Annotated in this window: 180 protein-coding genes and 8 pseudogenes (2 of these 188 cut by a window edge); 79 read left to right on the plus strand and 109 right to left on the minus strand. The window is 72.8% G+C overall.

All coding sequences use genetic code 11. From position 1 onward, the window contains the following. From DEJ51_RS02990 to DEJ51_RS03000, 3 genes are all read right to left on the minus strand, one after another. Window positions 1-214, minus strand: partial view of a lactonase family protein gene (locus DEJ51_RS02990; protein WP_150256017.1) — the beginning only. Its footprint begins 851 nt before the window's first position; 214 of the gene's 1,065 nt are visible here — the first part of the coding sequence; the start codon lies at window positions 212-214; its stop codon lies beyond the left edge, outside the window. Window positions 215-269: 55 nt separating this feature from the next. Beyond that, window positions 270-1,406 carry a nitric oxide synthase oxygenase gene (locus DEJ51_RS02995; RefSeq protein WP_150256019.1) on the minus strand — a complete coding sequence of 379 codons (1,137 nt, stop codon included), beginning with the start codon at window positions 1,404-1,406 and terminating at the stop codon, window positions 270-272. A gap of 213 nt (window positions 1,407-1,619) precedes the next feature. Then, the gene (locus tag DEJ51_RS03000; protein WP_150256021.1) at window positions 1,620-2,258 is read right to left on the minus strand and encodes a GNAT family N-acetyltransferase; all 639 of its coding nucleotides are present in this window, start codon (window positions 2,256-2,258) and stop codon (window positions 1,620-1,622) included. 141 nt (window positions 2,259-2,399) lie between these two features. Here DEJ51_RS03000 and DEJ51_RS03005 point away from each other — a divergent pair, with 141 nt between their 5' ends. Further along, window positions 2,400-4,697, plus strand: a complete 2,298-nt coding sequence (locus DEJ51_RS03005) for a HelD family protein (RefSeq protein WP_150256023.1) — start codon at window positions 2,400-2,402, stop codon at window positions 4,695-4,697. Here DEJ51_RS03005 and DEJ51_RS03010 read toward each other — a convergent pair. After that, window positions 4,687-6,180: an FUSC family protein gene (locus DEJ51_RS03010; protein ID WP_150261661.1), complete on the minus strand. Its 1,494-nt coding sequence runs from the start codon at window positions 6,178-6,180 to the stop codon at window positions 4,687-4,689. The two genes, DEJ51_RS03005 and DEJ51_RS03010, sit on opposite strands and share 11 nt — an antisense overlap. Before the next feature lie 416 nt (window positions 6,181-6,596). On the opposite strand from DEJ51_RS03010, the gene DEJ51_RS03015 reads away from it, so the two are divergent. Both DEJ51_RS03015 and DEJ51_RS03020 read left to right on the plus strand, forming a co-directional pair. Continuing rightward, window positions 6,597-7,067 carry a MarR family winged helix-turn-helix transcriptional regulator gene (locus tag DEJ51_RS03015; protein ID WP_150256024.1) on the plus strand — a complete coding sequence of 157 codons (471 nt, stop codon included), beginning with the start codon at window positions 6,597-6,599 and terminating at the stop codon, window positions 7,065-7,067. 160 nt (window positions 7,068-7,227) lie between these two features. Further along, window positions 7,228-10,278 (plus strand): AfsR/SARP family transcriptional regulator, encoded by a 3,051-nt coding sequence (locus tag DEJ51_RS03020; protein ID WP_223835637.1) that lies wholly within the window; start codon window positions 7,228-7,230, stop codon window positions 10,276-10,278. A 193-nt stretch (window positions 10,279-10,471) separates the two neighbouring features. On the opposite strand, the gene DEJ51_RS03025 is transcribed toward DEJ51_RS03020, so the two are convergent. Next, the gene (locus DEJ51_RS03025) at window positions 10,472-10,690 is read right to left on the minus strand and encodes a hypothetical protein (RefSeq protein WP_150256028.1); all 219 of its coding nucleotides are present in this window, start codon (window positions 10,688-10,690) and stop codon (window positions 10,472-10,474) included. Window positions 10,691-10,902: 212 nt separating this feature from the next. Between DEJ51_RS03025 and DEJ51_RS03030 the strand changes: the two genes are divergently transcribed. The 6 genes from DEJ51_RS03030 to DEJ51_RS03055 all read left to right on the plus strand — a co-directional run bounded on the left by DEJ51_RS03030 (window position 10,903) and on the right by DEJ51_RS03055 (window position 19,959). Further along, window positions 10,903-12,762, plus strand: a complete 1,860-nt coding sequence (locus tag DEJ51_RS03030) for an AfsR/SARP family transcriptional regulator (protein ID WP_223835638.1) — start codon at window positions 10,903-10,905, stop codon at window positions 12,760-12,762. A gap of 96 nt (window positions 12,763-12,858) precedes the next feature. Beyond that, on the plus strand, window positions 12,859-16,137 hold the full coding sequence (locus tag DEJ51_RS03035; protein WP_150256031.1) for a non-ribosomal peptide synthetase: 3,279 nt from the start codon (window positions 12,859-12,861) through the stop codon (window positions 16,135-16,137). Between the two features lie 54 nt (window positions 16,138-16,191). Beyond that, window positions 16,192-17,586 (plus strand): serine hydroxymethyltransferase, encoded by a 1,395-nt coding sequence (gene glyA / locus DEJ51_RS03040; RefSeq protein ID WP_150256033.1) that lies wholly within the window; start codon window positions 16,192-16,194, stop codon window positions 17,584-17,586. After that, the gene (locus tag DEJ51_RS03045; RefSeq protein ID WP_150256035.1) at window positions 17,583-18,281 is read left to right on the plus strand and encodes a DUF2461 domain-containing protein; all 699 of its coding nucleotides are present in this window, start codon (window positions 17,583-17,585) and stop codon (window positions 18,279-18,281) included. Before glyA ends, DEJ51_RS03045 begins: the two co-directional genes overlap by 4 nt. After that, window positions 18,278-19,348 carry a threonine aldolase family protein gene (locus DEJ51_RS03050; RefSeq protein WP_150256037.1) on the plus strand — a complete coding sequence of 357 codons (1,071 nt, stop codon included), beginning with the start codon at window positions 18,278-18,280 and terminating at the stop codon, window positions 19,346-19,348. Before DEJ51_RS03045 ends, DEJ51_RS03050 begins: the two co-directional genes overlap by 4 nt. 29 nt (window positions 19,349-19,377) lie before the next feature. Beyond that, the gene (locus DEJ51_RS03055; RefSeq protein WP_150256038.1) at window positions 19,378-19,959 is read left to right on the plus strand and encodes a GNAT family N-acetyltransferase; all 582 of its coding nucleotides are present in this window, start codon (window positions 19,378-19,380) and stop codon (window positions 19,957-19,959) included. Window positions 19,960-20,024: 65 nt separating this feature from the next. Here DEJ51_RS03055 and DEJ51_RS03060 read toward each other — a convergent pair whose 3' ends face one another. The 14 genes and pseudogenes from DEJ51_RS03060 to DEJ51_RS03125 all read right to left on the minus strand — a co-directional run bounded on the left by DEJ51_RS03060 (window position 20,025) and on the right by DEJ51_RS03125 (window position 44,811). After that, complete coding sequence (locus DEJ51_RS03060; RefSeq protein WP_150256039.1) at window positions 20,025-21,173, minus strand: acyl-CoA dehydrogenase family protein; 1,149 nt, start codon at window positions 21,171-21,173, stop codon at window positions 20,025-20,027. After that, a complete protein-coding gene (locus tag DEJ51_RS03065; protein ID WP_150256041.1) occupies window positions 21,170-22,360 on the minus strand; it encodes an acyl-CoA dehydrogenase family protein in 1,191 nt (396 codons plus the stop codon). Before DEJ51_RS03065 ends, DEJ51_RS03060 begins: the two co-directional genes overlap by 4 nt. Window positions 22,361-22,370: 10 nt before the next feature. After that, window positions 22,371-23,768: a condensation domain-containing protein gene (locus tag DEJ51_RS03070; protein WP_150256043.1), complete on the minus strand. Its 1,398-nt coding sequence runs from the start codon at window positions 23,766-23,768 to the stop codon at window positions 22,371-22,373. Next, window positions 23,768-27,124 carry a non-ribosomal peptide synthetase gene (locus tag DEJ51_RS35460; protein ID WP_150256045.1) on the minus strand — a complete coding sequence of 1,119 codons (3,357 nt, stop codon included), beginning with the start codon at window positions 27,122-27,124 and terminating at the stop codon, window positions 23,768-23,770. The genes DEJ51_RS03070 and DEJ51_RS35460 overlap by 1 nt, the downstream gene beginning before the upstream one ends. Then, on the minus strand, window positions 27,117-31,211 hold the full coding sequence (locus DEJ51_RS03080) for a non-ribosomal peptide synthetase (protein ID WP_190620164.1): 4,095 nt from the start codon (window positions 31,209-31,211) through the stop codon (window positions 27,117-27,119). The genes DEJ51_RS35460 and DEJ51_RS03080 overlap by 8 nt, the downstream gene beginning before the upstream one ends. Window positions 31,212-31,438: 227 nt before the next feature. Continuing rightward, on the minus strand, window positions 31,439-32,713 hold the full coding sequence (locus DEJ51_RS03085; RefSeq protein WP_150256049.1) for an MFS transporter: 1,275 nt from the start codon (window positions 32,711-32,713) through the stop codon (window positions 31,439-31,441). Window positions 32,714-32,832: 119 nt separating this feature from the next. Beyond that, window positions 32,833-33,867 (minus strand): winged helix DNA-binding domain-containing protein, encoded by a 1,035-nt coding sequence (locus tag DEJ51_RS03090; RefSeq protein ID WP_150256050.1) that lies wholly within the window; start codon window positions 33,865-33,867, stop codon window positions 32,833-32,835. Between the two features lie 143 nt (window positions 33,868-34,010). Further along, window positions 34,011-37,949, minus strand: a complete 3,939-nt coding sequence (locus DEJ51_RS03095; RefSeq protein WP_150256052.1) for a non-ribosomal peptide synthetase — start codon at window positions 37,947-37,949, stop codon at window positions 34,011-34,013. Window positions 37,950-37,964: 15 nt separating this feature from the next. Next, window positions 37,965-39,179: a cytochrome P450 gene (locus DEJ51_RS03100; RefSeq protein ID WP_150256054.1), complete on the minus strand. Its 1,215-nt coding sequence runs from the start codon at window positions 39,177-39,179 to the stop codon at window positions 37,965-37,967. A gap of 1 nt (window position 39,180) precedes the next feature. After that, window positions 39,181-39,363, minus strand: a pseudogene (locus DEJ51_RS03105) (MbtH family protein); the annotation flags it as partial. A gap of 45 nt (window positions 39,364-39,408) precedes the next feature. Continuing rightward, window positions 39,409-40,176, minus strand: a complete 768-nt coding sequence (locus DEJ51_RS03110; RefSeq protein ID WP_150256056.1) for a thioesterase II family protein — start codon at window positions 40,174-40,176, stop codon at window positions 39,409-39,411. A gap of 3 nt (window positions 40,177-40,179) precedes the next feature. Further along, the gene (locus DEJ51_RS03115; RefSeq protein ID WP_150256058.1) at window positions 40,180-42,156 is read right to left on the minus strand and encodes a non-ribosomal peptide synthetase; all 1,977 of its coding nucleotides are present in this window, start codon (window positions 42,154-42,156) and stop codon (window positions 40,180-40,182) included. Beyond that, window positions 42,153-43,664, minus strand: a complete 1,512-nt coding sequence (locus DEJ51_RS03120) for an aldehyde dehydrogenase family protein (RefSeq protein WP_150261662.1) — start codon at window positions 43,662-43,664, stop codon at window positions 42,153-42,155. Before DEJ51_RS03120 ends, DEJ51_RS03115 begins: the two co-directional genes overlap by 4 nt. Before the next feature lie 136 nt (window positions 43,665-43,800). Further along, window positions 43,801-44,811 (minus strand): BTAD domain-containing putative transcriptional regulator, encoded by a 1,011-nt coding sequence (locus DEJ51_RS03125; protein ID WP_150256060.1) that lies wholly within the window; start codon window positions 44,809-44,811, stop codon window positions 43,801-43,803. Window positions 44,812-44,985: 174 nt separating this feature from the next. Here DEJ51_RS03125 and DEJ51_RS03130 point away from each other — a divergent pair, with 174 nt between their 5' ends. The 3 genes from DEJ51_RS03130 to DEJ51_RS03140 all read left to right on the plus strand — a co-directional run bounded on the left by DEJ51_RS03130 (window position 44,986) and on the right by DEJ51_RS03140 (window position 48,555). After that, window positions 44,986-46,587, plus strand: a complete 1,602-nt coding sequence (locus DEJ51_RS03130; RefSeq protein ID WP_150256062.1) for a tryptophan halogenase family protein — start codon at window positions 44,986-44,988, stop codon at window positions 46,585-46,587. An 83-nt stretch (window positions 46,588-46,670) separates the two neighbouring features. Further along, complete coding sequence (locus tag DEJ51_RS03135; protein WP_150256064.1) at window positions 46,671-47,294, plus strand: flavin reductase family protein; 624 nt, start codon at window positions 46,671-46,673, stop codon at window positions 47,292-47,294. Beyond that, complete coding sequence (locus DEJ51_RS03140) at window positions 47,281-48,555, plus strand: cation:proton antiporter (protein ID WP_190620172.1); 1,275 nt, start codon at window positions 47,281-47,283, stop codon at window positions 48,553-48,555. Before DEJ51_RS03135 ends, DEJ51_RS03140 begins: the two co-directional genes overlap by 14 nt. Window positions 48,556-48,606: 51 nt before the next feature. On the opposite strand, the gene DEJ51_RS03145 is transcribed toward DEJ51_RS03140, so the two are convergent. From DEJ51_RS03145 to DEJ51_RS03155, 3 genes are all read right to left on the minus strand, one after another. Then, complete coding sequence (locus DEJ51_RS03145) at window positions 48,607-49,032, minus strand: universal stress protein (protein WP_030713442.1); 426 nt, start codon at window positions 49,030-49,032, stop codon at window positions 48,607-48,609. Between the two features lie 9 nt (window positions 49,033-49,041). Continuing rightward, window positions 49,042-50,574: an APC family permease gene (locus tag DEJ51_RS03150; protein ID WP_150256065.1), complete on the minus strand. Its 1,533-nt coding sequence runs from the start codon at window positions 50,572-50,574 to the stop codon at window positions 49,042-49,044. 63 nt (window positions 50,575-50,637) lie between these two features. After that, on the minus strand, window positions 50,638-51,231 hold the full coding sequence (locus DEJ51_RS03155; protein WP_150256067.1) for a histidine phosphatase family protein: 594 nt from the start codon (window positions 51,229-51,231) through the stop codon (window positions 50,638-50,640). A 71-nt stretch (window positions 51,232-51,302) separates the two neighbouring features. Here DEJ51_RS03155 and DEJ51_RS03160 point away from each other — a divergent pair, with 71 nt between their 5' ends. Genes DEJ51_RS03160 through DEJ51_RS03170 form a run of 3 tightly spaced genes read left to right on the plus strand, consistent with a single transcriptional unit; the run spans window position 51,303 to window position 53,286 of the window. Beyond that, window positions 51,303-52,055, plus strand: coding sequence for a YoaK family protein (locus tag DEJ51_RS03160; protein ID WP_223835639.1), 753 nt, complete (start codon window positions 51,303-51,305; stop codon window positions 52,053-52,055). A 37-nt stretch (window positions 52,056-52,092) separates the two neighbouring features. Continuing rightward, window positions 52,093-52,572 (plus strand): Lrp/AsnC family transcriptional regulator, encoded by a 480-nt coding sequence (locus DEJ51_RS03165; protein WP_150256069.1) that lies wholly within the window; start codon window positions 52,093-52,095, stop codon window positions 52,570-52,572. A 45-nt stretch (window positions 52,573-52,617) separates the two neighbouring features. Then, window positions 52,618-53,286, plus strand: a complete 669-nt coding sequence (locus DEJ51_RS03170; protein WP_150256070.1) for an HAD family hydrolase — start codon at window positions 52,618-52,620, stop codon at window positions 53,284-53,286. A gap of 48 nt (window positions 53,287-53,334) precedes the next feature. Here DEJ51_RS03170 and DEJ51_RS03175 read toward each other — a convergent pair whose 3' ends face one another. From DEJ51_RS03175 to DEJ51_RS03185, 3 genes are read right to left on the minus strand one after another with little or no spacing between them, the layout of a single operon-like run. Beyond that, window positions 53,335-54,186 carry a hypothetical protein gene (locus tag DEJ51_RS03175; RefSeq protein WP_150256072.1) on the minus strand — a complete coding sequence of 284 codons (852 nt, stop codon included), beginning with the start codon at window positions 54,184-54,186 and terminating at the stop codon, window positions 53,335-53,337. Further along, window positions 54,183-54,629 (minus strand): MarR family winged helix-turn-helix transcriptional regulator, encoded by a 447-nt coding sequence (locus DEJ51_RS03180; protein WP_150256073.1) that lies wholly within the window; start codon window positions 54,627-54,629, stop codon window positions 54,183-54,185. The genes DEJ51_RS03175 and DEJ51_RS03180 overlap by 4 nt, the downstream gene beginning before the upstream one ends. Further along, on the minus strand, window positions 54,629-55,045 hold the full coding sequence (locus DEJ51_RS03185) for an SRPBCC family protein (protein WP_150256075.1): 417 nt from the start codon (window positions 55,043-55,045) through the stop codon (window positions 54,629-54,631). Before DEJ51_RS03185 ends, DEJ51_RS03180 begins: the two co-directional genes overlap by 1 nt. A 211-nt stretch (window positions 55,046-55,256) precedes the next feature. Between DEJ51_RS03185 and DEJ51_RS03190 the strand changes: the two genes are divergently transcribed. The 4 genes from DEJ51_RS03190 to DEJ51_RS03205 all read left to right on the plus strand — a co-directional run bounded on the left by DEJ51_RS03190 (window position 55,257) and on the right by DEJ51_RS03205 (window position 58,890). Beyond that, window positions 55,257-56,636, plus strand: coding sequence for a cytochrome P450 (locus DEJ51_RS03190; protein ID WP_223835640.1), 1,380 nt, complete (start codon window positions 55,257-55,259; stop codon window positions 56,634-56,636). Between the two features lie 155 nt (window positions 56,637-56,791). Next, window positions 56,792-57,847: an FAD-dependent oxidoreductase gene (locus DEJ51_RS03195; RefSeq protein WP_223836132.1), complete on the plus strand. Its 1,056-nt coding sequence runs from the start codon at window positions 56,792-56,794 to the stop codon at window positions 57,845-57,847. Window positions 57,848-57,938: 91 nt separating this feature from the next. Next, window positions 57,939-58,343 (plus strand): nuclear transport factor 2 family protein, encoded by a 405-nt coding sequence (locus DEJ51_RS03200; protein ID WP_150256079.1) that lies wholly within the window; start codon window positions 57,939-57,941, stop codon window positions 58,341-58,343. Between the two features lie 106 nt (window positions 58,344-58,449). Beyond that, the gene (locus DEJ51_RS03205; protein WP_150256081.1) at window positions 58,450-58,890 is read left to right on the plus strand and encodes a VOC family protein; all 441 of its coding nucleotides are present in this window, start codon (window positions 58,450-58,452) and stop codon (window positions 58,888-58,890) included. 218 nt (window positions 58,891-59,108) lie between these two features. Here the strand turns inward: DEJ51_RS03205 and mltG are convergent, their stop codons facing one another. Both mltG and DEJ51_RS03215 read right to left on the minus strand, forming a co-directional pair. Next, the gene (gene mltG, locus DEJ51_RS03210; protein WP_150256082.1) at window positions 59,109-59,972 is read right to left on the minus strand and encodes an endolytic transglycosylase MltG; all 864 of its coding nucleotides are present in this window, start codon (window positions 59,970-59,972) and stop codon (window positions 59,109-59,111) included. A 63-nt stretch (window positions 59,973-60,035) separates the two neighbouring features. Beyond that, on the minus strand, window positions 60,036-61,898 hold the full coding sequence (locus tag DEJ51_RS03215) for an ABC transporter ATP-binding protein (RefSeq protein WP_150256083.1): 1,863 nt from the start codon (window positions 61,896-61,898) through the stop codon (window positions 60,036-60,038). A gap of 132 nt (window positions 61,899-62,030) precedes the next feature. Here DEJ51_RS03215 and DEJ51_RS03220 point away from each other — a divergent pair, with 132 nt between their 5' ends. The 4 genes from DEJ51_RS03220 (at window position 62,031) to DEJ51_RS03235 (ending at window position 69,278) form a co-directional block, all read left to right on the plus strand. Further along, a complete protein-coding gene (locus DEJ51_RS03220) occupies window positions 62,031-62,501 on the plus strand; it encodes a MarR family winged helix-turn-helix transcriptional regulator (protein ID WP_150256085.1) in 471 nt (156 codons plus the stop codon). Between the two features lie 40 nt (window positions 62,502-62,541). Beyond that, window positions 62,542-65,478: an FAD-binding and (Fe-S)-binding domain-containing protein gene (locus DEJ51_RS03225; RefSeq protein WP_150256087.1), complete on the plus strand. Its 2,937-nt coding sequence runs from the start codon at window positions 62,542-62,544 to the stop codon at window positions 65,476-65,478. A 159-nt stretch (window positions 65,479-65,637) separates the two neighbouring features. Next, complete coding sequence (locus tag DEJ51_RS03230; RefSeq protein ID WP_150256088.1) at window positions 65,638-67,500, plus strand: ABC transporter ATP-binding protein; 1,863 nt, start codon at window positions 65,638-65,640, stop codon at window positions 67,498-67,500. Further along, the gene (locus tag DEJ51_RS03235) at window positions 67,497-69,278 is read left to right on the plus strand and encodes an ABC transporter ATP-binding protein (protein WP_150256090.1); all 1,782 of its coding nucleotides are present in this window, start codon (window positions 67,497-67,499) and stop codon (window positions 69,276-69,278) included. Before DEJ51_RS03230 ends, DEJ51_RS03235 begins: the two co-directional genes overlap by 4 nt. A gap of 180 nt (window positions 69,279-69,458) precedes the next feature. Here DEJ51_RS03235 and DEJ51_RS03240 read toward each other — a convergent pair whose 3' ends face one another. Beyond that, window positions 69,459-70,634, minus strand: a complete 1,176-nt coding sequence (locus tag DEJ51_RS03240; protein WP_150256092.1) for a hypothetical protein — start codon at window positions 70,632-70,634, stop codon at window positions 69,459-69,461. A gap of 117 nt (window positions 70,635-70,751) precedes the next feature. Beyond that, window positions 70,752-71,543: a metal-dependent hydrolase gene (locus DEJ51_RS03245; protein WP_150256094.1), complete on the minus strand. Its 792-nt coding sequence runs from the start codon at window positions 71,541-71,543 to the stop codon at window positions 70,752-70,754. A gap of 144 nt (window positions 71,544-71,687) precedes the next feature. On the opposite strand from DEJ51_RS03245, the gene DEJ51_RS03250 reads away from it, so the two are divergent. The 3 genes from DEJ51_RS03250 (at window position 71,688) to DEJ51_RS03260 (ending at window position 75,587) form a co-directional block, all read left to right on the plus strand. After that, window positions 71,688-74,210, plus strand: coding sequence for a DEAD/DEAH box helicase (locus DEJ51_RS03250; RefSeq protein ID WP_150256096.1), 2,523 nt, complete (start codon window positions 71,688-71,690; stop codon window positions 74,208-74,210). Window positions 74,211-74,280: 70 nt separating this feature from the next. After that, a complete protein-coding gene (locus tag DEJ51_RS03255; protein ID WP_150256098.1) occupies window positions 74,281-75,177 on the plus strand; it encodes an acyl-CoA thioesterase in 897 nt (298 codons plus the stop codon). A gap of 8 nt (window positions 75,178-75,185) precedes the next feature. Then, window positions 75,186-75,587, plus strand: coding sequence for a YchJ family protein (locus DEJ51_RS03260; protein WP_150256100.1), 402 nt, complete (start codon window positions 75,186-75,188; stop codon window positions 75,585-75,587). Here DEJ51_RS03260 and DEJ51_RS03265 read toward each other — a convergent pair. Both DEJ51_RS03265 and DEJ51_RS03275 read right to left on the minus strand, forming a co-directional pair. After that, a complete protein-coding gene (locus tag DEJ51_RS03265; protein WP_190620175.1) occupies window positions 75,551-76,549 on the minus strand; it encodes a DUF6397 family protein in 999 nt (332 codons plus the stop codon). The two genes, DEJ51_RS03260 and DEJ51_RS03265, sit on opposite strands and share 37 nt — an antisense overlap. A gap of 122 nt (window positions 76,550-76,671) precedes the next feature. Continuing rightward, window positions 76,672-77,070 carry a roadblock/LC7 domain-containing protein gene (locus DEJ51_RS03275; RefSeq protein WP_150256106.1) on the minus strand — a complete coding sequence of 133 codons (399 nt, stop codon included), beginning with the start codon at window positions 77,068-77,070 and terminating at the stop codon, window positions 76,672-76,674. 106 nt (window positions 77,071-77,176) lie between these two features. Between DEJ51_RS03275 and DEJ51_RS03280 the strand changes: the two genes are divergently transcribed. Further along, entirely contained in the window at window positions 77,177-77,614 is a 438-nt protein-coding gene (locus DEJ51_RS03280) for a PPOX class F420-dependent oxidoreductase (protein ID WP_150256108.1), read from the plus strand. 127 nt (window positions 77,615-77,741) lie between these two features. Here DEJ51_RS03280 and DEJ51_RS03285 read toward each other — a convergent pair whose 3' ends face one another. From DEJ51_RS03285 to DEJ51_RS03305, 5 genes are all read right to left on the minus strand, one after another. Then, window positions 77,742-78,404, minus strand: a complete 663-nt coding sequence (locus DEJ51_RS03285) for a GTP-binding protein (RefSeq protein ID WP_411757280.1) — start codon at window positions 78,402-78,404, stop codon at window positions 77,742-77,744. Then, window positions 78,401-78,781, minus strand: coding sequence for a DUF742 domain-containing protein (locus DEJ51_RS03290; protein ID WP_150256110.1), 381 nt, complete (start codon window positions 78,779-78,781; stop codon window positions 78,401-78,403). Before DEJ51_RS03290 ends, DEJ51_RS03285 begins: the two co-directional genes overlap by 4 nt. 17 nt (window positions 78,782-78,798) lie before the next feature. Beyond that, entirely contained in the window at window positions 78,799-79,242 is a 444-nt protein-coding gene (locus tag DEJ51_RS03295; protein WP_150256112.1) for a roadblock/LC7 domain-containing protein, read from the minus strand. Continuing rightward, window positions 79,242-81,839 (minus strand): nitrate- and nitrite sensing domain-containing protein, encoded by a 2,598-nt coding sequence (locus DEJ51_RS03300; RefSeq protein WP_150256113.1) that lies wholly within the window; start codon window positions 81,837-81,839, stop codon window positions 79,242-79,244. The genes DEJ51_RS03295 and DEJ51_RS03300 overlap by 1 nt, the downstream gene beginning before the upstream one ends. 195 nt (window positions 81,840-82,034) lie before the next feature. Continuing rightward, the gene (locus DEJ51_RS03305; RefSeq protein WP_150261666.1) at window positions 82,035-82,814 is read right to left on the minus strand and encodes an MHYT domain-containing protein; all 780 of its coding nucleotides are present in this window, start codon (window positions 82,812-82,814) and stop codon (window positions 82,035-82,037) included. 177 nt (window positions 82,815-82,991) lie between these two features. Here DEJ51_RS03305 and DEJ51_RS03310 point away from each other — a divergent pair, with 177 nt between their 5' ends. Continuing rightward, window positions 82,992-83,591, plus strand: coding sequence for a class I SAM-dependent methyltransferase (locus tag DEJ51_RS03310; protein WP_150256115.1), 600 nt, complete (start codon window positions 82,992-82,994; stop codon window positions 83,589-83,591). A gap of 50 nt (window positions 83,592-83,641) precedes the next feature. Here the strand turns inward: DEJ51_RS03310 and DEJ51_RS03315 are convergent, their stop codons facing one another. Next, a complete protein-coding gene (locus DEJ51_RS03315; RefSeq protein ID WP_150256117.1) occupies window positions 83,642-84,556 on the minus strand; it encodes an oxygenase MpaB family protein in 915 nt (304 codons plus the stop codon). Window positions 84,557-84,691: 135 nt separating this feature from the next. Between DEJ51_RS03315 and DEJ51_RS03320 the strand changes: the two genes are divergently transcribed. Beyond that, on the plus strand, window positions 84,692-85,516 hold the full coding sequence (locus DEJ51_RS03320) for a hypothetical protein (RefSeq protein ID WP_150256119.1): 825 nt from the start codon (window positions 84,692-84,694) through the stop codon (window positions 85,514-85,516). 352 nt (window positions 85,517-85,868) lie between these two features. Next, window positions 85,869-86,867 carry a polyprenyl synthetase family protein gene (locus DEJ51_RS03325; protein ID WP_150256121.1) on the plus strand — a complete coding sequence of 333 codons (999 nt, stop codon included), beginning with the start codon at window positions 85,869-85,871 and terminating at the stop codon, window positions 86,865-86,867. A gap of 151 nt (window positions 86,868-87,018) precedes the next feature. On the opposite strand, the gene DEJ51_RS03330 is transcribed toward DEJ51_RS03325, so the two are convergent. Continuing rightward, window positions 87,019-87,201: a hypothetical protein gene (locus DEJ51_RS03330; protein ID WP_150256123.1), complete on the minus strand. Its 183-nt coding sequence runs from the start codon at window positions 87,199-87,201 to the stop codon at window positions 87,019-87,021. Between the two features lie 115 nt (window positions 87,202-87,316). Between DEJ51_RS03330 and DEJ51_RS34895 the strand changes: the two genes are divergently transcribed. The 4 genes from DEJ51_RS34895 (at window position 87,317) to DEJ51_RS03355 (ending at window position 94,972) form a co-directional block, all read left to right on the plus strand. Then, the gene (locus tag DEJ51_RS34895) at window positions 87,317-90,583 is read left to right on the plus strand and encodes a DEAD/DEAH box helicase (RefSeq protein ID WP_223836133.1); all 3,267 of its coding nucleotides are present in this window, start codon (window positions 87,317-87,319) and stop codon (window positions 90,581-90,583) included. Window positions 90,584-90,586: 3 nt separating this feature from the next. After that, window positions 90,587-91,846, plus strand: coding sequence for an SWF or SNF family helicase (locus tag DEJ51_RS03345; protein ID WP_150256125.1), 1,260 nt, complete (start codon window positions 90,587-90,589; stop codon window positions 91,844-91,846). A gap of 240 nt (window positions 91,847-92,086) precedes the next feature. Next, window positions 92,087-93,394 carry a GAF domain-containing protein gene (locus DEJ51_RS03350; protein WP_150256127.1) on the plus strand — a complete coding sequence of 436 codons (1,308 nt, stop codon included), beginning with the start codon at window positions 92,087-92,089 and terminating at the stop codon, window positions 93,392-93,394. Between the two features lie 54 nt (window positions 93,395-93,448). Further along, window positions 93,449-94,972, plus strand: coding sequence for an aldehyde dehydrogenase family protein (locus DEJ51_RS03355; protein WP_150256129.1), 1,524 nt, complete (start codon window positions 93,449-93,451; stop codon window positions 94,970-94,972). 163 nt (window positions 94,973-95,135) lie between these two features. Here the strand turns inward: DEJ51_RS03355 and DEJ51_RS03360 are convergent, their stop codons facing one another. From DEJ51_RS03360 to DEJ51_RS03370, 3 genes are read right to left on the minus strand one after another with little or no spacing between them, the layout of a single operon-like run. Continuing rightward, the gene (locus DEJ51_RS03360; protein WP_150256131.1) at window positions 95,136-97,088 is read right to left on the minus strand and encodes a DUF3732 domain-containing protein; all 1,953 of its coding nucleotides are present in this window, start codon (window positions 97,086-97,088) and stop codon (window positions 95,136-95,138) included. Window positions 97,089-97,120: 32 nt separating this feature from the next. Further along, window positions 97,121-97,606, minus strand: a complete 486-nt coding sequence (locus DEJ51_RS03365) for a three component ABC system middle component (protein ID WP_150256133.1) — start codon at window positions 97,604-97,606, stop codon at window positions 97,121-97,123. After that, window positions 97,603-98,814 (minus strand): ABC-three component system protein, encoded by a 1,212-nt coding sequence (locus DEJ51_RS03370; protein ID WP_150256135.1) that lies wholly within the window; start codon window positions 98,812-98,814, stop codon window positions 97,603-97,605. The genes DEJ51_RS03365 and DEJ51_RS03370 overlap by 4 nt, the downstream gene beginning before the upstream one ends. 402 nt (window positions 98,815-99,216) lie before the next feature. On the opposite strand from DEJ51_RS03370, the gene DEJ51_RS03375 reads away from it, so the two are divergent. From DEJ51_RS03375 to DEJ51_RS34900, 3 genes and pseudogenes are all read left to right on the plus strand, one after another. After that, window positions 99,217-100,209 carry a hypothetical protein gene (locus DEJ51_RS03375; protein WP_150256137.1) on the plus strand — a complete coding sequence of 331 codons (993 nt, stop codon included), beginning with the start codon at window positions 99,217-99,219 and terminating at the stop codon, window positions 100,207-100,209. A 55-nt stretch (window positions 100,210-100,264) separates the two neighbouring features. After that, window positions 100,265-100,837: a hypothetical protein gene (locus DEJ51_RS03380; RefSeq protein ID WP_150256139.1), complete on the plus strand. Its 573-nt coding sequence runs from the start codon at window positions 100,265-100,267 to the stop codon at window positions 100,835-100,837. A gap of 169 nt (window positions 100,838-101,006) precedes the next feature. Further along, window positions 101,007-101,141: pseudogene (locus tag DEJ51_RS34900) on the plus strand (aldehyde dehydrogenase family protein); the annotation flags it as partial. A 306-nt stretch (window positions 101,142-101,447) separates the two neighbouring features. On the opposite strand, the gene DEJ51_RS03390 reads toward DEJ51_RS34900, so the two are convergent. The 3 genes from DEJ51_RS03390 to DEJ51_RS03400 all read right to left on the minus strand — a co-directional run bounded on the left by DEJ51_RS03390 (window position 101,448) and on the right by DEJ51_RS03400 (window position 102,885). After that, the gene (locus DEJ51_RS03390; protein WP_150256141.1) at window positions 101,448-101,891 is read right to left on the minus strand and encodes a DUF2267 domain-containing protein; all 444 of its coding nucleotides are present in this window, start codon (window positions 101,889-101,891) and stop codon (window positions 101,448-101,450) included. Between the two features lie 58 nt (window positions 101,892-101,949). After that, window positions 101,950-102,345, minus strand: coding sequence for a DUF2267 domain-containing protein (locus DEJ51_RS03395; protein ID WP_150256142.1), 396 nt, complete (start codon window positions 102,343-102,345; stop codon window positions 101,950-101,952). A gap of 105 nt (window positions 102,346-102,450) precedes the next feature. Next, complete coding sequence (locus DEJ51_RS03400; RefSeq protein WP_150256144.1) at window positions 102,451-102,885, minus strand: Hsp20/alpha crystallin family protein; 435 nt, start codon at window positions 102,883-102,885, stop codon at window positions 102,451-102,453. Window positions 102,886-103,013: 128 nt separating this feature from the next. On the opposite strand from DEJ51_RS03400, the gene DEJ51_RS03405 reads away from it, so the two are divergent. From DEJ51_RS03405 to DEJ51_RS03415, 3 genes and pseudogenes are all read left to right on the plus strand, one after another. Continuing rightward, window positions 103,014-103,670 carry an HSP18 transcriptional regulator gene (locus DEJ51_RS03405; protein WP_150256145.1) on the plus strand — a complete coding sequence of 219 codons (657 nt, stop codon included), beginning with the start codon at window positions 103,014-103,016 and terminating at the stop codon, window positions 103,668-103,670. Between the two features lie 158 nt (window positions 103,671-103,828). Next, window positions 103,829-104,011, plus strand: a pseudogene (locus tag DEJ51_RS03410) (hypothetical protein); the annotation flags it as partial. Between the two features lie 157 nt (window positions 104,012-104,168). Then, window positions 104,169-104,597, plus strand: a pseudogene (locus DEJ51_RS03415) (carbonic anhydrase); the annotation flags it as partial. A 65-nt stretch (window positions 104,598-104,662) separates the two neighbouring features. On the opposite strand, the gene DEJ51_RS34360 reads toward DEJ51_RS03415, so the two are convergent. After that, a complete protein-coding gene (locus DEJ51_RS34360) occupies window positions 104,663-104,881 on the minus strand; it encodes a hypothetical protein (protein ID WP_190620177.1) in 219 nt (72 codons plus the stop codon). A gap of 10 nt (window positions 104,882-104,891) precedes the next feature. Between DEJ51_RS34360 and DEJ51_RS03420 the strand changes: the two genes are divergently transcribed. From DEJ51_RS03420 to DEJ51_RS34365, 3 genes are read left to right on the plus strand one after another with little or no spacing between them, the layout of a single operon-like run. Next, window positions 104,892-105,356 (plus strand): ATP-binding protein, encoded by a 465-nt coding sequence (locus DEJ51_RS03420; protein WP_190620179.1) that lies wholly within the window; start codon window positions 104,892-104,894, stop codon window positions 105,354-105,356. Then, window positions 105,353-105,556: a hypothetical protein gene (locus tag DEJ51_RS03425; protein WP_150256150.1), complete on the plus strand. Its 204-nt coding sequence runs from the start codon at window positions 105,353-105,355 to the stop codon at window positions 105,554-105,556. Before DEJ51_RS03420 ends, DEJ51_RS03425 begins: the two co-directional genes overlap by 4 nt. Continuing rightward, window positions 105,553-105,711, plus strand: coding sequence for a DUF6126 family protein (locus tag DEJ51_RS34365; protein ID WP_190620181.1), 159 nt, complete (start codon window positions 105,553-105,555; stop codon window positions 105,709-105,711). The genes DEJ51_RS03425 and DEJ51_RS34365 overlap by 4 nt, the downstream gene beginning before the upstream one ends. A 150-nt stretch (window positions 105,712-105,861) precedes the next feature. On the opposite strand, the gene DEJ51_RS03430 is transcribed toward DEJ51_RS34365, so the two are convergent. From DEJ51_RS03430 to DEJ51_RS03460, 7 genes are all read right to left on the minus strand, one after another. After that, entirely contained in the window at window positions 105,862-106,197 is a 336-nt protein-coding gene (locus tag DEJ51_RS03430; protein ID WP_190620183.1) for an ArsR/SmtB family transcription factor, read from the minus strand. 175 nt (window positions 106,198-106,372) lie between these two features. Beyond that, entirely contained in the window at window positions 106,373-106,594 is a 222-nt protein-coding gene (locus DEJ51_RS03435; RefSeq protein WP_150256154.1) for an alkylphosphonate utilization protein, read from the minus strand. Between the two features lie 43 nt (window positions 106,595-106,637). Beyond that, on the minus strand, window positions 106,638-107,048 hold the full coding sequence (locus DEJ51_RS03440) for an STAS domain-containing protein (protein WP_150256156.1): 411 nt from the start codon (window positions 107,046-107,048) through the stop codon (window positions 106,638-106,640). A 16-nt stretch (window positions 107,049-107,064) separates the two neighbouring features. After that, on the minus strand, window positions 107,065-107,469 hold the full coding sequence (locus DEJ51_RS03445) for an ATP-binding protein (protein WP_150261668.1): 405 nt from the start codon (window positions 107,467-107,469) through the stop codon (window positions 107,065-107,067). Between the two features lie 17 nt (window positions 107,470-107,486). Further along, window positions 107,487-107,909 (minus strand): pyridoxamine 5'-phosphate oxidase family protein, encoded by a 423-nt coding sequence (locus DEJ51_RS03450; protein WP_223835643.1) that lies wholly within the window; start codon window positions 107,907-107,909, stop codon window positions 107,487-107,489. Then, window positions 107,906-109,561, minus strand: a complete 1,656-nt coding sequence (locus tag DEJ51_RS03455; RefSeq protein ID WP_150261669.1) for a SulP family inorganic anion transporter — start codon at window positions 109,559-109,561, stop codon at window positions 107,906-107,908. Before DEJ51_RS03455 ends, DEJ51_RS03450 begins: the two co-directional genes overlap by 4 nt. Window positions 109,562-109,635: 74 nt before the next feature. Then, complete coding sequence (locus DEJ51_RS03460; protein WP_150256157.1) at window positions 109,636-109,977, minus strand: ArsR/SmtB family transcription factor; 342 nt, start codon at window positions 109,975-109,977, stop codon at window positions 109,636-109,638. 351 nt (window positions 109,978-110,328) lie between these two features. On the opposite strand from DEJ51_RS03460, the gene DEJ51_RS03465 reads away from it, so the two are divergent. Beyond that, complete coding sequence (locus tag DEJ51_RS03465) at window positions 110,329-110,736, plus strand: DUF1761 domain-containing protein (protein ID WP_150256159.1); 408 nt, start codon at window positions 110,329-110,331, stop codon at window positions 110,734-110,736. 1 nt (window position 110,737) lies between these two features. Here the strand turns inward: DEJ51_RS03465 and DEJ51_RS03470 are convergent, their stop codons facing one another. Both DEJ51_RS03470 and DEJ51_RS03475 read right to left on the minus strand, forming a co-directional pair. After that, window positions 110,738-111,712, minus strand: a complete 975-nt coding sequence (locus DEJ51_RS03470; protein ID WP_150256161.1) for an SMP-30/gluconolactonase/LRE family protein — start codon at window positions 111,710-111,712, stop codon at window positions 110,738-110,740. Window positions 111,713-111,794: 82 nt separating this feature from the next. Further along, complete coding sequence (locus tag DEJ51_RS03475; RefSeq protein ID WP_150256163.1) at window positions 111,795-112,697, minus strand: helix-turn-helix domain-containing protein; 903 nt, start codon at window positions 112,695-112,697, stop codon at window positions 111,795-111,797. Window positions 112,698-112,974: 277 nt separating this feature from the next. Between DEJ51_RS03475 and DEJ51_RS03480 the strand changes: the two genes are divergently transcribed. From DEJ51_RS03480 to DEJ51_RS03490, 3 genes and pseudogenes are all read left to right on the plus strand, one after another. After that, window positions 112,975-113,355, plus strand: a complete 381-nt coding sequence (locus DEJ51_RS03480; protein WP_263411729.1) for an SRPBCC family protein — start codon at window positions 112,975-112,977, stop codon at window positions 113,353-113,355. A 138-nt stretch (window positions 113,356-113,493) separates the two neighbouring features. Beyond that, window positions 113,494-114,359, plus strand: a pseudogene (locus DEJ51_RS03485) (IS5 family transposase). A 201-nt stretch (window positions 114,360-114,560) separates the two neighbouring features. Further along, complete coding sequence (locus tag DEJ51_RS03490) at window positions 114,561-115,628, plus strand: IS110 family transposase (protein WP_150261670.1); 1,068 nt, start codon at window positions 114,561-114,563, stop codon at window positions 115,626-115,628. 631 nt (window positions 115,629-116,259) lie between these two features. Here the strand turns inward: DEJ51_RS03490 and DEJ51_RS03495 are convergent. The 3 genes from DEJ51_RS03495 to DEJ51_RS03505 are packed head-to-tail and all read right to left on the minus strand — an operon-like array spanning window position 116,260 to window position 119,135. Next, a complete protein-coding gene (locus tag DEJ51_RS03495) occupies window positions 116,260-117,507 on the minus strand; it encodes an MFS transporter (protein ID WP_150256165.1) in 1,248 nt (415 codons plus the stop codon). A 1-nt stretch (window position 117,508) separates the two neighbouring features. Next, window positions 117,509-118,873, minus strand: a complete 1,365-nt coding sequence (locus DEJ51_RS03500; RefSeq protein ID WP_150256167.1) for an NAD(P)-binding domain-containing protein — start codon at window positions 118,871-118,873, stop codon at window positions 117,509-117,511. 55 nt (window positions 118,874-118,928) lie between these two features. Next, window positions 118,929-119,135 carry a hypothetical protein gene (locus DEJ51_RS03505; protein WP_150256169.1) on the minus strand — a complete coding sequence of 69 codons (207 nt, stop codon included), beginning with the start codon at window positions 119,133-119,135 and terminating at the stop codon, window positions 118,929-118,931. A 291-nt stretch (window positions 119,136-119,426) separates the two neighbouring features. On the opposite strand from DEJ51_RS03505, the gene DEJ51_RS34905 reads away from it, so the two are divergent. The 4 genes from DEJ51_RS34905 (at window position 119,427) to DEJ51_RS03525 (ending at window position 121,624) form a co-directional block, all read left to right on the plus strand. Continuing rightward, entirely contained in the window at window positions 119,427-119,612 is a 186-nt protein-coding gene (locus DEJ51_RS34905) for a hypothetical protein (protein ID WP_223835644.1), read from the plus strand. A 137-nt stretch (window positions 119,613-119,749) separates the two neighbouring features. Continuing rightward, window positions 119,750-120,118, plus strand: coding sequence for an ArsR/SmtB family transcription factor (locus DEJ51_RS03515; RefSeq protein ID WP_042802299.1), 369 nt, complete (start codon window positions 119,750-119,752; stop codon window positions 120,116-120,118). Continuing rightward, entirely contained in the window at window positions 120,115-120,615 is a 501-nt protein-coding gene (locus tag DEJ51_RS03520) for a GNAT family N-acetyltransferase (RefSeq protein ID WP_150256170.1), read from the plus strand. The genes DEJ51_RS03515 and DEJ51_RS03520 overlap by 4 nt, the downstream gene beginning before the upstream one ends. Window positions 120,616-120,844: 229 nt before the next feature. Further along, window positions 120,845-121,624 (plus strand): sulfite exporter TauE/SafE family protein, encoded by a 780-nt coding sequence (locus tag DEJ51_RS03525; RefSeq protein WP_190620185.1) that lies wholly within the window; start codon window positions 120,845-120,847, stop codon window positions 121,622-121,624. Between the two features lie 51 nt (window positions 121,625-121,675). Here the strand turns inward: DEJ51_RS03525 and DEJ51_RS03530 are convergent, their stop codons facing one another. From DEJ51_RS03530 to DEJ51_RS03540, 3 genes are read right to left on the minus strand one after another with little or no spacing between them, the layout of a single operon-like run. Next, window positions 121,676-122,734 (minus strand): ArsO family NAD(P)H-dependent flavin-containing monooxygenase, encoded by a 1,059-nt coding sequence (locus DEJ51_RS03530; protein WP_150256172.1) that lies wholly within the window; start codon window positions 122,732-122,734, stop codon window positions 121,676-121,678. After that, complete coding sequence (locus DEJ51_RS03535) at window positions 122,731-123,516, minus strand: aquaporin (protein WP_150256174.1); 786 nt, start codon at window positions 123,514-123,516, stop codon at window positions 122,731-122,733. The genes DEJ51_RS03530 and DEJ51_RS03535 overlap by 4 nt, the downstream gene beginning before the upstream one ends. Window positions 123,517-123,563: 47 nt before the next feature. Further along, the gene (locus DEJ51_RS03540; protein WP_150256175.1) at window positions 123,564-123,878 is read right to left on the minus strand and encodes an ArsR/SmtB family transcription factor; all 315 of its coding nucleotides are present in this window, start codon (window positions 123,876-123,878) and stop codon (window positions 123,564-123,566) included. Window positions 123,879-123,954: 76 nt separating this feature from the next. Here DEJ51_RS03540 and DEJ51_RS35465 point away from each other — a divergent pair, with 76 nt between their 5' ends. The 4 genes and pseudogenes from DEJ51_RS35465 (at window position 123,955) to DEJ51_RS03565 (ending at window position 126,299) form a co-directional block, all read left to right on the plus strand. Further along, on the plus strand, window positions 123,955-124,368 hold the full coding sequence (locus DEJ51_RS35465) for a three-helix bundle dimerization domain-containing protein (RefSeq protein WP_150256177.1): 414 nt from the start codon (window positions 123,955-123,957) through the stop codon (window positions 124,366-124,368). 58 nt (window positions 124,369-124,426) lie between these two features. After that, window positions 124,427-124,846: an arsenate reductase ArsC gene (locus DEJ51_RS03550; RefSeq protein WP_150256179.1), complete on the plus strand. Its 420-nt coding sequence runs from the start codon at window positions 124,427-124,429 to the stop codon at window positions 124,844-124,846. Window positions 124,847-124,856: 10 nt separating this feature from the next. Continuing rightward, window positions 124,857-125,228: pseudogene (locus tag DEJ51_RS34915) on the plus strand (NAD(P)/FAD-dependent oxidoreductase); the annotation flags it as partial. Window positions 125,229-126,065: 837 nt separating this feature from the next. Next, on the plus strand, window positions 126,066-126,299 hold the full coding sequence (locus DEJ51_RS03565; RefSeq protein ID WP_150256181.1) for a hypothetical protein: 234 nt from the start codon (window positions 126,066-126,068) through the stop codon (window positions 126,297-126,299). Between the two features lie 172 nt (window positions 126,300-126,471). Here DEJ51_RS03565 and DEJ51_RS03570 read toward each other — a convergent pair whose 3' ends face one another. Together DEJ51_RS03570 and DEJ51_RS03575 are read right to left on the minus strand one after the other, a co-directional pair. After that, window positions 126,472-127,590, minus strand: a complete 1,119-nt coding sequence (locus tag DEJ51_RS03570; protein WP_150256183.1) for a fatty acid desaturase family protein — start codon at window positions 127,588-127,590, stop codon at window positions 126,472-126,474. 7 nt (window positions 127,591-127,597) lie between these two features. Beyond that, window positions 127,598-128,653 (minus strand): ferredoxin reductase, encoded by a 1,056-nt coding sequence (locus tag DEJ51_RS03575; RefSeq protein ID WP_150256185.1) that lies wholly within the window; start codon window positions 128,651-128,653, stop codon window positions 127,598-127,600. Window positions 128,654-128,740: 87 nt separating this feature from the next. On the opposite strand from DEJ51_RS03575, the gene DEJ51_RS03580 reads away from it, so the two are divergent. Further along, the gene (locus DEJ51_RS03580; RefSeq protein ID WP_150256187.1) at window positions 128,741-129,880 is read left to right on the plus strand and encodes a PucR family transcriptional regulator; all 1,140 of its coding nucleotides are present in this window, start codon (window positions 128,741-128,743) and stop codon (window positions 129,878-129,880) included. Window positions 129,881-130,241: 361 nt separating this feature from the next. On the opposite strand, the gene DEJ51_RS03585 is transcribed toward DEJ51_RS03580, so the two are convergent. The 4 genes from DEJ51_RS03585 to DEJ51_RS03600 form a co-directional block, all read right to left on the minus strand. Beyond that, complete coding sequence (locus tag DEJ51_RS03585) at window positions 130,242-131,741, minus strand: DHA2 family efflux MFS transporter permease subunit (protein ID WP_150256189.1); 1,500 nt, start codon at window positions 131,739-131,741, stop codon at window positions 130,242-130,244. A 206-nt stretch (window positions 131,742-131,947) separates the two neighbouring features. Further along, window positions 131,948-133,318, minus strand: coding sequence for a DUF5685 family protein (locus DEJ51_RS03590; protein ID WP_150256191.1), 1,371 nt, complete (start codon window positions 133,316-133,318; stop codon window positions 131,948-131,950). A 205-nt stretch (window positions 133,319-133,523) separates the two neighbouring features. Next, window positions 133,524-134,636, minus strand: a complete 1,113-nt coding sequence (locus tag DEJ51_RS03595; protein ID WP_150256192.1) for a type IV pilus twitching motility protein PilT — start codon at window positions 134,634-134,636, stop codon at window positions 133,524-133,526. Then, window positions 134,633-135,451 (minus strand): hypothetical protein, encoded by an 819-nt coding sequence (locus DEJ51_RS03600; protein ID WP_223835645.1) that lies wholly within the window; start codon window positions 135,449-135,451, stop codon window positions 134,633-134,635. Before DEJ51_RS03600 ends, DEJ51_RS03595 begins: the two co-directional genes overlap by 4 nt. Here DEJ51_RS03600 and DEJ51_RS03605 point away from each other — a divergent pair. The 4 genes from DEJ51_RS03605 to DEJ51_RS03620 all read left to right on the plus strand — a co-directional run bounded on the left by DEJ51_RS03605 (window position 135,432) and on the right by DEJ51_RS03620 (window position 137,695). Next, window positions 135,432-135,776 carry an excalibur calcium-binding domain-containing protein gene (locus DEJ51_RS03605; protein ID WP_150256195.1) on the plus strand — a complete coding sequence of 115 codons (345 nt, stop codon included), beginning with the start codon at window positions 135,432-135,434 and terminating at the stop codon, window positions 135,774-135,776. The two genes, DEJ51_RS03600 and DEJ51_RS03605, sit on opposite strands and share 20 nt — an antisense overlap. Before the next feature lie 106 nt (window positions 135,777-135,882). Continuing rightward, the gene (locus DEJ51_RS03610) at window positions 135,883-136,290 is read left to right on the plus strand and encodes an FKBP-type peptidyl-prolyl cis-trans isomerase (protein WP_150256196.1); all 408 of its coding nucleotides are present in this window, start codon (window positions 135,883-135,885) and stop codon (window positions 136,288-136,290) included. 253 nt (window positions 136,291-136,543) lie between these two features. Next, on the plus strand, window positions 136,544-136,993 hold the full coding sequence (locus DEJ51_RS03615) for a DUF6153 family protein (protein WP_223835646.1): 450 nt from the start codon (window positions 136,544-136,546) through the stop codon (window positions 136,991-136,993). Between the two features lie 78 nt (window positions 136,994-137,071). Further along, on the plus strand, window positions 137,072-137,695 hold the full coding sequence (locus tag DEJ51_RS03620; RefSeq protein WP_150256198.1) for a DUF305 domain-containing protein: 624 nt from the start codon (window positions 137,072-137,074) through the stop codon (window positions 137,693-137,695). A gap of 78 nt (window positions 137,696-137,773) precedes the next feature. Here the strand turns inward: DEJ51_RS03620 and DEJ51_RS03625 are convergent, their stop codons facing one another. From DEJ51_RS03625 to DEJ51_RS03670, 10 genes are all read right to left on the minus strand, one after another. After that, window positions 137,774-138,757 carry an MASE1 domain-containing protein gene (locus DEJ51_RS03625; protein WP_150256200.1) on the minus strand — a complete coding sequence of 328 codons (984 nt, stop codon included), beginning with the start codon at window positions 138,755-138,757 and terminating at the stop codon, window positions 137,774-137,776. Between the two features lie 65 nt (window positions 138,758-138,822). Further along, window positions 138,823-139,653 (minus strand): PP2C family protein-serine/threonine phosphatase, encoded by an 831-nt coding sequence (locus DEJ51_RS03630; protein WP_150256202.1) that lies wholly within the window; start codon window positions 139,651-139,653, stop codon window positions 138,823-138,825. A gap of 81 nt (window positions 139,654-139,734) precedes the next feature. Continuing rightward, a complete protein-coding gene (locus DEJ51_RS03635; RefSeq protein WP_150256203.1) occupies window positions 139,735-141,345 on the minus strand; it encodes an alpha/beta fold hydrolase in 1,611 nt (536 codons plus the stop codon). A gap of 12 nt (window positions 141,346-141,357) precedes the next feature. Then, window positions 141,358-142,935, minus strand: a complete 1,578-nt coding sequence (locus DEJ51_RS03640; RefSeq protein ID WP_150256205.1) for an alpha/beta fold hydrolase — start codon at window positions 142,933-142,935, stop codon at window positions 141,358-141,360. Between the two features lie 259 nt (window positions 142,936-143,194). Further along, window positions 143,195-145,285 (minus strand): ATP-binding SpoIIE family protein phosphatase, encoded by a 2,091-nt coding sequence (locus DEJ51_RS03645; protein ID WP_150256207.1) that lies wholly within the window; start codon window positions 145,283-145,285, stop codon window positions 143,195-143,197. A 181-nt stretch (window positions 145,286-145,466) separates the two neighbouring features. Continuing rightward, window positions 145,467-146,441, minus strand: coding sequence for an ABC transporter substrate-binding protein (locus DEJ51_RS03650; protein WP_150256209.1), 975 nt, complete (start codon window positions 146,439-146,441; stop codon window positions 145,467-145,469). A 1-nt stretch (window position 146,442) separates the two neighbouring features. Then, window positions 146,443-148,428, minus strand: a complete 1,986-nt coding sequence (locus DEJ51_RS03655) for an ABC transporter permease subunit (RefSeq protein WP_150256211.1) — start codon at window positions 148,426-148,428, stop codon at window positions 146,443-146,445. Window positions 148,429-148,516: 88 nt separating this feature from the next. Then, a complete protein-coding gene (locus DEJ51_RS03660) occupies window positions 148,517-149,620 on the minus strand; it encodes a glycine betaine/L-proline ABC transporter ATP-binding protein (RefSeq protein WP_150256213.1) in 1,104 nt (367 codons plus the stop codon). Next, window positions 149,617-151,143 carry a GMC family oxidoreductase gene (locus DEJ51_RS03665; RefSeq protein ID WP_150261673.1) on the minus strand — a complete coding sequence of 509 codons (1,527 nt, stop codon included), beginning with the start codon at window positions 151,141-151,143 and terminating at the stop codon, window positions 149,617-149,619. Before DEJ51_RS03665 ends, DEJ51_RS03660 begins: the two co-directional genes overlap by 4 nt. A 62-nt stretch (window positions 151,144-151,205) precedes the next feature. Then, a complete protein-coding gene (locus DEJ51_RS03670; RefSeq protein ID WP_150256215.1) occupies window positions 151,206-152,711 on the minus strand; it encodes an aldehyde dehydrogenase family protein in 1,506 nt (501 codons plus the stop codon). A gap of 341 nt (window positions 152,712-153,052) precedes the next feature. On the opposite strand from DEJ51_RS03670, the gene DEJ51_RS03675 reads away from it, so the two are divergent. The 3 genes from DEJ51_RS03675 (at window position 153,053) to DEJ51_RS03685 (ending at window position 156,178) form a co-directional block, all read left to right on the plus strand. Continuing rightward, entirely contained in the window at window positions 153,053-153,280 is a 228-nt protein-coding gene (locus DEJ51_RS03675; RefSeq protein WP_150256217.1) for a hypothetical protein, read from the plus strand. Between the two features lie 65 nt (window positions 153,281-153,345). Continuing rightward, window positions 153,346-154,986, plus strand: coding sequence for a protein kinase domain-containing protein (locus DEJ51_RS03680; protein WP_150256219.1), 1,641 nt, complete (start codon window positions 153,346-153,348; stop codon window positions 154,984-154,986). A 4-nt stretch (window positions 154,987-154,990) separates the two neighbouring features. Beyond that, window positions 154,991-156,178 carry a lanthionine synthetase C family protein gene (locus DEJ51_RS03685; RefSeq protein WP_150256221.1) on the plus strand — a complete coding sequence of 396 codons (1,188 nt, stop codon included), beginning with the start codon at window positions 154,991-154,993 and terminating at the stop codon, window positions 156,176-156,178. Between the two features lie 14 nt (window positions 156,179-156,192). On the opposite strand, the gene DEJ51_RS03690 is transcribed toward DEJ51_RS03685, so the two are convergent. Continuing rightward, window positions 156,193-157,224, minus strand: coding sequence for a DUF6745 domain-containing protein (locus tag DEJ51_RS03690; RefSeq protein ID WP_150261674.1), 1,032 nt, complete (start codon window positions 157,222-157,224; stop codon window positions 156,193-156,195). 33 nt (window positions 157,225-157,257) lie between these two features. Continuing rightward, the gene (locus tag DEJ51_RS03695; protein ID WP_150256223.1) at window positions 157,258-157,584 is read right to left on the minus strand and encodes a hypothetical protein; all 327 of its coding nucleotides are present in this window, start codon (window positions 157,582-157,584) and stop codon (window positions 157,258-157,260) included. Window positions 157,585-157,758: 174 nt separating this feature from the next. Between DEJ51_RS03695 and DEJ51_RS03700 the strand changes: the two genes are divergently transcribed. The 7 genes and pseudogenes from DEJ51_RS03700 (at window position 157,759) to DEJ51_RS03730 (ending at window position 164,657) form a co-directional block, all read left to right on the plus strand. Next, window positions 157,759-158,154 carry a hypothetical protein gene (locus DEJ51_RS03700; protein ID WP_223835647.1) on the plus strand — a complete coding sequence of 132 codons (396 nt, stop codon included), beginning with the start codon at window positions 157,759-157,761 and terminating at the stop codon, window positions 158,152-158,154. Between the two features lie 116 nt (window positions 158,155-158,270). Next, complete coding sequence (locus DEJ51_RS03705; protein WP_150256226.1) at window positions 158,271-159,230, plus strand: STM4015 family protein; 960 nt, start codon at window positions 158,271-158,273, stop codon at window positions 159,228-159,230. Window positions 159,231-159,238: 8 nt separating this feature from the next. After that, complete coding sequence (locus DEJ51_RS03710; RefSeq protein ID WP_150256228.1) at window positions 159,239-160,363, plus strand: STM4014 family protein; 1,125 nt, start codon at window positions 159,239-159,241, stop codon at window positions 160,361-160,363. 34 nt (window positions 160,364-160,397) lie between these two features. Further along, the gene (locus DEJ51_RS03715; protein WP_150261675.1) at window positions 160,398-161,204 is read left to right on the plus strand and encodes an STM4013/SEN3800 family hydrolase; all 807 of its coding nucleotides are present in this window, start codon (window positions 160,398-160,400) and stop codon (window positions 161,202-161,204) included. After that, window positions 161,201-162,566: pseudogene (locus tag DEJ51_RS03720) on the plus strand (STM4012 family radical SAM protein). The gene DEJ51_RS03715 and the pseudogene DEJ51_RS03720 overlap by 4 nt, the downstream one beginning before the upstream one ends. Before the next feature lie 5 nt (window positions 162,567-162,571). Continuing rightward, window positions 162,572-163,489: an STM4011 family radical SAM protein gene (locus tag DEJ51_RS03725; RefSeq protein ID WP_150256230.1), complete on the plus strand. Its 918-nt coding sequence runs from the start codon at window positions 162,572-162,574 to the stop codon at window positions 163,487-163,489. 82 nt (window positions 163,490-163,571) lie between these two features. Continuing rightward, window positions 163,572-164,657 carry an alpha/beta hydrolase-fold protein gene (locus DEJ51_RS03730; protein ID WP_150256231.1) on the plus strand — a complete coding sequence of 362 codons (1,086 nt, stop codon included), beginning with the start codon at window positions 163,572-163,574 and terminating at the stop codon, window positions 164,655-164,657. 63 nt (window positions 164,658-164,720) lie between these two features. Here DEJ51_RS03730 and DEJ51_RS03735 read toward each other — a convergent pair whose 3' ends face one another. The 8 genes from DEJ51_RS03735 to DEJ51_RS03770 form a co-directional block, all read right to left on the minus strand. Then, complete coding sequence (locus DEJ51_RS03735; protein WP_150256233.1) at window positions 164,721-166,418, minus strand: ABC transporter ATP-binding protein; 1,698 nt, start codon at window positions 166,416-166,418, stop codon at window positions 164,721-164,723. After that, a complete protein-coding gene (locus tag DEJ51_RS03740) occupies window positions 166,405-177,423 on the minus strand; it encodes a non-ribosomal peptide synthetase (protein ID WP_150256235.1) in 11,019 nt (3,672 codons plus the stop codon). Before DEJ51_RS03740 ends, DEJ51_RS03735 begins: the two co-directional genes overlap by 14 nt. A gap of 57 nt (window positions 177,424-177,480) precedes the next feature. Continuing rightward, window positions 177,481-179,268 carry an ABC transporter ATP-binding protein gene (locus DEJ51_RS03745; RefSeq protein ID WP_150256237.1) on the minus strand — a complete coding sequence of 596 codons (1,788 nt, stop codon included), beginning with the start codon at window positions 179,266-179,268 and terminating at the stop codon, window positions 177,481-177,483. Then, the gene (locus DEJ51_RS03750; RefSeq protein ID WP_150256238.1) at window positions 179,265-180,326 is read right to left on the minus strand and encodes an iron-siderophore ABC transporter substrate-binding protein; all 1,062 of its coding nucleotides are present in this window, start codon (window positions 180,324-180,326) and stop codon (window positions 179,265-179,267) included. The genes DEJ51_RS03745 and DEJ51_RS03750 overlap by 4 nt, the downstream gene beginning before the upstream one ends. Before the next feature lie 113 nt (window positions 180,327-180,439). Continuing rightward, window positions 180,440-181,336: an ABC transporter ATP-binding protein gene (locus DEJ51_RS03755; RefSeq protein WP_223835648.1), complete on the minus strand. Its 897-nt coding sequence runs from the start codon at window positions 181,334-181,336 to the stop codon at window positions 180,440-180,442. A 66-nt stretch (window positions 181,337-181,402) separates the two neighbouring features. Continuing rightward, entirely contained in the window at window positions 181,403-182,470 is a 1,068-nt protein-coding gene (locus tag DEJ51_RS03760) for a FecCD family ABC transporter permease (protein ID WP_150256240.1), read from the minus strand. Next, window positions 182,467-183,525, minus strand: a complete 1,059-nt coding sequence (locus DEJ51_RS03765; RefSeq protein ID WP_150256242.1) for a FecCD family ABC transporter permease — start codon at window positions 183,523-183,525, stop codon at window positions 182,467-182,469. Before DEJ51_RS03765 ends, DEJ51_RS03760 begins: the two co-directional genes overlap by 4 nt. Window positions 183,526-183,832: 307 nt before the next feature. Continuing rightward, entirely contained in the window at window positions 183,833-184,108 is a 276-nt protein-coding gene (locus DEJ51_RS03770; protein WP_030384091.1) for an isoamylase early set domain-containing protein, read from the minus strand. Between the two features lie 310 nt (window positions 184,109-184,418). Here DEJ51_RS03770 and DEJ51_RS03775 point away from each other — a divergent pair, with 310 nt between their 5' ends. From DEJ51_RS03775 to DEJ51_RS03790, 4 genes are all read left to right on the plus strand, one after another. Then, the gene (locus DEJ51_RS03775; protein WP_223835649.1) at window positions 184,419-186,644 is read left to right on the plus strand and encodes an MMPL family transporter; all 2,226 of its coding nucleotides are present in this window, start codon (window positions 184,419-184,421) and stop codon (window positions 186,642-186,644) included. A gap of 81 nt (window positions 186,645-186,725) precedes the next feature. After that, window positions 186,726-191,534: a type I polyketide synthase gene (locus DEJ51_RS03780; RefSeq protein ID WP_190620187.1), complete on the plus strand. Its 4,809-nt coding sequence runs from the start codon at window positions 186,726-186,728 to the stop codon at window positions 191,532-191,534. A gap of 198 nt (window positions 191,535-191,732) precedes the next feature. Then, complete coding sequence (locus DEJ51_RS03785) at window positions 191,733-194,180, plus strand: SpoIIE family protein phosphatase (RefSeq protein WP_150256246.1); 2,448 nt, start codon at window positions 191,733-191,735, stop codon at window positions 194,178-194,180. Window positions 194,181-194,369: 189 nt separating this feature from the next. Further along, window positions 194,370-194,600 (plus strand): response regulator transcription factor, encoded by a 231-nt coding sequence (locus DEJ51_RS03790; RefSeq protein WP_150256248.1) that lies wholly within the window; start codon window positions 194,370-194,372, stop codon window positions 194,598-194,600. Window positions 194,601-194,684: 84 nt separating this feature from the next. Here the strand turns inward: DEJ51_RS03790 and DEJ51_RS03795 are convergent, their stop codons facing one another. The 15 genes and pseudogenes from DEJ51_RS03795 to DEJ51_RS03865 form a co-directional block, all read right to left on the minus strand. Further along, window positions 194,685-195,701, minus strand: coding sequence for a serine/threonine-protein kinase (locus tag DEJ51_RS03795; protein WP_150256250.1), 1,017 nt, complete (start codon window positions 195,699-195,701; stop codon window positions 194,685-194,687). 258 nt (window positions 195,702-195,959) lie between these two features. Beyond that, the gene (locus DEJ51_RS03800) at window positions 195,960-196,520 is read right to left on the minus strand and encodes a hypothetical protein (protein ID WP_150256252.1); all 561 of its coding nucleotides are present in this window, start codon (window positions 196,518-196,520) and stop codon (window positions 195,960-195,962) included. A 156-nt stretch (window positions 196,521-196,676) separates the two neighbouring features. Next, window positions 196,677-197,150 (minus strand): hypothetical protein, encoded by a 474-nt coding sequence (locus DEJ51_RS03805; protein WP_150256254.1) that lies wholly within the window; start codon window positions 197,148-197,150, stop codon window positions 196,677-196,679. A gap of 104 nt (window positions 197,151-197,254) precedes the next feature. Then, window positions 197,255-197,857 carry a hypothetical protein gene (locus DEJ51_RS03810; protein WP_190620189.1) on the minus strand — a complete coding sequence of 201 codons (603 nt, stop codon included), beginning with the start codon at window positions 197,855-197,857 and terminating at the stop codon, window positions 197,255-197,257. Between the two features lie 325 nt (window positions 197,858-198,182). Next, window positions 198,183-200,480 (minus strand): WD40 repeat domain-containing protein, encoded by a 2,298-nt coding sequence (locus DEJ51_RS03815; RefSeq protein WP_190620191.1) that lies wholly within the window; start codon window positions 200,478-200,480, stop codon window positions 198,183-198,185. 122 nt (window positions 200,481-200,602) lie between these two features. Continuing rightward, a complete protein-coding gene (locus tag DEJ51_RS03820; RefSeq protein WP_223835650.1) occupies window positions 200,603-203,557 on the minus strand; it encodes a helix-turn-helix transcriptional regulator in 2,955 nt (984 codons plus the stop codon). 106 nt (window positions 203,558-203,663) lie between these two features. Then, window positions 203,664-204,338: a response regulator gene (locus DEJ51_RS03825; protein WP_150256258.1), complete on the minus strand. Its 675-nt coding sequence runs from the start codon at window positions 204,336-204,338 to the stop codon at window positions 203,664-203,666. Beyond that, window positions 204,326-205,453, minus strand: a complete 1,128-nt coding sequence (locus DEJ51_RS03830) for a sensor histidine kinase (protein ID WP_150256260.1) — start codon at window positions 205,451-205,453, stop codon at window positions 204,326-204,328. Before DEJ51_RS03830 ends, DEJ51_RS03825 begins: the two co-directional genes overlap by 13 nt. A 258-nt stretch (window positions 205,454-205,711) precedes the next feature. Continuing rightward, the gene (locus DEJ51_RS03835) at window positions 205,712-207,295 is read right to left on the minus strand and encodes a molybdopterin-dependent oxidoreductase (RefSeq protein ID WP_150256262.1); all 1,584 of its coding nucleotides are present in this window, start codon (window positions 207,293-207,295) and stop codon (window positions 205,712-205,714) included. A gap of 119 nt (window positions 207,296-207,414) precedes the next feature. Next, window positions 207,415-208,074 (minus strand): alpha/beta fold hydrolase, encoded by a 660-nt coding sequence (locus DEJ51_RS03840; protein WP_150256264.1) that lies wholly within the window; start codon window positions 208,072-208,074, stop codon window positions 207,415-207,417. Then, entirely contained in the window at window positions 208,071-208,916 is an 846-nt protein-coding gene (locus DEJ51_RS03845) for a DUF1295 domain-containing protein (RefSeq protein ID WP_223835651.1), read from the minus strand. Before DEJ51_RS03845 ends, DEJ51_RS03840 begins: the two co-directional genes overlap by 4 nt. Beyond that, window positions 208,913-210,208, minus strand: coding sequence for an SAM-dependent methyltransferase (locus DEJ51_RS03850; RefSeq protein WP_150256266.1), 1,296 nt, complete (start codon window positions 210,206-210,208; stop codon window positions 208,913-208,915). The genes DEJ51_RS03845 and DEJ51_RS03850 overlap by 4 nt, the downstream gene beginning before the upstream one ends. Then, complete coding sequence (locus DEJ51_RS03855) at window positions 210,205-210,969, minus strand: DUF1365 domain-containing protein (RefSeq protein ID WP_223835652.1); 765 nt, start codon at window positions 210,967-210,969, stop codon at window positions 210,205-210,207. The genes DEJ51_RS03850 and DEJ51_RS03855 overlap by 4 nt, the downstream gene beginning before the upstream one ends. Next, window positions 210,966-212,222 (minus strand): NAD(P)/FAD-dependent oxidoreductase, encoded by a 1,257-nt coding sequence (locus tag DEJ51_RS03860; RefSeq protein ID WP_190620194.1) that lies wholly within the window; start codon window positions 212,220-212,222, stop codon window positions 210,966-210,968. The genes DEJ51_RS03855 and DEJ51_RS03860 overlap by 4 nt, the downstream gene beginning before the upstream one ends. 190 nt (window positions 212,223-212,412) lie before the next feature. Next, window positions 212,413-212,991, minus strand: a pseudogene (locus tag DEJ51_RS03865) (sigma-70 family RNA polymerase sigma factor); the annotation flags it as partial. A gap of 97 nt (window positions 212,992-213,088) precedes the next feature. On the opposite strand from DEJ51_RS03865, the gene DEJ51_RS03870 reads away from it, so the two are divergent. Then, complete coding sequence (locus tag DEJ51_RS03870) at window positions 213,089-214,183, plus strand: MerR family transcriptional regulator (protein WP_150256273.1); 1,095 nt, start codon at window positions 213,089-213,091, stop codon at window positions 214,181-214,183. Between the two features lie 191 nt (window positions 214,184-214,374). Here the strand turns inward: DEJ51_RS03870 and DEJ51_RS03875 are convergent, their stop codons facing one another. The 3 genes from DEJ51_RS03875 to DEJ51_RS03885 all read right to left on the minus strand — a co-directional run bounded on the left by DEJ51_RS03875 (window position 214,375) and on the right by DEJ51_RS03885 (window position 218,157). After that, window positions 214,375-215,754 (minus strand): cryptochrome/photolyase family protein, encoded by a 1,380-nt coding sequence (locus tag DEJ51_RS03875; RefSeq protein ID WP_150256275.1) that lies wholly within the window; start codon window positions 215,752-215,754, stop codon window positions 214,375-214,377. A 76-nt stretch (window positions 215,755-215,830) separates the two neighbouring features. Continuing rightward, on the minus strand, window positions 215,831-217,411 hold the full coding sequence (locus DEJ51_RS03880; RefSeq protein WP_150256277.1) for an SDR family oxidoreductase: 1,581 nt from the start codon (window positions 217,409-217,411) through the stop codon (window positions 215,831-215,833). Between the two features lie 107 nt (window positions 217,412-217,518). Continuing rightward, a complete protein-coding gene (locus DEJ51_RS03885; RefSeq protein WP_150256278.1) occupies window positions 217,519-218,157 on the minus strand; it encodes a fasciclin domain-containing protein in 639 nt (212 codons plus the stop codon). A 222-nt stretch (window positions 218,158-218,379) separates the two neighbouring features. Between DEJ51_RS03885 and DEJ51_RS03890 the strand changes: the two genes are divergently transcribed. Beyond that, window positions 218,380-218,964, plus strand: a complete 585-nt coding sequence (locus DEJ51_RS03890) for a sigma-70 family RNA polymerase sigma factor (protein ID WP_223835653.1) — start codon at window positions 218,380-218,382, stop codon at window positions 218,962-218,964. Continuing rightward, the gene (locus DEJ51_RS03895; RefSeq protein WP_150256282.1) at window positions 218,961-219,719 is read left to right on the plus strand and encodes an anti-sigma factor domain-containing protein; all 759 of its coding nucleotides are present in this window, start codon (window positions 218,961-218,963) and stop codon (window positions 219,717-219,719) included. The genes DEJ51_RS03890 and DEJ51_RS03895 overlap by 4 nt, the downstream gene beginning before the upstream one ends. A 12-nt stretch (window positions 219,720-219,731) precedes the next feature. Here the strand turns inward: DEJ51_RS03895 and DEJ51_RS03900 are convergent, their stop codons facing one another. Further along, on the minus strand, window positions 219,732-220,727 hold the full coding sequence (locus DEJ51_RS03900) for a GlxA family transcriptional regulator (RefSeq protein ID WP_150256284.1): 996 nt from the start codon (window positions 220,725-220,727) through the stop codon (window positions 219,732-219,734). Window positions 220,728-220,893: 166 nt separating this feature from the next. Between DEJ51_RS03900 and DEJ51_RS03905 the strand changes: the two genes are divergently transcribed. After that, entirely contained in the window at window positions 220,894-221,484 is a 591-nt protein-coding gene (locus DEJ51_RS03905) for an isochorismatase family protein (RefSeq protein ID WP_150256285.1), read from the plus strand. On the opposite strand, the gene DEJ51_RS03910 is transcribed toward DEJ51_RS03905, so the two are convergent. Next, the gene (locus DEJ51_RS03910; RefSeq protein WP_150256286.1) at window positions 221,445-222,419 is read right to left on the minus strand and encodes an aminoglycoside phosphotransferase family protein; all 975 of its coding nucleotides are present in this window, start codon (window positions 222,417-222,419) and stop codon (window positions 221,445-221,447) included. The genes DEJ51_RS03905 and DEJ51_RS03910 overlap by 40 nt on opposite strands. Before the next feature lie 41 nt (window positions 222,420-222,460). Then, a complete protein-coding gene (locus tag DEJ51_RS03915) occupies window positions 222,461-228,292 on the minus strand; it encodes a TIR domain-containing protein (protein WP_411757376.1) in 5,832 nt (1,943 codons plus the stop codon). Window positions 228,293-228,451: 159 nt separating this feature from the next. Here DEJ51_RS03915 and DEJ51_RS03920 point away from each other — a divergent pair, with 159 nt between their 5' ends. Next, window positions 228,452-229,642, plus strand: a complete 1,191-nt coding sequence (locus DEJ51_RS03920; protein ID WP_223835654.1) for an SLC13 family permease — start codon at window positions 228,452-228,454, stop codon at window positions 229,640-229,642. Window positions 229,643-229,765: 123 nt separating this feature from the next. On the opposite strand, the gene DEJ51_RS03925 is transcribed toward DEJ51_RS03920, so the two are convergent. After that, window positions 229,766-230,590 (minus strand): inositol monophosphatase family protein, encoded by an 825-nt coding sequence (locus tag DEJ51_RS03925; RefSeq protein ID WP_150256288.1) that lies wholly within the window; start codon window positions 230,588-230,590, stop codon window positions 229,766-229,768. Beyond that, window positions 230,571-230,686, minus strand: partial view of a hypothetical protein gene (locus DEJ51_RS03930; protein WP_223836136.1) — the final stretch only. It continues 508 nt past the right edge of the window; only the last 116 of its 624 coding nucleotides appear in the window; its start codon lies off the right edge, out of view; its stop codon occupies window positions 230,571-230,573. Before DEJ51_RS03930 ends, DEJ51_RS03925 begins: the two co-directional genes overlap by 20 nt.

Here is a 230,686-nt window from a genome sequence, read left to right on the forward strand (position 1 = left end):
CCCGCTCGGTCTCGTTCACCGCGTAGAGCACGCCGGTGGAGCGGGAGAGCGCGAGGTACGAGGGGTCCTCGGCGGCGGCGACCGCGATCGGGGTCAGCGCCCCGGTCTTCGGGTCGACGGCCGCGGCGGTGATCCCCCGGCCGCCCGCCGAGGTGAACGAGCCGATGTAGGCCCGGGATTCGCCGTTCCGGTCCCTGCTGTCCCCGCCGCCCACGTCGTGCCCCTCTCACCGCTGCCGGATCCGTCCGGAGCCGACCGTAACAGAAGGTCTAGACCAAATCCCGTCCCTGGGCCCGCTCCTGCGCGCCCGGGTGATGGACGTAGGCCGTACTGCTGCTGCGGTCCTCGTAGGTGCGGTGGAAGACCGGGGTCGCGGAGCCGGAGATCGGCGGCACGATCCAGGACCAGTCCGCGCCCACCTCGCGCCCCTTGCGCTCCTCCCGCTCCAGGTGGGACAGGAAGCGCCGGGACTCGGTGTGGTGGTCGGCGATGGTGACGCCGGCACGGTCGAAGGAGTGCAGGACGGCCCGGTTCAGTTCGACGAGGGCGCGGTCCTTCCAGAGGGACCGGTCGCTGGAGGTGTCGAGGCCCAGCCGGCGCGCGACGGCCGGCAGCAGGTTGTACCGGTCGGTGTCGGCGAGGTTGCGGGCACCGATCTCGGTGCCCATGTACCAGCCGTTGAACGGCGCGGCCGGATAGTGGATGCCGCCGATCTCCAGGCACATGTTGGAGATGGCGGGTACGGCGTGCCAGCGCAGCCCCCAGTCCGCCCAGCCGTCGCCGTCGGGGTGGCCGATCGGCACTTCCAGGACGGCGTCCGCGGGGGTGTCGAACCAGCGGGGTTTGTCGTCGACGCCCTGGACCACCAGCGGCAGGAGGTCGAAGGGGGTGCCGGGGCCGCCGGACCAGCCGAGCCGGAGCAGGGCCTCGGTGAGCGGGGCGTTGCGGGCGTCGCCGACGGTTATCGACGGGTGGTCTCCGTAGCCGGCGTATCTGACCAGTTGCTCGCTCCAGATCAGCGGGCCGGGCCGGGCCGGGGCGTCCGGGGCGAAGACCGTGATCGTGGGCCTGACCCGGCCCCGGTTGGTGGCCTCGCGCAGGTGGTCGAAGCACTCGGCGGCGATGCCGTCGGCGTCGGTGATCTCGCGGCGGTCACGGACCCGCAGCGAGTTCCAGTAGAGCCGGCCTATGCAGCGGTTGCTGTTGCGCCAGGCCACTCGGGCACCGTGGGCCAGCTCCTCGGAGGTGTGCACATAACTGCCGGTCTCGGCGAGTTCGGCCCGCACGGCGGCGAGTCGGGCGCGCGGATCACCGACGTCCGCGTTCTCCCTGTGGAAGAGTCGGATGAACTCCTCGGCCGCTTCCCACACCTGGGCGGTGGTGGAGCGCTGTTGAAGAATTTCCATTCCGGGCCGTTACCCCCTGTCCGACCAGATCCACCCTGTACGTGCCGGATGAATGTGCAGCAAACAACTACCCGTTGTACATGCCGCAGGTCAGCGTGGGGTGATGAGCAGCGAGGGAGCACTCCTTGGGGTGATCTCTCGTGGATCGGACTACGGCAGGGCGCGCGGGGGTGTAAGATCCGGCGCGTTTCGGGGGCCGGGCCGTGCGCCGGGTCAGCCGCAGGGGCGGCTCATGTACAGCGCCGTCTCGCCGGCCGCCGGCGTGCCGCCGTACAGCGCGGTGTCGAGTCCGCAGAAGGCGAACCCCATCCGCCGGTAGGCGTGCACCGCGGGGGCGTTGACCGAGCTGACCTCCAACCACAGGTGCTCCGCGCCCCGTTCGCGGGCGAACCGATCGGCGCACTCCATCAGCGCGCGGCCGATGCCGCGGCCCCGGTGGCCGGGCGAGACCTCGATGTCCTCGATGGTGAGCCGCCGGTTCCACGGGGCGTAGCCGACGGCGGCGAACCCGCAGAGCAGGTCACCGTCGAGGGCGACGAAGGTCCGCGCGTCGGCGTCCGAGTCGCAGCCGCCGCCGAAGACCTGCTCGTCGTGCTCCTCCGGAGGGAACACCTTGCGCACGGGCGGGTCCACGGGGACCTCGCGGAGCACGAAGCCGAAGCCGAAGCCGCCGAAGCCGGAGTCGGAGCCGGAGCCCGAGCCGCCGTGGCCGGAGCCACCCGAGCCGGGTCCGCTCACCTCGAAGACCGTGGCGGTGGTGAAGGAGCTGTCCAGGGCCTCGATGGCCCCCGCGTCCTCGGGGCGGGCAAGGCGATAGACGATTCCGTCGGCTGAACCGTGTGCGGTGGTCATGGGATCCACCGTACGCAAAAAATCCCCCGGCTGAATTGGCTGCCGAGGGAGAAGAGAGCGTATATTCAATGGTTCACGAGTTCGCCTGAAACGAAGCCGTGAAGAAGCTTACGACGACACTGTATCGCGGCAGGAGTGCAATTGTCAACCGAGGAATTCCGAAAAGAGCAGCAATTCGTCACCGACCTCTATCGGCGCCTCGATGATCTGCGTGACCAGGCGGAACGGGCGGTCGACGGGGCGCTGCGCGATGTCGGCACCGGGTTGCAGGCGCGGCTGGAGCGGGACGTCCTGGTCGCCGAGCAGTCCGGTCTGCTTTCCGCCCTGAATGCGGGCGAGAACGGCCTCTGTTTCGGCCGTCTGGAGTTCTCCGACGGCCGGGACCACCACATCGGGCGGCTCGGAATCCGGGCCGACGACGCGGAACGCACTCCGCTCGTCCTGGACTGGCGCGCGGACGTGGCCCGCCCCTTCTACCTCGCCACCGGTCACACCCCCATGGGGCTGCGCCGCCGCCGGCACATCAGCAGCCGGGGGCGCGTGGTGACCGCCCTGCACGACGAGATCCTCGACCTGACCGACGCGGAGCGCACCGGCCACGAGGGGGCCGACGCGGACGCCGTGCTGCTCGCCGCGCTCGACGCCGCCCGGACCGGCCGGATGCACGACATCGTGCGCACCATCCAGGCCGAGCAGGACCGGATCATCCGCTCCACCCACCGCGGGGTGCTGGTCGTCGAGGGCGGCCCCGGCACCGGCAAGACCGCCGTCGCGCTGCACCGCGCCGCGTACCTGCTGTACGCGCACCGGGAGCTGCTCGCCAAGCGGGGTGTGCTGATCGTCGGACCGGGCCCGGCCTTCCTCGGCTACATCGGCGGGGTGCTCCCGGCCCTCGGCGAGACGGGTGTCCTGCTGGCCACCCCCGGTGAGCTCTTCCCCGGCGTGCACGCCACCGGCACCGACCGTCCGGGGGCCGCCGCGGTGAAGGGGCGGGCCGCGATGGCGGAGGTCCTCGCCCGGGTGGTGGCCGACCGGCAGTGCCTGCCGGAGACCGTTCCGGCGGACACCGGCGAGGAGTACGACACCGTCCCCGAGCCGGCGCTGGAGATCGACCACGAGGAGTACGGGACGCTGCTGCTGGACCGCACCATGGCCTACGAGGCGCGGGACCGGGCCCGGGCCACCGGGCTGCCGCACAACCAGGCGCGTCCCTCGTTCGCCTTCCCGGTCATCGACGCGCTGACGGCGCAGCTCGCCGACCGGCTGGGCGCCGATCCGTACGGCGGTCCGAACCTGCTCGGCCCGGACGACATCGCCCAGCTCGGCAAGGAGATCGCGACGAGCGCCGCGGTGCACGCGGCGATCGACTCGCTGTGGCCCTCCCTCACCCCCCAGCGGCTGGTCTCCGACTTCCTCGCGGACCCCACCCACCTGCCCGCGCACGAGGCCGACCTGATCCGGCGCGCGCCCTCGGCCCGGCCCGACTGGACCCCGGCGGACGTGCCGCTCCTGGACGAGGCCGCCGAGCTGCTCGGTGAGGACGACAGTGCCCGGCGGGCCGCCGAGGAGCGGGACCGGCAGCGGCGCATCGCCTACGCGCAGGGGGTGCTGGACCTGTCCGAGGGCTCGCAGTCGTACGAGTTCGAGGACGAGGAGAGCGAATACCTCGCGGCCCACGACATCATCGACGCGGAGCGGATGGCCGAGCGCCACGAGGAGGCCGACCACCGCAGCACGGCCGAACGGGCCGCGGCCGACCGTACCTGGGCCTTCGGGCACGTCATCGTGGACGAGGCGCAGGAGCTGTCGGCGATGGCGTGGCGGCTGCTGATGCGGCGCTGTCCGACCCGGTCGATGACGCTGGTCGGCGATCCGGCGCAGACGGCCGACGAGGCGGGCTGCGGCTCGTGGGAGCGGATCCTCTCGCCGTACGTGGGCGAGCGCTGGGAGCTGGTCCGGCTGGGGGTCAACTACCGCACGCCGGCCGAGATCATGGAGGTGGCGGCGGCGGTGCTGCGGATGCGCGATCCCGGCTTCGAGCCGCCGCGGTCGGTGCGGGCCACCGGGGTGCGGCCCTGGGCGCACGCGACCGGTGACCTGGCGGCGGCGACCGGGGAGGCCGTGGCCCGGGAGCTGCCCGCCGAGGGGCGGCTCGCGGTGATCGCGCCGCGGGCGCGGCACGCGGCCCTGGCCGCCGTACTGCCGGGGGTACGCGCGGGCGCGGAGCCGGATCTGACCGGTGAGGTGGTCCTGCTGGACCCGCGCCAGGCCAAGGGGCTGGAGTTCGACACGGTGATCGTGGTGGAACCGGACGAGTTCCGGCCGAGCGATCTGTACGTGGCGCTGACCCGGGCGACCCAGTCCCTCGGGGTGGTGCACACCGCCGGCCGGCTGCCGGCGGGGCTGGCGGACACCCCGGAGGGGCTGCTCAGGCGCTGATGACCAGCGGTGCCCGGGGGTCGGTGCGCAGGGGGGTCGCCAGGGCCACGAGGGTGTGTTCCAGGCCGTGGAGGTGGGCGAGGGCGGGTTCCGCGGCGGCGGGCCGGGGGTGCGGCACGGTGACGGGTCCGGGGGCGGCGCCCGGGGCGGTGAGGGCCTCCACCGCGGCCTCCACGCGCCAGCAGGCGGCGGCCAGCCGGGCGTCGTGCGAGGCCTGGGGGTCGGCGGCGACGGCGACCAGCCCGCGCACGTCCCGGGCGCAGTCGTCGAGCAGGGCGAGCACCTGCCGGGCCCGGGCCTTGCGGGCGCGCAGCGGGCTCAGCGGGTGGACGAGGGGCGCCAGCGCCATCCGGACCCTGGCCAGCAGCAGTTCCAGCTCGGCGGCGTGCGGGGCGGGGTCGGCGTCCGGGTCGCCCGCGAGGCGGTCCAGGGCGGCCGCGGTGCAGGCGCGTACGCAGTGCAGGGCGCGCTGGATCCACGCGTCGTTGGCGGCGTGGGTGGTGACCGGAAGGATGATCACGACGGCGAGGGCGGCGCCGAGCGCACCGATGGCGGTCTCCTGGAAGCGCAGGAGCAGCAGTCCGGGGTGCAGGACGCCGAGGAGGCCGTAGAGGAGCCCGGCCATGACGGTGACGAAGAACATCATCCAGGAGTACGAGGGCGCGGCCGTGTAGAAGATCCCGAAGACGCATACGGCGACCAGTGCCGCGGTGGGCGCCGGTGCGCCGTGCAGGGGTACGGCGATGAGCAGCCCGGCGGCGATCCCGACGACGGTGCCGAGGACGCGGCGGAAGCCCCGTACGAGGGTCTCGCCCCGGGAGGCGGTGTTCACGAAGATCCACCAGGAGGTGCCGACGGCCCAGTACCAGCGGTCGTCGGAGAGCGCCTGGCCGATGCCGAGCGCGAAGGCGCAGGCGGCGGTGGCCTGGAAGGCCTGCCGGGTGGTCGGGCGCGCGAGCCCGGTTCCGGGCAGGCCGGGCGGGGCCGCGGGGGGCGGGGTGCGCCGTTCGATGGGCCACAGCAGGAAGCGCACGGCCCCGGAGGCGAGGAGCGCGAGACCGACGGCGGCGTACAGCTCGGGCAGCTGCCCGGGCCGGGCGTGCAGGAACTGGGTGACGAAGAACATCATGAAGCCGAAGATCCCGAGGGCGTGTCCGCGCGGGCCGAAGCGGCGGGCGTACACCCCGGCGAACACGACGGCGAGGAAGGCGGCGTCCCGGGCGAGCGGCACCCCGTGCAGGGTGGTGGCGAGGGCCAGGACGGGGAATCCGGCGACGGGCAGCAGGGCGGTGGTGCGGCGCTGGGCGCGGACGTCCGCGTCGAGGACGGTGAAGAGGGCGAGCAGGGCCGCCAGTCCCCCGGTGATGGAGGCGGTCAGGGAGAGACCGCACACTTCGGCGAGGGCGACGGCGGCGGCGACGCCGATCACCGCGCGGGCCGAGTTCCGCAGTCTCATACGCCCCGGATCCGGAGCCACGAACATCCTCTTCACGGCGGTGTGCCGCCCCCCTTGGAGTGCTGCGCGCCGGTCCGGCGCCGCCCGGGGGTGGTGGGCGGCGGACGGGCACGGCGAAGGCGCCGCGCTCCGGAACCGGCCTCGTTGCCGTCCGGCGCTGCGCGGCGCCGTAAGTACATGGATACGACACAGATAAGCATCCGGGGGCCCAGTGGCTCAACCCGGCCTGCGGAGGCTGGGCCATTGGCACACCCCAAGGGCGGACATGTCGGCCAGGAAACCGCCAACGGCTCAGCCGGGCGGGCGCCGCGCGCCGAGCCGGGGAGGCGCCCCGTCGGGCCCCGCCCACCGGCCGGGTCGCACCGTCGTGACCGGCTCTCGTACACGTGACCACGCGCTGTTATCGTGCAGCGACCCGCGGGGCGTACGGAAGGGGACCGACGTTGACGCGTACGGCGGAGTCCGGGGAGGCCGAGGCGTTCAGCCGGGCCGCGGTGGCGGTCTTCCGGCTGAACGGGCGGTTCACGGCGGCCCTCGACCGGCTCGCGCTCGCCTCGGGGCTCAGTGCCGCGCGCTGGCAGATCCTGAGCACGGTGACGGGACGGCCGCTGTCCGTCTCCGAGGTGGCCCGCCGGGTGGGGACCACCCGGCAGAGCGTGCAGCGCATAGCGGACCTGCTCGTGCGGCAGGGACTCGCGGTCTACCTGGACAATCCGGCGCACCGGCGGGCCAAGCTGCTCAGCGCCACCGAGCGCGGCGCGGCCGCGAAACGGGAGATCGACACCTGTCTGGCCGAACTGGCGCGGCAGCTGTGCGAGGGCCTCGGCGGCGAGGACGAGGTGCGGCAGACGGCCGAGGTCCTCCGGGGGCTGTCCGGCGCGTTGTCGTCGATCGGATCCGACGGCTCCGGGTGAGGCCCGTGCACGTGTACACCGCCATACGGACAACCCGGCCTGAAACCACCCCCGTCTTTCCCAAGAGTTGACTGCACCGAGAAACGCTCTTTGCGGTACCGTTCGCGCCTGACGCGGGGTTTCAAGGCCGGGGGACCTTTTGAATCGGTTTGTCTTCAGAGTGCTGGGACCGCTGCTCGTCCAGACCGATGACGGTCCGCTGCGCATCAACGGCAGGCGCCAGGCCACGGTCCTGTCGATGCTGCTGCTGTACGCCGACCGGATCGTGTCGGTCGACACCCTCGTGGACGCCGTCTGGCCGGAATCACCCCCGGCCACGGCCCGCAATCAGATCGCCATCTGCGTGGCCACCCTCCGCAAGACCTTCAAGCAGGCCGGGGTGACCGACCTGCTGATCACCTCTCCGCCCGGCTACCTGCTGGCCAAGGGAGAGCACCGGATCGACGTCCAGGAGTTCACGGAGCGGGCCGAGCAGGGCCGGGACGCCGCCCGGCACGGACGGACCGAGGAGGCGTGCGCGCACTTCGAGGAGGCGCTCAGCATCTGGCGGGGCTCGGCGCTCGACGAGCCGGCCGGCTCCCGGCTGGAGGCGGAGACCACCAGGCTGGAGCAGATGCGGCTCGCGCTGACGGAGGAACGAGCCGGTCTGATGCTCCAGCTGGGCCGCCACCGCGCGCTCACCGGGGAGCTCACCGAACTGGTGGCCCGGCACCCGCTGCGCGAGCAGTGCCGCGAACACCTCATGCTGGCCCTGTACCGGTCGGGGCAGCGGGCCGAGGCCCTCGACGTGTTCCTGCAGGGCCGCCGGTTACTCACCGAGCAGCTCGGCATCGAACCCGGTCCCGGGCTTCGCCAGTTGCACGAGCTGATCCTGCGCGACTCCCCCGAACTGACCCGGCCCCCCGCCGCGGCGGCACCCGCGCCGGCCGCCCTGAGCACCATCCCGGCACAACTGCCCGCGGACGTCATGGCGTTCACCGGCCGGCAACGGGAGATGACCTCCCTGGACCGGCTCCTGAAGGAGCCCTACAGCCCGCACACCCCGGCGCTGGCGACCATCGTGGGCGTGGGCGGGGTGGGCAAGACCGCACTCGCGGTGCACTGGGCGAGCCAGGTCGCCGACCAGTTCCCGGACGGCCAGCTCTTCGCCGATCTGCGCGGGTACGACGAGGAGCACGCGCCGGTGTCCCCCGCCGCCGTGCTCGACCGGTTCCTGCGCGCCCTCGGGATCGGAGCCCCCCAGATACCGGCGGATCCCGACGAGCGGGCCTCGCTGTTCCGGAGTCTGCTCAGCACCCGCAAGACGCTGATCGTCCTGGACAACGTACGCTCCTTCCCCCAGCTCAGACCCCTGCTCCCGGGTGGTGGACGCAGTGTGGTGCTGGCCACCAGCCGGGAGAGCCTGGGCGATCTGACCGGGGACTACACGGCGCTGAGCCTGCGACTGCGGATGCTGGAGCCGACCGAGGCGACGGCGCTGCTGATCAAACTGGCCGGGGCCGACCGGTTCGGCAGCGACCCGGTGGCGGTGGAACAGCTCGGCGCCCTGTGCGACTGCCTCCCGCTCGCGCTGCGGATCGCGGGCGCGCGGCTGGCGGCCAAACCCAATCTGAGCGTACGGAGCCTCGTGGAGCGGCTGCGCGACCACCGCTCCCGCCTCGACGTGCTGAGCCCGGGCGAGGGCGGGGTGCGCGCCGGCTTCCGGCTCACCTACCGGGACCTGCCGCCGGAGACGGCCCGGATGTACCGCAGGCTCGGACTGCTGCGCACGGCGGACTTCGCCGCCTGGGCGGGGGCGGCCGTACTGGACACCGATGTGTGGCACGCGGAGGAACTGATCGACCACCTGGTCGACGCGCAGCTGCTGGAGGTGGCCGACGCCGAGCCGGGGCGGGCCGCCCGCTACCGCTTCCAGGACCTGCTGCGGCTGTTCGCCCGCGAGCGCGCGGAGTCGGACGAGCCGGAGGGGGAGACCGACGCCGCGCTGGAGCGGGCCTTCGCGTCCTGGCTCTGGCTGGCCGAGGAGGCGCACCGGCGGATCGACGGCCGGCAGTTCCCGGTGGGCCGGGCGCCGGAACCGGCCCCGTGTTTCCTGCCGGACCTGGCCGACGAGCTGCTGGCCACCCCGATGGACTGGTTCGAGTCGGAGCGCACGGCGATCGCCGACCTGGTGGCACACGCGGCGGAGACGGGCCGGGCCCGGTACGCGTGGACGCTGACCGAGAGCGCGGTCCCGCACTTCGAGACCAAGAACTATCTGGAGGACTGGCAGCGCTGCGCCGAGCAGGCGCTGGCCTCGGCCCGGCGCACCGGGGACGAGCCGGGCGAGGCCACGATGCTGCGGCTGCTGGGGTCGCTGGCGATCTACCAGCGGCGGTACGAGCAGGCCGAGGGCTGGAACATGGCCGCGCTACGGCTGCTGCGCAACACCGGTGACGCGGGCGGGGCGGCGCTCGCCCAGCGGAACCTTGCCATGTGCGCGCGGTTCCAGGGGGACTGGGAGCGGGCCCTGGAGTACTGCGAGGCGGCCCTCGGTGGTTTCCACGCGTCGGGCGACATCGGCAACGAGGCCCATCTGCTCGGCTTCCAGGCGCAGATCGAGCTGGACCGGGGCAACGTGGGCGGCGCGCTGCCGCTCGCCGAGCGTGCGGTGGCGCTGAGCCGGCGGACCGGATCGGTACGGGCGGAGGCGCAGAGCGTGTACCGGCTGGCCGAGGTCCGGCTGCGTGCGGGAGATCTGGGCGAGGCCGCGGAGGCCTTCGGTGCGGTACTGCGGCTGACCCGGGGCGAGGGCGACCGGGTCGGGGAGGCGCACGCGCTGCGGGGACTGGGGCAGACGCAGTGGAGCCAGGGCCTGCTGTCGGCGGCGGGGGGAACGCTGCAGCAGGCCCTGGAGATCACGGATGAGCTGGCGGACCGTTTCCTGTACGCCCGGGTGGAGACGGATCTGGGATGTGTGGAAGCGCTCGGCGGCCGCCCGGCGGAGGCGGCGGAGCGGTTCCGGCGCGCGCGGGCCGCGTTCGGCGAGGTCGGCGCACAGCCCTGGCGGGCCCAGGCGGGCCGGCTGCTCGCCGCGGTCCAGGGCACGGCGGGCGGGCCGGGCGGTGGGGACGCGCCGGGCGGTGGCTGCGCCGGTGAGGTGCCGCATCGTTCCTTCACCGCGGCGGAACTGACCTTGCTGCTGACCTGCCCGGAGGACGGAAAGGGCTAGGGGGTGTCCGCAAAGTAGCGCCGGCCGCCCGAAGGGCGGGCCCCGCGGCGTCCGGTGCCGTACATCGCAAGGCGGAGGGGTGCCCGTGTACTGGACGTACTCGGGCGCCCCGACAACGCGGCGAGGTGCGGTGCCGGGCGTCGCGGGGCAGGCGGTACTTTGCGGACACGCCCTAGGCCGGGGAGGGAGCGGCTCAGCCCCAGGGCATGTCGCCGTGCTTGCCGGCGGAGCCGGGGTGCGGGGGGACCAGCGGCTTGACGACGCCCCAGGGCATGTCCCCGTCCGCCTGCACGGTGGTGTGCGGGTCCGCGAGGACGGCCGGCGCTCCCCCCGCGCCGACGAACACCCCCGCAAGAACGACCAGGCAGGCCGCCGCTGTGCTCGCCGTCTTCACCGTCCGCGTGCTGCGCATCTGGGAATCCCCTCTCGGTGGAGCATCACTGCCGCTCGCTGCGGCATGAATGGAACAGTAGGGACGCCTCCTTTTCCATCCGTGTTCCATCGATTTCGTGACCCTGGCCGCCCTCGAAATCGCCACGATATCGAGGAGACAACGCACTCCACTAGCTTCGTTCAGAGATTCTTCTCCATGAATCACGGATGGGGCGGTACATGGAATTCCGAGTGCTCGGGCCAGTCGAGGTACGGCGGGACGGCCGCCGGGTCGCGTTCTCCGGGGCGAAGCTGCACACCGTGCTCGCGGCGCTCCTCGTGGCCCGTGAAGAGGTGATCTCCGACGACCGGCTGTGCCGGCTGCTGTGGGGCTGGGCTCCGCCGGCCACCGTCAGCGCACAGCTCTACACCTATGTTTCCCGCTTGCGCAAGATTCTCGGCGACGATGTTCTGATCGATCGCCGGCCGCCCGGATATGCCATGAGCATCGGTAATGCGACCCTTGACCTGAGCGAATTCGAGAAGCTGGCGATCAGCGGCCGCGAGGCACTGATCGCCGAGGACTTCGAAAAGGCCGGTGAGCTGCTGCGCGGCGCCCTGGCCCGGTGGAACGGCCTGCCCTTCGCCAACGCCACGGAATACCTCGCCGATGCCGAGGCCCCGCGGCTCACCGAGGCCCGGGCCGTCACGCTGGAGCACCGCATCGCGGCCGACCTCGCGCTGGGCCGGCACGAGCAGATCACCGGGGAGCTGACCGGCCTGGTCGCCGAGTTCCCGCTGCGCGAGCGCATCCGCTGCCAGCTGATGACCGCCCTGTGCCGGTCGGGGCGGCAGGCGGACGCCATCCACCTCTACCACCACGGCCGCGCGGTGCTCGCCGACGAGCTGGGCGTCAACCCCGGCGAGGAGCTCCAGGCCACCTACCGGGCGCTGCTGGAGGGCACCCTGGACCGGCGGCCGCGCCCGGCCTCCGCCGTACGGCCCGGCTCCCGCCGGGAGGTGTCCGCCCGGCCGGCCGTCACCCCGGCCATGCTGCCCCCCGACACCGTCGACTTCACCGGCCGGGAGCCCGAACTGGATCTGCTGTGCCGTGCGCTGGCCCCCGACGCGCAGGGGTCGGGGCGGCCCCGCCGGGTCCTGGTCACCGGCATGGCCGGGCTCGGCAAGACCGCCCTGGCCGTCCACGCGGCGCACCGCTGCCAGCGGCACTTCCCCGACGGGCAGCTGTACGCCGACCTGCGCGCGCCCGACGGAACTCCCCGGCACCCCACCGGGGTGCTGCGCGGGCTGCTGCGCGCGCTGGGCCCGGCGGACGACGTACCGGCCACCGAGGACCAGGACCAGCTGGTCCGGCTCTACCGGGAGCGGACCCGGGGCAGGCAGCTGCTGATCGTCCTGGACAACGCCTCCGGGGCGGCCCAGTTGGGGCCGCTGCTGCCCAACACCCCGGAGCCGGCGGTCCTGGTCACCGGACGGACCGCGCTGCCCACCGTGGCCGGGGCGCACACCGTGGCCCTCGCGCCCCTGCCCCCCGGGGACTCGCTGGAGCTGCTCTCGGCCGCGGCCGGTCCTGCCCGGGTGGCCTCGGCACCCGGTGCGGCGACCGCGATCGTCGAGCACTGCGCCGGACTGCCACTGGCCCTGCGGATCGTCGGGACCCGGATCGCCGCCCGCCCGCACTGCGCCCCGGACCGGCTGGCCCGGCGGCTGGCGGATCCGGTCACCCGGCTGCGGGAGCTGCACTCGGGCGATCTGGACGTGCACAGCTCGCTGCTGCCGTCCTGGCGGGCGCTGGACCCCGAGGTGCGGGTGGTGTTCCCGGCGCTGGCCGCGCTCGGGCCGCGGCCGTTCCCGGCCGCGGACGCGGCGATGTCGCTGGGCCTGCCGGAGACCGAGGCCGAGCGGCTGCTGGAGGCGCTCGCCGACGCGGCCCTGCTGGAGGTCAGCGGCGCCGACGAGTGGGGCCAGCCCTGCTACCTGTTCCATCCGCTCGTACGCCTCTTCGCGCTCTCCCTCGGCGAGGGGACCGCACCCGGCCCCGGGGCGGCCGCCCGGACGGAACATAACCGGCGGCTAACCCACCGCCCCTAGCCTCGCCCTGCCCCGCAGCAGGGTGCTCCGGACCGTACGACCCCAGCACGCACCAGCCAACGGCCAACGGCCCGTAACACCGAATGGAGTTGGACCATGACCGAGCTCCTGCCCGCTCGTGCGGACAGTGCCGCGTCCTTCCCGATGACCGAGACGCAGCAGGCACTGATGATCGGGCGAGGTGAAGCAGTCGAGCTCGGCGGTATCGGCTGCTACGGCTACTTCGAGTGGGAGCGCGCGGACCTCGATGCCGAGCGGTTCGCCGCCGCCTGGCGCAAGGTGGTCGCCCGTCACGACATGCTCCGCGCGATCGGCCGCACGGACGGCACCCAGTGGGTGCCGGCCGAGCCGCTGCCCTTCGCGATACCGGTCGTGGACCTGAGCGGTCTGCCGGCCGACGCCGCGCGGGAGCGGCTCGCCGAGCTGCGGGACGAGATGAGCCATGTGGTGTTCCCGGTGGGCAGCTGGCCGCTGTTCGACCTGCGGATCATCCGGCTGGGCGGACCGGGGAACCCGAGCCGGGTCCACCTCGGCATCGACCTGCAGGTGCTGGACGCCTCCAGTGCCTTCCAGGTGCTCTTCCCCGAGCTCGTCGACCTGTACGAGGACCCGGACGCCGAACTGCCGGAGCCCGGTATCGGCTTCGCCGAGTACGCCCGCTGGCGCGCCGACGCCCTGCCGCACACCGAGGCCTTCCGGGCCGCCCGCGACTACTGGCTGGAGCGGGTGCCCACCCTCCCGCCGGCCCCGTCGCTGCCCACGGGCAGCGCCGCGGGCGGCGCTCACGAGGTGCGCTTCGACCGGCGCGAGCACCGCATGTCCCCCGCGGACTGGCAGCGCTTCTCGGCGCGGGCGCACGAGGCGGGGCTGACGCCGTCGGTCCTGCTCACCGCCGCCTTCGCCGAGGTGGTCCGGTGCTGGGCGGAGGAGTCCGACTTCACCCTCAACTACCCGGTCTTCCAGCGCCCTGCGGTGCACCCGGACATCACGGGCGTACTCGGTGACTTCACCAACGCGGTGATGCTCGCCGCCGACGGTTCGGGCGTGACCTTCCTGGACCGGGCGCACGCCCTGCGCGACCAGCTCGCCCGCGACGCGGAGCACGGTGCCTTCAACGGCGTGCGCGTGCTGCGCGAGCTGACCCGGCTGCACGGGGTGGGGGCGCAGGCCGGCATGCCGGTGGTCGTGACCAGCCTGCTCGACTACCCGGTGCGCAGGCCCGTCACGGACCTGGGCCGGGAGGTGTACTCGATCTCGCAGACCCCGCAGGTCTCGCTCGACGTGCAGCTGCGGGAGCTGGCCGGTGAGCTGCGCGTCATCTGGGACTTCGTGGACGGGGCGTTCGCGCCCGGCTTCGTGGACGCGGCCTTCGGCGTGTACGTGGACCTGCTCGAACGCCTCACGCGGGACCCGGAGTCCCTGCACGCGCGGCGCTTCGACCTGATCCCGGCGGCCGAGCGGGCGCTGCGCCGCCAGGTCAACGACACCGCCGGGCAGATCCCGTACACCACCTTGCACGAGCTGTTCGCCCGGCAGGCGGAGCGCACGCCCGGCGCCGAGGCCGTGGTGGACGCCGCCGGGCGGCGGCTGAGCTACGGCGAGCTGGCCTCGTACGCCTGGCGGATCGGGCACACGCTGCGGGACCACGGGGCCGCCCCGGGCGAGCTGGTCGCCGTGGTGATGGAGAAGGGCTGGGAGCAGTACGCGGCGGTGTACGGGATCCTCGCGTCGGGCGCCGCCTATCTGCCGCTGGACCCGTCCGTGCCGCCGGAGCGGCTGCGCCGCCTGCTCACCGAGGCCAAGGTGGACCGGATCCTCACCCAGTCCTGGCTGGACTCCCGGATCAGCTGGCCCCCCACGGCCCGCCGCTACCGGGTGGACAAGGACTTCGAGTCCGGGACCGACACCCGGCCCGACACCGCGCAGACCCCGGCGGACCTCGCGTACACGATCTTCACTTCGGGCTCGACCGGTGAGCCCAAGGGCGTGATGGTCGACCACATCGGTGTGGTCAACCTGATCCGCGACGTCGCCGAGCGCTTCCAGGTCGGTGCGCGGGACCGGCTGCTGGCCATCTCCGGGCTGCACTTCGACGCCTCGATCTACGACGTGTTCGGGGTGCTGACGCAGGGCGGGACGGTGGTGCTGCCGCCGCCGTTCGCGCACGCCGAGCCCGATGTCTGGGCCGATCTGGTCCGGGCCGAGCAGGTCACCCTGTGGAACTCCGTGCCCGTCCTGATGGAACTGCTGGTCGGCGAGGCCGAGGTGCGCGAGCGGCGCGGCGGCGGCCGGCCCCTGGAGTCCCTGCGGCTGTCCGTGCTCTCCGGCGACTGGATCCCGCTGACGCTCCCGGACCGGCTGCGGGCGCAGAGCCCCCGGATCCAGGTGGTGGGTTCCGGCGGCCCGACCGAGACGATCTGCTGGTCGTTGTTCCAGCCGATCGGCGAGGTCGACCCGGCCTGGACGAGCATCCCGTACGGCAAGCCGATCACCAACCAGCGCTACTACGTCGTCGACGGGGCCGCCTACGAGCGCCCGCTCGGGGTGGTCGGCGAGATGGCCGTGGCCAGCGACGTCGGGCTCGCGCTCGGCTACTGGAACGACGCCGAGCGCACCGCGAACCGCTTCGTGCACCTCCCGGAGAGCGGCGAACGCGCCTATCTGACCGGTGACCTGGGCCGGTACCTGCCGGACGGCAGCATCGAGATCCTCGGCCGCGACGACTTCCAGGTGAAGATCCAGGGCCACCGGATCGAACTCGGCGAGATCGAGGCCGTGCTGCGCCAGGACGCCGAGGTCGAGGCTGCCGTGGTGGTGGCCCCGGCCAGCGCGCACGGGGTGCGACGGCTGCACGCCTTCGTCGTGGCCGACGAGGACGTGGCCGGGCCGGTGCTGGAGCGGCTCGCCGCGCGGCTTCCCGGCTACATGGTGCCGGCCGCGCTCACGGTGCTGCCGGAGCTCCCGCTGACCCGTAACGGCAAGGTCGACCGGCTGCTGCTGGCCTCCTCGGCCGGACGGCAGCAGTCCGCCGACGAGGCGGCCGTACGGGACGCGGGGGACGGGCCGGGCAGCGCACTGGAGCTCGTGCTGTGCGCGGCGGTCGCCGACGTCCTCGGCCTCGACGGGGTGGCGCCCGGAGACAACTTCTTCAGTCTGGGCGGCGATTCGCTCAGCGGTACCCGGCTGGCCGGTCTCCTCAAGGAGCTGCTGGGGGTGCCGGTGCCGGTGAAGACCGTGTTCCAGAACCCGCTGATCTCCGAGCTGGCCGGGAAGATCGCCGCGGACGAGCAGCACGGGGCCGAGGCGGTCGCCGCCGCGGAGGCCTTCGGGGAGCTGGAGGCGGACGAGACGGACACCTCCGATGCGGACGGCTGAGGACACGAGCCGGTTCAGCACGGTCATCACGGACGATTCCGAGAGGGGACAGTCATGAGTCTCACCCTGCCCGCGCCCGTCACCGAGCCGGAGCTGCCCGCGGCATCCGGCCCCCGGGCGGAAGGCGACCCCGACCTGGTCGATTTCGCCGGGCACGCCGCGACCCGGCTCAGAGAGCGCGACAGCGCGTTGTACACCCTGCTGGCCCGGGAGTCGGCACGCCAGCGCGACACCCTGATGATGGTCGCCGCGTCGAGCGTCGCCGATCCCTCCGTGCTGGCCTGCGAGGGCAGCACGCTCGGCAACCTGACCGCCGAGGGCTTCCCCGGGAACCGCTACCACGCGGGCTGCGGCGTCGCCGACGAGATCGAGCGCCTCGCGATCGACCGGGCGTGCGCGGCGTTCGGAGCCGAGGACGCGATCGTTCAGCCGCACTCCGGTTCCTCCGCCAACCTCGCCGTGATCACGGCACTGCTGAACCCCGGCGACTCCCTGCTCGGGCTGGACCTGGACTGCGGCGGGCACCTCACCCACGGCTCCCCCGCCTCGGTGACCGGCCGCTACTACCGCGCCCACGGCTACCGGGTGACGCCGGAGGGGCTGCTCGACTACGACCAGATCCGCGAACTGGCCCTGGAACACCGCCCGAAGCTGATCGTCTGCGGGGCGAGCGCATACCCCCGCAGCATCGACTTCGCCCGGTTCCGGGAGATCGCGGACGAGGCCAACGCCTACCTCCTGGCAGACATCTCGCACATCGCGGGACTGGTCGCGGCCGGCCTCCACCAGAGCCCCGTCGACCACGCGCACGTGACCACCACCAGCACCTACAAGCAGCTGTACGGACCGCGCGGCGGTCTGATCCTGCTGGGCCGGGAGGCCCGCAAGGCCGGGCCGGAGCGCGGCACCCTGGCCGCGACCCTGCGGCGGGCCGTGTTCCCCTTCACCCAGGGCACCCCCGACCTGGCGTCGGTGGCGGCCAAGGCCCGCGCCCTCCACTTCGTGGCGAGCCCCGACTTCGCCGAGCTCGCCAAGCGCCTCGCGGACGGGGCGCAGGCGATCGCCGAGCGCCTCTCGGACCGGAGGTTCCGGCTGGTCACCGGTGGTACGGACACCCACATGGTGCTACTGGACCTGCGGGGCACCGGGGTGACCGGGGACGTCGCCGAGCAGGCCCTGGAGTCCTGCGGGATCGTCGTCAACCGCAACCGGGTCCCCGGCGACACCACACCGGTCCGGGTGACCGGTGGGCTGCGGCTCGGCACCAACACGCTGGCCGCGCGCGGCATGGACCACGCGGTGGCCGCCGAGTGCGCCGATCTGGTCGCGGACGTCCTGGTGGCGCTGCGCGAGCGGGGCGGCGTGCTACCGGACGCCCTGCGCGAGCGGGTGCGGGTCCGGGTGTCCGAGCTGTGCGCCGCGCACCCCCTGCCGGGGTATCTGCCGTGACCTTCGGCGGCTTCCCGCCCTCGGCACTGCGCCTGTACGAGGACCTCGCGGCCGACAACCGCAAGGAGACGTGGCGGCTGCGCCACCGCGAGCGGTACGAGCGCGACGTACGTGCGCCGATGGACGAGCTGGCCGCTGAACTGGGCACGTTCTTCGCGGAGTCGGCGGGAGCCGGCGGACCGGGCGGGGTGCGGGTGCTCGGCCCGGTCCGGGACACCCGGATGTCCCGCGACAAGTCCCCGTACAAGACCTACCAGGGCGCCTACCTGGACCTGCTGCCCTGTCTGGGCCTGTGGGTGCACCTGGACCGGCACGGTCTCTACGCCTCCGGCCGCTGGTACCCCTACGCCGGGGCCGAGGTCGCCCGGTACCGCGCCGCCGTCGAGGACGAGGACGGCGGCGCGGAGCTGGCCGCGATCGCGGGCCGGCTGGAGGACCAGGGGTTCACCCTGGGCGGCGACCGGCTCAAGTCCCGGCCCCGGGGGGTCCCGGCGGACCACCCGCGGCTGGGGCTGCTGCGCCACCGCACGATCGACGCCGGGCGCCGCATCGGTCCCGACGACGGGCTGCACTCGGCGCGCGCCGGGGAGCTGGTGCGGGAGACCTGGCGGCTGGTGCGCCCGCTGCTGGACTGGGCGGCGGCCCGCGAACTCACCCCACAGCCCCGCGAACGAGGAGTTGACGCACCGTCATGAGCATCGGGAGTTTCGAGACCGTCGACCTGCGCAGCGACACGGTGACCCGGCCGGGTGCCGGGATGCGGGCCGCGATGGCCTCGGCCGAGGTCGGCGACGACCTGTTCGGGGAGGACCCGACCGTCCGCGCGCTGGAGGACCGGCTCGCCGGACTCTTCGGTTTCTCCGGGGCCCTGTTCACCCCTTCCGGGGTGATGGCCAACCAGATCGCCCTCCAGCTCCTCGTCGGTCCGGGCGAGGAGCTGGTGTGCGACGCCGAGGCGCACATCCTGGCGCACGAGGAGGCCTCCCCGGCGCGCTACGGCGGGATCCAGACCCGCACGGTGGTGGCGGAGCGGGGCGTGGTGACCGCGGCCCTGCTGGCCGGGGTGGTCCGGCGGGGGAACCCGTACACGCTCGGAACCCGGGCGGTGGAGGTGGAGCAGACCCACACCCGGGCCGGCGGTACGGTCCATCCACTGGACACGCTGCGCGCCGTACGGGAACTGGCGTCCGGCGCCGGCCTGGCGGTCCACGTGGACGGGGCCCGGATCTGGAACGCGATGGCGGCGACGGGCACTTCGGCGCACCAGTACGGGCGGACGGCGGACTCGCTGTCCGTGTGCCTGTCGAAGGGCCTGGGGGCGCCCGTCGGGTCGGTGCTGCTGCTGTCGGCCGAAAACCTGCCGCGGGCACGGAAGTTGCGGCACGGACTGGGCGGCGGCATGCGCCAGTCGGGCATCCTGGCCGCCGCGGGGCTGTACGCGCTGGACCACCACGTGGAGCGGATCGCCGAGGACCACGCCAACGCCGCGCTGCTGGCGGCGGGGGTGCGGGACGCGGGGTTCACCGTGCGCCCCCCGGAGACCAACATCGTCCTCATCGAGGTTCCCGGCGCCGACGAGGTCGTCGCTCGGGCCGCGCAGGAAGGAGTGCTGGTGACCGCGCCCGGCCCGGAGACGGTCCGGCTGGTCACTCATCTGGACGCAGGACGGCAGGCGTGCCGGCGGGCCCTCGGGGTGCTGGTCGCCGTGCTGGCCGACGTCGTCACCGGGTCGCGGGACACCGCGGCCGCGGGACACCCGTAAGAAGAAGCGGAAGAGAGCGAAGTAGCAGCATGAGTCTAGAAGTACGGCCCGCCACGGCGGAGCTGTGGGACGACATCCGCCAGGTGCTCCAGCCCAAGAAGAGCGCGCACACGTGCTGGTGCATGGCGTGGCGGCTGTCCACCGGAGACTACGGGCGGCTCACGGCGGACGAGCGGGGCGAGCACCTGCGCGGCCTGATGGAGAAGGCCGATCCGCCGCCCGGGGTCCTCGGGTTCATGGACGGCGAGGTGGCCGGCTGGTGCAACGTGGCGCCGCGCCGGCAGCTCGACCGGCTGACCTCCTCCAAGACGATCACCCCGGTGGACGATCTGCCCGTGTGGTCGGTGACCTGCTTCGTCGTGCGCAAGGAGTTCCGCGGCAAGGGGGTCGCCTCGGGCCTGCTGGAGGGGGCCGTCGAGCACGCGCGGGCCCACGGTGCGCCCGCCGTCGAGGGGTACCCGGTGGACCCGGAGGGCGGCCGGGTGAATCCCACCCTCGCCTACGTCGGGACGATGGACATGTTCGAGCGGGCGGGCTTCCGCCGGGTCCACCGCACGGAGGCCAAGAGCGACAAGCGGCACCGCTGGGTCATGCGCCGCGACCTCGTCTGACGGTCCTGCCGGTACGAGTGGAGGGGCTCCCGCGGTGCGGGGGCCCCTCCACTCGTGGGCGCCGGTCAGGGCGTGTGCGCCGCGATGTCCCAGAGGTGGGCGGGGCGCCCGCAGCGCAGGGCCTCCCAGGCCGCGCGCCGGTAGCAGCCCGCGACCAGGCCGTCGCGGACCAGGCCCGAGGCACCGTGCAGGTGGACCGCGTCGCGGGTCACGTCGAGGGTGGTCTCGGCCGTGAGGGCGATCAGGCCGGCGGCCTCGCCCGCGGTGAGCCGGTCCTCGTCGAGGTCCCGGGCCGCGTCCCCCACGGCCCAGCGCACGGCGTCGAGGCGGGCGAGCAGGCCCGCCACGCGCAGCCGGGGGCCCTGGTGTTTGACCAGGGCCTGGCCGAACTGCTGCCGGCCGCGGATCCGGGAGACGACCGCGGTCAGGGCGGCCGCCGTGATCCCGGCCAGCAGCGAGGCCTGGTGGACGGCGGCGCGCAGCCCGACCCGGGCGAGGGCCCGTTCGGCGGCGAGGCCGCTGAGCAGCACGGCCTCCGCGGGCAGCCGTACCTCGTCGAAGACGGCGCCGGCGACCGCTCCCCCGCCGTGGTCGCGCAGCGGGCGGACCTGGACGCCTTCGGTGGGCAGCCGTACGAGGGCCACGCACGGGCCGTCGGGGCCGCCGGCCAGGACCAGCAGGGCGCCCGGGCCGACGCCGGCGGCGAAGGGGCCTCCGGTTCCGGTGAGGACGACGGAGCCGGTGTCCGGGTCGGGCTTCCAGGTGATGCCCGGGGGTACGGTGCCGCGTGGATCGGGCAGCCGGCCCGGCAGGGCGAGTTCCAGTTCCCCGGTGCGGACCCGGTCCAGGAGGCCGTGGGCGGCTTCGGGGGCCAGCGGGCCGAGTCCGGAGAGCAGGTCCAGGGCGAGGAGGGTGTCGGTCAGCGGGACGGGCTGCATCGCGTTGCCGGCTTCCTCGCACACCATGGCGATGACCGCCTGGCCGAGGTCGAGGCCGTCGTGGCCGATGGGCAGGGCGAATTCCCACGCGCCGACCTGGGTCAGCGCCTCCCAGGCACCGGCGGGGGTGTCCCCGTCGACCTCCAGGCCCTGCCGCACGGTGAGCCGGAGCTGGCGGAAGAGCGAGTCCTCGTCCTCCCGTTCCCGCCAGCGCTCGGACGCCGCAGCCGGGCCCCGGCCGCCCGTGCCGGTCCCTTCTACCGCCTGTGATGTCACGGCCGTACCTCCGCCCCTGAGTCGAGACGCAGCCGGGCCAGCGTCTCCAGCATCATCTCGGCGGTGCCGCCCGATATCCGCATCCCCGGGGCTTCGCGCATCGCCGCGTCGAGTGGGTGTGCCACCCCGTCGACCTCGGGGTCGTCGAGGGTCATGCTGGTGTCGCCGTCGAGTTCCGCGGCCCACCAGGCCACCTCGGCGGCGAGCTCGGTGGTGTACCACTTGGCCGCGGCGGCCTCGTCCTCGTTGAGCTCGCCCCGGTCGAGGCGGGTGAGGACGCGCCGGACCAGAGTGCCGGCGGCGAGCAGCCGGGCGTTGAGCTTGGCGAGGCCGATCTGGTCGTGCTGGCCGGCCTCCAGCCGGTCGGTGTGGACCTCCAGCCGTTCCACGGCGGCCCGGTACCAGCGCAGCGCCTTGACGTAGTAGTCGAGTCCGGTCCGCTCGAAGGCGAGGGTCTTGACGACGATCGCCCAGCCCTGGCCGGTCTCGCCGACCACGTCGTCGGCGGTCACGGCCACGCCGTCGAGGGTGACCTCGTGGAAGGCGTCGTCTCCCATGCCCGGGATCTGCCGGATGGTGACGCCGGGCTGGGCCAGCGGGACGAGGAACAGGCTGAAGGCGTCGTCCTCGCCGCGGGCCAGGCACAGCCCGTAGTCGGCGAGCCGGGCGAAGAGCGAATGGACCTTGGTGCCGTACAGCTTGTAGCCGCCCTTGCCGTCGGAGACGGCGCGGGTGGAGAGGATGTTGAGGTCGGAGCCGGCCTGGGGTTCGCTGAACAGCACGCAGCCGAAGGCGGTGCCGGCCGCGAAGCCGGGCAGGTGGCGGGCCTTCATGGCCGGGCTCGCGACGTTCAGCAGGGTGGACCCGACGATCTGCACGGTGAGGGTGTGCAGCAGGTCGGGTACGTCGTGCATGGCCAGTTCCTCGACCAGCACGGCGGCCGCGACCTGGCTGATGCCGCGGCCGCCGTACTCCTCGGGCCACTGGGGCGCGAGGAGGCCGTGTTCGCCCAGGGCCCGGTGGACGGGCCGGGGGTCGCGGGTGCGCCGGGCCTCGGCCACGGGGGCGGAGACCAGGATGTCGTGGATGTCCTCGCGCAGGGCCCGCATGGGGGTGCGGGGCACGTCGGCTCCGCTCCGCAGCAGCCCGCAGTCCGCGGGCGCGCGGTAGAACTCGGTGGTGAGCACGGGCAACTCCCTAGGTGGTGAGTGGGGATGCGGGCGCGGCGACGGCCCGGTCCAGCACGTCCTCGATTCCGGTGAGCAGCCCTCGCACGTCTTCGGGCGTGGCCGCGTGGCGGTTGTACTCGGCGGTGCCGCCGATCTCGCCGTCCCGTTCCACGAGGCCGATGCAGGCGAGGGCGGCGGCCGGATCGGGGCTGTAGAGCTCCAGGTGCCGGGCGGGGGGCCCGGGCAGCTGGCCGACCTCGATGCCCGGCAGGTCCAGGGGGATCGACGGGTAGTTGTGGAGGGCGAACAGGACGTTGTACGGCGGGGGTGCTCCGTCGCCGAACAGGACGTCCACGGGCAGACGTTGGTGGGCGAGCGCTTCGGCCACCGCGGCCCGGGTGCGGTGCAGCAGTTCCCGGAAGGTGGGGCCGCCCGCGAGGTCGAGCCGGATCGGCACCACGGTGGTGAACTGCCCGACGGCGCCTTCGAGGGCTCCGGCGAAACGGCCGGCCGCGGGGGTGCCGATCACCTGGGAGGTACGGCCGTCCCGGCGGGCCAGTACGACGGCCAGTGCGGCGAGCAGGGTCATGAACGGGGTGGCCCCCTCGGCCGCGCCCAGCTCCAGCCCGGCGTCGACGGGCCTGCGGGCCAGCCGTACGGGCACATGCCCGCGTTCGAATCCGCCGGGCGCCCGGGGTGCCGGCGGGTCGGCGGCGAACACCGCCCGGCGGCGGGCCAGTTCGGCGGATCCGTCGGGTCCGGCGAGCCAGCGGTGCTGCCAGTCGGCGTAGTCGGGGAACTGGAGTCCGGGCGGGACGAGGGCCGCCGGGTCCTCGCGGTAGCCGGCGGCCAGGTCCGCGAGGAGGACCCCGGAGGACCAGCCGTCGAAGACCGCGAGGTGGGAGGCGAGGATCAGGACGTGCTCGTCGGGAGCCAGCCGCAGCAGCCGGAACGCGCTGGTACGGCCGCTCTCCAGGCCGAGGACGGTGGAGGCGCTCTCCGTGCTCTGCAGGGCCACGCGCTCGGCCGCGGCCTGCGGGGTGAAGCCGGACAGGTCGGCCCGGGTCAGCCGCAGCACCGGTTCCGCGTCCACGTGCAGCCTGGGCTGCCCGGTGGTGGAGACGGACAGGCGCGTGCGCAGCGCCTCGTGGCGGCGCAGCACCCCGGTGAGGGCCGCCGCGAGCCGGTCGGGGTCGAGCGGGCCGGTCAGCCGGAGCGCGTGCGAGCCGGTGGCGACGGCCGGGCGGGTGCGCTCGCGGCGCCACAGCCGGGACTGGAGGGCGGTGGGCGGGACCGGCCCCGCGCCGGAGCGCGGAGCCGGGTGGGCGGGGACGGGCTGCCGGGCGGCCAGCATCAGGCGGGCGAGTTCGCGCTTCGCCTCGGGGAGCGCGGCGAGCGCTCCTTCGAGCCCGGCCGGGTCGGCCATCAGGAGCCGTCCGGGTGGTGGAAGGTGCCGAGGAGGGCGGCGGCCTCCTCGTCGCTCATGTTCTCGATCTGCTCGAAGACCGCGAGCAGCCGGTCCTGTTCACCGGCGGCCTCGGCCTTGGCGGTGCGGACCAGCTCCGCGAGACCGGAGACGGTGGGGCGGCCGAAGAAGTCGGCGAGGGCGATGTCGATGCCGAAGAGGGCGCGGACCCGGGAGACGACGATGGTGGCCTGCAGGGAGCTGCCGCCCAGGGCGAAGAAGTCGCCTTCCACGTCCGGGTTCTGCCATTCGAGCAGCGGCGTGACGATGTCCCGGCAGATCTGCTCCTCGACCGCGTCGCGCGGCGGGGTGCCGCCCTCGGCCGCCTGCTCGGTGGGCAGGGGCAGGGCGCCGGTGTCGACCTTCCCGTGCGGGGTGAGGGGCAGTTCGTCCAGGACGACGACGACCGGCACCATGTAGCCGGGCAGCCGGCCGGCCGCGTAGGCGCGCAGGCCCTCGGCGTCGGCGACCTCGGAGGCGTAGGAGCCCACCTGCTCGACGGTGACGTAGGCGGCCAGCATGCGCTCGCCGCCCGCGGCGGGCTGGGCCACCACGACGGCCTGCTGCACGGAGGGGTGCCCGGTCAGGACGGCCTCGACCTCGCCGGGCTCGATGCGGTGGCCGCGTACCTTGAGCTGGCGGTCGGTGCGGCCGAGGAAGTCCAGGTTGCCGCCGGGCAGCCAGCGGACCAGGTCGCCGGTGCGGTAGAGGCGGGCCGTCTCGGGGCCGTCCGCGTAGGGGTTGTCGGCGAAGCGGTCGGCGGTGAGGTCGGGGCGGCCCAGGTAGCCGCGGGCCACGCCCGGGCCGGAGACGCACAGTTCGCCGGGGACGCCGGGCGGGACCGGGCGCAGCCGCTCGTCGAGGACGAACGCCTGGTGTCCGGGCATGGGGCGGCCGATCGGCGGGTTGCGGTCGTAGCTGCCGGTGCAGTCCATCAGCGTGACGGCGACGGTCGCCTCGGTGGGCCCGTACCCGTTGACGAACCTGCGCTCCCCCGCTGTCCATTCGGCGACGAGCCGGCCGGGGAAGGCCTCGCCGCCCACCGAGACCAGTCTCAGGTCGGGCAGGGCCGCCTGGTCGAGCAACGGGAGCAGGGCGGGCGGGAGTTCCGCGACGGTGACGGTGTCCTCGCGCATCCGCCGCTGGAGCAGGGCGGGGTCGCGGCGCTCGTCGTCGGTGGCGATGACGAGCGAGCCGCCCGCCAGCAGGGTGGTGAAGATCTCGAAGACGGAGACGTCGAAGGTGAGCGGGGCGAACTGCAGGACCCGGTCCTCGGCCCGGATCTCGTAGGCCTTGGCGATGGTGCGGGAGAAGTGGGTGACCGAGCGGTGCTCGATCATGACCCCCTTGGGGGTTCCGCTGCTGCCCGAGGTGTAGAGCACGTAGGCCAGGTCGCCGGGGGTGGCGGTCGGCGCGAGGGAGGGGACCTCCCGTACGGGGGCGGCCGTTCCGGTGTTCACCAGCTCCAGTGGTACGGGCAGTTGTGCGGCCTCGTCGACGAGGGCGTGCCGGACCTTGGCGTCGGAGAGGACCGTACGGGTCCGCTCGGCCGGGGCGGCCGGGTCGACCGGTATGTAGTGGGCGCCCGCCTTGAGCACGCCGAGGACTCCGGCGACGGCGGCCGGGCCCCGGGACACGCACACCGCGACGGGGTCGCCGTGGCGGACGCCGCGGTCGCGCAGCCGGTGGGCGATGGCCTCGGACCAGCGGTCGAGGGCGGCGTAGTCGAGGCGGGTCGAGCCGTGGCGGACGGCGACGGCATCGGGGTGGATGGTGGCCCGCTCGCGGAAGGCGCGGTCCAGGGTGGTGGTCCAGGCGGCCTCGTCGACGGGGCCGCCGCGGGACAGCTCGCGGGCGTGCCGGGAGGCGGCCGGCTCCTCCACCAGGCTGATGTCGGCCACCTGGATGTCGGGGTTCTCGGCGACCTGCTCCAGGACCTGGTGGAAGGCGCCGAGCAGGGCGCTCGCCGTGCCGTGCCGGTAGAGGGAGGTGTTGTACTCCAGGGAGAGTTCCAGGCCGTCGTTCTCGCCGACCAGGAAGCTCATGTCGAACTTGGCCGCGCCGTCGTGCAGTTGGTCCGTGGTGAACTCGACGTCCGCGGCCTGCGCCCGGTGGGTGCCCCAGCGGCCCAGCGAGGTGAACTCGATCTGGAAGAGCGGGTGGCGCAGCGGGTCGCGTACGGGGCGGACGGCCTCCACGACCTGCTCGAAGGGCAGTTCGCTGTGGGTGAAGGAGTCCATGACGGAGGAAGCGGTGCGGGTGACCAGCTCGCGGAAGGTGAGCTGGTCGGTGACCTCGGTCCGCAGGGTGATCATCTGGACGAAGCAGCCGATGACCTGCTCCAGGTCGGGGTGCGGGCGGGAGGCGCTCGCCGTGCCGACGACGACGTCCTCGGTGCGGGTCCAGTGGCGCAGCAGCGCGTTGAAGGCGGCGAGCAGGGTGGTGAAGACGGTGGTGCTGCTCGCGTCGGCGAGCTCGGTGAGGCGGTCCAGCAGCTTCTGGTCCAGGGTCAGTTTCAGACCGCGGCCGTCGCCGCGGGTCTCGGGGCCGCGCGGGTGGTCGGGCAGCACCTCGGTGGCGACGGCGCCCGCCAGGAGCTGGCGCCACTTGGAGGCGAGCGCCCGGCCGTGTTCGTCGTTCTCCAGCTTGGCCCGCTGCCAGGCCGCGAAGTCGGCGTACTCGACGGCGAGCCGGGGGGCCTCGGGGCGCTTGCCCGCGGCGGCGGCCGCGTAGCCGGCGGTCAGTTCCCCGGTGAAGATGCGGGTCGAGCCCGGGTCCCAGGCGATGTGGTGGACGACCCAGAGCAGGACGTGCTGCTCGGCCGCGAGGCGTACGAGATGGGCGCGGACGGGCGGGCCGGCGGCCAGGTCGAAGGGGGCGGCGGCGCAGCTCGCGGTGAGCTCGGCGAGTTCGCGGTCCGCGTCCTCGCTGCCCGACAGGTCGGTGCTCTGGATGCCGAGCACGAAGGAGGGGACGGGCTCCTGCCAGGGGACCCCGTCGATCTCCACGAGTTTGCTGTGCAGCACCTGGTGGCGGGCGACGACGGCGTTCAGGGCCTCGTGCAGGGCGGCCCGGTCGAGGGGCCCGCCCAGGCGTATGGCCAGGGCTATGTTGTTGCGGGCCTTGCCGGCGCCGAGCTTGTCGACGAACCACATCTGCTCCTGCTGGAAGGAGGAGCGGGACCGTGGCCCGTGGTCGGCGCGCTTCAGTTCGACGCGGCGGCCCACGCCTGCGGTCATCTGGTTGCGCATCCGTCCCAGCAGCCGGGAGCGCTGGCCCTGGGGCAGACGGCCGAGCCGTTCGGCGAGATCAGACATGGGTTCCTCCGTTGCGGTGCAGGTCGGCGAGGAGAGCGGCGAGCCGGTCGGGCAGGTGCTTGGCGAAGTAGTGGCGGCCCCCGGGGATCACGGCGAGGCGTACGTCGGCGGCGTAGCGGCCCCAGGCCCGGTAGCCGTCCTCGTAGCCCTCGGTCGCGTCGTCGGCGTCGCCGATGATGCAGGTGAGGGGGGTGTCCAGGGGGCGGTCGTAACCGTCCGGGGTGCGGGCGAAGAAGCGGGCGGCCTCGGTCATGTCGTGGCGGACCATCCGCAGGACCGCCGTGAGGTCGCGGTCGTCGAGGACGCCGTCGAAGCCGTCCATGGTGGTCAGGTACGCGACGAGGTCCTCGTCGCCGGATACGCGTTCCATCTCCAGGGCGTACTCGGGGTCCTCCTCGGGGAGGGCCGCCGCGAGGTCCAGGGCGATCGGGCGCTGCCCGAGCCGTTCCAGTACGTGGGTGGTCTCCAGGGCGGTGACGACTCCGGCGCAGTGGCCGTAGACCGCGTAGGGGCCCTGCACGGTCCGGGCGATCTCCTCGGCGGCGCGTTCCGCGAACTCGGGAACGGGCAGCATCGGGCCGGGGCGCAGCGGGTCGTGCCCGGGCGGGGAGACGGCCAGGAGCTCGATGTGCGGCGGGAGCTGGGCGGCGAGGGGCTGGTAGGCGATGGCGTCGCCGCCGCCGTGCGGGAAGCAGACGAGGGTGAGCGAGGTGGTACCGGGCTCCCGCTCGGGGGTGAGCCGGTGCAGCAGGCGGTGGTGGCGGGGTCCGGCTCCCGTGTCCGCTGCGCCGAGCTCGGCGGTGCGGGCGGCGAGGCCGGCCGGGGTCGGGTTGCTGAACAGGTCGACGACGCGCAGGGCGCCGGCCCCGCCGTCGGGCAGGGCGGCCGCCACGGCCCGTACGGCGCGCACCGCGGCGAACGAGTCCCCGCCCAGGGCGAAGAAGTCGTCGTCGGGCGCCACCTCGGCCACGCCGAGGACCTCGGCCCAGACGGCGGCGATCCGCACGGCGACGGGGTCCGCGTCCACGGGGGCGGCGGTGGTCCGGCCCGGCGCGGGGTCACCCGGCCGCGGGTCGGGCAGCGCGCCCCGGTCCACCTTGCCGTTGGGGCTCAGCGGCAGCCGCTCCAGAGCCACGAGTTCGGCGGGGACGCAGTGCGGGGGCAGGACGGTGGCCAGCGCGGTGCGCAGGGCGGCGGTGTCCAGGCAGGCGCCCTCCTCGGGCACTACGTAGCCGACGAGGCGGTCGGAGTCCGCGGTGCGGCGGGCGGCGACGACGGCCTCGCGGACTCCGGGGCGCTCGCGCAGCGCGCTCTCGACCTCGCCGGGCTCGATGCGGAGCCCGTTGAGCTTGATCCGGAAGTCGGTGCGGCCGAGGAGTTCGATGGTGCCGTCGGCGCCGTATCGGGCCAGGTCGCCGGTGCGGTAGAGGCGTTCGGTGCGGCCGGGCTCCAGCTCGATCCGGACGAACTTCTCCTCGGTCAGTTCGGGCCGGTTCAGGTAGCCGCGGGCCAGTCCGACGCCGCCCAGGTGGAGTTCGCCGGGTACGCCGACGGGTACGAGGCGGTCGTCCGGGTCCAGGACGTAGGCCAGCTGGTTGGCCATGGGCCGCCCGTACGGGAGCTTCGTCCACCGCGGATCGACCCGGCCCACCTGGTACTCCACCGAGTGGATGGATGCCTCGGTCGCCCCGCCGAGCGCCACGAAGGACAGGCCGGGCGCGAAGGCGCGGATCCGGTCGGGCTGGGTGACGGGGATCCAGTCGCCGCCGAGGAACGCGGTGCGCAGCTTCGGCAGCACGGGCCCGCCGGCGTGTTCGAGCTGGTCGGCCAGCAGGCCGAGGAGGGCGGGGGCGGAGTTCCAGACGGTGATCCCGTGCCGTTCGACCAGGTCGGCCCAGTGCGCCGGGTCCTTGGCGGCGGCCGGGTCGGGCAGGACGAGCGTGCCGCCGGCGGCCAGGATGCCGAGGGTCTCGTAGACGCTCATGTCGAAGCTGGGCGAGGACAGGGCGAGGACCGAGTCGCCCGGGCCGATGCCGTACGAGCGGTTGAGGTCGAGGAGGTTGTTGACGACGCCCCGGTGTTCCAGGGCGATGCCCTTGGGGGTGCCGGTGGAGCCCGACGTGAAGATGACGTAGGCCAGGTCCCGGGAGGTGACGGGGACGGCCGGGCGGGTCGTGGGGAGCTCGGCGAGCACGGCCCGGTCGGTGTCGAGCAGCACCCGTGCCGTGCCCGCGGGGACGGGCAGCCGGCCGATCAGCTCCGCGTCGGAGACGACGATGGGCGGAGCGGAGTCCCGCAGCAGCAGGGCCAGCCGCTCGGCCGGGTAGTCCGGGTCCAGGGGGACGTAGGCGCCGCCGGCCTTGAGGACGGCGAGGATCGCGGTGACCAGTCCGGGGCCGCGGCGCAGGCACAGGGCCACGGTCCGGTCGGGGCCGGCACCCGCCTCGACGAGCCGGTGCGCCAGCCGGTTGGCGCGCTCCTCCAGCTCCCGGTAGGTGACGTTCCAGCCGCCGAGTCCGCCGAGGATCACGGCGGGCGCGTCGGGCCGCCGGTCGGCGTGCTGCTCGAACAGCTCGTGCAGGCAGGCGTCCTGGGGGAAGGGGGCACGGGTGGCGTTCCAGTCGTCCAGGGCGGCCCGGCGCTCGGCGTCGGTGAGCAGCGGCAGGGCGGACAGCGGGGCGCCGGGGCGGTCGAGCGCCCCTTCGAGGGTGGTGAGGAAGTGGCCGAGCAGCCGGTCCACGGTCGCGGCGTCGAACAGGGCGGTGGGGTACTCCACGAGGGCACGGACTGCGGTGCCGGTGTCGTGGACGCTGATCATCAGGTCGTACTTGGTGGCGTGCGAGGAGAAGTCGACGGGCTCGGTGGTGACGCCCGCGAGGCCCGGGGCGGTGTCCGGGGTCTCGTCGAGGAGGAACATCACGGAGGTGAGCGGCGGCCGGCTGGGGTCGCGGGGCAGGCCGAGGGCGTCGACGATCAGGTCGAAGGGCAGTTCCTGGTGCGCGTAGGCCTGGAGGGTGGTGTGGCGGGTGGCGCGGACCAGTTCGGCGAAGGCGGGGTCGCCACCGGTTCTGATGCGCAGCGGCAGGGTGTTGACGAAGAAGCCGATGAGTTCGCCGAAGGCCGGGTGGTCGCGGCCGGAGACGGAGGTGCCGACGACGATGTCCTCCTGGCCGGTCCAGCGGCGCAGGGTGGCGGCGAAGCCGGCCAGCATCGTCATGTAGAGGGTGGCGCCCTCGGACCTGCCGAACTCCCGCAGCCTGGTGATGAGCCGGGGCGGGAGATCGATGTAGCGGGAGGCGCCGGCGTGGCCGAAGACGGGCGGTCTGGGCCGGTCGGTGGGCAGGTCCACGGGGGTGGCGCCGGCCAGCTCCTCCCGCCAGAAGGAGGTGAGGCCCTCCAGCCGGTCCCCGCTGACGCGGCGGCGCTGCCAGGTGGCGAAGTCGGCGTACTGGAGGGCGAGCGGGGCCGCCGGGTCGGCGGGTGCCCCGGTGCGGGCGGCGTAGGCCCGCTCCAGCTCGGTGTACAGGACCCGCATGGACCAGCCGTCGGTGACGATGTGGTGCAGGTTGAGGAGGAGGATGTGGTCCTCGGCTCCGATCCGGCCGAGCCGGGCCCGCAGCGGGACGGCGCCCGCCAGGTCGAAGGGGGCGCCCGCGTCGGCGTCGTAGAACGGTCTGGCAGCCGCCTCGTCGGGGAGTTCGGTCAGCGGCAGGGGCAGCCGGTAGCCGTCCAGCACGTGGGGCACGGCCTCGGTGGCGCCCTCCTGGTAGGTGTAGACGGTCCGCAGCACCTCGTGGCGGTCCACGATGTCCTGGAGCGCCGCGTGCAGGGCGGGGACGTCGAGCGGGCCGCGGATGCGGGTGGCGACCGGCACGTTGTAGGCGGGGCTGCCGGGCTGGAGCTGGTCGATGAACCAGAGGCGGCGCTGCGCGAAGGAGAGTACGGGCGCTTCGCCGGGGTCGCGGGGTGCCGGCTCGGCGTCCTCCCGTACGGCGGCGCGCCCGCCGCCTCGGCCGGTCAGGGCCTGGAACAGTGCCCGGCGGGACTTCGGCAGTGCGGCTATGCGTTCGGCGAGGGACTCGCTCACCTTGAGCCTCCGTGCGTCTTCGGGAGTCGGGAGAGGGATACGGCGAGGTGGCACCGCGCGGTGCGCGGCGCTGGATGCGGGCGTGGGGCCGGGTACGGGCATGGGGGGCCGGGTACGGGCGTGCCGGGCCGGGTACGGGCGTGGGGGGCGGTGCGCGGAGCCGGGGCGCAGTGCTGAGTGGGTGCCGTTCGGCCGGCACCCACTCCCGCACCCCCGTCGGGCGACGGTCAGGCGGTGATCCTGGCCTCGTCCGCCGCCGGAGATCCCTCCTCGGCGTTGTCGCCGGCGGGCATTTCCTTGATCTTGGCCACCGGCCCGGTCAGCAGGGTCAGGCCTCCGACGATGGTGACCGCGCCGGCCACCGCGAGGCCGGCGGTCAGGCCGATGCCCTCGCCGAGCGCGCCGCCGGCGAAGTAGCCCAGCGACAGGGCGCCGTACACCGCGGAGAGGGCGGTGCCGCTGACCCGGCCCATCTGCTCGTTCGGGGTGACACCCTGGACGAGGCTGAGGACGTGGATGTCGAACATCGGGGAGACGAAGCCGATGACGGCCTGGACCACGATCAGTCCGACGAAGCCGCCGACCGCGCCGCCCGTCGGCACCAGGATGTATCCGGCGCCGAGCACGACCGCCGTGATGACCAGGAGGCGGCCCACCGAGAGGCTCTTGGAGACGACCTCGGAGAGCACCGCGCCGACGATCACGAAGACCGACATGACGGCGAAGGCGGCACCGACCTGGCCGGGGCTGAGGTCCAGCACCTTGTACGCGTAGACGATCAGCAGGGCGTCACCCATGGCGGCACCGAGGTTGACGACGACGTTCGCGGTGAACAGGCCGCGCAGGACGGGGTTGCCGAAGAGGGTCTTCATGCCCTCCTTCATCTCGGCCTTGGCGGAGGCCTTGCGCTCCTCGGTCCGCTCGCGGGTGTCACGGTGGCGGATCACGAGGAGGGCGACGAGCGAGACGAGGAAGGTGAAAGCGTCGGCGGTGATGGCGCGTGCGGCGCCGAGCAGCTGGATCAGGGCGCCGCCGGCCCCGGCCCCGACCGCTTCCGCGACGCTCCGGCTGATCTGGAGTTTGGTATTTCCTTCGATGAGGTTCTCGGTGCCGATGAGCTGCGGCAGCCAGGACTGGTACGAGACCTCGAAGAAGGTGGTGAGGATACCGGTGAGAGCGGCCACGACGTAGACGTGGGTCATGCTGACGGAATCGAGAGCGAACGCGAGCGGAATCGTGCCGAGGGCCAGGAACCGGCCCAGGTCGGCGACGATCATCACGGTGCGCCGCGAGACCCGGTCGGCCACCAGCCCGGCGATCGGGGCGAGCAGCAGGAAGGGGAGGAAGCGCAGCGCGCCCAGCACGCCGACCTCCAGGGCTCCGCCGTCCAGCACTACGACCGCGAGGGTCGGGAGGGCCAGGAGGGAGATCTTGTCGCCGAAGTTGCTGACGGTCTGCCCGAACCACAGGCGATTGAAATCGGAATGCCGACCGAGTGCCATGTCGACGCCCTTTTCTGATTGGGTACGGAATTGTCGGACGGCACTGACGCTATGGACCACGGGTTAGCGGCCGGTTATGTATTCCGGGATTGTAGAACGCTTGTAGACAGGCGATGAGCTCAGCTGGAGAACCGTGCGATGTCCGCGCTCTCGCGGGCGATTCCGGCGGCCACGGCGGGGCTCGGGGGCTCTGTTCCGGGGAACGGTTCGACCGTGACCGGAGTTCCGCGGCGTCCTCCGGACCAGGTGCCGACGGCCAGGCCGTCGACCAGCACGGTGGCCCGGATCTGGCCGCCGCCGGGCCACACCCGGCGTTCGTGTGCGGCGGGCACGGAGAGGTCCCGGCCGCGGTAGCCGACGAGGTAGTTGTCGTAGGCCGGCAGCAGGCGTACGTCGGGCTCCGCGCCGGGGGTGGGCACCGGCTCGGGTGCGCCCTCCCGTACGGCGGCCCACGCGGTCTTGCCCGTGGTGGCCTTGAGCCCCGACCAGTGGACGAAGTCGAGCGCGTCGGAGGGGCCGAACGCCGCCCGGTAGCGGCGCGCCAGTTCGCGCTCGGCGGCGGCTCCCGTGAAGGGCAGCGGGCCGGTGACGGGCAGCCAGTCGTCGAGGAGGACGAAGGTGGCCTCGCCCTCCCGCTGTGGGCCGTGGCAGATGCGGCCGGTCAGGGCGGCCCGGCGGATCAGGTGGAAGGCGGACTGCCCCTTCGGTTCCACCCCGAGGGTGGTGAGCCGGTCGGTGAGCTGGGCGCGGGTCAAGGGCCCCTCCCCGTCGACGGCTTCGGCGATGAGGCGTTCCGAGCGCGTGCACAGGGACTCGTCGAGGCCCAGTTCGCGCAGCCGCCGGGCGGCGAGCGCGAGGTAGACCGGGCCGAAGAGGGCCAGCAGCCAGCGGGCGTCGGCGGCCGGCACCAGCTGGAGGGTGCCGCGCATGAACCAGCCCCGGACGACGGTGCGTTCGGTGTCGGTGGCCCGGCGCACCGCGTCCTGGGTGAGCCCGCGGGCGCGCACCCGGAGCCCGAGTTCCGCCGCGGGCAGGTCTTGCGCCTGCACCGCGAGCACCCGGTCGAGGACGGCGGCGGCGGATTCCTCCCGGACCTCGCCCCCGATCGCCTGTGCGCGCGCCCTGAGCAGCCGGTCGGTCGTACGTCGTTCCACGTGTCCAGTCTTTCAGCCTGGCGGCCGGAGCCGCATCTTCTCTTCGCGGGTCCGGTCACCGCGGCTCCCCACGACGCCGAGGCCCTGGGCCGGGCGGCCGGTGGGGGCCGCCCGGCGCAGAGCCGGACCGGGTCGTGCCGCGGTCAGCGCCTGCGGCGCAGCACCGCGTAGTAGCCGGGCAGCCGCAGGGCGTCGGAGTCCGACCGGGGGTCGATCGCGTGCAGTTCGATCGCCTCGTCCTCGACGAGCTCCCACCGGTCCGCGCCGAACGCCTCGGCCAGTTCCGGCCGGGTGAAGCGGTGCGAGTGCCGGACGCCGGCTGCCTCCAGCGGGCCGACCAGGTCCTCGGCACGGCCCCGCTTGCCGCCGACGAATCCGAGGTAGCCGAAGGAGTTGCTGGAGTAGTCGGGCTCGTGCACGATCAGTGTGCCCTCGTCGCCCAGCAGCCGGTCGGCGACCGCGGCGAGCCGGGCCCGGGCCTCGGTGTCCAGGACGTGGAAGACGCCGCGGACGAAGATGTTGTAGGGCCCCTCCCCCAGCACCGCGGCCTGTTCGGCATCGGTCATGTCGATCGCCAGGTAGTCGACGTTCGGCACGCCCTCCGCCTCGCGCTTGGCGTGCTCGATGGCGCTGACGGAGACGTCGACGCCGATGACCGACGGGTGGTGCGGGGCGAGTTCGCGGCTGTAGCGGCCGTTGCCGCAGCCGAGGTCGATGAGCGGCAGGTCGGCGCGGAAGTGGCGCCGCGCCTGGTCGAGGAGCCACTGGAACTCCTCTCCGCTGTCGGCGTCCCAGATGACGTCGCCGCCGCGTCCGGTGCGCCGGATCCCGGCCCAGTACCGCTCCCAGGCGTCGGCCGTGTCGCGCTCCTCGGTCGTGACGGGGGCGGCACCCTCCTCGCCGGGCGGCGGGGAGTGGCGCTCCCAGACCTCGTCGTCGGCGAGGGCGTCCAGCAGGGCGGTGAACTCCTCGAACATCGAGTCGATCAGACCGTCCGGGTAGACGGCCGGCAGGAAGTCCCAGTTGAAGGTGAGGCCGTCGGGCTTCTCGAAGACCTGGAAGTCGAGGGAGACCTGCGGGGTCTGGGAGATGCCGTAGACCGGGGCGCCCAGCTCGGTCTCCTCGTACTGCGGCGGGTGTCCGGCCAGGCTGGTCATCACCACGGGCATGGCCGGGGCGAGGGAGCCGCGCAGCTTGGTCAGCTCGCGCAGCACCTGTACCCCGCTGAAGTAGCGGTGTTCCAGGTCGGCCCAGAGCCGGCGCTGGACGGCCTGGGCCCGTCCGGCGAAGGTGGTCTCCGTCTGCTCGACGGCCAGCAGCAGGGTGGTCGTGGTGTCCGCGAGCAGCGCGTTGACCTGCGGGTGCAGCGGAAGGCGGTTGAACAGCGGGAAGTTGACGGTGAACCGGGCCTGTCCCGCGGCCCTGCCGAGGATCTCGGCGTAGGCGGCGGCCAGCACCCCGGACGGGGTCACCTCCCGGGCGTGGGCGCGTTCCTGGATCCGGCTCCACCGCTCCGGGGCGACGACGTGGCTGCGGCGCTCGAAGCGGACGGGCAGCTCGGGGGCGTCGGCCGGGCGCTCGGGCAGTGCGGGGGCGGGCGGGAGGGTGGCGAGGCGGTCGCGCCAGTACCACTCGGAGCGGCGGTAGAGCTCGCTGTCGCGCAGCGAGTTCCCGACGGCGAGGACGTAGTCGCGGAAGGTCAGCTCCAGCGGGGCGAGTTCCGCGCCGGGTTCCACGTAGTAGGTGACCAGGTCGGGAACGAGGACCTGGAAGTAGCTCCAGGCGTCGGCGACGAGGAAGTCCAGGCAGAGGTGGATGCGGGCCCGGCCGCCGCCGAGCAGACTGATCCGTACGTCGAACAGCGGCCAGGCGTCGGCGTCGAGGACCTGGTGGGACAGCTTCTCGCGCAGGGCGGCCAGTTCGGCGGTGCGGGTCTGCTCGTCCAGGCCGCCGAGGTCGGTGACGGGGATCCCGTACGCCGGGATCTCCTCGAAGACCTGCTGGGTGCCGTCGGGCAGGACGCGGGTGCGCAGTGCGTCGTGGCGTTCGACGAGCCGGCGCCAGGCGCCCTCGAAGCGGGCCACGTCGAGCTGCTCGCTCTCCCACTCGAAGTAGCCGTGGCAGCCGACGTTGCCCAGTTCCACGAGCCCGCCGCGGCCGATCCACAGGGCCTGCTGGCTCTCGGTGAGCGGGAAGGGCTCGAAGCGCGCGGCGGGGTCCGGGACGATCGCGGGGAGTCCGCCGAAGGAGCCCCGACCGCCGGCGCGTTCGGTGGTGATCAGGGTGGCGAGCTCGGCGACGGTGGGGCAGGTGGAGAGGTCGGAGAGGCTGAGCTCGACGCCGTAGCGGCGGCGGATCTCGTCGATCAGCTGGAAGGCCAGGAGCGAATGCCCGCCCAGCTCGAAGAAGTTGTCGTGGATGCCGACGCCGTCGGTGCGGAAGGCCTCGGCCCACAGACGGCTGAGTCCGTCCTCGACCTCGTTGCGGGGGGCCTCGTAGCCGGCGCCGACCGCGTCGCGGCCCTCCGGGGGCTCGGGCAGGCTGCGGCGGTCGACCTTGCCGTTGGGCAGCCGCGGCAGGGAGGGCAGCACGACGACGGCGGCGGGGACCATGTAGTAGGGCAGGGTACGGGCGACTTCGGCGCGCACGGTGGCCGAGTCGGGCTCGGCCGCGCCGGCCGGGGACACGTAGGCGATGAGCCGTTTGTCACCGGGGCCGCGTTCCTGGGTGGTGACGACGGCCTCGGCGATGCCGTCGAGGCGGGCGATGTGCGTCTCGACCTCGCCGAGCTCGACGCGGAAGCCGCGGATCTTGACCTGGGAGTCGGAGCGGCCGAGGAGTTCGACGGCGCCGTCCTCGCGGCGGCGGGCGAGGTCGCCGGTGTCGTAGAGCACCGGGTGCGGGTCGTCGGGCAGGAAGTTGGGGAGGAACCTGGCGGCGGTGAGCTCCGGGCGGCCGTGGTAGCCGGCGGCGACCCCGGCCCCGGAGACGTGCAGGCGGCCGACCTCGCCCTCGGGCACCGGGCGGCCGTCCTCGTCGAGGAGGTGGACGCGGAGGTTGGCGATGGGCACGCCGACCGGGACCTGCCGGGTGGCGCGGACCTCGTCGGAGGTGGCCTGGCTGGTGAAGTCGGTGCCGGCGCCGAGGTCGAGGCAGGACAGGACGTTGGTGGTCTCGGTGGTGCCGTAGGTCATCACGACCCGGAAGGGGGTGTCGACGGGCGGCCAGCTGTGGACGCGCTCGGCGGTGGTGACCAGGATCCGCAGCGCCGTGTCCGCGGGCCAGTCCAGGCCCCATACGGGCTCGGCCAGCGCGGCCACCAGCATGGTGTGGGTGATGCCCTCGCCGACGAGCCAGTCGCGGATCTGCTCGGGGGTCTGCGCCTGTCCGGCCTCGGGGATGTGGATCGCCGCGCCGGCGGGCAGGTACGCGAGCCACTCCATGATCTGGACGGCGAAGCCGGGGGTGGACATCCAGGAGGCGCGGTCGCCGGGGCGGACCCCGTAGGCGCGCGTGGTCCAGTGGACCAGGTTGGTGAGGGCGCCGTGCCGCTCCAGGACGGCCTTGGGGGTGCCGGTGGAGCCGGAGGTGTAGATGAGGTGGCTGACGGTGTCGGGGCCGGTGACGACCTCGGGCGCGGTGTCCGGGAGGTCCTGTCCGGCGGTGGCGGCCTCGGCCTGCGGGACGTCCTGCGGTATCCGGCGGCCGAGGCCGGCCGGGGTGAGGACGAGCAGCGGGGCGGCGTCGGCGATCATCGCGGCGAGCCGGTCGTCGGGGTTGACCGGGTCGAGGGCGACGATCGCGGCGCCGGTCTTGAGAATGGCGAGGGAGCCGATGACGTATTCGGCGCTGCGCGGGTAGCAGAGGCCGACGCGGGTGCCGGCCGCGGCTCCGCGGGCGATCAGCGCGTGCGCCAGCCGGTTGGCGGCGGCCTCCAGTTCGGCGTAGGTCCAGCTGCGGTCGCCCTGCGCGAGGGCGGTGGCCCGGGGGGTGCGGGCGGCCTGCTCGGCGAGGAGCTGCGGATACCCGGTGGCGGGGAAGGCGGCGTCCGAGCGGTTGAAGTCGACGAGTGCGGTGGTCACAGTGCGGGCCCTTTCTTACTTCGCGAAGGCTCGGCTGCGCAGCAGCCGCACGGGGAGAGCGTTGATCCCCCAGGTGAAGTTGGAGGAGTTGAAGGTGACGGGTCCGGCGAGTTCGAAGCCGTCGAGCACCGCGAGCATCTCGGTGAGCAGGGCGCCGAGTTCGAAGCGGGCGAGGCGGGCGCCGAGGCACAGGTGGCGGCCGTGCCCGAAGGCGACGTGCCGGTTGGGGCGGCGGTCGACCCGGAAGGCGTGCGGGTCGGCGAAGACGTCCTCGTCGCGGTTGGCGGAGACGTTCCACAGGGTGACCCGGGCGCCCTCGGCGATCGGGATCCCGTTGATCTCGGTGTCGCGGACGGCGGTGCGCAGGGCGTGCACCCCGGGGGTGGTCCAGCGCAGGATCTCCTCGACGGCCGGGGCGATGCCGTCCGGGCCGAGGGCGCGCAGCAGCCGCCACTGGTCGGGGTGTTCGGCGAACATGTGGACCGCGCCGGCCGCCGAGTAGCGGGTGGTCTCGTTGGCGCCGGAGAGGACGCCGTTGAGGTTGAAGACGATCTCGTGGTCGCTGAGCGGCCGTTCGGTGCCGTCGCCCTCGTCGACGAGGGTGTCGTGGGCGATCTGGCTGACGAGGTCGTCGCCGGGGCGGGCCCGGCGCTCGGCGAGCAGCTCGATGAAGTAGAGGAAGATCTCCGAGTGCGCGTTGGTGCGTACCTCGTCGTCCGGGGAGTCGAAGGCGTCGGTGGTCAGGGCACCGATCCAGGCCCAGTCGGCGCGCGGGATGCCCATCATGGCGCAGACGACCCGGTTGGGCAGCTGCTTGGCGAGGTCGATGAAGTCCAGTTCGTCGCGTTCGACGGCCTCGGTCACCAGTTCGCCGACCACCTTCTCGACCATCGCCTCCAGGCGCGGCATCTGCTGCGGTCCGAAGGCCTGGTGGAGGGCCCGCTTGAGGCGGGTGTGGTGGGGGACGTCGGAGACGATGAGCATGCGCTGGGCGACGGCGGCGACGGCGGCCGGGTCGCTGCCGAGCCGCATCCCGCGGGCCGAGCTGAAGGTGTCGCTGTCGGCGTAGACCTCTTTGATGTCGCGGTGGCGGCTCAGCGCCCAGAAGCCGCCGTCTGCGCTGCCGGGCTCGGGGTGCCAGTGGACGGGCGAGTGGGCGCGCAGCCAGGTGAAGGCCGGCCAGAAGTCGTTGCGGCCGAAGGGGCCCGGGTCGAGCAGGTCGATCTCCATCTCAGGCTCCTCGCAGGCTGAGCGGGCGGGTGTCGGGCCACTGGGCGTCCACGAAGCCGGCGCACTCGTCCTCGGTGCCGTCGAACCCGGCCGGCGTCCAGCCGTCGGGGGTCTCGCGGGTGGCGGGGTACAGCGCGTACTGCCCCTCGTGGTTCACGAGGACCTGGTGGGTGGTGGGCACGGTGTCCTCCGGACTCGGGCGGGTGGGGACGGGCGGGCGCTCGGGCGCTCAGGCGCCGGTCGTGACGGGTGCCGGGGCCGGCGGAGCGCTGCCCCCCGCCCGCAGCAGGGTGGTCAGGTGGTCCAGTACGGGCCGCGGGTGGCGCAGTACGGCGTGGTGGCCGCCCGTGGTGGTGTGCCGGGTGAAGGCGGCGGTGGTGACCGCGGCCCAGCCGTCCAGGTCGGCGGAGCTGACGGTCTCGTCGCCGTCGGCCCCCCAGGCGTGGACGGGCACGCCGAGGCGGACGCCCGGCTCGTGGACGTAGCTCAGGGACAGCTGGGCGTCCTTGCGGAGCATCGCGACCATCAGGGCGCGGGTGTCCTCGTCGAGCAGTTCGGGGTCGAGGCCCGCCGTGTCGAAGAGCTTGTCCAGCTCCTCGCCGTCGTCGACGATGCCGCGGCCCGCGCCGTCCCAGTGGCCGGGGGCCCGGCAGCCGCTGACGACCAGGGCCCGGGGGGCGATGCGGCGGGAGACCTCGTAGCCGAGGAGGCCGCCGAAGCTGTGGCCGAAGACGACCAGCGGCCGGCCGGTGGCGACGATGTCCCGCAGTTCCGCGGCGATGGCCTCGACGGCCTCGCCGAAGGTGTCCGGCATGGGGTCCCGCCAGCGGTTCTCGCGGCCCGGCAGCTGTACTCCGTACACCTGGGCGGTGCCGGCCAGTTCTGGCTGCCAGGAGCGGAACTGCTGGCAGCCGGCTCCGGCGGGGGGCAGGCACAGCAGGACGGGCAGGGCCCGGTCGGCGGGGTCGTCCGTCCAGGTGGAGATCCAGGCGCCCATGGCTCAGGCTCCTTCGGCGGGGTCGGCGGGGTCGGCAGGGTCGGCGGGGTCGGTGGCGGTGGCGGTGGCGGTGGCCTCCCGCTCGGCGGAGAGCCGGTCGAGTTCGGCGGCGAAGTGCCGGGCCGTCGGCTCGGCCAGCAGCGCGCCGAGGCCGACCCGCAGTCCCGTGACGCGGCGCAGTTCGGAGACCGCGCGGGCGGCGGCCAGGGAGTGGCCGCCCAGCTCGAAGAAGTCCGCGTCGGGGCCGGTGACATCGGTGGCGAGCACGTCGGCCCAGACGGCCATCACGATGCGCTCGCTCGTGGTCGGACCGGCGCCCTGGGCCGCCACCGCCGTGCCGGGCGTACGTTCCGGCTCGGCCAGGGCCTTGGCCAGTGCCTGGCGGTCGGCCTTTCCGGTGCTGAGGGTCGGGATCCGGTCGAGCACCCGTACGGTGGCGGGCACCGCGGCGGCGGGCAGCTGCTTGCGGCAGCGTTCCACGACCAGGTCGGCGAGGCCCGCCGGGTCGGCGCCGGGGGCCGCGACCACGGCGAGGCCGAGGGTCTGCCCGGAGGAGAGGGGGCAGCAGGCGGCGGCGACGACCTCGGGGAGTTCGGCGGCGATCCGTTCCACCTCGCCCAGTTCGATGCGGTGCCCGCGGATCTTCACCTGGTCGTCGCGGCGGCCCCGGTACTCCAGTTCGCCGCTCGGGCGGCGGACCACCACGTCGCCGGTGCGGTACATGCGCGTGCCGCCGCCCTGGAAGGGGTCGGGCAGGAAGCGGCTCGCGGTGAGTCCGGGGCGGCCCCGGTAGCCGCGCGCGACGGCGGGGCCGCCGAGGTGGAGCTCGCCCTCGGTCCCGGCGGGCACCGGGCGGAGCTCCTCGTCCAGGACGTACGCGCGGTACCCGGGCAGCGGTCGTCCGATGGTGGTCACGTCGTCCCCTCGTCGGCTGTCGGACCAGGTCGCGGCGATGGTCACCTCCGTCGGCCCGTACACGTTGAGCAGCCGGCGGCCGCGGGCGAACCGTTCGGCCAGTGCGGCCGGGCAGGCCTCCCCGGCGACCACGACCACCTCGGCGGTGTCGATGCCGGCACCGTGGGCGGCGAGCAGTGACGGGGTCAGGGACACGGTGCGCAGGCCGGCGGGCAGGGGCTCGCGGCCCTCGGCGGCGGCCTGGCGCAGGCCGTCCAGGGAGAGGTCGGTGAGGGCGACCCCCTGGCCGTGCGCCAGGTAGAGCAAGGTGCACCAGAGCCAGCCGTCGAAGGCGGGCGAGACGGCGTTGAGGCCGAGGCCGCCCGGGGGCAGGCCGAGGGTCCCGAGGGCGTCGACGAAGGTGTCCAGGCCCCGGTAGGTAACCTCGACCCCCTTGGGGCGGCCGGTGGTTCCGGAGGTGTAGACGAGGTACGAGCAGCTGTCGGGGGCCGGTACGGACACGGCGAGCGCGCCAGGGGCGCTGCGGCGGACGTCGGCGGGGGCCAGCAGGGTGATCCCGCGGGGCTCCAGCCCCGTGGGCACCTCGGGGGCGACCAGGACGGCGGCCCCGGCGTCGCGCAGGACTCGGCCGAGGCGCTCGACGGGGTGCGCCGGGTCCAGGGGGACGGCGGTCCCGCCGAGGCTCCAGACGGCGAGCAGGGCGGGCACGCTCTCCCGGGACCGGCCGAGCAGCAGCCCGACGGAGGTCTCCGGGCCGACTCCGGCGCCGGCGAGCGCGGTGGCGTAGCGGGCGGTGCGGGCGGTGAGCGCCGCGTAGGTGAGGGTGCCGTCGAAGGCCTTGACGGCGGTTTCGTCGGGCTGGTCGCGGGTCCACCGCTCCAGGCGGGCGAACAGCGGCGGAAGCAAACCGTCGGCCGGTCCGGCGGAGCCAGGCGCGGCGGAGCCAGGCCCGGCAGGGTCCCGTTCGGCGGGGCCCGGTTCGGCCCGTGCCGCCCGGGGCGGGGTGTCGTCGGCCGGTACGCCCGGGACGGTGGCCCCGGCGGACTCGGCGTGCCGGTCGGTCATCCGTCGTTCCTCTCGGTGTCCGCGGGGCGGGCGGCCGCGGTGGCCCGCAGGCGCGGGCCGACCACCTGGCCGCCCGGGCCCTGCGGGAGCTGCATCGACTTGGTCTCCAGGAAGGCCTCCAGTCCGGCGGTGCCGCATTCACGCCCGATCCCGGACTGCTTGAACCCGCCGAACGGCGCGGCCGGGTTGAACTGGCCGCCGTTCACGTCGACCAGCCCGGAGCGGAAGCGCCGGGCCACGCCTTCGGCGCGGGCGCCGTCTCCGGACCAGACCGCGCCGTGCAGCCCGTAGCGGGTTCCGTTGACGATCCGGAGCGCCTGGTCCTCGTCGTCGTAGGGGATGACCGAGAGCACCGGCCCGAAGATCTCCTCCTGGCCGATCGTGCTCAGCGGGTCCACGTCGGCGAAGACCGTCGGCCGGACGTAGTAGCCGGTGTCCAGGCCGGCGGGCCGGCCGGGGCCGCCGCGGACCAGCCGGCCGCCGCCCTCGTCCACGCCACGGCGGATGTATGCGGTGACGCGGGCGTGCGCGGCGGCGGAGACCAGCGGTCCGAGGTCGGTCGCCGGGTCGCGCGGATCGCCGGTCACGTATCCGGCCATGGCCTCTCCGGCGAGCTGTACGGCCTCGTCCTGGCGGTCCCTCGGCACCAGCAGGCGGCTCCACTGCAGGCAGGTCTGGCCGGTGTTGAAGAGCATCTGGTCGACGGTGGCGGCCACGGACGCGGCCAGGTCGGCGTCGTCGAGGACGAGGCTCGCGTTCTTCCCGCCGAGTTCGAGGTGCACACGCTTGACCGTGTCGGCGCCGAGCGCGGAGACCTCGCGGCCGGCCCGTGTCGAACCGGTCAGGGAGACGACGTCGATCAGCGGGTGGGTGACGAGCGCCGTGCCGACGGCGGCGCCGGTGCCGACGACCATGTTGAAGACGCCGGGCGGCAGATCGGCCTCGGCGATCGCCTCGGCGAGCAGCCGGGCGTGCAGCGGGGTGATCTCGCTCGGCTTGTGCACGACCGTGCAGCCGGCCGCGAGCGCGGGGAGGATCTTCTGCACGGTGAGCAGCAGCGGGGTGTTCCACGGGGTGATGCACGCCGCCACGCCGGCGGCCTCGCGCACGACGAGCGAATGGCCGACGCGCTCCTCGAAGGCGTAGGAGGCGGCGGTCTCGACGCAGTGCGCCGCCATGCCGAGGGAGAGCCCGACATGGGTCTGGCGGGCCATCCGGGCGGGCGCCCCGACCTCGGCGGTGATGGTCTCGGCGAAGCGGTCGGCCCGCACCTCCATGGCCTCGACGACCCTGCGCAGCAGCGCCGTGCGTGCGCGCAGCGGGGTGGCGGCCCAGCGCGGGAAGGCGGCCGCCGCGGCGCGCGCGGCGAGGTCGGCGTCCCGGGCGGTGCCGGCGGGCACCGTGGCGAGGGCGCGCTCGGTGGCGGGGTCGGTGACGACCAGGCGGCCGTCGGCGTCGGAGGCGACCCAGGCGCCGCCGATCCACTGGTCGGTGTAACGGGGCGGCAGAGGGGCGGCGTCGGGCTCGGCCCCGGCGGGTCTGGAGTCCTGTGGCTCGGTCGGCACGGTCAGCACGGTCACGGTGGGGTCCTCACTCGGTCACGGGATCACGGGATCTCGGGCTCGCTGGACGGCTGGGTCGGTGTCAGGCGGTCGCCTGGTCGGCCGCCCGGGCCAGGGCGGCCGCGGCCCGGCTGTCGGGCCTGGTCCGGCGGACGGGGCGGCTCAGGGCGGATGTACGGGCCTCCGGGCTCCAGGGGGGAGTGCCCGCGGGGGTCCCGGGCCGGCGGGCCGCCGCGGGCCGCAGCGCGCGGACGGTGGCGGGCGGGGCACCGGTCACGGCGGAGACGGCGGGAGCGGCCGCGCGCCCCGCGGCGGGGATCAGGGTGCCCAGCAACCGCTGGGTCTCGGGGCCGGGTGCCACGGCCAGCTCGTCGCGCATCCGGCGGGCGCACAGCTCGTACCAGCGGCGCACGCAGGCGAGTTCACCGCGCCGGCCGTGTGCGGCCATCAGGGCGCGGTAGGTCTCCTCGTGATGGCGGTCGATCTCCAGGGTGCGCTTGCAGACCTCGATCAGCTCGACGAAGTCCTCGCGGGTCTCGGCGTCGGCGCGCAGCGCTCCGAGGGCCCGCAGGGCGAGCGCCCTCAGGTACTCGCGCTGTTCGACGACCCAGTCGGCGCTCTCGCCGCGCAGGAACTCGCCGCCGTAGAGAGCGATGGCGGCCCGCAGCCGGGTGCGGGCGAGCGGGGCGTCGCCGGCCGTGGCGGCGCGCAGGCCGGTGTGCACCAGTTCCTGGAAGCGGTCGAGGTCGGACCACAGCCCGCTGATGTGCAGGACGTAGCCGAAGTCCCGGTAATCCAGCCGGATCCCGGAGTCGCCGGGGCGGTCGGGGTGGGCGTCGAGCACCCGGCGCAGTGCGTGGGCGGCGACCTTCAGGGAGCTGCCCGCGGCGGCGTCGGCGCCCGGCCACAGGGACGCGTAGAGCCGGTCGCGGGTGAGCATCTGGCCGCGGTGGAGCGCGAGGTACTGGAACAGGCCACGGGCCTTGCCGGCCCGCCAGCGCCGGACCGGGACGCCGCCCACGGTCAGCTCGAAGTCGCCCAGGAAGCGGACCCGTACCGCCGGCCCCGCCGTCCCGTTCGCTGCGGTGGTCATCGCGTCCTCCCGGTGGTTTTCAGCCTGCCGCTCTGCCTGCGAGGAGTGTGTCCGGGGGGTCTACAAAGGCCCTACAACGGCTGGATCCGAGCTGTGTAGAGCGGTGATAGGGCGCTTTTCGACACTGATGAGCACGACCACCCGAACCGCCGAATCCGAAATGAGGGCTGTTTCATGACCAGCAGCGACACCCGGCTTCAGAAGGTCGTCATCCTGGGCGGCGGCACGGCCGGCTGGATGACGGCCGCATACCTCGGAAAGGCGCTGCAGGGAACGGTCGACATCACCGTGCTCGAAGCGCCGACGATCCCGCGCATCGGTGTCGGCGAGGCCACCGTGCCCAACCTGCAGCGCTCCTTCTTCGACTACCTGGGCATCGCCGAGGACGAGTGGATGCGGGAGTGCAACGCGAGCTTCAAGATGGCCGTGCGTTTCGTGAACTGGCGGACCGACGGGCAGGGCGAATCGGCGGCCCGCGAGCTGCCGGGCGGCGGTCCGGACCACTTCTACCACCCGTTCGGGCTGCTCCCCGATTACGACCAGACCCCGCTGTCGCACTACTGGTTCAAGCGCAAGTACGAGGGCCGCACCACCGAGCCGTTCGACTACGCCTGCTTCCGCGAGCCCCCCGTGATGGACGCGATGAAGGCCCCGCGCTGGCTCGACGGCCGGCCGGCCACGCGGTACGCCTGGCACTTCGACGCCCAGCTGGTGGCCGACTTCCTGCGCCGGTTCAGCACCGAGAAGCAGGGTGTGAACCACGTACAGGACGAGATGGTGCGGGTCGAGCAGGACGAGCGCGGTTACGTGACCACGCTGCACACCAAGGGCGGACTGGCCCTGGACGCCGATCTGTTCGTGGACTGCTCGGGCTTCCGCGGCCTGCTGATCAACCAGGCGATGGAGGAGCCCTTCATCGACATGAGCGACCACCTGCTGTGCGACAGCGCGGTGGCGACGGCCGTCCCGCACGACGACGAGGCGAACGGCGTGGAGCCGTACACGTCGGCGATCGCCATGTCGTCCGGCTGGGCGTGGAAGATCCCCATGCTGGGTCGCTTCGGCACCGGTTACGTGTACTCCAGCAAGTTCACCGACCAGGACACCGCCACCCGCGAGTTCGCGCAGATGTGGGACCTGGACCCCGAGGTGACGAAGTTCAACCACATCCGTTTCCGCGTCGGCCGCAACCGCCGGGCTTGGGTGAAGAATGTCGTCAGCATCGGCCTGTCCTCCTGCTTCCTGGAACCGCTGGAGTCGACGGGCATCTACTTCATCACCGCCGCGATCTACCAGCTGGCCAAGCACTTCCCGGACAAGACCTTCAACGACGGTCTGATCAACAGCTTCAACCACGAGATCGAGGTGATGTTCGACGACACCCGCGACTTCATCCAGGCGCACTTCTTCTACGCGCCGCGCAACGACACGCCGTTCTGGCAGGCCAACAAGAAGCTGACCCTCCCCGACAACATCCAGCAGAAGATCTCCGCCTACAAGGCGGGCCTGCCCATCAACTCGCCGATCACCGACGAGTCGACGTACTACGGCAACTTCGAGGCCGAGTTCCGCAACTTCTGGACCAACGGCAGCTACTACTGCATCTTCGCGGGCCTCGGCCTGGAGCCGGACGCCCCGCTGCCCTCCCTGGCGCACCGGCCGGACTCGGTGGCCAGTGCCGAACCCCTCTTCGACACGGTCAAGCGCCAGCAGCAGAACCTGCTGGAGACGCTGCCCAGTGCCTACGACTACCTGCGCCAGTTGCACGGCGCGTAAGGCCCACCGCTCCCACGGCCCGGCAGTACGGCTCTCCGCCGGCTGCCGGGCCGCAGTTGCTTCAGCCACCTCAGGAGTCAGACATGCCCCACCGCTCCGTGCCCCATCCCGCCGCACCGGACGAGCCGGCCGGGGGCCGGCCCGCCGACCTCCGTCCCTTCATGGCCGCCTTCCCCACCGGGGTGTCCGTCGTCACCACGATGGATTCCGATTCCGTGCCGCACGGCCTGACCTGCACCTCCCTCGCGAGCGTCGCCCTCGAACCGGCGACGCTCGTGGTGTGCATACGGGCGGCGAGCCCGACGCTCGCGGTGCTGCTCGCGGAGGGCCACTTCGCGCTCAACCTGCTGCACGAGCGGGCCCGCGGCACGTCGGACCTGTTCGCGTCCGGGGCGCCCGACCGTTTCGACCGCGTCGAATGGCGGCTGCCGCTGGGGGCCGGCGGACCGCATCTGACGGCGGACGCCCACGCCGTCGCGGACTGCGCCGTGGTCAGAACCGCCGGCTTCGGGGACCACACGGCCGTCTTCGCCGAGGTCCGGCGCGTGACCGTGCGCGACGACCGGCAGCCGCTGCTCTACGGGCTGCGCCGCTACGCCCTCTGGTCCGCGGCGGCCACGGCCCCCCAGCCGGCGGCGCCGCATCCGGAACTCCCCGCCTCCTTGCGGCCCGCCGCGCCCGAAGGGGGTACCCGTGTCGTCCGCTGACCCGCTGCCGGCCCTGCTGGTCGCCATCCCGGTGGTGATCCTGGCCGGTCAGGTGGGGGCCGCCGTCTGCCGCCGGTTCGGCCAGCCTCCGGTGGTGGGCGAGATCGCCACCGGCATCGTGCTGGGCCCCTCGCTGCTGGGCTGGCTCTGGCCGCAGGCCCAGCACGCGCTGTTCCCGCCGTCCGTGCTGCCGTACACCTCGGTGCTCGGGCAGCTCGGGCTGCTCGCGTTCATGTTCCTGGTCGGGCTGGAGCTGGACCTGAAGAGCCTGCGCGGTCACACCCGGGTCGCGGTGGCGGTGAGCCAGGCGGGCATGCTGCTGCCGCTGGCCCTGGGCGCGCTGCTCGCCCTCGCGATGTACGGTGCGTTCGCCCCCGAGGGGGTGGGCCGGATGCCGTTCGCCCTGTTCATGGCCGTGGCAATGGCCATCACCGCGTTCCCGGTCCTCGCCCGGATCCTCATCGACCGGGGCCTGTACGGGACCCCGCTCGGCGCGCTCGCCCTGGCCTGCGCGGCCGTGGACGACGTCGTCGCGTGGTGCCTGCTGGCGCTGGTGGTGGCCCTCTCCACGGCCGGTTCCCCGATGGAGGCGGCCACCACGGCCGGACTCGCCGTGGCCTTCACGCTGGTGATGCTGTACGCGGTACGACCGCTGCTGGCCCGGTGGTCGGCCCGCGCCGACCGGGCCGGCGACGCGGCGGTGCTGGTGGCGCTCTTCAGCGGGCTGAGCCTGTCCGCGCTGGCCACCGACCTGATCGGCGTGCACGCGCTGTTCGGGGCGTTCCTGTTCGGGGTGGTCACCCCCCGCACCGGGCAGCGCATCGAGGCTTCGGCGGCCCGGCTGCGCGCGTTCACGGTGCCCGTGCTGCTGCCGCTGTTCTTCGTGCACACGGGGCTGCGTACGGACATCGGGGGCCTGACGGCCTCACCCTGGCTGTGGCTCTGGACGGCCGCCATCCTCTTCGTCGCCTTCATCGGCAAGTGGGGCGGTGCGGCGGGCGCGGCGCGCGCGTGCGGAAGACCGTGGCGGGAGGCGCTGTCGATCGGCGCCCTGATGAACTGCCGGGGGCTCACCGAGCTGGTGGTGCTCAACGTCGGTCTGGAACTCGGCGTCATCGGGCCGCAGCTGTTCACCATGCTGGTGCTCATGGCCCTGGTGACGACGGCGATCACCAGCCCTGCCCTGACCCGGCTGCGCGCCGGGAAGGAGGTGGGCGGCCGGCTACCGGCGCGGGCCGAGAACGCCCTTTCCGGGCCCTGACGGACCGGCCGGGACCGGAGGGGGGTCCGCCTCCAGTCGTACCACGGCTGTTCAGGCACCCTCCGGCCCGGTCGGCACGCACAGCACCGGGATCGGCGACAGGTGCAGGAGCTTGTGCGGGGTGGAGCCGAGGAGCGCTCCGCGCATCGGGCTGTCGCCCCAGCTGCCGACGATGATGACGCGGGCCCGGTGGCGCTCGGCGGCGTCCAGCAGGGCTTGTGCGGGTTTCTCGTCGGCCACCTCGACCGTGGAGGGCACCCCGGCGGCGTCGGCCTCCTCGACCGCGTGCGCGAGTGCGCTGCGGCCCGCCTGGCGGACGGCTTCGCGGTGCGCACGTGACTCCTCGCCGGTGGGACCCGGGGCGGCCGCACCGTAGACGAGGACGAGGGGCTCACCGAAGGCGGTGGCCACCTCCAGCGCCACCTGGAGGGCCCGTTCCGCGCCGGGTGATTCGTCGTATCCGAGGACCACGGACATCGGGGGCTCCTAGGAGGGTGTCTTGGGCTTCCCGGCGTGGACGAGTTCCGGGTCGACGACGCCACGGCGCTCCTGCCAGAACCTGCCGTCGCGTACCCGCCAGAAGCACATGACGGCCACACCCACGAGCGCGATGCCGATGCCGATGACCAGCGGCGGTCCGAGCCCGAACCAGGAGACTCCGCTGGCGGAGTTCTCCGGGTTGGACATGTCGCCGATCGACTCCACCAGCAGCCAGGCCAGCAGGCCGGCACCGACCACCGGGCCGAGGCCGATCAGGAAGAAGTTGTGCACGTTCTCCAGGAGGTGCCGGCGGTAGTAGATGGCGCAGGCCAGGCCGGTGAGCGCGTAGTAGAAGGCGATGAGCAGGGAGAGCGCGGTGAGCGAGTCCAGGAGCGCGTTCTCGCTGATCTGGTTGACGATCAGGTACCAGCCGATGGCGATGCCGGCCACCCACCAGGTGCTCACGTCCGGGGTGCGGAACCTCGGGTGGATGTGGGCGAGCCGGTGCGGCAGCGCGTGGCGGCGGGCCATGGACAGGGCGGTGCGGGAGGCGGGGATGATCGTGGTCTGGGTGGAGGCGAGGGCCGAGGTGCAGACGGCGAGGAGCACCACCCAGTCCCAGCCGCCCATGACCTCGTGGGCGAGGACCGCGAAGATGGCCTCCTCCTCGCCCGCGTTCTCGGCGAGGTAGACGGTGCCCGCGTAGGCGACGACCGCGAAGCCCACGGACAGGTAGGTGACCAGGAGGATGACGGTCGACCACAGGCCGGCCTTGCCGGGCGCGGTGGCCGAGTTCTCCACCTCCTCCGTGAGGTTGACGGCGGACTCCCAGCCCCAGTACATGAACACGCCGAGCAGCAGCCCGCCGGTGAGCGCCGCGCCGCCCGCGCCGAAGGGGTTGAGCCAGGTGAGTGAGGGCTCGATCGATTCCAGGGTGCTGGTGTCGGCGTAGACGCGGTAGATGGCGACCACGGCGAAGGTCAGCAGGAAGAAGACCTGGGCGAGGATGAGGATGTCCTGGAGGTGGGCGGAGAGCTCGGTGCCGATGACACAGATGCCGGTCATGGCGAGGATCACCGCGACGGTGAGGCCCTGCCGGATCCAGGCGTTGGCGGCCCAGCTGTCGAGTCCGACGGCGAGCAGGCCGAAGTTCACGGCGACGTCCGCGAGGGAGCCGATGACGAGGACGCCGGTCATGGCGATGGCCCAGCCGCCGAGCCAGCCGGCCCAGGGGCCCATGGCCCGGGTGACCCAGGAGAAGGTCGTCCCGCAGTCCTGGTCCACCTTGTTGAGGTAGTAGAAGGCGGCGGCGATGAGCAGCATCGGGACGAAGGAGGCGAGCATCACGCCCGGTGCGTAGATCCCGACCAGCGCGACGATCGGCCCGAGGACCGCGGCCAGGGAGTAGGCCGGCGAGGTGGAGTTCAGGCCGATGACGAGCGCGTCGAGGAATCCGATCGCGTTGGCCTTGAGCCTCGCGTCCAGGCCCTCCGGTCCGGCGCCCGCATCGGCGTCCTCCGTGTAGGAGTCGTGACCCATGTAGGAATGGTCACGCACTCGCCGGTGCTGCGCGAGGCGAGGCGACCTCGTTCGCCACCGCTGTCAGGGCCGGGTGTTCCATCCCGCGATCACCGGGAGGCCGTGCTCCGTGGAGAGCCGGCTGACGGTGCCGGTGCGCAGCAGGAACAGCCGGCCGTGCTCGGGCTCCAGCCGCAGGTAGCGGGCGGTGAGGACGCGCAGGAAGTGGCCGTGGGCGACGAGCACCACGTCTCCGCCGTCCGCGCGGAGCACGGGGGCGACGCGGGCCAGGGCACGGTCGGCACGGGCCCCCACCTGGGCCGCGCTCTCCCCGGGGTGTTCGGCGTCGCCGGGCGGCACGCCGTGGGTCCACAGGGACCAGTCCGGGGTCGTCTTCTGGATCTCGGCGGTGGTGATCCCCTCGTAGCCGCCGTAGTCCCATTCGTACAGGTCGGGGTCGGTCCGGCCGCCGGTGAGTCCGGCGAGCTGGGCCGTGGCGACGGCGCGGCGCAGCGGGCTGGTCAGGACCAGGGCCGGCTGCCGGTCCTGGAAGAAGGGGGCCAGTGAGATGGCCTCCTCGACCCCGCGGGCGGTCAGCGGGAGGTCGGTGCGTCCCGTGTGGCGCCCGTTCGCGCTCCAGGCGGTCTCGCCGTGCCTCACCAGCAACAGGTCACTCATCCTTCGGACCCTATGGCCTTCCGGCATGTCGGCGCCGGAGCGCCCGGGCGGGCGTGTCACTGTCGGGCGTCATGGACGAGAACCGGGCGGCGGCCGGGCGCACGGCTGGTGCGCCTCTGCTCCCGCCGCGCATGCCCGCGCTGATGGTCGTACTGACCCTGGTGACAGGGCTGGTGGAGGCGGCGAGCCTGCTGGCGCTCGGGCCGGCCTTCACGGCGATGCAGACGGGCAACGTGCTGTTCCTGGCCTTCGGCGCGGCCGGTGCGGGCAGGCTGGAGACGCTCGCTCCGGGGGTCTCCCTGGCCGCGTTCGTGGTCGGGGTGGTCTGTGGGTCGCATCTGGAGTCCGTGACCGAGATCCACGGCAGGCGCTGGTTCGTCATCGGTCTCCTCGCCGAGGCGGGGCTGATCCTGACCGCCGCGGGCATCGGCTGGGGGCTGGCTCCGCAGTACGGGTCACCGGCCCCGCGGCATCTGGCGGCGACGGCGTTCCTCGCCCTGGCGATGGGGCTGCGCAACACCACGATCATGCGGGCGAACGTGCCGGGCGTACCGACGACGCTGGTCACCCGGTCCATGACCGCCTTCGTGGGTGCCTCGGCCATGGGGCGGGAGAACACCTACGGATTCGGGACGCCGGGCTGGAAACTGCGCGGCCTGAGCGTCCTCGCCATGTTCGCCGGCGGTTTCCTCGGGGCGCTGCTGCTGCGGGCCGGCTGGACCGTGGGCTGGCTGCTGCTGCCGGCCGCCGTGACGGTGCTGGTCGTGGGCCTGCTCTACCGGGGCCAGCCCGGGCTGCACACGGACCAGGCTCCTGGCCGGTAACGGTCGGGGTGAACGGGGCCATTGGTACAGTCGTGGCGTGGCGGTGGACGAGCTCGACACCAGAATCCTGCGCCTGCTGATCGAGCAGCCGCGCACCAGTGTCCGCGAGTACGCCCGGATCCTCGGCGTCGCGCGCGGCACCCTGCAGGCACGGCTGGACCGGCTGGAGCGCACGGGTGTGATCACCGGCACCGGGCCGGTCCTCTCCCCCGCCGCACTGGGCCATCCGGTGCTGGCCTTCGTGCACATCGAGGTCACCCAGGGTCATCTGGACGACGTGGGTGATGCGCTGGCCGCCGTGCCCGAGATCATCGAGGCCTTCTCGATCACCGGCGGCGGAGACCTGCTGACCCGTGTGGCGGCCCGGGACAACGGGCACCTGGAGGACGTGATCCAGCGGCTGATCCAGCTTCCGGGCGTGGTCCGCACGCGTACGGAGGTGGCGCTGCGCGAGCGGGTGCCGCACCGGCTGCTGCCCCTGGTCGAATCAGTGGGCAGAAATGCCAACAGAACCTGACAGGATTGACGGGACAGGACACGAGCGGCAGGACGGACACTGCGGATGATCTCCGTCATATTCGATCTCGACGGCACCCTCGTGGACAGCGAGCCGAACTACTACGAGTCCGGGCGCCGCACCCTGGAGCGGCACGGGGTCCCCGACTTCACGTGGGAGCAGCACGCGCGCTTCATCGGCATCGGCACGCTGGAGACCCTGGAGATCCTGCGCGAGCGGTACGGGATCCGGGCACCGGTGGAGCAGTTGCTCGCCGAGCAGAACGCCGCGTACCTGGAACTGGCCCGGACACGGACCGAGGTCTTCCCGCAGATGCGCAAGCTGGTCGAGCGGCTGCGCACCGAGGGCGCGGCGATGGCGGTGGCCTCCGGCTCCTCACGCGAGGCGATCGACGCGGTGCTGGCGGGCACCGGGCTGGACGCACTGCTGACGACGGTGGTCTCCGCCGAGGAGGTCGCGCACGGCAAGCCCGCTCCGGACGTCTTCCTGGAGGCGGCCCGCCGGCTGGGCGCCGAGCCCGCCGGCTGCGTGGTCGTCGAGGACGCGGCGCCCGGAGTACGGGCCGCGCACGCCGCTGGCATGGCGTGCGTGGCGGTCCCGTACTCCCCGGACATCGCGGGGGACCCGGCCTTCGCCTCGGCCGGGCTCCTCTTCCCGGGCGGGCAGCCGGAGTTCAGCGCGGACGCCGCGTACGAGTGGCTGCGGTCGGTGTGAGCGGGGAGCCGTCGCGCGGTCCCGGCGGCCGGAGCGCGGCGGGGACGCTCAGGAGGTGCTCACCAGAACCTCGTAGAAGTACTCCCCCGTCTCGATGAACGCCTGGCGGGAGTTCCCGTCGCGCGCCTTCAGGAAGAATCCGGTGATGGGATCGAAAGCCCCCGGCAGAACCGCCTCGCCGAAGGTGCCGTGTCGGTGGCACAGCGCGGACAGCGCAAGAATGTCTTCGTTGATCAGCTTCGCCATGGCGTCGCGCGGCAGCCCCTCACGCAGATCCGGCAGGTACTTCAGCTGCCCCAGCGCGTGCTCGCGGATGGCGTGGACGTCTTGATGCATCACGTCGGGTTCGGCATGGGAGAAAATCCTGGGCAGGAACTCCGATCCGTCCACCGCGGGGGCGTGGACGCCGCCCGTTCCTGGGACGGGACGCCCCTGCAACCGAACCGATGTCTCCAGCCAGTCCCACCGCAGACAGCCGAAGTTCGAGAAATCCCAGAGCACTTCGATCGGCGCACCGTACGGGAGCGACGCGACGTAGGCTGCCGCCTCCTCCTCCACCACCATCCCGGCCAGTTGTTGCAGGTCATACGCTGCGCGGAAGTGGAACCGCGTCGAGGCGTCCTCGGGATCCGCTCCGCCATGCCCGTGCAGCTGATCCCGCAGGCAGTTGGCGACAAAACGCTCGAAGCCCACGTCGCGTGCGTTCTTCCGCTCCAGGCAGGTGACGGTGAGATCGAAGTCGCCGCAGTAGATGGGGACAGTGCGGCGGAAGGCCTCGACGTCCGGGTCCTGGTGGACGAACTCCCGGCCGCTTGCGGACATCCACGGCTCGGGGAGCGTCACATGCTCGAAGTCCTTGTCCCTCAGCGCCCGGCTGCCCAAGACGCGTATCTCGCTCATTTCACCCCTGGGGGTTCGGACTCGGGACGGGCCAGGCGGCCGAGCAGGGCCACGGCGTCGCCGACGGGCACCGGCCGGAAGAACCGCGCGTCGGCCTGTTCGACGGCGGCGATCGCCCGCGGGGCCAGGTCGGCGCCTGCGTCGGTGACGCGCAGCCGTCGGGCTCGGGTGTCGGCCGGGTCGACCTCCCGCTCGACGAGCCCTTTCTGTTCCAGAGTGCGCAGGACCTGGGAGGTCATCTTGACGTCGGTTCCGGCCTGGCGGGCGACGGTCTGCTGATTGGGGTGTTCGCCCTGGCTGTTGAGCCACCAGGTGCAGGCGAGCAGCACGAACTGCACGTGGGTGAGATCGAGCGGGGCCAGGGCGGCGGCGATGTCGCGCTGCCAGCGCAACGTGGCGTGCCAGAGCAGGAACCCGGGGCTCTCGCCGGGGCTGAGGGGCATCAGCGGAGCGCCAGCTCGACCAGAGCGGCCATGGTGTCGGGCCAGTCGGCGGTGATGCCCGGGCCGATCTGCGGGCCGGTCTCGTCGGCACCGTCGCCGGTGATCTCCATCCGGTACACGACCCGGATCCGGTCCTGGCCGATCGGGTCGATCCGGTGGACGGTCCGCAGCAGCAGGCCACCGAAGCGCGCCTCGTCGGTGAACCGTTCGCCCTCGGCCGCCTCGGTGATGTGCAGCAGGACCGGGTCGTCCCCGGGGGGCGTCATCGTGATCTCCGTACCGGCCGAGAACGGGCCGTTGATCTCGATCTTCTGGATCCCGGCGTTCCAGGCGCCCCAGTTCTCCACGTCCGCCCAGAGGCGCCAGATCGCCTCGGGGGCAGCGGCGGTCTCGATGCTGTGCTCGTACTCCCACATGGGTGGCCTCCCCGACCGAAAGATAATCTGCCCACAGATTATCTCCGCACGGATCATCTGTCCATTCTCCATGACGCGTGCCCGATGTGCGCCAGATGCGTGTCCGCTGGGTGCCGGATGCCCGCCGGATGCCCGCCTGGCCCGCCGGACCCGCCGCAGAGAACCTGTCCGCTCTCTGGCGGCCTGCGGGGGCCGCTGTCACCATGCCTGCGTGACCGCGACCCTGACCCCCGGCACCCGGAGCGGCGGACCGCGCAGGTGGCCGCTGCTCGGGAACCTGCCCGCTTTCGCCCGCGACCCCCTGGCCTTCTTCGAGTCGCTGCGCGACGACTACGGGGACTGGGTTCCCTGGGCACTCGGCCCGCAGCGCAACATCCTGGTCTCCCGGCCCGAGCACGCCGGTGAACTGCTCGGGGCCGTCGAATCCAGCTTCCGGCCGACGGAACTGGGCTGGGCGTTCCGGCAGTTGCTGGGCAACGGGGTGGTGGTCGCCACCGGGGAGGACTGGCGTCGCAAGCGGGCCCTGGTCCAGCCCGCCGTCCGGCCGCGCCAGGTCCGCTCGTACGCCGCCACGATGGTGGAGTGCGCGGACGCCCTGGTGAGCGGCTGGCGCGCGGGGCAGCGGGTCGACGTGCACCGGGAGATGGCCGGGCTCACCCAGCGGATCGCGGTGCGCACCCTGTTCGGGAGCGACGCCGCCGGCCGAGAGGCACCCATCAGCGCGGCCATGGCCACCGCCCAGCGGGAACTGGGTGCCGAGTTCCGCGGGCTGACGCTGTTCCTGCCGCCCTGGGTCCGCACTCCCGGGCGGCGCCGCATGCGGGAGGCCGTGGCGGTGCTCGACCGGGAGATCGAGCACGTCATCCGGGAACACGAGGCGGCATCGGCGGCCGGCGCGGAACGGGACGACCTGCTGAGCCGGCTGCTCGCCGCCCGCGACGAAACGGGCGGCCCGCTCTCCCGCAAGGAACTGCGGGACGAGTCGATCACCCTCTACATCGGCGGCCACGAGACCACCTCGACCACCCTGACCTGGGCCTGGCAGCTGCTGTCGGGGGCGCCGGCGGCGCGGGCCCGGCTGACGGAGGAGCTGGAGGGGGTGCTCGGCGGACGGCTGCCGGCCTACGACGACTACGCGCGGCTGCCCTGGACCCGGCAGGTGGTCAAGGAGGCCCTGCGCATCTATCCGCCGATCTGGCTGATCTCGGCGGTGGCCACGGAGGGGGCGACGCTCGGCGGGCGCGCGGTACCGGCCGGGACCTCGGTGTGGACCAGCCCCTGGTCGGTGCACCGCGACCCCCGGTGGTTCCCGGAGCCGGAGGCCTTCCGCCCCGAGCGGTGGGACGCGGACGCGCCGCACCCGGTGCCCGAGCACGCCTGGTTCCCCTTCGGCGGCGGCCCGCGGGCGTGCCTGGGAGCGCGGTTCGCGCTCGTGGAGGCGGCGCTCGTACTCGCCGTGCTGGCCCAGCGGTTCCACCTGGACAGCGGGAGCGACCGGGCCGGGGTCTTCCCGGGGCTCACCCTGCAGCCGACCGGACCGGTCATGGCGACCCTGCGTCCCGCCGGCCCGCAGGGCGGGAACGCCTGCTGAGACCGCCGGCGCCACGGCACGGGAAGATCCGGCACCCGCCGCGAGTTGGTAGAACCGTGAACAACATGACGAGGGGCGCGGACCTGCCGGCGTACGGGCCGGTGGACGTGACACCGGACGTGCCGGCCGGCGTGACGACGGACCAGCCGGTCGACGTGGACGTGGTGGTCGTCGGCGCCGGGCAGGCCGGCCTGTCCAGCGCCTACCACCTGACGCGGGCAGGGCTCGACCACGTGGTCCTCGACCACGCGCCCCGCCCGGGCGGCGCCTGGCAGTACCGCTGGCCCTCCCTCACCTACGGCAAGGTCCACGGCATGCACGCCCTGCCCGGAATGGAGCTGGCGGGCGCCGACCCGGCGCGGCCGTCGTCGCAGGTCGTCGGGGAGTACTTCGCCGCCTACGAGGACCGCTTCGACCTGCGCGTACGCCGGCCCGTGGACGTCTCCGCCGTACGCGAGGGGGACACGGGGCGGCTGCGCGTGGAGACCTCGGCCGGCGTCTGGTCGGCCCGGGCCCTGGTCAACGCCACCGGAACCTGGGACCGGCCGTTCTGGCCGCGCTACCCGGGGCAGGAGACGTTCCGGGGCCGGCAGCTGCACACCGCGCACTATCCGGGGCCTCAGGAGTTCGCGGGGGCGCGGGTGATCGTCGTCGGCGGCGGCACCTCGGCGGTGCAGCACCTGCTGGAGATCTCCGAGGTGGCTGCGGCGACCACCTGGGTGACCCGGCGGCCCCCCGTCTTCCGCGACGGGAGTTTCGGCGAGGCCGAGGGCCGGGCGGCAGTGGCCCTGGTGGACGCGCGGGTACGCCGGGGACTGCCACCGCAGAGCGTGGTCAGCGTGACGGGACTCCCGCTGAACGAGGCCGTCCGGGCCGGTATGGCCTCGGGGGTGCTGGCCAGGCGGCCCGTCTTCGACCGGATCACCCCCACGGGCGCCGTCTGGGCCGACGGGAGCCGTGTGGACGCGGACGTCATCCTGTGGGCCACCGGATTCCGGGCGGCCGTCGACCACCTCGCCCCGCTGCACCTGCGCGAGCCGGGCGGCGGCATCCGGGTCGTGGGGACCCGGGCCGTGCGCGACGAGCGGATCCACCTCGTGGGCTACGGCCCGTCGGCGTCGACCATAGGCGCCAACCGTGCGGGCGGTGCCGCGGTCCGCGAGATCCGCCGGCTCCTCACCCGCGAAGCGGTGGGGGCGCCGCTGGGCTGATCGCACCGGCACCGGCCTTCCCGGCCGGTTCCCCCTCGCCATCGGCGCGCATCGAGCGAGGGCGGCGCCCGCCCGCGTAGGGTCGACGGGCATGACAGCCCCCACACCGGCGCAGACCGTTCAAAGCCTGTTCCCGCTGCTGGCCGAAGGGAAGAGCGCGGAGGCGGCGGCGCTGTTCGCCGACCGGGTGTCGTTCTCGATCCCGCATCCGCCGGGCATCCCGTGGGTCCCGGAGGCCGACTCGCCGGACGGCATGCGCACGTTCTTCGAGCTGCTGCGGACCCATGTGCGGGCCAAGGAGTTCGAGCTCCGCCAGGTCGTCGCCGAGGGGGACGACGTGGTGCTCCTCGGCCGCATGGTGTCCGAAGTCAGGAAGACCGGCCGGGACATCGACACCGCGTTCGCCCTGCACACCACGGTCCGGGACGGGCGGATCACCCGCTACCACCTGTACGAGGACACCTACGCGGTGGCCGAGGCCTACTTCGGCGACTGATCGACCGCCCTGCCGCTTAGGCCGCCGTGCGGACCCCGCTGCGAGCCGCGTCACGCCGACGGCGCGCATGCGGCGGCCGTCCCCCGCGGCGCTCTACTGTGCCCGCATGGAACAGCGCATCACCCTGGTCACCCTGGGGGTCTGCGACCTCGCCCGCGCGAAGGGCTTCTACGAGGCCCTGGGCTGGCGGGGGCAGGAGGTCGAGGAGACCGTCTTCTTCCAGGCCGGCGGACTCGCCCTGGTGCTGTGGGACCGGGACAAGCTGGCGCGCGACTGCGGGGTCGAGCCCGGGCCGGGCGGCGGGTTCGGCGGGATCGTCCTCGCCCACAACGTCCGCTCCGAGACCGAGGTGGACGAGGTGCTGGCCGCGGCCGGGCGGTCGGGCGGCACCGTGACGAGGCCCGCCGCCTTCAACGCGATCGGGTTCTACTCGGGCGCCTTCACCGACCCGGACGGCCATTGCTGGGAAGTCGCGCACAATCCGGGATTCCCCCTCGCCGCGGACGGCTCGCTCACCCTGCCCGATCTGGGCGGCCCGAAGACCTGACCGAGGCCGCTCCGGGACCTCGCTCACCTACCCGTTCGCGGGCACGATCCCGTACCCGGAGCCCGACACGCGCCCGGCCGCCCGGACCACGAGCCGCGATCCGCCCCTGCGACCCGCTGCCCGACACCCGTCATGTCCGTCTACGGCCACGCGTGCTCGTTCATGCCGCTCTGCCGACGCGGCATGCACGCCGGTCATGGGTCCGGGGCCGGTGGCCCTCATCTCCCGGCGGGCCCGGCCTGGCCCGTGCGGGGGCCCGTGCTCGCGCGGATCCGGTTGAACTCGGCCACGTGCTTCTTGTGTTCCTCGTAGGTCGCGGAGAAGCGGGTGTCCCCCGGCTTGACCGTCACGAAGAACAGCCAGTCACCGGGCGTCGGGGCGACCGCGGCCGCCATCGCCTCCAGCCCGGGGCTGTCGATCGGCGTGGGCGGCAGTCCCTGGCGTTCGTAGGTGTTGAAGGGGCTGTCGATCCGGGTGTCGCTCAGCTTGGTGTCCACGGTGCTGCGGTTGAGCGCGTAGTTGACGGTCGAGTCCATCTGGAGCGGCATCGACTTCGCCAGCCGGTTGTGCACCACCCGTGCGACCTTGCCCATGTCGGTGCGGCCCTCGGCCTCCGCCTCGATGATGCTGGCCAGGGTGGCCGTCTGGTACGGAGTCATCCCGTGGGCCTTGCCGCCGTCGGCGACGGCCTGGGTGGCGAGCTTCCGGTTCGCCGTCTGCACCATCTGCGTGAGCAGGGTGGCCGGGGTGGACTTCGAGGTCACCGGGTACGTCGCCGGGAAGAGATAGCCCTCCGGATTGCCCTTGGCCTCCGCGGGCAGGGCCAGGGCGGTGGTGGCCACCGCCGCCTTCGTGGATCCCGGCGGGAGCTTCAGCTCGCGGTCGACCGCGGCGTACACCTGTTGGGCCCGCCAGCCCTCGGGGATCAGCAGCCGGCGTGGCGTCTCCGGCACTTCGCCACGCCCCAGTATCGGGATCACGACCGCCCCACCGACGGCGAGCAGTGTGCCGAGGAAGAGCGCCAGCCGGCCCCGACGGGTCAGCCGGGGACGGCGTTGCGGCGGCGGGTACTCAGGGCGCATGCGGGAACGCTAACCCGCGATTCATCATATTTCCGGCACCCGGACTGCGTGCCGGTCCTACCGTCACGCATTTACCGGAGCCAGCTGGAAGCCCTCGGGCGGCTCGGGGGCCAGCGCGGCGTCCCGGTCCCGGCGGACCAGGGCCGCGTACCGGCCGTCCGCCTTCAGCAGCTCCTCGTGCGTACCGCGCTCGGCGATGCGTCCGGCGTCGAGGACCACGATCTGGTCCGCGTCGCGGACGGTGGAGAGGCGGTGCGCGATGGTGATGGTCGTACGGCCCGCGGAGAGGTTGTCGATGGCCTGCTGGACGGCGTGCTCGGTACGGGTGTCGAGGGCGCTGGTGGCCTCGTCGAGGATCAGCACCGGCGGGTCCCGCAGGATCGTACGGGCGATGGCCAGGCGCTGCTTCTCGCCCCCGGAGAAGCGGTAGCCGCGCTCGCCGACCAGGGTGTCGTACCCGTCGGGCAGGGAGGCGATGTGGTCGTGGATCTGGGCGGCCCGGGCCGCCTCGGCGATCTCCTCGTCGGTGGCGTCCGGCTTGGCGAAGCGCAGGTTGTCGGCGACCGAGGCGTGGAAGAGGTAGGTCTCCTGGGAGACCACGCCGATGGAGCGGGCCAGCGAGTCGAAGTCGAGATCGCGCACGTCCACCCCGTCGAGGGCGACGCGTCCGCCGGTGACGTCGTAGAGCCGGGGCACCAGATAGCTGAGCGTGCTCTTGCCCGATCCGGTCGGACCGACGACGGCGAGGGAGCCGCCGGCCGGGACGGTGATGTCGATCCCCGCGAGGGTCGGACCGTTCTTGGTGTCGTACGTGAAGTGCACGTCCTCCAGGGTCACCTCGCCCTTGGCCCGGTCCAGGCGCACCGCGTCCGCGCGCTCGGTGATGTCCACCGGCAGGTCGAGGTACTCGAAGATGCGGGCGAACAGCGCGAGCGAGGTCTGTATCTGCACACCGGTCGACAGCAGGCTCACCGCGGGCCTGAACAGGCCCTGCTGGAGGGTGACGAAGGCGACGAGGGTGCCGACGGAGAGCGAGGGGGCGCCCGCCTGGAGGGCCAGGCCGGCCGCCCAGTAGATGAGGGCGGGCATCGCGGCCATGACGATACCGATGGTGGACATCCGCCAGCGCCCGGCCATGCTGGAGCGCACCTCCAGGTCGACGAGCTTCTCGGACTCGGCGGAGAAGGCGGCGGTGAGGGACTCGGAGCGGCCCATGGTGCGGCCGAGCAGGATGCCGCTCACCGAGAGCGACTCGGTGACCGTCGCGGCCATGGCGGCCATCTGCTTCTGCCGCTTCGTCGTGATCCTCTTGCGCTCGTGTCCGACCCGCCGGCTGATCCACACGAAGACGGGCAGCAGGAGCAGCGAGACCAGGGTGAGCCGCCAGTCGAGCGCGAGCATGGCGACCACCGTGGCGATGACGGCCGTCAGGTTCGAGACGAGCGAGGTCGCGGTGGAGGTGACGGTGGCCTGCATGCCGCCGATGTCGTTGGCGATGCGGGACTGCACCTCCCCGGTGCGGGTCCGCGTGAAGAAGGCCAGCGGCATCCGCTGGAGCTGTGCGTAGACGGCGGTGCGCAGGTCGTGCATGACGCGCTGGCCGACGGTGGTGGAGATGAAGGTCTGGAGCACGCCGAAGACGCTGGTGACGACGGCGGTCAGGATCATGCCGAGCGCGAGCAGGCTGAGCAGCCCCGTGCGGCCCTGCGGGATCGCGACGTCGAGTATCTCCCGGAGCATGAACGGCGAGGCGACGCCGACGAGCGAGGAGGCTCCGACCAGCAGGCCGACGACGGCGAGCCGGCCCCGGTAGGGCCGGAACAGGCCGACGATGCGGCGCAGCTCACGCGGCTGCTCCGCCGGGGCCGGACGGTCGGGGTCCAGGGGGTCTTTCGACGGGATCCACTTCGGTTCGTCGTGTGGCATGGGCACCCTCTCGGGGGTCGGGGGTCAGGGTCGAGGTCGTCGCGAGGTCCCCTCCGGCCGTGTCGGGGCCATTGGAGCACAGGTCATTGTTACCTATACTCACAATGAACGGCATCCTGATATTGTTCCCGCATGAGCTCCGCCTCCGCCTCCTCTTCCGCCTCCGACACCGACCGCCTCCTCGCCGAACAGCTCCTGCGCCTGACGCGCAGGCTGCACCGGATCCAGAAGCGCCACATGGTGCCGCTCGGGATCACTCCCGCCCAGAGTCGTTTGCTGCGCCTCGTCTCGCACTACGAGGGCGAGCAGGCACCCCGGATGGCGGATCTCGCCGCCCGACTGGAAGTCGTACCGCGCGCGGTGACCAGCCTCGTGGACGGCCTGGAGGCGGCCGGGTGCGTACGGCGCGCACCCGACCCCGCGAACCGCCGCGTCATCCGGATCGAGCTCACCGACACCGGCCGCGCCACGCTGCGCCGTCTGCGCAACGCGCGAACCGACGCGGCGGAGGAGATCCTGGCTCCGTTGACCGCCGACCAGCGCGACGTGCTCGGCGGTCTGCTGAACGCCCTGTCGGACGCCCCGGCGGAGCGCACCTGCTGAGTAGGCCACCCGTGGGCCTCGACGACGCGAGGGGTCGCAGATGCCGCTGCTCGAACCGAAGCCGGGGGCCCTGCGCCCGCGCGGCATCCGCGGCCCCGCCCCCGACCGGCTCCCCGGGCACCGGGCCGGCGGCACGCCCGAGCCGCTGCGGAGCGAGCTGACCGCGCTGCTCGGCCCCGAGAAGGTGCTGTGGAAGGTCTCCGACCTCGTCCGCTATGCCTCCGACGCCTCCCCCTACCGGTTCGTACCCCAGGTCGTGGTGATCGCCGAGGACGTCGACGACGTCTCCGCGGTGCTCTCGTACGCCCATGGCCGGCAGCGCGAGGTGGTCTTCCGCGCCGCCGGTACCTCGCTCAACGGGCAGGCCCAGGGCGAGGACATCCTCGTCGACGTACGCCGCCACTGGGCCGGGATCGAGGTGCTGGAGGAGGGCCGGCGCGCCCGGATCCGGCCCGGCACCACCGTGGCCCGGGCGAACGCGGCCCTCGCCCGGCACGGCCGCGTCCTCGGGCCCGACCCGGCCAGTGCCGCCGCCTGCACCCTCGGCGGGGTCGTCGCCAACAACGCGTCGGGCATGACCGCGGGCACCACCCGCAACTCCTACCGCACGCTCTCCTCCCTCACCCTCGTCCTCCCGGGCGGCACCGTCGTGGACACCGCAGACCCGCTGGCCGACGAGGAGCTGTCGCGCGCCGAACCGGCCCTGTGCCACGGTCTGACGGAGATCAAGCGGGAGATCGAGGCCGACCCCGCGCTGGTCGCCCGGATCCGGGCCAAGTACGAGATCAAGAACACCACCGGCTACCGTCTCGACGCCTACCTGGACGGCACCACCCCCGTCGAGATCCTGCGCGGGCTCATGGTCGGCTCGGAGGGCACCCTCGGCTTCATCTCCGAGGTCGTCTTCGACACCCTCCCGCTGGAGCGCGAACTCTGCTCCGCCCTGCTGTTCTTCCCCTCGCTGCCCGCGGCGGCCGCGGCCGTGCCCCTCTTCAACGAGGCGGGAGCGGCCGCCGTAGAACTGATGGACGGCAACACCCTGCGCGCCTCGGTCAGCGTCGCGGGCGTGCCCGCCGACTGGGCGGACCTGCCCCGGGAGACCGCCGCCCTGCTCGTGGAATTCCGGGCTCCGGACCAGGCCGCCCGGGACGCCTGCGCACAGCGGGCCACCCGGGTCCTCGACGGGCTCGACCTGGTCGCCCCGGTGGCGTCGGTCACCAACACCTTCACCGGCGACCCGAAGACCGTGCACGGCTACTGGCAGGCACGCAAGGCCTTCGTCACCGCCGTCGGCGGAGCCCGCGCCCGGGGCACCACGCTGATCACCGAGGACTTCGCGGTACCGCCGTCCCGGCTGGCGGAGGCCTGCGAGGCACTCCTCGCGCTCCAGGCGGAGCACGGCTTCGACGCGGCCGTCGCCGGTCACGCGGCCCACGGCAACCTGCACTTCATGCTCACCTTCGACGCCGCCGACCCCGCCGACGTCGAACGGTACGGAGCCTTCATGGAGGCCTTCTGCCGGCTCACCGTGGAGCGGTTCGACGGCTCCCTGAAAGCCGAGCACTCCACGGGCCGCAACATGGCCCCCTTCCTCGAACTGGAGTGGGGCCCCGTGGCGACCGCCCTCATGTGGCGCACCAAGCGGCTCGTCGACCCGGACGGGGTGCTGGCGCCGCGGATCCTCCTCGACCGCGACCCGCGGGCCCATCTGCGCGGTCTGAAGACCATTCCGCAGGTGGAGGCGGTGGCCGACCCCTGCATCGAGTGCGGCTTCTGCGAACCGGCCTGTCCCAGCGCGGACCTGACGACCACTCCGCGCCAGCGGATCGTGCTGCGCCGCGAGATGCTGCGCCAGCAGCCCGGCTCCCCCGTGCTGGACGGCCTGCTCGCGGCCTACGGCTACGACGCGGTGGACACCTGCGCGGGCGACTCCGCATGCAAGCTCGCCTGCCCCGTCGGGATCGACACCGGGGCGCTGATGAAGGACTTCCGCCACCGCCGGCACGGCCCGCGCGAGGAAGCCGCCGCGGCGCTGGCCGCGCGGCGCTTCGGGGCCGCCGAGTCCGCCGCCCGGCTGACGGTGGCCGCCGCCGACCGGATCCCCTCCCGGGCCGGTGCCCGGCTGCTGGGGGCGGTCACCGGGGCCGCGCGCAGGGCCGTGAACCCGGACCTGGTTCCGCAGTGGCCGGCACGGATCGCCGGCGCCGCGCCCCGCCGGCTGCCGCCGACCCGGCGGGTGGGCGCCGCCGCCGTGTACTACCCGGCCTGCGTCAACCGGATCTTCGGCGGCCCGGAGGGCCGGCCCGGCCCCTCCCTGCCCCAGGCCGTGGTGGCCGTGTCGGAGCGGGCCGGGCGGCCCGTCTGGATCCCCGGCGACGTCGGCGGCACCTGCTGCGCGACGATCTGGCACTCCAAGGGCTACGAGGCCGGCACCCGGGTGATGGCGAACCGGATCGTCGAAGCGGCGTGGGGCTGGACGGCCGGCGGACTCCTGCCGCTGGTCGTGGACGCCTCCTCCTGCACGCTGGGCATCGCGCGCGAGGTGGTCCCGTACCTCACCCCGGAGAACCGGGCCCTCCACGCGGAGCTGCGGATCCTCGACTCGGTCGTGTGGGCCGCCGACGAGCTGCTGCCGCGTCTGGAGGTCCGGCGCACGGTGGGCTCGGCCGTACTCCACCCCACCTGCTCGATGCGGCACCTGGGTGACGAGGACCGGCTGCGCGCGGTCGCCGCGGCGTGCGCCGAGGAGGTGGTGGTCCCCGACGACGCGGGCTGCTGCGCCTTCGCGGGCGACCGGGGAATGCTGCATCCGGAACTCACCGCCTCGGCGACGGCGCGCGAGGCGGCCGAGGTGACCGCCCGGGCCTTCGACGCGCACCTGTCGGCGAACCGGATGTGCGAAGTGGGCATGGACCGGGCGACGGGGCGCCGCTACTACTCGGCGTTGCTCGAACTGGAGCACGCCACCCGCCCGTGAGCGCCGGGGCGTGCGACCCCCGTGACCTGGCGCCACGCCGTCCCCGCCGCCGCAAACCTGCTGGCCGCAGCGCGCGTCCCACGAAAAATCGATTGCCCGGCATCGGTCCCGAAGGCGAACCTTGCACGGTTTGGACCACTCGAACAGTCATGGGGCGTCATGCAGATCAGCGATCTTCCGTATCCGGATCCAGGGGTACCCGACGCCCGCTCCGGCCCCCGGTTCCTGCTGTGGCTGGGGCGCGGTCAACTCGGCGGACAGCTCAAGAGCCTGGGCTGGGGAATGCTCCACTTCTCCGGCGTCGCCGGACTGCCCTACGCCGTGGGTATGGGCGTCGACGCGGTCGCCGATCACGACCCGGACCGGCTGCTGCGCGTGGGCGCCCTGCTCCTGCTCATCGGGGTCGCCGTCTCCGTCGGCGACGCGATGCTCCACCGCACGGCGGTCACCAACTGGATCACCGCGGCCGCGCGCGTCCAGCAACTCCTCGCGCGCAAGACGGCCGAACTGGGCTCCGCCCTCACCCGCCGGGTGGCCGCGGGCGAAGTGGTCGCGGTGTCCACGGGCGACGTGGAGAAGATCGGCTGGTTCGTGGAGGCGGTCTCCCGCTTCCTCGCGGCCGTCTTCTCCGTCGTCCTCGTCTGCGTCGGCCTGCTGTTCTACGCGCCCGAACTCGGCACCGTCGTCGCCGTCGGCGTCCCGCTGATCGCCCTGGCCTCGCTGCCGCTGCTGCCGCGCGCCACCCGGCGCGCGGACGTCCAGCGGGAGAAGGCGGGCAAGGCCACCGAACTTGCCTCCGACACCGTCGCGGGCCTGCGCGTACTGCGCGGTATCGGTGGTGAGGACCTGTTCCTCGGCCGCTACCGCGAGGCCTCGCAGGAGGTCCGCAAGGCCGCCGTGCACAGTGCCCGGATGTGGGCGCTGATCTCCGCGATCCAGGTGGTGCTCCCGGGCGCGCTGATGATCACGGTGATCTGGTACGGCGCCGCGCTCGTCTCGGACGGCCGCATCGCCGTGGGTGAACTCGTCGCCGCCTTCAGCGCGGTGGCCACGCTGCTGTACCCCCTGCGCCACTTCCAGGAGATCGCCATGGCGTACTCCTTCTCACGGCCCTCCGCCAAGCGGGCCGCCCGGGTCCTGTCCCTGACCCGGACGGACGCCGCCGCCGGACGTCCCGCGCGCCCGGAGCCGGTGCCGGCACCTGCCCCGGGCGGGGACCTGTACGACCCGCAGACCGGGCTGCTGGCCCCCGCGGGCCGGTTCACCGCCGTCGTGTGCGGGGACCCCGACCTGGCGGGGCGGCTCGCGGAACGCCTCGGCGGCCACCCCATGGACGATGCGGCGGGCGCGGACGCGGGGACCGGCGCGGACGCGGGAACACCGTCCGTGCTGCTCGGCGGCGTCGCGCTGGACGAGCTCGCACTGGACACCGCGCGCTCCCTGGTCCTCGTACAGGACAAGGATCCGGTGCTGCTGTCCGGGACCCTGCGGGAGCTGTTCGACGTACCGGCCTCCGAAGCCGTCGAATCCGGTGCGGCTCTCGGCGCAGCCCAGTGCGCCGACGTCCTGGACGCGCTGCTGCAGTCGGCGCCGGAAGGGGTCGAGGACCCGATGGACGCCCGGATCACCGAGCGCGGCCGCTCCCTCTCGGGTGGCCAGCGCCAGCGGCTCGCCCTGGCACGGTCCCTGGTCACCGACCCGGAGGTGCTGGTGCTCGACGAGCCGACCTCCGCGGTCGACTCGCACACCGAGGCGCGGATCGCGGACGGGATCGCGGCCCTGCGCGCCGGGCGGACCACGGTGGTACTGGCGTCCTCGCCACTGCTGCTGGACCGTGCGGACCGGGTCGTGCTCGTCGACGGGGGCACGGTGGCGGCCGTCGGTACCCACCGCGAGCTGCTGCGGGACGAACCGCGCTACAGGGCGGTCGTCACCCGCGAGACCGACGAGGAACAGCGACTCGCCGGGATGGAACTGACCGAACTGGAAGCGACACTCACAGAGATCGAGGAATCCGCATGATCGGCGTGGCGCCGCCGGAGTACGACCCGGCGGCACCCGAGACGGCCGCGACCCTGCCCGTGGGCACGTCGGCGACCGTACGGGACTATGTGCGCGGCCTGTTCCGGCGGCACCGGCGATCCTTCCTGGTGCTGGTGGGCGTCAACGCGACCGCGGTCATCGCTTCCATGGTCGGCCCCTACCTCCTGGGCCGGATCGTGGACGACCTGTCGGCGGGGGCACGCGAGCTGCACCTGGAGCGGGCGGCGCTGCTGTTCACCCTGGCGCTGGCGGTCCAGACGTTCTTCGTCCGGCAGGTCCGGCTGCGCGGGGCGATGCTGGGCGAGGAGATGCTCGCCGATCTGCGCGAGGACTTCCTGGTGCGGTCGGTAGGCCTGCCGCCGGGGGTGCTGGAGCGGGCCGGTACCGGTGACCTGCTGTCGCGGATCACGACCGACATCGACCGGCTGGCGAACGCGATGCGTGAGGCCGTGCCCCAGCTGGCCATCGGCGTGGTGTGGGCGGGGCTGCTGTTCGGCGCGCTCGCGGTGACGGCGCCGCCGCTGGCGCTGGCGGCGCTGGTGGCGCTGCCGATTCTGGTGATCGGGTGCCGCTGGTACTTCAAGCGGGCGCCGTCCGCGTACCGTTCCGAGGCGGCCGGTTACGCGGCGGTGGCGGCGGTGCTCACCGAGACGGTGGACGCGGGCCGCACGGTCGAGGCGCACCGCCTCGGGCCCGAGCGGATCGCCCTGTCGGAGCGGCGGATCACCCAGTGGGTCGCGTGGGAGCGGTACACCCTGTTCCTGCGGACCGTTCTCTTCCCCGTCATCAACGCCACCGTCGTGACGATCCTCGGCGCGGTCCTGCTGATCGGCGGCTACTGCGTGCTGCAGGGCTGGATGTCGGTCGGACAGCTGGCCACGGGTGCGCTGCTCGCGCAGATGCTCTTCGATCCGATCGGCCTGATCCTGCGCTGGTACGACGAACTGCAGGTCGCCCAAGTCTCCCTGGGCCGGCTGGTGGGCGTACGGGAGATCGCGCCGGACGCCGGGGACGCGAAGGTGGCGCCGGAGGGCCGGGACGTGCGCGCCGAGGAGGTCCGTTTCGGCTACCGGGAGGGCGTGGACGTCCTGCACGAGGTGTCGATGTCCGTGCCGCCGGGTACCCGGATGGCGCTGGTCGGCCCCTCGGGCGCGGGCAAGTCCACCCTGGGAAGGCTGCTCGCCGGAATCTACGCACCCCGGACGGGCGAGGTCACGCTCGGTGGGGCGCGGCTGTCGCGGATGCCCGCGGAGCGGGTGCGCGAGCACGTGGCCCTGGTCAACCAGGAGCACCACGTGTTCGTGGGCACGCTGCGGGACAATCTCCGCCTCGCGCGGACGGGTGCCGGCGACACCGAGTTGTGGGCGGCGCTGGCGGCGGTGGACGCGGACGGCTGGGCGCGGGCGATGGAGGCCGGCCTGGACACCGAGGTCGGTTCCGGTGGCGTGGCGCTGACCCCGGCGCAGGCGCAGCAGATCGCGCTGGCCCGGCTGGTGCTGGCCGACCCGCACACACTGGTGCTGGACGAGGCCACCTCGCTGCTGGATCCGCGTGCGGCACGGCACTTGGAGCGCTCGCTGGCCCGGGTGCTGGACGGCCGTACGGTCATCGCCATCGCCCACCGGCTGCACACCGCGCACGACGCGGATGTGATCGCGGTGGTCGAAGGCGGCCGGATCAGCGAACTCGGCTCGCACGACGAACTGGTCGCGGCCGACGGGGCGTACGCGGCTCTGTGGCGGTCCTGGCACGGCTGAGCCGGAGCACGCGCGGCGTGACACGAGGGGCGGCGGGCGGGACATGGTCCCGTCCGCCGCCCCTCGTCGTCCCGTCGCCCGGCCCGCCCGGTCCGGTCGGTCGGGTCGGTCGGGTCGGTCGGGTCGGTCGGGTCGGTCGGGTCGGTCGGGTCGGTCGGGTCGGTCGGCCGGTCCGGCGGGTCAGCCGGCCGGGATGAAGGCCTGCTTGCGGGCGCAGGTCCAGATGACCGGGTGGGTGTCGCCCTCGGCGTCCTCGGCGGCACCGCCGACCCGGTCGTCGTCGGTGACGGTGTAGGCGGTCGTGAAGGCGTTCGGGGCAAGTGCGGGAAGGGCGCGCATCGGGCCTTCACCGGTCCAGTACTGGGCCCGCTCCTGCGGGTGGTCCGGCGGCGGCGGCCACGCGTACAGGAAGTGGCTGCCGATGCCGACGGAGACGTTCGTATGCGGGCTGATTCCCTCGAAGGTGCCGCGGTGGGCGCTCGGGAGCCGGGGCGCGTAGCCGGCCGGCTCGTGAGGGACGGTCCAGACGGCGGGCCGGTCCAGCCACTGCTCCTGAACGGACACGTACGTGCCGACGATCCGGCCGGAGTCGTCGATGTCGTGGGGCCGGTACTGGTGGTCGAGGCTGCCGAGGGGCAGGAGAGCGGTGGGGCCGGCGTCCACGGCGGCGGACCAGAGCAGCCCGGGGCTGGTGGGCCGGTCGTCCCCGGTGGCCGGGGGCCCGAAGCCGGAGCCGATGACCCGGCCGGCGTCGTCGATGCCGGTCACGTAGTCGAGCCGGTAGCCGGGCGGCACGAGGAGTTTGCGGTGGATCCTGCCGCCGGCCCATTCGAGACCGGTGGTGACTCCCGGTTCGTCGTCGTAGCGGGTGCCGACGACGTGCCCCCGGTCGTTGACGTCGCTCGCGGTGTGTCCGTGGGGCAACAGGGTGACACCGCGCGCCCCCGGCCGGTAGCTGAAGGCCAGGGTCTCGGTCCGGACCGGGGTGGTCAGCGTGCCGACCATGAGGCCGGACCGGTTGACGGCTTCCACCCGTCCGCCGGTGGCTCCGGCGGGCAGCGGGACGGCGAACACCTTGGTGCCGACCCAGTACGCCGGCAGGTCGTGCGAGACGCCGACCGCCAGCCCGGCCGGGCCGATGTCGTTCACCTGGGTGCGGTGCAGCCACGGGTTCGGATACGGGTCCTCCCCCGGCAGCGACTCCAGGATCCGGATGGACGGTTCGCAGCGCGGTCCCGCGTCCGGCGCGCCTGCTGCGGGCTCCGCCGCGGCGGTGCGAGCCGGTAGGACGACGGTGAGCGAGGCGAGCACCGCCGCTGCCGCTGTCGTACGGATGGTCCTGCTTCTCCTGCGCATGGATCCCCCCCCGGGTCCGGACGCGAGCCGACGGCACTGACGGCTCGTCGGCCCACATCATGACCGGCCGGGGCGGGGCTGAACAGACGGCCTCGGGTGCGGCCGGTCGGCGGTACGTCAGATGAAGCCGAGGGCCGAGGCGCCGCCGAAGCCGCCCAGCAGGATGAAGACGGGCATGAGGACCTTCAGCTCCACCCAGCTGCCGGCCCGGAACCGCATCGCCTTCGGCGGGCCGATCGGGTACCAGCGCTTGCCGGCGATCGGCAGCGGCCACAGGACCGGGCAGCCGGACACGGTGAGCGCGTCCCCGATGTCGTGGACCAGGGCTCCGAGCACGATCGGCAGGCCGAGCCAGAGGTACTCCTGGCCCGGTCCGGTGAACAGCCAGTTCGCGCCGTTGCCGGGCTGGTCGAGCACTCCGGCCAGGATCCACGCACTGGTCGCGCCGAGCAGCCAGACCAGGACGTCGCTGGACATCCGGGCGGCGCGCCACAGCAGCCCTTCGACCGCCAGCACGAGGTGCACGAAGAGCAGGGCGAGCACGCCCCAGCGGTCGGCAGTGACGGCGAGCAGGGAGGACCCGCCGCCGATCAGGACGGCCCAGAGCCAGGTGTGTGTCAGGGTGCGGTGGCCGCCGGTCCGGCGGGCGTCCTTCTTGGAGCGGGTGCTCTTGTAGACGGCGTAGGAGATCTTGTCGACCACCTCGCACACGCCTTTGGAGAGCGGGCCGAAGGCGCGCGAGATCGTCGCCGACTTGTGATCGAGGTCCGGGGCGAGGGCCGCTCCGGCGCAGATCAGCGCGCCGACGACGAGGACGGGCCAGGGCATGGGGTGTCCGGCGGCCGCGGTGGCCGCCCCCACCCCCAGCCAGGCCGCTGCCCCGGACAGTGAGTGCGCCGGACCCATCATGGTCGTTCCCCGCCCCGCTGGTGTGTGGTCGGGCCCGGTCGACTGTTTCGTTCGGGCCGCATCGACGGCACAGCGTACCTTCGGTGATCTTCGTTCTGTCCGCCGGTTCCCTGATCCGGGGGGAAGCCAGGCAAGATGGGGGGTGTGACCCTCATTGATCAGCTCCCGCCGAACGCCGACCCCGACGCCCTCTTCGAGGCTTTCTCCTCGTGGGCGGAGGACCAGGGCATCACCCTGTACCCGGCTCAGGAGGAGGCGCTGATCGAGGTCGTCTCCGGGGCGAACGTGATCCTGTCCACCCCGACCGGCTCCGGCAAGAGCCTCGTCGCGGCGGGCGCGCACTTCACCGCCCTCGCCCAGGACAAGGTGACCTTCTACACCGCACCGATCAAAGCGCTGGTGTCGGAGAAGTTCTTCGACCTGTGCAAGCTCTTCGGCACGGAGAACGTCGGCATGCTGACCGGCGACGCCTCCGTGAACGCGGACGCCCCGGTGATCTGCTGCACCGCCGAGGTGCTGGCCTCCATCGCCCTGCGCGACGGCAAGCACGCCGACATCGGCCAGGTCGTGATGGACGAGTTCCACTTCTATGCCGAGCCGGACCGCGGCTGGGCCTGGCAGATCCCGCTGCTGGAGCTGCCGCAGGCACAGTTCATCCTGATGTCGGCGACGCTCGGCGACATGAAGCGGTTCGAGGAGGACCTGACCCGGCGTACCGGCCGGCCCACCTCGGTGGTCCGTTCCGCGACCCGGCCCGTCCCGCTCTCGTACGAGTACGTCACCACACCGATCACCGACACGATCACCGAGCTGCTGGAGACCCGGCAGGCTCCGGTCTACATCGTGCACTTCACCCAGGCCCAGGCGGTCGAGCGGGCGCAGTCGCTCATGAGCATCAACATGTGCACCCGCGAGGAGAAGGACAAGATCGCCGATCTGATCGGCAACTTCCGCTTCACCACCAAGTTCGGCCAGAACCTCTCCCGCTACGTGCGGCACGGCATCGGTGTGCACCACGCGGGCATGCTCCCGAAGTACCGCCGCCTCGTCGAGAAGCTCGCCCAGGCCGGTCTCCTGAAGGTCATCTGCGGTACGGACACCCTCGGGGTCGGCGTCAACGTGCCGATCCGTACGGTGCTGTTCACCGCGCTCACCAAGTACGACGGCAACCGCGTCCGCACCCTGCGCGCCCGGGAGTTCCACCAGATCGCGGGGCGCGCCGGCCGGGCCGGCTTCGACACCGCGGGCTATGTGGTGGCCCAGGCCCCCGAGCACGTCATCGAGAACGAGAAGGCGCTCGCGAAGGCCGGCGACGACCCGAAGAAGCGCCGCAAGGTGGTGCGCAAGAAGGCTCCGGAGGGCTTCGTCGCCTGGTCGGACACCACGTTCGAGAAGCTCATCGCCGCCGACCCGGAGCCGCTCACCTCGCGCTTCAAGGTCACCAACATCATGCTGCTGTCGGTCATCGCCCGGCCGGGCGACGCCTTCCAGGCGATGCGCCATCTGCTGGAGGACAACCACGAGCCCCGGAAGGCCCAGCTGCGGCACATCCGCCGGGCCATCGCGATCTACCGCTCGCTGCTGGACGGTGGTGTGGTCGAGAAGCTCGACACCCCGGACGCGGAGGGCCGCACGATCCGGCTCACCGTCGACCTCCAGCAGGACTTCGCGCTCAACCAGCCGCTGTCCACCTTCGCGCTGGCATCGTTCGATCTGCTGGACCCGGAGTCCCCCTCCTACGCGCTGGACATGGTCTCCGTCGTGGAGTCCACCCTGGACGACCCGCGGCAGATCCTCGCCGCCCAGCAGAACAAGGAACGCGGCATCCAGGTCGGCCAGATGAAGGCCGACGGGATCGAGTACGAGGAGCGGATGGAGCGGCTCCAGGACGTCACCTATCCGAAGCCGCTCGAAGAGCTGCTCTCGCACGCCTACGACGTGTACGCCAAGAGCCACCCCTGGGTCCGCGACCACCCGGTCTCCCCGAAGTCGATCATCCGCGACATGTACGAGCGTGCGATGACCTTCACCGAATTCACCTCCTTCTACGAACTGGCCCGTACCGAGGGCATCGTGCTGCGCTACCTGGCGAGCGCGTTCAAGGCCCTGGACCACACCATCCCGGACGACCTCAAGTCCGAGGACCTCCAGGACCTGATCGCCTGGCTCGGCGAGCTGGTCCGCCAGGTCGACTCCAGCCTGCTGGACGAGTGGGAGCAGCTGGCGAACCCGGAGGTGGAGACGGCGGAGCAGGCCCAGGAGAAGGCCGACCAGGTCAAGCCGGTCACCGCGAACTCGCGTGCCTTCCGCGTCCTTGTCCGCAACGCCATGTTCCGCCGGGTGGAGCTGGCCGCCCTCGACCACGTCAACGTGCTGGGCGAGCTGGACTCCGAGTCCGGCTGGGACGCGGACGCCTGGGGCGAGGCCCTGGACGGGTACTGGGACGAGTACGACGACCTGGGGACCGGCCCCGACGCACGCGGCCCGAAGCTGCTGCAGATCGAGGAGGACCCGGCGCACGGTCTGTGGCGCGTCCGCCAGACCTTCGCGGACCCCAACGGGGACCATGGCTGGGGCATCAGCGCCGAGGTCGACCTGGCCGCCTCCGACGAGGAGGGACGCGCCGTCATCCGGGTCACCTCGGTCGGTGAGCTCGGAGCGCTCTGACCGTCCGCCGCAACCCGCCCCGTCCGCCCGGCCCACCGGACCCGCCGGACCCGACCGTGGAGATCCTCTGATGACGAACCCCGCCGAGAGACTGGTCGATCTGCTCGATCTGGAGCAGATCGAGGTCAACATCTTCCGTGGCGCCAGCCCGCAGGAGTCCCTCCAGCGTGTCTTCGGCGGGCAGGTCGCCGGCCAGGCTCTGGTGGCCGCCGGGCGCACCGTGGAGAGCGACCGCCCGGTCCACTCGCTGCACGCGTACTTCCTGCGCCCCGGCATCCCCGGGGTGCCGATCGTGTACCAGGTGGAGCGGGTGCGCGACGGGCGGTCCTTCACCACGCGCCGGGTCACCGCGGTCCAGCAGGGCAAGACGATCTTCAATCTCACCGCCTCCTTCCATCATCCGGAGGAGGGCGGCATCGAGCACCAGCTGCCTCCTCACCACGTCCCGCACCCGGACACGCTCCCCAAGGTCGCGGACGAGATCCGCGAGCACCTGGGGGCGCTGCCGGAGGCGCTGGAGCGGATGGCCCGCCGGCAGCCCTTCGACATCCGGTACGTCAACCGGCTCCGCTGGACTCCCGAGGAGCTCAAGGGATCCGATCCCCGCAGCGCGGTGTGGATGCGCGCGGTCGGTCCACTGGGCGACGACCCCCTCATCCACACCTGCGCGCTCACCTACGCGAGCGACATGACCCTCCTCGACGCCGTGCGCATCCCCGTGGAACCCCTGTGGGGCATGCGCGGTTTCGACATGGCCTCGCTGGACCACGCCATGTGGTTCCACCGGCCCTTCCGGGCGGACGAGTGGTTCCTGTACGACCAGGAGTCGCCCATCGCGCACGGCGGCCGGGGTCTGGCCCGGGGCCGCATCTACGACGTGGAGGGCAGGCTGCTGGTCTCCGTGGTCCAGGAGGGCCTCTTCCGTCCTTACCCCGCCAAGCCGTCCGAGCCCGCCCCGGAGAACTGAGCACACCCATGCCCACCCCTGCCGTCCCCTGTCCCTGCGGGCTGCCCGCCGTATATTCGGAGTGCTGCGGCCCCTTCCATTCCGGTGCTCGCTCGGCACCCACCGCCGAGCGGCTGATGCGCTCCCGGTTCAGCGCGTTCGCCGTCGGCGACACCGCCTACCTGATGCGCTCCTGGCACCCCTCCACCCGCCCGGACCGTCTGGACCTGGATCCCGAACAGCGCTGGGAGCGGCTGGAGATCCTCGCCACGGAGCGCGGCGGGATGTTCGAGACGGAGGGCTCGGTGGAGTTCCGCGCCCACTACCGCGAGGGCCGGCACACGGGCTCGCTGCACGAGCACAGCAGCTTCTCCCGCGAGGGCGGGGCCTGGGTCTACGTCGGCCCCCTCTCGCCCGTCGACTTCGACTGACCCCGCGCCCCCGCCAGGGCGAAGTCCAGGCTGGTGCGGTACCAGTGGACCTCGTCCGGCGGGCCGGCCGTCAGCAGTACTGTCGCGACCGCGGCCGCCGCCGGCACCTGCGGGTGCCCGTACGGCGGGGGTGGGCCGAGGGCGGCCAGGACGATCCGCTCCGCCGGGTCGGGCACGGCTTCCAGCAGCTCGCCCTCGGGGAGCACGGACGCCAGTACGGCGGCACGCTCCCAGGGGTCGGCGGTTCGTCTCAGCAACAGTCCGACATGCCGACCTCGCCACATGCGCGGTCGTAGATCCGCCTTGGCCGCCATCAGCTCCCGGTCGGCCGGGGGCGCGATCCCGCGCAGCATTCCCGGCTCCCGTACGGCGAAGTTCCGTAGCTCCGCGCTCAGATAGAGCCACACCACGGCCCGGTACCGGTTGATCCGGTAGCCGACCGGGGTCACGTGCCCGCAGCGCGCGAGCCGCGTGAACCGGCTCGGGCCGACCCCCACCACCTCGGCCGCGGCCTGTGCCCCGGCCACCGTCTCGACCCGCTCGCGCAGCGCGCCCGGTGGGCCCGCCACCGACCTGACCCGGTCCAGTTCGGCCCGTGCGTAGCGCACGGTCCCGGACAGCGTGCGCGGCCCGGCCCGCACGATTCCCAGCTGGACGGCCCGTGCGAACTCGCTCCGGCTCAGCCCCAGTTCCCCCGCGGCCTGCACGCCGCCCACCAGCACGTCCGTCGCGTCTCCGGCCGCTGTGCCGCCCGCCGCCGTGCCAGCGGCCACAGCGCCGTCGACCAGAGCGCCGTCGACCAGAGCGCCGTCGACCAGAGCGCCGTCGACCAGAGCGCCGTCGACCAGAGCGCCGTCGACCAGAGCGCCGTCGACCAGAGCGCCGTCGACCAGAGCGCCGTCGACCAGAGCGCCGTCGACCAGAGCGCCGTCGGCCGCAGTTTGCCGAAGTGCGGTCCCCATCTGCGTCATCACAGTCCTCCCCCACGAGCAGCGATTACTCTGTGTGAAGACCGTAACTCAGTGCAACGACATCCCGCGAGGCCTGTGGACAACTTCCCCACAGGCACCGGAGACGGCCCGGTTCAGCCGCCGGTGATGCGCCGCTCCGCGACGCCCAGGTGCTCGCCCACCCTGTTGACCAGGAGTGTCATCTCGTACGCGACCTGTCCGATGTCGGACTCGGCGGCGCTCAGCACGCACAGGCTGCTGCCCGCGCCCGCCGCCATGACGAACAGCGCCCCCTCGTCGTACTCGACCATCGTCTGCCGTACCTCACCTGCCCGGAAGTGGCGGCCGGACCCCTTGGCAAGGCTCTGCAGACCGGCCGCGACAGCCGCCAGGTGTTCCGCGTCCTCCCGTGCCAGCCCCGCGCTCGCCCCCGTGACCAGGCCGTCGTTGGACAGCACCACCGCGTGCCGCACCTGCGGGACCCTGCGCGTCAGGTCGTCCAGCAGCCAGTCCAGTTGCTTGTCCAGTGCCATTCCCGGCCCCTCCCCGTCGACGTCGGCCACATGGCCTCGCCCCACCCCGCGTACTCGTGCCGCAAGCCTTCCCCACCAGCGCCTTTCGGGCAAGGAGGATGTCCCCATGGCGAAGAAGATGACTCAAGAGGAATGGCGGGCGTTCGTCTCGCACTCGACCCGCACCGGAAAGCTCTCCACCGTGCGCGAGGACGGAAGTCCGCACATCGCCCCCATCTGGTTCGTGCTCGACGGGGACTCCTTCGTTTTCAACACCGGAAAGGACACCGTCAAGGGACGCAACCTCGCCCGCGACGGCCGGGTCGCGCTCTGCGTGGACGACGACCGGCCGCCGTTCTCCTTCGTCGTCCTCCAGGGCCGCGCCGAGATCAGCGGGTACGCCGACGACGCCGGCGAACTGCTCACCTGGGCAACGCGAATCGGTGCCCGGTACATGGGCGAGGAGCAGGCCGAGTCCTTCGGCCGCCGCAACGCCGTCCCGACCGAACTCCTCGTCAGGGTTCCGATCGACAAGGTGATCGCCCTCGCCGGCGTCGCCGAATGACCGGCCCCTGACGCGCGCCCCCTGATCGCCGCCCCACAAACCACGAACCACGAACCACGACCTTCGATCCCGGACTCCGGTCCCTGGCCTCCGATCCCCCATTCCCGATGCCGCCGACCGGGCCGGTTCACACGGAATCGGCCTGCGGCTCCACCGAGTCCAGCAGCCGGGCGGTGTGCACCCGCCCGGCGTACTCGACCAGCCTGATCAGCACTTCCTTCCCCGAGTCCCGGTCCCGCGCGTCACACAGCACCACCGGAGTCCCCTGCTCCAGGTCCAGGGCCCGCGAGACGTCGTGCGCCCCGAACCGCCGAGCGTCCGTGAAGCAGTTGACGGCCACCACGAACGGGATACGCCGGTGCTCGAAGTAGTCCACCGCCGGGAAGCAGTCCTCCAGCCGCCGGGTGTCGGCGAGTACCACCGCGCCCAGCGCGCCCTGCGACAGCTCGTCCCACAGGAACCAGAACCGGTCCTGCCCCGGCGTGCCGAACAGGTACAGGGACAGCCCGGACCGGATGGTGATCCGCCCGAAGTCCATGGCCACCGTCGTGGTCGTCTTCTGGTCCACGCCGTCCGTGTCGTCGACCAGTTCCCCCGCCTCGCTCAGCTGCTCCTCCGTCCGCAGCGGCCGGATCTCGCTGACCGCGCCCACCAGCGTGGTCTTGCCGACACCGAACCCGCCGGCCACCAGGATCTTCAAGGCCAGTGCGGCCAGTTCGGGGTCCTCCTCGGGACCCTGCTCCGTGTCCGGGTCCGATCCGGCAGACCGGTCGTCATGCTGTCCCATCAAAGCGCTCTCAATCCCTCGATGACTTCACGCAGAATCCGCTCGTCCGGCAGTTGTGCGGGCGGCACGGGACGGCTGACCTTGACGTGGCCGCCCTCCAGCAGGTCCCCGAGGAGCACCCGCACCACCCCCACGGGCAGGTCCGCGTCGGCGGCGAGTTCGGCCACCGACTGGGTCTCGGACCGGCAGAGTCCGAGCAGTGCCCGGTGTTCGGGACCCAGCAGGGACTCGGCCGCCTCGTCCGTGCCCTCCGGGTCGACCGCGACCAGCGCGATCAGGTCGAAGCGGACCCCGTGGGGCCCCGGCTTCGTCCGCCCGCCCGTCATGGCGTACGGACGGACGAGGGGGCCCGCGTCGGCGTCGTACCACTGGCCGTTCATGTGCCGGACCGCCGCCCTCAGCCCGCGGCCGGCGGACGCGCCGCGAACCGGGGCGGGGTGTAGAGGTGCTCGCCGACCCGCTTCACCAGCCGGGCCATCTCGTAGGCGATCAGTCCGATGTCGGCGCTGGCGGCGCTGAGCACGGCCAGGCAGGAACCGTCGCCGGCGGCCGCGACGAACAGGAAGCCGTCGTCCATCTCGACCATCGTCTGGCGCACGCCCCCGGCGTGGAAGTGCCGGCCCGCGCCCTTGGCCAGGCTGTGGAAGCCGGAGGCGACGGCGGCCAGGTGCTCGGCGTCCTCCCGGCTGAGGGCGCTGGAGGCGCCGACCGCCAGGCCGTCGTTGGAGAGGACCACGGCGTGCCGGACCTCGCGGACCCGGAGCACCATGTCGTCGAGCAGCCAGTCCAGTTCGCCGGACCTGCGGCCCCCGTCGAGGTCGATCCTCTGGTGTTCGATCATCACACTTCTCCTTCGCTGCCTGCGTGGGGGGAGTTGTCCTGGGCGCCTCGGACCCAGCCGTCCCGGTAGGCCGTCATCCGGTCCCGGGCCTGCTCCGGGCTGCGGCCCGGCGGCTCCTCGGGGAGCCGGGACACGGCCGGAGCCTTCGGGGCGGGGGCCTCCCGAAGCTGCGGGACGAGACTGGCCTGGCGTACCCGGCGCGGCAGTTCCGTCACCGAGGCCGGGGGCACCGCCGCCGTCTGGATACGGGTGCCCGCACCACCGGGAGTGCGTGGCCGGAGCGAAGCCACCGGGGCCGGGCGCGGCTCGTCCCGTACGGGGCCGTCCGCCGGGCCCGGAGCCGGGGGCTGCGCGTCCGCCCGTACGACCGTCATGGCGGTCGGCTGCTCCGCCTTCGCGCCCCCCGCCTCCGGCGCCGGGGCGGAGAAGCGGGAGGAAGGCCGGGACGGCGCCCGGGCCGGAGCGGGGGCCGACGGCTCCGGGCGGGTGACGGGGCCGGATTCCGGGGCCGGGGCAGAGCCCGAGGCCCCGGCTGCGCCGTCGGCCGCTGCGATGGTGTCCTGGAGCAGGGAGTTGGGCAGGAGCACCACCGCGGTGGTGCCACCGTAGGGCGACGTGCGCAGGTGCACCTTCACTCCGTGGCGGGCCGAGAGGCGGCTGACCACGAAGAGCCCGAGCCGGTCGCTGTCGAAGAGGTCGAGGGACTCGGACTGCTCGATGCGGCGGTTGGCGTCGCCGAGGGAATCGGGGCCCATGCCGAGTCCGCGGTCCTCGACCTCCAGGACGTAGCCGGTGCCGACGGGCTCGCCGCTGACCCGGACCTTCGTGTGCGGCGGGGAGAACTGTGCCGCGTTCTCGATGAGTTCGGCCAGCAGGTGGGTGAGGTCGGCGACGGCGCCTCCGACCACGGCGGCTTCCACGAGCTGCCGGACCTCGATCCGGGGGTAGTCCTCGATCTCGGAGACGGCTGCCCGAACGACGTTGGTGAGGGGGACCGGCTTCCGCCAGGCCCTGCCCGGGGTGGCACCCGACAGGATGATCAGGCTTTCCGCGTGCCGGCGCATCCGGGTGGTCAGGTGGTCGAGCCGGAAGAGGTCACCCAGCTCGTTCGGGTCGTCGGCGCGCCGCTCCATCGAGTCGAGCAGGGTGAGCTGCTTGTGCACGAGGACCTGGCTGCGGCGGGCGAGGTTGACGAAGACGCCGGAGATCCCGCTGGCGAGCTCCGCCCGTTCGACGGCGGCGCTGAGCGCGGCCCGGTGGACGGTGTCGAGCGCCTCACCGACCTGGGTGATCTCGTCGTCGGCCGGCGGTCCGGGCGGGGTCTCGGCGGCGACGTCGATCTCCTGGCCGGCGCGCAGCCGTTCCATCGCCTGCGGGAGCTTGCGGTGCGCGATGCCCAGGGCGGTGTTGCGCAGCGAGACGAGTTCGACGACCAGCGCCCGGCCGATCCGGACCGAGATGACGAGGGAGGCGGCGACGGCCACCAGGCCGAGCAGCACGGCGGCCCCGGCCGCAGTGAGCGCCCCTTCGGCGAACGGGTCGGCCCGCTCGGCGGCCGCGGCGTGGGCGGCGTCCTCGACCTCCCGCATGGAGGAGGCGATGGCGCCGTGGGCGGCTTCCCATCCGGCGGGTACGCCCCGGCTCTCCTTGGAGGTGCCGGCGGCCAGCGCCCGGTCCTCGGCACCGGTGAGGTCGGCGTAGGCGGCGCTCTTGGCGGCGGACTGCCAGACGGCCTGCTGGTCGCCGGGGAGGTCACGGGCGGCTGAATCGGTGAGGGCGCGGCGGGACTCCACGGCGCCGGTCAGCTGCCGAAGCGTTTCGGCGGTGCGCGGTCCGGGGGTGGCGAGCAGCGCGTCCTCCCGGGACAGCAGTTCCGCGGCGCGGGAGAATTCGAGCAGGACCCGGGCCTCGGAGCCGAGTTCGGCGCTCTCCCCGCCGGTCAGGGCACCGCCGACGGCGAAGGCGGAGTCGACCACGCGCGTGTAGATGGTGTAGGCGGCCTCGGTCGTGGCGCGGCGGTCGGTGATGTCCTTGCGCGACGCGGTCAGGCTCTCGGCGGCGGCTACGAACGCCTCCAGGCGGACCACCACGTCGGAGCGGTAGTCACCGGAGTCGGCGACAGTGTGCTGGTCACCGAGCCTCAGCCGCTGCACGGCCGCGTCGGTCCGGCGGGCCTGCTGATCGAGGGCGCCCGGGTCGGAGGCGGGGTCGGCGAGCAGCCGTACGGCGGCGCGGCGTTCGGCCTGGAGCTCGGTGACGGCGGCGGCAACGGGTGTGCGTATCTCGGTGTCGGCCTGGTGGACGCGGCTGATCCGGGCCATGTCCCGGGCGGTGTTGACGGTCGCGAAGGCCCAGAGGGCGAGGAGCGAGACGACCGGGACCATCAGCAGCGAGACGATCTTCGCGCGGACGGTGGCGGGGCGCAGCCGCAACCTCCGCCGGGATCCGCTCTCGTGTGCGGCGGGCGGACGGGGCCGCTGGTCCCGGAGCTCCGCCGGTTCCTCGGCCGGCGGCCCGGCGTGGGCCCGGCGGCCGCGTGCCGGGGGCGCGGGCAGCCGCGGCGCCGCTGCTTCCGGTTTTCTGCGGGGTGTTCGCATGGGCTCCTCGTTCCGGGCGGCGGTGCGTACGGGTGCGGTGGGGCGGGTGGGGGGGTGGGGCGCGGCCTGACGGTGGGGGTGGGTTGGAGTGACGGCGCCGGCGCCCCGCGAACCGGTGGACCCGGAGCTCCGCAGCGGGAGCGGCCCGCCGCCTCACGGACCGCCGCCGGTGCCCGGTCAGCGCGGGCAGCGCGGTCAGTGGGCGGTCACGGTGTGCTCCCCCAGGTGCCGGGCCGAAGCGGAGGCGGCTCGCTCGTCGGCCGTCGGGGACAGCGCGACGAAGGCCGCGGTGATGAACAGGTAGGAGCCCAGGCCGACGGCGAGCGGGAAGATGAACTGCATGGCCGTGGCGCCGGGCAGGGCAGCGTCCGAGGGGCTGACGCTGACGGCGACGGCCGTCATCCCGGTGTAGTGCATGCTGCTGACGGCGGCGCCCATGACGAGCGAGGCGACGGCGACCGCCACCGGTGACTTGATGTTGAGCGCGGCCCACAGGGCGGCGGTCGCCGCGATCACGGCGATGGCGACGGAGAGTCCGACCCTGAGCGGATCGTAGGTGACGTCGCCGTGCAGACGCAGGGCCGCCATGCCCATGTAGTGCATGCTGGCGACGCCGAGGCCGGTGGTCAGGCCGCCCAGGACGAGGGACCGGCCGCGCTCCTTCCCGTAGCCGACGGCGAAGACTCCGGCACCGACGACCAGCACGGCGACGAGCAGGCTGAGGATCGTGAGCGGCACGTCGAAGTGGATCTCGGTACCCGTGACCTCGAAGCCGAGCATCGCGACGAAGTGCATCGTCCAGATGCCGGTGCCGATGGCGGAGGCCGCCGTGAGGAGCCAGTTGCGGCGGGAGGCTCCGGTCGTGGCGAGCGCACGGACGGTGCAGCGCAGCCCGAGGGCGGCGCCGATCGATGCCATCACGTATGACAGCACGGGTGTCAGCCACCCATAGGCGGCGTGGTCCAGATGTCCCAGGTGTCCCATGGCCACGGGACGCTAGTCCGGGTGACGGCGCGAACAGGGGGCGCATTTCGAAAGCCGCTGGAACTGCTGGAATATGACAGAGCTACGTTCGTCTTCGATCGCACCACGTGCCAGCTTGCGCACGGTCCGCAGGGACACGAGCCGGCACCCTTGGGGGATCATGGGCTCATGAGCGACGACCACACACACGTGCAGGAGTTCTTCGGAGCCCGCGCGGCCGACTGGGACCGCAAGTTTCCGGGGGACGGGCCCGCGTTCACCGCCGCCGTGACCGAATTCGGACTGCGGCCCGGGGACCGTGTGCTCGACGCGGGCTGCGGCACCGGACGGGCCATGACCGCGTTGCGGTCCGCCGTCGGACCCGCAGGGACCGTGCTCGGCGTGGACCTCACCCCGCAGATGCTGGCCGCCGCCCAGCGGGCGGGGCGGAACGCCGACGGCGCCCTGCTGCTCGCCGACGTGGCCCGGCTGCCGCTGCGCGACGAGGCGCTCGACGCTGTGTTCGCCGCCGGCCTCATCGCCCACCTGCCGGACCCGGGAGCGAACCTGCGCGAGCTCGCCCGCGTGGTCCGCCCCGGCGGCGGGCTCGCGCTCTTCCACCCGATCGGGCGAGCGGCGCTCGCCGCGCGTCACGGCCGCGAGCTGACCCCGGAGGACATGCGGGCCGAGCACAACCTCCGCCCCCTGCTGAGCGGTTCGGGCTGGGACATGGCCTCGTACGCCGATGACGACGACCGTTTTCTGGTGCTGGCCCTGCGCCGCCCCTGAACAGACGTGTACGTCGGCACCGCGCCCGGGGCCCGCGGAGGTGCCCGGGATCAGGCCGGAGGCTGGGCCTCTGCTCCGGCGGGCCGGCGGGGATGCGGCACGGGGCAGCCACCGGAGCCGGGCACCGGGAACGTGCCGAGCTCCCCCACGTCGTAGCCGTCCGGATAGCCCTTGATCTCCGGGTTCTGGCGGGCGTAGTGCGGGGCCCGGCGCGGGGGCAGGAGCCGCACCGCCCGGCCGCGCAGCCACAGGGCACCCTGGACGAGGCGCCGTACCGGGGCGGGCGGGGCCTCGTACCGGAACGCGTCCAGCAGGGACTCGTCGAGGAGGGCCAGGCTCGCGCGCCGCACGGCGGGGGCGACCGGCGCCGGGTACCAGGAGGCCATCAGGTCGAGGGTGGAGTCGGCGACCTTGCGGGCGCCCTCGTCCCAGCCGAAGCGGGCCGCCTCGTAGGCGTCGAGGGTGGCTTCGAACTCCTCGTAGGAGCCCGGGATGTCCGTGATGCCCAAATGCCGGCCGAGGGCGGCGTAGTAGTTCGCACAAGCACGTCGCTCGTGGTGGGTCAGCGGACGCCATCCGTAGGCGTCCAGCCAGCGCGCCGGAATCACCACGAACGTGCTCAGGACGTACCGCATGTCCTCGTTGGAGATGTCGTAGCTGCGGTGCATCTGGTTGACACGGCGGATGGCCGTGCGCGCGGTGTCACTCTCGAAGCCGTGCTCGACGACCGCGTCCAGGAGCAGCGCCGTGTCGTCGTAGCGCTTCTGGGTCCGGTCGGTGAACTCGGCGGTCTCGGCCAGCAGGCCACCGATACTCGGGACGGCGTAGGTCCGGAACAGGGCGAGTTCCAGAGCGCGGGTGAAGTCCCAGGGGAACTCGTAGGTGGCGGTGAGCCGGTAGATGGCGAGGAAATCCTTGTCGGGATCGAGACGGAGGATTTCCCTCAGCCGATCGTAACGCTGCACCGGGTGTCCCTTTCTGTGGCGGGTTCCCAACTCTACGTGCAGGTAGCAGCCTTGGAAATCGTGTCCCGCAAGCTCTCGACGGGCGGGTTACCCGCTGGTTAAGGTGCGCCGACGAGAGAGCTACCAGGAGGCCAGGTGTCCGACGACGAGGGTGGCGGCTCGCTGTACGTGCTGACCGCTGTGCTGCTGACCCCGGCACAGTTCCCCAGCATCCTTGGCGACGACTTCCCCGAGGCGTGCTCCCTGCTGGGCGTGGCGCCGAACGGTGAGGGGTACGGGCTGGTCCTCGGCCAGGACGAGGAGGGCGCGCGCTGGACGGTCGTCGTGGACGACGTCTCGCTCGTCGCGACGGCCATCGCCTCCTGGGACTGCGGGATGGAGTACGACCTGTCCCCCGACGAGCGGACGATCGTGGTCTCACTGGCGGGCTGGCCGCTGGAGCTGTCGGTGTCCGCGTCGGGAATCCCGGAGCCGCACGATCCCGAACAGGGAGCGGACGGTACGGGGCGGGTCCCGCTCGCCCCGCCCTCGGCGGACGCATGGGGTCCGGTGCAGCGGCGGATGGGTGCGGACCAGATCGCGCGGGAGTGGGCCGACTGGCGGGAGCGCGTGGCCACGGACGGCGGGGCGGCCGCCGCCGCGCACCCCGGGCTCGCGCGGGCGCTGGAGGAGGCCCTGGCGTATACGACGACCCCGCCGCCGGCCGGCCGGGTGCGGTCCTCGTTCGCCGGGGAGGGGGCCCGGACGCTGCGGGTGGACGGGCCCGGCTGGTCGCTCGTCGCGCGCACCGGTGAGGCGGCCTTCGTCCTGCTGGACGAGGAGCCGGGCGAGGTACTCACGGTCCCCGGCCAACTCACGCCCCCTGCCGAAGGGGAGGCGGACCTCCCGGACCTGCCCGACCTGCCCGACCTGCCCGACCTGCTGACGGCACTCGACCGCATAGCGGTCCGCCCGTCGTGAACAAGAACCGGAGCGGGCGGCGCGGCGTCGGCGGCGACCCTGGCCCTGACCGGCGACCGCGAGCGCGACCGGTGACCGGTGACCGGTGACCGGTGACCGGTGACCGGTGACCGAGATAAAGGCAGTAACGGATCCGCGGCACGAAAACGCATACCGGTCGGTTCGTCGGGATTCGGCCTACCGGTACGACTGATCCCAGCCTCTCCCGTGACCGAAAAGAACCAGCCAAGAAGACCGGAAATCGCTCTGGATCCCCACCCTCCGGAATGATCGAATCGGCCAGTCAAGCGGCTCAAAGGTGCGCACTCCGCACCCGCGGCCCATTCCACGACGGAGGCCGTTCTTGAATTCCATGTCCTACCTGGACCTGCACCGGGAAGTCTCGCAGGACATCGACGCGGAGATCGACACCGCGTTGGCGCAGCTCGGTACGCTGGCGAGCACGACCAGGAACTCAGTGGCCAGGCTCTTGGAGCACCGCAAACTGAGACATCCCCTCTCTGTTCTGCCGCTTCTCACGCACGCCATAGAGACCGGGAATCCGAAGCCGGCCATCCCACTGTCCGCCGTGCACCTGCTGTGGTGGACCTCGGCCTGCTATCTCGACGACCTGGCGGACGCCGACGGTGCCTCCATCTCCGGCGCGCTCACCGAGAACGAAGCTCTGCTCGCATCGGTCATCACCGGAAACTCGCTCCCCATCCAGATCCTTCTGGCGCAAGATCTCCCGGACTCGGCGCGCAGCGCCCTGATAACCGAGGTCCTCAACGGCTGGATCATCGGCGTCGACGGCCAGATCGAGGACATGCGGGGAGAAATCCACACCGCGTCGCGGAAATCGGTGGTCGAGACGTACCGCGGAAAGTCCGGTGCACCGTTCGGAATGATCACGGCAATGGCCGCGATATTCTCGGGAACCACCGCCGAAAAGGTGGAGCTTTGGCGCGAATTCGGCTACGTCTTCGGCATCCTCTGGCAAATCTTCAACGACCAGGAAGACATCCTGTCCGGCCGTAACGAGGATCTTCGCAACGGCACGGTCACCTACCTCCTCGCCTCGGTCGTCGAGGACGCCTCGCCCGATTTCCGAGAGCACGTCTTCGGCCTGTGGACCGCCTCCAGGCGCTCGTATCAGGCCAGAACGGAGCTCGAACGACTGCTGCGGGCGCCCGCCACCCTCGATCGGTACCGGGCGGAGATCGACACATTCCGCGCCGAGGGCCACCGGATCCTGGACGAACTGGGCGGCGACCGGACCTACTCGCCCGTGCTGCGGCACCTCGTGGACCACGCGTCCCAGATGCTGCTCGAAACGGACCTCGTCCCGGCCGCCGTGAGCGGCGCCGCCTGACCGAGCCGCTGCCAGGGCGGGCCACAGCTTTCGGGCGTCACCACCACCGAGCAGGCACGCGTCCGAACCCCGCCCTGCGGCCACGCCCGCCGGGCTCCGCACCCGAGCCGGAGCCCGGCCGCACCGCCGGACGAGCGCGCGGCCGCCGCGGTCAGCGGCCGATCTGCTTCCTGGATATACCCCGCAGGCGACGTCGCTGGGAGGAGTCCAGCAGAAGGTAGGCGGCGACCGGCACGCCGATCAGGACCAGCAGTCCCGCCCAGAACCCGACGGTCCAGAACAGCACGATGGCTGCCACGACTCCGGCAACCGCGACTTTTCCGCTCGTGGACATCTGCGGACACCTCCTTCTGCCGTCGACCACTCCTACCCGCTCAACGCGCCGCCGGGACCACGCGTTCCCCGTCACCCGAACGAACTTCGAAGGGACCCGGGTCATGGCCGCGCCCATGTCATCGACCGCTCGCGGTGGGGTACCCTCGGCCCTTCCATACCAGGTAGTCAAATTTGAGGAATGCGTGCTCTCCGAGATCTCCGGCCTCATCCACCACCACAACGCCGTGTTCCTGCCCGCCGACCCGGCCCGCGGCGGCCGGATCGCCCTCTGGCGGACCGACGGCACGACGCCCGGTGCCCCTGCCCCAGTCGCTGCCCCCGTCCCTGCCTCCGCGGCCGCCTCTGCCGCTGCCTCTGCCTCTGCCTCTGCCACCGCCCGGGTCCGAGCCTCCGCCGATGACGGTGCCCCAGTCCCGGTCGGGGCCGGCGCCCCGTCCTCCGTCGGCAGCCCGGAGGAGCTCACGGTCATCACTCCCGACCTGCGCCGGGCCACCGTGACCGCCCTCGTCCTGTCCGTGGACGAGGCCCTGCCGTTGCTCACCCGCGCCCGGACCGCGGCGCAGACCCGGACCGCGGCGCAGGCCGGAACCGGGGCCACGGACCTGGCCGACGGCGCCAGAGGCTCCGCCGCGGCGTTCTGGGGCGCCGCCGCACTGCTCGCCCTGAGCTTCGCCGCGCGCGGGCAGCTCCTGCCCGGGCTGAGCCCCGCCGGCCACGACGCCTGGCGGATCGGGCCGCTGGACGCGGCCGACCTCGACCAGGTCCGGGAACTGGCCGCCGCCATGCCGCCCGCCGCCCACTGCGTGCCGCTCAACGCCGACGGGCCACCGCGGCTGCCCGCGCCGGAGCCGCTGCTGCGGGCTTTCCTCGACGCGGTCGCCGACACACTCCCCCGCTCCCCCGCCGCTTCCGCGGCCGCCGGTGGAACCGCCTACGCCGACCGACCGCCGCAGCTCCGCCCCGAACTGCGCGGATGGGCCGCCGAGGTGGCCGCCGGCCATGACGCCGGAGTACGGATCTCCCTGCGGATCGAACTCGACCGAGCACTCGGACCGGCCGCTGAAGAGCACCCCGGAGCCGGCGCCCCCGCCTTCCGGGCCGTCCTGCAGATCCACAGCCTGGCCGACGCCGCCCTCGTCGCCGACGCCGCCGACGTCTGGGCCGGATCCGGTACCGCCACGGCCGCCTTCCCGCCCGGCGCCCGGATGGATGCCCTCCGCGCCCTGCGCCGCGCCTCCCGGCTGTGGTCCCCGCTCACCCCCCTGCTCGGCGCGGCCGTTCCCGACGCGGTCGAACTCGCCGACGAGGAGGTCACGGAGCTGCTCGGCGAAGCCGCTGCCGCCCTGGCCGCCGACGGGGTCCAGGTGCACTGGCCGCGCGGGCTCCGCCGGGACCTGAGCAGTCGGGCCGTTCTCGGCTCCCCCGACGACACCGCCGCGAGCACCCGGCCCTCCGGTCTGCTCGCCCCCGGCGCCCTGCTCTCCTTCAGCTGGCGCCACGCCCTCGGTGACCAGGGCGATCTGACCCGCGCCGAACTCGACCGACTCGCCGAGGCGAAGCGTCCCCTCGTCCGGCTGCGCGACCAGTGGGTCCTGGTCGACCCCGCCGAGGCCCGCCGGGCCCGCGCCCGCCAGGACCGTAGGATCGCGGCCTCGGAAGCGCTGGCCGCCGTACTCACCGGGTCCGCGCAGATCGACGGCCGGCGGATCGACGTAGAGGCCACCGGACCGCTGGAAGGGCTGCGCGCGCGCCTCGCCACCGACCTGCAGGAGGCCGCGGACACCCCCGGCGTGCCGCCGGAGCTGCGCGCCACCCTGCGCGACTACCAGCTGCGCGGCCTTCGCTGGCTGGCCCGGATGACCTCGCTCGGCCTCGGCGCCTGCCTCGCCGACGACATGGGCCTGGGCAAGACCGTCACCCTCATCGCACTCCACCTGCACCGCAACCGGCCCGAGAACCCCACCACCGCCGGCCCCACCCTCGTGGTGTGCCCGGCCTCGCTGCTGGGCAACTGGCAGCGCGAGATCGAGAAGTTCGCCCCCGGCACCCCTGCACGCCGCTTCCACGGCACGGAGCGCAGCCTCGCCGGGCTCACGGCACCCGCGGACCGGCCGACGCACCCAGGGGACTCAGGGCACTCAGAGGACTCAGAGCGCTCGGAGAACCCGGAGCACCCGGAGCACCCGGAGCACCCGGAGCACCCGGACCGTCCGAAGCACGTGGGGGGATTCGTCCTCACCACCTACGGCACCATGCGCCTGCACGCGCCCGAACTCGCCGCCGTCGGCTGGGGCATGGTCGTCGCCGACGAGGCCCAGCACGTCAAGAATCCGCGTTCCTCCACCGCGAAGGCCCTGCGCACCATCCCGGCGCCGGCCCGTGTGGCCCTGACCGGCACCCCCGTCGAGAACGACCTCACCGAGCTGTGGGCCGTCCTCGACTGGACCACACCTGGGATCCTCGGCCGCCTCGGCACCTTCCGGTCCCGCTACGCCGACCCCGTGGAGAGCGGCCACGACCCGCAGGCCGCCGCCAGGTTGTCCGCGCTCGTCCGGCCGTTCCTGCTGCGCCGCAAGAAGTCCGACCCGGGCATCGCGCCCGAGCTGCCGCCCAAGACCGAGACCGACCACGCCGTCGCCCTCAGTCCCGAACAGACCTCGCTCTACGAGGCGGTCGTACGCGAGACCCTCGCCGCGATTTCGGAGGCGGACGGGATGGAGCGGCGCGGCCTCGTGGTCAAGCTGCTGACCTCCCTCAAACAGATCTGCAACCACCCGGCCCACTACCTCCGCGAGCACGGCCCGGCGGAACGCGGCGCCAAACAGACCGGCGGCGGCGGCGCCCGCTCCGGAAAGCTGGAGCTGCTCGACGAACTCCTCGACACGATCCTCGCCGAAGGCGGCTCGGTGCTGGTCTTCACCCAGTACGTGGCGATGGCCCGGATCCTGGAGAAGCATCTGGCGGGCCGCGGCATCGCCTCGCAGTTCCTCCACGGCGGGACGCCGGTGCCGCGTCGTGAGGAGCTCGTCGACCGCTTCCAGGCGGGCGAGGTCCCCGTCTTCCTGCTGTCCCTCAAGGCGGCGGGCACCGGGCTGAACCTCACCCGGGCCGGGCACGTCGTCCACTTCGACCGCTGGTGGAACCCGGCCGTCGAGGAACAGGCCACCGACCGCGCCTACCGCATCGGCCAGACCCAGCCCGTACAGGTCCACCGGATCATCGCCGAAGGCACCGTCGAGGACCGGATCGCGCAGCTCCTGGCCCGCAAACGCGCCCTCGCCGATGCCGTCCTCACGGGCGGCGAGGGCGCGCTGACCGAACTGACCGACGCCGAACTGGCGGAACTCGTGGCGCTGCGCCCGACCGCGCGCGGAGAGTGAGCGATGAGCACCCGAGACCCGTACGAGAAGACCTTCCCGGCCGTGGCACCCACCCGTGGTCGCGGCTTCGCCCACACCTGGTGGGGCCATGCCTGGCTGCGCGCCCTGGAGGAGAGCGCGCTCGACGGGACGCAGGTCAAGCAAGGTCGCCGGTACGCGCGCTCGGGCGCGGTCGGCGCGGTGTCGGTACGCCCCGGCGGGCTCACCGCGGTGGTGCGTGATCCGGACGGGACGGCGCACCGGACGGACGTGCTGGTGCAGGAGCTGACGGAAGCGGAATGGGACCGGCTGCTGGATCTGGCCGCCGCGGAGGCCGGGCACATCGCGGCGCTGCTCGACCGGGAGGTGCCGCCGGAGCTCGCCGAGGACGCTGCCGCGGCCGGGGTGGAACTGCTGCCCGGCATCGGGGACCTCGATCCGCGCTGTGACTGCGGCGAGTGGGACCACTGCGCGCACACGGCCGCGCTCTGCTACCAGGTGGCCCGGCTGCTCGACCAGGACCCCTTCGTCCTGTTGCTCCTGCGGGGCCGGGGCGAGCGCGGGCTGGTGGACGAGCTGGCACGGCGGAGCACGGCCGAAGCGGCACGGGCTGCTCCGCGCGCGCCCGCCGACGAGGGGGTCCCGGCGGCGGAGGTGTTCACAGCGGGCGCCGCCCTTCCCGCCCTGCCGCCGGTGCCGGGGCTGCCGCAGGCGCCGGGCCAGCCGCCGACGCTGGACACCGAGGTCGAACCGGAGCCGCATCTGGACGTGGACGCGGTGGAGTTCCTGGCACAGGCGGCCGCGGCCGAAGCCCATCGGCGGCTCGCGGAGGCGCTGGCTCCGGGACACGCCGACCGCGCCCCGACGGCCCCGCTCACGCTCGCCCAAGACGCCGTACGACTCACGGCGGAGGCCGGTGACTTCCGGGTCCGCTCCCGCCTGGCGGCGGCTACCGGGCGCAGCCGGGCCGACATGGAACTGGCCGTACGCGCCTGGGGCTTCGGCGCGGCCCCGGGCCTCGCGGCGCTGGAGGACGACTGGACGCCGGACCGGAGCACGCTGGCCCGGGCCCGGACGGCCCTGGCCGCGGCCTGGGCGGACGGCGAGGCACCGGTGCTCCGCCGGGTCCGCGCCCGCTGGACGGAGGCGGGCACCGGCCGCCAGCTCCGGCTGGGCCGGGAGGGGCGCTGGTGGCCGTACCGCCGCGAGGCGGGCCGGTGGATCCCGTCGGGGCCCTCCGCCCCGGACCCGGGCGCGGCGCTGGAGGCCGAGCCCGCCGCATGAGGTTTCGGCCTGCGCGGGACGCGTACCGCCGGGGCACCTGGCCGACGTACGGCTTGCCGGGACCCGGCACGGGGACGACGATGGGGACGCTCCGCGGCACGACGACCGCAGCTCGACGACCGCGGCACGACGACCGCAGCTCGACGACCGCAGCTCGACGACCGCGGCACGACGACCGCAGCTCGACGACCCGCAGCTAGATGCCCGCGGCTCCGTATCGCGGCACCACGGGAGGGTGACATGCGCGATCCGTCGGTGGCGCTGCCCGGCGGGGCCGATCCGGCCACGCGCACGCGGGAACTACGGCGCGCCCATGCCGCGTTCACCCAGGACGGGCGGGTCGAGGATCCGGTCCGGGCGGTCATCGCGCGCTCCTGGCGGCGGTGCGCGCGGGCCCGCCTCAGCCCGGAGTGCGCACCCCGGGTGGAACTCGCGGAGGCGGAGCTGCGCACGTACCGCGAGGAGCACCCGCTGGCCCGGGTGATGCCGCTGTTCCGCGATCTCGTCGGGGCCTTCGCCGCGCGCGGGGCGCACCTGCTGGCGGTGTGCGACGCGCGGGGCAGCCTGCTGTGGGTGGAGGGCGAACCGGGCACCCTGCGCAGGGCGGAGGGCCTCGGCTTCGTCCCGGGCGCGCGCTGGGCGGAGTCGGCGATGGGGACCAACGCGCCCGGGACGGCCGTCGCGACGGGCGAACCCGTGCAGGTCTTCGGGGCCGAGCACTTCAGCCGCCGGGCACACCCCTGGACCTGTGCGGCGGCGCCGGTTCGGGACCCCCGCACCGGCGGCCTGCTGGGCGCGGTGGACATCACCGGGGGCGACAGCCTGGCCCACCCACACTCCCTCGGCTTCGTACGGGCGGTGGCGCGCGCGGCGGAAGCCCAGCTGACCCTGCTCGCAGCGGATCCGCCGCCCCCCGGGGACACCCTCGCCGCCCTCGGCCAGGACGAGGCGGTGCTGGTCACCGCCGGTCGCAGGATCCGGCTGGGGCGGCGGCACAGCGAGATCATGGCGCTGCTCGCGCACCATCCCGAAGGCCTGTCGGGCGAGGAGCTGGCGATCGCCCTGTACGAGGACGAGTCGGTGTCACCGGTGACGGTGCGCGCCGAGATCTCCCGGCTGCGCTCCCTGCTGGGGTCGTCGGCTCCGCTTTCGCGCCCGTACCGCACGGCCGGTCCGCTGGCCGCCGATTTCACGGCTCTGACACGGCAGTTGGCTGCCGGGGCGGTGTCCGCGGCCCTCCGCCACTATCCCGGGCCCCTGCTGCCGGCGTCCACCGCTCCCGGGATCGTCCGGCTGCGGCGGCGGATCGAGGACCAGGCGCGGGCGGCGGTGATCGCGCGGGCGGATGCCGGGCTGCTGACCGACTGGGTGTGCGGCCCGTGGGGCGCGGACGACCCGGATGCGTGGCGGGCCCTGGCGGCGGCGCTGCCGCCGGAGCGCAGGCCGGCCGCGCTGGCCCGCGTACGCGCCCTGGACCGGGAGCTGGGCGTGCGCCCGGACCACGGTGGCCAGCGGCGTGCAACGTATCCGCAACCTGCCCGCTCCTAGCCTCCGGCCGAGCGCTGTCCGACGGCGGCCGGCGCCCGGCAAGGGGAGGACACCATGGCCCGCTACGCTGCGCCCGGTACCGAGGGGGCGCTCATGTCGTACGCGCCCCGTTACGACCACTTCATCGGCGGCGAGTACGCTCCGCCCGCCCAGGGCAGGTACTTCGACAACCCCTCCCCCGTCAACGGCCAGGTCTTCACAGAAGTCGCCCGGGGCACGGCCGAGGACGTGGAGCGGGCGCTGGACGCGGCCCACGCGGCGGCGCCCGCGTGGGGCCGGACCTCGGTCGCCGAGCGGTCGTCGGTCCTGCTGCGGATCGCGGACCGGATGGAGCAGAACCTGGAATCCCTCGCGGTCGCGGAGACCTGGGAGAACGGCAAGCCGGTGCGGGAGACCCTGGCGGCCGATCTTCCCCTGGCCATCGACCAGTTCCGGTACTTCGCGGGAGCGCTGCGCGCGCAGGAGGGCGCGCTGAGCCAGATCGACGACGACACCGTCGCCTACCACTTCCACGAACCGCTGGGCGTGGTCGGACAGATCATCCCGTGGAACTTCCCGATCCTGATGGCGGTGTGGAAGCTGGCCCCGGCGCTGGCGGCGGGCAACACCGTGGTCCTCAAGCCGGCCGAGCAGACTCCGGCTTCCGTCCACTACTGGCTGAGCCTGGTGGCGGACCTGCTGCCGCCGGGCGTGGTGAACATCGTCAACGGCTTCGGGGAGGAGGCGGGCAAGCCGCTCGCGTCCAGCCCGCGGGTGGCGAAGATCGCCTTCACCGGGGAGACGGCGACCGGCCGGTTGATCATGCAGTACGCGGCCGAGCACCTGAAGCCGGTCACCCTGGAGCTCGGCGGCAAGAGCCCGAACCTCTTCTTCGACGACATCTGGTCCAGGGACGACGACCTGCGCGACAAGGCCCTGGAGGGCTTCACCATGTTCGCGCTGAACCAGGGTGAGGTGTGCACGAGCCCGTCGCGCGCGCTGATCGAGCGGGGCCGGTACGGGGACTTCCTCGACGCGGCCGTGGCCCGCACCGAACGGATCGTGCCGGGGCACCCGCTGGACACGGACACGATGATCGGGGCGCAGGCTTCTCAGGAGCAGTTGAAGAAGGTCCTGTCCTACGTGGAGATCGGCCGGCGGGAGGGCGCGAAGGTCCTCACGGGGGGCGAGCAGCAGCAACTGGAGGGCGACCTCGCGGGCGGCTTCTACGTCCAGCCGACCATCTTCGAGGGCGACAACCGCATGCGGATCTTCCAGGAGGAGATCTTCGGCCCGGTGGTGTCGGTGACCTCCTTCCAGGACTTCGACGACGCCGTACGGATCGCGAACGACACGTCGTACGGCCTGGGCGCGGGCGTCTGGACCCGGGACATCAACACGGCCTACCGCGCGGGCCGCGCGATCCAGGCGGGCCGCGTCTGGACGAACTGCTACCACGCCTACCCGGCACACGCCGCCTTCGGCGGCTACAAGCAGTCGGGCATCGGCCGCGAGACCCACAAGATGATGCTGGACCACTACCAGTCGACAAAGAACCTCCTGGTCAGCTACTCGCCGAAGAAACTCGGGTTCTTCTAGGCTCCCTTGGCGAGGGTCGTCCGGGGTGAAACTGCCCCTTGGCTCGCCTTCCGAGGCGCGTAGGGCAAAGGGAAGCAGCCAGCAGGAGCTGCCCGGTGGGCCCATTCTCATTGGACTCGGCCACGTCGGTTGGTGCTCCCTGCCGGCCGCGGCGGCGACGATGTCAACCGTCGAGCCAGTCCAGAGGGATCAGGGCGGTCCGGTTGCCTTCGGCGTCAGGGCGCCAGTTGCCGATGATGGAATCCTGGAACCAACCTTCCGGCAGATTCGCATGGTCGCAGACGATGATCTGAAGCGATCCCCGATTCAGGCGCACGACGTCGCTGAGGAGTTCGAAGTAGGCGGTGACCGTCGCCCAGTCGGCGTCTTGGATGGTCGAGGCGTCGCGAGGCTTCTCCGGGAAGAACGCCTGAGTGGGCTGGTCGAGCATGAGGAAGCCGGGTACGGGCCGGTTATTGCGCCGTAGGTAGGTGTGCAATGCAAGATGGGCCACCAGGTGGTACCCGATGTGGTTCTTGGCGCTGCCGATGCGGGTGAGGGGCAATCGTCCGGCTGGTCTCCTGAGGACGACATTGAGGAGCTTGAGGCTGATCCCCACTTCAAAGGCCTCTGCGGCTCCCCCCAGGTTGAGTTGCTTGGCCCAGGCGGTCATGCCGATGGCGATGTCCGCGAGTCGGCGCTCGGTTTCGGCTGCGATGTCGTCTTCGTCGACGAGTTGTTCGAGTGTGCTTGCGTGTTCCTGTGCCAAGACGAGGTTGTGGCGCAGCTGACTGATGTCGCTCTCAGTTCCCGTGCGGGTAAGTGCTTCGGAGATCCGTCCCTGGATGTGAGCGACTCGGAGGTCGTGTTCCTGGAGGCTGCGCAGACGCTCATCGCTCGCCAAGAGTTCCTTGAACTGGGCACCGTTGATCCTGAGGCGCTCGGCGACGCTGGCGCGATCGGCCTGCAGGGCGCGTCGGTGTTCCTCGCGAACGGGCTGCACTGTCTGTGCCTGTGCCAGTTCGCGTGCGAGATGGCTGGTCAGCTCGGCGATGTCTTGCGCGCTGGGGTCCGGATGTTCCAAGGGCTGGGTGCACAAGGGGCACACGCTGGTGTCGTGGTGGCGCTCAGGGCCGAGGAGGTCAAGCGTCTTGAGGCGGTCGAGCTGAAGGTGGAGTTCGCCGGTGAAAGCACGTCCCTGTTGCTGCCAGCGGTCGACTGCGGCCAAGGCGTCGTCGAGGTCCTGCAGTTGTTCCCGCAGGAGTCGGCGTTCGTCGTTGAGTTCTTGGCGCCGGTCATGCACTTCGTGTGGAGCGGTGGCTTGCGGGACTGCGGATAGGGCTTGGTGGAGAAGGGAGAGGACCTCGGCGATGTCTGGGGCCGCGGGCACCTCGGCGAGGAGGCCTTCGGCCTCGGCCAGGCGGACAAGGGCGAGACCATTGGCGTCCATGGCCTGTTGATGACGTAGGGCATCGTCGAGCTTCCGCTGTGCTGCGCGCTGGGCTCGCTGGGCTTCGCCGAGGCGGTGACGGCGCAGTGACTGCTCGGGGCCGGCGGCGCCGAGGAAGTACGGCAGGGTGTCCTTGAGGGCCTGGGCCATACCGGACTCGTTCTGGCGGTGGAACAGTGCCGTCTGGTCGGCGATCTCGTTCTGGCTCTGGAAGCAGAGCAGAGCCGCCTGGCCGATGGAGACGTCAAAGGGGTTACGCGCAGCACCAGTGGGCGGCTGGAAGTGGAAGTCCTCGATGCCAAGGCGGGCGCTGAGTTCGCTGCGCAGCGCCGCAACGTTGGAGTTATTGACGAGTTCGTCAGGGCGCGGGATGTCCAGGGTGGCGTCGCCGGTGCGGGTGTACGCGTGCTGGGTGGAGGCACCTATCGGGCGGGGACGCGCCAGGACCATACGCGAGTTGTCGGCGAAAGTAACCAGAAGGGCGTACCAGCCGACGGTCTGGTCGATCAGGTCGTCAGGCAGGTTCGGCGCGCGACGTCCGAGGCAGTAGTCGACGATGGTAAGGACTTCAGACTTACCGGTCTCTGACTCACCAGTGAGGATGTTGAGCGCCCCGGGGCGAAACCGCAGAACCCTCGGAGGCCTCCGGCGGTCTCGGTGGTACAGGGCCAGGGCGAGCAGCTGCATGACGGTTCCAGAACTCCATTTCGGGGGGTGAGTCAGGGCCGGACGCCGAGGGCGGTGAAGGCTCGAGGCGGGTCGGTCACGGCGAGCCAGCGACCAACCAGTCCCGCTGCGCGGGCACAGTCAGCGACTTCCTCGCCGGGGGCGGCCGAAGGGGGCTTCGGAGCGCGGGGGCAGACCAGTCCACCGGAGGTGACGTCAATGGCCTGGTGGCGCATGGCGGTACGCAGGCTGGTGCGGGTGTAGACGGTAAGCGCCACGGCACGTTCGGCGAATACTGCCTGCAAATGTGGGTGCTCGTGGGCCCAAGCCGAGAGTGTGACGGTGGACTTGCCGGGCAGGGAGTCGCGAGTGTCTGCGGGCAGCACGAGAGGCAGGACCAGGAACGCGCTGGACCAGGGCAGCGGCCGATCGGACTTCTTCGTAGCAGCGTTGACGGCGCTGGCCAGGAGATACGCACCGAACGCGGGGTTGAAGAGTGCCTGCACCTCCGGCACGTTGCGGTGCGAGTCTGTCGTCACTGTTCCTGCGATTCGTCGGGATTCTTGCAGCGGTTAACGTAGTCGGGGTGCCAGCCGAGCTGCCGGTCTGGCTTAGCAGTGTCTGCCTGGTCAGACAGACCGTGAACGCTGCCGGCGCCGATCCAGGGCGCCGTGACGCTGCCCGGGCGCAGCGGGGTATCGGCCACGCGGTCCATGGTGGCGTCCAGGATTTCCTGGCCGAGGGTCTGGCGTTGCTCTTCGCTCATGTCGTCTCGGATACGGCGGGTGCGGCGCCGGAAGGCGTTCTCCCACTCGTAGTGGAGTTCGCCCTCGTATTCGTCGATCCGTTCCGGAGTGATCTTGAAGGTGCGCAGCCATTCGGAGCGCTGGGCCCGTGCATAGTGGTAGTCACGCAGGTGCATCGCCACTTCCTCATCGGGAAGGTCGATCCACCGCATCTGAGTGACGACCAGGCGATCGTTGTACTGGGCGATCTCAGCCTGGGTGAGATGGCGCAGTGTCTCCGTGATCGGCAGATTCCTGCCTATGTAACGGCCAGTGACCTCGTCCCGGCGGCACATGAGTTCCTGGGCGCTGACGGAGGCGCGCATGCGCTGAGGGTTCCGGCGTTCCAGCAGCTTGACCGCCATGCCGTACCACCAACCCTTGATCTCGTCGAGGGCGGCCTGAGCGTGGTCGCTCGGCGTGATCCCCAGTTCCTTGGCCAGACTAGGGTCGAGGTCTGACATCAGGGGGGCTGCGTCACTGACGGTGATGGCCCTGACGAGCTGCTTACGCCGGGCAGGGGTGAGCTTCATGAACAGTTCGCGGTCATCCGCGGTGGTGCCAGGTCCTTCGTCGTCGGCGGCGGCCCGCTCCATACGTTCCAGTGCCTTGGTCTCGTCCCTGGCCGGGCCGGCGCTGAGGTAGTGGAAGAAGGTGCCCGGCGGTGCGCTTTGGGTCGAGACGAGGCGCAGGATGGGCATGGTCGTGTCTGCAGGATCGGAGAGTTTCTTGAGGGCGTCGATCCATGACGCGACAGAGCGCCAGAAGTCCTTTCCGGTCTCGCTCAGAGGGCCGGCGGCTTCACGATGTTTGGCCTGCAGCAGTTCGCGTGGAGTCTTGTCCGGGTCGAGGAACTCGATGTCGTCGAGGAGTTCCATGCGGACCTCGACGGTGGGGTCCTGCCAGCTGCGGCGGGCGAGCTCGAGCAGGGCGAGCTCACACTGGTAGAGATACCCAGTCATCTGTCCTGCCGCCGAATGCGACCTCGCTCCCGCCACGTTCCCCACTACTGATCGTGCTTGTCCGAGCGGCGCGACCGCACCAGGAACGCAGCCCTCGGGCTGAACCGGTCTGGTGTGATACACCGTGCCACTCCCCTGCGGCACAACGTAGCACTCGCCGGAGGAAGCATCGCCGGAGTCTGCAGGATCGCCCTCGATGGGCACGGGGGCGCGGGCTGCACTGACGGTCCAGACTCGCAGCCTCCGACCGTGGGCAGAGATTGGGCACGAGACCCGACGCGGAACAGTCAGCCACTGCCATGGACCGTTAACCGGGGATTCCCTCGTAGGCCCGAGCAATATCGCGTGTCGCCTCCGCTGCGAGGCAGGGATGATGTGGGGCACTGCGAGGGAGAGGTCGGCATGGAGCGGCTGGAACTGGTTGTCGTGCAACTCGAAGAGGCGAAGGGGTTGATCGAGAGAGGGAGAGTGCCCCACCTGCGGCTGGCTTACATACTCCTCGACAGTGTGACGGAGCTGATCCTTCACCGGACGGTGCAGTCTGCGCTGTGGGATCAGGAGCTGCTGACGGGGCTGCTAGCGAAGTGCAAGGACCTCGCGGCCAACGGGCACGAAGAAGCGGCGGCGGAGATGCCCTCGATCGAGGCCCGAGTGATCTCCAAGTCGAAACTCAGGGACATCGACCGGAACTTCGACGCCAAGGTGGCGTTCTTGACCGACCGCGAGATGCTCGATCCGGCGCTCGGCCCCGTCCTCGAGAAGCTGCACAAGTATCGCAACGAGATGTATCACCGCGACAAGCTGCGGCGCGAGGTCCTCAGGCCGGCCACCCTGTTCTATTTCGACTCTGCCTGTTCCGCGCTGGAGGCGTACAAGCCTCACATGACGGCCTTCACCGGAAATCCTCTGGGGCCGGAGCTCTCACGGTTCACCGGAGGCGGTTCGGGATTCCTGGAGATGGACCTCCCGCAGCGCATCGCCGCGCAGCTTCGCCGCGAAGTGGGCCTCGACCTGCCCCACGTCCGCAGCGTACTTGCCCAGTACCTCACTGCCCGGCTGGACGAAATGGCCGACGGTCTCTCGTTCATCGAGGACAACCTTGGGGTCCCGCACCTCGTCCGCGGCGATGCCATGCGGCTCGTGCAGGCGAACCTTGCCGCGAATCCGACCCTCGAACAGGTCCGCGGGAAGAAGTACCAGTACTCCAAGGCAGACATGGAGCAGTGGAGAAGCCACATCTCCGCGCTGGAGTCCATCGCCGACAAGCACGAGTTGGTACGCAAGTACGCAGCCGTCGAGGACGCATTCGAGCCCTTCGAGGAGCTCGTCGAGCAGGCCGTGATGGCCGTCGACCGAGAAGTGCAATTCCAGATCGACATCGCCCGCGGCAAGTAGCCGTTCGCCGGAAAAGCACCGCAGCAAGCGGGAACCGCGCGCTAACGTGACGGGCATGACCTGGTCACTCAGCCTCCTGAAGCCCCGGGAACCCGAGCTGCTCGATGCGCTGTTCCTCTCGGTGGGCCGGGCGCTGCACCTCGCAAACGCCTATGAGGACAAGTGCCAGTACCTGCTCCGTGTCGGCAACTTGATCACCGCCCACCAAACCGACCCGGCTATGACCTTCGAAGAGGCCGTCGCCTCAGTCCCCGCCAACAAGCTGCTAGGCGGCACGCTGCACAGCCTGGCCGCACACGCAATGGGCCAGACCATGGACATGGACACCCTGCACAAGGCCAGGCGGGCCCGAAACTGGATCGCCCACGAAGGCGCCTCAATCGGCGCCATCTGGTGCGTGGACCGCGACCTCATCCTTCAGCACGCTGTCAAGCTGCGCGCCGCCGTGACGGATCTCGCGCTCGGCGACAACATCATCTCGCAGTGGTGCCATGGCCTGGCTGAACCGCACGACCTGCCACCGACGGACTGGATCAACCGCTACTCCGATGCCGTCGACACCTGGGTCTTCGGTCATCTCCGTGGCTTGCTGCCCGAGCCGGCTTCGAGCCTCTCCAGCTCAGAGTGACGGCGCAGTCCGGTGGTCAGTCGTCTTCACCCTCGGTCAGGTGCTCCATAAGTCTCTCCAGGGTCTCCCCTGAGAGGGCTGGAGACCGTTGCAACCAGTGATCAAGACATTCCATATCTGCCATCATGCCTGGTCAGCCTCCTGCTCGCCTTACGGAGTTGCTTCAAACTCCGCCCACGCCGCCTTCGGCGGCTACAAGCAGTCGGGCATCGGCCGCGAGACGCACAAGATGATGCTGGAGCACTACCAGCAGACGAAGAACCTTTATTGCAGCTATTCCCCGAAGGCAGTCGGGTTCTTCTAGAGCGCCAAGTCGAGCTCCCGGAAGGGAAATTGCCCTTCTGAAAGAAGTTTCGAAGTGTCACCCGTAGACACAGGGCCATCACACTAGGTGCCGAAAGGAGTCACTCGGTCGCGCCTCCCGGACCAGTCACGGACCAGGCTCCCACCCCGGGGCGAGTCAGGCGGCAACCCTCCCGGGCACCGACACCACCGCACCGCACGGGACTCCGCAGGGTGGCCCCTACGCAACGCCGGAGTTCACCTTGCGGCACCTGCGGCCTTAGGAGCCGGCCCGGGTGCTGGCCTGGGCTTTCCTGCAACTACCGCGTCACGCTGCGGGCTGTGGCTGGTGCAGTTCGGCCTGGCCGAAGAGGAGTGCGTAGCCGGTGGGGAGTTGGTGGAGGATGCGGGTGAGGAGGTCGGGGCCGGTGAGGCGTGTGACGACGGCGAGTACGGCGCCGGTGTCCCAGCGGGCGACGGCCGGGCTGGTGCCGGCGCGGGCGGCCATGTCCTTGATGAAGCTCCAGCCGGTGAGCCGTTCGGTGGCGGGGATCTGGGCGGTCAGGGCGAGGGCGGCTTCGACGGGCAGGGCCTGGGCGAGGTCGACGCGTTCGTCTCCGACGAGCTGGCGGCCGAGGGCGGCGAGGACCGTGCGGACGGCTTCTTCTGCGCGTTCGCGGGTGGGGTAGGCGCCTTCGTGGCGCACGCGTTCCAGCATCTGCTCGAACGTCATGGCGGGGTGGGCCTGGTGCGGTCGAGGCTGGTCGTACATGGTGCTGCGGTTGCCTTTCTCTTCGATGATTCGGTGTCCCGCCGGTGGCGCCGGCCGGTCAGGTGGGCTGGGGGTGGCCGAAGAGGAGGTCGTAGCCGGGCGGGAGCTGGAGCAGGACGTCCCGGATGAGGATGTCTCCGGCTGCGGCGGCCACGGTGGAGAGGACTGCGCCGATGTCCCACAGGGCCGTCGCCTCGGTGGCGCCTTCGATCCAGGCAGCTGTGGCGCGGACGAAGCGTTCAGGGGAGAGCGGCTCCGCGGCCTGCAGGGGGTTGAGGAGGATCAGGGCGTAGGTCTCGGGGAGCCGGGCGGCGAGCTCGGCCCGCACGGTGCCGACCAGGTGGGCGCCCAGCAGGGCGAGGACGACGCGGGCTGCGCGTTCGGCTTCTTCCCGGGTCCGGTACTCGCCGCGTTCCTGGACGTGGTCCATGAACGCTTCCCGGCGCATCGACATCTCACGTCACCTCCATGGGAGGGGTGAAAGGGGGGAAGGGGTGCGGAGGACGGGGTGCCGGAGGGGGATCGGGTTCCCCGTCCTCCGCCGCCGGTACCGGCCGGATCAGCCGGAGATCTGCTTGCGGCCCGCCTCGCCGCCGATGGCGATCTTCCGAGGCTTGGCGCGCTCGGCGATCGGGATCCGCAGGGTCAGGACACCCGCGTCGCAGTCGGCTTCGATGCGCTCGGTGTCGAGGGTGTCGGCCAGCATGATCTGACGGGAGAAGACACCGAGAGGGCGCTCGGAGAGTTCCATCTGCACGCCGTCGGACTTCTCCACGGGCCGGCGTTCGGCCTTCACGGTCAGCATGTTCCGCTCGACGTCGATGTCGATCGCGTCGGTGCTCACGCCGGGGAGGTCGAAGGCGATCACGTACACGTCGCCGTCGCGGTAGGCGTCCATGGGCATCACGGACGGCTTCGACCACGTGCCCGACGCACCCGAGAGCTGCTGGACGATCCGGTCCATCTCGCGGAACGGGTCAGTGCGCATCAACATCGCGAAACACCTCCAGTTGGTTCAGGCAGGAACTGCCAATGCGCTTCAACGTGCTTCCGTTGTAACATGTCATCGAAACGATGACAAGCAAGCAGTCATCTGGAGGATGACAGACCACGGAGACCGTCATGGCCGAGGCCGCAGAGCCGACTGCACCCGTCACCTTCCTGGCCGCCGCCGCGGCACTGGAGACCATCAACCAGGCCGTCAAGGACGCGCAGCAAGCTTCCACAAGCACGTCGGCAGCGGCACCGGCCGCGGGCCCGCACCCGGCCCTGGCCTCACTGCTGATGCTCCGCGAGGTCCGCGAGCAGCTCGCCAGCTGGGAAACCGGCCTGATCGAGAACGCCCGCGGCCAGGGCGCCAGCTGGGCCGACCTCGCCGGCCCCCTCGGAGTCGCCAGCCGCCAGGCCGCAGAACGCCGCTACCTCCGAATGCGCCCCGGCAAGGCCGGAAGCACCGGCGAGGAACGCGTCCAGGCCACCCGCGACACCCGGGCCGCCGACCGCAGCGTGGACGCCTGGGCCCGCGACAACGCCGCCGACCTGCGCCGCCTCGCCGGCCAGATCACCGCCCTCACCGGGCTCGCCGACGACGCCGAAGGCGCCATAGGCGACCTGAACCAGGCCCTCGCCGACAACGACACCGCCCGCCTCGTCCGCCCCCTGGCCGACACCCGGCCCCACCTGCGGCCCGAGGACGCCGAGCTCGCCGAACGCATCGACGCCCTCACCCGCCACACCGACCAGCTTCGCCGGGACACCCGCGACCAGCGCAGCACGTGATCCGCCATCGATACGGCGCGGCCCCGGCCCGGACCTGAGTCGCCGCTCGCTCTCCGGGCGCCTGCTCTGCCCTTGCGCGGCGGTCGCGACGGCCACAGGCTGCTGGTAGGCGCCCTGGCCGAGTGGACCCCGCTGTCGGATCGGGGAGGTGGACGGGCATGCGGCACCATCGGAAGCCCGAGCCGCGCGATGGGGGCAAGGAGCGCAGCACGGTGGTCCTGGACGTGCGGGGCATCGTCCGGGCCACCCAGCAGAACACCGTCGCTGCCGTGCTGGGCCGCCGGCCGGGGGTGCTGGACGTCGAGGTGAACGCGGTCGCGCAGTCGGCCACGGTCGTCTTCGACCCCCGCCGGACCTCCCTGGCCGAGCTGCGCGGCTGGGTCACCGAGTGCGGCTACCACTGTGCGGGCCAGTCGGTGCCGTCACACATCTGCGACCCGATGGACGAGCCGGATCCGCCCGGAATGGTGGAAGCGGCCGAAGCCGTACCGTCGGCGCACGCGGGTGCCGCCGGAGTTGGTCTTCGACCAGGGGCTGGGCGATCTGCTCACCGTGCGGTCGGCGGGCGAAGTTCTGGACGAGGCAGTCCTGGGCAGCATCGCCTACGGCGTGCTGGAACTCCGCGTCCCGCTGATCGTCGTCCTGGGCCATCAGGGCTGCGGGGCGGTCGCGGCAGCCGTACACGCAAAGGCCGGCGGCGAGCTCCCGGCGCACATCCGCTACCTGGCGGACCAGATCCGACCGGCGATCGACCACCGACTTCAGGGCGACGCCCGGATCGACGCGGCGGTCACCGAGAACGTCCGCCGGGTCCGGGACCGCCTTGCCGCCGAGCCGGCCCTCGCTGCCCGGGTCGCCGACGGCTGCCTGGCCGTAGTCGGCGCCCGCTACGAGCTGACCAGCCAGTTGGTGCGCAAGGTGCCCTGACCAGCCTGGGCCGGTGAACCTCCCAAGGACCCGCACCAGCTAGACTTGCAGAGTTATGCAATTTACTAGTTCTGGATATGGTGGACGGGGGTCGCGGTGTGGCCGGGTTCGAGGAAGCGGCGCTGGAACGGGTCCGTGTGGCGCGGGCTCGTCTCCAGGCTGCACAGGAGGCTGACGATGCCGTCGAGGAGGCGCAGGCCGCGGAGGAGCTGGAGGACGCATTGCGCGTGGCCCACGATCACGGCGTGGCCACCGACGCCGGAGACGGCCGGTGAACCAGACATTGTCACTGGCGTGTCCGAGGCGTCGGTGATGGCCCGGCACCCCAGCGGGCGGCCGGCCGCCGGGGTGCTCAAGCACGTGTGGACGGTGCCGCTGGTGCCGGGTTCCGTGCGGGCCGCGCGCGAGCGCAGCGAACGGTCCCTGGTCCTCTTCGGCCTGGAGAGCTCCTGCACGCTCTTCGGCGCCGTGCTCCTGGTGGTCAGCGAGCTGGTGGCCAACGCCGTCCGGCACGCCCAGGACTCCCCGGATGCGGAGGTGACTCTCCACATGGCCGAGCACCTGCTCGTGGTCTCGGTCGAGGACCTGGACCCGCGCCCGATAACGCCGGCCGATGCCGGCCGGACCTCCGGGCAAGGGCTGCGCACGGTGGCTGACCTGGCGCGCACGTTCGGCGGCGACATCCGTATCCAGCCTCCCTCCGGCGGGCACGGCAAAACGGTGGTCGTCCGCTTCATCCTGCCGGAAGGTACACCGTGACCAGCAGGAACCGAAGGGCCGTCCAGCTGTACGAGATCACCTACCTCGGAACCGGCCCTGAGCCGGAGGTTCGCACGGTCGACGCCGGCGAAGTCGCGGCCGTCATCGAGTACGCCGGCGAACACGGCATGCAGGTCCGCGTCCGCCCGTGCCGCCGCCCGGTCGAGGAGCCGAGCACGAAGAAGGAAGGTGCGTCATGACGGACAACCTGCCCGAGAAGGACACAGCGGCGGAGCACGAGAAGTGGAAAGAGAAGGGCGTTGCGATGCGGGCCTTCTTCTACATCTTCGGCACGCACGTGTTCGCCGGGTTCATCTGGTTGCTCTTCTACTTGGGGCAGCACGCCCAGAAGTGAGGCCTGGACCGAAGGGGGCCCACACGCCTGCGGCGCAGGTTCGGCATATGGAGGGAGCGGCCGTCTTCCGGTGTCAGAAGCGCGTTGAACCCGCACTAACGCAAGACGGCCGCCGTATGTGGGGTGCGGGCCCCGCAGGGCCGGCACCGTTCAGGCGTGGCGGCTGGCCTTGAGGTCGGCCAGTAGTTCGGCCTGGCCCTCCAGAACGCCGGAGAGGATGCTTCGGGCGACCCGCAGGAGCTCGACGATCTCGGGGTCGGTGAGCGCGTAGTACACGCTCGAGCCCTCCCGGCGGGTCACCACCAGGTTGGACTTGCGCAGCACGGCCAGCTGCTGGGAGAGGCTCGCGGCCTCCACCCCGACCTCGGGCAGCATCTCGGCGACCGCGTGCTCGCGCTCGGCCAGGAGTTCCAGGACGCGGATGCGGACCGGGTGCCCCAGCGTTTTGAAGAACTCCGCCTTCAGCTGGTACAGCGGTGTGCTCACCTGGGTACCTCTGTCGTGACTGCCCATCTCATCCACCCGGAACCGTTCCTTCGTAGAGGCATCCGTTCGCCCCTCTTCACACCTTGCGACCTCCACAATTGCAGATCCTTGCAACTCGCGGACCCGGCGGGGCACCTTCGTGTCGTTCGCCTTCCCGCAGTAGGGCCTTCGCCGGTCAGGCCTTCTTGAGGAACTCGGTCCTCAGGACCAGGCCCTTGACCTTCCTCGTGTTGCACTCGACCTCGCCCGGGCGGGAGGTGAGGCGGATGTTCTTGACCAGAGTGCCGCGCTTGATGGTCTCGGAGGTTCCCTTGACCTTCAGGTCCTTGGTCAGGGTGACCGAGTCCCCGTCCTCCAGGACGGTGCCGTTGGAGTCCTTGAAGGTGATGTCGCTCATGGTGCCGGTGTCCTTCTTCGTTCTTGTGGATGGTCGTGCTGGTCTAGGTGAGGGCGGGTGCCTCGGGGGCCTGCGGAGTGGGCCAGTCATCGGTGGTCCACTGCTTGGCCGTCCGGTGGGCTCCGTGAGCGGCCAGAGCGGCGGCGAGGTCGCAGTGGACCGGGACGGGCGGGCAGGTCGCGTCCGGGACAAGGGAGCCGTCCGCCGGTATCGCGGCGAGCTCGAGTCGGCGCCCACTCTCGGCGAGGCGGCGGGCGGCCTGGGCGACGGCAATCTGCCCTCCGGCCGACCAGCCCAGCAGGCCGGTCAGGTCCAGGATGACCGGGCCGGTGCCCCTCGCGATCGCCCAGCCGATGGCACCGGTGAACCGGTCGGTGGCGTCCGCGCCGAGATACCCGGCCAGGGACAGCACGCCCAGGTTCTGGCGGGTGGTGTAGTGCCATTCGATCGTCATCGTCAGCTCCTCGGCTTCACAGGGGAAGGGTGATCCAGATGGCCTTGCCGCGCCCGTCCGCGTCCGCCCGTACGACGACGGTGCCGCCGAGTTCCCTCGTCATCTCGACCACCATGGCCAGGCCGCTGCGCGGGGCGGTGGCGAGCGCCCCGAACAGGGCGGGCTGGTAGGGGTGGCGGTCGTGGACGGCGAACGCGAATGCACCCGGCCCGTGTGCGTAGGTGACCGTGATGATCGGGGACAGGACTGCGGCGTGGCGGACGGCGTTGGTGACCAGCTCGGCCAGGATCAGGAGAGTCGGCCCGACACTCGGGTGACGAAGACCCACCCCGCACTCGACGAGGACAAGCTCGGTGGTCTCGCGGGCGATGCGAACGGCGGCCCCCATGGCCGGCACGTCCAGCACGTGCCGGTAGGGCATCGCCTCGACCTGGACGGTCACCGGCCCACCCCGTTCACGGTGCGGGCCAGGCGGAACCCGGACACGGACTGCGGGTGCAGGCGCAGCAGGGTGTCATGGGGGCCGTGGGCCCAGCCGGGCAGGGTGCGCCGGTAGTGGGCGGCCTCGTCGGGGTCGGCGATGACATCGGCCGGGCCGTGGGCGCTGACCGTCCAGCCGGTGCCGGCCGGGCTCTGGATCTCATCGACCTGGTAGGTCAGCAGCGCCCGGCCGGGGATGGTGGCGGCTTGTACGGGGGCCCGGACGACGAGGCGTCCGTACTCCATCACGTGTGTGGCGGGGCGGACGACGGCCACCTCCCGCTGGATGTAGACGAGTCGGCCCTGGGCGGAGCCCTCGAGGAGCCACAGAGCCTCGGTGCCGGAGACCTCGATCATGCGGAGGTCGGCGGGGACGGTCATCGTGCGGCCTTCCGGATGCGGTGCGGTCGGTGGTGCGTACGGGGCAGCAGTCCTGCCCGCTCCAAGTGCTTGCGGGCGCCAGCGATCGCCTCGGGGGTGGTGGCGTACTCCCGGCCCTCCAGACGCAGCAGCTCCAAGGCTCCAACGGCGTCCAGGGCCTGGCGCTGGCCGGGCCGGATACCGGAGGTCATCACGGCGATGCCGCGCCGGTTCAGCTTCTCGACCGCGTCCTTCAGGACGAGGGCACCGGTGGCGTCCAGGGTGGTCACCCTCGCCATGCGCAGGATCACCACCTTCACGTCGGAGACCTCGGAGAGTTCGAGCAGGAAGCGGTGGGCGCCGGCGAAGAAGAGGGGTCCGTCGATGCGGTAGGCCACGATGTGCTCGGCGAGCAGGGCGTGTTCCTCGTCGCTGTGCTCGCCAGGCAGGTCCGGGCGGAAGTCAACCTGCTCCATCCTGGCCTGGTTCGCCACCGCCTTCAAGGCGAGGGCTCCCGCGACGGCGAGGCCGATGATCACCGCGTACACGAGGTCGAGAACCAGGGTGGACGCGGCGGTCAGGACGAGCACGACGGCATCCGAGCGGGTCGCCTTCGCCATCGCGCGCAGCGAGCCGACCTCGACCATGCGGATCGCCGTCGCCAGCAGCACGCCGGCCAGCGCGGCGAGAGGGATCTTCGACACCAAGGGGGCAGCGGCGAACACGATGCCCGCGAGTACCGCGGCGTGGGTGAGCGCGGCCAGCCGGGAGGAGGCGCCGGTGCGGACGTTGACCGCCGTGCGGGCGATCGCGGCGGTGGCCGGCACGCCGCCGAACAGCGGGGCCGCGAGGTTGGCGATGCCCTGCCCGAACAGTTCCTTGTCCGGATCGTGCTTCTGGCCCACCGTCATCCCGTCCGCCACGGTCGCCGACAGCAGGGACTCCAGCGCGGCGAGCGCCGCGACTGCGACCGCCGGGGCCAGCAGCGAGCCGAACTCGGAAGCGTTGAGGAAGGCCAGGGACGGAGCGGGGAGCCCGGAGGGAAGGTCACCGATCGGGGCCGCCTCGTCAAGACGGAAGACCTGCGCGATCACGGTCGCGACGATGACCGCGACGATCGAGAAGGGGACCGTCGGCTTCCACCTCGCCCCGGCCAGCATCACTGCCGCGACACCCACCGAGAGGCCGATCGCCGTCCAGTTCGGGAAGGCCACGAACTCCACGAGCGCCCGCCACGCCACGAGCAGGACCTTCTCGCCCTCCGGCTTCTCGACGCCGAGGGCGCCCGGTATCTGCTGGAGGCCGATCACGCACGCGATCCCCAGGGTGAAGCCCTCCACCACCGGCGCCGGCACGTACCGCATGTACTGTCCGGCCCGCAGCAAGGCGAGACCGATCAGGAGCACGCCGGCCATCACGCCAACGGTCAGGACACCGCCGGGCCCGTACTGGGCGATGATCGGCACCAGGACGACGGTCATCGCACCGGTCGGTCCGGACACCTGGAGGTTCGACCCGCCGAACAGGGCGGCGAGCGCGCCCGCGACCACAGCGGTGGCCAGCCCCGCCTCCGCGCCCAGACCGGAGGAGACCCCGAACCCTAGCGCGAGGGGAAGGGCGACGATCGCCACCGTGAGCCCGGCCAGCAGGTCCCGGCGGGGGCTGCGGGCCATGACGGCCCAGTCTGCCCGGGCGGGCAGAACGCAGCGGACCCGGCCGAGCACGGCGGTCAGGGCGGTATTCACGCTCACGAGGCCGGGACCTCGGACTCGCGCAGTTCCTCCAGCAGCTCGCTCTGCCCCGTCAGGACCTCGGTCAGGATCCGCCGCGCCGCCAGCATCAACTGAGCGACGTCCCCGCCGGCCAGTGCGTAGACGACGGTAGCGCCGTTACGGGTCGAGGTGACGATCCCCGAACGGCGCAACACCGCGAGCTGCTGGGACAGTGCGGAGGGTTCGACCTCGATCGCGGCGAGAAGGTCCCGAACCGGCATCGGCGCGTCCTGCAGCAGCTCCAGAACCCTTATCCGCACCGGGTGCCCGAGCATCCTGAAGAACTCGGCCTTCGCTTGATACAGCGGAACCGGCACGGTCTCGCACCCTTCTCACCACCCCGAACGGGGCAAACGCCTGGCGCTGTGTCCGCGGCTACCTACGGACACAACAACCACAGCATCTATGAAATTGCAGACTTCTGCAATTTACAGATGCTGCGACCCGCCACGGACGCGGGGAGTACCGCGCGGCGGGGATCTCACCGCAACCCCGCCGGCGAGGCCCCTTCCAGCCCCCGGCAGACACACCCCCACTTCTCGTCATTCAGACATAATTTGGGGGTGGGGTGACTGCTGCGGCTCTCGCCTCGCTGCGCCTGCGGACGCCGCCGGATCGCCTTCATCAGGACTGTCAATCGGGCATCAACGAAGAAGGAGGAATCAAGTATGTTCAACGTTCTGGGCGATGTGAACTGGACCGGCACCCTGGCCGCCTTCATCGCCTTGGTCCTGCTGGGAGGGGGGTGGTTCGCGTTCCTGTTCAGCAAGCCCTACAACATCTCGCCGGGAGGGGATGTGTCGGCGAAGCCGGTGGCCTCTCCCCTGATCTTCGCCGGCCCACCGCTGACCTCGCTGGTGATCACTCTCACCAGCGCGTTCCTGATGACGGTGCTGAAGATCGACTCATGGGCGGACGCCCTGGTGTTCGGCCTCGTCGTCGGCGTCGGGTACCTGGTGGCCAACACGGTCACCATCGCCATCAACCCAACTTCCCCCGCCCACTCCGGTATGCGCTCGTATCGGGCGGCTACAACCTCGTCGGAAGCGTGCTCGTCAGCGCGGTCCTGGTGGTGATCTAGTCGTCCAGGTGGGCCAGGAGGAGGTTGGGGTCCTTCGCCGTGAGGTACGCGGCGCTCAGGACGTAGGCGGTGTCGCCGCGCAGGGCGATGGAGGTGGGGTTCTGCAGGCCGTCGGCGGCCGTCAGCACGACGGAGTGGGTGCCGTCGGGCTGGACGAGGGCGACCTCGCCGGGGCCGTTGAGAGCAGCCAGGATCTGGTCGCCGTGGCCGGTGAAGGCGAAGTCGTCGATCCCGGCCAGGCCGGTGGCCCGGGTCTGGACCGGGCCGGCACGACCGTCCCGCAGGACGGGTATGCGCAGCACGGTGCCCCGGTCGAGGTTGGTGACCCACAGCGCCCCGTCGCGGATCTTCAGCCCGTTGGCGCCGAGGAATCCGGTGGAGGCCAGCTCGGGGGCGGTGGACCAGGTGTGAGGGGTGCCGCCGGTGATGGGCACGCTCGTGATGGTGCCGAGGACGGAGTCGGTGACGTACAGGGTCCGGGTGCGCGGGTCCAGGGCCAGGCCGTTGGGCAGGCCGCCCGCGGGCAGCGCGGCGATGTGCTGCGGTGCGCCACCGGGGCGCAGGCGCCACAAGCCGGTCAGGTCGGCGGTGCCGGTGGCGTACAGGAAGTACAGGGTGCCGTCGTGCGCGCGGACGATGCCGGTGGTCAGGGCGAAGCCCAGGACGGGGGTGTGGATGCCGCCGTCGGCGGGTGCGGGCAGGGTGGCCAGGATCCGGGTGGCTCCCCCGGGGGTGATGTGGGCGATCTGGCGGGCGGCGGCGAAGGTGACGTACGCGCTGCCGTCGGGAGCCAGCGCGATGTTCTCGGGGGTCTGGCGCCGGGCCAGGTCGTAGTGCGCGGCGATGCGTACGCAGCTCAGCGGGGCGGAGGCTGCGGACGCGATGCCGGGGGTGGCCGCGACGACCGCTGCCGCGGTCAGTACGACGGCTGCGGCGGCGGCCTTGGACAACGTGAACTTGGTCTTGAACATGGTTCCTTCACTGTTTTCGGGCATGCGGCAGCAGTGCGCCGATGCGCGCGTGGGTTGGATTGGAGGTGGCGTGTGTGCCGGGTCAGGCGGATGTGGCCCGGATTCCAGGTCGTGCCGGGGTGTGCTGCGGGGTGACCTGGGCGAGCAGGGCCAGCGTGGTGCGCGCGGGCGAGTCGGCCCCGGTGGTGGCGACCACGATGTTCTGTCCCGGATCCGAGCCTGGGCCCTGGCTCAGGGTCTGCTGGGTGACGGCCAGCGGGCCAACCAACGGATGCCGCATCTCGTACGTCGCGACGGCGCACGCCGTGACGCGGTGGTCAGCCCACATGGCGGCGAAGTCCGTGCTCGTCGAGCTCAGTTCGCCCACCAGCGAGTGGAGGGCGGTGTCGTCCGGGTGTCGGCCCGCCACCAGGCGCAGATTCCCCACCACGGCCCTGGCCTTGGCCGGCCAGTCGGCATACAGGTCACGGGTGTGCGCGTCGAGGAACACCAGCCGGGCCATGTTGGGCCGATCCGCCGGCCGGTCCGGGGCGTCCGGGTCCAGGTGTCCGGCGAACAGCGCGTGGCCCAGCCGGTTCCATGCCAGGACGTCACCGCGGCGGCCGGTCACGATCGCCGGGACGTGGACCAGTGCCTCCAGCAGCTGGCCGGTCGCCTCCGTCACCCGCTCCGGGACGGGCCGTCGACCTCGTCCCGAGCCGGTGGTCGACGACCGGGCCAGGTTGTGCAGGTGCAGGCGCTCGGCCTCCTCCAGCCGCAGGGCCCGGGCGATCGCGTCCAGCACCTGTGGTGAGGCGTTCAGGGACTGTCCCTGTTCCAGCCGGGTGTAGTAGGAGACGCTGACACCCGCCAGCGCCGCCAACTCCTCGCGTCGAAGACCCGGCACACGGCGCCGCTCCCCGTAGCCGGGTATCCCGAGCTCCTCCGGCTGCAGTTGGGAGCGCCGCGTCTGCAGGAACTCGCCAAGCCGCGCTTTTCCGTTCATGGATCCGAGTATGTGCCGGGTACGACCGCACAGCCTGACCCTGGCGTGGATACGCACCAGCGGGTCTGGCTCTCCGGCAGGACCGGTGGTGACGTGGGCGTCGCCGACATGGCACCGCCCCACCCGTCACCCGTCCAGGAGGACCCCTTGAGCGCCACCACCAGCGAGCACGACCTCTTCGAGGTCCTGGACGCATCGGATTTCACCTTCACCCGGCGCGCCCTGGGTCGCTGCCGCGCCCGCCCGGGTCTACGACCTGATCAGCGACGTCTCCGCCATCGGGCGCTGGAGCCCGAACGCGAGCGACGTCGCGTTCGACCAAGGTGCCGGGCCCAGGATCGGAGCCTGGTTCAGCGGCCGCAACCAGAAGGATGGCAGGCAGTGGACCACCCGTTCCCAGGTCGTCCAGGCCGACCCCGGCGCCACCTTCGCCTTTGTGGTCGGCGGCGCCGAGGACGGCATCGTGCAATGGAGCTGGACCTGCCACCCCCAAGGACGCGGAACCGTCATCGAGCAGTCCTGGCAACTCCTCCGCCTCGACCCTGTGCTGGGCACCACCCGGGGCGACCTCGACGCCCTGCGCGACTACATGACCAACAGCGCAGAAACCACCCTCCTCGCCCTCGCCCAGTGGATCGCCGAAGCGCCGGCCGGGTGAACGACTTCGCGGGCCGGTACACCTGGACCCTCTAGCGATCCGCGGAATCTCCGCGGCCCGCCATGGCGACTAGGCAGTGTCTGATGGCTCTTGCCCGGATGGTGGATCTCTCGCTGTTCCGGGCAGGAGTCCGTCATGGTGCGTCGGCATGAACTGACGAATGCTCGGTGGGATCGCATAACTCCGCTGCTGCCGGAGACCGGTGCCCCAGGCGGACGGTGGGCCGACCACCGCACCGTGGTCAACGGAGTGCTCTACCGGACCCGGACCGGGATTCCATGGCGTGACCTGCCCGAACGCTACGGATCCTGGAAGACCGTCTACGAACGCCACCGCCGCTGGTCGGCCGACGGCACCTGGACGAAGATCCTGCGAGCGTTGCAGGCAGGCGCCGACTCCACCGCCCCGGACACGGACGGCTCGTGGGCGGTCAACGCCGACTCCACCACCTGCCGGGCCCACCAGCACGCAGCCGGGGCCCGGCACGCAGCCCCGGCCGACCACCCCGAAAAGGGGGCGGAACACGTGTGGACCCAGAGGGCCGCGAGGCCCTGGGACGCTCCCGGGGCGGACTGACCAGCAAGATCCACCTACCGGCAGACGACCGCTGCCGCCCCCTGGTCTGGCTGACCTCGCCCGGCCAGCGCGGGGACAGCCCGATGCTCATCCCCCTCATGTAGGCCCTGAACCTGGCCCGCACCGGCACCGGTCGCCCGCGCACCCGGCCGGACCGGGCCCGCGGCGACAAGGCCTACTCCAGCCGCGCCAACCGCGCCTACCTGCGTAAACGTGGCATCAAGGCGACGATCGCGCAGCCGGACGACCAACGTGCGAACCGCCGCAGGCTCGGCCGGGCCGGCGGTCGTCCCCCGGCCTTCGACCGCGAGCAGTACCGCCGACGCAACACCGTCGAGCGCTACATAGGCAAGCTGAAGCAACACCGGGCCGTCGCGACCCGGTACGACTGTGAGGATGTTCGGGTGCCGCTGCGGGCGGTGGCCTGACCCGCGTTACGACTGGCCCTGGTGCCTTGCGTTTGATCTGTCGGCCACTGTCTGGGGCGGTACTCGCTGCCGCTGGACCGGTGGGCGTGTCCCGATAGGGGCCTTCGCGAGAGGCACCGTCACAGTCCTGACCGCCCTGACCGATCCAGCGACGGCCGCCCCGCTTCCCATGGCTGCAGGAGACAGGTGACCGTGACCAGGATGACCCAGTCCGCCCCGCTGGACCAAGGCAACCCCGACATCGTGCTGGGTGTCGACACGCACAAGGACGTCCACGTTGCCGCCGTGGTCACGGCCGCTGGCGTCTTCGTCGAGAGCCGGAGCTTCCCGACGACCGCCCAAGGCTACGACCAGTTACTGGACTGGGCCCGGACACTGGGCCACCTGAGCCAAGCCGGGGTGGAGTGCACGGGCTCATACGGCGCCGCACTCAGCCGGTATCTGCATGGTCAGGGCATCACCGTTTTCGAGGTCAACCAGCCCGACAAAGCCACCCGCCGACGCCGCGGCAAGAGCGACATCGTCGATGCCGAGTCCGCGGCACGAGCAGTGATCACTGGCAGGGCGACCGCGACCGCGAAGGCCGGTGACGGGCCCGTGGAGATGCTCAGACTGTTCAAGATGGCGAAGGCTTCCGCGATCAAGTCCCGGGCTCAGGCAATCAACCAGCTCAAAGCCGTTCTCGTGGCCACCGACCCCGAGCTCCGCGAGTCTCTCGCTGGCCTCAGCAACCCCAAACTGATACGCGCTTGCTCCGGGCTCGACAGCTCGGCCTCCGGAACGGCAGGCGCCGCCGTCCCCACGCTCAAACTGCTGGCCCGGCGGATCCAACACCTTACCGAGGAGATCGAAGACCTCACCACGCGGATCAGAGACGTCATCACGCAGCACAACCCGAAGCTCCTCGGGTGCTACGGCGTCGGACCCGACACCGCCGCGACCCTTCTGATCGCAGCGGGTGACAACCCGGAACGCCTCCGCAGCGAGGCCTCGTTCGCAGCCCTATGCGGCGTCAGCCCAGTCGAAGCCTCCTCCGGGAAAACCCAGCGCCGGCGCCTCAACCGGGGCGGAAACCGGCAGGCCAATTCCGCCCTCTACACCATCGTGCTGGCCCGTCTCCGCTGGGACACCCGCACCCGCGGCTACATCGACAGGCGCGTCTCCGAAGGCAAGACCCGCCGCGAAGCACTCCGCTGCCTCAAACGCTACGTCGCACGCGAGATCCACCGGCTCATCACCCGCACCACCACCCACGTCCTGGCGGCTTGACATCCATAGGGGCATCAAACGTGACTACATCTTCAACGGCACCCTGGCCACAGCCGCCATCGCGATCTGGCTCCGCGACCTCATCAAGGAGCCATCAGACACTGCCTAGGGCGGCCAGCCGCCAGTGATCACCGACGACATCCCGCACACCATGCTCGACCGCCGGGCGAACGCCAGAGTGTCGAGGTCGCCTCACCCCGGCCAGGCCGATGCTCCAGATCGCACCCACTCCACCCCACCGCACCCGACGCCTACCCCTTGGGCACCACGCGCACCAAGATCCGGACCATTTCCGGACCAGGACCCTCCGAGTGACCGCTGATGCGGCCCTCTTCGCTGGTCAGCATGGTTGCAACTGCTGTACCACCAGGAGACGAAGAACATGCTGGTCAGCTACTCCCCGAAGAAGCTCGGTCTGTTCTGAGCAATCGCAGCGAGGGCTGTCACGGAACGCCATCTGGCGAGCAGGCGCACGCACGTGACGCATGGACGCACCCCTGGGGCTCTCACCACCCGCGGCAGGCGCACGGCCCGGCTCAAGGCGTTATGCGGCACGGGCCGTTGCCTTCGGCTCCCGCCGCGGACACCCCCGTGTCAGGGCACCCGCCTGTGACGTCCCAGGGCGTCTGGCTCAGCTCCTGCCGAGGGAGACTGCCCCTTCGCCTTCGGGGTGATGCGCGCGGGCTCCGAGAGCCGCGGCAGCAGCGGTGACCGCCAGCGCGGAGAGCAGTGCGAAGAGTGCGGGGTATCCGCCGAGGGGTCCGGCCAGGAAGGCCCCGGCGAAGGGGGCAAGGGCGGCCGCGGCGTGGGCAGGTGCTCCGAGCAGTCCGGAGAGGCGGCCGTAGTGGGTGGTGCCCCAGCGGTCGGTGACGGCGGTGGCCTGGAGCAGGGTGAGGTTGCCGCGGATCACCCCGGCGAGGACGGACACGGCAACAAGGAGGGCGTAGGGGCCGGCCACGGTGGCGAGGGCCGCGGTGGTGAGGGCGCCGAGCGCGGTCAGCGTGACGGTGCGGGCCGTGACACCCGGCCGGCTGGCCAGGCCCGCGTACAAAGTGCGGCCGAGGGTCTGGCCGGCGCCGCCGAGGCCGAGGGCCCAGGCGGCTTGGGTGGTGGTGTAGCCGCGTTCGATCAGGAGGGGGACGAGGCCGATGACGACGGCGTACATGGTGAACGCGGACAGGGTGAAGGTGACGGCCAGCATCCGGAACGCCCGGCTGCGCACGACCTGTTCGTGCCCGCCGGTGACGTGCGGCGGGCACTGCGGAGCGGGTGGCCAAGGGGCTTTGAGGGCGAGGGCGTGGGCCGGGACGGTCAGCACCGCGAGGATCCCGGCGAGGACCATGGAGGTGGCCCGCCAGGACATGTGGTTGGCGAGGATCGCGGTCAGTGGCGCGAAGACCGTGGGGGCGAGTCCGCCGGCGAGGGTGACGATGGTGAGGGCGCGGACGTGGTCGGGGGCCCACCAGCGGGTGAGGGCGGCGAAGGCCGGCGGGTAGAAGATGGCCGCCATCGCCGCTCCGGCGAGCAGCCATCCGGCGAAGAAGACAGTCAGGTTGGGGGCCGCGGCGATGACCAGCAGGCTCAGCGCGGCGAGGACGGAGCCCGCGGTCATGACCAGGCGCGGACCGCGGTGGTCGAGGACGCGGCCGACGTAGATTCCGGCGACGGCGGAAACGACGAGGGCGGCGGAGAACGCTGCGGTGGTAGCGCCCGCACTCCACCCGGTGTCCGCGGTGATGGCCGGGTTGAGGACGGGGAAGGCGTAGCAGACGATGCCCCAGCTGGTGATCTGGGTGAGGCAGAAGGCGGGCAGGACGGCGCGTGGCCGCGACCGGACCCCCGTCCCGGTCGCGGCCACGCCGCTGTGAAGGTCGCTCACCTCAGCAGCCGCTGGAGGAGGCGGGCGCGACGCCGATGGTGAGGGTGGCCGGAGCCGCGCAGCAGCCGCCACCGGTCTCCTCCGCGGCTGCGGGCTCGTCGAAGAGGCCCGCGCCGCCGCACACTCCGGTCTCGGGGAGGGTGAGTTCGACGCGCTCGGCGGCCTCGTGGTCGCCGGCGAGGTGGGCCGCGATGGAGCGGACCTGCTCGTAGCCGGTCATGGCGAGGAAGGTCGGGGCGCGGCCGTAGGACTTCATGCCGACGAGGTACACGCCCTTCTCCGGGTGGGAGAGCTCGTTCACGCCGTGCGGGTAGACGGTGCCGCAGGAGTGCTGGTTCGGGTCGATCAGCGGAGCGAGTTCGACCGGAGCCTGTAGGCGCTCGTCCAGGCCGAGGCGCAGCTCGTCCAGGAACGACAGGTCGGGGCGGAAGCCGGTCAGGACGATGACCTCGTCCACCGGGTCCAGGCGGCGGCCGTCCTCGCCGACGAGGACCAGGCGGCCGTCCCCGTCGCGCTCGAAGGTGTCGGTGCGGAAGCCGGTGACCGCGTCCGCGTACCCGCCGTCGACCGCCGCCTTGGCCGCGAGGCCGAGGGCGCCGCGGGCCGGCAGCTGGTCCGCCTCGCCGCCGCCGAAGGTGGAGCCCGAGATGCCCCGGCGCAGGATCCAGGTGGCGTGGGTTCCGGTGCCGTCGTCGGCCTTGGCGAGGTCGGCGAGGTAGGCGAGGGCGGTGAAGGCGGAGGCGCCGGAACCGATGACCGCGGTGCGCTTGCCCGCGTACCGGGCGCGGACGGCGGGGTCCTTCAGGTCCGGGACCCGGTAGGTGATGCGGTCGGCGAAGGTCTTCTCTCCGAGGGCGGCCAGGCCGCTGCCGCCGGCAGGGCTGGGGGTGTACCAGGTGCCCGAGGCGTCGATGACCGCACGGGCGAAGACCCGCTGCTCGCGGCCGTCGGCGCTCCCGTAGTGGACGACGAACGGCTGGGCCTCGCGGTCGGCATCGACGATGCGGTCGCGGCCGGTACGGGAGACGCCGGTGACGCGCGCTCCGTAGCGGACCCGCTCGCCAAGAACGTCGGCCAGGGGCTGGAGGTAGAGGGCCGCCCAGTCCCCGCCGGAGGGGTAGGTGTCCGCGGCGGGCTGGACCCAGCCGGTCGGGGCGAGGAGCTTCTCGGCCGCCGGGTCGACGACCTCGCCCCAGCGGGAGAACAGTCGTACGTGGGCCCATTCGCGGACGGCGGACCCGGCGGTGGTCCCGGCTTCCAGGACGAGCGGTTCGATACCGCGGTCGACGAGGTGGGCGGCGGCCGCGAGTCCGGCGGGGCCGGCCCCGATGACGACGACGGGCAGCTCGGTGGTGTTCTCGCTCATGACGGGTCTCCGGGTCTTCGTGCAGGCAGGCGGGGTGGGCGGGGACTTCAGGTGGTCAGCAGCAGCCGGCGCCGGTGGCGACGGCCTCGCGCTTGGACTGGGGGTCGCAGCAGGCTCCGGCGGCTTCCGCGCCCTCGCTGGTGCCGCAGCACGGTGAGGACTCGGTGGGAGCCACCTCCCCCGTGGGCGCGGCCGGGGCGGCGCTGCAGCAGGAGGCCGCCGTCCCGGCGTGGTTCGGGCTGGGGGTGACCGACTCGTTCATGACGACTCCCTGGTGTTTCGAAGTTTGTCGATGGCTTACGTGATCAGCATGGCTCCTGTATCGATGGACGTCAACATAGACGTTCATCTATTTCTCGGAGGCTGCCGTGGAGCACGTGGAAGTCGCCGTCATCGGGGGCGGGCAGTCTGGGCCGGCAGCCGCAAACGCACTGGTCAGGGGAGGGCTGAAGCCATTGACACTGGAGGCGTCGAACCAGGCCGCAGGCTCGTGGCCGCGCCACTACGACAGCCCGCCCCTCTCCCCCCGGCCCGGTTCAGCGCACTGCCCGGCATGCCGTTCGGCGGGGATCCGGACCGCTACCCGCACCGGGACGAAGTCGTCGCCCACCTGACCGCCTACGCCGACCGCCCGGCCGGTCTCGGTGGCACCTTCGACGCCTCCCGCCGGCCCCGGCACCGGCACCGGGACGGCGCCTCCCCCGCACACCCAGGCCTGGCCTTCGTCTGCCTGGAGTGACAGCGCAGCCTGTCCTCGAACTCCCTGCGAGGCGTCGGCCGGGACGCCTCGCAGGGGACGCCCCGCCGCCTTGCCGCCCACCTGGCCCGAGCGCGAGACCCCTGCCACTCTAGTTCGACATGTGTCAACATAGACGCATGTCGAATGCGAAGGTACTGCCGCTCCTGGAGCCCGAGGCCGTCGCGCCCTGCTGCCCGCCGCTGAACGAGCGCCCCATGTCCGCGGACGAGGCCGAGGTCGCGGCGAAGATGTTCAAGGCCCTGGGCGACCCCGTGCGCCTGCGCCTGTTCTCCGCCGTCGCCTCGCACGAGGGCGGCGAGGCGTGCGTGTGCGACATCTCCGACGTGGGCGTCTCGCAGCCCACCGTCTCCCACCACCTCAAGAAGCTGAAGGAAGCCGGGCTGCTGTCCTCTGAGCGGCGGGGGACCTGGGTGTACTACCGGGTCGAGCCGTCCGTGCTCGCCGCCATGGGCGCGCTGCTGGCCGGCGCCGCGAAGGCCGCGTGACCGGCGTGCGGATCCAGGCTCTTTTCCCGGAGCACGCCGAGCAGGTGCTGGGCATCTACCAGGCGGGGATCGACGAGGGCAACGCGACCTTCGAGACCCGGGCCCCCGACTGGGCCGCCTTCGACGAGGCCAAAATGCCCGGCCACCGCTTCGTCGCCCTCGACGACGACGGCGGCCGGGTGCTGGGCTGGATCGCGGCGAGCACGGTCTCCGACCGGTGTGCGTACGCGGGCGTGGTCGAACACTCCGTGTACGTCCACCCCGGAGCCCGCGGCCTCGGTGTAGCCCGTGCCCTCTTGGATGCGCTGATCGTCTCCACGGAGGAGGCGGGGGTCTGGACGATCCAGTCAGGGATCTTCCCCGAGAACACCGCCAGCCTCGCCCTGCACGCACGGGCCGGGTTCCGGATCATCGGCACCCGCGAACGGATCGGCCGCCACCATGGGCTCTGGCGGGACGTGATCCTACTGGAGCGCCGCAGCCCCGTTCTGACGTAGACGGCTCACGCAGGCACAGGCGGGTCAGGCAGCGCCGAGGGCTGCGGGCGCCGGGCGGGGCGGAGGGATCTGCGGCTCGGAGGTCTCCACGAGTGCCGATCCGCCAGCCGGTGGCATTCCCCGAAGCTGCGGCCTGGCCGTAGCGGGAGGGCCGGTGACCAGCAAGGATGCCGTGATGCGTACCGAACCGAGCCTCGATAGCCTCCGCCCGACGCACACTGCACCCGCGGTGTTCGCCGCAGGCGCGGTGTTCGCCGCAGGCGCGGCGATCGGTGTCCTGGGCGGGATGATCGGACTGGGCGGTGCCGAGTTCCGCCTGCCCCTACTGATCGGCCTCTTCGGCTTCGCCGCCCTCTCGGCGGTCATCCTGAACAAGGCGATGAGCCTGGTCGTCGTCCTCGTCGCGCTCCCCGCGCGGCTGGCCGCGGTCCCGGCCGCCGAGGTGGCCACCCGCTGGCCCGTCGCGGCCAACCTCCTGGCCGGCAGCCTGCTCGGCGCGTGGGCCGGAGCCTCCTGGGCCGTCCGGATGCGCTCCGCCACCCTCTACAAAATCCTCGCCGCCCTGATGGTGCTGATGGCGGCCGCCCTGGTCCTCACGCACACCACCACCCTGGCCACGCTCGACCTGCCGCCGTGGGCACGGATTCCCGCCGGGATCGCGGCCGGCTTCGGCATCGGCGTAGTCGCGGCCATCATGGGCGTCGCCGGCGGAGAACTGCTGATCCCGACGATCGTGCTGCTCTTCGGGCAGGACATCAAGACCGCCGGCAGCCTCTCCCTGCTGGTGTCCCTGCCGACCATGCTCGTCGCCTTCGCCCGCTACAGCCGCGACGGCAGCTTCGCCGTCCTGGGCAGCAACCTCCGCTTCACCACGGTCATGGCTGCGGGCTCGATCGCCGGCGCGGTCTTGGGCGGCTTGCTCCTCGGGGTTTTCCCGGACCTGGTCCTGATCCCCACACTGGCCGTGATCCTTCTCGTCTCCGCGTACAAACTGGCCCGGCACGACTGACGTCGTCGGAGCTCTCGGCACCTCTCACCCCCGCTGAGTCGGGGGTGAGAGTCAGGTGAGCAGGTCGCGGATCTGCCGTGCGGCGTCGCGGGCGGGGCGACCGACGCCGATGAGGGTGGCGGAGGCGGGGCCGGTCCAGTCGCCGTAGCCGAGCAGGTGGAGGCGCGGTTCGTCCACGGCGCGGGTGCCGACGGTGGTGATGTGTCCTCGGGTGCCACGTAGACGGAGGGCGGCGAAGGGGGCAAGGGCGGGCCGGAAGCCGGTGCACCAGATGACTGCGTCGACTTCCGCGACAGTGCCATCGGCCCACTCCACGCCAGCGGCGGTGAGCCGACGGAACATCGGCTTCGCGGTCAGGAATCCGGCGTCACGAGCGGCGCGTACGGGCGGCACGGCGACGATGTCACCGAGGGAGGCGACGCCGCCGGTGTCGGTGTGGCCTTCGTCCAGGGCGCGGCGGCGTGCGGTGGCGTGGTCGAAGAGGGCTCGGCCGTCGATGTCGTCGGCGAGGTAGCGGGGCGGGCGCTGGGTGACCCAGGTCAGGTCGATTCCGGCGTGGGCGAGGTCGGCGGCGATCTGGGCGCCGGAATTGCCACCACCCACCACGGCTACCCGCTGTCCGCTGAACTCGGCGGGGTTCTGGTACTGGACGGTGTGGAGCTGGCGGCCGGTGTACTCGCGCCGTCCGGGGACAGCCGGGAGGAAGGGGCGGGTCCAGCTGCCGGTGGCGCTGACGACCGCGCGGGCCTGCCAGTCGCCCCCGTCCGTCGCGACGCGCAGGAACGCGCCGTCGCGGTGGACCGCTTCCACCCACACCCCGCGCTGCACGGGCAACTCGTACCGCTTCTCGTAGTCCGCGAGGTAGTCGACGACGTGCTGCGCGTCGGGGCAGGTCTGGCCACGCTGGACCGGCATCAGACGGCCGGGCAGGGACGAATACTCGGCCGGGGAGAACAGGTGCAGGGAGTCCCAGGTGTGCTGCCAGGCTCCGCCGGGCGCCGTCTGGGCGTCGAGGATGACGTGCTCGATCCCCAGGCGGCGCAGGTGGTAGCCGGCGGCGAGTCCGGACTGGCCGCCGCCGATCACCACCACGTCGGTGCGCTGCGTCATGCTGCGGGCGTCCCGGAGCCGGTCTTGCCGCGCATGAAGATGACCGCCACCAGCGCCAGGCCCACCACGGCCCCGATCAGCTGCATGGCGACGAAGCCGGGCACAGAGGACGGGGCGATGCCGGCGAAGGTGTCGGTGAAGGCGCGGCCGATCGTGACCGCCGGGTTGGCGAAGGAGGTGGAGGAGGTGAACCAGTACGCGGCGCCGATGTACGAGGCGACCGCGACGGGCGCGAAGCGCAGGCGGTCGGTGCGAGCCAGGCCGAAGATCAGCAGGATCAGACCGGCCGTGGCGACGACCTCGCCGAGGAGGAGGTTGCCGGCCGATCGGTCGTGCTGCGACCACTTCACCAGCGGCTCGCCGAACATCGCGTCCGCCAGGATCGCGCCCGCGATCGCGCCGACGATCTGCGAGGGGACGTAGACGGCGAGCTCGCGGGCGTTGACGCCGGCGCCGCCGCGGCGGGCCGTCCACCACTCGGCCAGGGTGACGGCCGGGTTGAAGTGGGCGCCGGAGACCGGGCCGAGGAGGGCGATCAGTACGCCGAGGCCGAAGACGGTGGCGGTGGAGTTCGCCAGCAGCTGGAGGGCGACATCGTCGGTGAGCTCGGTGGCCTGGATGCCGGAGCCGACCACGATCGCGACCAGGGCTGCGGTCCCGACCAGCTCGGCGGCCGCGCGGGCGATCAGCGGGGTACGGGGCGGAGTCGCGCCGGGCGCGGGCTGCGGGGACGTGTCGGCGCGGGCTATGGCCTCGCTCGCGGCGGGCTCGGTGGCGGTCAAGGCAGGTTCCCCTCGGACAGGTGAGGCAGAGCAGCAAGCTGCGAAGGCTACGGGCAGGACCGCTTGAGGTTCGCTTCGACGGTGGCTCGCGCGGTCTGGGCGAGGTCGGCGAACTGACCGGCGAGGGTTTCGATGACTTCCGGGCGCAGGCGGTAGTAGATGTACCTCCCGCATGGCTCCGTCTCGACGACCCCGGCCTCGCGGAGCACCTTCATGTGGTTGGAGAGGTTCGTCTGTTTGGCGCCCGTCTCCTCCACGAGGTGGGTGGTGCAGAGGGTCTCACGGGCGAGCAGGGTCACGATCTGGAGCCTGAGCGGGTCGGCCAGAACCCGGATCAGATCAGTGTCGACTGACGTCATCATGGACTGATACTGTCACATCAGTTGGGGCTGACACCAGCCCGAGCTGATCCTATTGGCTCCTTTGAACGGGATCGCCATGCCCTCGCCTTCCTCGCCCCTCCTGCCGGACGAACGTCTGGCCGCCGGGGCAGCCCGTCTCGCCACCCGCTACGCCGGCCACTTCGCGCCGGAAACCGTGCTGGGCCTGCTCGCCGACTCCTACACGCGTCTCGCCGAGCAGGCACGGGTCCGTACGCACCTGGTCGCGCTGGCGGAACGGCTGACCGCCGATCGTCTCGACGCCCTCGCCCACACCCAGGGGCTGACGAGCGGACCGGCTCGGGTGCTGTTCGTGTGCAGCCAGAACGCCGGCCGCTCCCAGATGGCCGCCGCCCTCCCCGCCCACCGGGCAGGCGAGCGGGTCACCGGGGCGCCGATCGCCGTCGTGCGCGGCATCCGCGACACCATCGACGCCCATATCAGCGAGCTCCTCACTCAGCTCGCCCCCTGAAGCCCCCACAGCCCCACGAATCCCCACCGCAGTCGCCTCAACCCCCTAGGAAGAACAGATGTCCTCCGCTCCTGCCGCCTCCGTCCTGTTCGTCTGCATCCACAACGCGGGCCGCTCCCAGATGGCGGCCGGGTTCCTGCGCCACCTCGCCGGCGACCGGGTCGAGGTCCGCTCCGCCGGCTCCATGCCCGGCGAGCAGATCAACCCCTCCGCAGTCGCCGCCATGGCCGAGCTGGGCATCGACATCTCCGACCAGAAGCCGAAGGTCCTCACCCCCGAGGCCGCCCAGGCCTCGGACTACATCATCACGATGGGCTGCGGCGACGCCTGCCCGTGCTTCCCCGGCAAGACCTACCTCGACTGGCAGCTCGAAGACCCGGCCGGACAGGGCGTCGAGGCCGTCCGCCCCATCCGCGACGAGATCAAGGGCCTCATCGAGGGCCTGATCGCCGAGATCGACGCCAAGTCGAAGGCCTGAAGCACCTGACGTGACCGAGACGACCCCAACGACGGGCGACGTTCGCGACGTCATCGTCATACGCTGCGGCCCCGCCGGATACACGGCCGCCTTCTACACCGCCCGTGCGCGCAGCTGAAGCCCCTGCTGTTCGGCAGCTAGCTCCCTCTTCATTGGCGGCTCCCTGACCACGACCACCGAGGTGGAGAACTTCCCCGGCTTCCCCGACCGGATCGACGGCCCGGACCTCATGCTCAACATGCGAACACAGGCCGGGAAGTTCGGCGCCGAGATGATCGACGACGACATCGTCTCCGTGAACCTCACCGGCCCGATCAAAGAAGTCACCGACTCCGAGGGCACCGTCCACCGCGCGAAGTCCGTGATCATCGCGACCGGATCCGGTCCATCAGGCGGCGGACCTCGTCGTCCGTCCAAGTGGTGCAAGACGGGGCCAAGTTCTGGGCGGCGTTGCCGTCCAGGAGCAGCTCGCTGCGCAGCAGTTGAAAGACCACGGAGGGAGGCGCGGGGAATTCCGGCATCTACCGTTCGGGCAAGGCCCGCTCACTCACAGACACTATGGACATCGCCCATTCTCGGCATAGGAAATCACGCCATCCCGGGCACGCCTGGACAGTGGGTCCCAACACTCGGACCACCTTTCCGGCGACACTGTGGGCTCCTCCCGCATTCATCCCCCATCCGTCCGGAACACGGGCTCGATCCAGCGCTCGTCGAGAGCTGATGATGTACACCAGTGCCCCGCCCTCCGCCTTAGGGCTCGTAGGGTGCCTTTACCAAGTGGCAATGGAACAGCCATTGTTGAACGTAGGGAGCTGGACCCGTTCTGCAGCACTGTCTCCCGGCTGACCGATGAGCGGAGCCAGAAGCGTTGACCTCGGTCTCCGTCGAGAGAACGTATGCCGAGTAGCGCCCACTGCACAGCCCATCAATTCGAAACGCGCATCCGGGTTCGCAACGCCACATGACGAGTGGCGCCACGAGGGCTACCATGGCAAGAAGACGGCCGCGACCACGGAATGCGCACTCTGGCGTCCAGTGACGCGCCGAGGATTGAGCCTGCCAGAAAGTCCGTGGCCCGACGAGGCGACGTTGACGGCGGCTACGCGCGCATCACATTTACAGGGCACCAGCGCATCCTCCGTGACCAAGTTGCGAGGGGAGGCAGAACGAACTCGCGCCCCGAAAAATGTCACAGATGCGAGGAAGGTTCGACATCATGCAGGCAATCAGAGTGAAGCGGCTCTTCGCCGTATCCGCCATCGGTGTCCTGATGGCCGGTGGCGCCGCGCTCGGCGCCGCAGGCACTGCTTCTGCGGCCGCGCCCACGCATGCCGTCACCTCCGCCACTTCCGTGGTCCACGGCGGTGGTTGGGACGACGACGACGGGTACGGACACGGCGGTTGGTACGACAACGACGACGACTGGGGCGGAGGGTACGGCGACTGCTGACGCGCCGAACCAGACCGTTCACTGTGTGGTCTGCCGATCCGGCAGACCACACAGGACCACGTTCGCGGGCCGGACGTGACGCGACCGCAACGAGCCGGGCGCGGGACAGCGCCGCTCCGCCGACCTCCAAGCTGCCGGCGGAGGCGGGCACCGCCCACTCCAGTACCGGGAGTCAGGCGGCGACGAGCTCCTGTTCGCGGTCCGGCGTCGTGGCCTTGGGCTTCCTGTTCGGCAGCGAGAGCCGGAAGACCTTGTGCCACGCGGAGAAGACCTGCTTGGGCAGCGGGCCGGTGACGTACTCCAGCTCGTACTTCTCGAACAGGGCGCGCACCTTCACCGCGACCTCCGCGTACCGGTTGCTCGGCAGGTCCGGGAACAGGTGGTGCTCGATCTGGTGCGACAGGTTACCGGTCATGAAGTGCATGACCTTGCTGCCGCTGATGTTCGCCGAACCCATCATCTGGCGCAGGTACCACTGGCCGCGCGTCTCGCCCTTGATCGACCGGCGCTCGAACACCTGCACGCCCTCGGGGAAGTGCCCGCACATGATCACCGAGTGGGACCAGAGGTTGCGGACCAGGTTCGCGGTGAACGTCGCGGCGAGCGTGGTGAGGAACGACGGGCCCGAAAGGAGCGGGTGGATCACGTAGTCCTTGAGTACCTGCCTGCGGATCTTGCGGCCCACGGCCCTGGCCCGCGCGCGGAACTCCGGGTTCTTGCGGCGGCGCTTGTGCAGGTTCTTGCCGAGTTCCAGGTCGTAGGCGGCGATGCCGTACTCGAAGAAGCAGGCGTTGATGAAGTTCCACAGCGGCTGCGCGAGGTGGAACGGGTGCCACTTCTGGTCCTCGTCGACGCGCATGATGCCGTAGCCGAGGTCGTTGTCCTTGCCGATCACGTTGGTGTACGTGTGGTGCAGCTCGTTGTGCGAGTGCTTCCACTGATCGGCCGGTGAGACGTGATCCCATTCCCAGGTGGTGGAGTGGATCTTCGGGTCGCGCATCCAGTCCCACTGGCCGTGCAGGATGTTGTGGCCGATCTCCATGTTGTCCATGATCTTCGCCACGGACAGGCCGGCGGTGCCGATGATCCACGCGGGCGGGAAGAACGAGAACAGCAGCACGCCCCGGCTGACCAGCTCAAGCTTGCGCTGTGCCGAGATGACCTTGCGGATGTAGGCGGCGTCCTTCTCCCCGCGGCCGGCGATCACCTCGTCGCGGATCGCGTCCAGCTCGCGGCCGAGCTCCTCGATCTGCTCCGCGGTCAGGTGGGCGGTGGGGTCGATGGCGGTCAAGGTGCTCCTACCGTTCGATGTCGCAGGGGCCCGCCGCGGCGGACACGCAGGTCTGGATGAGGACGTTCGGCCCGGCTTCGGTGATCGCGCCGGTGCGCAGGTCGCGGACGGCGCCCGCCTTGAGCGGTGTGACGCAGCCGAAGCAGATGCCCATGCGGCACCCGGACGGCATGAGCACGCCGGCCTCCTCGCCGACGTCCAGCAGCGGCGTGGCGCCGTCCGCGTCGACGGTCTTGCCGGTGGCGGCGAACGTGACCTCGCCACCGTCGCCGGTGACGACGACGGCGGGGCGGAAGCGTTCGGTGTGCAGGCGCTCCGGGACGCCGTGCTCGGCCCAGTGGTCCTCGGCGGCGTCGAGCAGGCCGGCGGGTCCGCACGCCCAGGTCTCGCGCTCGGCCCAGTCGGGGACGAGCTCGCCCAGACGGGCGATGTCGAGCATGCCGTCCGTGTCGGTGTGCAGCTCGGTCAGACGCAGCTTCTTGTCCGCGACCAGGGCATGCAGCTCGTCGCGGAAGATCACGTCGTGCGGCCGCGGTGCGGAGTGGACCATGACGACGTCGTCGAACTCGGTGTCGCGCAGCATGCCCATGACCGGCGTGATGCCGCTGCCGGCCGTCAGGTAGAGCACCTTGGCCGGCCTGGCCTCCGGCAGAACGAAGTCACCGGTCGCCTGGTCGAGCTGGATCAGCGTGCCCGGTTGCGCCTTGCGGACCAGGTGGTTGCTGACCTTGCCGTCCGGGATGGCCTTCACGGTGATCGTGATCCGGCCGTCCCTGCGGTCGGTCGGCGAGGTGACCGAGTAGGCACGCCACAGGCGCACCCCGTCGACGTCGACCCCGATCCGCACGTACTGACCGGCCGTGTGGCCGCGCCAGCCCCGTCCGGGCCTGATCACGATGGTCGCGGCGTCACCCGTCTCGGGGTGCACGGCCTCGATGCGCCCCCGCAGGTCGCCACCCGCACGCAGCGGGCTGACCAGGTCGAGGTAGTCCGACGGCAGCAGCGGCGTCGTGACCATCTCCAGCAGTTTCCACGCCCTACTGCGGAGGGCCGTACTCGTCATGACCCCAGCTTGATGCGCTTCAGGGGGTAAAGTCCTGTCCGCAGGACGTGAATCTGATCGGCTGAATTGTGCGCAGGGAACAAAAACGTGAGTCATGCAGTCCGGAGGGCCAGCGAACTGGTCCTGGATGAGACGACGGTCACCGCGCTTCGGGCCGCGTTGCGGACCACCGCCGACGAAGTCGTCCAGGCGATCATCGACGAGGTCCCGCCCTACGCCAACGCCCTGTCGGGCCGCATGGGCGCCACCATCCGCCGGGCCGTCCGCACCGCCCTGGGCCTCTACCTCGACCTCGCGAGCGGGAAGACCACGGGCGGCGACGCCGGCGAGGCGGCCTACGAGCTGGGCCGCGGCGAGGTCCGCGACGGCCGTTCGATGGACGCCCTGCTCAGCGCCTACCGGGTCGGCGCCCGCGTGGCCTGGCGAGGCCTGGCCGCAGGTGCCGTACCCGCAGGTCTGCCCGCCGCCCAGGTCGCCAAGTTCGCCGAGCTGACCTTCGCCTACATCGACGAGCTGTCCGCCGCGAGCGCCGCGGGCCACGCCGACGAACTGGCCGCGCGGGGCCGGGCCCACGAGCGCCACCTGGAACAGCTGGCCCGCGACCTCGTCTCCGGCGCGAGCCCGGACGTGCTCGTTGCCGCTGCCGGGCGGGCCGGGTGGCAGCCGCCGGTCTCCCTGACCGCGGTCCTGCTGCCCGCGGCCCAGGCCCGGCCGGCCTACCGCACGCTCGACCCGGGCACCCTCGTCCTCGACGACCTGCCGGACGCCTCCGGCGTGCTGCTCGTCCCCGACGCCGACCGGGCACATCTCCTGAGGCGGCTGCCCGAGCGCACCGCCGTGGTCGGCCCGGCCCGGCCGTGGACGCGTGCGTCCGCCTCGTACGCACGCGCCGTACGCGCGCGCTCCCTCTCCTGCGACATCCGCGACACCGAGGACCACCTGCCCGAGCTGGTGCTCAGCGCCGACGCGGACGCGTTCGCCGACCTGCGCGCCCGAGCCCTCGCACCGCTCCGGACCTTGCAGGCCGCGAGCGCGCGGCGGCTGGAGGAGACCTTGCGGGCGTGGCTGCTGCACCAGGGCAGGCGGGACGAGGTGGCGGCGGCGCTGTTCGTCCACCCGCAGACCGTCCGGTACCGGATGTCGCAGCTGCGGGAGCTGTTTCCGGACCTCGGATCACCGCACCGGGTCCTCGAACTGACGCTGGCGGTCGGTCTCCGGGCGGGCTGACCTGTTCTTCGCCCGTCCGCGGCCATGCCCTCGAACGGGCCGGGAATCGTGCCTCGCCCTCGGTGCGAGCCGCGTTCGATCGTGAGGCGCAAACCGCACGGGCGTCGCCCTTGCGATCGCCCGGGGCTGGCCGTCCGGCCCGGACGAGCACGTCGGCTCACGGCCCCCGAGATCGCCGCTCCCCGGGCTGATCGTGCGCACCCTCCGTCGCGCAACCGCGTGCACGCGGAACTGCGAACGCACCTTCCTGTCCAGCATGCACACGTATCGCCTGGTGGAGGCGGCGGAGCGCCCTGCTCAGTGCCCCGGACTCGTGTGGACACGCTTCCAGAGACGCCGCCCCTCCGGTCCCGTAGGCGCGTCAGGTGGGAGTGTGGGCGGTTTCGTGCGTCGTGGTGCCGTCCTCGTCCTGGGGCTGCGCCGCATCGGGCTGTGGCGGAGCCGGCGGGGTGCGGATCAGCAGTGCGACCAGTACGGCCAGGACGCCGAGCCCGGCGCCGATGCCGAATCCCCACCGGATGCCCGTGGCGAGGGCGCCGGTGGCGTCCGCGCCCTCGGCTGCCGCCGTGGCGGCGTGTCCCGACATGACGCTGATGACCAGGGCCGTGCCGGCGGCGGCCGCGACCTGCTGGAGCGAGCCCAGGATGGCGGAGCCGTGGGGGTAGAGGTGCGGCGGCAGTACGGACAGACCGGAGGTGAAGACGGGGGTGAAGACGAACGCCATGCCCGCGCTCAGGGCGACGTGCAGGGCGAGCACCAGCCACGGCGAGGTCTGTTCCCCGGTGAGGGCGAACAGCCCGAGGCACAGCGCCGTGAGTGCGGCTCCCGGTACGACCAGGCGTGGTGCGCCGAGTCGGTCGTAGAGCTTGCCGACCTGCGGTCCGAGCAGGCCCATGGTCAGGCCTCCGGGGATGAGGAGCAGCCCGGTCTGCAGTGAGGTCAGGCCGCACACCTCCTGCAGGTAGATCGGCAGCAGGATGAACGCACCCATGAGGGCCATGAACGACAGGCACATCAGGCCCAGCGCCACGGAGAAGTGCCGGAAGGTCAGGGCACGCAGGTCCAGCAGCGGGGTGGAGGAGCGCTGCAGGGCCAGCTGTCGCCATACGAAGAGTCCTACGAGCACGGCGCCGGCCACCGTGGTGGCCTCCGGGGGCACGGCGGCCTGGGCGGCGTTCTCGGCACCGAGCCCGCTCAGGCCGTAGACCAGGGCGCCGAAGCCCGCCGCGGCCAGGGGGACGGACATCCAGTCGATCGGGGCGGCCTGCGGCTCGCCGATGTTGATCAGGTTGCGCCGGCCGAACACGGCCATGGCTCCGGCGATGGGAAGCACGGCCAGGAACAGCAGGCGCCACGACCCCAGCTGCAGCAGCACGCCGGAGACCGCGGGGCCGAGGGCGGGTGCGACGGAGATGACGAGGGTGATGTTGCCCATGACGCGGCCGCGGTCGTGCGGGGGCACGAGGGTCATCAGCGTCGTCATGAGCAGCGGCATCATGACGGCGGTGCCGCCGGCCTGGATGACGCGGGCGCCCAGCAGTACGGGGAAGGCGGGCGCGGCCGCGGCCAGGGCCGTGCCGGCGAGGAACAGTGCCATGGCGAGGCCGAAGGCGGTTCGGGTCGTGACCCGCTGCAGGAACCACCCCGTCACCGGGATGACGACCGCCATGGTGAGCATGAATGCCGTGGACAGCCACCCTGCGGCGGCTGCGGTGACCTCGAATTCGCGCATGAGCCGCGGAATCGCATTGACCATGATCGTCTCGTTGAGGAGGACGACGAACGTGGACAGCACGAGGATCCGCAGCACGGCGGTGACGCGGGCGGCCGGGAGGGTGGGGGTTTCGTGTGGTGCGGACATGGTGCCTTCCGTCATGTGAGGTCTTCCGCGCGTGGCGGTCACACTGACAGACTGCGGCGCCGGGAAGAACTCATCGGTCTTCTCCGATCCTGCTGGTGCCGCCGCCCGAGCTCAAGTCATTTCACCGACCCGGAACGGCCAGGACCCGCCTTGCGGTGCGGGCCGGAACCTGGTTCCCCGCCGGGGGAACCAGGCTCGTCCGTCGTTCAGTCGCAGCAGTCGCAGCAGCACTTGCACGGATTGCAGCAGCCACCGCCGCCGCCGCAGCCGTCACCCGAGCCGCCTCCGGAACCACCGGAGCCTCCGGACCCATGGCCGCCACCCGAACCGCCGGAGGAGCCGCCCGAGGGGCCGCCGCCCTGGCCGCCGAACCAGCCGTCACCGCCGGAACCGTCCCGGTTCGAGCCGCCGCCCCGGTTGCCGTCGCCGAACTGCCAGGACTCTCCGTCGTCCTGGCCGGAGTCGTCGTTGCAGCGGCAGCATCTGGTGCACAGCCTGCAGGTGCCGCACAACCGGCGCCACTCGCGACACCGCGGGCACTCCCCGTCCGGCGACCGGCCCGCCGACATCATCCCGCCCTCAGGGGCGGCGCCCGCGAGCTGGCCTGCGCCACAGGCCGCGCCCGTCCCGGTCCCGGAGGGCGTTTCCGTCTCCGTCCGGCGTCCCAGCCAGGGCACAATGCGCAGGCCGGGCACCTGGCGGCGGTGCTGATGGTGCCGGTGACGCGGGTCGAAGACCCGATCGACGGCACGCTCCAACTCGCCGCCCAGCAGCGCCTGCACCAGCCGGCCGTCGACGAACACGGCGTCGGACAGGGCGAGTCGGATGCCGTGGACGGCGTCGTCGCAGAGCCGGCGCACCTCGGCGCGGTCCGCGCCCGTCACGGCGATCGGATTCCACGCGCCGGACGCCTGGTCCGCGTCCAGGTCCTCCACCGCGTCCAGCAGATGTGCCAGCCGGCCGAACAGACGGCCGGCTTCCGCCAGCGGTTCGGCGTTGTCCGGGCGGTCCGTGAGCACTGCCGTGTACGAGAAGGCGGCCGCGGTCGCCGTCTCCGAGGGCTCCGTGACCGTCAGCAGCGAGCCACCGGGGCCGGTCGACCGCTCGATGTCCGGCTGGCGCTCGACCGCCGCCAGCAGCAGCGCGGTGTCGAAGCCGAGTCGTTCGCCGCCTGCGACGCCCGCACGGTCCCAGTTGCGGGCGATCCTGCGGGCCGCCACCGCCACCGGGCGGCGCCCCACCAGGCCGTCGCCATCGGCCGCATGGTCACGCATCTTCGCCGCGGCGAGCACCAGCGACACGGTCGCCGCCAGCCGCGCACCCTCACCCTGCGCCACGTCCGCCGAGCGCATACCGCGCAGCGGGCACGGTCCGGCACCCCGCCGCCAGTCCCCGGTGCGCTCCGACTGCGCTTCGGTCAACACCGAGACGATCAGGCCGTCGTAGTTGGTGGCCACCCTCGCGAACTGCCCGTACTCGCTGCGCAGAGCGAGGCACAGACCGCACAGATGCGCCATCCACTCGGTGCGCAAGCCCTCGCCCAGGCGATGACGGCATGGTCTGATGATTCCGAACACCGAAGTTCTCCCCCGTAGGAACAGCTGCCCGGACGCATCCGGTCGGACGGCCCGTGCGCACGAGACTGCACGTGAGGCACGGCCGCGCATGACGTCGACGGCATGTGACATCAACGCCGCCCGACATCCTAGATGGTCCTTTCCGAGGGGTGTCCGCGGTGGCTCGTGCGACAACGGCCGAGGTCAGCGAGTGTGCGACGGACGGTCAGGCGCGGGCGGCCGGGATGCCGGGCCGCTGGATGTCCTCCGGGTGGGCCGTGTGCCGCACGGCCTCCTCGTAGGTGATGGCGCCTGCCGCGAGGAGGGCGTTGATGCCGGCCTCCAGCGTGTGCATGCCGTCCCGGTGGCCGGTCGAGATCATGTTGCGGAGCTGGCGGGTCTTGCCCTCGCGGATCAGGTTGCGGATCGCCGCCGTGCCCACCAGTACTTCGAAGGCGGCGACCCGGCCGCCGCCGGTCCGGGGGATGAGCGTCTGGTTGAGAATGCCGACCAGGGTGTGCGCCAGTTGCAGCCGGATCTGTGGCTGTTGCTCGGCCGGGAACACGTCGACGATGCGGTCCAGGGTCTGCGACGTGTCGTTGGTGTGGAGGGTGGCGAAGACCAGGTGCCCGGTCTCGGCGATCGTCAGGGCCGCGGAGATGCTCTCCGGGTCGCGCATCTCGCCGAGGAGCAGGACGTCGGGATCCTCACGCAGGGCCGAGCGCAGTGCGGCGGGGAAGGAGTCGGTGTCGGTGCCGACCTCGCGCTGGCTGACCGCCGAGCGTTTGTGCTGGTGCAGGTACTCGATCGGGTCCTCGATGGTGAGGATGTGCGCCGGCCGGTGCGTGTTGACGTGGTCGAGGAGCGCCGCCAGGCTGGTCGACTTCCCCGATCCGGTCGGGCCCGTGACCAGTACGAACCCGCGTGGCATGCCCGCCCACCCGATGACGACCGGGGGGAGCCCGAGCTGCTCGGCCGACGGCACGTCGAACGGGATGATCCGCAGCGCCAGCGCCGACGCGCCGCGCTGCACGAAGGCGTTCCCGCGCAAGCGGGCCTTCTCCCCCCAGGTGAACGCGAAGTCGACCTGCTTCTCGGCGCGGAACCGTTCCGTGAGGTCCTTGCCCAGCACGCCGGTCACCAGGCGGTCGGCCTCCGGCTCGGTCAGCGCGCTCCCTTCGACCGGTCGCAGGGCGCCGTCCACGCGGAGGAAGGGCGCCGATCCGGCGGTGAGCAGCAGATCGCTGCCGCCGCGTTTCCACAGCTCACCGAGCAGGTGATCGATGATCGCGGGACTCGGCCCGGACTTGGTGCCCTCCGGGGTGGCGTGCTCGCTCAAGGCAGGACCTTCCACTGTTTGACGGTGTCGGCGTGGCCGTCGAAGGACACGGCGGCCTGGACGAGCGGGCCGGCCAGCAGGGCGATCCGGGTGCCGCCGAGGTGTTCGGTCGCGCCGCCGCTCCCGGCGGTGACGGTGTACGTCACGGTCAGCCCGGCCAGCTGGGAGGCCTGGGTCAGGCCGCACGGTTCCAGGTCGGCCTGGTCGGTGACCGGGCCGCTGGAGCCGAGACGGACGGGCAGGCCGAGGGAGTTGGCGCCGGTGCAGGTGCTGCCGGGGAAGTCGACCGACATCCTCGCCGACGCCACGTCGCCGTCCTCGTGGTGCGCCACCTGCAGCACGACGTGGTCGAGCGGTGCGGTCGTTGCCGGTGCCGGCTGGGCGTAGCCCCCGAACGTGAGGGAGGCCTGGCCTCCGCCGGGGATGGTGGCGTCCGTGACGTCGGCGGGCGCGCCGGGAGCGGGCGGTGTGAACCGGGTGACCGCGGTGGCCGACGCCGGTTTCGCGATCACGGCCGGGTAGGTCGTGAACAGCACCGGCTCCGGTGGGATTCCGATCACCGGACGGAGGTATCCGCTGGTGGGGCCGATGCCGAGAGCGATGGTCCGGGCGATGATGCCGCGGGTGACCACCTGCGAGCTGACCTGGCTCATCGACAGGTCGACGGCAGCGGTCGGCGCGTAGACGGTGCCGTTGACCACCAGGCGGCTGTGAGCGGTGGCCGTGTCGGCGTCGTCGGTCGACTTCAGCACCGGGCAGCGGTCGCCCTCGGTGAGGCAGCCGGACAGGGCCCTGATGGACGGGGCTCGGAACACCTCCCTCGCGGTGGCCGGTGTGATCACGGCGATCGCGCTGACCGCCTGCTCCGGTGACCCCGCACCCCCGGAGCACCGGTTCGACGTCGCTCCGTACGTGAACCAGGGACACGTGGTCGACTGCGGAGCGTTCAAGGCCCAGGCGGACGCGCAGGCGGTGCTGCGGGCGGACGCACTCGACCCCAACGGACTCGACCGGGACGGCGACGGCATCGCGTGCCCGGACCTCCCCGGGCCCACGGACAGGAAGCCGGTCCACCGCGACTTCATGACCGACGTGGACGGCGCGCCGATCATCGAGCCGGTCAAGCCGCCGTCCACGTAGCGCCGGCGTTCTCGGTAGCGTGACCATTTGTGATCATCTGCTGCCCGCGAACCGGGTGCCCGGATGGTCCGTGCCGGGAATTGCGACGGAGAGTGACGAGGCTGCGATGAGCGAACTGACGAGGCCCGAGGTCGACGTTCCGAAGGGTGACGCTCCCACCGAGCTGACCATCCGGGACCTGGTCGTCGGGGACGGGGCCGAAGTGAAGCCGGGGATGGTGGTCAAAGTCCACTATGTCGGGGTCACCTTCGAGTCCGGGAAGGAGTTCGACGCCTCCTGGGACCGGGGCGAGCCGTTCAAGTTCGCCCTCGGCAGTGGCAGGGTCATCAAGGGCTGGGACCGGGGGGTGAAGGGGATGAGGGTCGGCGGTCGACGCGAGATCGTCGTTCCCCCGCGTCTCGGCTACGGCAACCAGTCGCCCTCGCCGTTGATCCCGGCGGGCTCGACCCTGGTCTTCGTGGTGGACCTGGTGGACTCGTACTCCGCCACCGGCGGGTGGAGCAGCGCCAAGTGACCCCGGCCGTGCCGAACCGCCGGGCCCGCCCTCGCCGAACGGGGCGGCTCCACGGCCGCCTCGCCGTGGGCGGGGTGAAGGCCGTCTGATCCTCCTACGCCGGCCCACTCGCCGAAGGGCGCGGTGCCTGCCGCTGGCGGCACGCGGGCGAGCCGGCCGCAGGCCGCGCTCGTCCCCGCCAGGCGGCCGCATGCACAGGGGACTTCACGGCCCCGGCCGCGCCTGCCCCGCGCAGGGCGCCTACGATGCCGGTATGGATCAGCAGGGGGCTCGCGCGATGACGCCCCTCGTGCTGCGCTCCTACCTCCTGCTGGTCCTGGCCGTGCTGGTGGGCCTCGTGGCCATGCACGGCCTGGGGCCGGGCGGAATCGTCGCGGCTTCCGCCGCCGCACCCGGGTGCACGGGCACCCACGGGACGGCCGGCGCGCACGGTGAGCCTGCCGTCGGCGAGCACGCGACGCGGCACGCCCCCGCCGTGCGGGCCGACGAGCCGGCCGACGACGGGAGTGGCGGGCACAGCCAGCACGCGGATGCGACCTGTGCCGCCGCGGGTACGGCGGGCGCCCCGGTCCTGCCCGCTCCGGCCGCCGCCCCCAGTGGCGTCGCGGCCGTGCCGGTCCTCGGCCCCGGGACCGGCACGAACGGTGCGGCCGGCGGTCGCGCGCCGCCGTCACTGAGCGAATTGCAGCTCCTGCGCATATAGGGCGGTCCGAGCACTCGGACCCGTCCCTCTTTCCGGCGCGCCCCGACACGCGCGTGCCCTCACCGCAGGAGCAGCACCATGACCAGCAAGCGTTCCCCGATCCGCCGCGCCGCGGCCCTGGCCGCGGCCGCCACCGCCGCACTCGTCCTCACCGCCTGTGGCGGCGACGACTCCGGCTCGGCCCATGCCGGGCACGGCGCCTCCACCGCGCCGTCCGGCTCCGCCGCGGCAGGGCGGGCCGACCACAACACCGCCGACACCGTCTTCGCCCAGGGGATGATCCCCCACCACCAGCAGGCCGTCGAGATGGCCGGCCTCGCCGCGACCCGCGCGGAGTCCGCGGAGGTGAAGACGCTCGCGGAGGAGGTCAGGAAGGCCCAGGACCCGGAGATCGGCACCCTCTCCGGCTGGCTGGTCTCCTGGGGCGAGAAGGTTCCCGCCGCGGACGAGGGCCACGGTGGACACGACATGGCCGGCATGATGGGCGCCGAGGAGATGCGGCAGCTCACGGCCTCCTCCGGCAAGGCCTTCGACGCCGCCTTCCTGCAGATGATGGTCAGGCATCACGAGGGCGCCGTCGCCATGGCCAGGACCGAGCAGGCCGACGGCGCGTACCGGCCCGCCAAGGACATGGCCGCGGCGATCATCACCTCCCAGAGTGCGGAGATCACCCGGATGAACACCCTGCTCGGCAGGGACTGACCGGTAACGGCCGTCCCGGTACGGGCACCCTGCCCGGGCTGCCCGCACCGGCCCCCGGGCCCGCCCACGGCGGGCCCGTCAGGGCGGCGGATGGTCATCGGGCGGGTGCCGGTACGACGTGGGGCGGGGCTCCATCCGGGCCACCACCTCCCCGAGCCGCTCGCAGAGCTGCTTGATCTCCTCGTGCGTCCTGTCGCGTTCGGTGATGACGGCCGCGATGAGGAGGGCCGTCAGCGCGGTCGTGCCGTTGAAGGCCTGGAGCGTCACCATGTTCGCGAACACGTCGCCGCCCACGAACGGGCCTCTGTCGCCGTCGGCGGCCAGCACCGCCAGCGTCACCACGGCGAGCGCACACGGCGCCGCGCCGGCCAGCCGGAAGCGGAACGCCGCCCAGATCAGGAACGGCGAGACGAGGAAGAGCAGGTTCGAGTCGCGCGTGCGCGTCGCCAGGAGCGTGACGAGGACCGTACCGACGGCCAGCGCCACGGCCTCGAACCACCGTGCGGGTCCGGCCCCCGAAGGCCACCGGGCCTTGCGCAGCACGAGCAGGAAGGGCGTCACGACGAGGATCCCCATCGCGTCACCGGTCCACCACACCGACCAGGTCGGCCAGAAGTCGCCCGCTTCCAGGGCTCCGGAGAGCACGAGTATCCCGCTGCCGATGGTCGAACTGATCGACATCCCGGCGAGCGCGCCGAGGAAGACCAGGGCCAGTACGTCCCGCAGGCGGTCCAGCTCGTTCCTGAACCCGGCCCTGCGCAGCATCAGGCAGGCGCAGACCGGCGCGAGGGTGTTGCCCGCGGTGATGACCAGTACGGAGAGCAGCGACGGCCCGAGGGACACGTTGACCAGGAAAGCGCCGAGCGCGATGCCCGGCCAGACGCGCAGCCCCATCACGAGCAGGGCGGCCAGTGCGACGCCCGTCGGCGGCCACAGCGGGGTGACCTGGTCACGTACCAGCTGTTCGAGGAGGCCGATCCGCGCGGCACCGTAGTAGACGGCGGCGACGGCGAGGATGCGCAGCACGGTGGACCCGAGACGACCCTTCTCCGTGCTGCCCACGACAGCAGTCTGCGCTCGGATCCGGCCCCCGGCGAGCCCAGCGGCCACGGTGGCCGCATCAGCGGTCAGCCCGGCGCCCGGGGGCCGTCGTAGCGGACGACGAGGACCGCGGCGTCGTCGCGGTGTCCCGTCAGGTCGGCCACCTTGACGACGGCGGAGGCCAGTACGTCGGGATCGGCGTCGAACCCGGCGCGCACCAGTCTGGCCACCTCGGCCAGACCGGCCTCCATCGGGTACTGCGGGCCTTCCACCACTCCGTCGGTGAGCAGGACGAGCACTCCCGCCTCGGTGAGACGCCGGTGGGTCACCGGGTACCGCTCACCCGAGACGATGCCGAGCGGGGGCCCGCCGCGGTCGAGGGCGATGCCGTGCCGGCCGTCGGCGGTGGCCCAGACCATCGGTACGTGGCCGGCCCTGGAGACGCTCATGTCACGGCTGACCGGGTCGAAACGGAGGAAACAGCACGTCGCGAAGAGGCCGCACCCCATGCCGATCAGCAGGTCGTTGGCGCGGCCCAGTACTTCCCGGGTGTCGCTCGTCGTCTGGGCGAGGGCGCGCAGGCTGGTGCGCACCTGTCCCATGAAGGCGATGGCCTCCACGTCGTGGCCCTGGACGTCGCCGACCGTGAGGCCCAGTGACCCGTCGTGCATGACGAAGGCGTCGTACCAGTCGCCGCCCACCTCCAGACCGCCCCGGGAGGGCGCGTACCTGGCGGCCAGGCTCAGTCCGGGCAGCTGCGGCAGTCCGGGTGGCAGCATGTGGCGCTGCAGGGCCACGGCCAGCTCCACCCTGGCCCGCTGGTACTCGATCCGGTCCAGGGCCTGATCGACGAGCTGCCCGAGGGCGACGAGCAGTTCCTGCACGTTGTCGGGCTGCTCGGAACGGTGTCCGCGCATGACGGCTCCCGGCTCTCCCACAGCCTCTTCAGGCCACCCTAGCCGCTGCTCCGGCCCGCCTCCACAGGGGCGGTCCCGTGCTCAGGGCCCGATCTCGAACTCGGGCGCCCGGAGGGTCTTCAGGCATTCGGTGTTCGGCGCGGCGGGGTCGTCGAAGAAGGAGACGGTGATCTCCTGGGCGCACTCGGAGGTGGCGAACACCACGTGCGGCTCGTAGGGGACCGTGACGACCTTGGCCTTGTCCAGCGTCCGGGCGACGTACGGCCCGTTGTCCGCTCCGGTCTGGGAGTCGAACCCGCCCGACAGGGCGAGGGTCGGGATGTCGCCTCGGGTGACGTCCCGGATCGAGGGCGACGCCGGGGGAACGTTCCAGGCGGCGCAGTCCGGGCGGAGGAAGCCGAGCTGCGGGGCTTCGGCCTGTACCGTGCGGGGGAAGGACGGGAAGGCCTGCTGTCCGCCCCGCAGCGCCTCCTCCTGGCTCTCGTACGGGGTCCACTCGCTGCAGAAGACGCCGTAGACCAGGCCGTGCGCCACCCGTCCGACGGCCTGGGGGCTGAGCTTGCCGCCCGCCCACTGCTGGGCGATCCGCTGCGGCTTGCCGTGTGCGAGCTCGTCGAGCGCGGCCGGGACCTGGGGGGCCACGTGGGTGGCGGAGGTCATCCAGTTCACCAGGGCTCCGCCGTCCAGGACCACCTTCACCGGCTTGTCGCTGCCGGGGAGGGTGACGGTGGTGGTGACCGGCTTGGCTTCGAGTTCGCGGACGAGCCGGTCGAAGGTGGCCGACAGGTTCGGATAGCGCTTGTTGCAGGCCGGCTGCTCCGCGCAGGCCTTGAACAGGCCGTCGAAGCCCTGCCGGGCGCTGCTCCAGGTCCCCGCCGAACCGGACCTGGAGGGCGGCAGTATGCCGTCGATGCCCACGGAGCGCAGGCCCTCGGGGTGCAGGCGCATGTAGACCAGTGCCAGGTGGGTGCCGTAGGAGATCCCGAACAGGTTCCACTGCTCGATGTCCAGCGCCTTGCGCAGGTCCTCGTAGTCGGCGGCGCTCTCGGTGTCGTTGTAGGCGGCGAGGTCGATCCCGCGGGCCGCGAGCCGGTCGCGGCAGGCCTTCGTGGCCTCGACGTGCAGGCGTTCGGTGGACGGGGCGCCGGAGACGAGTCCGACGGCGCGTGCGTTGAACTCGTCGATGTTGGGGCAGAGGAGATCGGGGTCGGCCGAGTACGTACCGCGCTGGGACATGAAGATGACGTCGCGGTCACGGTTCAGGCCGCCGTCGATCGCCATCTTCGCCTCGCCCACGGCGTCGTCGCCGGGGCCGCCCGCGAGCCACACGATGGGGTCGGGTTTCGGGTGGTCGCTCGCGGCGGGCACGATCGCGACACCGAGTTCGATCGTCCGGCCGTTCGGGGCGGCGCGGTTCTCGGGCACGGTGAGGGTTCCGCAGCGGGCCTTGTCGAGGGCCTGGATCGGTTCCGGCGTCCTGGGACAGGGGCCCGGTTCGAAGCGGGCGTCGCCCACCGTGCGGGCGACCGTGCCGGTCGGCGCGTCGGGGCCGGGGCTGGTGTCGGTGCGGGACTGCGCCTGAGCGGACGCCGTGAGGAGGCCGGTGACGAGGAGACCGGTCACCACGCCGGCCGGTGCGGCCAGGAGCCGTCGTGCGGTGGGGCGCCGACGGGGCGCGGGGTGCAGTGGCATCTGCCCTCCCGGTCAGTTCGGGGCGATCGTGAACGGTTCGGGCCTGAGGCCGTCCGCACAGCTGGTGTCGGGCGCGGTCGGGTGGGCGAGGAACGATGCGAGGATGCGCTGGGCGCAGGGCGACTGCGGGACCACCCAGTGGCCGATTCCGGGGATCTGCACGGCGGTCGAGCGGGACAGGTCGCCGGCCACGCCCTTGGCCCAGCTCGCCCCCGTCTTGACGTCGAACGTCCCGGACAGGAGGAGCGCCGGCACCGGGCTGACCGTGGCCACCCGCTGGACGGACGCGCGGTCCGGTACGTTCCAGACCCGGCAGACCGGGTACTGGTAGGGCAGTTGCGGCACCTGGGCCAGGACGGTGTCCGGCCATCCGGGGAAGGCCTGGCGTCCGGCCTTCAGCACGTCGGCTTCCGAGTGGCCCGGTGCCCACTCGCTGCACGCCACCGATTCCGTCAGTCCGTGTGCGAACGCGCCGACGTTCTGGACGGAGCCGGCCGCACGGGCTTTCGCGAAGCGTTCCGGGTTTCCGTCGCGGAGTTCGTCGAGCGCCGCCGGGATGTCCTTGGGCCGGACGCCGAAGGCGACGATCACGTCCATCAGCGCGCCCCCGTCGAGGACGACCTTGACCGGCTTCCCGCCTCCGGGCGGCGGGACGTTCAGCGTCAGGGGGTGTGCCTCCAGCTTGCGTACCTGCTCGGTCAGGGTGCGGGGCAGGTCGGGGTACCGGTTCTTGCAGGCGGGCTCGGCCGCGCACGCCTCGAAGATGTTGCCGATCCCCTCGGCGGCGCTGCTCCATCCCCAGGGCAGCGCCGCGCTCCGGGGCGGTGTGACCGAGTCGATGGCCAGCGCGCGGATTCCCTCGGGGTGCAGGCGCAGGTACGTGAGGGCCAGGTCGCTGCCGTAGGAGTACCCGTAGACGTTCCACCGGGGGATACCCAGTGCGGTGCGCAGGTCGGCGAAGTCGGCCGCGTTCTCGGTGGTGTTGTAGGCGCTCAGGTCGACGCCGTCGGCCGTCAGGCGGTCCCTGCACTCCTTGACCGCCTTCAGCATGAGCTGCTGGGTCGGCTCCGTGCCGTAGCGCAGGCCCACGGCCTGCGCGTTGAAGCGGTCGATCTCCGGGCAGGCGAGGTTCGGCCGGTTGTAGAGGTTGCCGCGCTGGGCCATGACGATCAGTTCGCGGTCCTTGTTCAGGCCGGACTCGACGAGGAACGGAATGTCGTCGAACGTGTCGCCACCGGGGCCGCCCGCCATGAAGACCACGGGGTCCTGGGCCGGCTTCGCCGGTTCGGCGGCCGGGATGACCGCCACGGCGAGCTCGATGGTCCGGCCGTCGGGGCGGGAGCGGTTCTCGGGGACCTCCAGGACACCGCAGCGCGCGCCGGCGAGCGCTTCGATCGGCTCGGGCGGCTGCGGGCACGGGCCGGGTACGAACCGGGGCGGGGCCGCCGCTGCGGTCCGGGCGGCGGAGGAGGCGGACGGGGCGGGGCTCTGGGAGGACGGTGACGCGGCGCCGCTCGGTACGGGGCCGAACGCTGCCAGGGAGACCAGAGCGGCCGCGGCGGTCACCGCGTGGATGGCGTGCTGTGGCATGTGTTCTCGTTCCTCCGCCGCCTTGCGCGGCGGCTGCCCCGCCGGGCAAGGCGGCAGCGGTTGGGACGGAACGCTCGTTCCCGACGCTACCGGGTGGACCGTACGCACGCACGCGGAGCGACCGGCGGCCCGCAGCGGCCCGGGCGTGCCCGGCCGGTACCACGGCCGGGGTACCGTGCGCGGGCTGTCCTCCGGCATCCGGTGCGGCGGGACTCCCCTGCCGTCGTCGTGCGCCGGACGGCAGAAGGAGGGATCGTCCTCAGCCGCGCGGCCCGGCCAGGGGCTGCTCCGTCCAGATGGTCTTGCCGGTACCGGTGAACCGGCAGCCCCACCGGTCGGTGAGCTGGGCCACGAGGAACAGGCCCCGCCCGCCCTCGTCGGTTTCCCGCGCCCGGCGCAGGCGTGGCTGCGTGCTGCTCGGGTCGGACACCTCGCAGACGAGGACCCGGTCGCGGATCAGCCGGAGCCCGACCGGTCCCCCGGCGTAGCGGATCGCGTTCGTGACGAGCTCGCTGACGACGAGTTCGGTGACGAAGCCCAGCTCGTCCAGCTGCCAGTCGGACAGCTGGCCCACGACCAGCTCGCGGGCGTGCGCGACGAGCGAGAGGTCGGCGTCGAGTTCCCACTCGGCCACCTGGTCGGACGGGAGTGCGTGGATGCGGGCCAGCAGCAAGGCGGCGTCGTCGACGGGCTCTTCAGGCCGCACCCCGTCGAAGACGGTCCGGCTGAGCTCGTCGAGCGGCAGCGTTCTCGGATCGGCTCCGGCGAACGAGCCGCGCAGTCTCTCCATCCCCTCCTCGATGTCGCCGACCCGGCTCTCGACGAGTCCGTCGGTGAAGAACGCGAGCATGCTGTCGGGCCGCACGACGAACTCGGTCACCTGGAACGGCACTCCGCCCACCCCCAAGGGCGGCCCCGGCGTCACGTCGAGGAAGACCGGCTCCCCGTCCGGCGGCAGCAGGACCGGTGGCGGATGTCCCGCGGCGGCGACGGCGCACCGCCCCGCCACCGGGTCGTAGACGGCGTACAGGCACGTCGCTCCCAGCACGGCGGGCTCGGAGCGCTCCGCGCGGTCCGAGCGGGACTCGCTGGTCATCTGCTCCTCGGAGAAGCCGAGTACCAGGTCGTCCAGGTGCGTGAGGAGCTCGCCCGGATCCAGGTCGAGGTCGGCGAGGGTCTGTACCGCGGTCCGCAGCCGTGCCATGGCCGCCGTGGCGTCGAGGCCGTGGCCGACGACGTCTCCGACGACGAACGCGACGCGCAACGAGGGCAGGGGGATCACGTCGAACCAGTCTCCGCCGACGCTCAGGCCGTCGCCCGCCGGCTGGTAGACGCCCACCGTTTCGGCGGCGGCGGAGTCCAGGGCCGAACGCGGCAGCAGGCTCCGCTGCAGGGTGACCACCGACCGGTGTTCCTTGGTGTAGCGGCGCGCGTTGTCCACGCCGAGTGCCGCTCTGGAGACGACGTCCCGCAGGAGCGCGGCGTCCTCCTCACCGAACGCGTAGGGCAACTGGCTGCGCCAGACGGTGACGCAGCCGAGGATCAGGCCCCGGGCGTAGAGCGGCATGGCTACGGAGGAATGCGCTCCGCTCGGGACGAACAGCGGCAGGGCCTTCGGGTCCACACCGAGCTTCGCCTGCAGGACGGCGACGTCCGGCACGAGCACGGGCAGCCCCTTCATGAGGGGACGCATCAGCGTGCTGTCCGTCACGGGAGGCAGTGCCTCTCCCACCGCCAGCAGGTCCTCGGCGGATATCTCCGGGCTCTGCGCGGCGGCGGTCCGGCGCAGGCGGACGTCGCCACTGGTGTCGAAGCGCGGGGGCTCGTCGCCCACCAGCACGTTCTCCGCGATGTCCACGGTCGCCAGGTCGGCGAAGTCGGGGACGAGCAGATTCACCAGGGTCTCGGCCATCTCGATCACGTCGAGGGAGGTGCCGATGCCCGCTGCGGCGGCTTGGGAGAGCCCCGTCCGGCGTCTGTGCGCGTCCCGCTCGGCGGCCCCCTCCGCCGTCTCCTCCGGGGTGAGGAGGACGAGCCACTGCGTACCGGTGCCGGGACCGCCCGGGGCATGAGCCGTGAGCGGGACGACGGTGCAGACCAGCGGGGGCTGCCGCGCCGTCCGGCCGGCGCCCGGGGCGGTTGTCAGGTGCCCGGTGCGTCCCGCGTCCGTTCCGGCGCGCGGCAGCATCCCCAGCAGGGGGACGCAGGTCCGGCCCGGCGAGCAGTCCAGCAGCGTCGCGGCCCGCTGCGAGCGGGCGAGGACCACGCCCTCCTCGTCCAGGACGACCGCTGCCGTGTCGCCGACGGTGGCCGGGACCGGCCCCGGGCCGCGGTGCTCCGGTTCACGCATGTCGCCTCCACGCGCCGTCGCCTTCAGTATCGTCCCCGGGCGCAGACCCGGCGACGTGGGAGGGGGCGGTGCGGGGGCCGCCCGCGACGGCCCCCTCCAGCCGGTGGCGCGTCGCCGGTCCGCGCCGCTCGCGGGCGGAAGTGACGCCCGGGGTCGGCGACTCGGCGACAGGGCCCGCGGGTCAGGACGGGAGCCACGACCGCCAGGTGGCCTCGTTCCGTTCCACCCACCGGGCCGCCGCCTCCTGCGGCGACAGCTTCTCCTCGGCGATCATCAGGGCGACGTCGTTCTGCATCTCGGTCGTCCACCGGAACTTCTTCAGGAAGGCCGCGGCGTCACCTCCGCCGTCCGCGAAGCGGGCGTTGAGGAACTTCTGCAGCGGGGTGTGCGGGTAGGCGCAGGCCACCTTCTGCGGGTCGGTGTCACAGCCCTTTTCGTAGGCGGGCAGTTCCACCTCCGTCATCGGTACCTTCTCGAACAGCCACTGGGGTTTGTACCAGTAGCTCAGGAAGGGCTTCTTCTCCTTGGCGAACTGCCTGATCTGCGTGATCTGCGCCGCTTCCGATCCCGCGAACACGACCTGGTAGTCGAGGTCCAGGTTCTTCACGAGGGCCTTGTCGTTCGTCACGTAGGACGGGGAGCCGTCCAGCAGCTGGCCCTTGCCGCCGCTCTCCGCGGTGCGGAACTCGGCGGCGTACTTGTCCAGGTTCTTCCAGTCGGTGACGTCCGGGTGTTCCTCGGCGAAGTAGGTCGGCACGAACCAGCCGATGTGGCCGGTCACCCCGAGGTCGCCGCCCCGCGCGATGGTCCCCTTGTCGTCGATGTACCGCTTCTCCTGCTCGGGGTGGCCCCAGTCCTCCAGGATGGCGTCCACGCGGCCCTGGCTGAGCGCGTCCCAGGCCGGTACCTCGTCGATCTGGACGGTGTCCACGCGGTAGTCGAGCTCGTGCTCCAGCAGGTACTGGGCGACGGCGACGTTGGCCTGTGCGCCCACCCACGACTGCACGGAGAGGGTCACCGTACGGGAGCCCCCGGCGTCGGCGTACGGGGAGGCCTGGCGGGTCATGTCGGCGGCACCGCAGCCCGTGAGGGCCGTCAGGGCGAAGGCGAGGCCGGCCGCGAGCGCGGCGGAGCGGGTACGTCGTGTGCGAGCCATGTCAGGCCCCCTTTCCGGCGGGGTTGCGGCGCCCGGTCGGCTGGGTGACGCGGTCGAGGACCAGGCCGAGGCAGACGATCGCCGCGCCGGCGACCAGACCGGTCGCCAGGTCGCCCTGGGCGAGTCCGAACACCGCGTCGTAGCCGAGCGCGCCGCCGCCCACGAGGCCGCCGATGACGACCACGGCGAGGACCAGCACCACGCCCTGGTTGACGGCCAGCAGCAGCGCGGGCCGGGCCAGCGGCAGCTGGACCTGGAGCAGTTGCTGTCGGCCGGTCGCGCCCAGCGAGCGGGCGGACTCCAGTGCGCCCGGGTCCACCGCGCGCACGCCCTGGGCCGTGATGCGCACGACCGCGGGCAGCGCGTAGACCACGGCGGCCGCGGCGGCCGGGGCGCGGCCCACACCGAACAGGGCGACGACGGGGATCAGGTACACGAACTGCGGCATCGTCTGGAAGACGTCGAGCGCCGGACGCAGCACGCGCCCCAGGCGGGTGCTGCGGGCCGCGGCGACGCCGAGGGCGATACCGAGCAGCAGGGTCACGGCGACGGCGGCCAGGACCTGGGACAGCGTGTCGAGCGCCGGGTCCCACACGCCGAGGACGCCGATGGCGGCCATCGCGAGGACGGCGGTCGCGGCGGTGCGCCAGGTGCCGATGAGCAGGGCGAGTACGCCGACGGTCAGCAGGACCGACCACCAGGGCAGCCACTGCAGTCCGTCGCGCAGGGGGTTGAGGACCCACGTGGTGAAGTGCCCGGCCCAGTCCGCGGTGCCGCCGACGAGGGGCACGCCGGAGTAGAGGTGGGCGGTCATCCAGTCGACCGTCTTGTTGACCGGCCCGGCGATGTCCACCGTCCACGCGTCGGGCCAGGCCAGCCGGTCGAGCAGGCGGGTCCCGGCGGCGACGGCGACGGTCACCAGGGCGGCGACGGCCCAGCGGAGCCCGGACCGGTCGGCCGGGGCTTCGCCGATCCGCTCTCCCGCGGCGGCGGTGACCCGGTCGAGGACGATGGCGAGCAGCACGATCGGCACACCGGCGGCGAGTGCCGCACCGACGTCGACGGAGGCCAGCGCCTGGTAGACGCGGTCGCCGAGGCCGCCCGCACCGATGACGGACGCGATCACGGCCATGCCCAGCGCCATCATGATCGACTGGTTGACGCCGAGCAGCAGTTCCTTGCGGGCCAGTGGAAGCCGGGCCGTCAGCAGCCGCTGCCTTCCGGTGGCGCCGAGGGAGGTGGCGGCCTCCACGACGCCGGCGTCCGCGTCGCGCAGCCCGAGCGCGGTGAGGCGGGCCATGGGCGGGGCCGCGTAGACGACGGTCGCGAGGACGGCCGCGGGTACGCCGATGCCGAAGACGAGGACGACGGGCAGGAGGTACGCGAAGGCCGGCAGCACCTGCATGGTGTCCAGCACGGGCCGCAGGATCCGGTGCATCCGGTCCGACAGGCCGGCGGCCAGTCCGAGGAGGCCGCCGAGCAGCACGGACGCGGCGACGGCGACCACCATCAGGGCGAGCGTCTGCATGGTGGGCACCCACATGCCGAGCAGTCCGCACACGGCGAAGGCGGCGGCGGAGGTCAGCGCGAGCCGGACTCCCGCGACCCGCCAGGCCAGCAGGGCGGCCGCTGCGGTGACGCCGGCCCAGCCGAGCGCGAGCAGCACCAGGTACACGGCGCGGACGGACACGACCACGATGTTGCTGACGTGCCCGAAGAAGTAGAGGAAGAGCGGGTGGCCGTCGCGGTTGTCGACGATCCAGTCGCTGGTGCGCTCAAGCGGTCCCGACACGTCGGCGGAGAGCGAGGCGGGCCAGTTTCCGGCGCCGAGGAACACGCAGCCGAGGACGAGGGCGAGCGCCGCGCAGACGCCGATGAGCCGCCCGCGGTGGTGCGCGAGGGTGCGCAGTGCTCCGGGCCGGTGGTCGGTGGGGGGCGTGGCCGTGGTGGCGGGGCTCGGAGGAGCCGGGGTGAGGGTGGTGGTCATCGGCCCCACCGTCCGGTGCCGGCCGGTACGGTGCCGGTGCCGGGGCCGGTCGCGCCGCACGGCGGCGGCCAGGTCGTATGGCCGTACATCAGGCCACCGCCTTCCCGGTCGCGGCGGGGACCCCGGCGACGACACCGAGGAGTCCCGCGTGGTCGACCACGCCGAGGCACCTGCCGCCCTCGACGACGCGTGCGTTCTCGCCGGTTCGGGCGACGGCCTCGATGGCCTCGTGGACGGTGGCGCTCGGGGCGAGTGCCGGGCCGGACTCGGACTCGTCGGCGAGTGCGGGTCGCATGGCCGAGCGCACGGTCAGCACCTGCTCGCGCGGCACGTCCCGGACGAAGTCCCTGACGTAGTCGTCGGCGGGGGCGCCGACGATCTCCTCCGGCGTGCCGAGCTGCACGATCCGGCCGTCACGCATCAGCGCGATGCGGTCGCCGAGCTTCAGCGCCTCGGACAGGTCGTGGGTGATGAAGACCATCGTGCGTCCCTCCTCCCGGTGCAGGCGCACGACCTCCTCCTGCATGTCCCGGCGGATGAGCGGGTCCAGTGCGCTGAACGGCTCGTCGAACAGCAGGACCTCGGGGTCCACGGCGAGGGCGCGGGCCAGTCCCACGCGCTGCTGCTGGCCGCCGGACAGCTGGCCCGGCCTGCGGTGTTCCATGCCGTCCAGGCCGACCTTGGCGGCGAACTCGGCCGCCCGGTCCCGCCGTTCGCCGCGTCCCACGCCCTGGATCTCCAGTCCGTAGGCGATGTTGTCGAGCACCGTCCGGTGCGGGAGCAGCCCGAAGTGCTGGAAGACCATGGCCGCCCGGTGCCGGCGCAGCTCGCGGAGCCGGCCGGTGTCCATGGACAGCACGTCCTCGCCGTCGATGGAGACGGTGCCCGAGGTGGGTTCGATGAGCCGGGTGAGGCAGCGTACGAGGGTGGACTTGCCGGAGCCCGACAGGCCCATCACGACGAAGACCTCGCCCTTGCGGACGTCGAAGGAGACGTCGCGGACGGCGGCGGTGCAGCCGGTGCGCTCGCGCAGCTCGGCTGCGCCGAGGGCCGCGAGCTCCTGGTCGGCGGGGACGCGGTCCGCCTTCGGGCCGAAGACCTTCCACAGGTCGCGTACGGAGAAGACGGACTCCGCGGCGGTGTCCGGTGTCTTCGCCGGGTCGTTCGTCAGGGGGGTTGCGGGATGGTTCATCGGGTCGTTCCTCCCAGCAGGTCGGCGCACTTCTCGCCGACCATGAGCACGCCGATCATGGGGTTCACGGCGGTCATGGTGGGGAAAACTGACGCGTCGGCGATCCGGATGCCGTCGAGGCCCCGGATCTTCAGGTCGGGTGCGACGACGGCGAGTTCGTCGTCGGCGGCTCCCATGCGGCAGGTGCCGGCCGGGTGGTAGACGGTGTGCGCGACCTGACGGGCGTACGCGCTGAGCTCCTCGTCGGAGGTCACCTCGGGGCCCGGGCACACCTCGCGCCGCAGCCATCCGGCCAGCGGCTCGCTCGCCGCGATCCGGCGGGCGATGCGGATGCCGTCGACGAGGGTCCGGCCGTCGTAGTCGTCCTCGTCGGTGAAGTACCGGAAGTCGAGCGCGGGCTTGACCTCGGGGTCGGCGCTCGTCAGGTAGAGCCGGCCGCGGCTGCGCGGCTTGGGGATGTTCGGCGTCAACGACACGCCGTGCGCGGGCCGTTCGTATCCCAGGCGCTCCGGGTTGTCGGTGAAGGGGATCTGGTAGAAGTGGAACATCAGGTCCGGGCCCTCGGCCCCGGGGTCCCGGCGGACGAAGAGTCCCGCGTCGGAGTCCATCGCGGAGTTCTCCGGGATCGGCCCGTTCGTCTCCCACACGATGACCGACTCGGGGTGGTCGAGCAGGTTCTCCCCGACGCCCGGCAGGTCGTGCACCACGGGGATGCCGAGCTTCTCCAGGTCGGCGCGTGGCCCGATGCCGGAGTGCAGCAACAGGCGCGGGGTGTCCACGGCCCCGGCGCACACCAGGACCTCGCGCCGGGCGCGTACGACGTGCTCCGTTCCCTCCTTGGTACGGATGTGCACGCCGGTGGCGCGGGTGCCCTCCAGTTCCAGCCGGAACGCCCAGGTCTCCAGGGCTATGTGGAGGTTCGGCCGGTCGAGGAACGGGTGGAGATAGGCGACCGAGGCGGACGAGCGCTTGTTGCTCTCCGGGTGGTAGGCGAGGTCGAAGAAGCCGGCGCCTTCGTGGAAGGGAGCCTGGTTGAAGCCCTCGATCCGGGGCACGCCGAGCGCGTTCTGCGCGGCGTCTACGAAGTCCCGGGCGATCGCGTTCCGGTCGGCCTCGCCCACGGGGACGATGTTGTTGCGCAGCCGGGCGAAGTAGGGATCCATGGCCTTCGCGTCCCACCCGTCGGCGCCCGCCTCGGCCCACTCGTCCCAGTCGGAGGGGAGGGGCTTGAAGGCGATGAGGGTGTTGTGCGAGGAGCAGCCGCCCAGCACCCGCGCACGGCTGTGGCGGATGTGCGAGTTGCCCCGGGGCTGCTCGGTGGTGGGGTAGTCGTAGTCGAGCTCACCGCCGAGCAGGCCCATCCAGCGGCGCAGGGTGAGGACGTCGTCGCGGCCGACGTCGCTGGGGCCGCCCTCGATGACGGCGACGCTGACGTCCGGGTCCTCGGTCAGCCGGGACGCGATGACGGATCCGGCGGTGCCGCCGCCGACGACCACGTAGTCGTACACGTGGTCGCCGGACATGTGGCTGTCGGGCATGTAGCCGTCGGGCATGTGGCTGCCGTTCACGTGGTGGTCGTTCATGTTCAGCCCTTCGCCGTCGTGCCTGCGAACCAGCGCACGGGGCGCGGAGCGAGGTTCTGGTAGATGTGCTTGGCCTCCTGGTATTCGGCGAGACCGGCGGGGCCCAGTTCGCGGCCGATGCCGGACTTTCCGAAGCCGCCCCATTCCGCCTGCGGCAGGTAGGGGTGGAAGTCGTTGATCCAGACGGTGCCGTGCCGCAGCAGGCCTGCGACCCGCCGGGCCCGCTGTTCGTCGGAGGTCCACACCGCTCCGGCGAGGCCGTACTCGGTGTCGTTGGCGAGGGCGACGGCCTCCTCCTCCGTGCGGAAGGTCTCCACGGTGAGGACGGGGCCGAAGACCTCCTCGCGGACGACGCGCATGCCGCGGTGGCACCGGTCGAGGACCGTGGGGCGGAAGAAGTAGCCGGGGCCGGCCGGCCTCCCGCCGCCCGCGCGCAGGACGGCGCCCTCGGCGAGGGCGGAGGCCACGTACGCCTCGGTCCGCACCAGCTGGGCCGCGGAGACGAGCGGACCGCACTCGACGCCGGCGTCGGTGCCGCGTCCCAGCCGGATCAGCTCCGCCCGGCGCGCGAGCTCGGCGACGAACCGGTCGCGCAGCGGCTCCTCGACGATGAGGCGTGAGCCGGCCGAGCAGACCTGGCCGCTGTGGATGAAGGCGGCGTTGAGCGCCTGGTCGACGGCGGTGTCGAAGCCCTCGGACGTCAGACAGGCGTCGGCGAAGACGACGTTGGGGTTCTTTCCGCCCAGTTCGAGTGCGACCTTCTTGACGCTGTCCGCAGCGGACCGGGCGACCTTGGTGCCGCTGGCGAGCCCACCCGTGAACGAGACGAGGTCGACGTCGGGGTGCTCGGCGAGCCGGGCGCCGACCGTGTCGCCGGGACCGGTGACGATGTTGGCCGCGCCGAGCGGAAGTCCGGCCTCCAGGAGCAGTTCGATCAGCACGACGGTGGTCAGCGGGGTGATCTCGCTGGGCTTGACGACGAAGGTGTTGCCGGCGGCGAGTGCCGGCGCGATCTTCCAGCTGGCCTGGAGCAGCGGGTAGTTCCACGGCGTGATCAGGGCGCAGACACCGACCGGCTCGTGCACGACGACGCTGTGCACCTCGTCCGAACCGGCGTCGACGACCCGTCCGCCGCCGTTCCCGCTCTCCACGAGGTCGGCGAAGTACCGGAAGGCGTCGCGGACGCAGTCGACGTCGATGCGGCCCTCCTCCAGCGTCTTGCCCGCGTCCCGGCTCTCCAGGGCACCGATCCGCTCCCGGTCGCGTTCCAGCAGTGCGGCGACCCGGCGCAGCAGGGCGGCCCGCTGGGCGACGGGCGTGCGCGGCCAGGCACCGAAGTCGAACGCGGCTCGCGCCGCGGCCACGGCGTCGTCGGTGTCCGGGACGCCGCCCTCCGCCACGACCTCGAAAGGAGTCGCGTCGACGGGGTCGACGATCTCGCGCGTGGCCCCGGACAGGGCTGCGCGCCACTCTCCGCCCACGTGGATGGTCTGCTGTGCTGCCGTCACGGTACGTATTGCCTTTCGTTCCTCTGAGTCCCCCTGTCGGTCAGACCGACTTGATCCGGCCGCCTGCCCCCACTCCCGGAACCCATGCGCAATACCTTGCGGAGAGTGTTCTGCTTCACGCGCGAAAACACCTCAAATTTGGACATACTGCACAGTTCCTCGACTGTTCCGAGCTCACCCGATCGGAGTACGTCGCCCACAGGGCGACGGGGCGGGTGTTTGCGCAGGTCGGGTTCGTCGACAGCTGGGCAGCGCCGGGGCGGGACGGATCCGCCCGCGGGCAGGGCACCGGTGATGCCGCTTATCTGGCAGCACGCTTCCCGCCAACAGAAGGAGGAGCCATGGCCAAGCAGGGCAGGACCAAAGCCGCCTCGCCCGGAGCGGCGCGGGCGAGGGCGAACCTGGAACGGGCCGTCGCCGACGTCGACCGCGTACTGGGCCTGCAGGAGATCCGCGCCGACCGGGGTGGCAGCGCCGCGATCGCCGGCTTCCACAGCACCCAGTCGGTCGGCTGCAGCACCTACAGCGTGGCCTGCACCGGCGGTGGCGGCGGAACGGTTCAGATGTGACTCCGCTTCCGCAGCCGCAGCACGTCCGCCGGGGCCGCCCACGCCGCCCCGGCGGATGAGCACCCGTGGAACAGCAGGCGGCCCTGGCCGCCCACCACCTCTTCGGCCTCGTCGACAACCGGCACTACGAACCGCTGTCCCGCCGGGCCATCACGCCGCAGTACCGCGACGCCCTGGAGCGGCTGCTGCCGGACACCTGGGTCCTGGAACGCGGTGACGTGTGGCTGCACGCCCGGATGAAGGCGGGCGGGGCGGGTGCCACCGAGGCGGCCGGCCCGACGGGCACAAGGAGCTCGGCGGGCTCGGCGGGCGCGACGGGCCCGACGGCCTCGGCGGGCTCCGTTCGGCGGACCGCCGTTCCGCCCACCCAGGGTTTCAAGATCCACGTCTCCTCCACCCCCGCGCACACCCTGCGGCTGTTCGATCTCGTGGTACCCGTGTGCGTGGAGAACGGCGTCGAGTTCAAGGCCGCCGCCGATCCGGTGATGCTGAACGTGATCAACTCGAAGACCCAGGAGCGCGGCTTCTCGGGCAAGTTCATGACGGTCTACCCGCCCGACGAGGACGTGTTCGTCCGGCTCATCGAGACCCTGTACCGCAGGACCGCCGACGAGGCGGTCGAGGGCCCGTACGTCCTGTCGGACCGCCGCTACCGGGACAGCAAGGTCCTCTTCTACCGGTACGGGGGCTTCCGGCCGCCGCGGCGGCTCAACATCGACGGCACGCAGAGCACGTTCCTGGTCTCCCCGGACGGCACGTACGTGGCCGACGAGCGGCTGCCGTACTTCCGGCTGCCCCCCTGGGTCCGCGACCCCTTCGCCGGGGAACCGGCGGAGGATGCCACGGAGCGCCCCGCCGGGGAACCGGCGGCCACCCTCCTGAACGGCCGCTACCGCATCGAGGGCGCCCTGGCCTTCTCCAACGCCGGCGGTGTCTACCACGGCACGGACGAGGCCACCCGCGAGCCCGTCGTCGTGAAGGAGGCCCGGCGCCTCACCAACTGCTGGACGTCCGGGGAGCGCACGGTCGACTCCGTCGACATGCTGCGTCACGAGTACGACGTACTGCGCCGGCTGGAAGGCCTGGCGTTCGTCCCGCGGCCGGTCGAGCTCTTCCAGGAGTGGGAGCACACCTTTCTGGTCGAGGAGCGCGTGGCGGGCATCGCGTTCCACGACTTCTGGGCACAGGACGACGTCATCCTCGCGCCGTACATCCGCCGGGAAGGGCGCGTGGAACGGTTCGTCCCGCGGTTCCGCGAGGTCGTCGGCCGCCTGATCCACATGGTCGAGGAGGTGCACGCGCGCGGCGTGGTCCTCGGCGACCTGTCGCCGAACAACGTCCTCATCGACACCGAGACGCTCCGGATGTCGTTCATCGACTTCGAGAGCGCGGTCCACGAGGACGACGAGGCGGCGCTGCTGAGCTACGGCACGCGCTGGGGCACCCCCGGATTCCTGCACCCGGACCGCGCCACCCGGGACCGGCTCCTTCCCTGCGACGACTGGTACGCCGCCGCCATGCTGCTCTACAGCAGCGTCGTGCCCGCCACCGCGTTCTTCGCCCTCAACCCGCTCGCACAGGACCTCTTCCTCGACGAACTCGTCGCCCTGGGCGTCCCCACCCAGGTGCGGTCCGTCGTGTCGTGCCTGACCGCCGGCCGGGTGGACGAGGCGAAATCCGTGCTCGCCGACTGGGAGGACGGGTGACGCCATGATGCCCCTGACGAGCGACACCCTCGCGGCCGAAGGGGGCGTCCCGGCCCACCCCGACGCGGAGGTCCGGCGCACCCTCGGCGGCCTCGCCGACACCCTGCTACGCACCTACGACAGCCGGCGCGGCGACCGGCTCTGGCCCGCGGACTACACGGTGTTCACGACGAACCCGCTCAGCGTGGCCTACGGCGCCTGCGGCCCGGCCCTGCTGCTCCGTTCCGCGGCGGGCCCCCAGGGGCCCGCCGCACTGCCCGCCGAGGTGACCTCCTGGATGCTGGGGCGGCCCCTCGGCACGGACACCTATCCGCCCGGGCTGTACCTGGGACTGGCGGGCGTCGCCTGGGCCTTCCACGATCTCGGCTGGGAGGACAGGGCGGAGGCCGTGATGGCCATGCTCCACACATCGCCGCTGCTGTACGACGAACCGGGCATGTTCCTCGGGGTCGCCGGGTGGGGCCTGGCCTCCTTGCGCTTCCACGTGAAGACGGGGAAGCAGGACCACCTCGACCACGCGGTGCGGGCGGGGGAACACCTGCTCAGGACCGCGCAGCAGGAGGGCGACACCTGCTACTGGCGGTCCTCCCTCGACGGCATGGTCCACTACGGCTACGGCCACGGGGCGAGCGGCATCGCCCTCTTCCTCCTCCACCTGCATCTGCTGACCGGCGACATCCGCTTCCGGTCGTACGCCGTGCGCGCCCTGGAGTTCGACCTGGCCCATGTGAGCGAGAGCGGTCTGGGCCTGCAGTGGCAGCGGGTCCAGGACGACCCCGTCATGTACCCGTACTGGATCCACGGAGGCGCCGGCGTCGGCAGCGTGCTGGTCCGGTTCCACGACCTGCTCGGCATCGAACAGTACGGCGATCTCGCCCGCCGGGTGGCGGACGACACCTTCGTCAAGTACGCCTACAGCCCCGGCCTCTTCGAGGGCCTGGCCGGAATCGGCGAGTTCATGCTGGACATGTACTCCTTCACCGGTGAGCGGGAATACCGGGACAGGGCCCGCGACATCGCCGGAACCATCCTGTGGTTCAGGGTCGAGAACGAGGACGGCATCGCCTTCCCCTGCCGCTGGCTCAACCGGATCGCCCACGACTACGCGACCGGCTCCGCCGGCATCGGTCTGTTCCTCTCCCGGCTCCTGTCCCCGGGCGAACGCCCCTTCGTCGACCTCCGGCAGACCTGAGTCCTGGTCCGCCCTCACGTCTCCCGGAGCGGGGCGTACGCCTCGGCCCCGAGACCGAACGTCCAGGCCACGCCCTCTCGGGCCGTCCGGGTCCCCGGCGGCACCCGCAGCCAGTAGGTGCGGCTGGTGCCGTCCGGCTCCGGAGTCGAGTTGACGACCTCCACCATCACGACGGCCTCGTCGTCCGGCATGGGTATGCGCCACAGGACACCCGTCTCGTCCCGGTGCACGGGCGCGGCTTCCGACTCCCGCAGATAGCGGTCGTACCCGTAGAACTCCAGCATCACCCGGCGCAGTTCGGCGTTCTCCTCCTCCCGGATCCGCTGCGGGGTCAGCGCGTCCAGTCCCGCCAGGAAGCCGGCCGGAACCGGCATGCCCCGCCACGCGTACAGCGAGAACCCGTCAGGGAACGCCAGCGCCGGACCGTCTCCGCGGTCCAGCCTGCCCGCCTCGTCGCGGTGCAGCTCCACCGGGCGCTCGCACAGCACGGCCACCCGCTCGTAGGGCCACCACCAGCCGGCCGCGCGGGCCAGGACGCCGAGTCCGTGCAGGGGCGTGCCCTCCCGCGTGTCGAAGGCGCACAGCCAGGCCGCGTCGTGCTGCCCGAGCACCGCGTCCAGGAGCAGCAGCCTCAGTGACCGCTCCGCGGCCGCGGGTTCTGCGGCCCCGGCCGTCAGCTCCTCGACGAGCCCGGTGCGGACCCGTTCCGCCAGTCGTTCCGTGTTCTCCCACAGGCGGCCTCCTGTCGCGCTCCAGTGCCGCCCCCAGCCCTGCGGGCCGAGCCGCCGCTGTGCCCGGTCCCGTTCGGCGGCCCACGGCGCGCTGCGCACCGCCTCCCGTACGCCGCGCCCGCGCGCGGCGGGCCCGTACGGCCCGTCGGCGCCGAGCAGCCGCACCGCCTCCCGGGGCGAGTCCGCCCAGACGATCCGCTCGGGCTCCGCCAGGCCGGCGGCCCGGTACGCGAGGCGCACCCCCGCCTCCGCGGCCGGGCGGTCGGCCGGCCCGGTGGCCGCCGCGGCCGCCCTCCACACGTCGATGTCCGTCAACACGATCCCGCTCCTCCCCTGTCCGTCACGCCGTCAGTCCGCCACGATCCGTACCGCTCCGGGTATGTACTCCCGCTGCCGCACGACCCGGTACCAGCCCTTGGGCAGGGGTATCGCCGCGTGCTCCTCGTGCACCACCCGCCCGCCGTCCGGGAGATGCAGCAGCATCGGGCCGAAGGGTCCCGGTTCGCGGACGAGCCGCCCGGGCCCGACCACGGCGTGTGCGTGCCCGGTGACCTCGCCCAGCGCGAGGACCATCCGGCCCCGCCCGTCACGCGCCACCTGGTCCGCGTCGGCCGCGTGTGCAGGCACCGCCGACTCGTCGAGCGGCACGATGAGCACGTCCCCCTGCCGGTACATGGGTGTCCCCTTCCCCCGCGCCGCCCGGTGCGCCGCGTTCTTCTCCGAAGGTAGGGCGCGGGTCTGACAACGGCCCGCCGCACGCCGGCAGCTCGGCCGCCGCCCGACTTCGGCGGCCCGACAACTCCTCGATCCCGAGACGTGCCGTGCCGTGCCGTCGTGGATGATGAGGGGGTGTTCGTCCGCACGGAGATCCTGCCGCAGGCCCCGCAGCACCGCATGACCGTTCGGGTGCACACCCCCATCGGGTCCGCCGTGGTGCTCTGGCACGGTGATCCGCAAGAGGCCGACGGGCGGCACCTCGTCGAATGGACCGTCGACGCGGACATCGACTGGGGCCGGAACATCCGTCCGGTCGCCGCCACCGGGCCGGAGCTCCGGCAGGAAGGCGACCGGGTGATCATGCGCGGCCGGCTTCACCTGACCGAGGACGGAGCCGCCCACCTGGAGATGGGCCACTGGTCCGTGCTGTTCGACCTGGCATCACCCGTCCCCAGCGGCATGGACGGGTCCTGGGCGGAGATCGGCGTCGGATCGCGGAGCGTCGCCCTCTACCCCCACCGGACCTGACCGGACCGCTCCGGGGATTCCGGCCGCCCGCGCCGCCCCCTGCCTCGGCCCCTGTCAGTGCCGCTTGGTACAACTTGCAGCACATCGGACGCGACAGGCGAGGAACGGCGGCACCCATGAGCTACCCGAGGCATCTGACGGAATCGTGCGGGCTGCCCGTCTTCGACTTCCCGACCCCGGAGGACGCGGAGACGACCCCGCTGCCCGCGGCGGACACCGTCGCATGGCGTATCTCCTGCGACAGCTACGACAGCGAGGAGAGCTGGACCGAGGCGTTCGCCCGGTTCGTCGGCGCGGTCGACACCACCCTGGTCCGCGCGATCGTGGTCGGCTCCTGGGAGGAGGCCTACGAGACCGGGCCCGAGGAGATCATCGGCGCCCTCCTCGGCGCGCGCACGCGCCTGCCCGCGCTGCGGGGCCTGTTCCTCGGGGACATGGAGTCCGAGCAGTGCGAGATCTCCTGGATCGTCCAGAGCGACGTCGGCCCGCTCCTCGACGCCTTCCCGGAGCTGGAGGAGTTCGGCGTGCGCGGCGGCTCGGGGCTGGGCTTCCCCGGCGTGACGCACGGCAGGCTCCGCACCCTGATCGTCGAGACCGGCGGCATGCCCGCCGAGGCGGTCCGCGGCGTCGCCGCCAGCGACCTGCCCCTCCTGGAGAACCTCGACCTGTGGCTCGGCACGTCCGAGTACGGCGGGGACGCCGTCATCGCGGACGTCGCGCCGATCCTCGACGGGGACCGCCTGCCGCGCCTGCGCCACCTGGCCCTGCGCAACAGCGACATCCAGGACGAGATCGCCGCCGCCGTCGCGTCCGCGCCCGTGGTCGCCCGTCTGGAAGTCCTGGACCTGTCCATGGGCGTCCTCACCGACGAGGGCGGGGCCGCGCTGCTCGCGGGCCAGCCGCTGACGCACCTCAAGAAGCTGGACCTGCACCACAACTACCTCGGTGCGCCGCTGCGCGAGCGCCTCCAGGAGGTCCTGGGCGGTGCCGGCGTCACCCTCGACCTGGACCGCGGCCACGCCGACGAGGACGAGGACGACGGCCGGGTCTGGCGCTACGTCGCCGTGGGCGAGTAGCGCGGGCCATGACGGACCAGGCACCACCGCCGCGCTGGGCGGTCGTCGGCAACCCGGAGAACCGGCGTATCGCCCTGTTCTCCGCGGCGGTGCGCGACGCCGGGCTGCCCGCGCCACGTGTCGTGCCCTGGACGGACGTCCTGCGCGGGGGCGGCGCCGCCTTCGCCGCCGACGAGATCGTACGGATCGAGTCGCCCGGGGAGAACGCCGAGGTCGACCGGCTCCTGCGCGGCGCCGGGGACCCCACCCGGGTGGAGGGCGGGGCCCGCTGGAACGCCGCCTTCACGGCAGCCGTCGGGACGCTGACCGGTGGGCTGCGCCTCGACGATCCCGGCGAGCTGGCCGTCCTCTTCGACAAGCGGCTCTGCCACGAGGTCCTCGCCCGCGCCGGGGTCCCCGTCCCCCGGTCGCCGACCTCCGGCGGTCACGCGCCCGTACGCGGCTGGGACGACGTACGGGCCCTCATGGCCGCGCACGGCATGCCGCGGGTGTTCCTGAAGCCGGCCCACGGGTCCTCAGCCTCCGGTGTCGTCGCCGTCGAGACGGCCGCAGGAGGCCGGATCAGGGCGACCACCTCGGTGGAGAGCGCTGCGGGAGGCCGGCTGCACAACTCCCTGCGGGTACGGCGCCTCACGCGTGAGCCGGAGGTCGCCGCACTGGTCGACGCCCTCGCCCCCGACGGACTCCATGTCGAACGCTGGTGGCCCAAGGCCTCCCTGGAGGACGGAGCGGCCGACCTGCGGGTGGTCGTCGTGGCCGGCCGGGCCACCCACGCCGTGGTCCGCACCAGCCGCACTCCCATGACCAACCTCCATCTCGGCGGCCGGCGCGGCGACCTGGCCGCCGTGGTCCGTGCCGCCGGCCCCGCCTGGGCCGAGGCCCTGCGGACCTGCGAGCGGGCGGCGGCCTGCTTCCCGGGCACCCTGTGCGTCGGTGTCGACCTGCTGCCCGCCGTCGGCTGGCGGCGGTTCGCCGTCGCCGAGGTCAACGCCTTCGGCGACCTCCTGCCGGGCCTGACCGGGCTGCCGGGCAGCGGCGCCGAGGGACTGGACACGTATGCCGCGCAAGTAGCCGCCGCCCTCCGACGACACGTACAGCACCACCCCACGAGGAACCACCGTGCACCCGCCTGAGACCACCCCAGCGCTCCCGCTCCCGCTCCCCGACATGAACGAGGTCGTCGGCCGCGACGACCTGCTCCTGCTCACCCTGGACACCCTGCGCCACGACGTCGCCGTCGAACTGGCCGCCGCCGGACGCATTCCGAACCTGGCCCGGCACCTGCCCGGGGGCGTCTGGGAGGAGCGGCACGCCCCCGGCAGCTTCACCTACGCCTCGCACCAGGCGATGTTCGCCGGTTTCCTGCCCACTCCCGCCCGGCCCGGCCCTCATCCCCGGCTGTTCGCCGCCCGCTTCGCCGGCAGCGAGAGCACCGCCGGCCGCACCTACGTCTTCGACACCCCCGACCTTGTCTCCGGCCTCGCCGCGGCCGGGTACCGCACCGTGTGCGTCGGCGGCGTCGGCTTCTTCAACAAGCAGGGCGCGCTGGGCGACGTACTGCCGGGCATGTTCCAGGAGAGCCACTGGGAACCGGCCTTCGGCGTAGCCTCTCCCACCTCCTTCGAGGCCCAGGTCGAGCGGGCCGAGCAGGTCGTCGCCGCGCTCCCCGCCGACCAAAGGCTGTTCCTCTTCCTCAACGTCTCCGCGCTGCACCAGCCCAACTGGTTCCACCTCCCCGACGCCACCGCCGAGGCGGGCGACACGCGTGCCACCCACGCCGCCGCCCTCGAATACGTCGACCGGCACATCGGCCGGCTGCTCACCGCCATGAGCTCCCGCCGCCGCTGCTTCGCCATCGTCTGCTCCGACCACGGCACCACCTACGGCGACGACGGTTACACCGGCCACCGCCTCGCGCACGAGGCCGTCTGGACCGTGCCGTACGCCCACTTCTTCCTGGAGCCGTCCGCATGACCGCCCCCGCGCCCGCCCGCCTCGCACCGACCGCGCCGCCGCCGGGCAGCCCGTACAGCGCCTACGTGTACGCCTACCCCCCACAAGACCGCGTACCGGCCGCTGCCCGAGCGGCCCGCCCTGCGGGACCTGTGGCACGGCGAGTCCAAGGACGCCCTCTCCCTCTACCTCCACATACCCTTCTGCGAGGTCCGCTGCGGCTTCTGCAACCTCTTCACCCGCATCGGCGCACCCGACGGGCTCACGGGCCGCTATCTCGACGCCCTGGAGCGCCAGGCCGTCGCCGTCCGCGACGCCCTCGGCGACGAGGGCCCGGTCTCCTTCGCCAACGCCGCCTTCGGCGGCGGGACGCCCACCTTCCTGACGGCTCTCGAACTGGAACGGCTCTGCGACATCGCCGAGCACCGGATGGGCGCCGACCTGCGCGCCGTCCCGCTGTCCGTCGAGACGTCCCCCGCCACCGCCACCGCGGACCGGCTCGCCGTCCTGGCCGAGCGCGGCGCCACCCGCGTCAGCATCGGCGTCCAGAGCTTCCTCCCCGACGAGGCCCGGGCCGCCGTACGCCCCCAGCGCCGCGCCGACGTCGAGGCGGCGCTCGGCCGGATCCGCGACGCCCGCGTCCCGGTCCTCAACATCGACCTCATCTACGGCATCGACGGCCAGACCCCCGCCACCTGGCGCACCTCCCTGGACGCCGCCCTGGCCTGGCGCCCCGAGGAGCTGTACCTGTACCCGCTGTACGTCCGCCCCCTCACCGGGCTCGCCCGGCGCACCGCCCTGACCGACCGGGCCTGGGACGAGCAGCGGCTGGACCTGTACCGGCGGGGCCGCGACCACCTCCTCGCACACGGCTACGAGCAGGTGTCGATGCGCATGTTCCGGCTGGCCGGTACGGCGCCCCAGGGCCCGGACGACCACGCCTGCCAGACCGACGGCATGATAGGCCTGGGCTGCGGGGCCCGTTCCTACACCTCCGCGCTGCACTACTCGTTCGACTACGCGGTCGACATGGGCGAGATCCGCGGGATCATCGACGACTACACCGCCACCGAGGACTTCACCCGCGCCGTGCACGGCCGGCCCACCAACGGCGACGAGGCCCGCCGCCGCCACCTCCTCCAGTCGCTGCTCCAGGCGCAGGGCATGCCGGTCGCCGACTACCGGGAGCGGTTCGGTACCGGCCCGCACGAGGACTTCCCCGCCGAACTGGCCGCGTTCGCCGACCGCGGCTGGCTGGAGCAGGACGGCACGGGCCCGCTGCTGCGCCTGTCCCCCGAGGGTCTGGCCCACTCCGACGCGCTCGGACCCGAGCTCTTCTCGCCGGCCGTACGGGCCGCGATGGCCGCCTACGAGGCCAAGTAGCCGCCGTGGACCTCACCGTGCTCTACCGTGGTCCGCTCGCCTCCTGCGACTACGACTGCCCGTACTGCCCCTTCGCCAAGCGGCGTGACACCACGGCCCAGCTGCGCGCCGACCGGGCCGCCCTGGAACGGTTCACCGGCTGGGCGCGCTCCCGTGCCGGGGAGGACCGGCTCTCCCTCCTGTTCACCCCGTGGGGCGAGGGGCTGGTCCGTTCCTGGTACCGCCGCGCCCTCGTCGACCTCTCCCACCAGCGGCACGTCGACCGTGTCGCCATCCAGACCAACCTCAGCTGCCGAACGGACTGGCTCGCGGAGGCCGACCCCGCCACGCTCGCCCTGTGGTGCACCTACCACCCGGGGCAGACCCCGTACGACCGCTTCCTGGCCAAGCTGCGCGACCTCGCCGACCGGGGCGTCCGCCACAGCGTCGGCATCGTGGGCCTGCCCGAGAACCTGGAACACGCCCGCAGGCTGCGCGCCGCGCTGCCCGCCCACGTCTACCTGTGGGTGAACGCCGCCGACGGCCACACCTACACCGACGCCGAGGCCGACACCTGGACCGCCGTCGACCCGCTGTTCCCGTACAGCCGGCATCCGCACCGCTCGGCCGGACTGCCCTGCCGCACCGGCGAGTCGGTGATCTCGGTGGACGGCGACGGGACGGTCCGCCGCTGCCACTTCGTCCGTGCCGAGCTCGGCAACCTCTACGACGGCTCCTACCGGACCGCGCTCGGGCCCCGTCCGTGCCCGCTGACCACCTGCGACTGCCACATCGGCTACGTCCACCTGGAGACGCTGCCGCTCTACGACGTCTTCGCGGGCGGCGTCCTGGAACGCGTCCCGGCGCCCGGCCAGCCCGGCCAGCCCGTGCTGCCCGTGCTGCCCGTGCCCCTCTTACCCAGGAAGGACCCGCCGGCCGGCTGACCGCCGGCCGTTCTCCGTCCGGGTCCACTGGCGGGACTATAGGCTTAGGCTCGCCTAACTTCGGTCGCCGCAAGGAGAGTTCATGCCCGTGGAGCACGCCTTCGCCGCTTTCGGGCTGCCCGGCGAACCAGGTTCCGAGGAGTTCTGGGCGGCGGCGGGTGCGCCGGCCTCGGTGGCCGACGGCGGCGGCGGTTGGGTGACCCTGTTCCTGTGGCGGGGCTCCGCGGCCCGCATCGGCTTCGAGAGCTGGTCGCCGGACGTCCCGCTGCGCCGCTGGAAGGACACGGACTGCTGGTACGCCGAGGTCCGGATGCCCGCGCGGCTCCGGGTGACCTACCAGTTCCTGGTGGACGACACGGCGTACGCCGACCCCTTCAACCCCGACGGGGCGGGCGGTGACCGGTCCGTGGCCGCCACCCCGGACGCCCCGGCCCAGCCGCACTGGCCCGCCCTCGGCGGCGGCGACGTCCTGCCCGTCCCGCCGGCCCGGGTCCGCTGGGCGAGCGAACGGCTCGGCGGGCGGCGGACCGTACGGATCCACCCGGCGGGCGGCGGGGGGCCCGTGGTGCTGCTCCTCGACGGGGACGACTGGCTGTATCTGCATCCGGCGACGACCGCCTTCGACTCCGCCGTCGCCGCTGGTGAGATGCCCCCCGTCACCCTCGTCTTCCTGCCGTCGAAGGACCGGGAGGCGGAGTTCGGGTGCCGGCCGGAGCTGTGGGAGGCGGTCCGGGACGAACTGCTGCCGCTGGTGGCGGAGTCCGGCGTACCCGTGGACGGGGACCGTCTGGTGGTCGCCGGGCAGAGCCTCGGCGGTCTGAGCGCGGTGTACGCGGCACTGGAGTTCCCGGATCTGGTGTCCCGGGTCGCCTGCCAGTCGGCGTCGTTGTGGTGGACGCCCGAGGCCGTGAAGTCGGCGGACCCCCTCGGCGGCCCGGTCGGCGGGTCCGTCGCCGCCCGCCTGCGGGAGCGCCCCGACCTGTCCGGCCTGCGGATCGCCTTCGACGTGGGGGAACACGAGACGCGGATGCTGCCCCACTGCGAGCTGGTCGAGACCCTGACCGAGCGGGCCGGAGCAACGGTACGTGCCTCGCGCTCGGCGTCGGGCCACGACCGCGCCGGCTGGCGCCACGCCCTGCTCCGGGACGTGGCCTGGGCGCTCGGCTGAGCCCGGTCCGAAAAACGGGCGGCTCAGCGGGTCAACGGGTCAGCGGGCTCACGGGTCAACAGGTCAACGGGCCACCGCCAGGCAGTACTCCGCGTCCCCGGCGAGGAGGTTGCGGTGGGTGTCCTCGGCCGTGATGACGCCGTCGTCCAGGACGAGCACCCGGTCGGCGGCGTCCAGGAGGGCCGGGCTGCTGGTGATCACGACGGTGGTGCGGCCCCGGCGCAGCTTCGCGATGTTGCGTGCGACGAGCTGCTCGGTGACCGCGTCGACGGCCGTGGTCGGATCGTGCAGGACGAGGATGTCGGAGTCGGCGGCCAGGGCGCGGGCCAGGGACAGCCGTTGGCGCTGTCCGCCGGAGAGGTTCGCGCCGCGGTCCCGGACGGCGTGGTCGAGTCCTTCGCGGTGCAGGGCGACGACGTCGGTCAGCATTGACGCCTCGACGGCCGCGTCGACCGAGCGGCTGGTGCCCGACGGGTCGATGTTCGTGCGCAGCGTGCCGGCGAAGATCTCCCCGTCGTACGGGTTCACCAGCATGTGCTCGCGTACCGCCTCGATCGACAGGGCGGCGAGTTCCTCCCCGCCGACCCGCACCACTCCCTCGTACTCGTGCGGCGGGACCTGTACGGCGAGGATCGCGGCGAGGTCGGCCGCCGCACGTGGCTGGTAGGCGGTGACCGCCACGAACTCGCCGGCCGGCACCTGGAACTTCAGGGCGCGCAGGGACCCGTAGCGGACGCAGTCGATCTCCAGGCCGCCGCCGGCCGGGCGCTCCGGCCCGTGGGTGGCCACCGGGGGCGCCACCAGCACCAGGGCCATGCGCTCGGCCGAGGCGCGGGCCATCATCACGTACTTGGGCATGTCCGAGAACAGCTTCAGCGGTTCCATGATGAACTGGGCGAGCCCCACGGCCATGACGAGTTCCCCGACGGTGATGCGGCCGTCGAAGGCCAGCCAGCCGGCTGTCAGGGTCACACCGGCGGCGAGCGCCGCGTTGAGGGCCGCCGCGGTGCCCGCGTAGACGCCGTTCACCCCGGCCACGGTGATCGCCTGCTGCCTGGCCTCCGTGCTGACCTTCCGGTAGGACCGGAAGGCCGCGTGGTTGCCGCCGAAGCCGTGCAGCGGGCGCAGGCCGGTGATCAGGTCGGCCACCTTCGCGCCCGCCCGGGCCACCCGGGCCTGCTGTTCCCGGGTGCTGGAGCCGATCCGCCGGGACATCACGCTGAGGATGGAGAGGATCAGTGCCGTGCCCACGATCACCAACAGGCCGAGCCGGATGTCGGCCAGTCCCAGCGCGACCGCCGCGACCAGCACGGCGACCAGTGAGCTGACGAGCAGCGGCACCACCTCGATGATGTCGGCCGTCTGGTCGGCGTCCTCGGTGGCGATGGTCAGGACCTCGCCGGACTTGAGGCCGGTGTCCCTGGCGACGGGCTCCAGCCCGCAGTCGGCGACCCGTACCCGCCAGCGGTGCGCCTCGGTGGTGTTGGCCTTCTGCAGGATGCGCATGCCGAACCGCCACGACAGCGACACGGTCGTGATGATCACGGCCAGCGCGCCGATCGACACGGCGAGCGCGCCAGGGCTGCGGTCTTGCATCGTGTGCTCGACGATCAGGCCGAGCGCGATGGGGAAGGCGGTCTCACCGGCCTGGTAGAGGCCCATGAGGACGGTGCCCCAGATCATGGCGCCGGTGTTGCGGCGCAGGGCCGTCCGGAGGATGTCGGACCCCGGTCGGGGCCGCTGTGCGTCAGGAGTTTTCATCGAGGTGGCGGGCAATCATCTCGGGGGTTCGCAGGGTGAACAGATCACGGACCGTGATCACAGGACCGTACTCCCGGCGGAGGAGGCCGATCAGCCGCACCGCCAGCATGGAGTGCCCTCCCAGGGACACGAAATCGCTCAGCGCGCTCACCTCGTCGTCGTCCAGGTCGAGTGCTTCGGCGAAGAACTCGCACACGACGGTCTCGGTCTGCGTCTGCGGGCCGCGCTCCCCCGACGTGGTCAGCGTGCCGAGCGGCCTGGCCTCCGGCAAGGCCTTGGTGTCCGCCTTGCCGTTCACGGTCAGCGGGATGCGGTCGACCTGGGAGTAGTGCGTCGGGCGCAGGAAGTCGGGCAGCCCGGCGCCCACGGCCGCGGCGACCGCCGCGAGGTCCAGGCCGTCCTGGCCGTCCGGGCCTGCGAGTACGAGGTAGGCAGCGAGCCGGTACGCGCCGTCGACCTGCGGATCGGGCTGGGCGACCGCGGCGGCGAACCGGACCGCCGGATGCGCCGCGAACGCGGCCTCGACCTCGCCGAGTTCCACGCGGTGCCCGCGGATCTTGACCTGCTGGTCGGTGCGGCCCAGGTACGCGATGTTCCCGTCGGGCCGCCGGGCCACCAGGTCCCCGGTGCGGTACATGCGTGTCCCGGGTGTGCCGAACGGGCAGGCGACGAACCGGTCCGCGGTCTGGGCGGGCTGACCGAGGTAGCCGCGGGCGATGCCGACGCCCGCCACGTACAGCTCGCCGGGTACTCCGTCCGGCAGTGGCCGCAGCCACGGGTCCAGGACGTACACGTCCGTGTTGTCGATGGCCACGCCCACGACCGGGTCCTGGCATTCGAAGGTGCCGACGCCCAGGGTGTTGATGGTGTATTCGGTGGGTCCGTACAGGTTGTACCCGGCCGTGCCCTCGGTCTCGGCGAGGCGCTGCCACAGGGTCGGGGTGACGGCCTCGCCGCCCAGCAGCACCAGGGCGGGCCGCCGCTCGGGGTCGTCGAGCAGGCCCTCGGCCACCAGCTGCTGCGCGTAGGTCGGCGTCACGTTGACGACGTCGATGCCGTGCTCCAGGCAGTACTCGACCAGGCGTGGGGCGTCGCGGCGCAGTTCCTCGTCGCAGACGTGCACCTCGTGGCCGTCGGCGAGCCAGAGCAGTTCCTCCCACGACATGTCGAAGGCGAAGGACACGGTGTGGGCGATACGGAAGACGCGGTGGCCGTGGTCGGCGAGCACGGGCTCGAAGATCCGGCGCTGGTGGTTGATCAGCATGTTGGTGAGCCCGGCGTACTCGGTCACCACACCCTTCGGCCGGCCGGTGGAGCCGGAGGTGTAGATCGTGTACGCGGGGTGGCGCAGGCGGTCCGGGTCGTCGGGTGCGAAGGTCACGAACGGCTCGGCCTCGGGGAGGGGCCGGTCCAGTTCGATCAGGTCGCCGGTCAGCCGGGGCGACACGGCGCTCACGGTGAGGGTGAGGTCCGGGCGGGCGTCCGCGACGATGGCGGCGATCCGTTCGTCCGGGTGGTCCAGCTCCAGCGGCACGTAGGCGGCGCCCACGCGCAGTACGGCGAACAGCGCGACGATCGAGTCGAGGGAGCGCGGGATGGCGAGGGCCACCGTGGTCTCGGGTCCGATGCCGCGTGCTGCCAGCACGCCCGCCAGGTCCCTGCTGCGGTCCCGGAGCCGCTCGAAGGTCATGGTCCGGCCGTGGGCGACGAGCGCGACCCGCCCCGGATCACGGTCGGCCGCCCGGTCGAACCGGTCGACCACGGTGTCCGTGCCGACCTCCGTGCGCACCGAGGGCACCGGCGCGGGCCCCGCGCCCGGCAGCGCGCCCACCGGCCCGGTGGAGCGCGCCAGGTTCCCGAGCAGGGCCAGATAGTCGTCGAGGAGCGCGCGGGCGGCCCCGGTGTCGTGGTCGCGGTACTCCAGCTTGACGGTGAGCCGGTCGCCGGGGGTGACGACCCAGGTGAAGGGATAGTGCGTGGAGTCGTCGGCCCGTACTGCGGTGATGCCGTGCCGGGTGTTCATCGCGGCGAACGCGTCCATGTCCAGGAAGTTCTGGAGCACGAACAGGTTGTCGAACAGGGTGTCGTGGCCGCCGGCCCGCTGGATCTCGCCGAGTCCGAGGTGCTCGTGCTCCATCGCCTCGACCCGGGCCGCCTGGACGCCCGCCAGGTAGTCCCGGACGGTGTCGTCCGGCCGGGGCCTGGTCCACATGGGGACGGTGTTGAGCAGGACGCCGACGACCTCGGAGAGGTCCTCGCCCTCGCGGCCGGAGACGGTCACGCCGAACACGGCGTCGGCGCGGCCGGTACGGGCGCCGAGCAGGAGCCCGAAGGCGCCGGTCAGCACCGAGTTCAGGGTGACGCCGTACTCCCGGGCGACGTCCCGCAGCAGCTGTGACGCTTCGGCGGAGAGGGTGTGCACGAGCGTGCGCGGCAGGTCGTCGACCAGGTCCGGAGCCGGTCCGGCGAGCAGGGTCGGGCCGGGCAGGCCGCTCAGGTGCTGCGCCCAGAAGCGTTCCGAGACGGCCGGGTCCTTGGCGTCGAGCGCCCGGGCGTACTCCTCGAAGCCGGGCGTCGCCGGAGCCGGGGGCGTCAGATCGCCGGCGAGGGCGGCCTCGTAGGCGTCGAACAGGTCCCGCAGCACGATCTCGCGGGACCAGCCGTCCCACAGCAGCAGGTGGTAACTGAGCAGCAGGCCGTCGCGGTCGCCGGGCAGCCGCACCACGGTCAGGCGGATCAGCGGCGGCTCGCCCGGGTCGAATCCAGTGTCGCGGTCACGGGCGAGCAGGGCGTCGACCTCGGCGTCCGTCGCGAGGTCGACCGTACGGACGCCGACCGGCCGGCCCGCGCCCAGGACCTGGACGGCCTTGCCGTCGTCGTCGGTGGTGAAGCCGGCGCCCACGACGGGGTGCCGGGCGATCACCCAGGCCATCGCCTCGGCCAGCGCGTCGGCGTCCAGGCGGCGGTCGAAGGTGAACCAGCTCTGCGCGACGTAGTGTCCGGCCGGTCCCGCCAGCTGCGCCTGGAAGAACAGGCCGCGCTGGAGCGGGGTGACCGGCGCCGTGCGTCCGGCGGCCGTGGCGACGGCCGCGATGTGTTCCAGGGCGGCGCGCCAGTGCTCGGTGATCTCGTCGGGTACGCCCTCGGCGAGGGTGAAGTCCGCGTGCAGGCTGCCGGAGGCCGCGTCGGTCCAGGCGTTGACCTCGACGGCGTACGGGCTGCCCTCGTCGATGCCGGTGAGGTGGAGGGCCTGCGACTCGCTCCCCCGGCCGAGGTAGTTGAACAGCACCTGCGGGCGGGCGGTGAGCAGCGGGGCCGTCTGCGGGTTGAGGTAGCGCAGCCCGCCGTACGCGACGTGCGCGCGCTCGTCCGGCTGGCGTTCGGCGACCTCGCGGGCCGCGGCCACGGGGTCGGAGTGCGCCGTGAGGCGCACCGGGGCGATGGCGGTGAACCAGCCGACCGTACGGGTGTAGTCGTGGTGTGCCGAGGCCGGGATCCGGCCGTGCCGCTCCAGGTCGATCGCCAGGTCGGCGGGCGAGGGCTGGATGTGGGTGAGGGCGGTGCGCAGCGCGCCGCACAGCAGCTCGGTGAGGCCGACGCCGAGTGCGGTGGGCGCGGTGCGTGTCACGAGGTCGCTGACCTCGGGCGGGAGTACGACCGTCCGCTCGCGCGGCCGCTCGGCCACGGGCAGCAGCGGGGGTGCCTGGAGGGTGGTGATCCAGTGGCCGAGGTCGTCGGTCTCGTGGGCCGCCCGGTCGGCCAGCGCCTGTGCGTACGCGGCGTAGGAGGTGGTCGGCGGGGCGAGCGGGTTCCCGTGGAGGGCGGTGGCGATGTCGTCCAGCAGGATCAGCCAGGAGACGGCGTCGACGGCGAGGTGGTGCACGGTGACCACGAGGGTCCGGGTCGCCTCCAGCCAGGAGAACGCGACGACGTCCCCGGCTTCGGGGTCGAGCCGTCCGGCGGCCTCGTCCGCCGCGGCCGTCGGGTCGGGCGCGTCGCTGCGTACGACGGTGACCGTGCGGGCGGGTTCGGTACGCAGGGCCCACACGCCGTGTTCGGTCCGCAGGCGCAGGCGCAGGGCCGGGTGGGCGGCTACGACGGCGTTCGCGGCGCGCCGGGCGTCCGCGAGGCCGGTGCCCTCGGCCGCGACGAGGGCCCGGGCCTGGGCGAACCGGGTGAGGGATCCGCCGAGTTCACGCCGGCGCAGGATGATCGGGGTCGGGGTGAGCGGACCGTCCTCGCGGGGGGCGGATGCGGCGGGTGCGGCCGGGTGCGGGGGGCTCGTCGCCAGGTGCTCCGCGAGGGCGCGCGGGGTCCTGAGCAGGAACACGTCCCGGGGGGCGATGGCGAGGCCCAGGGCCCTGGCCCGGTTGACGACGGTGATGGCGAGGATGCTGTCGCCGCCGGCCCGGAAGAAGTCGCTGTCGCCGTCGACGGCGGTGCCGGGCAGGGTCGCGGTGAAGATGTCCACCAGTGCGCTGAGCGCGGAGCCGGTCGCGGCGGCCGGTTCGCCGGGCGGTCCGCCCTGCGGTCCGACGTGTTGTGCCCCGTGCGCCGCGGCGTGCGCCGTCAGGGCCTCGCGGTCCAGTTTGCCGTTGACCGTCAGCGGCAGGGCGTCGACCGGCAGGACCTGGCCGGGCACCATGTGGGCCGGCAGCTTGGGGGCCAGCAGGCCGGCGAGGGCGGTGACGTCGAACGGGACCGGTCCCACGACGTGCGCGACCAGGTGGTCCGCGCTGCCGGCCACGGTGACGGCCGCGTCGACCACGCCGTCGAGTTCCCGGATCGCGGACTCCACCTCACCGAGCTCGATGCGGAACCCCTTGAGCTGAACCTGGTCGTCGGCGCGGCCGGTGAACTCCAGTTCGCCGTCGAGCGTACGGCGGGCGAGGTCTCCCGTGTGGTACATCCGGGAGCCGTCGCCCGCGAACGGGTCCGCGACGAACCGGCCGGCGGTGAGGGAGGGCCGGCCCAGGTAGCCGAGGGAGACCTGGTCGCCGGCGACGTAGATCGCACCCACCCGGCCCGGCGGGACCGGTCGGAGGCGGTCGTCGAGCAGGTAGGTGACCAGGCCCGGGATCGGGCCGCCGATCGGGCTGGCGTCGCCGCCGCGGCGGAAGTCCTCGTCGGTCAGGACCCGGTGCGTGACGTGCACGGTGGTCTCGGTGATGCCGTACATGTTGACCAGCTCGGGCGAGGCGGTCCCGTGCCTCAGGGCCCAGCCGCGCAGCCGCCCGAGGTCCAGTGCCTCGCCCCCGAAGACGATCCGGCGCAGGCTGGTGGCGGGCTCGTCGGCGTGCCGGTCGGCCTCGATGAACTGGTAGAAGGCCGAGGGGGTCTGGTTGAGGACCGTCACCCGGCGCTCGCGCACCAGGCGGTGGAAGTCGACGGGTGAGCGGGTCAGTCCGTACTCCGGCACGAGCAGCTCGGCGCCGTGTGCCAGCGCCCCCCACAGTTCCCACACGGCGAAGTCGAAGGAGTACGAGTGGAACTGGACCCACACGTCGTGCGGTCCGAAGCCCATGTCGGTACGGGTGTTCGCGAGCAGGGTCACCACGGAGGCGTGCGGGACGACGACGCCCTTGGGCCGGCCCGTCGACCCGGAGGTGTAGATCACGTACGCGGGATCGTGCCAGCCGGCCGCGGGCACGCCGGTGGGGTCCTCGGCCTCCTGGGAGCCAGGGGCGTCCTGCGGCGGCCGCTCCCCCTGGACGAGCACCCGGGCCGCCACGCCCGCCCGGGCCAGCAGCCGCGTGAAGCGGTCCCTGTGGTGCGGGTCCACGAGCACGACCTGTGGGGCCGCGTCGGCGAGGACGTACTCCAGGCGATCGTCCGGGTACGCGAGGTCCAGTGGTACGTACGCCCCGCCCGCGGTGACGACGCCGACGAGGGCGACGACCTGTTCCAGGGAGCGCGGGACGGCGACGGCGACCCGCTCGCCCGGCCGGACCCCGGCGGCACGCAGGACCGAGGCCAACTCGTCCTTCGCCGTGGCCAGTTCGCCGTAGGTCAGTGAGCGGCTGCCACCGTCGAGGGCGCACTGGGTGACCGCGGTGGCCGCCGGGTCGCGCTGTGCGGCGGCGTCGAAGAGGGCGCCCAGGGTCGTCGGAGTGATCCGTGCGGGGGCCCCGGTGTCCGGGCGGGCCAGCTCGTCGACGGGACCGTCCGGCCGGGTGAGCAGACCGGTGAGGGTGCGGGTGAAGGCGTGCAGGACCTTCCGGGCGGCCTGCTCCCGCACCAGCGCGCCGTCGTAGATCAGGTTGAAGCGGGGGCGGCCGTCGGGAGCGCGCTCCACCACGAGGGTCAACGGGTAGTGCGGGGCGCCCTCGTTCACGATGTCGCCGACGACGAGCGTGTCCCCGGGTCCGCGCAGGGCCGCCACGTCGGTCGCGACGTCGAACACCACCAGTGTGTCGAAGAGCGGGCCGGCTCCGCTCAGGCGGCTGATGCGCGCCAGGGAGACGTGCTGGTGCGCGAGCACCGCACTCTGGTGGTCCCGTACCGAGGCGAGCAGGTCGCGCGCCGTGGTGGTGGCCGCCCACCGGGCGCGCACGGGGATGGTGTTGATGAACAGACCGACCATGTCCCCGATGCCGGATACGTCGGCGTCGCGCCCCGACACCGTGGACCCGAACACGACGTCCCTGCCGTGCAGCAGGCCGCCGAGCGTCACCGCCCAGGCGCTGTGCACGGCCACGCTGAGCGGCACACCGGCGGACCGGACGGCCTCGTCGAGGTCCCCGTCCGGCGAGGCGGCGGTGTCGGCGAACCGGTCGGACGGAGTGTGCCCCTCGGCGACGAGCGAGGGGCCGGGGAGCCCGGCGAGCTGTTCGCTCCACACCCGGTCGCTCTCGTCCTCGTCCCGTCCGGCGAGCCAGCGCACGTAGTCGGTGAAGCCGCCGAGCGGGTGCACGGTCCCCGGAGCGTGGTACTCGGTCAGCAGCGCGCGGAGCATCGGCGGCACCGACCAGCCGTCGGCGATGATGTGGTGCACGGTCTGCACCAGGACGCTGCGGGCGGGGCCCGTGCGGATCAGCGTGTACCGCATCAGCGGGCCGCTGGCCAGGTCGAAGCCGCGGCGGCGGTCGCGTTCGGCGTGTTCGCGGATCTCCTGGTCGGTGATGCCGGGGCGGTCCAGGGTGCTGAACGGGGCCCGGACCCCGCTCTCCAGTACGCAGACCACGCGGCCGTCGGCGAGGGCCGTGAACCGTGCGGCCAGGTTGGGGAAGAGCGTGAGCAGGCGGGTGGCCGCCGCGGCGAGCCGGTCGGCGTCCACCTCTCCGTCCAGGGTCAGGAGCTGCTGCTCGACGTAGCTGCCCGCGGAGTCGTCGTCGTAGACCGAGTGGAAGTAGAGGCCCTCCTGGAGCGGGGTCAGCGGCAGGATGTCCCGCAGTGCGGGGCCGTCCAGCTCGTCCACGTCGGCCTGGGTGAGTGCCGCCAGGCCGAAGTCGCCGGGTGAGTGACCGCCCAGGCCCAGGGCGGCCAGGTCGACGGCGGCCAGTGCGGCGAGCCCTGCCAGGGCCTCGCGGAAGTATCCGCCGATGGCCTCGACGTCCTGGTCGGTGAAGAGTCCGTCGGGCCAGGAGAGGGTGGTGACCAGCTCGTACGCGCCGCCGGCCGTGGCCGGTTCGGCGATCGCGTTGAACTCCAGGGCGCGCGGCAGCCGCATCCCCGGGTCGCGCCTCTCGCCCAGTTGCCCCGTGGTGTGCGCGAGTTCCCAGTCGGCGGAGGAGCCCGCGTCGAAGCGGCCCAGGTAGTTGAACAGCACCTGGGGTGGGGGCGCGTCGAAGCCGGCGTCGGTCAGGTAGCGCAGGGCACCGTAGGAGAGGCCGTTGTTCGGTACCCGGGCGAGGTCCTCCTTGACCGCCTTGAGTGCGGCGACCAGGTACGAGGGCGAGGTGAGGTCGGCGGCGGCGCCGGGGTCGACGGTCACCGGGAACAGGGTGGTGAACCAGCCCACGGTCCGTGACAGTTCGGGCTCGAAGCCGGCGGAGTCCGCCACGTGGCGTCCTTCGCGGCCGTGGCCCTCCAGTTCGATGTGCGCGAACGTCTGGTCCTGGCCGAGGTCGCGGCGCCACCGTGCCAGGGTGACGGCGAGTGCGGTCAGCAGCACGTCGTTGACGCCCGCGTGGAAACGCGCCGGGACCTCGCCGAGGAGCGCGGCCGTGACCTCGGGTCCGGCCGAGAGGGTCGTCGTGCGCTCCCGGGCGACGGTGTCGGCCTCGGACAGCTCGCGCCGCCCCAGCGGCGCGTCCGCCCCCGGCAGGGCCCGCCGGAAGTGGGCGAGGTCGGCGTCGAACCCCGCGCGTTCCAGCAGCTGGGTCCAGCGCCGGAACGACGTGCCCACCGGGGGCAGGTCGATCGGCGCGCCCGACAGGTACCAGCGCCACGCCGTGGAGAGGTCCTCCATCAGGATCCGCCACGAGACGCCGTCGATGACCGCGTGGTGGGCGACCAGGACCAGTTGACGTGCCTCGCGGCGCCAGACGGCACGCAGCATCACGCCGTCGGCCGGGGCGAGCCCGGCGGTGGCGAGCGCGACGCACTCCTCCAGCGGCCGGTCGCTCTCCTGCCATCGCGCCGCGGCCCGCTCCGCCTCCGGGATCTCGAAGCTCCAGCGTTCGCCCCGCACCAGCTTGGCGCGCAGCATGTCGTGCCGTGCGACCAGGGCCGTGAGGACGGCGTCGAGGCCTTCGGCCGTCAGGTCCGCCGGGGTGTTCAGCACCACCGACTGCACGAAGCCGTCGATGGCGTCGGTGGTCGCGCCGAGCCACTGCACGATCGGCGATCCCACGACCGTACCGGTGGCGACGTCGCCGTGGTCCACGGCGGCGGCCTCGCGGTCGGCGACGGCAGCCAGCGCGCCCACGACGCTGTGGGTGAAGATCTGGCGGGCGGTGACGTGGAGGCCCGCCTCGCGCAGGGCGCTCAGCAGGGAGATCGCCAGGATGCTGTCCCCGCCGAGCTGGAAGAAGTCCTGGTCGACGCCGACGGCGTCGCGCTGCAGCACCGCCGCGACCGCCCCGCACACCAGGCGCTCGTTCTCGGTGACGGGCGGGGCGAGCAGGCCCGGGCCGGTCGCGGGCTCCGGCAGGGCGCCCCGGTCGAGCTTGCCGTTCGCGGTGAGGGGGAACTCCTTCATCACGACGACGTGGGCGGGCACCATGTACTCCACCATGTGCGCGGTGGCCCACTCCCTGACCTCGTCGGCGCGCAGGTCGCCGCTGCCGGTGGCGGGGATCACGTAGCCCACGAGGTAGGTGCCGCCGGCCGTGTTCTTCTTCGCGACGACGCAGGTGTGGCGTACGGCGGGGTGTTCGGCGAGGCCGGCCTCGACGTCCTCGATCTCCAGCCGCATGCCGCGGATCTTGATCTGGTTGTCGGCGCGGCCGAGGAAGTCCAGGGATCCGTCGGGGGCGAAGCGGGCGAGGTCACCGGTGCGGTACAGCCGGGATCCGTCCGTGGCGAAGGGGTTCGCGACGAACCGGGAGGCCGTCAGGCCGGGCGCGCCCACGTATCCGCGCCCGAGCAGGAAGCCTCCGACGTACAGTTCGCCGCCGACGCCGACCGGGACCGGGCGCAGTTCGTCGTCCAGGACGTAGAGCTGGGTGTTGGGGTTGGCCTTGCCGATCGACGTCGACAGGCGTTCCGCGGCGCCCCGGTAGATGACGTGCGAGACGCCGATCGTCGTCTCGGCTGGTCCGTAGCCGTGGTACATGGGTATGTCGAGCCGGGTGCGGAAGCGCTCGTACAGTTCCGGGGTCAGCACCTCGCCGCCGCACCACACGTGCCGCAGGCTGTCCAGCTGTCCGGAGTCGCCCGCGATCTCCAGCAGTACGTCGAGCATCGACGACACGAGGTAGGTGAAGGTGACGCGCTGCTCGGCGATGACGCCCAGCAGGTGGTGCGGGTCGCGTTCGCCGCCGGGGCGCAGCACCACCAGCCGGCCTCCGCACACCAGTGGCAGGAAGATCTCGTTGATCGAGATGTCGAAGGAGAGCGGCGCCTTGAACAGCGACGCGTCGTCGTGTCCGAAGCCCAGGATCTCGTTGACCTGCCACAGCAGGCGCTCGCTGATGGCCTCGTGGCGGATCATCGCGCCCTTGGGCCGGCCGGTCGAACCGGATGTGAAGATCACGTAGGCCAGGGCGGCGCCGGGGACGGTGACCCCGGTCCCCTCGACCGGGTACGAGCCGAACCGCCAGTCGGCGAGGTCGACCGGCACGGCCTCCGGTTCGTCCGGGACGTGTGCGCCCGAGTCGTTGAGCTGCAGTACGACGCGGGCGTCGGCGGCGACGACGGAGCGGCGCGCGGCGGGCCACTGCGGATCGAGCGGTACGAACGCGGCGCCGGCCTGGAGCACGCCGAGCAGCCCGATCACCATCTCGGCAGAGCGGTCCAGGGAGATCGCGACGACCTGTTCGGCGGTGACTCCGCGTTCGACCAGGTGGTGGGCCAGCTGGGCGGAGAGCTCGGCCGCCTGGCGGTAGGTCAGCGAGCGGTGCTCGTCGACGACGGCGACGGCGTCCGGCCGCAGGCGTGCCTGCTCGCGGAACATCTCGACGACGGTCGGGCGGATCCGGTCCGCCCCGGTGTCGTTCCACCGGGCCAGGGTCGCGAGCCGCTGCTCGATGCCGGACGGGCCGATGGTGGAGAGGGGGCGGTCCGGGAAGTCGGCCAGGTCGTCCAGGGCGAGCTGCGCGTCGGCCGGTACGACGCCTTCCGGGAGGGTGATGCTCCGGCCGGCCGCCCCGTCGGGGCCGTCCGTCCCGACCTCCCAGCCGGCCGTTCCCGCACCGCCGTTGTCCGCCCAGCCGAGAACGTCGGCGAAGAGGGTTCCGGGGGTGAGGTCCAGGCCGTCGGGGCTCCGTCCCGTGGCCCAGTAGGCCAGTGCGATGGCGCACGCCCGGGCGACGGCCGTGTCGCCGTAGTCGCCGGACCGCCGGCGCACGTCGGCCAGGCGGGTGGGAGAAAGCAGCACGAGACGAGCGGTCGGTTCCGTCATCGGAGGCTCAACGCCCTTTCCTGATCGATATGGTGACCCAGCCGAACCCGGGGCTGCCTAGCTGCCTTCGCGCCAGGCCCGCCACAGTCGTGCGTAGCGGCCGCCCTGGGCCACCAGCTCCTCGTGCGTCCCCTGCTCCACGACACGTCCCGCGTCCAGTACGGCGATCCGGTCCGCCGCCATCGCCTGGGTCAGCCGGTGTGCCACGAACAGCGTGGTCCGGCCCGCGCACGCCGCGAGCACGGCCCGTTCCAGGTCGGCCGCGCCCTCGCTGCCCGCCTCCGCCGTGGACTCGTCGAGCACCACGACGGGGGTGCGGCCCAGCACGAGCCGGGCCAGGGCGATGTGGGCGACCTTGGTCCCGTCGAGGCGTTCGCCGCCCTCGCCGACCGGGGTGTTCAGCCCGTCGGAGAGCGCCTCGACCCATCCGTCGGCGCCGACCGTCCGCAGGGCGTCCGTCAGCTGGGCGTCGGTCGCTTCCGGCGCGGCCAGGCGCAGGTCCTCGGCGAGCGGTCCGGAGAAGACGTGTGTCTCCTGCGTCAGGATGCTGACCAGGGCTCGTGCCCCGGCCTCGTCGAGACCGGCGAGGTCGGTGGACCCGATCCGTACGGATCCGCTCTGCGGGGTGCCGATGCCCGCGATCAGCGCGGCCAGGGTGGACTTGCCCGCGCCCGTGGCCCCGACCAGGGCGAGCGAGGTGCCGGCCGGGATCGTCAGGTCGACGTCCCGGACGACGGGCTCCTCGGAGCCGGGGTAGCGGAAGGTCAGTCCCGCCACCTCGACGGCCACCGGGGGCGGTCCGTCCACCGCCCCCGCCAGGGCGCCCACCAGCCGGTCCTCCGCGTCCTCCTCCAGTACTCCGACCAGGCGGGTCAGGCTCGCGCCCGACTTCTGGGCCTCGTCGAAGGTGAACATGATGGAGCCCAGCGGGGTGAAGAGCCGGTGGAACAGCAGCGGGGCCGCGGAGACCTCGCCGAGGCTGGCGGCGTCGGCCTCCAGGAGGGCGTACCCGACCACGATGATCAGGACCAGACCGATGAACTCGGCGCGGTTCTCCCTGCCGACGAACCGGCCGAAGAGCCGGAACACCTCGATGCCGAGGTCGCGTACCCGCCACGACTCCTGGGTGACCTTCTCGCGGACGGCCCCTTCGAGGCGGTACGCCCGGACCGTGTCTATCCCGTTCAGTCCGCTGATCAGGGCCTGGGCGCGGTCGGCCTGGGCCGCCCGCTGCTTCTGGTAGAGCGGGGCGGAGCGCGGCAGGTACCAGCGCAGGGCCAGCCCGTAGGCGGGCAGTGCGCAGGCGCCGGCCAGACCGAGCCGCCAGTCCAGGCCGAACATGCCGATGGTGGCGATGGCGACCAGCACCCCCGCCGAGAACACGGTGGGGACGGCCGTCCTGATGCCCTTGGAGAGCACGGCCACGTCGTCGCCGACCCGGGAGAGCACGTCGCCCCGGCCGACCTGCTCGACCCGGGCGCTCGGCATCCCGAGGACGGCCCGGACGGCGCCTTCGCGCAGCCGGGCGAGCAGGTCCGCGCCGAGGCGCCCGATGAGGTACGTCGACAGGGCGGTGGCCGCCGCGCCGAGGAGCGCGGCGGCCACCATCAACACCCCGGTCGTGACCAGGACCGAGCGCGGTCCGCCCGCGACCACCCCGTCGACGACCCGGCCGAGCAGGAGCAGCGGGAGCACCTGGAGGGCTGCCCCCGCCACCGTGGTGAACACGGTGGCGAGGGTCAGCCACGGGACCTCGCGGCAGTGCGCGGTGACCCAGCGGGTGGCCTCGCGTCCGGTCGTCGTGCGCAGGGTCGGCGGGGGGACGCGCGTGGCGGTGAGGCTCACACCTGACCGGCCGACTTGACGAGCTCGTCGATGGCGTACGGCAGGGAGAGCAGGGTGCCCTGGGACATGGCCGCGCCGACGGCCGGGCCCTCGCTGTCGAGGAGGTAGGAGACCTTGCCGTTCTTGACCGCGTTCAGGTTGGTGAACAGCTGGAACTTCTTCAGGGCTTCCTGGTCCGCCTTGTCGGCGATGACGAAGATGCGGTCGACGTCGACGAGGTCCATGCGCTCCGGGGAGAGCGTGGTGTAGAACTTGCCGTCCGCGATCTTGTCGATCTCGGTCTGGCCCTTGTAGCCGATGCCCGTGACCAGCCGGCCGCGGACGTCGGTGGTGGTGAAGGGGGCCACCGAGTCCTTGTACCAGGACAGCGGGACGGCGGTCTGGTTCGCGAACTCGGGGTGGGCCTTCTTGGCCGCGTCGAGCTTGTCCTGGATGCCCTTCACCAGTTCGGTGCCCTTGGCCTCCTGGCCGAGCGCCTTGCCGATGTGGACGGCGTTGTCCTGCCAGGGGGCGCTGAACGGCTCCTTCTCGGCCTTGGTGCGGCCCACGGTGGGGGCGATCTTGGAGAGCTTCTCGTAGCCGGCCTGGTCGATCTCGGAGTACACGGCGATGATCAGGTCGGGCCGCAGGGCCGCGATCTTCTCGTAGTTCGGGCCGGCGTCGCCGTTGTTCATGACGACCTCGGGGCGGGTGTCTCCCCACTTCTCCTTCACCCACGGCCACTGGGTGTTGATGTCGGGTGAGGTGCCCGGCGGGTTGGGGTACTGGTCGACCATGCCGACCGGCTTGATGCCGAACGCCAGGATGGCCTGGTCGTCCGTGTAGCCGACCGAGACGACCCGCTTGGGAGCCTTCTCCACCTTGGTGGATCCGAAGGCGTGCTCCACGGTGACCGGAAAGGTGCCCCCGGCGGCCGGGGCGTTGTCGCTCTTCTTGTCGGCCTGGTCCGCCGAATCGGAACCGCATCCGGCCAGCAGGCCGACACCGAGGGCCGCGGCAGAGACCCCGGCCGCCAACCGCTGCCAGGGCTTCATACGTGTCGATCGATGGAAAAGCATCCGAAATCCCTTGCTTTCGTGCCGTCCACTGCAGTTCCGCCCGAGGGCAGCCAAACCCTACCGCGACCAAGTGAGGCTAGCCTAGCCTTACTCGCGGCGTAACTTTGTTTGATCTAGGGGGCGTGCACGTGGGCGCGCCCGATGGGCACGATGAGGGGCCGGTCCCCCACGGGGTCGTCGATCACCTTGGCGCGCAGCCCGAACGCCTCGTACAACAGATCGGCGGTGATCACGTCACGGGGGTGTCCCTGGGCGAGGACCGAACCGGCCTTCATGACGATGAGGTTGTCGCTGTAACGCGTCGCCAGGTTGAGGTCGTGCAGCACCAGGACCACGGTGCATCCCGACTCGTGCAGGTCGTCCACGAGGTCGAGCACGTCGATCGCGTGCGCCAGGTCCAGATAGGTGGTCGGCTCGTCCAGCAGCAGCAGGTCGGTGCCCTGAGCCAGCGTCATGGAGATCCACACCCGCTGCCGCTGCCCGCCGGACAGCGCGTCGACCGGGCGGTCGGCCAGGTCGGACACTCCGGTCATGGCCAGTGCCCGGGCCACGACGTCGGCGTCGTCGGAGGACCACTGCCTCAGCCAGCTCTGGTGCGGATGGCGACCCCTGGCGACGAGGTCCGCCACCGTGAGCCCCTCCGGCGCCACGGGCGCCTGTGGCAGCAGGCCGAGCTTCTTGGCCACGTCCCTGGTCCTGAGCCGGCCGATGTCCTCGCCGTCCAGCACGACCGATCCGCTGGTCGGTTTGAGCAGCCGGGACAGGGTCCGCAACAGGGTCGACTTCCCGCACCCGTTGGCGCCGATGATCGTGGTGATCACCTGCGGCGGGATCGCCACGTGGAGGTCGTCGATGACGACCCGGCCGCCGTATCCGACGGTCACCCCCCTGGCCGCCAGCCGTGCGGCGCCGGCCCCGGCCCCGGCCCCGTCTCCGTCTCCGTCTCCGTCTCCACCGGACTCGATCCCGGCGATCTGCGATACGGCCACAACTCCCCCTGATTCAGGCATGTCCGAAGGATCCCGAGGATCCGGTGTCGGAAGGTCTTACGGTCCGGCGGTCCGTGGGGCCGCCGACTAACGGAGGTTGGCCCGCACCAGCAGGTAGATGAGGAAGGGACCGCCGATCACGGCGGTCACCACACCGACCGGGAGACTGATCGGCAGCGCCGTACGGGCGACCAGGTCCGCCCCGATCAGCAGCAGGGCTCCGACCATCCCGGAGGCCGCCATCGGCGGTGTCGGGCACTTCGCCAGCCTCATCGCCACCTGGGGCGCCACCAGTGCGACGAAAGGGACTGGGCCGGCCGCACTGACCGCCACCCCGGCCAGCAGCACCGCGCACAGCAGCAGGACGGCGCGCACCCGCGTGTACCGGACGCCCAGTCCGGCGGCCACGTCGTCACCGAGGTGGAGCGGCTTGAACTGGAACGCGACCACCGTCACGACGGCCGTCAGGGCGAGGGTGCACCACAGCGCCACGCCCACGTCGTCCCACGACCGGTTGTCGAGCGAGCCGACCAGCCAGGCCTGGGCCCGGGCGACGTCCCTGATGTCGGCCGTGACCAGCAGCCAGGCCGTGACCGCCTCCGTCACGGCGCTCACCGAGATGCCGATGAGGATCAGCCGGAAGCCGTCGATCCCGCGCCGCCACGCCAGGAAGTACACGAGGAGACCCGTGCCGAGGCCGCCCGCGAGCGCCGCACCGGACAGGCCCACGGAGTCGACGACCGCAGCGGCGGTCCCGCCCGACACGGTCACGAGGAACACCGCGACCACACCGGCGCCCCCGGTGATCCCCAGGATGTCCGGGCTGGCCAGCGGATTGCGCGCGACCGACTGGGTGATCGCCCCGGAGATCCCGAGCGCGACGCCCACGACGAGCCCTGCCAGGGCCCGCGGCATCCGCAGGTCCATGATCACGAACCGGTCGACCTGCTCGCCCCCGCCCACCACCGTGGCGATCACCCGCGACAGGCCGATGGGGAACTCCCCGACGCCGATGGACGCGCAGAACACCAGGAAGGCCGCCGCCGCCAGCAGCAGCGTGACGCACACGACCCAGGGCCGCCACACGAACGAGACGGGTCCGAGCCGCACACCCGGCGGCACCGCTGCCAATGCCTTCACCTCGGTCCCGGTCATGCGCTCTTGAACTTTCCGCGCCACACGAGGACCGCGAAGAAGGGGGCTCCGAGGAGGGCCACCACGACCCCCGCGTCCAGTTCCCCCGGCCGCACCAGCAGGCGCCCCGCTATGTCGCAGACCAGCAGGACGACGGCGCCGAGCAGGCCCGCGTACGGCACCAGCCAGCGGTAGTCCGGGCCGGTCAGGTACCGGGCCAGGTGGGCCACCATCAGGCCGAGGAAGGCGATGGGGCCGCACGCCGCCGTAGCGGCTCCCGCGAGGAGGGTGACGGCGGCGATGCCGATGGTCCGGCTCAGTGCGATGTTCACTCCCAGCCCCCGCGCGACGTCGTCACCGAGGTTGAGCAGGTTGAGGGCGGGCAGCGTGATCAGCGCGAGCACCAGCCCGGCCGCGACGAAGGCGACCACCGGCCAGATGACGTCGAACCCGACCCCGGCCACGGAGCCCGCGTTCCAGAACCGCAGGGCGTTCAGCGAGGCCTTGTCGGACAGGGCGACCGCCGTGGTCATCGCGGCGAGGAACACCGTGACCCCCTGTCCGGCCAGCGCGAGGGTCAGCGGATTGCCGGCCCCGCGGCCGATGCTCGCCAGTCCGAAGACGACGACGCCGGCGACGGCGGCGCCCACGAAGGCGAACCAGACGTACTGGAACGGATTGGCGAACCCGAACAGGGCGATCACCAGCACCACCGCGAAGGAGGCGCCGGAGTTCACGCCCAGCAGACCCGTGTCGGCGATCGGATTGCGCGTGTACCCCTGGATCAGCGCCCCGCCGACCCCCAGGGCCACACCCGCCACGACCGCGAGCACCGTGCGCGGCACCCGTACGGTCCGCACGATCAGCCGGATCTCGGTGAGACGCTGGTCGGGATCCGGAGCCGCCGACAGCCCGCGCCACACCTCGGCGGGGGTCAGCGCCCGCGCGCCGACGGCCAGCGACACCACCACCGCGGCCAGCAGGACCAGCACCAGGGCGACCGAGCCCGCGACCCGCCGCCGCCGGGCCTCCGCCACGCCCCCGGGCACGGGGCGTTCCACTGCAATCGTGCCCATGTCGCTCTACGTCATCCCTTCGGTCCACCGGGGGGGGGGAGGCATGGCCGGTGGCGTCCGCCACCGGCCGGACAGGTCGGCACGCCGGCGCAGCCGCGACCGGAACTTAGGCAAAGCTAAGCTGATTCCATGGCGTGCTGTCGATAGACAAAACGGGCACACGGGAGTGAGGAGCAACCAACTCGCCCCCAAATATGCACTGTTGATCGATTAGGTTAGCCTAACCTAGCTTTACCCGACGGATGTCGCAAGAACGCGCCCCGGCCCATGGCCGGGGCGCGTTCCGGTTTCCGAGGAGTCCGGACCGTCAGGTGTGCAGACGGCTGTTGGGGCCGTCCTGGTCCCCGGCGCTCTCGTCGTTGAACCAGTAGTCCCCGGCCGCCAGGTACCGGAAGGAGTGCGTGCTCTTGCTGGGCAGCTCGACCGTCACGGCGCGCTTGCCGTCCTTCCGGCGGGCCAGCGTGTGGACACCGGGCTGCCAGTCGTTGAAGTCGCCCACCACGCTGACCGGTCCCGGCGGGGTGTCGACGGGCAGGATGAAGGTGACCTCGGTGCGGTCCTTGCGCAGTTTGCGCTCCAGCATGGTGAGCTCCTGACAACGGCAGTGGGGGTGGTACGCCGCCCATAGTCGGCGGCGGGCGCGCCGGACGCACCCCGGCGCCGCCACTCCCACCGAGGACCCACCACATCGAGTGACCCGCCGGCGGACGATGTCACCCTGCGTGCCGACGCCCCGGGAGGCCGCCCGCTCCGCTCCTGTCAAGGTACGAATGGCCGGGACTACGGCCCCGTACCGCCTCCGGGCACGGTGGATACCGACCTTCCTGCGGGAGAGCAGGAGCGAATCGCCGTCCGTACCGGAGGCATCCATGTTCCGCCGCGCAGGGGCCCTCGTGACCCGTCATCCCCGACTCGTCCTCTTCGGCGCGCTCGTCTTCCTGGTCCTGTCCGTCCTCTTCGGCACGGATGCGACCGGACGGCTGAAGACGCAGGGGTACGACGACCCGCGGTCCGAGTCCAGCCGCGCCGCGCACCTGGCCGGCGAACGCCTGGGATCCTCCCCGAACCTGGTCCTCGTCGCGCAGAGCGCCGCCGGCTCCGTGGACGGCCCGGCCGCCCGCGGCGCGGGCGAGGAGCTGACCGGACGGCTCGCCGCGCAGCCGCACGTGAGCGCCGTGGCCTCGTACTGGACCGGTGGCGCGGCGGAGCTGCGCAGTCGAGACGGCCGGGCCGCGATGCTGGTCGCGCACGTGGACGGCGAGGGGGAAGAGCTCGCGGCGCGGGCGGAGCGGCTGCGCGCGGAACTGGCCGCCCCGGCCGCTGCGGGGCGGGCCCTGACGGTGCACGTCGGCGGGAGCGCCCTGGTCGACGCCGAGCTCCAGGACATCTCGGAGTCCGACCTGAAGCGGGCCGAGACCGTCGTCCTGCCGGGCACCCTGGTCCTGCTGGTCCTGGTGTTCGGCAGCGTGGTCGCCGCGGCCCTCCCCCTGCTGATCGGGGTCCTCGCCGTCGCCGGGACGCTGCTGGTCCTGAGCGTCCTCGGCAGCGTCACCGACGTGTCCGTGTTCGCGCTGAACCTCACCACCGCGCTCGGCCTGGGGCTGGGCATCGACTACGGCCTGCTGATCGTCTCGCGGTTCCGCGAGGAACTCGCCGCCGGCTTCCTCCCGAGCACCGCCGCCGTACGGACCGTACGCACCGCGGGCCACACCATCGCCTTCAGTGCCGCGACGGTCTCCGCCGCGCTCGCCACGCTGCTGGTGTTCCCGCCGTACTTCCTGCGCTCCTTCGCCTACGCGGGCATCGCCGTGGTGGCGATCGCCGCGGTGAGCGCGGTGACCGTACTGCCCGCCCTGCTCGCCCTGCTCGGGAAGCGGGTCAACGCCTGGGCCGTGCCGTGGCGCCGCAAGGTCCGCTCCGGCTCCCGGTCCGGGTTCTGGGAGGGGCTGGCGCGGATCGTCGTACGCCGCCCCCTGGTCGCGGCGCTGCCGGTGATCGGTCTGCTGGTGCTGCTCGCCGCCCCCTTCGCGCACGCCGATTTCGCCACCCCCGACGACCGGGCGCTGCCGCCCGGCGCGGCCAGCCGGCAGGCCGGTGACCTGGTGCGCGAGCGGTTCGACATGAAGGGCCCGGGCGCGCTGACGGTCGTCACCGCGGACAGCGCCCCCGCGCCGGAGCGGGCGGAGTACGCCCGCCGCCTGTCCGCGCTCCCGCAGGTCGCCCAGGTGCTGGGACCCGACGGTGGCTTCCGGTACGGGGAGCGGGCAGCGGTCTCCGGCTCGGCCGCCGCCACCCCCCGGGAGGCCGCCGACGGACCGGTCCGGCTCTCCGTGGTGCCGCTGGTCGACCCGCAGTCGCACGCCGCCCAGCAGCTCGTCCACGACATCCGTGCGGTCCCCGCTCCCGCGGGCACCGAGGTGCTCGTCGGCGGACCGAGCGCCGTCCTGGTGGACGCCAAGGCCACCGTGGGCGACCGGATCCCGCTGGCGCTCGCGCTGATCTCCGTCACCACCTTCGCGCTGCTGCTGGGCTTCACGCGCAGTCTGCTGCTGCCGCTGAAGGCCATCGCGCTGAACGCGCTGGGCCTCGCGGCCGTCCTCGGCGCCATGGTGTGGGTCTTCCAGTCGGGCCATCTCCACCGGCTGCTCGGCTTCACGCCGGGACCTCTGAGCACGACCATGCCGGTCCTGCTGTTCTGCATCGTCTTCGGACTCTCGGTGGACTACGAGGTGTTCGTCCTCGCGCGGATCAAGGAGGCGCACGACGCCGGGCAGGACAACGCCCGCTCGATCGTCACGGGCATGGCCCGCACGGGCGGCATCGTCACCACCGCCGGCGCGCTGCTCGCCTTCACCCTGCTGAGCTTCGGCACCTCGCAGGTGTCCCTCCTGCAGTTCTTCGGGATCGGAGCGGGTCTCGGCGTCCTCCTCGACGCCACGCTCGTACGGGGTGTCCTCGTACCGGCGCTGATGCGCCTGGCGGGCGGCCTGAACTGGTGGGCTCCGCGTCCCATCCGGCGCAGGGAGCCGCTCCCGGCGTCCCGGCCGCCCCCTGCGCCCGTCCGCCGGTGTCCCACGGCCCGGCCCGCCCCGCGGACCCCGGCCCGCGCGCGCCACTGACCACCGCCCCCGTACCCCGTACCCCCGTCCCCTCCCCCTCCACGTCCCCGTACGTCCCCCTCACAGCAAGGAAGAACTCCCATGACCGACATCGCCATCACCGGACTCGGCTGCCGCTTCCCCGGCGCTCCCGACATCAGCGCCTACTGGAAGCTCCTGCTGAGCGGGGAACGGCAGTTCTCCGCCGTGCCGAAGGAGCGCTGGAACCACGACACCTTCCACGAGCCCGGCAACCCGTCGGCCCCCCATGCCGCGTACACCGACCAGGTCGCCTTCCTGGAGGACGTGGACCGTTTCGACGCCCTGCACTACGGCGTTCCGCCCGCCCGCGCCCGGGCCATGGACCCGCAGCACCGGCTGCTGCTGGACGTCACCCGCGAGGCCCTCGACGACGCGGGGCTGGGCCGCGGCGACTTCGACCGGGAGCACACCGGGGTCTTCTGCGGCCTGTCGGTGTCCGACTACAAGGACCTCATGTCGGCCCCCATCCGGGCCATCGCCCTGGCCGAGGACGCCCGGCGGTCCGCCGAAGACCCCGGTGGCCTCCTCGACGCCGTCCGGGACCACGCGGGATCGCTCGGCACCGTCCAGGCCTTCAGCCTGCCGGGCAGCCTGCTCAACATGGCCCCCGGCACCGTCAGCCGGCACTTCGACCTCGGCGGGCCCAGCTTCGCCGTCGACGCCGCCTGCTCCGGCTCGCTCGTCGCCCTGGACCAGGCCATCGCCCAGCTGCGCCAGGGCAGCTGCCGCATCGCCGTCGTCGGTGGCGTGTACCTCAGCCTCACCCCCGACAGCCTGATCGGCTTCTCCACGCTGCGGGCGCTGTCCGCCACCGGGGTGTGCCGTCCCTTCGACGAGGGAGCCGACGGTTTCGTCCTCGGTGAGGGCGCGGGCGCCGTCGTCGTACGGCCGCTCGCCGACGCGCTCGCGGCGGGCGACCGGGTCTACGCGGTGATCAAGGGCATCGGCTCGGCCAACGACGGCGCGTCCCCCGGACCGCTGGCGCCCGCTCCCGAAGGCCAGCTGCGCGCCATGCGCCGGGCCTATGACGACGCGGGAGTCGCACCGTCCTCGGTCGGCTTCCTGGAGGCCCACGGGACCGGTACCGCCACCGGCGACCGCGCCGAGGTCGAGGCGCTGCGCCGGCTGCGTACCGAGTACCCCGACGACGACCCCGCGCTGTGCTACGTCGGCGCGGGCAAGGCCCTCATCGGGCACTCGCTGTCCGCCGCGGGCATCGCCGGACTGATCAAGACGGCCCTGGTCGTCCACCACCGGACGATCGTTCCGCAGCCGCGCACCGCACCGCACCCGGGCCTGGGCATCGACGCCGCGGGCCTGCGTCTCGCCGACACCGCACGGCCCTTTCCGGACTCGGCCGCTCCGTGCCGGGCCGCCGTCAGCTCGTTCGGCTTCGGCGGCACGAACGTGCACGTGGTGCTGGAGGAGCGGCCCGCCCACGCCGCTGCCGCAGTCCGTCTCCCGGAACACACCGGGGACGCCGAGGACACCGGCGCCGGGAACACCGGTGACGCCCGGGCCACCGGCCCTCAGCTCGTCCTGCTCTCGGCCGGCAGCCCCGAGCTCCTGGACCAGCACATCGGCGACGTTCTCGACGCACTCGACACGTCGGACCCCGCCCCGCTGGCAGCCGTGGCCCACACCTTCGGCTCCCGCAGGCCGCTGACGGCCCGGCTCGCGATCGTGGCCGACGACACGGAGTCCTTCGTCCGGCGGCTGCGCCACGCCCGCGGACAGCTGGTCGAGGGCGACCGGGGCGACCTCGGGGACGACGCGTTCGCCGCCGACGCCCCACTGCCGGCCGAGCGGCGCCGCCTCGCCTTCCTCTTCCCCGGTCAGGGCAGCCAGCGGCCCGGGATGATGCGGGACCTCTACGAGCGGTTCCCCGGCTTCCGGGCGACCGTCAACGGTCTCGGCGCGACGGTGCGCGAGGCCGCCGGCTTCGACATCGGCGACCTGTTGTACGGAGAGGCGGCGTCCGCCGGGGGCGACTGCGAGGAGACCGGGCGCCGGCTCGCCTCGACCGAGGTGTGCCAGCCGCTGCTCGGGACCGTCCAGATCGCCGCCACGCGGCTGCTCGCCGGCTTCGGCGTCGCTCCCGACCTGGTCCTCGGCCACAGCGTCGGGGAGTTCGCCGCGGCCGCGGCGGCCGGTGTCCTCGGCGCCGAGGACACCGTGCGGCTGCTGGTCCACCGGGGCGCGACCCTCCGGGAGGCCGAGAGCGGCCTGCGCGGCGGGATGCTCGCCGTGCAGACCGACAAGGAGACCTGCCGCCGACTGGTGAACGGCATCGACGACGTGTGGCTGGCCTGCTTCAACCAGCCGCGACAGGTCGTGGTCAGCGGCACGCCCGACGGCCTCGACGCCATGCGGCGGGCCTGTGCCGAGGCGGGCGTCGTCACGGTGGCGCTCGACGTGTCGAACGCCTTCCACTCGCCGCGGCTCGCCGCCGCCGACGAGAGGATGCGGGCGGACCTCGCCGACCGCCCCGTCGGGGGCCCCGTACTGCCGTTCGTCTCGTCCGTGAACGGCGCCGTCTGCGGCGATCCCGGGCAGCTGCGCGAGCTGTGGGCCCGGCACGCGTCCGCTCCGGTCCGGTTCTGCGATGCCGTGCGCACCGCCTACGACCAGGGGGCACGTGTCTTCGTCCAGGTGACCGGCGGCAACTCGCTCCTGACTTCGGTCCGCCGCAACCTCACCGACCACGGCGACGTCCAGGTCGTCCAGGTCTGCGCGCCGGAGCCGGACGGCGGCCGGGGCCTCGTCCGGGCCCTCGCCCGGCTCGCGGTCCTGGGCGCCCCCGTCGACCCGCGCGCGCTGGTTCCCCAGGAGGAGCGCCGCCTGCTCGACCTTCCGGTGGCCAGGCTCGCCACCCAGTCCTACTGGATGCCCCGCGGGCGCCGCGGTACGGCGGTCCCCTCCGCCGCCTCCCACCGGGCCCGGCCCGTATCCCCCGAGGAGACCACGATGAACGGCTCGCCGCTCCACCCGATGGACGAACTGCTGCGGCTGGTCCAGCAGCAGACGGCGCTGCTCGCCCGCCTCGCCGAGACCCTGCCCGAGCCGGACCCGGCCACGGAAGCGGCGCTGCTGGCCCGCCTCGCCGAGATCCTTCCCGGGCGGGACCGGGCCGTGGCCGTCGCCGCCCCGGCGACGGCCGAAACCACCCCGGTGCCCCCGGCCGCCCCCACGGCGCCCGAGGCGCCCGCCACCCCCGCCACCCCCACGGCACCCACCGCACCCGCGGCACCTGCGGCGCCGGCCGGCGCGGAACCGCCGCCGGCCGGGGAGTCCACCACGGTGACGGAGGCCGTACTCGCGCACGTGGCCCGGGTCAGCGCGTTCCCGGTGGCCCATCTGCGCGACGACCAGCTGCTGATCGAGGACCTCGGATTCGACTCGCTGATGCTGACCGACCTGTTCGCCTCCCTCAAGCGGCAGTGGCCGCAGTGGACGCGCGACACGACGGCCACCGACCGGCCGACGGTCGGCGGGCTCGCCGCGATGATCGCGCGCGGCTGCGGCGACTCCGTACCGGCCCCCGTCCCCGAGCAGCGCTCCGGAGCCGGCGAGGCCCCGGCACCGCCGCTCCCCGAACCGGCCTCCGGGCCGCCGACGGCCACCGAAGCGGCCGCCGCGCCGCTGCCCGAGGAGCAGACACGGATCGAGTGCTTCCCCGAGGTCACCGCCCACACCGAACGCTTCGCCACGCTCTCCGGTACGGGGCTGGCCAATCCGTACTTCCTCGTCCACGAGGGCGCGATGACGGACACGACCGTCGTCGACGGCCGGGAACTGCTCTCCTTCTCCAGCTACAACTACCTGGGCATGGCCACCCACCCGCAGGTGAACGAGGCCGCCCACGAGGCGATAGAGCGCTGCGGCACCTCGGTCTCCGCCAGCCGCCTGCTCTCCGGCAGCCGGCCGCTCCACCTGGAACTGGAGAGCGAGATCGCCGCCCTGCTCGGCTGTGAGGCGGCGGTCACCCTGGCCAACGGCCATGCCACCAACGTCACCGTGATCGGCCACCTCGTCGGACCGGGGGACCTCATCGTCCACGACTCCCTCGCGCACGACAGCATCCTGCAGGGGTGCAGGCTCTCCGGTGCGACCCGGCGGCCCTTCCCGCACAACGACGCCACCGCCCTCGACGCGCTGCTCACGCAGGTCCGCGACCAGTACCGGCGGGTGCTCGTCGTCGTCGAAGGCGTCTACAGCATGGACGGGGACATCGCCGACCTGCCCGCCCTCGTCGACGTCAAGCGCCGGCACGGTGCTCTGCTGATGATCGACGAGGCGCACAGCATCGGCACGATCGGCCGGACGGGCCGTGGCATCGGCGAGTACTACGGTGTCGACCGCTCCAGCGTCGACCTGTGGTCGGGCACGCTGTCGAAGGCGCTGGCGAGCTGCGGCGGCTACGTCGCGGGGAGCCGCCCGGTCGTGGAGTACCTGCGCTACACCGTGCCGGGCTTCGTCTACAGCGCCGGAATGACCCCGGCCGACACCGCGGCCTCACTGACCGCCCTGCGCATGCTGCGGGCCGAGCCGCAGCGGGTGGCACGGCTCTCGGAGAACGCGGCCCTCTTCGTCCACCTCGCGCGCGAGGCCGGCATCAACACCGGGGACAGCCATGACACACCGGTCGTGCCGTGCATCGTCGGGGACTCGCTGAAGACCCTGCGGCTCGCGGAGGCCCTGTTCCGACAGGGCATCAGCGTCAACCCCATCCTCCATCCGGCCGTACCCGAGGAGCTGGCGAGGCTGCGCTTCTTCGTCACGTACGACCACACACCCGGCCAGATCCGGCAGGCCGTCGCCGCGCTGGCGCGCGAACTGCCGCTCCTCGACCAGGCCCCGGTCTCGTGACCGCCGCGCGACGGTGCGGCGCGCGGACGGGCGGTGCCCGCCCCCGTCCGCGCACGGCCCGGTGGCCGGGTACCCCGCGTGACGGTACTGCGTTGGTGCTCCTTGCCCGGCTGGATCATTCTGGTCAGAGGAGCGCCTGGCCGTGCACGTCCCCGTGGGACGGCGGCAGCGGAACGAGCGAGGGCGAGATGAGTGGCGATGGAGCAAGTTCCCACCTCTCCTGGTGAGCGGCCCGAGGAGACGGGCGCCTCCCTCGAGTCGGCCTACACGGCCTCGGCGACGATCAACGAACAGGGCATCGTCACCGAGTGGAGCGAGGGCGCCACCCGGCTGCTCGGCTACGTGCCGTCCGAGGTCGTGGGGCTGCCCGCCGCCCACCGGCTCGCCGACGTCCTCAGTGACGCGGCGCGGCGGGTGCCGTCGGAGCAGGAGCGGTGGAGCGGCACGGTGGCGCTGCGCCACCGGGACGGCCACCGCATGGAGGTGGCCCTGCTCGCCCACCGCTGGACGTCCAGCGGCGGGACCACCAAGTGGTTCGTGGTGTCGGCCGTGGGGGGCACGCGCCGCTCTCCCTGGGACGAACCGATGAAGGAATGGGCGTTCACCCAGTCCCCCTGCTTTCTGGCGGTCTTCGACACGGACCTGCGACTGGTGCGGGCGAACGCCGGCATGGAGCGCACGCTCTCCCTCACGGAGGCCGAGATGCGGGGGCTACGGCTGCCGGAGATCGCGCCGGATCCCGTGAGCGACGAGACCGAGCGCCGGATGCGCCTGGCGCTGGACTCCGGTGAGCCGCAGTACCTGGAGGCCTTCGTCCACCCGACGGGCGCCGGCGCGGAACACGGCTGGGCCACCTCGCTGGCGCCGTTGCGGGACCCGGACGGCCGGGTGCACGCCGTATGTCTGGCCGCGCACGACCGGGGCGGGTCGGAGAGCGTGCAGCACCAGATGCTCCTGACGGACGACGTCGCCGCCGCCGCCGCCGAACCCATCGGAACCACCCTGGACAGCGTCCGTACCGCGCACGAGCTGGCCGACGCCGCCGTTCCCAGGTTCGCCGACTTCGCGGTCGTCGACCTGCTGGAACCACTCCCGCGCGGCGACGAGCCGTCCTCGGTCCAGGCCGACGGCCCGGTCACCGTGTGCCGTGCCGCCGCGCGGTCGGTGCTCGACGGAACTCCCGAGTCCAGCGTCGCCGTCGGGGACACGACCAGCTATCCGCCGCTGTCGCCGCCCGTGGAAGCGCTGGTGGCGGGCCACGGCGCGGTGTACGGGGCCGCGGACCCGGACCTCGCCCGCTGGGCGGCCGAGGATCCCGGCGCCGCCTGGATCGGTGAGTACGGGGCCCACTCGATCATGGTGGTGCCGATGCGGGCCGGCGGGGGCACGCTCGGTGTGGCCGTCTTCAGCCGCCACCGGCGCCGGGAGCCCTTCCGGCCCGACGACCTGCGGACGGCCGGTGAGCTCACGGCCCGGGCGGCGGCCGGGATCCGCAACGCGTACCGGTCCGGCCGGGAGCACACGACGACCATGACACTGCAGCGCAGCCTGCTCCCGCACACGCTGCCCGACCAGGCTGCGCTGGAGATCGCCTCCCGCTACCTGCCCGCGGCCGGCGAGGCGGGTGTGGGCGGCGACTGGTTCGACGTGATCCCGCTGTCGGGCGCCCGGGTGGCTCTGGTCGTGGGAGACGTCGTCGGCCACGGCATCCGGGCCACCGCCACCATGGGGCGGCTGCGCACCGCCGTACGCACCCTGGCCGACGTCGACCTGGGACCCGACGAGCTGCTCACCCACCTCGACGACCTCGTCATCCACCTGTCCGCCGACGAGGGCGACCAGGAGTCGGGCGGGGAGACGGCCGGGGGCATCGGCACCACGTGCCTGTACGTGGTCTACGACCCGGTCATCCGCCGCTGCACGGTCGCCCGGGCCGGCCACCCGCCGCCCGCCGTGGTCTCCCCGGAGGGCTCGGTGTACCTGCTGGACGTTCCGGCCGGTCCCCCGCTGGGCCTGGGCGGGCTGCCCTTCGAGACGCTTGAGGTCGAACTCCCCGAGGGCAGCATCCTCGCCCTGTACACCGACGGTCTGCTGCAGGCCCGTGACCATGACATCGACGAGGCGCTGGACAGCATGTTCGCGGCCCTGGTCCGGCCCGCGGACACGCTGGACGCGGTGTGCGACCGCGTACTGACGGCCATGCTGACCCACCGCCCGGACGACGACGTGGCCCTGCTCGTCGCCCGGACCCGGGGCCTGCACGCCGACCAGGTCGTCGTCTGGGACCTGGCCTCCGACCCCTCGGTGGTCGCCACGGCCCGGCGCCAGACCACCGACCAGCTGACGGCCTGGGGGCTGGAGGAGGCCGCCTTCGTCACCGAGCTCCTGGTCAGTGAGCTGGTCACCAATGCGATCAGGTACGGCCAGCCGCCCATCCAGCTGCGGCTGATCCACGAGAAGAACAGCACCCTGATCTGCGAGGTCTCCGACGCGAGCAGCACGGCTCCGCACATGCGGCGGGCCCGTACCTTCGACGAGGGCGGGCGGGGTCTGCTGCTGGTCGCGCAGCTCGCCCAGCGCTGGGGCACCCGGCACGCGGCCATCGGCAAGACCATCTGGGCGGAGCAGTCCCTCACCGAGTACTGAGGACGCGTACGAGGTCGGGCGATATGCACGGAAATGTTCCCTGTGACGCGCCTGTGACAGTCGACGGACAGCTCCATGAAGTCCCGCCGACAAGCTCTTTATCAGGGACAAACACCGACATTCAGGTATACGTCCCCTGCTTCCGAGGACGTGAGCAGTGATGACCAGGCCGATCCGTCGGAGGAAATCATGAGCCTCACCCTCGCCGCCCCGCAGACCGAAGCCACCGCCCCCACCCTCGCCCCGCGCGAGCAGGAGGCACTGCGTCACATCGCCGCAGGCTGCACCTACCTGCAGACGGCCCGCCAGATGGGGCTCTCCAAGCACACGGTCGACGCCTACCTGCGCCGCATCCGCGCCAAGCTGAACATCAGCACCACGGCCGAGATGACCCGCCTGGCCATCTCCATGGGGCTGTGACGGCCACGGAAACCGCGCGGGGACGACACCGCGCAGGGATGACGTCGGCGGGGAAGCGGGAACGCCCGTGACGGGCGGGGCGGTCTACGGGCCGCCGGGCAGGCCGTAGAACACCGGCCGGGCCCAGACCGGGGGCTCCCGCGGGGGCACGGAGTCCCCAGGGACACCGGGGGGACGGGAATCCTCCCGCGGAGGCGGACCGGCGTGAGCGCCGGTGCCGCCTCCCGTGGCGATGCGCAGGGCGGCCACGAATTCGAGGCAGGACCCGTAGCGGTCCTCGGGGACCTTCGACAGGGCCTTGGTCAGTACGTCGGCGGCGGCGGGAGCGATTCCCGGCCGCCTTTCCGTCAGTGGGGGCGGGGGGTCGTACTGGTGCGCCCAGAGCAGCGCCGCGTCCTCCTCGCGCTGGAAGGGCGGGCCGCCGGCGAGGGTTTCGTAGACCACGCACGCCAGACTGTAGAGATCGCACCGGCCGTCCACCGGCCTGCCGGAGATCTGTTCCGGCGCCATGTAGTCGAGCGTCCCCACGAACTCCCCGTCCGTGGTGAACCCGGTCAGCGCCAGCGCCTTCTTCGTCAGCCCGAAGTCCGTCAGGTAGATGTGCTCGGGGTGCTCGCTGTCCGTGCCCGCGGCGACCAGGATGTTGCCGGGCTTGACGTCCCGGTGCACGAGATCGTGGTCATGGGCCGCGTCGAGCGCCGACGCCACCTGGGCCGCGATGCGCAGGGCGGTCGCCACGGGCAGGGGGCCCTCGCGGTCCAGCAGCGCGCGCAGGTCCAGGCCGGAGACGTAGCGCATGGCGATGTAGAGGACGCCGTCGGTCTCACCGGCTTCGAAGATGGGCACGATGTGCGGGTGGTCGATCGACGCGGCCACCCGCGATTCGTGCGTGAACCGGCGCCGGAAGGTCTCGTCGCGGGCGCGCTCGGGGGCGATCAGTTTGAGCGCGACCGTACGGTCCAGGCGCAGGTCCTTCGCGCAGTAGACGACGGCCATGCCGCCGCGGCCGATCATGCGCTCCACCCGGTAGCCCGCGATCTGCTTGCCGATGAGGCCCGAGGCACGGCCCGCGTACACGCTGAGGTTGGATGCCTCGCTCATCGGGCGCCCTCCTCACCCGGCCGTGTGACGCCGTCGGAGGCGGCGGGCCGCTCTTCCATACCTGGAAGTCTATCGAGCGGCCCTTCCGCGTGCCGCCCCGCCGGGCGGGTACGGGGCGGTACGGACACCCCTGCGGGCATGCCCGGGCACGCGCGCACCCGCACCGGCACCGGCACCGGCACCGGCACACGGACGCGGACGGTGGCCGGTCCCCTCCAGGGGGACCGGCCACCGTCCGCGTCCGCTGCTTCGGGCCGGTCAGTCGTCGCTGCCGCCCGCGCCGCCGTTGCCGCCGAGGCCACCCGTGACCCCGCAGCCGAAGCCGAAGCAGAAGCCGCCGTCTCCGCCGGTTCCGCCCTTGCCGCCGTCTCCGCCGGGCAGGGCGATCCCGCCGGTGCCGCCGGTGCCGCCGTTGGCGCTGCCGTGGCAGGTCCCGGCGCAGATCCCGCCCTTGCCGCCCGTACCGCCGGTGCCGCCCGGTACGCCCGTGGTGCCGGTGCCGCCGTTGGCGCTCCCGTTGCACAGCCCGGCGCAGACACCGCCCTTGCCGCCCTTGGTGCCGTTCACCGATCCCTCGCAGCTGCCCGCACAGACCCGGTCACCGACGCGGACACTGCCCTTGTCCACCTTGACCTTGTCGAGCACCGCCCTGCCGTCGAACCGGCCTCCTCCGGGACGGGCGTCGCCGCTGCCGAACGCGGAGACCGTCTGGGCTGAGGGCGCCGGGGCGGCCGTGGCGACCGGTGCCATCGCACCCGCGCCGATCAGAGCCGCCGAAATGACGAGGCCGAGCCGGAACTTCGTGGATCGCGTGCGCATGAGGATCTCCCTTGCCTGGAAATTGCTTTCCTTGACGCGGTGGCGGTCTCCCGCTCTTCCGCTTTCCTGTCGAATGGGCCCGACCTTCGTCCGGCCGTGCGTTTCCCCGGGGTTTCTCCGGCGCCCCGGCCCGCTGCGGGCCGGGGCGCCGGATCCTCATGAGCGGACGTCGTCCGCCATCAGGGCGAACCAGTCGCCGTCGACGTAGTACTTCTTCCAGGTGTCGATCTGCTCGTCCGAGATCTTGTACTTCTCGGCGATCTTCTTCGTGGTCTCGTCCGAGTCGTCGGCCGCCATCACGATGAGCACGATGCGCACCTTGTCGACCACCGTCAGATCCGCCTTCGGCTTGTCGGGCAGGTCCTTGAACGTGAAGCAGCCGACCCCGCCGGGCTGGCCGGGCTCACCCGGCTGACCGGGCTCGCCGCCACGGCCTCCCTTGCCGCCCTCTCCGCCCTTGCCGCCGGCACCGAATCCGACGCAGTGTTCGGGCTGGTCGGCCGGGGCCGAGGCGCTGATGTTCGCGGGGGTGTGGGACTGCGACGCCTGCGCGGCGCACGCCGTACCGGTGACGAGGGCCAGAGAGGCCGTGACCAGGATGATCGGACGCTGCCAGGACTTCGTGAACATGAGGGGTTTCTCCGTTTCGGCACATTTACCGACGAGGTGTGTGTGTGGGGGGGGCGGAGGCCCGAAGGCCTCCGCCCCGTTGAGCGGGGTACTGCGGGGAGCGGTCAGAAGAGGCTGCCGCCACCGGCGCCGCCGTTGCCGCCCTCGCCGCCGAACAGGCCGCCGAAGCCGCCGTCCCCGGCCTTGCCGCCGTTGCCTCCGTTGAAGAAGCTGAAGCCGCCGTTGCCGCCGTTGCCGCCCTTGCCTCCCTTGATGAAGCCGTCGCCGCCCCCGCCGCCGCCACCGGCGTTGCCGCCCTGGAGGACACCGAAGCCGCCGTCGCCGCCGTTACCACCGGCGCCACCGATGCGGCCTTCGCCGCCACCGCCGCCACCGCCACCGGCGCCACCGAGCAGGAAGCCGTCCCCACCGGCACCGCCGTTACCACCCTTGCCGCCGGTGCCATGGACACTGCCGCCACCGGAGCCACCAGCGCCACCGGCGCCACCGACGAGACCGCCGGTACCGCCCTTGCCACCGTCACCTCCGGCGCCCCCACCGTTCGGGAGGGCCGTAGCCACGTGGGTGGTCACCGGAGCGGCCGAGGCCATGGACGCCGGAAGCACGACGCCTCCTGTGACCACAGCGGCCGCGGCGACCAGAGTGGCGACGCGGAAACCGCGACGGGTGGGGCGGACAACGTTGTTGGTGCGCATCTTGCGGTTCATGACTTTCTCCTACGGGTTCAAGAGGGGTTGTGTGACGTGCCCGGATTTCCGGGACGCTGCGGTGATGTCGGCGAAGGAAGGGATCCTCGGGGAGGTATTCCGTTTCTTTCGTCTGCCTCGTTCTGTTTCCGGTGAGGCCCGCACCACAAGTAAGCCCCGGGGGCCATATCCGGGTCATGTTCCGGAAACTCGGGACTTGACACCCTCGTGAACACCGTCTAAAAGCCCTCTCAGCCGGCAGGCCGGCCGGGCGGCGGCCCGCTACCGGGCGCCCGGCGGGGTCAGGGATTCTCCCGACCTACCGGAGGGGTACGGTCCGATTCAGTCAGCCTGCCGCCGGACGAAGCACGGTGACCTCCGGTCCGAAGGCCACCACGAGCCGTCCGCCCGGAGCGGCTCCGAGCGCGGCCGCCGGGAGCGGCAGTGCGTACTCGTTCCCCGCCTCCCGCCCCGTGCCGAGGTCCCGGAACCGCACGGCCTGGCCCTGGCCGATGGCCACCACCGGCCGGCCGCCGCTCCCGACGGTGACGACCATGGGCCCGTTCGGATCCGTCTGGCCGGTCAGGGGCTCCCCGGTCTCCCGCATCGTGGCCAGGTCCCACAGGCGCACCGTCTTGTCCCGGCTCCTGCTGACCGCGACGGGCCTGCCGTCGACGAGCGTGGTGGCCACCGTCGTCACCCAGTCGGTGTGGCCGGTGAGGGGTTCGCCGATCTGCCGGCCGGTGGTGAGGTCCCACAGCCGTACGGTCCTGTCCCAGCTTCCGGTGACAGCGACGGGCCGTCCTGCCACTTCCGCCGTCGCGACGGCGGTCACCCTGCTGGTGTGGCCGGTGAGCGGTTCGCCGACGGGGCGGCGGGTGGTGAGGTCCCAGATCGCCGCGGTGCGGTCGGCGCCGGCCGTGACCACGACCGGCCGGCCGGCCAGGGTCGCGCCGGCCAGGGCCAGCACCCGGCCGTGGTGGCTGGTGACGGGCTCGCCGAGGGTTCCCCCGCCCACCGGATCCAGCAGGTGGAGGGTGTCGCCGGAGCCTGCGGTCACGATCACCGGGCGCCCGTCCACCACCGACGCGACCATGGCGGTCACCTCGCCCTCCAGGCCGGTCACGGGTGCCGTGACCGGCGTGCCGGTGGCCAGGTCCCAGGTGCGCAGGGTGTGGTCGGCGGCCGCGGTGACGACCACGTGGCGCCCGTCGAGGACGGCAGTGGTGATCGCCGAGACGGTTCCGGTGTGGCCGGTGCGCTCCGGGCCGTCCCCGTGGGCGTGGCTCAGGTCCCAGGTCCGGAGCGTGTGGTCGGCGCTCGCCGTGACCGCCACGGTGCGCCCGTCCACGACGGCGGTGGCCACGTCCCAGACCCGGCCGGTGTGGCCGGTCAGCGGCGGTCCGACGGGCTTTCTGGTGGCCCGGTCCCGTACCACCACCGTGTCGTCCTGTTCCACGGTGAGCAGGACCGGATCCTCACCGCCGGAAGGGCCGTGCCCGCGTCCGGAGAGCCGTTGCCAGAGGTCCCCGTCCTGCTCCGGGCCGGGCGGGAAGCCCGGCGCGGTGTCACCCGCGCCGACGGCAGCGATCACCCGCATGCCGTCCGCGCGCTGCCGGACGTCCGCCAGGTCCCAGATCCGCAGGGTCCCGTCCGCCTCGGCGGTGAGGGCGACGGTACGTCCGTCCAGCACCGCGGTCTCGCGCGCCCGGGACCGTACCAGGGCGCCGTTCTGGCGGGCGAGGGCCAGCGGGCCGATGAAGCGGGGTTCCTCGCCGTCGAGGCCGACGGCGACGGCGCGTCCGTGCACCACCGTCACGGTCGTCAGGCCGGGCCGGTCCTCGCCCGCGGACAGAACCGCGGCGGCCGCGGAGGTGCCCACCGGTTCGCCGGTGGCCAGGTCCCACCCTCCCTGCTCCCCCGGGGCGGCCCCCGGGCCGTCCTCCGGGGCGGTGACGGCGAGCACGCGTCCGTCGAGGGCGGCGGTCCGCACCACCTCCAGCGAACGGGCCAGCTGATCGCCGGTGCCCAGGTCCCACACGCGCACCGTCCGGTCCGTGTCGGTCTCGTCGACGGTGAGGACGACACGGCGGCCGTCCAGCATCGCGAGTCCGGCCGCCGACGGGAAGGCGGTGACCCGGCGGCCGGTGAGCAGGTCCCACACGTACAGGGTCCGGTCGGCCCCGAGGGCGAGGAGGACCCGGCGCTCCTCCAGTACGGCGCTCTCCACCAGCCTGACGAACTCGCCGGCCGCGCGGCCGGTGGCCAGGTCCCACACCAGGACCGCGTCGTCGCCGTGCAGGCTGAAGGCCACGGGCCTGCCGTCGGCGACCGCGGTGGCCACGGACAGCACCTCGGCCGTCAGCGCGGACACCGGGTCGGTGCGGCCCGTGAGCGGCTCGTGGAGCTGCCCGCCCGTGGCGAGGTCCCAGACCCGCACGGTGTTGTCACGGCTGCCCGAGACCGCGACCGGCCTGCCGTCGACGACCGCCGTGGCGACCGCCCGCACCGGGCCGCCGTGGCCGACGAGGGGACGCAGCCGCCGCTGGTCCGGTGCGGGGCCGTCGGCCCACTGCACGGTCCACCGCGGTTCGTCGAGCGGGACGTTCACGTCGTCGGGCGCACCCGTGGAGGTCTCAGACATGTGCCCGAGGCTAGACACCGCCTCTGACATCGCCCTTCTCCAGCACAGCGGGCGCCGTCGGCCGGATCGTGCGCGGGGTGCCGCTGTCGGGCGGCGGCCCGTCGGCCCGGCTTTCCCGACCCCTACGCCACCAGGCCTCGGGTGGCGGTGGCGAAGGCCGTCCGGTTCGGATGGCCGGTCTTCTGCAGGAGGCTCGCCACGTGTTTCTCGACGGTGCGCGGCGAGATGTGCAGGCGGCCGGCGATGTCCTTGTTGCTGATGCGTTCGGCGACCAGCCGGGCCACCTCGAACTCGCGGACGGTGATCCCGCAACGGCGCAGGTCCGGCGGCACGCGCTCGGTGCCCGTGCGCCGCTGCCGGACCGGGGCGCCCATCCCGCGCAGCAGCGCCCGGCTGGCTCCGGCGACCGCCTGGAGGCCGGCGTCGTGGAAGTACTCCTCCGCCTCGCGCAGCCACTCGACGGGCGTGCCCCAGCCGTCGTCGTACGCCGACTGCGCCACCAGGCGCAGACACAGCCTGCGTGCCATGGGGAAGGGTTCGGCGGCCTCCAGCGCCTCGCTCGCGGCGGCGGTCGCCTCGTCGGGGCGGCCCTCGCGGCCGAGCAGCACGGCGTGGGCCAGGCCGGCGAACTGACGGTTCCAGCGGGTGGCTCCGGCGCCGGCGCCGGCGAGCGTGGCCTCGGCGTGGTGGCGCCGGCCCATGCGGCCGGCCAGTACTCCGAGCAGCAGGATGACGCCGTGTCTGCCGAAGTCGCCCGTCGCGGGGTTCTCCGCGTCGTGGGCGAGGGCCTGCGCGAACTCCTGCCCGGCGGCCTCGTGCCGTTCCTCCAGCAGCGAGCAGACCGCCCGCGCCAGCCCGTACGACATGGCGCGCAGTCCGGGCGCCGCGTCCAGCAGCGGGGCCAGTCGCTCCAGTGCCCCGCGCATCTCGGCGCGGCGGCCCTGGTGGGCGTACCGTACGGCCTCGGCCAGCCGCAGCATGGCCAGGGGGCGGCCGAGTCCCAGCCGGGAGGCATCGGCGGCCGCCTCCCGGATCCGGTCGCGGGCCTCGTCGAACCGTCCGTGCCGGATCCGGTCCAGTGCGAGGACGAAGCCGGTTTCGTGGGCCAGGGGCAGCAGGCCCGTGCTCAGGGCCTCCTGGCGGGCCGCTTCGAGCCGGGTGGACCGGCCGTCGCGGCTCGCGGCGACGATGGCCAGGTGTACGTCGGCGGCCGCGCGCGGCACGGGGAGCCGCCGGGCGAGGGCGATGGCGCGCGCCCGCCGGAAGTGGGCCGCGGCCGTGGGCCCGTCCTGTTCCCGGGTCAGTTGCCCGAGCAGCAGCAGGGCCCGGCAGGCGACCTCGGGCAGGTCGACGCGCTGGGCGGCCCCCAGTGCCCGGTGGGCGTACCGGATGGCGGTGCGCAGCCGGTCGGGTGCGAGCCGGCTCAGTTCCACCTGCGCGGCGGATAGGTCGACGAGGGCGGCGTACTGGTCGGCCGGGCGGCTTCCGAGCAGTGCGCGGGCGATGTCGAGGTGCCACAGGGCTTCGGCGGGGCGGCCCTGCAGGGTGGCGATGTCGCTCAGCCGGGCGTGGAGTCCGGCGCGGCGCTGGGCGGGCAGGCCGGGCTCACCGCCGTCGCCGCCGAGGGTGTCCAGGAGCGCGGCGGGCGCGGGCAGGCGGTCGAACCGCGCCGAACGGGCGACGGCGTCCAGCAGCCGCTCCAGCACGGTGGCGTGCAGTTCGGGCGCGGTGCCCGGTCCGACGAGCCGGTGGGCCCGGGTCAGCAGCTCCACCGTCCGGTCCACCGCGCCCTCGGCGGCCGCCCGCCCGGCCGCCTCGGCGTACAGGCGGATGGCCTCGGGGGTGTCACCGGCGTGCTCGTGCAGCTGGGCGGCGTGCTCGCACCACGTCCCGGGCAGCCCGGGGTGGAGGTCGGCGAGGGCGCGCGCCAGCCGCCGTACGTGTCCGGCCCGCTCCCCGGGGCCGAGGTCGGCCAGCAGGGCCTCGGCGGCGAGCGGGTAGCGGAAGCCGTACCACTGGGCGCCCGGCCCGTCGGGCGTGATCAGGTACGAGGCGACCGCGGCCCGCAGGACCGCCGTCAGCTCGGCGTGGTCACGGCCGAGGGCGCGCTCCAGTACGGGCAGTGCGAAGCGCCGGCCGAACAGGGCGGCCATGCCGAGGAGTTCCACGCCCAGCGGGCCGAGCCGCCCTGCCCGGCGCCTGACGTCGTCCGCGACGGTGGGCGGGACGGCCTCTCTCCCGGGGTCGCGGCGGGCGGGGCGGCCGGTGAGGTGGTGGACGATCTCCTTGACGACGAAGGGGATTCCGGAGCTGCCGTCGACGGCGCGATGGACGAGGTCGGGGCAGACCTCGACCGGCGGGACGCGCAGCTCGGCCGCGATGAGCAGGTGCACGTCGGGGCGGCTGAGGGGGGCGAGGTCGAGCACCGCCGCGCCGCGCCGACGGGCCCGCGCGGCGAGTTCCGTCGCCGCGCACGGCGCGCACCCGGTGACGAGGAGGAGCACGGCCGGCTGGGGTCCGATGTGGTCGAGGAGGTATTCGACGACCGCCAGCGTGCCGGCGTCGGCGTCGTGCAGGTCGTCGAGGACGAGCAGGCAGCCCTGCCGCTCCCCGACGACGGTGAGCAGACGCAGCATGGTCTCGGCGACCACGAGGTGCGGGGCGGCGCCCGCGTCCGTGTCCCGTGCCCCGGCCAGCAGGCGGGCCATGACGGGCCCGTGGCGGCCGAGTTCCTCCGGGTCGGGCAGCAGGCCGGCCCGGGACAGCTGGAGCAGCGCCTCCACCAGCGGCCGGTACGGTACGGGTGAGCCCACCGCGCCGGCCCGCCCCCGGACCGTGACCATGTTCGTCTCGGCGGCCACGGCGAGGGCCTCGGCGGCGAGCCGGGTCTTGCCGACACCGGGCTCCCCGGTCACGAGGAGTGCCGTGCCGCGCCCGGCCCGGGCGGCCGCCAGCGCGAGCATGATCTGCCCCATCTCGGGTCCCCGGCCGACGAGTTCCCCCCGCCTCGGGTGCGGTCCGCCGTCCGAGCCCGTGGCGCTACAGTCCTCCGGCAGCGCCGGCCAGAAGATGGACACCGGCTCGTCCCCTTTCCGGCGGGCCCTCCGAGGCGCCGCCGGGACGACGATAGGGACGGTGCGCGTGCCCCCTGTAGCCGTCCGTTTGGGGGGCTTGCGCGGGTGGTCAGCCCGCGTCGAGGCTGTCCTCCCGTACCCGCCGGGCGAGGTCGAGCTTGGTGTAGGTGGGGCGGCCCGCCTGCTGGTACTTGGCCTTGACGCGGTCCAGGTAGTCCTTGGCGGTGTGGACGGTGATGCCGGCGCGGCGGGCGGCGGATTTCAGGGTCAGTCCGGAGGCGTAGTCGAGGAGGATCTGCCGTTCCCTGGGCGAGAGGCGGGGTCGTGCGGGGCTGTCGTCGTAGGCGCAGGCGAAGGCGAGTTCCGCGGAGAGCGCGCCCTGGCCCGAGGCCAGGTCCTTGATGGCGGCGACCAGGGTGGGCAGGTCGTGGTCCTTGGTCAGGTAGCCGTCGGCGCCGGCTCGGACGGCCTCGATGATCCGGGAGCGGTCGGGCACCGTACTGATCATCAGGACGCGGCTGCCGCTCCGCAGCAGCCGCCGGATGTTGTCGGCGGGCTCCGAGCCGTCGCGCAGGACGAGATCGAGGAGGACGATGTCGGGCGGGGAGTAGCCCGTCGCCCCCAAGCCGTACGGGCGTTGCCCGTCCGGTGTGCCGAGGAGCTCCCCGACGGTGGCGGCGGTCGCCACGAGCCGCAGCTCCGGCACGCCGCCGAGCCAGGCCCGCAGGCCGTCGAGGAGCATCCGGTCGTCGTCGACCACCGAGACGGTGATCACCCGGGCCATCTGAGCTCCACCCGTACGCCCTCGCCGGGGGCGCTGTCGACGGTCGCCCGGCCGCCCACCTCCGTCATCCGGTCGTGGACCGAGCCGCGCAGGCCGAGGCCGGGCTCGCACCGTTCGGGGTCGAACCCGGGCCCCCGGTCGACCACGGTGACGACGGCTGCCCCCGGTGCGTCCGGGTCCCCGGTGGCGGTGAGGTAGGCGTGTCCGGTGCCGGCGTGGCGCCGTACGTTGTTCAGGGCCTCGCGGACGGCGTCCCCCAGCGCGGCGGCGACCTCGGGGGGTACCCGGGGCAGGTCGTGGTACTGGGCGGTGACCCGCAGCTGGAGGCTCTCGACGGATCCGACCGCCTCCTCCAGGGCCGTGCCGATCTCCCGGTGGTGGACCTCCGCGGCGGTCTGCTGGATCAGCCGGCGCAGGTACGCGGCTTCGCGTGCGCAGCGCTCGCGCACCTCGGGGGCATTGGCGTCGACCGAGCCGGAGGCCAGGGTGGTCAGGGTGGCGAGGACGGTGTCGTGCAGCGCCCGGTGGTGTTCCAGCCGCTCGGCGTAGCGCGCCTTGTGGGTTTCCGCGGTCACCGCGCGGGCGTTCGCCTCGTCGAGGAGCCGGCCCTGGCGGAGCAGGTACCACCGGAAGAGCCAGGTCATGACGGCGGAGGAGACGAGCGAGTTGAGGTGGCCGAGAAGGATGGCGGGGCTCGCGCCCACCGCCTCGTAGCCGATGACGTGGGTGAGCACGAGCAGGGCGATGGCGGTGAGGGCGTGGAGCCGTCCGAGGGCGATGGCCGCGACGGCGCTCGCCGACCCGCCCAGCAGCATCGCCCACGCGATCGCGGGCGGCTCCCGCACTCCGCCCCACGCGCAGAGGGCCAGGGGCAGCACGCAGCCGGTGACCACGACGTCCGCCCAGATGTGGCGCCGGTCGAACCAGCCGCGGCGCAGGGCGGCGCCGTAGGTCAGCGCGCTCAGTCCGAGGGCTGCGGCGAATCCCGCGTACTGCAGGGGGAGTTCCGACCGGCGCTGGGCGACGGCGAGGGCGCCCACCGTGAGGTGGCTCGCCCGGTACAGGAGGGTGGCGACGATCATGAAGGACTGGGCGCGTTGCAGGCCCGATCCCACCCCACTCGTCCCCTGTGACACCCGCAGGCGCCGTACCGGTAAGGACAGCAACGCCAAGACCACACCCTCCCGTACCGATTTGCCAGTGACATCGGCCATTTTGCCCCAGCAGGTGCACGTCAAATAGGCGGGTACCGGCCTGCTCGCGGGCTTGGCCGAGGTGGCACCACAGGTCGGCCGGAAAGGAGTTCCCGACACCGGGCCGGCGCCGTTCCGCGGCCGGTCCGACGCCTGTTCCGCCCCTGTCCGACACCCGTCCTACGCCTCTGCGGCCATGACGACGACGGAATGCCGGCCGCTGGCTCCGTCGGGGAGGGTCGGGGCGCGCCGTTCGGTCTGGGTCTCGCCCGTCCGGTCGGTGGCGCGGACGGTGAGGGTGTGCGTACCGGGTGTGGCCCGCCAGCGGTAGGACCACTGGCGCCAGGTGTCGCGGGTGTCCTCGGTGGCCAGATCGGCCTCCTGCCACGGTCCGTCGTCGACCTGGACCTCGACGCGGTCGATGCCGCGGTGCTGGGCCCAGGCGACTCCGGCCACCGTCACCGTGCCCGCGGCGGGGCGCGCGAAGGGCTTGGGGGTGTCGATGCGCGCCTGGGTCTTGACCGGCGCCTGCGGGGCCCACGCGCGCTTCACCCAGTACGGGTCGTACGCGTCGAAGGTGGTGAGCTCGATGTCCTCGATCCACTTGCACGCCGACACGTACCCGTACAGGCCGGGTACGACCATCCGCACCGGAAAGCCGTGGGCGAACGGGAGCGGCTCACCGTTCATCCCGACCGCGAGCAGGGCGTCCCGGCCGTCCATGACGTCCTCGACGGGGGTGCCCAGCGTCATGCCGTCGACGGAGCGGGCCACCAGCTGGTCGGCGGGTCCGCCCTGCGACGGGGGGCGTACGCCGGCCTCCGCGAGCAGGTCGCCGAGCCGGGCGCCGAGCCATCTGGCGTTGCCCGCGTACGGTCCGCCGACCTCGTTGGAGACACAGGTCAAGGTGATGTCCCGTTCGACGAGGGGCCGGTTGAGCAGGTCCTGGAAGCTGAGGTTCAGGTCGCGGCGCACCCCCTTGCCGTGGATCCGCAGCCGCCACGTGTCCGCCGGGACCCGGGGGACGACCAGCGCCGTGTCGACGCGGTAGAAGTCCTTGTTCGGCGTGGTGAAGGGGCTGATCCCCGGGACGCGCAGGGCCGCGCCCGGGGGCAGGTCCGGCGCCGGTGACGCGGGGGCCGGCAGGACCACGGCCTCCCGGGAGGCGATCGCGTCGCCGGACTGCGACGAGTTCAGGGCCCGGCCCACGGCCCCCGTCCCGGTGCCGAGAGCCGCGGCGGCGCCGGTGAGCAGCAGGAAACGGCGGCGGTCCCAGCCGGTGCCCCCGGCCGTCGGGGCGGCCGGGGGCCGGGCTGTCACGAGCGGTCCGGTCAGCACGTACAGCGCGGCGGCTCCGGCCAGCGCGCCCACCAGGGACGGCAGGGCGTCGGCCGGCCCGCCGGAATCCGGCCGGTTCAGCGCGGCCGCCGCTCCCACCAGGCCGAAGAGGAACACGCCGGCTGCCGCGGTCCGTCGCCTGCGCAGGGCGAGCAGGCCCAGGGCCATCGCCAGGAGGGCCGTCACGGCGAGGATCCCGAGCTGCAGGACGAGCTTGTCGTCGGCCCCGAAGGTGCGGATCGCCCAGTCCTTGACCCCGGCCGGTGTGCGGTCGACGACCGCTCCCCCGACGGCGGTGACCGGACCGGCCTCGGGCCGGATCCCCGCCGCGGCCAGTTCCGCCAGCGCCAGGGCCGCGTAGCCGGACACCAGCCCGGCCAGCGCGGCCGCCGCTCCCCGCCCGATGACTGCCTTGTCGATGCTCACACCCGTGCCTTCGCGGCGCCGCGGCCACCGGATTGGTCGTTCACCCCTGAGAGGCGTCCCGCCGCCCGGGGGCGGGACGCCGGGCCCTCCCGTAGTGGCTCGGCAGCCCGGGGCGCGGCTCAGTCCCGGGTGACCAGGCTGGTGACGAGCGCCGCGGTGCGCCGGTGCCAGGCGCCGGCGCCGCGGAGCATCGCGTGACCGCCCGTGGGCATCGGGATGGCGGTGGCGTCGGCGCCCGCGAGCCGGGACCGGCGGACGAACTCCCAGGACCCGGCGGCCGAGGTGACCCGGTCCTGCTCGTCGTGGAGCAGGTAGAGCCGGCGGCCCGCGAGGTGGTCCACCGGTTCGTCCGGCGGACACCAGGGGGCGAGGGCCACCACGCCGTGGACCAGGGGCGCGCCGGCCGCCCGCAGCGCCGCCCGGCCGCCCATCGAATGACCGACGAGGACCACCGGGACGTCCCCGGCGAGGCCGCGCAGGCGCGCGAGGGCTTCCTCCGCGTCCCGGGCGGCGTCGCAGCGGGCGCCGTTCCAGCCGCGGTGCCGGTAGCGCACCTCCGCCACCAGGACCTCGCGCCCGCGCGTCGCGCGGGCGACGGCGGCCGCGAAGGGCCGCATCCGCAGCGCGGGCAGGTTGACCAGGGGCGGCGGCTCCGTCCCCGACTCGCGCCCTCCGTGCAGCAGCAGGACCGCGGCCGCCGGCGTCGCGGGGGACGTACGGAGCACCAGGGCGCGGCCCTCGCCGGTGGCCTCCGTGTCCCGCTCGGTCCCGGCGCTCACCCCGCCTCCCGGGGTATGCGGCGCGGCGGGCGCGGGAAGAACCCGCTGGTGCGGGCGGCGTAGGCGGCGTAGCCGGGCCGGTCCGCCATGTGCGCCTCCAACAGTCTCTTGCCGCTGCCCCAGATCAGCAGCGCGCTCATCACCAGCGGTGAGACCAGTGTGAGTGCCGCAGTCTGCCAGGTCGCACAGGCCAGCAGGTAAAGACCCCACCAGACGAGGAAATCGCCGAAGTAGTTGGGGTGCCGCGTCCAGCTCCACAGACCCCGGTCCATGATCGCGCCCCGGTTCCCGGGGATCTCCTTGAAGCGGGCCAGCTGGAAGTCGCCGACGCCCTCGAAGAGCAGCCCGGTGGCCCACAGCAGCAGGCCGGCGGCGGCGAACGGCCCGAGCGGCAGGGCCGCGTACGAGGCGGCCTGCACGGGCAGCGAGACGAGCCAGACCAGCGCGCCCTGCAGGAGGTACACCTTGCGCAGGGCGTAGAGCCGGGGGCTGCCCGGCGCCCTGGCGAGCATGCGGGCGTAGCGCGGGTCCTCGCCGTGCCCCCGGCCGCGGCGGGCGATGTGCGCGGCGAGCCGCAGTCCCCAGACGACGGTCATGGCGGCGACGGCGAGGCGCCGGGCGTCGTCGCCGTGTCCGGCCGACAGCAGGTAGCTGGTGAGTGCCACTGCGGCGAAGGCGATCCCCCAGGCGACGTCGACGATCCGGTGCAGGCCCTTCGCCGTGCCGATGGCGAAGGTGACCAGCATGACGGCGAGGGCGGCGCCCGCCGCGACGGCGAGGTTGACCGCGAAGGCGCCCCAGTCGACGCCGTCGGCGAGGACCTGCGCCGCCGCGGCGTTCACGGGGTCGCCCCGGGCACCGGGTCGGCGGTGAGCAGCAGTTGGCGTACGTCCAGGTAGTGCGAGCGGAATCCGGCCTCGGAGTAGGCGAGGTAGAGCTCCCACATGCGGTGGAAGGTGCGGTCGAAGCCGAGGGCGGCGACGGAGTCGGCCTGTCGGTCGAACTCCTCGCGCCACAGCCGCAGCGTCTCCGCGTAGTGGTCGCCGAAGCCGTCGTCCGCCACCGTGCTCAGTCCGGCCGCCGCGCTCGCGCGGGCGATCGCCTCACGGGAGGGGATGAGCCCGCCGGGGAAGATGTACTTGCTGATCCAGGTGTGCGTGCGGGCGGTCACGAGCATGCGCTCGTGCGGCATGGTGATGGCCTGGAGGGCGACGCGGCCGCCGGGGGCGAGGAGCCGGCGCAGGGCGGCGAAGTAGGTGGCCCAGTACTCGGCGCCGACCGCTTCGATCATCTCCACGCTGACGACGGCGTCGAAGGAGCCTTCGACGTGCCGGTAGTCGCGCAGTTCGACGGTGACCCGGTCGCCGAGGCCGGCTGCGGTGACGCGTGCGCGGGCGAGGTCGCGCTGCTCGGCGGAGAGCGTCACGGTCACCACCTGGGCGCCCCGGGAGGCGGCCCGGATCGCCAGCTCGCCCCAGCCGGTGCCGATCTCCAGCAGCCGGGTGCCCGGGCCGACGTCCGCGAGGTCGAGGAGCCGGTCGATCTTTCGGTGCTGGGCGGCGGTGAAGGTGGCGGGTGAGGCGGGGAACGCGGCGAAGACGGCCGAGGAGTAGCTCATGCTCCGGTCCAGGAACAGGGTGAACAGTTCGTTGGACAGGTCGTAGTGGCGGTGGATGTTCTCCCGTGCCCCCTCGGGGGTGTTGCGCTGCTGCTCGGGGCGCCTGCGGACCCAGGCGTCGCGCAGCCGGCGCAGCGGCGCCGGCACCAGGTCGTCGACGTGGCGGGCGAGCACCGTCAGGGCGCCCACCAGGTCGTCGCTGTCCCACTCCCCCGCCATGTAGGACTCGCCGAAGCCGATCAGGCCGTCCACGCCGATCCGGCGGTGGAAGGCCTCGGGGTCGTGGAGGGTGAGGGTGGGCAGGGCTTCCGCCTGCCGGGGAACCCGGTACGCGGGCGGCTCGCCGCTGCCGCGGCGGACCCGCAGCGGGAGCCGGGCGAGGGCCCGGCCGATGATCCGCTCGGCGAGGGCGGTACGCAGGCCCGAGGCGCGGGGCGGCCGGGCCACGTCGGGCCAGCGCGCCGGGTCGACGGGTGCGAGCGCGCGCTCGTGGGCCGGGATGTACGAGACGGTCACAGGGTGCCTTCCTGCGGGGGACGGACGGGACGGGGGCGGACCGGGAGGCCGCGGAGGAAGAGGCGGATGCCCTGGAAGCGGATGCCGGCCGAGACCCGGGCGGTGGACCAGGGGTGGCGCAGGGCCGCACCCAGCAGGGCGCGGGCACCGGCCGGGCGGTGGCGGCCGGTCACGGTCGCGGTGAAGGGGCAGGTCCCGTCGTCGTGGCGTAGCTGCACGGTCAGGTCGAGCCGGTCGCCGGGGACGGGCAGCCGCATCCGGTAGAAGCCCTCCACCGCGAAGAAGGGCGAGACGTAGAAGTCCTTGGGGACGTCGGTCAGTCCGTCGGCACCGGGACGCAGCAGGTAGCAGTGGCGCTCCCCGTAGGTGTTGTGGACCTCGGCGACGACGCAGACCGGGGTGCCTTCGCGGTCGTGGCACCAGTAGAGGGTCAGGGGGTTGAAGACGTGCCCGAGGACCCGGGCGTGGGCGAGCATCAGGACCTGCCCGTCGGCGTTCTTCACCCCGTGGGCGGCCAGCTGCGCCTCCAGGCCCGCGCGCAGGGTGGGTGCCCGCCCGCCGAAGTGGTCGCGGGGGTCGAAGCGGGCCAGTGGGCGCAGCGCCCGGGGTATGCGGGGCGGTTCGTCGATGTCGACGAGCCACAGGTAGGTGCGCTGCCGGAAGGCGTGGCGGACGGGGGTGTTGCGGGTGTGGGCCACCGTGCACTCGTACAGGGCCGGTACGCGGGGCGGGTCGTCCCGCCGCGCGGAGGTGCCGTTCACCACCGCACCCCCAGGGCCTCGGCGGCGGCGACGCCGGAGCGGCACCCGTCCTCGTGGAAGCCCCAGCCGTGGTAGGCGCCGGCGAAGGCGGTCACGGACGTGTTCAGCCGGGGCAGTTCCTGCTGTGCGGCGACGGACCGGGGGGTGTAGACGGGGTGTTCGTAGACCATGCGGGCGATCACGTCGAAGGGGTCGACGCGGCCGCGGGCGTTGAGGGTGACGATGTGCGGCTCGGCGGTCGGCAGCCGCTGGAGCCGGTTCATGTCGTAGCTGACCTGGACGGACTCGGGCCGGGCCGAGCAGGAGGGGAGCCAGTAGTTCCAGGAGGCGCCCGCGTGCGCGGAACGGGGCAGGAGTGAGGTGTCCCGGTGCAGCACGGTGGGGTTGCGGGAGTACGTGAACGCGCCGAGGATCCGGACCTCGTCCTCGGTCGGATCGGCCAGCAGGCGCAGCGCCTGGTCGGGGTGGACGGCGATGACGACGGCCGCGTACGGGGTCGAGTCGCCGTCCGGGGTGACCACGCGCGCGTGGTCGGCGGCGCGCACGACGGCCCGGACCGGAGTGGAGGTCCGGACGGAGGTCAGGTGTTTGGCGGCCTTGGCCACGTAGCTCGCCGAACCGCCCGTGACCGTACGCCACTGCGGGGATCCCTTGACGGACAGCAGCCCGTGGTGGGCCAGGAAGCGGAAGAGGTACCGGGCGGGGTACTGCAGGGCGGTGTCCGGTGCGCACGACCAGACGGCCGCGACGAGCGGGATGGCGAAGTGGCCGACGAAATACCGGGAGAAGCCGCGCCCGTCGAGGAACTCCCCGAGGGTCTGCCCGTCGTCGGGGGCGTCGAGCAGCCGCCGGGCGGCCCGGTGGAAGCGCGGGACCTCGGCGAGCATGCGCAGGTGGCGGCCGCGCAGCAGGTTGCCTCCGCCGAGCAGTCCGGCCGCGCCCCGGGCGCCCGCGTACTCCAGGCCGCAGCCGTCGCACCGGACGGACATGCTCATCTCGGATTCCTGGGTGGTGACGCCGAGTTCGCGGAACAGCCGCAGCAGGTGCGGGTAGGTCCGCTCGTTGTGCACGATGAATCCGCTGTCCACGTGGACCGTTCCGGCGTCCTCGGTGGGCAGTTCATGGGTGTGGGCATGGCCCCCGAGGCGGTCGTCCGCCTCGTACAGCACCACGTCGTACGTGCTCTGCAGGATGTGGGCGGCCGTCAGTCCTGCCACGCCCCCGCCCACCACAGCGACTCTCCGACGGTCCACGTCACTCAACCCCTCGCGCTCGCCTGCCCCGCACGGCCGGTGCCGGGCGTTTCACGGGTACTTCGGTGCCGGACGGCCGGTGGATGGGATCTTGTTCCGACGGGTGCGCGGGGTGCCGGCCGGCCGGCCCGCTCCGGCCGCCGGCCCCGCCGCCACCGGCGCCTCCGCCGCCCCCGCGCGTCTCGCCGCCGAGGCAGTGGCGCATCCGGTGCATCCCCCGCCGGGCGTGGCTCTTGACGGTGCCGAGCGGCAGCCCGGTGCGTTCGGCGATCTGGGCCTGGGTGAGGTCCGCGTAGAAGGCCATGGCCAGCACCTCCCGCTGCGCGCGGGGCAGTTTCGCCAGCTCGCCGGTGACGAGCAGCCGGTCCAGGACGGTCTCCGGGCCCGTCGGCGGTTCGCCCGCGGGCGGCAGGGCGGCGCCGGCCGCGGCGACCAGGTCGAGCCGGCGGGTGCGGGCCGTGAGGGCGTCGGCGATCTTGCGCCGGGTGATGCCGACCAGCCAGCCGGGGAACGGCCCGCGGTCCGGCCGGTAGTTGGCCCGGCCCTGCCAGGCGGCCAGGAAGACCTGCTGGCTGACGTCCTCGGCCTCCCGGGGGTCTCCGAGGGTGCGGGTCGCCAGGGCGAGGACGAGCCCGCCCCAGCGCCGGTACGCGGCGCCCAGGCACCGCTCGTCGCCGCGTACGAAGCCGTCGGCGACCTCCTGGTCGGGAAGCCGCTCCCGGGCCGTGGTCACGGGGGACGGCCGGACGGTGACGCTCTGTGCGCTCATGGCGACTGCTCCTCGGGCCGGGACCGTTCCCGTCCAGACTCCGGCCCGTCCGCGCATCGATTCCACTCGCATCGATTGTGCGTCGCATGATGGAGGTATGAACGAGTCCGCACGGTCCGGCGAGCGCGCACCGCGTGACGAGCGCGCAAGGCATGACGAGCACCACGAATCCGCGCACGGCGTCACCACCGGGGCCGTGGCGCGACGGCTGGGGGTCGCCCCCACGACACTGCGTTCCTGGGACCGGCGCTACGGCATCGGGCCGGCCGCCCGCGAGGACGGCCGGCACCGGCGGTGGACCTCCGGGGACATCGCCGTCCTGCAGGAGATGTGCCGCCTGACCGCGTCGGGCGTGCCGCCCGCGGAGGCCGCGCGGGCCGCGCGCGCCGCGCGGGCCGGGTCGGTGCCCGCCCCGTCCGCGGCCCCCTCCCCCTCCCCCGCACCAGCCCGCGAGCCGGGATCGGGCAACGGCCTGCCACTCGGCGACGTGCGCCAGGAGTGCCGGGGGCTGGGCCGGGCCGCCGTCCGCCTCGATTCACCGACCATGGACGAGATGCTCGGCTCGCTGATCGGCGAGTACGGCCTGGTCACCACCTGGGAGGAGGTGATGGTGCCGACCCTGCACGCCGTGGGGCGCAAGTGGGAGACCTCCGGCGACCAGTACGTCGAGGTCGAGCACCTGCTCTCCTGGCACGTCTCGACCGCGCTGCGCCGCGTGGGCATGGGGGCGCCGTCCGCGCCCCGGACGAGCGCGCCCCCGATCCTGCTGGCGTGCGTACCGGGCGAGCAGCACACCCTCCCGCTGGAGGCGCTCGCCGCCGGTCTCGCCGAAGTGGGCCTGCCCGCCCGGATGTACGGGGCGGCGGTGCCACCGGAGGCACTCGTCCAGGCCGTGCGCCGGACGGGACCCGCCGCGGTCGTGCTGTGGGCCCAGGCCCGCTCCACCGCGCACCATGCCCTGGCCCGGCACGTCGCAGAGACCGCCTGGGGTGTCAAGGGGGCCCGGGCCCGTACGACGGTCCTCCTCGCGGGCCCCGGCTGGGCGGGGCCCGTACCCGCCCCCGGCATGCTGCGCCCCGGCGGGCTGCGGGAGGCGCTGGGCCTGCTGCGCGGGCTGTACGAGGCCGCGGCGACGACCACGGCGGGCGGGGCCGCGCCAGGGGGCGGCGGGGCGGCCCCTCAGCGCTCCTGACCGCTGCGGCCGGGCGGCGTCGGTGACGTGGGTCCACTCGTCGGAGGCACCCCGGACACCGGAGACGAGGACGATCGTCGGGGAGCCGGATCCGCGGTGACGACGGCGGGCAGGTGACGGGCCCGGGCCGGGCGTCTTCCGAACACCCGTTCAGTCCGACACCCGGTGGGGCGCGTCGGCAGCCGGTGGGGTCAGGGGACGTCCTTGCCGCGGGCCTGCCGGAAGCGGGCGAGCCCCTCCGGTAGCCCGACCACCGGGTCGGGGTAGTCGTACCGGGCCCGTTCCAGGCCTTCCAGCCGCCAGGGCTCGTGGACCGAAGGGCCCTGCAGTCCGGCGAGTTCCGGTACCCAGCGCCGTACGTACGCGCCGTCGGGGTCGTACCGCTTGCCCTGGATCACCGGGTTGAGGACCCGGTTGGGGCGGCTGTCGGTGCCGGTGCCCGCCATCCACTGCCAGTTGAGCTGGTTGTTCGCCACGTCGCCGTCGACCAGCAGGTCGAGGAAGTGGCGGGCCCCGGCACGCCAGTCGATGTAGAGCGTCTTGGTCAGCAAGGACGCGGCGAGCAGCCGGCCACGGCCCGGCATCCAGCCCTCGTGGGCGAGTTGCCGCATGGCCGCGTCCACCACGGGGTAGCCGGTGCGGCCCTCCTTCCAGGCCAGCAGGTCCGCCTCGGCCGCCTTGCCGCGCCGCCAGCGGTCGGCCTTCGGGCGGTAGTCCCGGGTGGCGGCGTCGGGGCGGGCGGCGAGGAGCTGGTACTGGAAGTCGCGCCAGCAGAGCTGCCGTACGAAGGCCTCGGCGCCCGCCCCGCCCCGGGACCGCGCCCGGTACACGGCCTCGGCCGCCGAGACCGCGCCGAAGTGGATGTACGGGGAGAGACGGGAGGTGGCGTCGCCGGGGAGGTCGTCGTGGCCCTCCTCGTACCCGTCGGCGTACTCCTTCAGCCAGTCCGTGAGCCGCTGCCGGCCCTCCTGCTCGCCCCCGGCGACCAGGCCCGCCGAGACGGACGCGACGGCGGCGCGGGACGGGAGCGCCTCGGAACGGATCGCGGCGGGTACCCGGACCTCCTGCGGCGGCGCGAGCGGCTCGCGCAGCCGCTCGTCCGACCAGCGCCTGAAGTACGGGGTGAAGACGGCGAAGTGATCGGATCTGCTCGGTGTCACGGCGCCGGCGGGCAGGGCGGTGACCACGCCGTCGTGGACGTACAGGCGCCGCCCGTCGGCCTCCAGGGCGCTGCGCAGCCGCTGCTCGCGGTGCAGGGCGAAGGCACTGCACCCGGCCGCCATGTGCACCTCGTCGGCGTCGGCCTGCCGGACGACGGCGCACACCTCGGCGACCGGGTCCCCCGAGCGCACCACGAGCCGGCCGCCGCGCTCGCGCAGCCCGGAGTCGAGTCCGGCCAGGCAGTCCGCGAGGAAGGCGAGCCTGTTGGGCGCCGCGAAGCCGGCCCGGTCCACCGCCGGGTCCCGGACGAAGAGCGGAACGGTCTCGTTCCCGGAGCCCAGCGCGGCGCGCAGCGGCGGATGGTCGTGGACGCGGAGGTCCGAGGTGAACAGGACGACCGAGACGTTCATGGTGCTGCTCCTGGCATCGGGCCACCGGGTGGACGCTGGGGGTGCCGCGCGGTGGTCGCTGGGCTGGCCTTGCCCGTCATTCGGCGCGGGCGGCCGCGGCGGATGCAGCGGAGGCGGGGGATGCCGCGGATCCGGCGGACGCGGCCGGACCGCGGTCGTCACCCGCCTCCGCCGTGAGCGCGATGTTGCGCGCCATGCCCCCGAAGACGACGGCGTGGAACGGCGAGACGCTCCACCAGTACAGGTGACCGGCCAGGCCGCGCGGGTGGAAGAGCGCCCGCTGCCGGTACCGGGTGCGGCCGTCCTCGTCCTGCTCGGCGTACATCTCCAGCCAGGCGAGACCGGGCAGCCGCATCTCCGCGCGGAGTCTGAGCAGCCGGCCGCGTTCGATCTCCTCGACCCGCCAGAAGTCCAGGGAGTCGCCGACCCGCAGGTGTGCGGCGTCCCGGCGGCCCCGGCGCAGTCCGACGCCTCCGACGAGCCGGTCGAACCAGCCGCGGACGGCCCAGGCGAGCGGGAAGGAGTACCAGCCGTTCTCCCCGCCGATGCCCTCGACGACCCGCCACAGGGCCTGGGGCGAGGATGCGACGGTGCGTTCGCGCTCGTCGGAGTAGAGGCTGCCGCCGGCCCAGTCGGGGTCGGTGGGCAGCGGGTCGCTCGGCGCGCCGGGTACGGAGGCGGAGGACCAGCGGGTGAGGACCTGGGCGTCGCGGACCTTCTTGAGGGCGTAGGTGAGGGCCGTGTCGAAGTCCAGGGGGGTGCCGGGCGGGTCGGGCACCCAGGTGGCGATGTCGTGCTCGTCGCAGACGACCTCGTGCTTGAGGGACTCGGCGAGGGGGCGTGCGATGGCCCGGGGCACCGGGGTGACCAGGCCGACCCAGTGGCTGGACAGCCGCGGGGTGAGGACCGGCACGGGCAGGATGAGCCGCTGGGGCAGCCCGTCGACGGCGGCGTAGCGCTGCATCATGTCGAGGTAGGTGAGCACGTCGGGGCCGCCGATGTCGAAGGTGCGGCTGACCTCGGCGGGCATGCCCGCGCTGCCGACCAGGTAGCGCAGTACGTCGCGGACGGCGATGGGCTGGATCCGGGTGCGCACCCAGCTGGGGGTGACCATCACGGGCAGCCGCTCGGTGAGGTAGCGGAGCATCTCGAAGGAGGCCGAACCGGAGCCGATGATGACGGCGGCGCGGAGCACCGTGGCGGGGACCCCGGACTCCAGGAAGATGCGTCCGACCTCGGCGCGGGAGCGCAGATGGGGCGAGAGGTCCCGGTCGGGGACCCCGGTCGGGGTCAGTCCGCCCAGGTAGACGATGCGGCGGACGCCGGCGGCGCGGGCCTGCTCGGCGAAGTTCCGGGCGGCGAGGCGGTCGGTGTGCTCGAAGTCGCTCCCGGTGCCGAGGGCGTGCACGAGGTAGTAGGCGACGTCCACGTCCCGCAGGGCGGGGGCGAGGGACGCGGCGTCGGTGACGTCGCCCCGGACGATCTCCGCCTGACCGGCCCAGGGGTGGTCGCGCAGTTTTTCCGGGGTGCGGGCGAGGCACCGCACCCGGTGGCCCGCGGTGATGAGCTCGGGGACGAGCCGGCCGCCGATGTAGCCGGTGGCTCCGGTCACCAGGCACCGTGTGCCCGGGGCCGAGGGTCCGTGTGCGTCCGTCATGGGGTTGCTCCGATCGGGTGTCGCGGGTGCTCCCCCGGAGGTCTTCCCCGGGGACGGTCCGGCTGGATGCACGGACCGCCCCCACGAGCCGGTCGTCCGGAGCGCGCCTACTTCGGCATGAGGACCGTGTCGACGATGTAGACGGTGGCGTTGGCGGTGGGGACGTCGCCGCAGACCACCTTGGAGGAGTTGTTCACCTGGTAGGCGGTGCCCGAGCCCTTGGTGGTGATCATGCCCTTCTGGAGGGTCTGGAAGGAGCCGCTACCGAGCTGCTGCGGGGTGAGCTTCTCGCCCACCACGTGGTACGTGAGGATCTTGGTCAGGGTCTCCTTGTCGGCCAGGACCTTGTCCAGGTCGGCCTTCGGGATCTTCGCGAACGCGTCGTTGGTCGGCGCGAACACCGTGATGTTCTGGGCGTTGTTCAGCGTGTCCACCAGCCCGGCCTTCTTCACCGCCGCGACCAGGGTCGACAGTGCGGGGTTGTTCGAGGCGGCGGTGGCCACCGGGTCCTGGGCCATGCCGTCGAAGGAGCCCGCCCCGGTCCTGGGCACCGAGGCGCACGCCGGGCCGAACGGGCCGCCCGCACCCGTGTCGGTCTCCCCGACCGGCTGGGGCGAGGAGACCGCATCCGGCGCGGCGGCCCCCTCATTGCTCGTACTCTCCTCCGAACAGGCGGACAGTGCCAGCGGAAGCAGCACTGCGGCGGTCACGGCGAGGGCGGCACGGCGGAAGGTGGGAATGCTCATGGTCTCTCCTGCGTCTACGGGCCCACCCATCGGTGAGTCACGCCAGTCCGTTCGGCACCGGCCCTCGTCCGGATGGCCCGGCCACCCGGACGAGCGACATCCCGAACACACTGCCGAACACTGCTCCCGGGGCGGACGAAGACCCTGTCCGCCGCGACCAATCCGCCTGCCCATCGGCTCCGAATGAGCTGTGCAACCGAGTACTCCTGGAGGACCTCCCCGGTGAGAGAGAACGTGCGCATAGGCCGGCATCCGTCGGCCGCCCCCGACCTGCCGGAACTGATGGGCCGGGTGGCCCGTGGTGACCAGCAGGCGTTCACGGCCGTCTTCGAGGCGGTGTCGGGCCCCGTACTGGGCCTCGTACGGACCGTGCTGCGGGACCCGGCCCAGTCCGAGGAGGTCGCCCAGGAGGTACTGGTCGAGCTCTGGCGGACGGCCGCCCGCTACCAGCCCGCGCGGGGCTCGGTGATGAACTGGGTGCTGACCCTGGCCCACCGCCGGGCCGTCGACCGGGTGCGTTCCGCGCAGGCCTCGACCAACCGCGAGAAGCGGGCGGCGCTGCTGGACCACACCACGGCCTACGACGAGGTGGTGGAACAGGTGGAGACCCGGCTGGAGCGCGAACAGGTACGGCGCTGTCTGCACGGCCTCAGCGAGCTGCAGCGCCAGTCGGTCACTCTGGCGTACTACCGGGGCCTGACCCACCGGGAGGTCGCGGAGTTGCTGTCCCTGCCGTTGGGTACCGTGAAGACACGGCTGCGCGACGGGCTCATCCGGCTTCGTGACTGCCTGGGGGTGGGCGTGTGAACACCGCGGATCCGCACACGTTGACGGGCGCGTACGTGCTCGACGCGCTGGACCCGGGCGAACGGACCTCCGTCGAGCGGCACCTCGCCGGCTGTCCGTCCTGCGCCCAGGAGGTCCGGGAGTTCTCCGAGACCGTCACCCGTCTCGGGCTCGCCGTGGCGGCGCCGCCGAGTGCCGCGCTGCGCGACGAGGTGATGCGCCGGATCGCGACGGTACGCCAGGAACCGCCCCGGGCGGTGAAGGGCGCACACGGCAACCGCGCGAAGCCCCGCTGGCGGCCGGCGTCGAACTGGGCCCTGGCGGCCTGCTTCGCGGCGGCCGTGGCGCTCGGCGGAGTCGCGGTGTCGCAGTACGGGCAGGCCGAGGAGGCCCGCCAGCAGGCCCAGCAGGCCCGTGTCACGAACGACGCGGTCGGCTCGATCCTCGCGGCCGCCGACGCCCGGGTCGCCACGGCGCCGCTGCGGGGCGGAGCGGTGGGCACGGTGGTCGTCTCGGCATCCCGCAACCAGGCGGTCTTCGCGGCCTCCGGCATGCCGGCGCCGCCCAGCGGGAAGGTGTACCAGCTCTGGTACGACGACGGCGGCGGGCGGATGCGTTCGGCGGGGCTGATGGACACCGGTACCCCGGCGACCGCCACCCTGCTCGACGGCCCGGTCAACGCGGCGTCGGGGATGGGCGTCACCGTCGAACCGGCCGGCGGCTCTCCGCTGCCGACCTCGGCCCCGGTGGCCCTGCTGGCCTTCCCGGCGGCCTGAGCCGGGCGCGGGTCAGACCGCCGGGGACGTCCGGAAGCGGTTGCGGTACTCCGTGGGGGTCGTGTCGAGTCTGCGGCGGAAGGCACGGACGAGGGTGTCGGTCGTGTGGAAGCCGCAGGCGGCCGCTACGCGTTCGAGGGTGTCGTCCGTGGACTCCAGCCGGTTGCGGGCCACTTCGACGCGGGCTGCTTCGATGTAGGCGGCCGGGGTGGTCCCCAGCTCCGTCTTGAAGATCCGGGTGAGCTGCCGTTCGCCGACGTGCGCCTGTTCGGCGAGGTCGGCGACGGTGAGCTGCCCGGTGATGTTCCGCGTGATGTAGTGCCGCAGGTCCTCGACGCGCCGGGTGGTCGACAGCGGTTCGAGCGGCACGCTGAACTGGCTCTGCCCGCTGGGCCGTTTCAGGTACATCACGAGCTGCCGGGCGACGCGCAGGGCGACGGACTCGCCGAAGTCCTCGGCGACGAGGGCGAGCGAGAGGTCGAGGCAGGCGCTGATCCCGGCACCGGTCCACACGTCCTGGTCCCGGATGAAGATCGGATCCGCGTCGACCTCGATCGAGGGGTGCTCGTCGGCGAGTTGGCGTGCGGTCGACCAGTGGGTGGTGGCCCGCCGGCCGTCCAGCAGCCCGGCGTCCGCGAGGATGTGCGCGCCCACGCAGACGGATGCCACGCGCCGGGCCGTGGCGGCGAGGGTCCGCACCCGGCCGACCACGGCGGGGTCCGCGAGGGCCCGGACCCGGCCCTCCTCGTCCACCTCGACCGACCCGGGCACCAGCAGGGTGTCGATGCTCCGCCCCGCCACCTCCCGGAAGGTGGTGTCCGGGAGGATGCGGACCCCGGCGGAGGTGGTGACGGGGTCCGTCGTCTCGGCGGCCAGCGTCACGCGGTATCCCGGCACCCCGCCCAGTTCGCGCCGCAGCAGGGCGAACACCTCCGGCGGTCCGGTGACGTCCAGCAGGTCGACCCCGTCGAAGAGGACGACGACGACGAGGCGTCCGGCGGTGTTCAAGGGGTCTCCGTTCGGTGCGGCGAGAGCCGTTTCCGGACCCACCGTATGTCGGTTTCTGCGGGTTGGATGACATTGCCGACATCCGGGGTGGGTCCTAGCGTGGACAGCACAGCCGCCGCGGTCTGCGGCCGGCACTCCCGACGTGACACCCCAGGAGGGTATTCCCATGTCCAAGACGACCCTGCGCGAGCTGAGCGGATTCGATCAGAGCCCGGCGTCGCCGGCCGCAGCGACACTGGTCCTGATCGACTACCAGAACACCTACACCCGGGGCGTGATGGAGCTGACGGGATGGGAGGCCGCCCTCGACGCCGCCGCCGCGCTGCTGGCCCGGGCCCGGGAGGCCGGCGCGAAGGTCATCCATGTCGTCAACGACGGCGGTGAGGGGAGCCCGTACGACGTCCGGGCCGAGATCGGCCGGATCCACCCCCGGGTGGCCCCCGTCGAGGGCGAACCGGTGGTCGTCAAGACGGTCCCCAACGGGTTCGCCCTGACGGACCTCGGTGACCACGTCGACGCCGCCGGGCACAAGGACGTCATCCTCGCCGGGTTCATGACCCACATGTGCGTGACCTTCACCGCGGAGGGCGCGTTCCTGCGGGGCAACCGGCCCACGGTCGTCGCGGAGGCCTGCGCGACCCGGCCGCTGCGGACGGCGGTCGCCGAGGTGTCCGCCGAGCAGCTCCACCATGCCGCGCTCGCGACGATCGCCGATCTCTACGGAGTCGTCGTCCCGGCCGTCTCCTCCCTCGGCTGAGGCGGCGACCGGTCCGGCCGGCCCGCCGTCGCCACGAGGCGTCGCAGCGAGGCCTGGGCGGGTGGGCCCCAGGTGGGCTTGCCGCCGGGGCGGCCGCGGACGCCGGCCTCGCCGATGAGGATGCCGCCGAGGGCGCGCGCCACGGCCCAGCCGCGGGCACGGCGCAGGGTCGCGTCGTCCGCGGCCGGCCGGTAGGCGGCATGGAAGCGGTCGGCGGCGCCGTCCGGCAGCAGGATCCAGACGGCGGCGAGGTCGCAGGCCGGATCGCCCGTGCAGAGGTCACCGAAGTCGATCACGCCGCAGAAGGTACCGCCCGCGGTGAGGACGTTGGCCGGATGGAGGTCGCCGTGGAGCCACAGCGCCGGGCCCTCCCAGACCGGTGCGGCGAGGGCGTCCTCCCAGACCGCGCGGACGGAGTCCGGGTCGGGGAGCAGCCCCTGCTCGGTGGCCGAGGCCAGCCCCTCGGCGAACCGGTCGGCGGTCGCCGCCAGCGGCCCGCCGCGGCCGTAGTTGCCGGCGGGCGCCCCGTCGGGCGCGGGCCGGTGAAGGGCCGTCAGGAAGGCGGCCAGGGCGTCGGCCGAGTCCGTGGCGTCGGTGGCGGGGGCGCGGTCGGCGGGCTCGCCGGGCACCCAGGTCGTGACGATCCAGGGGCGCGGGAACCGCTCGGAGGGCTCACCGATGCGCTGCGGCACGGGAACCGGCAGGGGCAGGGCCGGGGCGAGGGCGGGCAGCCAGGCGTGCTCCTTGCGCAGCATCGCGTCCGCGGACGGCGTCGCCCAGGGCAGCCGGACGGCGAGGTCGTCCCCGAGCCGCCACAGCTGGTTGTCCCAGCCGCGGGCGCCGAACCGCACGGCGCGGTCCGCCAGATCGGGGTGCTGGTCGCGTAACAGGTCCCGGACGAGCTCCGCGGTGACCTCTGTTTCGGGGTGCGTCATGCCGAGCAACCCTAGAGGATCACCGTGGAGCCCCCGGGGCGTCAGAGTTCCTCGCCGAGCGGCAGCCGGTGGATGCCCGGCAGGTACGCGTCGAGCTCCCCCGGGGTGAACCGGAACATGCCCACGACGTGCCAGAACTCGCCGGCCACATCGCCCTCGTACTTGTACCCGCCGGCCGGGGTCAGCGCCGCCCAGCCGCCCGTCATGCCCATCAGCGTCGCCCGCAGGGACGGCTGCGCCCCGTCCGCCGGGACGTTCCAGAGGCGTACCGTGCCGTCCTCGGCGCCGCTCGCCAGGGTCGTGCCGTCCGGGGAGAAGGCGAGCGAGAGCACCCGGCCGGTGTGTCCGACGAGGTCGGTGAGGTGCTCGCCCGTCTCCGCGTCCCACAGGCCGACGGCCCGGTCGTCTCCGCCGGTGGCCAGCAGCGGGCGGCCGGGGTGGGCGGCCACCGCCCACAGCCTGCCACCGCGTCCGCGCAGGCGCAGGTCCGCCTGCCCGTCCCGCCACACGACGGCCGTACCGTCCCAGCTCGCGCTGGCGAGCCAGGCGCCCCCGGGGCCGAAGGCGACGCCGTACACCCGGTCGGCGTGCCCGCCGAGCTGCTCCAGGAGGCCGCCGCTCCTGGCGTCCCAGACCCGTACGAAACTGTCGTCGCAGCCGGTGGCCAGTACGTCGGATTCCGAGCGGAAGGCGATCGAGCGGACCCGGCCCCGGTGCTCGGTCAGGGTCGACACGGGCGAGCCCGTGGGGCGGAACCAGACGCGGACGGAGTCGTCGTCGTTGGCGGTGGCGAGCAGCGTCCCGTCGGCGTTGAAGGCCTCCGCCCAGACGTGCTCGGTCTCGGCGTCGAGCTCCCTCAGGTAGGCACCGGCCTCCGGATCCCAGAGGTACATGTCGCCGTCGTTGCTGGCCGTGGCGAGGATGGGCTCGACGGGGCTGAATGCCGCCGAGACCAGCCGGTCGCCGCGCCCGGTGAGCTCTTCGGTACGCCGGCCCGTGCGCGTCTCCCACAGCCGTACGACCCCGTCGTTGCCGGCGGTGGCCAGCTGCGTGCCGTCCGCGCTGAAGGCGACACCGCTGATCCGGCGGCCGTGGCCGCGCAGGATGCGCTTGCCCTGGCCGGTGGCGGCGTCCCAGATCTGCGCGCCGCCGTCGTTGCCGACGGTGAGCAGCTGGCTGTCGCCGGGCCGGAAGGCGCACGCCCAGGCGGTGCCGCGGTGCGGGGTCGGCTGCTGGGGATGGAGGGCGATCGTGTACCCGTGGGGGCGGCCGGTGACCGTCCACAGCCGGACCGCGCCGTTGCTGTCGCAGGCGGTGAGGAGTTTGCCGTCGTCACCGAAGAGCACCTGGTAGACGGCTCCGGTGCCCCGTTCGAGAACGCCGGCGGGGGTGCCGACCACCGGGTCCCAGAGCCGCACCTGGCCGTCGGTGTCGCCGCTGGCGAGGAGGTGGCCGTCGGGGTGGAAGTCGAGGACGTACACCCGGCCCGTGTGTCCGGTGAACTCGTGCAGCAACCGCGCGTCTGCCGTCCGCCAGATCCGTACCGTGCCGCCCTCCCCGGGCGCGCCCCGGTCGGCGGTGGCGAAGAGGGTCCCGTCGGGGCTGAACCGGGCGCGGTAGACGGCTCCGTGGTGTCCGTCGATCTCCCGGACGCAGTGCCCGGTGTCCAGGTCCCACAGCCGTACCTTCGCGTTCGCGTCCCCGGTGAGCAGCAGGCCGCCCGGTCCGTAGACCGCGGTGTAGACGGGCGCGGTGTGTCCCGGCATCCGGTGCACGGGCTCGCCGGTGGCCGTGTCCCAGACGGTGACCAGGCCCTCGCGGTCGCCGGTCGCGAGCAGGGTTCCGGCCGCGTCGAAGGAGACCGGCCACACGCCGTCGGGGTGCACCCGCAGGTGGTGGCGGCACGCTCCGGTCACCGGGTCCCAGAGCCGCACCGCGCCGTCGGAGCCACCGGTGGCGATGACGTGCGGCCGGAACTTCACGGCGTACACGCGCCCTTCGTGCCCCTGGAGGGTGCGCACGGCCCTGCCGTCGTCGGCGCCGCAGACCAGGATGGAGCCGTCCTCGCTGCCGACCGCGAGGAGTTCGCCGTCGCTGCTGTACGCGATGGGTTCGGGGAGGCGGCTGGTGCGCATGCCGAAGCCGTACGGGACCCCTACGGCGGAGGGCCGGAACCCGGCGTCCACGGGCATTCCGGGGGCGATCGCTGCCGTCGCGAGCTCGGGGGCCGACCGCACCGTGTCGTCCATGGTCACGTCGATGAGCGCGGCCCGGTGCCAGCGGCTGCCGGTCAGCAGGGCGCCGCGCAGGTCGGTCCGGGTCAGCCGGGCCCGGCTGAGGTTCGCGCCGGTCAGGTCGGCCCGGCTCAGGTCGGCCCGGTCGAGGCGGGCGCCGGTCAGCCGGGTGCCCCGCAGCAGCGCGTCCGAGAGGTTGGCGCCGATCAGCCGGGCGTCCGTCAGATCGGCGTCGGTGAGGTCGACCCCGGAGAAGTCGCGGTGCGAGAGGTCCTCGCCGGCCAGCCGGGCGCCGCGCAGGTCGGCGTTGGCCGGTACCCGGAGCCGGTCGGAGATCCGGACGGCGTTGGCGCGGGCGGCCTCGCCGACCGCGCGCGCCGGGGAGTCGAGGACGTCGCGCACCCAGCGGGCGCACTGCTCGTGGTCGGCGAGGTCGCAGAAGAACTCGACGGCGAGCTGGCTGAGAGGGCGCGCGAGGAGCAGGGTGTGCTGTCCGCGGGCGAGCTGGCGGGCGGCCTCCCGGGCCACCAGCCACTCGACGACGGAGCCGTGGATGAACTGGAAGACCCCGTCGTCGCTGCGGACCAGCAGGCTGCCCGCGCCGACCGCCTGGGCGCGCTCGGAGGGGGTGAGCGGGGACTCGGTGAGTTCGCTCAGGGTGTCGGCCACGGTCTCGGTGAGCTCGTCGAGCCGCAGGGCGCTGCGGCCGCTCTCCCACAGCCGCCAGGCCAGTGCGGTGACGGCGGCCCACAGCTGGTCGACGGTGAGCCCGGGCGGCGCGCCGGGTCCGCCCTGGCCGCGCCGTTCCTCGTGGCCGAGCCAGGAGGTGAACACGTCCTCGTACAGCCGGGCGGGGCTGAGCGCCCGGCCCGCTCCGGCGACCGCGCGCAGCTGGTCCTGGCTCAGGTCGGCGACGAAGGAGAGCAGCCGGGGGTTGCGGCAGAGCATCAGCAGGTCGGGGATGTTGCGCAGGAGCTGGTAGCGGCGGTCGGCGGCGCGCTCGTCGCCGTAGCTGCGGACGAGGTAGGAGCGGATCTGGGCGGGGGTGAAGCCCTCGACGGCCAGGATCCTGCGCTGCGGGAGCAGGCCGACGCGCTCGCCGAGCGCGGTGAGGACCTGGGCGTGTGACTTGAAGTGCTGGGTGCGGCTGCTGACGACGATCTTGGCGTGGTCGACGGCGGCGTCGAGGAGGACCTGGAGGTGGTCGGCGGCCCGGTCGTAGCTGACCCGGTTGACCAGTTCGTCGAAGCCGTCGAAGAGCAGGACGACGCGGCCCTGGGCGAGCATGTAGCGCAGGGCCCGCAGGTCGATGGTGTCGACGTCGTGGCCGGCCAGGTGGGCGGCGACCAGGCCTTCGAGGCTGTGCGCCCGGTCGAGCGAGTTGAGGGGGATCAGCAGCGGGGTCAGGTGCGGGAGCTGTTCGGGGATGCGCCGGGCGAGCTCGCGCAGCGCGAAGGTCTTGCCGTGTCCGAAGTCGCCGAGGAGCAGGACGAACCGGCCGTGATCGGACTCCAGGAGTTCCAGCAGCTCCTCGACGAGGCCGTCACGTTCCTGGCCGTCGGGGCGGTCGGCGTCGCGGTAGCGCTGGGGGAGGTAGAGGCCGGGGGCGTACTGCTCGCTGCCGCTGAGCCGGGCCGTCTGCGCGGCGACGTAGCCCCGGAGGTCGAGCAGGCCCTGGAACTCGATGAAGCTGCGGACCCGGACCCGGACGCCGTGGGTGGCGGCCCGGCGGCGCAGCCCGCTGGCCGGGGCGTCTCCCGCGTACACCAGGACGGCCTCGGAACCGGTGTCCGTCGCGTGCACCTGGGCGATGAACCGGTCGAGTTCCTCCTCGGTGGGGCTCCCGGGGTGGACGGCTATGCGCTGCTGCTGGACGACGCCGTCCTCCTGCTCCCGCCAGGTGGCCATGATCTGCACCATGTCGCCGGGTTCCCGGCGCGGCACGTCGCGCAGCCGTACGCCCTCCCGGCGCACGCGGCAGATCTCCCTCACCCGTTCGGCGAGCGAGGCGGCCGGGTCGTCCAGGGGGGCCCGGCCGCCGGCCCGCTCGACTTCGATGACGGCGGGCAGTTCCGGTACGGGGAAGACCCGACGGGTCTGCCGCCACGCGGCGGGGAAGCGCTCGGAGGCGGAGGTGATCCGGTCGTCCCAGCGGGTCACGCCCTCGGCCCCGACCTGGAGCAGCTGGAACCGGGCGGGGGCCGCGGAGCCGAACAGGGGCAGCTCGCCGGCGGCCCCGGAGGCCCCGGCGAGCTGGGTGCGGCTGGGCGCCGAGGTGGTGGTGCGCGGGCCGCCGGTCGGGCCGTGCAGCAGCAGGTGCAGCCGCGGGGCGGCCAGCCGGGCGAAGGTGTCGGCGTCCCGCAGCCCGCCGGGCCCGCCGACCGCGTCGCCGGGGCGGCGGCCGTCGGTGAGCGGGTGGCGGAGCGCGCCGATGCGCAGCCAGCCCTCCTCCTCGTAGCGGCGCATGGCTTCGGCGAACCAGGCTGCCTGGTCGCGGCCGATGAAGCCGTACTGCTCCTCGGGGCGGTGGCTGTAGGCCATGGAGGAGTTGAATCCGGCGACGACGGTGCTCAGTTCGGGTACCGGGAAGAGCGTCCAGGGCTGGTCGCTGTCGAAGACGGTGTCCAGGCCGTGGTAGAGGCCGCGGAACAGCCGGGTGTAGTGGCGCCATTTGGGCCAGTACGGCGGCTGCGGTGCCACCTCGTCGGCCTCGCAGGTGTGGAAGTAGGCCTGGGACGCGGCCTGGTTCACGTCCTGCGCGCCCGGTACCACCATCACGCGCTGGGGGGACAGGTCGAGCTGGGACCGCAGGGCGGTGAGGAAGCTGAGGGCCTGGTCGCACTCGCGCGGGCTGCCGGACGCGGTGAGGTCGCCGGTGACCACCATGAGATCGGGGGCGGGCGCCCCCGCGTCCCGGAGCATGATGAGGTCGCCGCGGATCTGCCGGCTGAGCGAGTCGGGTTCTCGGCCGCGCCCGAAGTCGGGCCCGGCCAGGTGCAGGACGGTGACGGTGTCCTGGGCGCCGTGGCCGGCCGTGGCGGCCTGCGGGTAGAGCGGCGCCCTGGCCGGGCGCCGGCGCCCGGGCCAGCCGGGGCCGGCGAGTGCGCTCGGCTGCGGCCGGCCCGGATTGGGCTGTTCCGGGTGGCGGGCGGGCCCCGGTCCGCTGCCCGGATAGCCGGGGCGGCGGCCCGGCCGGGCATGGCCGTCGACGGCCTGCCCGACGCGGTTGAGCAGCAGGGAACGGGCCGCGTCGGTGTCCGCCACGCCGACCAGGTCGACGTAGGTGATCGTGGCGAGGAGTCCCTCGATCGGGATCTCGTCCACCCGGACGGTCAGCAGCCTCCGTTCGGGCGACTCGGGCGAGGCCCGGAGCGCGGCCTGCCATTCCATGCGGCCGTAGGTGGAACGCTCGTAGTGGCGGGACAGTACGGCGATGACCGCCAGCGACTCGCTGACCCCCCGGTCCATGAAGTCTATGAAGTTGGTTCCCGGTACGAAGTCCCAGGCCTGCACCACCGTGCGGTAGCCGGCTTCCTCCAGGGTCCAGGCGATCCAGGCGGCCCATTGTTCGTCTGCCGGGGAGTAACTGATGAAGAAGTCGAACTCTCTTGCGGGAGCGCCGAATTGCCCGTCCGTCATCATGAATCCATCGTAGGCCCGTGCCCCCGGCGACGGGTTGGTCCCGCCGAGGACGGGACGCTCTCCCACGGCGCCCGGGGCACCCGGCCCGGGCGGGCCTGTCCGGTTCCTTCCGCCCCGTCTGATGCCGGGACGTGTGTATGTGCGAACCTGTTGGCCGTGTCTCTCCTCAGGCGTCTGCATCCACTGGACTGGCTGGCCGGCGGCCTGCTCGCACTCGGGGCGCTGTGCGTGGCCACGGGACTGCTGCCCACCGCACCCGCCGCCGACGTGCTGGAGCGCATCGGTCCGCTGGTGGTGTTCCTGGCGACCGTGATCGTCCTCGCCGAACTGACCGGCAGGGCGGAGGTCTTCGATGTCGTGGCCACCTGGGTGGCCCGGGCCGGGCGCGGCAGGTACCCCCTCCTCTTCTGCCTCTGCGTGCTCTTCGCGTCCGTCACCACCATCACCCTGAACCTGGACACCACGGCGGTCCTGCTGACCCCGGTGATGCTGGCGCTGGCGACCCGGGTCGGCATCGCGCCCGTACCGCTGGCGATGACCACGGTGTGGCTGGCGAACACGGCCAGCCTGCTGCTTCCGGTGTCGAACCTGACGAACCTGCTGGCCGCGGACCGCATCGCACTGACCCCGTCGGAGATGGCCGCCACCATGTGGGCGCCGCAGCTGGCCGCGATCGCGGTGACGATGGCCTGCCTGTGGGGCTTCTACTGGCGCCCGGGGCGCCGCGGCGAGACCCGCTACACGCCGCCGCCGCTGCCGCGCCCCGCGGACCGGGTCCTGTTCCGGGTGAGCGCGGTGGCGTGCGCCGGGTTCCTGCTGGCGATCCTGCTCGCCGACGTACCGCTGTGGTCGGCGTCGATGGCCGCCGCGCTGGTCGTGGTCGTGGCCTTCTGGTTCCGCAGCCGCGAGACGCTGCGCCTGTCCCTGATCCCCTGGCGGCTGCTCGTCCTGGTCCCGGGGATGTTCCTGGTCGTCGAGACGGTCAACGCCCACGGACTGCACGACGTCCTCGCGGCGGCCATGGGCTCCGACAACGGCGTCGTCGGGATGCTGAGGTCCGCGGCGGTCGGCGCGGGCTTCTCGAACGTGCTGAACAACCTCCCGGCCTATCTGGCGGGCGAGGCGGCCATCCCGGTGGCCAATCACGAGCAGCTGCTCGCCCAGCTGATCGGCGTCAACGTGGGCCCGGTCATCACGCCGTGGGCCTCGCTGGCCACCCTCCTCTGGTTCGAGCGGTGCCGCTGGCACGGGACCCGGATCGGCCTGGGCCGCTTCTTCGGCACGGGCGTCGTGCTGGCGGTGGCGGGCACGCTGGCGGCGACGCTGGCCCTGGCGGCCACCTCCTAGGGGTGACCGCGCCCACCGGGGGGGGGACCTGCTCCCCGCCCACCGGGGGGGGACCTGCTCCACCCAGCGGTGACCGCACGCCTACGAGGTGACCGACCCCACCGACGGGGTGACCGGCCCCGTCTACGGGGTGACCGGCCCCACCGCGCCCAGCAGGTACGCGAGCGTCTCGCCGCGCGCCGCCACGAAACTGCGGCCGGTGTCGGCGCCGGCGAAGCCCGGTCTGAATACCGCCCCGGAGAGCGTGCGCAGCTCCACTCCCGCCTCGGCCGCGAGCAGCGCCCCGGTGGGCAGGTCGACGCCCTCGGCACGGTAGCCGACGAAGGCGTCGATGGTGCCGCGCGCCAGCAGGCTCCAGCCGAGCAGCGGCGCCCACAGCTGCAGGACGCGCCGGCAGCGCAGCTCCAGCACCGCGCGCAGGGCCACCGCCGTCGCATCGCCCCGCTCCACGGCGTACCCCTGGGTCCAGGCGACGACCGGCCCGGGGCGCGGCAGTACGGGGCCGGGGCCGGGCAGCGCGCCGGACGGCCCGTGGGCCCCGTACCCCCTGACCGCGTGCCAGGTCTCGCCGGTGACCGGCTCGTGCACCACACCCATCACGGGGGTGCCTCCCAGGCACAACCCGATCCCCACCGCGTAGGTGGGCAGCCCGATCACGACGTTGTTGCTGCCGTCCAGCGGGTCGACCAGCCAGGTCCGTTCGCCCGCCGCGTCGAGGAGCCCGGCCTCTTCGGACAGGATGCGGTCGAGCGGGAAGTGCCGCCGCAGCCGGCCGAGCACGAGCTCCTCGGCGGCGAGGTCGAGGTCCACCTGCACGTCCCCGGACCCGCTCTTCGTCCGCACGCACCGCGCCGTGCCGAAACGCCGGCGCAGCAGGCCGCCCGCCTCCTCGGCCGCGGCGACGGCGACCTGCCTCTCGTGGTGGAAGTCAGGCCCGCTGCTGGGCATCGATCCTCCTGAGGACGGTGTGGACGCTGCGCACGGTCTGCGCGGTGTCGCACAGCCGGCGGGCCGTGCGGCGCGGGCGGCCGTCGAGCGGGCCGA

The sequence above is a fragment of the Streptomyces venezuelae genome, from assembly GCF_008642275.1.
In the GTDB taxonomy this organism is placed as follows: Bacteria; Actinomycetota; Actinomycetes; order Streptomycetales; family Streptomycetaceae; genus Streptomyces; species Streptomyces venezuelae_E.

Bases quoted from the DNA above. Each gene is read 5' to 3' on its own strand.
- DEJ51_RS02995 (WP_150256019.1), bottom strand. From the start codon at position 1,406: ATGGAAATTCTTCAACAGCGCTCCACCACCGCCCAGGTGTGGGAAGCG.
- DEJ51_RS03000 (WP_150256021.1), bottom strand. From the start codon at position 2,258: ATGACCACCGCACACGGTTCAGCCGACGGAATCGTCTATCGCCTTGCC.
- DEJ51_RS03010 (WP_150261661.1), bottom strand. From the start codon at position 6,180: ATGTTCGTGGCTCCGGATCCGGGGCGTATGAGACTGCGGAACTCGGCC.
- DEJ51_RS03025 (WP_150256028.1), bottom strand. From the start codon at position 10,690: ATGCGCAGCACGCGGACGGTGAAGACGGCGAGCACAGCGGCGGCCTGC.
- DEJ51_RS03035 (WP_150256031.1), top strand. From the start codon at position 12,859: ATGACCGAGCTCCTGCCCGCTCGTGCGGACAGTGCCGCGTCCTTCCCG.
- glyA (WP_150256033.1), top strand. From the start codon at position 16,192: ATGAGTCTCACCCTGCCCGCGCCCGTCACCGAGCCGGAGCTGCCCGCG.
- DEJ51_RS03050 (WP_150256037.1), top strand. From the start codon at position 18,278: ATGAGCATCGGGAGTTTCGAGACCGTCGACCTGCGCAGCGACACGGTG.
- DEJ51_RS03055 (WP_150256038.1), top strand. From the start codon at position 19,378: ATGAGTCTAGAAGTACGGCCCGCCACGGCGGAGCTGTGGGACGACATC.
- DEJ51_RS03070 (WP_150256043.1), bottom strand. From the start codon at position 23,768: ATGGCCGACCCGGCCGGGCTCGAAGGAGCGCTCGCCGCGCTCCCCGAG.
- DEJ51_RS35460 (WP_150256045.1), bottom strand. From the start codon at position 27,124: ATGTCTGATCTCGCCGAACGGCTCGGCCGTCTGCCCCAGGGCCAGCGC.
- DEJ51_RS03085 (WP_150256049.1), bottom strand. From the start codon at position 32,713: ATGGCACTCGGTCGGCATTCCGATTTCAATCGCCTGTGGTTCGGGCAG.
- DEJ51_RS03100 (WP_150256054.1), bottom strand. From the start codon at position 39,179: ATGGAGATCGACCTGCTCGACCCGGGCCCCTTCGGCCGCAACGACTTC.
- DEJ51_RS03110 (WP_150256056.1), bottom strand. From the start codon at position 40,176: ATGGGCGCCTGGATCTCCACCTGGACGGACGACCCCGCCGACCGGGCC.
- DEJ51_RS03115 (WP_150256058.1), bottom strand. From the start codon at position 42,156: ATGACCGACCGGCACGCCGAGTCCGCCGGGGCCACCGTCCCGGGCGTA.
- DEJ51_RS03125 (WP_150256060.1), bottom strand. From the start codon at position 44,811: ATGACCACCGCAGCGAACGGGACGGCGGGGCCGGCGGTACGGGTCCGC.
- DEJ51_RS03130 (WP_150256062.1), top strand. From the start codon at position 44,986: ATGACCAGCAGCGACACCCGGCTTCAGAAGGTCGTCATCCTGGGCGGC.
- DEJ51_RS03135 (WP_150256064.1), top strand. From the start codon at position 46,671: ATGCCCCACCGCTCCGTGCCCCATCCCGCCGCACCGGACGAGCCGGCC.
- DEJ51_RS03145 (WP_030713442.1), bottom strand. From the start codon at position 49,032: ATGTCCGTGGTCCTCGGATACGACGAATCACCCGGCGCGGAACGGGCC.
- DEJ51_RS03150 (WP_150256065.1), bottom strand. From the start codon at position 50,574: ATGGGTCACGACTCCTACACGGAGGACGCCGATGCGGGCGCCGGACCG.
- DEJ51_RS03155 (WP_150256067.1), bottom strand. From the start codon at position 51,231: ATGAGTGACCTGTTGCTGGTGAGGCACGGCGAGACCGCCTGGAGCGCG.
- DEJ51_RS03160 (WP_223835639.1), top strand. From the start codon at position 51,303: ATGGACGAGAACCGGGCGGCGGCCGGGCGCACGGCTGGTGCGCCTCTG.
- DEJ51_RS03170 (WP_150256070.1), top strand. From the start codon at position 52,618: ATGATCTCCGTCATATTCGATCTCGACGGCACCCTCGTGGACAGCGAG.
- DEJ51_RS03175 (WP_150256072.1), bottom strand. From the start codon at position 54,186: ATGAGCGAGATACGCGTCTTGGGCAGCCGGGCGCTGAGGGACAAGGAC.
- DEJ51_RS03180 (WP_150256073.1), bottom strand. From the start codon at position 54,629: ATGCCCCTCAGCCCCGGCGAGAGCCCCGGGTTCCTGCTCTGGCACGCC.
- DEJ51_RS03185 (WP_150256075.1), bottom strand. From the start codon at position 55,045: ATGTGGGAGTACGAGCACAGCATCGAGACCGCCGCTGCCCCCGAGGCG.
- DEJ51_RS03200 (WP_150256079.1), top strand. From the start codon at position 57,939: ATGACAGCCCCCACACCGGCGCAGACCGTTCAAAGCCTGTTCCCGCTG.
- DEJ51_RS03205 (WP_150256081.1), top strand. From the start codon at position 58,450: ATGGAACAGCGCATCACCCTGGTCACCCTGGGGGTCTGCGACCTCGCC.
- mltG (WP_150256082.1), bottom strand. From the start codon at position 59,972: ATGCGCCCTGAGTACCCGCCGCCGCAACGCCGTCCCCGGCTGACCCGT.
- DEJ51_RS03215 (WP_150256083.1), bottom strand. From the start codon at position 61,898: ATGCCACACGACGAACCGAAGTGGATCCCGTCGAAAGACCCCCTGGAC.
- DEJ51_RS03220 (WP_150256085.1), top strand. From the start codon at position 62,031: ATGAGCTCCGCCTCCGCCTCCTCTTCCGCCTCCGACACCGACCGCCTC.
- DEJ51_RS03225 (WP_150256087.1), top strand. From the start codon at position 62,542: ATGCCGCTGCTCGAACCGAAGCCGGGGGCCCTGCGCCCGCGCGGCATC.
- DEJ51_RS03230 (WP_150256088.1), top strand. From the start codon at position 65,638: ATGCAGATCAGCGATCTTCCGTATCCGGATCCAGGGGTACCCGACGCC.
- DEJ51_RS03235 (WP_150256090.1), top strand. From the start codon at position 67,497: ATGATCGGCGTGGCGCCGCCGGAGTACGACCCGGCGGCACCCGAGACG.
- DEJ51_RS03240 (WP_150256092.1), bottom strand. From the start codon at position 70,634: ATGCGCAGGAGAAGCAGGACCATCCGTACGACAGCGGCAGCGGCGGTG.
- DEJ51_RS03245 (WP_150256094.1), bottom strand. From the start codon at position 71,543: ATGATGGGTCCGGCGCACTCACTGTCCGGGGCAGCGGCCTGGCTGGGG.
- DEJ51_RS03255 (WP_150256098.1), top strand. From the start codon at position 74,281: ATGACGAACCCCGCCGAGAGACTGGTCGATCTGCTCGATCTGGAGCAG.
- DEJ51_RS03260 (WP_150256100.1), top strand. From the start codon at position 75,186: ATGCCCACCCCTGCCGTCCCCTGTCCCTGCGGGCTGCCCGCCGTATAT.
- DEJ51_RS03265 (WP_190620175.1), bottom strand. From the start codon at position 76,549: ATGGGGACCGCACTTCGGCAAACTGCGGCCGACGGCGCTCTGGTCGAC.
- DEJ51_RS03275 (WP_150256106.1), bottom strand. From the start codon at position 77,070: ATGGCACTGGACAAGCAACTGGACTGGCTGCTGGACGACCTGACGCGC.
- DEJ51_RS03280 (WP_150256108.1), top strand. From the start codon at position 77,177: ATGGCGAAGAAGATGACTCAAGAGGAATGGCGGGCGTTCGTCTCGCAC.
- DEJ51_RS03290 (WP_150256110.1), bottom strand. From the start codon at position 78,781: ATGAACGGCCAGTGGTACGACGCCGACGCGGGCCCCCTCGTCCGTCCG.
- DEJ51_RS03295 (WP_150256112.1), bottom strand. From the start codon at position 79,242: ATGATCGAACACCAGAGGATCGACCTCGACGGGGGCCGCAGGTCCGGC.
- DEJ51_RS03300 (WP_150256113.1), bottom strand. From the start codon at position 81,839: ATGCGAACACCCCGCAGAAAACCGGAAGCAGCGGCGCCGCGGCTGCCC.
- DEJ51_RS03310 (WP_150256115.1), top strand. From the start codon at position 82,992: ATGAGCGACGACCACACACACGTGCAGGAGTTCTTCGGAGCCCGCGCG.
- DEJ51_RS03325 (WP_150256121.1), top strand. From the start codon at position 85,869: ATGTCCTACCTGGACCTGCACCGGGAAGTCTCGCAGGACATCGACGCG.
- DEJ51_RS03330 (WP_150256123.1), bottom strand. From the start codon at position 87,201: ATGTCCACGAGCGGAAAAGTCGCGGTTGCCGGAGTCGTGGCAGCCATC.
- DEJ51_RS34895 (WP_223836133.1), top strand. From the start codon at position 87,317: ATGTCATCGACCGCTCGCGGTGGGGTACCCTCGGCCCTTCCATACCAG.
- DEJ51_RS03345 (WP_150256125.1), top strand. From the start codon at position 90,587: ATGAGCACCCGAGACCCGTACGAGAAGACCTTCCCGGCCGTGGCACCC.
- DEJ51_RS03350 (WP_150256127.1), top strand. From the start codon at position 92,087: ATGCGCGATCCGTCGGTGGCGCTGCCCGGCGGGGCCGATCCGGCCACG.
- DEJ51_RS03355 (WP_150256129.1), top strand. From the start codon at position 93,449: ATGGCCCGCTACGCTGCGCCCGGTACCGAGGGGGCGCTCATGTCGTAC.
- DEJ51_RS03360 (WP_150256131.1), bottom strand. From the start codon at position 97,088: ATGCAGCTGCTCGCCCTGGCCCTGTACCACCGAGACCGCCGGAGGCCT.
- DEJ51_RS03370 (WP_150256135.1), bottom strand. From the start codon at position 98,814: ATGACTGGGTATCTCTACCAGTGTGAGCTCGCCCTGCTCGAGCTCGCC.
- DEJ51_RS03375 (WP_150256137.1), top strand. From the start codon at position 99,217: ATGGAGCGGCTGGAACTGGTTGTCGTGCAACTCGAAGAGGCGAAGGGG.
- DEJ51_RS03380 (WP_150256139.1), top strand. From the start codon at position 100,265: ATGACCTGGTCACTCAGCCTCCTGAAGCCCCGGGAACCCGAGCTGCTC.
- DEJ51_RS03390 (WP_150256141.1), bottom strand. From the start codon at position 101,891: ATGTACGACCAGCCTCGACCGCACCAGGCCCACCCCGCCATGACGTTC.
- DEJ51_RS03395 (WP_150256142.1), bottom strand. From the start codon at position 102,345: ATGTCGATGCGCCGGGAAGCGTTCATGGACCACGTCCAGGAACGCGGC.
- DEJ51_RS03400 (WP_150256144.1), bottom strand. From the start codon at position 102,885: ATGTTGATGCGCACTGACCCGTTCCGCGAGATGGACCGGATCGTCCAG.
- DEJ51_RS03405 (WP_150256145.1), top strand. From the start codon at position 103,014: ATGGCCGAGGCCGCAGAGCCGACTGCACCCGTCACCTTCCTGGCCGCC.
- DEJ51_RS34360 (WP_190620177.1), bottom strand. From the start codon at position 104,881: ATGTCTGGTTCACCGGCCGTCTCCGGCGTCGGTGGCCACGCCGTGATC.
- DEJ51_RS34365 (WP_190620181.1), top strand. From the start codon at position 105,553: ATGACGGACAACCTGCCCGAGAAGGACACAGCGGCGGAGCACGAGAAG.
- DEJ51_RS03435 (WP_150256154.1), bottom strand. From the start codon at position 106,594: ATGAGCGACATCACCTTCAAGGACTCCAACGGCACCGTCCTGGAGGAC.
- DEJ51_RS03440 (WP_150256156.1), bottom strand. From the start codon at position 107,048: ATGACGATCGAATGGCACTACACCACCCGCCAGAACCTGGGCGTGCTG.
- DEJ51_RS03445 (WP_150261668.1), bottom strand. From the start codon at position 107,469: ATGCCCTACCGGCACGTGCTGGACGTGCCGGCCATGGGGGCCGCCGTT.
- DEJ51_RS03450 (WP_223835643.1), bottom strand. From the start codon at position 107,909: ATGACCGTCCCCGCCGACCTCCGCATGATCGAGGTCTCCGGCACCGAG.
- DEJ51_RS03455 (WP_150261669.1), bottom strand. From the start codon at position 109,561: ATGGCCCGCAGCCCCCGCCGGGACCTGCTGGCCGGGCTCACGGTGGCG.
- DEJ51_RS03465 (WP_150256159.1), top strand. From the start codon at position 110,329: ATGTTCAACGTTCTGGGCGATGTGAACTGGACCGGCACCCTGGCCGCC.
- DEJ51_RS03470 (WP_150256161.1), bottom strand. From the start codon at position 111,712: ATGTTCAAGACCAAGTTCACGTTGTCCAAGGCCGCCGCCGCAGCCGTC.
- DEJ51_RS03475 (WP_150256163.1), bottom strand. From the start codon at position 112,697: ATGAACGGAAAAGCGCGGCTTGGCGAGTTCCTGCAGACGCGGCGCTCC.
- DEJ51_RS03490 (WP_150261670.1), top strand. From the start codon at position 114,561: ATGACCCAGTCCGCCCCGCTGGACCAAGGCAACCCCGACATCGTGCTG.
- DEJ51_RS03500 (WP_150256167.1), bottom strand. From the start codon at position 118,873: ATGAGCGAGAACACCACCGAGCTGCCCGTCGTCGTCATCGGGGCCGGC.
- DEJ51_RS03505 (WP_150256169.1), bottom strand. From the start codon at position 119,135: ATGAACGAGTCGGTCACCCCCAGCCCGAACCACGCCGGGACGGCGGCC.
- DEJ51_RS34905 (WP_223835644.1), top strand. From the start codon at position 119,427: ATGCCGTTCGGCGGGGATCCGGACCGCTACCCGCACCGGGACGAAGTC.
- DEJ51_RS03515 (WP_042802299.1), top strand. From the start codon at position 119,750: ATGTCGAATGCGAAGGTACTGCCGCTCCTGGAGCCCGAGGCCGTCGCG.
- DEJ51_RS03530 (WP_150256172.1), bottom strand. From the start codon at position 122,734: ATGACGCAGCGCACCGACGTGGTGGTGATCGGCGGCGGCCAGTCCGGA.
- DEJ51_RS03540 (WP_150256175.1), bottom strand. From the start codon at position 123,878: ATGATGACGTCAGTCGACACTGATCTGATCCGGGTTCTGGCCGACCCG.
- DEJ51_RS35465 (WP_150256177.1), top strand. From the start codon at position 123,955: ATGCCCTCGCCTTCCTCGCCCCTCCTGCCGGACGAACGTCTGGCCGCC.
- DEJ51_RS03550 (WP_150256179.1), top strand. From the start codon at position 124,427: ATGTCCTCCGCTCCTGCCGCCTCCGTCCTGTTCGTCTGCATCCACAAC.
- DEJ51_RS03565 (WP_150256181.1), top strand. From the start codon at position 126,066: ATGCAGGCAATCAGAGTGAAGCGGCTCTTCGCCGTATCCGCCATCGGT.
- DEJ51_RS03575 (WP_150256185.1), bottom strand. From the start codon at position 128,653: ATGACGAGTACGGCCCTCCGCAGTAGGGCGTGGAAACTGCTGGAGATG.
- DEJ51_RS03585 (WP_150256189.1), bottom strand. From the start codon at position 131,741: ATGTCCGCACCACACGAAACCCCCACCCTCCCGGCCGCCCGCGTCACC.
- DEJ51_RS03605 (WP_150256195.1), top strand. From the start codon at position 135,432: ATGGACGGGGCTCGGAACACCTCCCTCGCGGTGGCCGGTGTGATCACG.
- DEJ51_RS03610 (WP_150256196.1), top strand. From the start codon at position 135,883: ATGAGCGAACTGACGAGGCCCGAGGTCGACGTTCCGAAGGGTGACGCT.
- DEJ51_RS03615 (WP_223835646.1), top strand. From the start codon at position 136,544: ATGGATCAGCAGGGGGCTCGCGCGATGACGCCCCTCGTGCTGCGCTCC.
- DEJ51_RS03620 (WP_150256198.1), top strand. From the start codon at position 137,072: ATGACCAGCAAGCGTTCCCCGATCCGCCGCGCCGCGGCCCTGGCCGCG.
- DEJ51_RS03630 (WP_150256202.1), bottom strand. From the start codon at position 139,653: ATGCGCGGACACCGTTCCGAGCAGCCCGACAACGTGCAGGAACTGCTC.
- DEJ51_RS03635 (WP_150256203.1), bottom strand. From the start codon at position 141,345: ATGCCACTGCACCCCGCGCCCCGTCGGCGCCCCACCGCACGACGGCTC.
- DEJ51_RS03640 (WP_150256205.1), bottom strand. From the start codon at position 142,935: ATGCCACAGCACGCCATCCACGCGGTGACCGCCGCGGCCGCTCTGGTC.
- DEJ51_RS03645 (WP_150256207.1), bottom strand. From the start codon at position 145,285: ATGCGTGAACCGGAGCACCGCGGCCCGGGGCCGGTCCCGGCCACCGTC.
- DEJ51_RS03650 (WP_150256209.1), bottom strand. From the start codon at position 146,441: ATGGCTCGCACACGACGTACCCGCTCCGCCGCGCTCGCGGCCGGCCTC.
- DEJ51_RS03655 (WP_150256211.1), bottom strand. From the start codon at position 148,428: ATGACCACCACCCTCACCCCGGCTCCTCCGAGCCCCGCCACCACGGCC.
- DEJ51_RS03660 (WP_150256213.1), bottom strand. From the start codon at position 149,620: ATGAACCATCCCGCAACCCCCCTGACGAACGACCCGGCGAAGACACCG.
- DEJ51_RS03665 (WP_150261673.1), bottom strand. From the start codon at position 151,143: ATGTCCGGCGACCACGTGTACGACTACGTGGTCGTCGGCGGCGGCACC.
- DEJ51_RS03675 (WP_150256217.1), top strand. From the start codon at position 153,053: ATGGCCAAGCAGGGCAGGACCAAAGCCGCCTCGCCCGGAGCGGCGCGG.
- DEJ51_RS03685 (WP_150256221.1), top strand. From the start codon at position 154,991: ATGATGCCCCTGACGAGCGACACCCTCGCGGCCGAAGGGGGCGTCCCG.
- DEJ51_RS03695 (WP_150256223.1), bottom strand. From the start codon at position 157,584: ATGTACCGGCAGGGGGACGTGCTCATCGTGCCGCTCGACGAGTCGGCG.
- DEJ51_RS03705 (WP_150256226.1), top strand. From the start codon at position 158,271: ATGAGCTACCCGAGGCATCTGACGGAATCGTGCGGGCTGCCCGTCTTC.
- DEJ51_RS03710 (WP_150256228.1), top strand. From the start codon at position 159,239: ATGACGGACCAGGCACCACCGCCGCGCTGGGCGGTCGTCGGCAACCCG.
- DEJ51_RS03715 (WP_150261675.1), top strand. From the start codon at position 160,398: ATGAACGAGGTCGTCGGCCGCGACGACCTGCTCCTGCTCACCCTGGAC.
- DEJ51_RS03730 (WP_150256231.1), top strand. From the start codon at position 163,572: ATGCCCGTGGAGCACGCCTTCGCCGCTTTCGGGCTGCCCGGCGAACCA.
- DEJ51_RS03735 (WP_150256233.1), bottom strand. From the start codon at position 166,418: ATGAAAACTCCTGACGCACAGCGGCCCCGACCGGGGTCCGACATCCTC.
- DEJ51_RS03740 (WP_150256235.1), bottom strand. From the start codon at position 177,423: ATGACGGAACCGACCGCTCGTCTCGTGCTGCTTTCTCCCACCCGCCTG.
- DEJ51_RS03750 (WP_150256238.1), bottom strand. From the start codon at position 180,326: ATGCTTTTCCATCGATCGACACGTATGAAGCCCTGGCAGCGGTTGGCG.
- DEJ51_RS03755 (WP_223835648.1), bottom strand. From the start codon at position 181,336: ATGCCTGAATCAGGGGGAGTTGTGGCCGTATCGCAGATCGCCGGGATC.
- DEJ51_RS03760 (WP_150256240.1), bottom strand. From the start codon at position 182,470: ATGACCGGGACCGAGGTGAAGGCATTGGCAGCGGTGCCGCCGGGTGTG.
- DEJ51_RS03765 (WP_150256242.1), bottom strand. From the start codon at position 183,525: ATGGGCACGATTGCAGTGGAACGCCCCGTGCCCGGGGGCGTGGCGGAG.
- DEJ51_RS03770 (WP_030384091.1), bottom strand. From the start codon at position 184,108: ATGCTGGAGCGCAAACTGCGCAAGGACCGCACCGAGGTCACCTTCATC.
- DEJ51_RS03780 (WP_190620187.1), top strand. From the start codon at position 186,726: ATGACCGACATCGCCATCACCGGACTCGGCTGCCGCTTCCCCGGCGCT.
- DEJ51_RS03785 (WP_150256246.1), top strand. From the start codon at position 191,733: ATGGAGCAAGTTCCCACCTCTCCTGGTGAGCGGCCCGAGGAGACGGGC.
- DEJ51_RS03790 (WP_150256248.1), top strand. From the start codon at position 194,370: ATGAGCCTCACCCTCGCCGCCCCGCAGACCGAAGCCACCGCCCCCACC.
- DEJ51_RS03795 (WP_150256250.1), bottom strand. From the start codon at position 195,701: ATGAGCGAGGCATCCAACCTCAGCGTGTACGCGGGCCGTGCCTCGGGC.
- DEJ51_RS03800 (WP_150256252.1), bottom strand. From the start codon at position 196,520: ATGCGCACGCGATCCACGAAGTTCCGGCTCGGCCTCGTCATTTCGGCG.
- DEJ51_RS03805 (WP_150256254.1), bottom strand. From the start codon at position 197,150: ATGTTCACGAAGTCCTGGCAGCGTCCGATCATCCTGGTCACGGCCTCT.
- DEJ51_RS03810 (WP_190620189.1), bottom strand. From the start codon at position 197,857: ATGAACCGCAAGATGCGCACCAACAACGTTGTCCGCCCCACCCGTCGC.
- DEJ51_RS03815 (WP_190620191.1), bottom strand. From the start codon at position 200,480: ATGTCTGAGACCTCCACGGGTGCGCCCGACGACGTGAACGTCCCGCTC.
- DEJ51_RS03825 (WP_150256258.1), bottom strand. From the start codon at position 204,338: ATGGCCCGGGTGATCACCGTCTCGGTGGTCGACGACGACCGGATGCTC.
- DEJ51_RS03870 (WP_150256273.1), top strand. From the start codon at position 213,089: ATGAACGAGTCCGCACGGTCCGGCGAGCGCGCACCGCGTGACGAGCGC.
- DEJ51_RS03875 (WP_150256275.1), bottom strand. From the start codon at position 215,754: ATGAACGTCTCGGTCGTCCTGTTCACCTCGGACCTCCGCGTCCACGAC.
- DEJ51_RS03880 (WP_150256277.1), bottom strand. From the start codon at position 217,411: ATGACGGACGCACACGGACCCTCGGCCCCGGGCACACGGTGCCTGGTG.
- DEJ51_RS03885 (WP_150256278.1), bottom strand. From the start codon at position 218,157: ATGAGCATTCCCACCTTCCGCCGTGCCGCCCTCGCCGTGACCGCCGCA.
- DEJ51_RS03905 (WP_150256285.1), top strand. From the start codon at position 220,894: ATGTCCAAGACGACCCTGCGCGAGCTGAGCGGATTCGATCAGAGCCCG.
- DEJ51_RS03910 (WP_150256286.1), bottom strand. From the start codon at position 222,419: ATGACGCACCCCGAAACAGAGGTCACCGCGGAGCTCGTCCGGGACCTG.
- DEJ51_RS03915 (WP_411757376.1), bottom strand. From the start codon at position 228,292: ATGACGGACGGGCAATTCGGCGCTCCCGCAAGAGAGTTCGACTTCTTC.
- DEJ51_RS03925 (WP_150256288.1), bottom strand. From the start codon at position 230,590: ATGCCCAGCAGCGGGCCTGACTTCCACCACGAGAGGCAGGTCGCCGTC.